Genomic DNA, 200917 nt, shown 5'->3' on the forward strand with positions numbered 1-200917 from the left:
TCAGGGCGACGACCTGAGGATCTTCCAGCTGCCGGCGTAGCCACGCGAAAATCGCGTTCATGCAATGGTCTCCCAGGCGGGCGTACAAGGATATCAGTTCGAGGCGGGACGCACCGCCATGGTTGTGGCCGCAGGACGGGTCTGTGAGAATCGCGCAGAAAGAACGCCAGGGAGCACGGATTTTGGACTGGTTACGCCGCGAGGCCTTGCTGTTGGCGATATTCGGCGGCTTCGGGCTGTTCGTCCTGCCTGCGCTCGTTTTCCTTGTCGGACAGCAGCTCCTCGGCCCTTACCGTCCCGATGGCGGCATGGGGACATTCTATGGCGACCTATACGGCCACCTGGCCTCCGGCTCTCCATGGCCCTGGCTGCTGGTGACGGGTCCATGGCTGACGATCCAGCTGCTGCGATTGCTCTGGCTGCCTGTTTCGCGGGGCACCCGGCGGGCCCCGGACACGGCGGAACAAAACACTCCGGAGCAACGCGCCGAACCCTTTATTTGACGCTCGCGCAGGCGCGTCGTACTCTCCGGCCGAGGCCGCCAAGGAGCCCTATCGCCATGTCTCTAAAGGTTACATTCGAGCTCGCCGACGCCGACCTCGATCATTTCCGTCGTGTCATGCGGCAGGCCCGGGCTGCAGCGAAGGGGCGTGGAGCAGACGAGATCCTGGACGCCGCCGAGCAGGTCCTCGCCGGCGTGGAGGAACGGAACGTTCCCGATTTCATCGGCGACCGGCTGCGCCGGCTGAGAACGCTGATCGATATGGTCCGGGATACGGAGTGGGCCCTCCCGGACGAGGAAAAGGGCCGGGTCCTCAATGCGCTGGGCTATTTTGCGGAAGCCGAGGACCTGATACCCGACGTCGTGCCCGGACTCGGTTTCCTGGACGACGCCATCATGGTGGAACTCGTGGTCCGGGAATTGCGGCACGAAATCGAGGCCTACCAGGATTTCTGCTCTTTCCGGGCGAGCCGGGACTCAGCCGACGCCGATCCGGACGCAAGGCTCGAGTGGCTCACCGCCAGGCGCCAGGCCCTGCAGTCGCGGATGCGCAATCGCCGCCGCAAGGACCGGGGACGCAGACGGGTCCGGAGCTCGGGGCGCTCGCCGTTTTCGCTTTTCTAGCCCGCGCTGCGTCGGAACCGACTGACCTCCCAGGCCGCCCAGGAGGACGCGGGATTCTCCGGATCCAGTTCCATGCGCGCCCTCGCCGGCCGTCGCGCGCGCAGGCCGGAGCTGGACAGGGGATCCGGCGCCAGCCACTTTCGGGGCAGCAGGGGCCGCAATCGCCGGCGCAATCTGCCGATGAAAGGCCCGACCTCGTGCATCGAATCGCTCTCCGGCGCCGAACTGCGCCTCATGGCAGGAAATAGACCACGATCAGCCCGAGTCCCGCCCACATGCCGATTTGTGAAATCCACCACCAGGAAAGGTTTTTCACCAGGCTGATGAAACTGGCGGCGCAAACGATGGTCATAGCAAGAAACATGACGGCACTGGTCACCAGCGAACCGATTTCCGCGCTGACCTGGGGGTGCTCCCCGGCCAGCAGGAGGAAGATGAGCACGACGACGCCCAGCCCGGCGGCTATGGAAGCGGCCGAACCGAGCATGATACCGGTCACTACGGTCAATGGATTCATTGCTGCTCACCCTGGCCCTGGAAACGCTTGCCTGGCGTCCTCCGGCCCTCTAGCCTTAGTCGCTGGCTCGCCGATTTCGCGGCAGTCACCGCGGTCACGGAGATAAGATGCGTATTGTACTGAACCCAGCTCTTGCGAAGGTAGCCAGCATCGCGCTGGCGCTGCTGCTCACCACCAGCGTCGCTGCCCAGCCGGCACCGGCAGAGGATGCGCTCGCGCCTTCCGATCGGCATGGCAAGATCAGCCGCCTGGTCACTACGCTGTTCGAACGCTCCCATTATCGCCGGGCGACGGTGGACGATTCGGCGTCTTCGCAGATGCTGGACGCTTACCTCGATGCACTCGACCGCAACCGACAGTACTTTCTCGCCGCCGACATCGCAGAATTCGAGCCGCTGCGGACGCGCCTGGACGACGCCGTGAAGCGCGGCGAACTCGATGCCGTGTTCGCCATTTACGACCGCTACCTCGCCAGGGCCCGCGAGCGGGTCGAGTTCGCCCTCACCGTGCTGGACGAGGAGCCGGATTTCTCCATCGACGAGGAATTCATGTTCGACCGGAGCGAGGAGCCATGGGCGGCCTCGCGCGACGAGCTTGACGACCTGTGGCGCAAGCGCGTGAAAAACGACGCGCTGGGCCTGTTGCTTACCGAGAAGAGCTGGGAGGAAACCCGCGAAATCCTCGACGGACGTTATTCGCAGGTGCTCAAGCGCCTTTTCCAGGTGAAGAGCGACGACATCTTCGAGACCTTCATGAACGCCTATGCGAACACGATGGATCCGCATACCAGCTACTACTCACCGCGGAATTCCGAGGAATACCGTATCCAGATGAGCCTGAATTACGACGGCATCGGGGCTACGCTGCAGATCCAGGACGAATACGTCGCCATCATCAACGTCATTGAAGGCGGGCCCGCCGCCCTCGACGGCACGCTCAAGCCGAAGGATCGCATCGTCGCTGTCGGCCAGGGCGAGGACGGGGAATTCGTCGACGTCGTGGGCTGGCGGCTCGACGAGGTCGTCGACCTGATCCGCGGGCCCGGCGGATCGACGGTGCGCTTGCAGGTGCTTCCCGGCGGAGCCGCCCCCGGAAGCTCGCCCGAAGTCATTGCACTGGTGCGTGACAAGGTCAAGCTGGAGGCGCAGGCGGCCCGCAAGGACATCGTGGAAATCGAGCGCGAGGATACGGCGCACCGCATCGGCGTCATCACGGTGCCCTCCTTCTACCAGGACTACAATGCGCGCGCTGCGGGCAACCGTGAGTACACGAGCACCACGGCGGATGTTCGTCGCCTCACGCTTGAACTCGTGGAAGAAGGTATCGACGGCCTCGTGCTCGACCTGCGCAACAACGGCGGCGGCCACCTGTCCGAAGCGACCGCCATGACGGGACTGTTCCTGCATGGCGGGCCGATCGTGCAGTTGCGCGACACCAGCGGCCGGGTCGAAGTGCTCGAGGAACAGGACACGGGCGTGGTCTACGACGGCCCCCTGGCCGTGCTCGTCAATCGTTTCAGCGCCTCCGCCTCGGAGATCTTCGCCGCAGCCATACAGGACTACGGTCGGGGCGTCGTGGTCGGCCAGCGGACGTACGGCAAAGGCACCGTGCAGAACCTCTACCCTCTCGACCGCTACGCGCCGGGCGACGACCCCCGTTTCGGCCAGCTGACCCTGACGATCGGCAAGTACTATCGCGTGACCGGTGACAGCACGCAGAATCGCGGTGTCATCCCCGATATCATCGTGCCATCGCCGATCGATTCACACATGGTCGGCGAGAGCACGCGCGATACGGCCCTCCCGTGGGACCAGATCCGCAGCACCCGTTTCACGCCCCGCGGGCAACTCGAGGAGGCGATCGAACTCCTCAGCACCGAGCATGGCCGGCGGCGCGGTTCGGACCCGGATTTCGTCTACCTGCTCGAGGATATCGAGGCCATCGAGACGCAGCGCAGCAGAAAATCGGTGTCATTGAATCTCGAGACACGGCGGGAGGAGACCCGCCGATTCGAAGCCGAGAGACTGGCGCGCGAGAACGAGCGCCGGGTGTCACGGGGCCTGGAGCCGGTTGCATCGCTCGAGGATGTCGATGAAGAGGACGCCCCGGATATCCTGCTCCGGGAGGCGGCCTCCGTCGTGGTGGATCTCACGAAGGTACCGGATGGGGTGGTGGCCAAGACCCGGCAACCGGGCGGGACGAATTAACGGAAATCGGCAGGCTACGGGGGACTTGCATCCCGCATGACCGGTGTTATACTCCACTACAACACTAACGTAGTGCATCATCGGAACCGGCGAGAGGCCCCAAATGAGCTGCACACCGCTACAGCCCCACCAGTCACCCGGCCAGTCCGTGAACCGTGGGAACAAGCCCGCCGCGCGCCTGCGGCGTTTCCTGCCAGCCATGTGGAATGCGGCGACCCATCGACTGGTGCAGTTCCAGGCCTTGCTCGTGCCGTTGATGATCAGCGTACTCCTGCTGGCGGGTTGCGAGGGGAACAGCGACGCCGACGACTCCGCGGAAGAAGAGGAAATCACCCGGATCCCGGTGGAAATCACCACCCTGCAGCGAGGCGACGTGTTCGCCGTCTACACGGGAACGGCTTCGCTGGAGACCGATGCCGATGCGCTGGTGATCGCCAAGGTGAGCGGGGAGGTCATGGACCTGCTCGTCGAAGAGGGCGACCGGGTCGAGGAAGGCGAGGTGCTGGCGCGGCTCGACGGAGACCGTCTGCGCCTGGAGATGCAGCGCTCGCTGGCAAACCTGAGCAAGCTCGAGCAGGAATACGAACGCAACCTGAAGCTGTTCGATCGGGGCCTCGTGAGCTCCGGCGCTTTCGAGGACCTGAAATACGAACTCGATGCGCTCCGCGCCGCCTATCGTATAGCTGAGCTGGAGTACAGCTATACGGAGATCCGCGCGCCCATCGCGGGGGTGGTGAGCGAGCGGCACATCCGGCTGGGCAACAATATCTCGGTCAATGAACCGGCATTCCGCGTCACCGCAATGGATCCGCTGATCGCGTATATCCATATTCCGGAGCGCGAATTCCGTCGGCTGGAAGCGGGCCAGACCGCCCGGCTGACCCTGGATGCCATTCCCGGGCAGAGTTTTCCTGCGAATGTGGAGCGCATCAGCCCGGTCGTCGATCCGGAGACCGGCACGTTCAAGGTCACGCTCGAGATCCCGGACCCCGCAGGAACACTCAAGCCGGGGATGTTCGGCCGCTTCAACATCGTCTGGGACCGGCGCTCCGACGTGCTGCTTGCGCCGCGGGCAGCCATCCTGGATGACGATGTTTCCCAGGCGGTATTCGTCGTGATCGACGGCAAGGCGGAGCGCCGCAGTATCCGCACCGGCTACTCGCAAGGCGAGCAGGTCGAGATCATCGACGGGCTCGACGGCGACGAGCAGGTCGTGGTGATCGGCCAGTCCGGACTGCGCGACGGTGCCAGCGTCGAGGTCGTGCATCGCGGTGCGGCCCGCGTGGCGCAAGAAGATATCTGACGGTCTCCGGCCGAGTACTCCCCGCATGCGCCTCATCGATATCGCCACCGAGCGTCGCGTCACCATCGCGATGTTCACCGTCGCCATCGTGCTGTTCGGTTTTGTTTCGCTCTCGAGACTCGACGTCAACCTGCTGCCGGACCTGTCTTATCCGACGATCACGGTACGCACGGAACTCCAGGGCAGCGCTCCGCTGGAAGTCGAAAACCTGCTGACCAAGCCCATCGAGGAAGCCGTCGGCGTCATCAAGAACGTGCGCCAGGTGCGCTCGGTGTCGCGGGCCGGGCAGTCCGACGTGGTGCTGGAATTCCTCTGGGGCACCGAGATGGACATCGCCGGCGTCGAGGTCCGGGAAAAACTCGATCTGCTCGAATTGCCGCTGGAAGCGGGCCGCCCGCTGCTGTTGCGCTTCGACCCGTCCAATGAGCCCATCAAGCGGCTGGCATTCATGGACCAGGCGGCGAGCGGGCTCGCCGACGATCCGCAGCGGCTCCGGGCACTGCGCCGCTTCGCCGAGGACCGCCTCAAGAACGACATCGAAGCCGTCGAGGGGGTCGCCGCGGTGAAGGTCAGCGGCGGCCTCGAGGAGGAGATCCAGATCCTGGTGGACCAGGAAAAAACTGCCCAACTGGGACTCTCGGTGCGCGCCGTGGCGGCCCGGCTGCGGGCCGAGAACGTCAACTTGTCCGGCGGCCGGCTCGAACAGGGCAGCCAGCGATTCCTGGTCCGGACGCTGAACGAGTTCGGCAGCGTCGAGGAGATCGCCGACGCGGTCATCGCCACACCCGAAAACCGCCCCATCTACCTGCGCGACATCGCCACCGTGACGCGCGGTTTCAAGGAACGCGAAGCGATCACGCGAGTGAACGGCGTCGAGAGTGTCGAGCTCGCCATCTACAAGGAAGGTGATGCCAACACCGTGCAGGTCGCCCAGCGGGTCAATCAGCGCGTCGAACTGCTGGAACCGAAGCTCGAACCCGGCACCGAGCTCAAGCCGATCTACGACCAGTCGGTGTTTATCTCACAGGCCATCGACCAGGTTCGCAACGCCGCCCTCCTCGGCGGCTTGTTCGCCATTCTCGTGCTGTATGCCTTCCTGCGCGACGCCCGGGCCACGTTCATCATCGGCATCGCGATCCCCGTTTCGGTGATCGGCACGTTCCTGCTGATGTATGCAGCGGGAGTCAGCCTGAACATCATGTCGTTGGGCGGTATCGCCCTGGCGATCGGCATGCTGGTGGACAACAGCATCGTGGTGCTGGAGAACATCGTCCGCAAGAAAGAGCAGGGACTTTCGGTGCTGGACGCCGCCCGGCGCGGCACGGCCGAGGTGGCCGGTGCCGTGACGGCTGCGACGCTGACGACCGTGGCGGTGTTCTTTCCGATGGTCTTCGTGAGCGGAATCGCGGGACAACTGTTCCGCGACCAGGCGCTCACGGTGACCTTCGCCCTGCTGTTTTCCCTGCTCGTCGCTCTCACCCTGATCCCGATGCTGGCGGCGCGTGGCGACGTGCCCCGCTATGCCGACGAACAGGCCCGCGTGCCCCCGGGCCGCGTGACCCGCATCGCCGGCGGCGCGCTGCGTCTCGCGGGACGCGTCGTCTTCGGCATCGCGTGGCTCCTGGCCTGGCTGATGCGGCCTCTCGTGTGGTTCTTCCAGGGCTTGTACCGAACGGCCGCGGCGGCCTATGCGCCTTTGCTGGCAGGCGCGCTGCGCAGGCGCTGGCTGGTGATGCTGCTGGCTGCCGGCGCATTCGCATCGAGCATCGCGATGCTGCCGCGCCTCGGTTACGAGCTTTTGCCGCAGCTGGCCCAGGGCGAGTTTGCCGTGGACCTGCGGCTGCCCGCCGGCGCACCGCTGGTCGAAACCGATGCCGCGATCCTGCGCCTGCAGCAGGCCACCCGGGATCTGCCGGACGTGGCACTGAGCTACTCGGTGGCTGGCACCGGAAACCGGCTCGACGCCAGCCCCGTGGATGCAGGTGAACACACCGGCCAGCTCAATGTGCAGCTGGCGCCGGGCGCCGGGGCCGCCGGCGAGGCCGCCACCGTCGCCGCGATGCGCAACACGCTGGATCGCATGCCCGGCGTCTCGCACGAGATCTCCCGTCCGGCCCTGTTCGCGTTCAGCACCCCGCTGGAGATCGAGATCGCCGGCTACGAGCTGGAGCGCATCGCCACTGTCGCCGAGCAACTCCGGGGCCGCCTCGTGCAATCGCCGCGCTTTGCGGATGTCCGCAGCACGGTCGAGGAAGGCAATCCCGAGATCCAGATCGTTTTCGACCAGGAGCGTGCCGCCCGGCTGGGCCTCATCGTCCGCGATATCGCCGACACGGTCGTGGCCAAGGTGCGCGGGGAAGTCGCCACGCGCTATACCTGGCGCGACAAGAAAATCGACGTGCTCGTACGCAGCGTCGATACGCGAGACTCTTCGTTGCGCGAAATCGAGAATCTCATCGTCAATCCCGAAAGCAGTCGCCCCATCCCGCTCGAGGCCGTGGCCGATATCCTCGTCGCGGCCGGACCCTCCGAAATCAGGCGCGCGGACCAGTCCCGCGTCGCCATCGTCTCGGCCAATATCGCATATGGCGACCTGGCCGGCGCCACGGAAGAGATTCGCGAGGTGCTCGCCACGCTGCCGATGGCGACCGACGTCTCTGCGACCATCGCCGGGCAAAGTGCGGAAATGCAGGAGTCTTTCCGCTCGATGATGTTCACGCTCGCGATGGCGGTTTTCCTGGTCTATCTCGTGATGGCTTCACAGTTCGAGTCGCTGTTGCATCCTTTCGTGATCCTGTTCACGATTCCGCTCGCCCTGGTGGGCGCCGTCTGGTCCCTGTGGCTCACCGGCACGACGCTGAGCGTGGTCGCATTCATCGGCCTGATCATGCTGGCGGGCATCGTGGTGAACAATGCGATCGTGCTCGTCGACCTGATCAACCAGCTGCGCCGGGCCGGCAAGGAGTGCAACGCGGCCATCATGGAAGCCGGACGCGCCCGCCTCCGCCCCATCCTGATGACCACGCTCACGACGACGCTCGGACTTCTGCCGATGGCACTCGGGTTCGGCGAGGGCGCTGAAGTGCGCACGCCCATGGCCATCACCGTGATCGGGGGGCTGCTCGTCTCGACCTTGTTGACGCTGCTGGTGATCCCGGTGGTGTATTCCCTGCTCGACCGTGGCATCCGCGTGCTCGATGACGGCACCGAACGCCGGGAAGCCACCGCATGAGAATCTCCCGGGCAGCCATCGGCCGGCCGGTCACGACGGTGATGATTTTCGTCGCGCTGGCCGTGATCGGCCTGGTGGCATCGCGGATGCTGCCGCTCGAAAAGTACCCCGACATCGAATTCCCCGGCATTTTCATCAACATCCCCTACCAGGGCTCGAGTCCCGAGGAAGTCGAACAACTGATCACGCGTCCGGTGGAGGAAGCGCTGGCGACGCTCAGCGGCGTCGAACGCATGCAGTCCGCCTCGCGCCAGGACAACGCACAGGTATTTCTCCAGTTCGGCTGGGACCAGGACGTCGCCGCCAAGGGTATCGAGGCTCGGGCCAAGGTCGATGCCGTCCGGCACCTGCTGCCTGACGACGTGCGGCGGGTGCTGGTGTTCACCGGGTCGCTCGGTGACCAGCCGATCCTGAATCTGCGCATCAGCAGCGACCGGGATCTATCCGACGCATACAGCATGCTGGATCGACAGTTGAAGCGTCGCATCGAGCGTCTCGAGGGCGTCTCCCGTGTGACCCTGTACGGCGTGGACCAGCGCGAGATCCGCATCCTGCTCGACGCCGACCGGATCGCGGCCCACGGGGTAGACCTCAATGCGCTCCGCGAATTGCTGGAGAAAGCCAACTTTTCCGTCAGCGCCGGGCAGCTGACCGACGGCGAACGGCGCTTCAGCGTGCGACCCATCGGAGAGATGAGCTCCGTGGACGAGGTGAACAACATCCTGGTGCGCGACAACCTGAGATTGAGCGACATCGCCGCCGTGGAATTGCTCAGCCCCGAACGGCTGAATGCCCGTCACCTGGACCGGCGCTACTCGATCGGACTGGACGTATTCAAGCAACCGGGTGCCAACCTCGTGGACGTGGCCCGGCGCGTCAAGAGCGAAGTGGATGCCGTGGCGGACACGGACCTGATGCGGGGCATCCACGTCTTTGCGCTGGGCGACCAGGCAGAGGGCGTCACCTCGTCGCTCAGCGACCTGATGACATCGGGGGCGATCGGCGCCCTGCTCGCCTTCGCCGTGCTGTACCTTTTCCTGCGCCAGGGGGCGACGACCCTGATCGTGGTCGCCTGCGTGCCGTTCTCGCTGCTCATCACGCTCGGCGTCATGTATTTCCTCGACATCACGCTGAATATTCTCTCGATGATGGGCCTGATGCTTGCGGTCGGCATGCTCGTGGACAACGCGGTCGTGGTCACCGAAAGTATCTTCCGCGAGCGGCAACGCGACCCGGGCAATCCGCTGCGGGCCACTCTCCGCGGGGTCAACGCCGTTTCGATGGCGGTGACGGCCGGGACACTCACGTCCATCATCGTGTTCGTGCCGATACTGTTCGGCGTGAAGACGAATATCACGCTGTTCCTGACGCACGTCGCAGTCAGTATCGTCGTGGCCATGCTCGCCTCGCTGCTGATGGCGCTGACCGTCGTGCCGATGATCGTGTCGCGTATTCCCTCCCCGCCGCCGCCTCGCAAGAGTTCCTGGATATCGCGCCTGAGCATGCGCTACGCGGGCGCCCTGGACTGGACCCTGCGCCATCGCTGGTGGACTGCGTTGGTCGTCGTGCTGATCGTCGCCAGCGTGGCCATCCCGCTGAAGGCCGTGAAATTCGATGCGTTCCCGCAGGAGGCCGGGCGCCAGCTTCTCTTGCTCTATAACGTGAAAGACAAGTATCCGCTGGCGGAGATGAAACGCGCGGTGGACGAAATCGAGGAATACCTTTACGCGAACCAGGAACGCTTCGACATACGGCAGGTATACAGTTTCTACGAGGAAGGCCGTGCCCAGTCGACCCTGTTGCTCCATGACGGGGACGACGCCAGGGTCCCGACCGGCGAAGTGATCTCGCGGGTCATGGCCGATCTCCCGGAAATCGTCATCGGCCAGCCGAATTTCGAGTTCGGCAACCAGGGCGGCGACGAAGGATTCACACTGCAACTGGCCGGAGAGTCCACCGAAGCGCTCGCGGAACTGGCCCCGCAGGTCGTGCGGCTTTTGTCCACGGTCGAAGGGTTGCGCGACGTACGCACGGACATCAGCGGCGGCGACCGCGAGATCCGAGTGAAGGTGGATCGCATGCGCGCCATGCGACAGGGCCTCGACCCGCAGACCATCGCATCCTCGCTGTCGGTGGCCATGCGCGGCGAACAGTTGCGGGAGTTCCGCGGCGCGGACGGGGAAGTGAAAGTCAGGATCGCCTTTCGCGAGGACGACAGACAGAGCCTTGCGCAACTCGCCGATCTTCCGCTTTACGCGCCCGACGGCCGACGTGTCACCCTGGGTTCGGTTGCAGAGTTCGAAGTCACGCGCGCGCACGACGAAATACGTCGGATCGACCGGGTCACAGCCGTAACGATCAGCGCCAATCTCGAGGACAAGTCACTGGAAGAAGTGCGGCCGGAGGTCAAGGCGTTGCTGGATGCGTACCAGTTGCCGCCCGGTTACAGCTGGTCTTTCGGCCGCGGATTCCAGCGCGCTGACGAAACGCAGCAGATCATGGCGCAGAACATCCTGTTGGCCATCGCTCTCATATTTCTCGTGATGGCAGCCCTGTTCGAGTCCACGGTCTACCCCGTGTCCATCATCACCTCGATAGGCTTTTCCGTGATCGGCGTGTTCTGGTTCTTCCTCGCGACCGGAACCACATTCTCCTTCATGGCTACGATCGGCATCATGATCCTGGTCGGGGTGGTCGTGAATAACGGCATCGTTCTCGTGGACCATGTCAACAACCTGCGGCGTGCCGGCATGCAACGCGACGCCGCCCTGCTGCAGGCCGGGCGAGACCGGCTGCGGCCGATCCTGATGACCGCGGCCACGACGATCCTCGGGCTGGTGCCGCTGGCTGTCAGCGCCACCAAGGTCGGCGGCGACGAAATCGGCGCCCCCGCCTACTTCCCCATGGCGCGTGCGATCATCGGGGGGCTGGGGTTCTCGACGCTGACTTCGCTGCTGCTCGTGCCGTGGACCTATGCGCTCCTGGATGACCTCGGCCGCTGGACCCGCCGCGTCAGGTCCGTCGCCCGTGGCGGACATCCCGGCCGCGCCGCGGATGGAACGCCCGACGCGGATCAGGGAATGAACACGTCGTAGATATCCCAGTATTCCTCGGCCAGCACGTTGACCTCGAGGGGAATACGTCGCACGGCTCCGCGTTCCTTGTCACGCACCGGCAGTTCGATGCGGCCCACCGAGGACGCCATGGGCACGGTTTCCCGCGCGCCCCGGAACTGCACCTCGCGCGCGAGCGCCTTTGCGCGGGCTTCGATGTCCGCTGTCTTTGGCTGGCCCGGCCCGAGCCGCGCCACCGATTCGCGAATCTTTCCGATCAGCACCTTGCAATCTTCCTCGGAGCCATAGCGCATGTCCTGCACCGTATTGACGTTGGCATCGCGGGCCTTGCGTGCCAGTTCATCCGTGGAAAAATGCAGATAGAGCTCCTGGGCAGCCGCGATGATCATCAGGTTGATCTCGCGCTTGGTGGCGTTGTCGAGGCCACTGAATTCCGGCCAGGGTTCCGCAGACACGGCGGCGCGCCGATCCTGCAGTTCAGCGAGCCGCCGCCTGGAGGCCTCCAGCTCGACCCGCCGTTGTTCGAGTGACTCCGTGATCCTGCGGCGGCGAAAGCGCGCCCAGAAGCCTTGCGCCGCGGCGAGTTCGGCGCGCAGTTCATTACGCTTCGCCAGGCGTTCCTCGACTTCCTCACGCGCAAGGGCCATCTGCTGGTCCAGTGCCGCGAGTTGCCGTTGTTTTTCCTGGTTGAAACGCATCAGCGCCTCGCGTCGCTGGCGCTCCTCGTGTCGTCCGCGCAGCTCGTCCGAAATGACCTGCAGGTGCTCGTGGCAAGAACGCCAAAGGGCCCGCAACTGGAAATAGACGAGCGCGGTGTAGCCTGTGCCGGGCTGCGCGAGCAATTGCTCGATGGCCTGGAACCGCTCCTCTGCACGGCGGGTCGCAGCTTCCTGGCTGGCGAGGCGCTCCTCGGCAAGACGCAGGGACTTCTGCAGATCGGAGAACGCCTTCTTGAGTTCCGCGCGATTGCGAAAGAGGTTGAGCAACCGCTCTTCTTCGGTTTCTTCGACGCCTTTACCGGCCGCCTCCTGGTCATCCGTCACGCTGCTCTCCCGACTGCATCGGCCCCGCCGCCATCAGCGTGCGGCAGCAGCACGCCCTGGGTGGGCGGGGAACCGGTGGCCATGGTCATAACAGTACTCGAGCCACTTGTTCAACATGCCGTTGCGTGCCCAGCGACGACCGAGTTCGCTCGCAGGCGGCGCGTGGAAACGCTGCAAGGCATGATGAAGGTGCCGGCTGCGACACTCCATGGCCTCCGCCAGGCCCGCGTCGTGGTAGACGCGAATGGCCAGGTCCGGATCCGCCACGGGCGCCTGCCCGTCGCGAAAGTAGTAAGTCATCCGCAATGTCGTCGTGTAGGGACGGCGTTCGATGACCTCGAGGTGCAGCGGGAGGTCACCTGCGACCCGCGAACACTGGTGGTCACGCAAGGCCATGACATCGTCGAACAACCAGTGCAAACGCAGGTAGTTGCTCTCATACAGGTGCATGAGCGCGGTGAAGCTGCCGGGCTGCGTCGGACGCGGCAGCGCGATGGAGCCGTCTGCTATCATGCGCGGCAATATAGCACAGCGAATCCGGGCCGCCGGGCCGACGGAGATTGACGAAAATGGCCATACGCAGCATCGCCACGCGTCCGTTCGACGACCAGCGACCGGGCACCGCCGGCCTGCGCAAGAAAGTACGCATCTTCCAGCAACCCCATTACCTCGAAAACTTCCTGCAATCCGTATTCAACGCCGCGGGCGACTTCAGCGGCGCCACCCTGGTGGCCGGCGGCGACGGCCGTTACTGGAACCGGGAAGCGTTGAGCGTGTTGTTTCGCGTCGCGGCCGGCAACGGCGTCGGGCGGATCATCGTCGGACGTCACGGTCTGCTGTCCACGCCCGCCGCTTCGCACCTCATCCGCCTGCATGAAGCGGCCGGCGGCTTCCTGTTGACCGCCAGTCACAACCCCGGGGGCCCCGACGGCGACTTCGGCGTCAAGTTCGACACCGCAAACGGCGGCCAGGCGCCGGAGTCGCTCACTGAAGCCGCCTGGCGTGCCTCCCTGGAGATCGAGGCTTACCACGTGGCCGACATGCCGGAACCGGAACTGGATCGGCTCGGGCTCCAGCAGGCCGGTGATCTCCAGATCGAAGTCGTGGATCCGGTGGCGGATTACGCCGATCTCATGGAAAGCCTGTTCGACTTTCCCCGCATACGAAAGTTGCTGGGGAACGGGCGTTTTCGCATGCGCTTCGACGGCCTGAATGCGATCACCGGGCCCTATGCGATGGAGATCCTGGAGCATCGCCTCGGCGCCGCCCCCGGAACGGTCGTCAACGCCGTACCCCTGCCGGATTTCGGCGGCCTCCATCCGGATCCCAATCCGGTCGATGCCGCGCACCTCGTGGACTGGATGACGGGACCGGACGCCGGCGACCTCGCGGCGGCCTCCGACGGTGACGGCGACCGCAACATGATCGTCGGGCGCGGCATGGTGGTGTCGCCCGGCGACAGCCTCGCCGTCCTGGCCGAGCACGCCCGCCGAGTGCCGGGTTACGCGGGCGGCCTCGCCGGCGTCGCACGCTCGATGCCGACGAGCCGCGCGGTAGACCGGGTGGCCGAGGCGCTGAACATCCCCTGCTACGAGACGCCGACGGGCTGGCGCTACTTCTGCAACCTGCTGGATGCCGGGCGGGTGGACCTGTGCGGCGAGGAGAGCTTCGGCACCAGTTCGAGCCACGCAAGAGAGAAGGACGGCCTGTGGGCGGTGCTTTTCTGGCTCAACCTCGTCGCGGCGACGGAGCGGTCGGTTGAAGAACTGGTGCACGACCACTGGCAACGCTTCGGGCGTCATGCATTCGCCCGCCACGACTGGTTCATCCCGGACAGCGAACGCGCCGCCGTCGTGATGCAGACGCTGCAGGAGAATCCCGGGCGGTTCGACGGGACGACGCTGGGAGACGTTCACATCGAGCGGGCCGACAGCTTTGCATATCACGACCCGGTCGACGAAAGCGTGGCCTCGGGCCAGGGTGTCCGCGTGTTCCTGGCGGACGGCTCGCGCGTGGTGTTTCGCCTGTCGGGCACCGGGACCCAGGGCGCGACGCTGCGCATCTACCTGGAAAAGTACCTGCCGCCCGATGCCGATCATGGCGGCACCGGACCGGAACTTACCGCCGCGCTCGGCGCATTCGCCGCCGGGCTGGCCAGGGTTTCCGAGCTGACCGGCGTCGCCCGACCGGCGGGCGTGATCTAGACCTCGCCCCCGTCCACGCCCTGCATGCGATTGAGGAGCCCGGTGCGGTCGAGAACGGTGCTGGCGATCTCCTCGACCGAGCACTCGCCCGTATCGAGATACTGGATGCCATAGCGCGCGAACAGGGCCTCGGCGGAGCGCAACTCGAAACTGACCTGGCGTGCCGAAGCGTAATTGCTCTCCGGACGACGTTCCTGCCGGATCTGCTGCAGGCGCGCGGGCTTGATCGTGAGACCGAAAAGGCGATCACGATAACGCTCCAGCGGAGCCGGCAACTTGCCGCGCTCGAACTCTTCCTCGGTGAGCGGGTAATTGGCGGCGTACACGCCGTAACGTAGCGCCATGTAGAGGCACGTCGGCGTCTTGCCGGACCGGGAGACCCCGACGAGAATCAGGTCGGCCTTGCTGTAGTCGCGCGTCGTGGACCCGTCATCGTGTTCCAGCGCGTAGTTCATCGCGTCGATGCGCCGGGTGTAGGAGCGCTGGTCGGCCACACCGTGGGCCTTGCCCGTAGCATGGCTGGAAACGATGCCGAGTTCGCGCTCCATGGGTCCGATGAAGGCGCCGAAAAAATCGAGCACCAGCCCCTGGCTCTGCGAGATTATGTCGCGCAGATCGTCCTGTACCATGGTGGCGAAGACGATCGGCCGGGACCCTTCCACCTCGCGGGTCAGGTCGATACGCCGTACGCATTCCCTCACCTTGTCAGGGGTGTTGATAAATGGCACAGTCACGCCGCGAAACCTGAGCCCGTCGAACTGCGTCAACAGGCTGTGTCCGAGCGTCTCCGCGGTGACACCGGTCTGGTCGGATACGAAAAATACCGTTCTGTGCTTCATGTCATTGCCTGTTCGACGCGACTGCGCGCATTGTCCGTTCCCTGACACCGGGAACTCAAGAGGGCCACACCGTGGAACAGTACATCATCAAGCTCGATGAGCTCGGCATGAACGACGTCGAGCGAGTCGGCGGCAAGAATGCCTCCCTGGGCGAAATGCTCGCCAACCTCGAAGCCCTCGGGGTGACGGTGCCGAGTGGCTTCGCCACCACCGCTGCGGCGTACCGGGACTTCATGCAGACGGACGGCCTCGGCGAACGCATCCGCGAGGCCCTTGCCGATCTCGACGTGGACGACGTCGAGAAACTGGTGGCCACCGGCGCCCGGATCCGGGACTGGATCCGGGAAACGCCCCTTCCCGCCCGCTTGCACGAGGACATCCGCCGCGGCTGGGACGAGATGTCGGGCGGACGGGACATCGCGGTGGCCGTGCGCTCCTCCGCGACGGCCGAGGACCTTCCCGAAGCCAGTTTCGCAGGTCAGCAGGAAACCTACCTGAACGTGCGCGGCATCGAGGCCGTCATCGAGCGCATCCACGACGTGTTTGCCTCATTGTTCAACGATCGCGCGATCGCCTATCGCGTGCACCATGATTTCGACCATTCGCAGGTCGCCCTCTCCGCCGGTATCCAGCACATGGTGCGCAGCGACACGGGTGCCAGCGGCGTGCTCTTCACGCTGGACACAGAGTCGGGTTTCCGTGACGTGGTGTTCATCACTGCGTCCTGGGGCCTCGGCGAAATGGTGGTCCAGGGCGCCGTGAATCCGGACGAATTCTATGTGTTCAAGCCGTCGCTCGAAGCCGGCAAGCGCGCCATCCTGCGCAAGACCATGGGCAGCAAGGCGATCAAGATGGTGCATGGCGACGACGGCCACGGCACCCGGACCATCGACGTCCCCGCCGCCGACCGCGCCCGTTACTGCCTGGACGACGCGGATATCGAGACCCTCGCCCGCCATGCCGTGGCCATCGAGAAGCACTACGGCTGCCCCATGGACATCGAGTGGGGCAAGGACGGCGGCGACGGCAAGCTCTACATACTCCAGGCGCGGCCCGAGACGGTGCAGAGCCGGCAGGGACGCTCCATCCTGCGGTTCAAGCTGAAAAACCGCTCCACGGTGATCGCCTCGGGGCGCAGCATCGGCCAGCGCATCGGCGCCGGCACCGCGCGCATCATTCGCGACGTGAAGGAAATGCATCGCGTGCGCGCCGGCGACGTGCTGATCGCCGACATGACGGACCCCGACTGGGAGCCGGTGATGAAACGCGCCGCGGCCATCGTCACGGATCGGGGCGGACGCACCTGCCACGCCGCGATCATCGCGCGCGAGCTGGGCATCCCCGCGGTGGTCGGTTGCGGCGACGCCACGCGCACCGTGTCCGACGGCCAGCCGGTCACCGTGTCCTGTGCCGAAGGCGACACCGGCTTCATATTCGACGGCGTGCTCGACTTCGACGAGCAGACCATCGAGCTCGACCGGATGCCGGACATCCCGGTCAAGATCATGATGAACGTCGGCAACCCGGACCGGGCCTTCGATTTCGCCGGCATCCCGCATCACGGCGTGGGCCTCGCGCGGCTCGAGTTCATCATCAACCGGATGATCGGCGTGCATCCCCGCGCCCTGCTGGAGTTCGACTCCCTGTCGGACGACCTGAAACACACCATCCGCCAGCAGATGGCGGGTTACGACGACCCGGTGGAATTCTTCATCGGCAAGCTCGCGGAGGGCATCGGCACGATCGCTGCCGCATTCGCCCCCCACCCCGTGATCGTGCGCTTGTCCGATTTCAAGTCCAACGAGTACGCCAACCTGATCGGCGGCCGCGAGTACGAACCCCACGAGGAAAACCCGATGCTGGGCTTCCGCGGCGCCTCGCGTTACGTGGCGGAGAACTTCCGTCCATGCTTCGAGCTCGAATGCCGGGCGCTGAAGCGGGTGCGCGAGGACATGGGCCTCGACAACGTCCAGGTCATGGTGCCCTTCGTGCGCACGGTCGCCGAGGCGCGCAAGGTCGTGGAGCTGCTGGCCGAGAATGGCCTGAAGCGCGGCGAGCACGGCCTCAAGTTGATCATGATGTGCGAAATCCCGTCGAACGCCTTGCTCGCGGAGCAGTTCCTGGAGCATTTCGACGGCATGTCGATCGGCTCGAACGACATGACCCAGCTGACGCTCGGCCTGGACCGGGACTCGAGCATCATTGCCGACCTGTTCGACGAGCGGGACGATGCCGTCAAGGCCCTGCTGCACATGGCGATCGCGGCGTGCCGCCGGCAGGGCAAGTACATCGGGATCTGCGGGCAGGGGCCCTCGGACCACGCCGACTTCGCGCGCTGGCTGCTCGACGAAGGCATCGAGAGCATCTCGCTCAACCCGGACACGGTGGTCGAGACGTGGATGTTCCTCGCCGGCCGGAGCGTCGCCTGACGGCCCCGGAGCCGGGCTTCTAGAGGTCGCCCCAGCGCGAACGCCGTCCGAGCCGCAGGCGCGGAATGATCAAGCCCGCCAGCAGGCCGGCGACCAGCACGCCGGCCCCGGCGAGGAACCAGTCGCGCTGGCTGCTGCGCTTGAGCTCTGCGACCTCCATCCGCAGGCCGTCACCGACCTGCTCGGCGGACGCGAGGCGCGTACGCAATTCGCGGTTCACCTTGTCGAGTTCGAGCGCCGACGCCGACACGCGCTGGATCCGTTCCAGTTCCGCGCGGACTTCGTCCAGTTCGGTCCCTAGCCCCGAGCGTTCCGCCTCGAGCGCGCCGCGCTCGCCGGTCACCTCCCGCAAGCGCCCCTCAAGTTCGGCCACCTGCGCGGTGAGTGCCTGTACACGGGTCGTCGCCGCCGCCAGCTGCGCACGCGCAGCCGGCTCATCCATCAGGTAGCGGCTGAGCACCCAGCCTTCCGTGCCAGCCTCGGTCCGCACCCGCGTGTAGCCGCTGGCGTCGTCCGACTCCAGGACTTCGAGAGGGGTACCGCTGGACAGCATCCGGATGATCGAGTGCTGGGTCGAGGTGCCGCTGCGCAACGTGATTTCGAGCCGATCCGAAACATAGCGTGTCTGTGCATCGGCGGCCGTCGCCGCCAGCGCCAGCAGGCACAGGACGAGGAATCTGGGTCTCATATCTGGAGAAAGGCCTCTGCCAATGCGGGTAACACATGATACCGGAGGCCAGACGATCGAATAGGCCTCGCCGGTCGGAGTACAATAAGCTGCTTAATGACTCTGCGGCTTTCCCAGTGAACCTCACACGACCCGCTCTTGGCAACCCCGTCGCCGTCATCGTGGCGGTGCTCCTCGTGCTGCTGTTCGGCACGATCTCGCTGCTGCGCATGCCCGTGCAGATGATCCCGAACGTGGAACGGCCCCTCATCGAGATCTCGACCAGCTGGCGGGCCGCGGCGCCCGAAGAAGTGGAGGCCGAGATCATCGAGCCCCAGGAGGACGCGCTGCGCGGCCTGCCGGGCCTGGAGATCATGGAATCCACGGCCAGTCGCGGTTCCGGCTCGATTTCCCTGACCTTCGACATCAACTCGTCCCTGGAACGTTCCCTCATCGAGGTCATGAACCGCCTCAACCGGGTGCCAAGCTATCCCGTGGACGTGGAGCAGCCCATCGTGTTCGCCGGACGCGGCCGCTTCGGCAGCGCGATCGCGTGGTTCGCGATTCGCCCCCTGCCGGGCAACGACCGCGACATCACCGGTTACCAGGATTTCGTCGAGGAAATGATCCAGTCGCGCGTGGAACGCGTCGCGGGCGTCGCCAATGCCGACATCTACGGCGGGCGCAACAACGAGGTGCGGATCACGTTCGATCCCTACCGTGCAGCGGCGCTGGGGATCGACGTGCCGTCGCTCGCGCGAATGACCGGCGGCAACACGGATGTCTCGGGCGGCTTCAAGGATGTCGGCCGGCGCCAGTACACGATTCGCTTTTCGGGCAAGTATGACCTGGACGAGATGAAGAACATGGTGCTGGCCTGGCGCGACGGCCGGCCGGTGCACCTGCAGGACGTGGCCGAGGTGTCCGTCGAATTGCGCGACGCCCGTGGGTCGCTGAACCAGAACGGCGGCCCGTCCATCGCAATGAACGCGCAACCGGAACAGAACGTCAACGTGCTCGAGGTGATGGCCGACATCAAGGAAGTGATCGCCGAGCTCAACGACGGCGTCGTCAAGCGCGCCGGTCTTTACATCACCCAGGACTACGACGAGACGCTCTACATCACCGACTCCATCAGCATGCTGCGCAACAACCTGCTGCTCGGCGTGCTGCTTGCGACGGCCGTCCTGTGGTGGTTCCTGCGACGCTGGCGGGCGACGCTGATGGTCGCGCTCGCGATTCCCATCTCCCTGTTCGTCACCTTCATCGCCCTCAATGCCACCGGGCGCACACTGAACATCATCAGCCTGGCCGGGCTGGCTTTCGCGGTCGGCATGGTGCTGGACTCGGCCATCGTCGTGCTCGAAAACATCGTGCGCCTGCGCGAAAGCGGCCGGCCCAGCGACGAGTCGGCCCTGGAAGGCGCATTACAGGTGTGGGGCGCCCTGATCGCATCGACGGCGACGACGGTGGCCATCTTCCTGCCGATCGTCTTTTTGCGCGACATCGCGGGGCAGCTGTTCGCCGACCTGGCGCTGGCCATCGCCATGGCCGTGATCGCGGCGCTGTTCGTCGCGGTGACCGTCATCCCCACGGCCGCGAACAGCTGGCTGCGCCACACCCAGCTCGTCGATCCGCACCGGGAATGGTGGGATCGCGGCGCCGCGTTCATCATGCGCCTGACCAGCACGAAGCTCCGTCGCACCGGGATTATCGCCGGGCTGACACTCACCGCGATCGGCCTGACGGTCACTCTGCTCCCGGAAACCGATTACCTTCCCGAGGGCCGCCAGAACTTCATCTTCGGTTTCATCCTGCCCCCGCCGGGCACCAGCCAGGAGGCCTCCCGCGAAGAGTTCATCGAGGTCGTGAACGAGCGGATGCGCGAACACCTGGAGGGCCGCAAGAGCCCGGCGGTCGAAAGCTATTTCCTGGGCGTGTTCGGCAACAGCGGCTTCATGGGGGTCCGCGCGAAAGACCGGAACGAAGTCGACGAACTGGTGCAGGCGCTCAATCGCGACATTCTCGGCGGCTTCCCGGACACGCTCGCGTTCGCGAACCGCGCCTCCTTGTTCGGCCGGCTCGGCGGGGGCCGCGCGATCGACGTGAATATCCAGAGCCGCGACATCGAGAGCCTCCTGGAGGCGGCCAAGGTCGGCATGGGCGCGGTCGCACAGGCCATCCCCGGCGCCACGACCCGCCCGGTGCCCGGCGTCGAGCTCGCGGAACCGGAATTGCGCCTCGTGCCCGACGAGCGTCGCCTCGCCGAGGCCGGCTGGGATCGACGCACGATGTCCCAGGTCGTCCGGGCACTGGGTGACGGGCTCTATGTCGGCGACTACTTCGATGGCGAGCAACGCCTCGACATGATCCTGCGGGCGGAGAGCTGGGACACCCCGGAACAACTGGCGTCGCTGCCGGTCGCCACGCCCGACGGCGGGGTCCGGCCGCTGAGCGAATTCCTGGCGATCGAGCGGACGGCAGGTCCGGACCAGATCCGGCGGGTCGATCGACGCAGGACCGTGACGCTGATCGTCACCCCCCCCTCGGACATGGCCCTGGGAACGGCCATCGACCTCATCCAGGAGCAGGTCGATCCGGCCATCCGTGCGCAGCTGCCGGACGACGGGGACATCAGCTACCGCGGCACCGCCGACGACAAGGACAAGGCGATCAGCAACATGGCGCAAAGTCTCGGGCTGGCGGTGATCATTCTCTACCTGTTGATGAGCGCCCTGTTCCGCTCTTTCCGGGACAGCCTGCTGGTGCTCATCACCCTTCCGATGGCGCTGGTCGGCGGGGTCGTCGCGTTGCGCATCACCGACCTGCTGACCTTCCAACCGATGGACCTTCTCACGATGATCGGCTTCATCACGCTGATGGGGCTGGTGGTGAACAATGCCATCCTGCTCGTCGCGCAGACGCGCTCTGCGGAGCGCGAGGGCATGGCGCGCACCGATGCCGTCGGGCAGGCGGTGCGTTTCCGCTTGCGCCCCATCCTCATGAGTACCCTGACCAGCCTGTTCGGCATGCTGCCGCTGCTGCTCATGCCCGGCGCCGGCACCGAGCTGTACCGCGGCCTTGCCGCTGTGATCGTGGGCGGTCTCTCGGTCAGTACCCTGTTCACGCTCGTGCTGCTGCCCAGCCTGCTGCGGATCGGTGAAGATGCGACGTCGCCCGCCAGAGCGGGGCCCGACCCGACGCAACCGGATCATGCCGGCGCCGCCCGCCCCGCCTGAGATTCGACCCGGAGTCGCTCGCCCATGAAATCGTCTATGTATCGCCTCGTGTTTCTCCTGCCGGCATTGCTGCCGGCGCTCGCGGCCGCCCAGGGCGGCCCGCCTCCTGCCGTCGTGCGGGTCGCCGAGGTCCGGCTTGCCGAGCTGGCCCCGAGCATCAGCGTCCCGGGCACGGTGATCAGCAGGAACGACGCGAGTCTCTCCGCCGAGGTCGACGGACAGTTGTTGTGGGTTGCGGAGGTCGGCGCGGAAATCCCGGCCGGCGAGCCGGTGGCGCGCATCGAAGATGCCCTTCGCCTCCTGCAACGGGAGGAATTCCGCGGCATCGTGGCGTCCCTGGAGGCACGCGAAGGCTTTCTCCGGCGTGAAGCGGATCGCCTCGCCCGCCTGGCGGCCGAGAACAATGCTGCGAAGAATCGCCTCGACGAGGTGGAATCGGACCTGGAGTCGGCCGCCAGCGATCTCGCCGTGGCCCGTTCCCGGCTTCGCCAGGCGGAGCTGCAGCTGGAGCGCACGCGGGTGCGCGCCCCCTTCACTGGGATCGTCACCCAGCGGATGAGCACGCCCGGCGAGCATGCCCGGGCCGGCGACGAAATCGTGCGCCTTGTCGACCCCGACATGCTGGAAATCGTGGCGCGGGCGCCCCTGACATCCCTCAGGCACGTGTCGGCCGGCAGCACCCTGGCGGTCCAGGGCGAGCGACGCAGCGGCTCCGGCGTGATCCGTACGCTGGTGCCCTTCGGCGACACGCAGTCCCATATGTTCGAGCTCCGCATCGACGTCGACGCGGCCGATTGGCGCGTGGGTGAGAGCGTGCGTGTCGCTGTGCCCAGCGCGGCCCCCGAGGAAGTGCTGGCAGTGCCGCGCGACGCACTGGTGTTGCGCCGCGATGGCGCAAGCGTATATCGCATCACCGCCGAGGGCACGGCGGAACGCATCAATGTCATTCCCGGGCTGGGCGCAGGCGACCTGGTCGGTATCACGGGGCCACTCGCGCCGGGCGACCGGGTCATCATCCGGGGTGCCGAGCGCCTGCGCGAAGGCCAGCCGCTCAAGATCGTGGAAGGCTAGCCGGGCGCTGCAAAGAGGTCGGGGAGCGCCTCCAGGTCCACGTTGCCGCCCGAGAAGATCATGCCCGCGCGGCACCCGGCGACCGGCACTCGACCGCTCAGCACAGCGGCCAGGGGCACCGCGGAGGACGGCTCGACGACGATCTTCAGCCGCTCCCAGGCAATCCGCATGGCGGCGACGATCTCGTCATCAGAAACTCGCACGACCTCATCGACGTACCGCGAAATCAGTGCCCAGTTCCGCTCGCCGATCGAGGCGCGCAGGCCGTCAGCGATGGTGGACACCTGCTCGAGCCGGACTCGTTCCCCCGTCTGCATGGACTGCCAGCAATCGTCGGCGCCCGCGGGTTCGGCGGCCACGATGCGGATCTGCGGACAGATCGCGCGCGCCGCGAGCGCACAGCCCGAGACCAGGCCGCCACCTCCCACCGGCACCAGCAGTACATCGAGCGCGCCGGCCTGCTCCAGCAATTCCAGCGCCGCGGTGCCCTGCCCCGCAATGACATGGCTGTCGTCGTAGGGATGCACGACCGTCGCACCGGTGTCCTCGACCAGCTCGGCAAGCTTCGCCTCCCGGTTCGCCAGCCCCGGCGCGCAGTCGACCACGTGCGCCCCGTAACGCGAGATCGCGGCGCGCTTGAAACCCGATGCATCGGTCGGCACCACCACCCAGGCGGAAATACCCCGACGCGCCGCCGCGAGCGCCAACGCGGCGCCGTGGTTGCCGGAGGAATGCGTCGCCACGCCGCGCGCCGCGCTCTCGGCATCGAGCGACAGGACTGCATTGAATGCCCCGCGCGCCTTGAATGCGCCGCTGGCCTGGAAGTTCTCGCACTTGAAGAAGAGCCGCGCGCCCAGTTCGTCGTCGAGGCTCCGCGATGTCAGGACCGGCGTACGATGCACGAACGGCGCGATACGGGCGGCGGCTGCGAAGACATCGGCCTCCGTAGGCAAGGCCGTCACGTCCGGCGCCACACCAGCACCCGGTTGTTCGCGGGCATCGGCTCGACGTGAGCGAGCTCGAAACCGGCCAGCGCCGCGACCTGCAACAACCATGCGAGGTCGCGCACGCCCATGCCGTTGCCGCGGGCCCGCAAGTCCGCATCGAAGGCGGCATTGCTCTCGCTGGTATGCCGACCCTGCTCCATGAACGGGCCGTAGAGAAAGAACGGTGCGCCCGACGGCAGACGTTCGCCGAGGCCCTCGAACATGGCGACGACCGCAGGCTCCGGCATGATATGCGCCGTGTTCGCGCTGTAGGCGGCATCGACCCGTCCGAGGTCCGGCCATTCGTCTGCCAGCGTGTCGAGCGCCAGGGGTCCCTCGATGTTTCCGGCAGCACTGGCCTCGATCCAGCTGCGAATCCCGGCGTGGTTGGCCGGCAGGTCGGTGGCCAGCCACACGAGGTGCGCCAGGCGGGGCGCGAACCATGCCGCGTGCTGTCCGGTGCCGCTGCCGATCTCGACGACGCGCGTGGCGCCCGCCAGGCCGGGCGCTATACATGCGAGGATCGGTTCCCGGTTGCGTTCACAGGCCGGCGAGTGCGGCAAGGCGTTCATGGCAGCCGCAGGAAGTTTTCGCGGTAGTACTGCAGCTCCGCGATGGAGTCACGGATGTCCTCCAGCGCCAGGTGTTGCGACTCCTTGTGGAAGCCGCTCGCCACGTCCGGCGCCCAGCGGCGCGCCAGTTCTTTCAGCGTGCTCACGTCGAGATTCCGGTAATGGAAGAAGCGCTCGAGCTCCGGCATGCAACGCGCCATGAAGCGCCGGTCCTGGCAGATGCTGTTGCCGCACATCGGCGATGCGCCGGGATCGACGTGGCGCGCCAGGAAGGCGAGCGTCGCCAGTTCGGCCTCCCGCTCGGTGACCCGGGTGGCGCGCACGCGCTCGGTGAGTCCGGACTTGCCGTGCTGACGCGTGTTCCACTCGTCCATGGCTTCGAGTGTCGCATCGTCCTGGTGGATCGCGATCACGGGCCCCTCGGCAATGATATTCAAGTGCTTGTCCGTCACCACGGTGGCGATTTCGATGATAGAGTCCCTGAACGGGTCCAGGCCCGTCATCTCCAGGTCGATCCAGATCAGGTTTTCGGCGTCTTTAATCATCCCGGCAGGCCGCTCCTTGCAATCAACGAATTCTAACAGAGCGCCACCGCCAGTCACGGAAGCCGCGTGGACCCTGGGACGCGTCGTCGCCTCCTACGGCCAGAGGATGATCGTGGAAGACCCTTCCGGCGTCCGCCACCGGGCCTTCGTCGCGCGACGGGGATTGCGGATCGTCTGCGGGGACCGGGTGCGCTGGCGTTTCTCCGGAGAGGACGGCGAGATCGCCGTGCTGGACCGCGAACCCCGCGATACGGAGCTCAGCCGCCCGGATTCCCGCGGACGGGCGGAGGTGCTCGCCGCGAACATCGACCAGGTGGTCGTGGTGTGCGCACCCGAACCTGTACCGGATCCCTTCATCATCGATCGTTATCTGGCCGCCGCGGAGGTGATGGGTGCGAAGGCGATCGTGGCCTGCAACAAGATCGATCTGCCGACAGCGGACGCCGTGACCTGCCTGGAAGAGTTCCATGCGGTGGGCTACCCGACGCTGCGGGTCAGCGCAGTTGCGGAGGAAGGCCTGGAGTCGTTGCGGGCCGCGCTTGCGGGGCGCACGAGCATCCTCGTGGGACAGTCCGGCGTCGGCAAGTCATCGCTCCTCAACGCCCTGCTGCCCGGCATCGATGCGGCCACGGCCCAGGTCTCGAGCGCCTCGGGCGAGGGCCGGCACCGCACCACGGCGACGACGCTGCACGCCCTCCCGGACGGCGGGGCCTTGCTGGATTCTCCGGGCGTGCGCGATTTCGCCCCCGCCCTCGCCGACCCGCGCCTGGCGGCCGTCGGCTTTCGCGAAATCGTCGCCGCCGCCGACCGCTGCCGTTTCGCCAACTGCCGGCATATGAAAGAGCCTGGCTGCGCCGTGAAGGAAGGGGTCGAAAGTGGCGCCATCAGCGCGCGACGCTACGAAAGCTACCGGCGCCTGTTGCGTCTCACGGAAGACCTGCAGCGCTGAAGGAACTCCGCCGGGCTGCGCCTAGATGCTCTGGCGTCCCGCGAAAGCGTGCGAGAGCGTGCCGCTGTCCACGTACTCGAGTTCGCCGCCCACCGGCACACCATGGGCGATCCGGGTCGCACGGATCTGGCGACGGGCGCACAGCTCGGCGATGTAGTGGGCCGTCGCCTCGCCCTCCACGGTCGGATTGGTCGCCAGGATGACTTCCGTGATGCCGCCCTCGTCGAGGATAGCCTCGAGCGTCTCGAGGCCGAGTTCGTCCGGTCCGATTCCGTCGAGCGGGGACAGGTGCCCCATCAGGACGAAATAACGCCCGGTGTAGCCGGACCCCGTCTCGACCGCGACCACGTCGGCCGGCGTCTCCACGACGCACAGCACCGCGGCGTCCCGCGAGGGCCCGCGGCAGATTTCGCACAGCTCGCTCTCGGTGAACATCCGGCAGCGGGAACAGTGCACGACGCCGTCCAGCGCCGCGCTGATCGCGGTGGCCAGCGTGGCCGCGCCTTCCCGATCCCTTTCCAGCAGGTGGAACGCCATGCGTTGCGCGGATCGCGGTCCGACGCCGGGCAGGCGCCTGAGGGCCTCGATCAGCCCCGCAAGTCGCGGCGAATATCGCATCCGCGCCTCAGAACGGCAGCTTCATGCCCGGCGGCAGGCCGAGCCCGGACGTCATGCCGGAGTACTTCTCCTGCACCGTCCGCTCGACCTTGCGCAGGGCGTCGTTGACGGCCGCGGCCACCAGGTCCTCGAGCATCTCCTTGTCGTCGCCGAGCAGCGCGGGATCGATCACGATCCCCCGGACTTCGTGGCGGCAACCCATCGTCACCTTGACCATGCCGCCGCCCGCTTCGCCGACGACCTCCAGGGCGGCCAGTTCCTGCTGGGCCTTCTCGAGGTTTTCCTGCATCTGTTGCGCCTGGCGCATCAGTTGTCCGATCTGACCTTTCATTCCCGTGTTCCTCCGTCGTGTTCGTCAATCCGCCGGCCGGATGCTGTCGCGATCCACCGTGGCGTCGAAAACCTTCTGCATCTCGCGCACCAGGGGGTCTTCCTGGATAGCCTCTTCCGCCGCCTGCTGGCGTTGTTCCGCCGCGCGCCGCTCGCGGTCGGCCGGGGTCTCCTCCTGCGGCCGGGCGAAATCCAGCTGCAAGCGAACGGCCGTGCCGAAATGTGCCGACAAGGCATCACGCAGGCTCTCCTGCTGGGCACTTGTCGCGAGAAACTCGTGCGCCGGGTCCAGCACGAGATGCACCACGGCGCCCTCACGACCAAGATACGCGCAGTGGCGCGCCAGCTGCCGGGTCACGCCGGCCAGGCCCATGGCATCGACCATCTGCTCCCAGTCGTCGAGCGGTCCGCTGGCGGACGCCGGCGATGGCGGGGGCGCCGCCGGTAGCGAGGGCGCTGCCGAAGCCGCCGGTGCAGAGGCCGCGGCGCGCGCCGCTGCGGGCTTCGCCGCCGGAACCGGCGCCGGACGTCCGACCCCCTCCGGATCCCCGGAGACGGCGGGCGGCGAAAAACGGAACGCCAGCATGCGCAACAACACCATTTCGCAGCCCGCGCGGGGCGACGGCGCGAGTGGCAGATCCCGCCGTCCGGCCACCGCCACCTGGTACCAGAGCTGCAGGTCCTCGGGGGCCGCAATATTGGCGAGCGGCCGGGCACGCGGCGTCAAACCGTCCTCCTCGTCATCGACGTCGGGCGCCGCCTGGAGCACGGCCGCCCGCTGCACCAGCGCCGCAACGGTGCCGAGGACATCGTCGTAATCGGGCACCCGCTCATCCAGCGCGGCCATCTCCGCCAGCAGCGTCGGGCCGTCGCCCGAGACGACCGCATCCATCAGGCGCACCGCATGCTCGCGATCCACCGTGCCGAGCATGGCTGCCACGTCGGCTTCGGTCAGCCGCCCGCCGCCGTGGGAAGCGGCCTGGTCGAGGAGGCTCAGGGCATCGCGCATGCTGCCGTCCGCGGCACGCGCCAGCAGGTCCAGTGCGGGCGGTTCGAATTCCAGCGACTCCTCTTTGGCGACGACACGCAGCCGATCGCGTATCAACGCCAGCGGCAGGCGCTTGAGATTGAACTGCAGGCAGCGCGACAACACGGTCACAGGCAGGTTCTGCGGATCGGTGGTGGCCAGCAGGAACTTCACGTGCGGGGGCGGCTCCTCCAGCGTCTTCAGCAGGGCATTGAAGGAGTGGCGCGACAACATGTGGACTTCGTCGATGAGGTAGACCTTGTAGCGCCCGCGGGCCGGCGAATACTGCACGTTGTCGAGCAGGTCCCGGGTGTCCTCGATCTTGGTGCGGGAGGCGGCATCGACCTCGATGAGATCGACGAAGCGCCCGTCATCGATATCCCTGCAGGCCCCGCAGACACCACACGGCGTCGACGATACGCCCGCCTCGCAGTTCAGGGCCTTGGCGAAAATGCGCGCGATCGTGGTCTTGCCGACGCCGCGTGTCCCCGTAAACAGGTAGGCGTGGTGCAGCCGGTCGTTGTCGAGCGCATGCACCAGGGCGCGCAGGACGTGTTCCTGCCCCGCCAGGTCGGCGAAAAGGCGTGGGCGCCACTTGCGGGCAAGCGCTTGATAGCTCATGAAATCACGATCCGGACAGGTGATGGTCGGTGATTCGGACAGGAGCCGCAGTGTAACACTCCGCCATCGGGCCCTTCGCCCGGGCGGAGGGTGGCGGCCCGCGCCAGCCACACCCCGGCGCCCGGCGTCGCCGCTACCGTTGCTCCCTTCCGGGCCTGGCGGGGTTCACGGCTGGCCGTCGCGGGGGGACCGACGCGGACCACCATTGATCGCTCCCGACGGGGGTCGGGACCGCCCATGATAACCGGAAACTCCCGGCACTCCGAACTGTCACAATGCACATGGCATCGACGCACGGTTCTGGCGTCGTTGCCGTACGTTCAGCTTCGGAGTGCTAGCCTGTGACCATGGCGAAAACCCGGGAGAAAGCGATGAACCATCCAGGCTTGCACATCACGTTGCTCGTCAGCCTCCTGGGGCTCGGCCTGGCGGTCCAGGGCGCCCGCGCGGCGGTGCCCGCCCCTGCCGAGCGCTATATCGTCGAACCGGTCACCGATCGCCCGGCGTCCACGGCGGAGGCCGGCTTCAGCGAGGCGGAGCTCGACCAGTTGCTGGCGCCGATCGCCCTCTATCCGGATGCCCTGCTGTCGCAGGTCCTGATCGCCGCGACCTATCCCCTCGAAATCGTGTCCGCGGCCCGCTGGTCGAGGGATCATCCCGAGCTCGAAGGTGAAGACGCCGTGGCGGCCGTCGCAGAGCGCGACTGGGATCCGAGCGTCAAGGCGCTCGTCGCGTTTCCGGACCTGCTGGCCCGGCTCGACCAGGACCTGGAATGGACGCGGAATCTCGGTGACGCCGTCCTGCTCCAGGAGCAGGACGTGATGGATTCCATCCAGTTCCTGCGGGCGCGCGCCGATGCCAACGGCAGTCTCGAGAACACCGAGTACGCGCGGGTCATCCGCGAAGAGAAAACCATCATCATCGAGCCGACGACGACGCGGGTCGTCCACGTGCCCTACTACGATCCGCTGGTGGTGTACGGCGGCTGGTGGCGCCCTGCCTATCCGCCGGTCGTCTGGGCGCCGCCGGCACACTACTACTACGGCCATCCGGGTTTCTACTGGGGCTCCGGCATCCGCATCTCATCGGGCTTCTTCTTCAGCAGCTTCTACTGGCCGCAGCGCAGCGTCGTAATCGTGCGCACGCCCCGCTACTACTATCCGTCGCGGTTCAAGCATGCCAGGCCCTACTACACGCCCGGCAAGCGGTGGGTCCACAACCCCTCGCATCGGCGGGGCGTGCACTACCGCCACGACAAGGTCCGCGAGCGCTACGTCCACCCGCGGACCAACGATCGCTACGAGGACCACAGGCGCGGCCGAGAACTGTACACGCATCAACCGGACCCGCGGCGCGGTACCGAACTGCGCACCCCTAGACCGGACCCGCCAAGCGGCACCGGACTGCGTACGCCTCGACCGGACCAGCAGCGCGAGTTGCTGAAGTCGCTCCGCAGTGAAGCGCGGCCCGTCGGCGCCACGCCGCGCGGAGGCGGCGGACGGCCGGAATCGGTACGCGGGGCGGACCTCAAGCGCGTCCAGTCGACAAATCGCTTGGAGTCCTCCACGGCACGGCCGGTGAACAGGGGCCGGGGCGAAGTCACGGGCCCTGTCCAGTCCAACCGGAGCCAGGTCGCGCCCTCGAGTCGTGCCCCGTCCAACCGAAGCCAGGTCACGCCCTCGAGTCGCGTCCAGTCCAACCGGGTGCTGTCGACCCGCGAGCCGTCCGGCCGGGCGCCATCGACCCGCGCACCCTCGGTCAACCGACCACCCGCCGTGAACCGCGCACCCGTGACGACTCGCACCCAGCCCGCGCCACGCGTGCAACGGGCGCCAACGGTGCAATCCGGTCGTGCTGCGCCGGCCCAACGCGCCAGCCGCCCGCCACAGGCGCGCCAGGCGCCGAGCGTGAATCGACCGTCGTCGCGCCCGGCTCCGGCGGCCGCGCGGAGCCAGCCCCGCGCGCCGAGAGCCGGGGCGCAATCATCCGGGCGCGGCAGGACCGGTCAGAAGGAGCGCTGAGCAGCCAGGTCAACGGGATGGTGATCCGCCGGGTTCACTGCACGGATCGATGCCAATCCACCGCGACCTGCGCCGCCTGCTCCATCGACCTGCAGAAAGTGAGGCGCCCACGCACGCGGCGCACGCCCGCGCGCAGCAACTTCAGGACCATGCGGGGCGCGAGGCCGGCAAACACCAGGGCGACACCCTGGCGATGCATCTCGTCGACGAGGCCCTGCACCGCCACGACCGCGGTGTGATCCATGCTGGGAACGTCGTTCATGTCGAGCACGACGACCCGGACACCGGGATCGACGATCCGCAAGGACGCCACCGCCTTCTCCGCTGCGGCGAAGAACAAGGGCCCGTTGACGTCGTAAACCACGACCTCTGCCGGAAATCCCGCCGCGGCCGGCCGGGCCTCCCCATCCAGCCGTTGGGCATGGGTCAACAGCGACATGCGGTGGATGAACAATGCTGCCGCCAGTCCGATCCCCACGGCCACGGCGATCACCATGTCGAAGAGCACGGTCAGACCAAAACAGGTCAGCAGCACGACCACGTCGCCGCGCTGCGCTGAGCGCAGCGTGCGAAGAAACAGGCGCGGCTCGCTCATATGCCATGCGATCGTGATCAACAATGCCGCGAGCGCCGCCATGGGCACCTGCCCAAGCAGTCCGGCCATTCCCAGAACGGCCCCCAGCACGACCAGCGAATGTACGATGGCCGCCACCGGTGATCGCGCGCCGCTGCGGATATTGGTGGCGGTACGCGCGATCGCCGCCGTGGCCGTGATGCCGCCGAAAAACGGCGCGACCATGTTGCCCAGGCCCTGCCCGATGAGCTCCGCATTCGGGTCATGCCGGGTCCGGGTCAACCCGTCGGCGATGACGCCGCACAGCAGCGACTCGATCGCCGCGAGTATGGCGATCGCGATGGCCGGCCCCAGCAACACCTGGAACAGGTCGAAACTCAGCTGCAACGGCAAACCGTCCGCGTCGGGCAAACGCCAGGGCAGCACGAAGCCCGGACCCATCGGTGGAATTCCCTGGCCGGCCTGCTGACCCGACTCCCAGCTGAAACGCGATGCGATCGTGTCGATGAGCACGCCGTCCGATGCGCCGTTGATCGCCCAGGCGACCGCAGACACCAGCACCAGTGCCGCGAGCGGCGCCGGGATCGGCGTCCGCAGCCGGGGCCACAGGATGATCAGCGCGAGGGTCAGGAGCCCGATGCCGAATTCATGCAGGTCGATGCGGGGCAACGCCAGCACGATCGCGCTCACCTTGTCGGCGTAGTGCGCACTGCCACCGGGGATGGCCAGCCCAAGTAGATCGGGCAGCTGCAAGGTGGCGATGACCACGCCGATGCCCGCGGTAAAGCCCAGCACGACCGGGTAAGGCACGAACTGGAGCAACCCGCCCATGCGCGCCATGCCCATGGCCACGAGGATGGCGCCCGCCATGAACGTCGCCACCAGCAACCCGCCGAGGCCGTGTTGCTGCACGATCGGGAGAAGGATGACCACGAAGGCGGCGGTCGGCCCCGAGACATTGAAGCGCGACCCCCCGGAAAGAGCGATGACGATGCCGGCGACGATCGCGCTGTAGAGGCCGTACTGTGGGGGCACGCCCGTGGCCACGGCCAGTGCCATGGCGAGCGGAATGGCGACCACGCCGATCGTCAGGCCGGCGAGCAGATCCTTGCGGAAGTCGGAGACTCCGTACCCGGCAGCGAACGCAGCGCGCAGCCCGGCGCCGACCGAGGCCAGGGAACGGAGAGGAGCAGCCGGCTTTGCCATGATCCCCCATCATGGCAAGCCGGCCACAAGCTTGTCGAGTCGCTAGTCTTCCGGCTGCAGGAACTCCGCCAGCCAGTCCTTCTTCTCCTGGTACCAGTGCAGCGAATTATTCGGCTTGAGGATCCAGTGGTTCTCGTCCGGGTAATACACGAAGCGGCTCCGCACCCCACGGTTCTGCAGGATGTTGAACAACTCGATGCCGTGGTTCACCGGCACGCGGCGATCCAGCTGGCCGTGAATCACGAGCGTAGGCGTCTCGAAATTAGCCGCCCCCGTATGCGGCGAGGACAGCTTGTAGTGCCCGGGGTTGGTCCAGAACTCGCCGTGGCGACGCTTGGAGGCGCCGTAATCCGCGGCGTACTGGGTCAGCCAGTTGAACACCGCCGCATGCGCGACCAGCGTCTTGAAGGGATGATCGCGCCCGAGGAGGATCGAGGCGAGGTAGCCGCCGTAGCTCCCGCCGCCCGCACCCATGCGTTCGGCATCGATCCAGGGCTTCTCGGCGAACCATTCGGCCGCCTTGATGGTGTCGATATACGGCAGTTCCGATTGCTCGGGGTTGATGGAATCGGTGAAATCCTGTCCGAAGCCGCTGGAACCGTGGAAATTGTGCCAGCCGGTCACGTAGCCCCACCCGGAGAATACCTGGGCGTTCCAGCGAAAGTGGAAGCCGTCAGGAATGCCGTTGTGCGGACCGCCGTGCAACAGCAGGTACAACGGGTATTTCTTCTCCGGATCGAAGCCGGGCGGATACACCACCCACATCTGGATGTCCTGCCCGTTGGCGCCCTCGTAGGTGACGCTTTCGTAGCGCCCGAAATCGACTCCGGCGAGGATTTCGTCGTTGAACGTCGAGAGCTTCGTCACGTTGCCGCGGCGCGGGTCCACCCGCACGAGGGTCGGCGGCTCGACGAAGCTCTGGCGCAGGGTCACAAGCACGCGGCCGTTGGCGGAGAGCTGCGGTTCGCCGAAGCTGTGTTCCGCGGTGATCGCCCGCGGTTCGCCGTCCCGCGTGTCGATCTGGTAGAGGCGGCGGATCCCGGCATCATCGATCGAGGTGTACACGCTGCGGCTGTCCGGAGCCCAGGTGACGCCGCTGACCGTACGATCGAAATCCTCCGTCAGCACCCGTTGCGTTTGCTTGTCGCGCTCGTGCAGCACGAGACGCGCCCGGTCGGCATAAAAACCCGGGATGCGCCGCTGGGAGAATGCCAGCCAGCGCCCGTTCGGGCTGTAGGCCGGCGCGAAATCAGGCGCCATGTTGCCCGCGGTGATGTTGCGCGCCTCGCCCCCGGCCGTGGGCAGCACATACACGTCCGGGTTGGAACGAACCCCCGTCGTATCCGTATCCGCGACGAAGGCGATCTCCTCGCCGTCCGGCGAAATATCGTAGCTGCCCGTCCCCGCCCCGGTCACCAGCAGGTGGACGCCGGAGCCGTGAGTGATCGGCTGCGGTTCGCTCTCCTCGAGGCCGATCCTGTAGAGATGAGGCTTGCGTTCGTCGAGCCATCGGTCCCACCAGCTGATCGGCGCCTGGTCCCAGGTCATGGCGGACACCTTGGATTCGTCCTCTGCCTCGAGACGCTCGGCCATCTCTGCCCAGTCGGCGGTATCCTCGTACACGCTGCTGATGAAGGCCACGGCGCTGGAATCCGGGAACCACTTCGGTGCACTCGCGCCCGTGGGCACGTCGGTCAGGCGCCGGGCTTCCCCGCCGCCCACCGGAATGATGTAGATCTGCGATTTCTCGTCGTCGCCGCGTTTCGAGACGAACGCGATGTAGCGTCCGTCGGGGCTCCAGGCCGGACTCGAATCACTCCCCGAATAGGTCGTGAGCTGACGTGCATCCCCGCCATCGGTCGGCACCAGCCAGAGGTCGGTGATGCCTTCGTCGTCCTTCACCTCGTAACGGGTGACGGCGACCACCGCCTGCTCTCCGTCGGGAGAAATGGCCGGGCCATCGAGGCGTTGCAGCTCCCAGATGGTCTCCGCGTCGAGCGGTTTGAGTTCCTCGGCGGCGACGGCCATGCCGAGCGAGAGAAAGAAAACGAGCGCGCCGATCATCGGGTGCCGCATGCGGGGTCCTCCAGGGGGTGATTCCAGCGAGCCCCGGATAATAACCCGAACCGGCGGAAAGCGAGGAGACCCCCGCTCCGCGCATCTTTTCTAGGGCGCGCGGAAGCGCTGCAGCATCCGGTCGAGCGCATCCGTCTCGATCAGGAAGCCGTCGTGGCCGGCCGGCGTATGGAGCATCTCGTAGTGTGCCGCCGGCAGCAGCCTGGCGAGCTCCTCCTGTTCGCGCGGCGGGTACAACACGTCCGAATCCACCGATACCACGAGCGCCGGGATCCGGATCCCGCGCAACACGCTCTCGTAGTCGCCCCGGTCCCGCGCGAGATCATGGCTGTCCATGGCCTGGGTCAGGCGCACATAGGTGTTGGCATCGAAGCGCCGGTAAAGCTTCTGCCCCTGGTAATTGAGATACGAGGTCACGGCGAACTGCTCGTCCCAGTCCTGCTTGCGGCGGCTGAAGCGCGCCTCGAAGTTCTCCCAGCTGCGATAGCTGCACATCGCCATCATGCGCGCCACCGCGAGCCCGTGGCGGGGCGGCCGGTCCAGGGGATAACGGCCGTCGAGCCACGCCGGATCCAGGTAGATCGCGCGGCGCTGGCTCTCGCTGATGGCGATGCACCACGCGGAGTGGCGCCCGGACACGCCGATCGGCGCGATCGCCGCGACGCGATCCGGAAAGCTCGCCGCCCACTCCAGGACCTGCATACCGCCGAGCGACGGGCCGAGCACCAGGGAAAGGCGATGCACGCCGAGGTGATCGAGCAGGCGGGCCTGCAGGCCGACCATGTCACGGATGGTCACGAGCGGGAACCGGCTGCCCCATGGCTCGCCGTCTTCCGGATGCGGATGGTTGGGCCCTGTGGTCCCGTAGCAACCCGCCAGCACGTTGCTGCAGACGATGAAATCGCGTGCCGGGTCCAGCGCCCGCCCCGGGCCGAAAAGCCCACCCCACCACACATCGGCGTCGGCGGAGCCCGTCAGGGCGTGACACACGAGCACCGCGTTGCCGCCGTCCGACGCCAGCCGTCCCCAGGTCCGGTAGGCGACCTCGACCCGGTCCAGGGTCTGGCCGTTCTCCAGCCGGACCGGCGCGTCCGGCCGCCACAGGCACGTCTCGCTGGAGACCGCCGTGGCGGTATGCAATGCGCCGTCGCTCATCCGCCCGGGCTCGCCACCTTCGCGAACGCCTGGGCGAAATCGTCCTTGATGTCCTCGATGTGCTCGATGCCGACCGAGACGCGCACCTGCTCCGGGGCGACGCCGGCAGCACGCTGCTCTGCCTCGGAAAGCTGCTGGTGGGTGGTGCTCGCGGGATGAATGACCAGGGTCTTCGCATCGCCGACGTTCGCCAGGTGGCTCGCAAGCTCGACCGAGTCGATGAAGCGCTTGCCGGCCTCCAGGCCGCCCCGGATGCTGAACATCAGCACGGCGCCGAAACCGTTGTGCAGGTAGTGCCTGGCCCGCTCGTGGTGCGGGTGGCCCGGCAGCCCGAGGTAATCGACCCGTTCGACCTGCGGCTGCGCCTGCAGCCACTGGGCGAGCGCCAGCGCGTTGTCGCAGTGACGCTGCACGCGCAAGGACAGCGTCTCGAGGCCCTGCAGGAAGAGAAAGGCATTGAACGGCGCCATGGCCGGTCCCCAGTCGCGCAACCCCTCGACACGCGCGCGGATGATGAACGCCAGGTTGCCGAACGGTCCGTCCGGGCTGAACACCTCCGCGAAATTCAGGCCGTGATAACCGGGCGACGGCGTGTGGAAAGTCTTGAAGCGCTCGCCGAACCAGTCGAACCTGCCTGCATCCACGATCACGCCGCCGATCGACGTGCCGTGGCCGCCGATCCACTTGGTGGCCGACTGCACGACGATATCGGCGCCGTGATCGATGGGGCGCACGAGGTATCCCGCGCAGCCGAAGGTGTTGTCCACCACCAGCGGGAGGCCGTGCGCTCGGGCGAGCTTCGCCAGCCGCGCGAAATCGGGCACATCGAAGCCCGGGTTGCCGATGCTCTCGACGTACAACGCACGCGTGCGCTCATCGATGGCCGCCTCCCAGGCGGAAAAATCGTCGCCGGCGACGAAGCGCACATCGATGCCGATACGCGGGAACTGGACCTTGAACTGGTTGTACGTGCCGCCGTAGAGGCTGCTGCCGGAGACGATGTTGTCGCCGGCCTCGGCGAGCGTGGTCAATGCCAGGAACTGCGCCGACTGCCCGCTGGCGGTCGCCAGCGCCGCCACCCCGCCTTCCAGCGCCGCCACGCGCTGCTCGAAGACGTCCGTGGTCGGGTTCATGATGCGGGTGTAGATGTTGCCGAATTCCTGCAGCGCGAACAGCCGCGCGCCGTGATCGGCGTCGTCGAACGTGAACGAAGTCGTCTGGTGAATAGGCACGGCCCGCGAGTTCGTGCCAGCGGCCGGCGCCTGCCCCGCGTGAACCTGCAGGGTCTCGAATCGATGCTTGCTCATAGATGCTCTCTGGGAATCAACCGGGGGACCGGGGAATACTGTCGTTTATTGCTCCCGGATGCCAGCGTCGGGCTCGACAGGACCCTCGGCCGGATCGGGTGCCGCGCTTTCGGTCGTCCCTTCGAGTTCGTCCTGGGCCGCGTCCACCTCCGGCAACATTTCCATGGCGGTCGGCGAGGTACGCAACATCGCATGGAAATGGGCATCGCCCGCCACGACGCGCGTCCGAATGAGCAGGCGGCTCGCCACATAAGCCGCCAGCAGCACGTGAACCACGAGCAGCAGGCCCGGGAAAGCACCCGGACCGAACCTGCCCATGGCGAAGCCCGCGAGCGCCGGGCCGAGCGCGGCGCCCAGCCCGTGCAACAGCAGATTGGTGCTGCATGCAGGCAGCAGGTCCTCGGGCGCCACGTGATCGAGGAGATGAGCCACCGCGACGGGATAGATGGCGAACGACAGCCCGCCGTAAAGAAAATACACGATATAGAGTCCAGCCCCGGTCGGCGACGCGACGAACAGGGCCGCCCCCGCAGCCACGGCCGCGCCGAGACTGGAGATCGCGAGGGTGCGCCGCCGGTCGCCGCTGTCCGACAGTCGGCCGATAGGCCATTGCAACAGCGCGCCACCGACGATCGTGACCGTCATGAACATCGCCACGCTCTCGTTGTCGAGCTCCAGGCGGCCTGCGTAGACCGGCGCGAGGCCCCAGAAAGTCCCGATCGAGATACCGGAGAACAGGGATCCGACGCCGGCTGCCGGCGCCAGCCTGAACAAGCGCCGCACCCCGAGACGTTCTGACGGAGACATGACGGGCTGCGCCATCCGGGTGGCCGTGACCGGCAACATGGCCGCGCAGATCAGTATTGCGACGAGGGAAAACAGGGCGAAGGATTCCGGGGCAGCCAGGCGCAGGAACTGTTGCCCGATTGCCAGCGCGGCGAGATTGATCACCATGTAGACTGCAAACACCCGTCCGCGCTGCGCCCCTTCGACCGTGGCGTTCAGCCAGCTCTCGATCACCGTGTACAGGCCCACCACGGCAAGCCCCGTCGCCACCCGCAACAGGCCCCAGGTCACCGGCGTCACCCAGATGGCGTGGGCCAGCACGGTCGAGGCGAACAGCGCGCCGAAAAAGGAAAAGGCGCGAATGTGTCCCATGCGCCGGATCGCGCGAGGGGCGAGGAACGTGCCGAGGAAAAAACCCAGGAAGTAGCCGGACATGATGAGTCCCAGCACCTGGTCGCCATAGCCTTCATAGCTCCCCCGCACGCCGAGCAAGGTGCCCAGCAGGCCGCTGCCCAGGAGCAGCAGCGCGGTGCCGGATAACAACGCGCCGAGCGGGAGAATGGTGGCAAACATGGAAATACTCGCGTGGCGCCCCGGGATGGTCCCGATTTATGCAAGTTATGGACCAAACCGCGCAGGATTTCGAGTCCGTCGGGGACGCAAGGTACGCGATCGCGGCCTGAGGCCGCAATGGAATTCAGCGCCGGAGCATTCCGCGGCGCAGGCGCGGCTGCCCGGGTGCGCGGCTAGCTCCGGGACGGCGTGGCGGGCTCGGCACAGCCGTCGAGGCTGAAATCCGTTTCGCGGAACAAGTGGAGGCAGGCCCGGGCCACGTCTTCGTCGTACAGGATACCGGCATTGCGCTCGATTTCTTCCAGGGCCGGCTCGACGCCGCGGGCCGGCCGGTAAGGCCGGTGCGAGGCCATGGATTCCACCACGTCGGCCACGGCGACGATCCGCGCTTCGAGCATGATTTCGTCGCCTTTCAGTCCGCGCGGGTAGCCACTGCCGTCCATGCGCTCATGGTGCTGCCGGATGACTTCCGCGACGGGCCAGTCGAACTCGATATCCTTCAGGATCTCGAAGCCCTGCTGCGCGTGCGTGCGCACGATGTTCATTTCCATGTCCGACAGGCGCCCCGGCTTGGAAAGGATTTCCGCCGGGATGGTGATCTTGCCGATGTCGTGGACGCGACCGATAATCTGCAGCCCCTGGCAGGCCATGTCGTCCAGTCCCAGCTGGCGCCCGATCGCGGCGGCCAGGTTGCCCACCCGCACCTCGTGGCCCGCCGTGTACGGGTCGCGCAGGTCCACCATGTGGGAGATTGCATCGACGGTACCCAGCATCGATCGTTCGAGGCGCGCCACGTATTCGCTGATCCGTCTTTCGGACTCGACGCGTTCGGTGATGTCGAGATTGATGCCGAAGGCGCTCACCGGGCGACCGTCATGGTCGCGGTACAGCACGCCTCGGTCCTCGATCCAGTGCAGGCTGCCGTCGGGCCAGATGAAACGGAACACCGTCGCGTAGTTCGTATCGTGATCCAGCATCTCCTCGACGGATTCGCGCAACGCGGCACGATCGTCGGGGTGGGCGAGCTGCACGTAGTCCTTGAGCGGCATCGAGCGCGGAGAGTCGTCGAAGCCGAACAGCAGGGGCGTGGATTGATGGAGATGCACCGTATCCGTGGCGATATCGAAGTCCCAGGTGCCGATCTTCGCGCTGGCGCGAGCCAGGTCCATGCGCTGGCGCTCCTGCTGCAATGCCTCTTCCGCCGCCTTGACCTCGGTCAGGTCCGTCTTGGTGCCGAAGAACTTGACTGGCTTTCCACCCGGCGTTCTTTCGAGCACCTGCCCCCGATCCAGCACCCACTTGTAGCTGCCGTCCTTGCAGCGCAGGCGATGCTCGGAGACGTAGCTGGCCGTGCGTCCCGCGAAATGCTCGTGAACCAGCGCGAGGGTGGCCTCGGCATCGTCCGGATGGATCCGTTCCTGCCATTCCAGGGGAGAATCCGATATTTCGTCGGCCGCATAGCCGAGCATCGCTTTCCAGCGCGGCGCATAGTTCACGCGCTGTGCAACCAGGTCCCATTCCCAGGCCCCGTGCCCAGCGCCCTCCAGGGCGAAACGGGAGCGTGCCTCGGCGGCTTCCAGTGCCGCGAGATTCGCCACGCGGGCCTCCTCGCGCGCCCTGTTCTCGAGCGCAAACGATACGTCGCGGGCCATTTCCTCCAGCAGCCTGACGACGTCCTCGTCGATGTCTCCCGCACTGCTGGAATAAATCGTCAGCACGGCGACGGGGCGTTCATCGACCAAGATCGGGAAGGCGGCACACGCCTCGACATTCGCCTCTGCGGCGAGCGAGCGCCATTGAACCGTCGCACCGTCCTCCATGTAGGGATCGCGCACCACGACCCTGCCGGTCCGTAACGCCACCATCGGCGCGCCCTGCTCGAACACGGCGGACGGGCCCGCCTTGAACTGATCGATGATCTTGCCGACGAAACCCTTGTCGTCGCCGGCTTGCGCCTCGAAAGCGTATTCGCCGCCCGAAACACTGAATATCCAGGCAAACTCGAAACGCCCGATCGCGACCACCACGTCGCAAACGTCCTGGAAGATCTGCTGCCGGTCGGGCAGCCGCGTGATAGCCGTGTTGATTCGCGACAACGCGGCATAGAGGTTCTTCTGCCGGTTCAACCGCTCCTCGGCCTCGACACGCCCGGTGATGTCCTGGACGGTCGCGACCAGGTAATCCACCTTGCCGTCCGCGAGCCGCCGACAACGCACGTCGAGTTCGACATGCACCTCGGTGCCATCCTTGCGAATGAACCGCTTTTCGAGGCTGTAGGCGTCGATTTCGCCTGCTATCACCGCTCTGAACTGCTGTTCGTCCTTGTGCAGGTCTTCCGGGTGAGTCATCTCCCGCCAGGTCAGCGTGGACAGTTCGGCGCGGGAATAGCCGAGAATTTCGCAAAGACGATCATTGAACCGGATCCATCGCGTGCTCTCCGGTGAACTGATGGCCATGCCGATGAACGGCATGTCGAAGAACACGTCGATCCAGGACCGATCCCGATGATTCTCTCCGGTGCGACGCTGCAGGCTGGCCTCGCGAACGATGTATTGCTGCAGATGCTGTGAACCGACCTGCAGGGTCAGGCAATCGACCTCGACCGGCAACATGCGGCCGTCTGCAGTGCGAAAGATGCTTTCGTACGATCCCGCCCGGGGCCCATCGGAACGGGCACCGCTCTCGACCTCGACTTCGACCTCGCCGATCCTGCGTTCGCACAGGCCGGCCCGACTCCAGCCCAGCAGGCTGGCGGCCGCCGTGTTGGCTTCCATGATGCGTCCGCCTGCCCCCACCAGCAGCACCGCATCACTCACCTTCGCCGACATGGCACGGAAATGCCCGAGCAGCGCAGCCGTCGTGGCGACCTGGCGCGCCGCGCTCTGGTAACGCAGTCGTCGTTCGTAACGCAGGGAAACCCACAACAGCCCGCCCGTGAAAATGACGAAGACGAGCCCCTTGAGCATCGCCACGCCGGCGGAATGGCGGAACCCCGCGGGGAGGAACTGGTCCAGCACGAGGTCCGCAAGCACGATCCACAGGCCAGCGAACAGGATGTAGCCCAGGACGATCCGGCTGGCCCGAACGCGAGACGGCCGCTCGAACGAACGTTTCGGCTTGGGGTCCGTCGAGGAACTGCGGCTACCTGCGGGATGGATGATCGCGTTCACTGGGCCGAGTGTAAGGTCGAGGCCGGGACCGGGAACGGACATGCATCACAGGAAGCGCGTTTCCCCGGCACGCGTCAAAATCTCGCCGGATGCGCCGTTTTGAGACTCAATTCCGACCCGCGCGCACCCATCTCGCATAGCATGCCCGGGCTCGTCGGACACTTGCCCCCCCGACAGGGGCAGCTCTGAAGCGGGAAGCAAGCACCGAAGATCCGACGAACCGGGCCCCCACTGACCTCACGGGAGTCTCTCTTGGCCTCGAGCTCGCCGCCATGGCAGGCCTTGCCCGCGTTTGCACGGGCTTTCCGGGCCGTCGTCTTTTGCCTGTTGATTGTCAGCGCACCTTGCGCCGGGGCGTCCGCTGCGGAGGAGTCCCTCCGGGCCAAGCGTGACACGGCGGTGTTGCTGGCGCGCGACGGCGACTTCAAGGAAGCGACCCGGCAACTCGCACAACTGCTCGAAGCGAACCCGACCGCAACCGGGGTACGGGCGGACTTGCTGGTCGTTTTGCAATGGGCCGGGCGCAGTGCAGATGCAATAGACACAGCCGCAGGACTCGACCCCGCGAAACTCGCCGACTTCGAACTGCTGGCCTGGGCGCGCGCGCTGCGTGCCGAGCGACGGGCGACGGAAGCACTTTCCCTGCTGCGACCGCGCCTGGCCGACCCCGGCCGGACCCCGGACGCCCATGCGCTTTATGCGCTGCTCCTGTCCGATCTCGGCCGCAGTGCAGACGCCGCGGCCTACATCGAACCCTGGATCGCCAGGTCGCCCGGCTCGGCGGAACTTGCAGCGGCAGCGGCATTCGTATTTCGTGGCGCGGGACGGCCCATGGATGCGCTCGCCGTGGCGCAGAACGCACTGCAGATCGACCCGGACCACCGGGAGCTCCGCCGCCAGCAGGTGTTTGCACTATCCGATCTCGCAGCGGCTCACCTGGCGAACGACATGGCCATGGCGGCCCCCGGGCTGTTCGACGATGCGGAACTCGCGCTGCTCGCCGGCAATATGGCGGGGCAACGGCTGCGCTGGGCCCGCGTGTATCCGGAAGCCTCTCCAGAGCGCCTCGAACTGATCGATACCGCCACCGCCACACTCGAAGTGCTGGCATCGGTGCCGGACGCCTCCGCCGCTCACCTGCGCGGCCGGTTCGACCTGGTCGTCGCCTACCGGATGCGCGACCGCATGGCCGAGACGATTCACGAATACGATGCGCTGCTGGATGCAGGCATCGAAGCGCCCGTCTATGTCCGCCATGCCGCCGCCGATGCACATCTCGCCATGCGAAACGCCGGGCAAGCCGCACAACTGTACCGTGACATCCTGCGCGACCGACCGCGCATGTCGAGCGCCCGTCTCGGCCTGATCTATGCACGCATCGAGTCGGAATGGTTTGGCGGCCCCCTGTGGGTGGCCGACGACCTGTCCGCCACGTCACCTGCGTTCATCGGCGTCGCCGGCACGAACCAGCACGTCGCAAATTGGCCGCGACTGGACGCAGACCTCAGCGGCGCCATGCTGCAGGCTTACGATCGCCGGCTGGAGGATGCACAGCGCAGGCTCGAAACACTATCGGCCGACGCGCCGGCAAGCGCACAGATCCGGCGCCAGCTCTCGACCGTCTACCGCTGGCGCGGCTGGCCGGAGCGCGCGCTGGCGGAAATCGAGATCGCGCAGGCCTACGAGCCGGAAATCATCGCCGGGCGCCAGGAGCTGGCGGCCGTGCTTTCCGACCTCGGTCGCCATGCCGAGGCCGACCGGGTCATCGAGAACCTGCACGCCGAGTTCCCGGACAATGCGGCCGTGAATCGCCAGCGCACCGCCTGGCGGGACCGCGACCGCTGGAGCATGAGTGTCGATGCGGAGTACGGCGACAGCGACGGCTTCACGGGCTTCGGCTCCTACGACCGCACTGTGAGCACCCGGGTCGCGGCACCGGTGATCGCGCACCGGTGGCAACCCTACGGATTGCATGCATGGCGCGATGCACGTTACCCGGAGGGTACGGCCCGTGAGCAGCGGATCGGCGCCGGCCTTTCCTGGCGCCACCAGCGCCGCCACGGCTACGTGGAATTGCACGGCAATGCGGCGGACTCCACCGGCGCCGGCGTCACGGCAGGCTACGACTGGCACCGGGATGACCACTGGAGTTTCGCCACCCGCGCAGAAAGCGACTCCCTGGATGCTCCGCTGCGCGCGCGCCCGGGAGACCTCACGGGCTGGAAAGTGGAAGGCGCCGCGCGCTGGCAGGCACATGAATCATTCAGCCTCCGGGGCGGGCTCACGCGTCTCGCCTTGTCGGACGGCAACGTGCGCTGGTCGACCCTGGTCGGCATGCAGCATCGACTGCATGCCAACGCCGGCCGCCTGACCACGGGGTCCGCGGAATTGTACGCCTCGCGGGCCAGTCGCGAGGGCGGCCTTTACTTCAATCCCGCCAGCGACCTCGCAGCGGGCTACGCGGTGACACACGAGCGGCTTGGCTGGCGGCGCTACGAGCAGTCGTTCTCGCAACGTTTCGTCCTCGGCCTCGGCGGTTACTGGCAGGAAGACTTCGGCGCGAGTCCGACTGGATTTTTGCGTTACGAACATGAATGGCGCCTGGGGCGACGCTGGCGGGTCACATACGGGACGGGTTTTGCCAGCCGGGTGTATGACGGCGACCGGGAAACCCGGATCGACGGCCGATTGTCGTTCGAGGGGATTTTCTAGATGCGTTGCCGGCTGTTGCTACTGCTCTCGTTGTTGGCCACTTGCGGCGCTGCCGGCGCCGCCGTGGCCGCAGAGCCTGCGTGGGTGAGCGTGGCGTGGCACGACGTCAAAGACGACGCGGCGGGGCACGTCGATCGCGATCGCTACACGGTCGGTACCACGCAGCTCGCAGAACAGTTCGATTGGCTGCGCACCAACGGCTGGACTCCGGTGTCGCTCGACGACATCATCGCGGCGCGCCAAGGGCGCCGGGCGCTGCCGGACAAGGCCGTGCTGCTCACCTTCGACGACGGGCTCGCCAGCCTCTACACCCACGTATTCCCGTTGCTGAAGGCTTATGGCTATCCCGCCGTGGCGTCCGTCGTCAGCAGCTGGCAGGAGCGCGTCGCCGCCGGCGAAACGATCGCCTATGAAGGCGCCGAGCGCGACGCGACGGGCTTCGCGACCTGGGCCCAGCTGCGCGAAATGGCCGCTTCCGGGCTGGTCGAAATAGCCAGTCACAGCCATGACCTGCACCGCGGCGTGCTGGCCAATCCGCAAGGCAACCAGCAACCGGCCGCCAGTTCGCTTGAATACCTGCCGGCACCCGGGCGCTACGAGACCGAGGCCGAGTGGCGCGCACGGGTGCGCGACGACCTGGCCCGAAGCGTGGCATTGATCGAGCAGCACACGGGGCGGGCGCCCCGTGCAATCGTCTGGCCCTACGGCGAGTACCACTCGGAAGCCGAGGCTGTCGCTGCCGGACTTGGCATGGAGGTCTCGCTCGGCCTGACGAACGGCCGCAACGGGGTGCACCGGCTGAATGGCTTACATCGCCTGCTGCTCACGGGCAATCCGGCGCTGGCCGAGTTCGTCGCAAACCTGCCTCAAATTCCGTCCCAGCGCATTCAGCGCGCCGTGCACGTGGACCTGGATTACGTCTACGATCCCGACCCGGCACAGCAGGAACGCAATCTCGATGCCTTGCTCGAACGCGTCCAGGCGCTCTCGATCACCACCGTCTACCTGCAGGCCTTCGCCGACCCGGACGGCGACGGCACTGCCGCAGCACTTTATTTCCCCAACCGCCACCTGCCCATGCGAGCCGATCTCTTCAATCGCGTCGCGTGGCAGCTGCGGACTCGCACCGGGGTGGAGGTTTACGCGTGGATGCCGCTGCTTGCGTTCGACCTGCCTGACACGGATCGCGCCCTGGCCTTGTCGGTGTTGCGTGCGGGACAGGACGGAACCGCGGAACCCGCCGATGCCGATTACCGGCGGCTGAGTCCGTTTCTCCCGTCCGCCCGGCAACTCGTCGCGGAGATCTACGCGGACCTGGGGCGCCATGCCCATTTCGCCGGCATACTCTTTCACGACGACGCCTATCTTGCCGCGGACGAGGATCTCGCCGCGTGTGCACCTGCGGCGAGCTGGCCGGGCAGCGAACGTCCGATCGAGGACTGTCGCCTCTCGCCGGCGCAAAAGACCGCGGCCCTCGTGGATTTCAGCCTGGAGGTCACTGCCCAGGCACGGCGTTATCGTCCTGCACTGCGCACGGCACGGAACATGTACGCTCGCGTCGCGATCGATCCGTCCAGCGAGGCGCGTTTCAGCCAGTCGATGCCGGCCTTTCTCGCGGCCTACGACTACACGGCGTTGATGGCGATGCCGTACCTGGAGGAAGTGGCGGGCGAACATCCGGCGTGGTTGCGGATGCTGGTGGCGCAAGTCGCCCGGCATCCGGCAGGCCTCGATCGCACGGTCTTCAAACTGCAAGCCAAGGACTGGCGGCGCGACAAGTGGCTGCCCGCCGAAGAGCTGCGCGATCATTTTCAGCTGCTGGTTCGCGCCGGAGCGCTGAATCTCGCCTACTACCCGGATGATTTCATCCTCGGGCGGCCCGCCCTCGAGCCTCTTTTCCAGGGCTTGTCGATTCGCAGCTTTCCCTATCGCAAGGAACAGCCCCGATGAGCTGGGGAGATGCCAGCGGATTGATCACGGTGATGTTCAACTTCGCCTTTTTCTTCCCGTTGTTCATGGCCTGGACATGGATCGCGGCCGGACTCTGGTACTTCTTCCACTGGGAGCGGCGCGGCGACAGCGATCCGGAGAAGCCACCGGAGCTGACCGGATATCCCATGTGTTCGATCCTCGCACCCTGCTTCAACGAGGGCGACAACGTCCGCGACACTGTCGAATGGCTGGCCCGCCAGGAATACCCCGACTTCGAGATCATCGCCATCAACGACGGCAGCAGCGACGATACCGGGGCGATCCTCGACGAACTCGCAAAGCGCTACCCGCAGTTGCGCGTCATCCACTTCAGCAAGAACCAGGGCAAGGCGATGGCGCTACGTATGGGCGCACTCGCCTCGCGCAGCGAGTACCTGGTGTGCATCGACGGTGATGCGATCCTGCATCCGAAAGCGACGCACTGGCTCATGTACCACCTCACTTCGGGACCCCGGGTGGGTGCGGTCACCGGCAACCCGCGTATCCGCAACCGGTCTACGCTGCTGGGCCGCCTGCAAGTCGGCGAGTTCTCGTCGATCATCGGGCTCATCAAGCGCGCGCAGCGGATCTACGGCCGCGTGTTCACGGTCTCGGGCGTGGTGTCCGCGTTCCGCAAGACCGCGTTGCATCGTAATCGCTACTGGAACACCGACATGGTCACGGAGGACATCGACCTCACCTGGCAGCTCCAGGCGGATCACTGGGACGTGCGCTATGAACCGAACGCGCTGTGCTGGATCCTGATGCCTGAGACGCTGCGCGGCCTGTGGAAACAGCGTCTTCGATGGGCCCAGGGCGGCGTGGAAGTATTGCGCCGTTACGCGGGGACGGTCCTGTCCTGGCGGCGCCGGCGCATGTGGGGCGTCCTGCTGGAGTATGCCCTGAGCGTGCTGTGGGCTTACACGATGGCGTCGATCTTCCTCCTGTACCTGCTCGGCTTCGTCGTCACCCTGCCCGCAGCCCTCATCGTGCCGACCCTGTTGCCGCAATGGACGGGCGTGATCCTGGGCTGCACCTGCCTGGCCCAGTTCGGCGTCAGCCTCGTGATCGACAGTCGCTATGAGAAAGGACTCTGGCGAGTGTATTTCTGGGTGATCTGGTACCCCATCGCCTTCTGGCTGATCAGCATGTTGACGACGGTGGTCGCGGTGCCCAAGGCCTTGCTGAAACGCCGGGGCACGCGAGCCGTGTGGGTCAGCCCGGATCGCGGAGTGCGGCCCTGATGCACGACGCGCCGCGCCGCCCCCCGATCATCTACCGTCCGGACCTGCAACCGCGTCCCCAGCGACTGCTGTTCTCCTCGCTGACGGCCCTCGCATGGATCGGCTGGCTGTACCTGTTCCTGCCGCTGGTCAGCCTGCTGGCCTGGTGGTTCGGCGTCGACCTGTTCGCAAGATTCATACTCGAGCCGGAAGATCCCGCGCACCTGCTGACACTGTTGCGCTATTTTGGTGTCGTTCTGATCGCGGCCGCCGTCATCATCGCCTGGTCTTCGTACAACCTGCGGCGCTTCGGCGGCCTCGACAGGCGAAAAACCATCCCGCCAGTCAGCGATGTCGAACTGTGCGCGCGCTTCGACATCGAGCCGGAGTTGCTCGACAGCCTGCGCGCAAGTCGTCGCGTGGTGCTCGGACTGGATGCGGAAGGTCAGATCGAGGCCGTGGGGACAGCCGATTCGTGCGCCAGCAACCAGCGCTTGCGCCAGATCCCCCCGCCGTATCCCGTGAGCGTGCCGTCCGAACCGATCACCCGGTGACACGGGACGACGATCGTGATCGGGTTCGCTCCATTCGCCTGGGCGACAGCCCGCACGGCACGCGGCCGGCCGATCCTGCGGGCCTGCTCTCCATAACTCACGGTCTGCCCGTAGGGAATCGATCGCAGGCGCCGCCATGCATCGTGCTGGAATGGCGTGCCTATCGGCGCCAGCGGGACGGTGAACTGGCGCAAGCCGTGAGCGAAATAGGCCTCCAGCTCGCGTCCGGCCTGCTCGCTCGCAGCCGTGGCGCCGGGCCGGAGCGCATATTTCAGGCGGCGAGCCAGTCGATGCAGCTGCGCATCGAGTCGCTCAGGATCGGTGAACTCCAGCACGACAAGCCCGACACCGTTCGCGCCGGCCAGGAGTGAACCGAGCGGTGTCTCGAACCGTGCCAGGTAAAGAACGGAGGCGTCCGGGCGTGCCGGGGGTAATTCGGCGATCCCCCGGGCGAGCGCACGGTCGAAGGCGCGCTGCGAGCTGAAATCATGCGGTTCGGCGGGATGTATCATGCGTCTGTCCTAGCGCTGCGGGGCGTCGGGGCGGACACAGTCCGCGCCACTTGAATACGCGGAAAGCCGGATGTCGGCGTACCACGCGCGCGCCGCGCCACCGGTATCGTCGGCATCCGTCATCACTGCCACGCCGTCCAGCGTATCGATATCCTCGCCGAATGCCGCGCGCCAGTCGGCCCGGACATCGCGCACGTGGCTGACCCACTCGCCCGCTTTCGTCGCGCCACTGTCGAGCGCCCACATCCGGGCGTTCTCGCCCGCGTAAGCGTTGTCCCAGCGGCTGCCCACGGGCTGATTACTCGACCAGACGTAGTTGAGAGCCCGCGTGCGCCAGAACGCCAGCCCCCCGCGCCGCACCACGTAGAGGCGTGCCGGATAATCGTCGCCCGCCTTGCTGCGCTCGTCGGTATCCGAGCCAAGCGGCGCCTCGATCCGCCAGGTCCAGTGCAGACAGGGAGTGTTCTTCAGGTCTATTTCGATTTCGCGGTACAGCGCACTGGCACTGTCGTCGGCAATGGCTTCCAGCGCGGCGCGATTGTCCAGCTCCACCACGCGATAGCGCGTCTCGCCGGAGAAACTGCGCTCCTCCCAGGCGGCGAGGCCGTCGGAAAAGTCTCCGATCAGGAGCTCCGATGCCGCGAGCGCCAGCGTTGCGCAGGACAGCGCCAGGCCAGCCAGAAGCGACTTTTGCATGCTTGCTTCTCCGGTTCGGCCCGCCCGATGCGGGGTTCGAATCCGACCAGCGCCAGCACAGTAATCTGGCGGAGAGGGCGGGATGGGCCGCCCCTGCGGGGCGGCCTGTCGGCCGGCAAGCCGGCCTCGGATCGAACCCTTCCTTTATTGCTAACGCGGGTTCGAATCCAGGTGAGGAAGTACCTGTAAGTGGCGGAGAGGGCGGGATTCGAACCCGCGTTAGGGGGTTACCCTAAACTTGCTTTCCAAGCAAGCGCCTTCGACCGCTCGGCCACCTCTCCATCCGGGCCCGGCACGAAGCGCCGGGGGCCGGGCAATGTAACCCACCCGCGGACGGGGTTCAATGAATTGCGCGCAGCCAGCGGCCTAGAGAACGTCGACGATGCGCTCGTCCACGATGCTCCAGGCAAGCGATCCTCCTGTCCGGGGCACCAGGATCATCTCCTTGACCACGCTGCGCTCCTCCGGGGCTGCCCCGAAACGCTGCACGAAGCGCACCTTCGCATTGCCGTCGGGAAGCGGTTCGACGCTCACGCTGCCCGCGTCGATCCGGGTCGTCGCCGGAATCTCGAAACGGCTGCGCTGATCTTCGCGCCACGCCGCAGCGTCGCTGTACCCAGCGGGCGCGTAATCGCTGTCGTAATAGCGCAGCCAGGCGTCGGCGTCCCGTTGCGTCCAGGCTCCGGACCAGTCGTTGAGAAAGGCCGTCACTTCGCGTGTCACGCGCGTGGTGCCCGGCGTCGGCGCCGACGAGCCTGCGACGACAACGGAACTCGGGCGCACCGGCAGGTCATCGGGGTTCGGTTGGCCTGGCTCGGCATAGAACTGCGGCGGTTCGATGAGGCAATCGTCGGGATCGGAGGCCAACCGCCCACCGGCGCCAGGCGCGTCGGGCAAGCGCAGCACGCTGCGCTGTGGCGGGGCTTCCAACCCCGGCGGAACCACCAGCGGCGGGCTGGTGTCGGCTTCCAGGTAAGGCCCGGGATCACAGGCCGAACGCGTCGCGCAGCCGCCTAGGGCCAGCGCCATGATCAACAGGCCGAAGCCTCGAATCGGGGAAATCAAGATCGGTATTCCACTCCGGCGCGCGCCATGGCGACACGCACCTCGTCATGATGGCGGTCTTCGAGCGGCGTCAGTGGCAGCCGAATACCGGATTGAATGAGGCCCATCTGCATCACCGCCCATTTTACAGGGATCGGGCTCGGTTCAATGAACAGGGCCCGGTGAAGCCCCTCGAGCCGGTCGTTCAGCGCCGCCGCCTTGCGTGGTTCGCCATGGCATCCCGCCTCCGCGAGGCCGTGCATGAGGCGCGGCGCCACGTTCGCCGTCACGCTGATGACGCCGTTTCCGCCCGCCAGCAGGAAATCCATCGCCGTGGCATCGTCCCCGCTCAACAGGTCCAGGCGATCGCCGAGCAATTCCCTGAGACGGCCGATTCGGCCTGCGCCGGGGACCGCCTCCTTCACGGCGACGATGCCGGGCACCTCCGCCAGGCGCGCCACGGTCTCGGGGAGCAGGTCGCAGGCGGTGCGACTCGGGACATTGTAGAGGATCACGGGCAGGCCGGCCCGTGCGACTGCCTGGTAATGCCGGAACAGGCCCTCCTGGGTGGGGCGGTTGTAATACGGCGTCACGACAAGTGCCGCGGCCGCCCCGGCCTCGCGCACCACGGCCGTGAGCTCGATCGCCCGGACGGTCGAATTGCTGCCGCTGCCGCCGATGATGGAGACTCGCCCCGCGGCCGCCTCGAGCGCCGCACGAATCAGCCGGTCCAGCTCGGCCGAAGACAGGCAGGGTGACTCTCCGGTCGTACCGGCAATGACGATGCCATCCGTGCCGGCTTCGACATGAAACTCGACCAGGCGCCCCAGCGCCTCGAGATCGAGGTCACCGTCGCCATGCATCGGCGTGACCAGGGCCACGATGCTGCCGCCGAACATCGGCTGTCTCCCGGCGCAACAGCGCCTTTGATCCAACAGGTGATGGTATCGGTCGCTCCCTCGAGCGGCAAGCACGGTGAATGCGCGCTGATCGCCGACCGCGCCCTTCGCAGCCGGGACGGTTCCGAGTACACTCGTTGTCATATCCTTCGCCCAGACTCCCCCTTCGTGTCCGGACAACAACCTTTGAAACAGCTGGTAGTGATATCCGCGGTCGGCGGCGACCGCTCCGGGGTCGTGCACGATCTCACGCGCGCCGTGCTCGACTGCGGCGGCAATATCCTCGACAGCCGCATGATCGCACTCGGAGCCGAGTTCGCGATGCTGCTGTTGGTCAGCGGCAGCTGGCATACGCTGGCGCGGCTCGAGTCGGAGCTCAAGAAGGTCGAGGAGCAATCGGGGCTCTCGCTCGCCATGCGGCGCACCGAAGAGCGCGCGCCGCGCTCCGACATGTTGCCCTACGCGATCGACGTCGTCTGCCTGGACCAGCCCGGTATCGTTTTCAACCTGGCCAGCTTTTTCGCCAGTCGCGAGATCGACATAGCGGAAATGGCTACCCGCAGTTACTCGGCTGCGCATACGGGCGCGCCGATGTTCTCGGTCCAGATCACGGTGAACATCCCCGGCAACCTGCAGATCTCGGCCTTGCGCGACGAATTCATGGATTTCTGCGACCACCTGAATCTCGATGCGATCATGGAACCCGTCAAGGGCTGACCGGAAAAGGAGACCAGACCATGCCGACTGCCGCTATTGGCAAGAAGATTCCCGCCTTCAAGCTGCCCGCAACCAGCGAAAAAACCCTGGGCCCCGGTGACTTCAAGGGCAGGAAACTCGTATTGTTCTTCTACCCCAAGGACGACACGCCGGGCTGCACCCTGGAAGGCCAGGGTTTCCGCGACCATTACGCCGCCTTCCAGGACGCCGGCGCCGAGATCGTCGGAGTCTCCCGTGACAGCGTCGCCTCGCACGAGAAATTCAAGAGCAAATTCGACTTTCCCTTCGAACTGATTTCCGACGCCGACGAAAAACTGTGCACGATCTTCAACGTGATGCGCGAGAAGAACATGTACGGACGCAAGGTGATGGGCGTGGAACGCAGCACCTTTCTCATCGACGAGCAGGGCGTGCTCCGCCAGGAATGGCGCAAGGTCAAAGTGCCTGGTCACGTGGAAGAGGTCCTCGAGGCCGCCAAGACGCTCTGAGTCCCGCCATCCTGTCGAGTCCGATGCAAACCCGCCGGTAATGGCAGGAGTCCCATTGAACACCACGGAAAATCAACGTCGCGTCTTCGTTCTCGATACCAACGTGCTGATGCACGATCCGGCCGCGCTTTTCCGCTTCGACGAACACGATATTCACCTGCCGATGGTGGTGCTCGAGGAACTCGACGCCGGTAAGAAAGGCATGTCGGAGGCGGCGCGCAACGTGCGCCAGGTCAGCCGTTTCATCGACCAGATGATCAACGGCGCCGACAAGCAGCATATCGACCACGGCATCGAGATTCCGGGAGAACACCGGCTGAACGGACCGGGGAATCGCCGTCCGGGACGGCTGTTTTTCCAGACGCGTCCGAACCAGCCTCTGCTTCCCGATACCCTGCCGGGCAACCGGGCGGACAACTCGATCCTCGAGAACTGCCTCATGCTGCAGGAAGCGCACCCGGATGCCCGGGTGACGCTGGTTTCCAAGGACATCAACCTGCGTATCAAGGCGACGATTCTCGGCGTCCATGCCGAGGATTACTACAGTGACCGGACCCTCGAAGATCTCGACCTGCTCTACTCGGGCGCCGAAGAACTTTCAGCCGATTTCTGGGAATCCCACAGCCGCGAGATGGATTCCTGGAAGGAAGAAGGTCGTACCTTTTACCGGGTCAAGGGCGAACGGGTGGCGGACTGGCACGTCAACCAGTTCCTTTACCTCGAGGATGACAGTCATTTCGAGGCGCTGGTGCATGAAGTCGACGGCGACGCCGCCGTCATCGAACTGGCCGCGGACTACCGCGGGCGCAACAACGTCTGGGGCATCACCGCACGCAACCGTGAGCAGAATTTCGCCCTCAACCTGCTGATGTCCGAGAGCGTCGACTTCGTGACCATCCTCGGCCCCGCCGGCACGGGGAAGACCCTGCTCACACTCGCCTCTGCACTCACCCAGACCCTGGATGCCGGCCGTTTCCGCGAGATCATTATGACCCGCGTCACGGTACCGCTGGGCGAGGACATCGGTTTTCTCCCCGGCACCGAAGAGGAGAAAATGGAACCGTGGATGGGCGCGCTCATGGACAACCTCGAGGTGCTGACGCAAACCGAGGAAGGGGGTAACTGGGGCCGCGCCGCAACCCAGGACCTGCTGCGCAGCCGGATCAAGATCCGCTCGCTCAACTTCATGCGCGGGCGCACTTTCCTCAATCGCTTCATCATCATCGATGAAGCCCAGAACCTGACCCCGAAACAGATGAAAGCCCTGATCACCCGGGCCGGACCGGGGACGAAGATGGTCTGCCTCGGCAACATCTCGCAGATCGATACGCCCTACCTCACGGAAACCACGTCCGGCCTGACCTATGTCGTGAATCGTTTTCGCGGCTGGCCGCATTCGGGCCACGTCACGCTGATGCGCGGCGAGCGCTCCCGGCTGGCCGACTACGCGTCGGATGCCCTTTGAGGGGAACCGCTTCCGCGGTCCGCCTGTCTTAGTGACAGGCGTTCCCCTCGCCAGGTCAACGGAACCCCCATGCTGAAACGTTTTTTCATCGTCCTGGCTGCCTCGCTGCTGACCGCGGTCAGCGGCGCGGACCCGCACAGGGACCTGCCCGACATCGGCAGCCCGGCGGACACCGTGTTCACGCGAAGCCAGGCCGAGGCGATCGGACGCAGCGTGTTGCGGCAGCTCCGGGAACAGGACAGCGTGCTCGAAGACCCCGAGATAGCGGAGTACATTTCCGATCTCGGCCAGCGCGTCGCCTCGCAGGCGCACGAAGGCGAGCACACGTTCAATTTCTTCGTCGTCAACGACGACGCGATCAATGCGTTCGCACTGCCCGGCGGTTACGTAGGAATCAACAGCGGACTGATCACGGCGACCCGCAGCGAGAGCGAGCTCGCGGGTGTTCTCGCTCACGAGGTCGCGCACGTCATCCAGAAACATATCGCCCGCCGGATCGCGGGTACCGGGCGATCCAGCATGCTCGCGACGGCGGCCGTCCTCGCGGCCATTTTGCTGGGTGCCGGCGGGGATGCCGTACCGGCCGTCATCGCCGGCGCACAGGGCCTGGCGATCCAGGAGCAGATCAATTACACGCGCGCCAACGAGTACGAGGCGGACCGGGTCGGACTGCAGTACCTGGCGCGCGCGGGCTTCGACCCCATGGGCATGCCGTCCTTTTTCGAAGTCCTGTCCCGGCAGGCTGCCATGCCTGGATCACGCCTCCCAGAGTTTCTCCAGACACATCCGCTCACCAGCACCCGAATCGCCGAAACCCGCGATCGCGCGGAGCGGACGCCTGTCGCGGAGGTCCGGGAAAGCTCGACCTACGAGCTGATGCGGGCGCGGATCCACGTACTCAACGCACGCTCGACCGACGAAGCACTGCGACGCTTTGCGAGTCCACCCGGAGCCGAGCCGGACTTCGGGGCGCTGGGCCATCGCTACGGCCATGGCCTGGCGCTGCTCCGTGCAGGACGTTACCCGGAGGCCGCCAGGCAGTTCCAGGCGCTCGTCGACGAGCACCCCACCACGGTGGCGTTCCATTCCGCGCTCGGGGAAGCACTGATCCTGGCAGGGCGGCATGCCGAGGGGCTCGAGGTCTTTGCGCATGCCACGCGGCTCTTCCCGCGTAACCGACCGCTGACGGTGCGCCACGCCGAAGCGCTGCTCCGCACGCGCAACTTCGACCGGGCCCATGCGATCCTGCTGGATATCTTCAACGTCGTACGGCCGACCCCGCCCCAGGTACGCCTCATCGCCAATGCCGCCGATGCGGCCGGACTCCACGCAGAAGCGCTGTTCTATATGTCCGAGTATCATCTGCTCACAGGCGAACTGGACATGGCCCTGGACAAGCTGCGCCTGGCGTTGCTCGAGCCGGAGCTGCAGGCCTGGCAACGGGCACGCTTCGAGGCGCGGATCGCGGAGCTCGAGCCCTTTCTGCAGCAGCGCCGTGCCAGCCGGCGTGGCAGCAACAACGACGAATAACCAAACTGGACGAGCGGAGCAGGAAAGATGTTTTTGGAGACGATACGCAGGCGGCTGCCAGCCCTCATGGTGGCCTCACTCTCGCTGGCCCTCCTGGCCGGCTGCGCCTCCACAGCCGGAGGGCGGGACGAGAGCAGCAACTACGACCCCCTGGAACCGCTCAACCGCCAGGTATTCGCGTTCAACCGCACGGCCGACAAGTACCTGCTCAAACCGCTGGCAGAGGGCTACGACTACGTGCTGCCGAGCCCGGTCAAGTCCAGCATCACGAACTTCTTCCGCAACGTGAACAGTCCGATCCTGGTCCTCAACCACCTGTTGCAGGGCAACCTCGCCGAAGCCGGCAAGCAGTCCGGGCGATTCGTGATGAATACGACCCTCGGCATGTTCGGCCTGCTCGATCCCGCGACCTCGATCGGGCTGGAACGCCAGAGCGCTACGTTCGACCAGACCTTCGGGAAGTGGGGCGTGCCGTCGGGTCCCTACCTGATGCTGCCGTTCCTCGGCCCCAGCTCGGCCCGGGGGGTGGCCGGTATCGGCGCGCGCTTTGAGACCGACCTCATCTGGAATTATCTCGATGACGAACGGAGCATCCGCGACAAGCTGCTGGCGCTCGAGATCATCAACACGCGGCAACGCCTGCTCTCGATCGACCGGATGATCGATCGTGCGCCGGACCCCTACATCTTCGTGCGGGAGTCCTATCGACAGAACGTTGAATTCGAGATTCGCGGACCTGGCGGCGCAGACGAGGACATCGGCCTCGATTTCGAAGACGAACTCTGGGACGACGAGGATTGGACCGATGACGCCCCGCCGGAGGGCGATCGCTAGCTAGTCGCCGCTCGTCCAGCGTGCGGCCCGGTCAAGCATGTATTCCACTTCGCTGATCTGCGCGATGGACACGATTTGCGCGGGGATGCGATGAAAGCTGATCTCGCGCGCGCTGTTCCTCGCCCAGTTCACCCATTCGAGCAGCAAAGCGAGGCCTGCGCTGTCGGCCCGTCTGACCTCGCCGAGGTCGACCTCCAGTGTCGAGTAGGGCGCGAACAGTTCCCTGCTCTCCTCAAGAGCGCCGACCACCGTCTGGAAACTCAGGTCGCCACGAACGGCAAAGCGTCCCTCGCCGCGATCCTCGAACTCGACCTGCCCGGGACCGATCTCGGCGATTGTGTCCGCGGCCGCACTCAAGAATCGCCGCTCTCGAGTTCGGCGCGGAGCTCCTCGATGACCCCTTCCACGCCCTTGGCGCGGAACTCGCTGGCGTACTGGTTCCGGTAGTTCGTCACGTAGGAAATGCCCTCCACCACGACGTCGTAGAGCAACCAGCGATTGTCCACCAGGCGCAGCCGATAACTGATCGGCACGGGCGTGCCGTCTTCCAGCCGCACCTCCGAATCGACCATCACGCGGCCTTCCGCCGGATCACCACGGGTCCCGGTGATACGCAGCTGGTCGGCTTCGTATTCGAGGATGCCGTCTCCGTAGCTGCCGAGGAGCTTGCGATAAAGCGCCGTGATGAATTCCTCGCGCTGTTCAGGCGTGGCCTCGCGCCAGTAGCGGCCCATGACGAGCTGTCCGGTGTATTGCCGGTCCCAGCGCGGCAGCAGCACTTCGTCTACGATAGCGAACAGCGCTTCCGCATCCTTCGCGAGCTCCTCGCGACGCCCCTCGATGGCTTCCATGGTCAGGTCGGACGCATCACGAATCACCTGTTCCGGCGTGCGCTCCGGCGCCTCCTGCGCGTGCGACGCAGCTGCCGCCGTGACCGCGCCTATCGCGAGCATCGCGACAGCAATCCTCATCCGCATCATTCTCACATTCATTTTCTATTCTCCGCCGCCCTGGCTGAACAGGTACTTGCTGATGAGTTGTTCGAGAACGACGGCCGACTGGGTAAACAGGATCTCGTCGCCATCCGCGAAATAGTCCTCGGCCCCGCCCGGCTGCAGGCCGACATACTGGCCGCCCAGGATGCCCTGGGTCAGGATACTGGCATCCGAATCGCTCGGGATCTGGTCGTAGCGGGACGCGATCCGCATCGTCACGACCGCCTCGAGCCGCTCGTTGTCGAATTCCACCGCGGTGACCCGGCCGATCTGCACGCCGGCAATCGATACGGGTGAGCGCGTCTTGAGGCTGCCGACCTGGTCGAAGCGGGCCGTGAGCTCGTAACCTTCCCCGCCCTCGTAAGCGTCGAAGCTCGTGACTCTCGTCGTGAGGAAAAACAGCGCCAGTATGCCCATAAAGACAAATAATCCGGTGCCGAGTTCCACAGCGCGTGTTTGCTGCATAGCTCTAGTTCCCTCCCAACAGCCAGGCCGTGAGCATGAAATTCAGTACCAGGACGGTCAATGAAGTATGGACCACGCCACGGGTCGTGGCGCGCCCTACCCCTTCGGCGGTAGGTACACAATTATAACCTTCGAAGACCGCGAGCAGGCTGGCTGCGATGCCGAAGAAAAAGCTCTTGATGACGCCGGACATCACGTCGTCCCGCAGATCGACCTGGGCCTGCATCTGCGACCAGAAAGCTCCCTCGTCCACGCCCAGGATGATCACGCCTTCCAGCCAGGCCCCGAAAATGCCCATCGCGCTGAAAATGACCGCGAGGATCGGCATCGCGATGACGCCGCCCAGGAAACGGGGCACGACCACGCGCTTGATGGGGTCGACGGCCATCATCTCCATGCCGGACAGCTGGTCGGTCGCGCGCATCAGGCCGATTTCCGAGGACAGGGCCGTCCCGGCGCGCCCCGCGAACAGCAGCGCGGTGACCACCGGTCCGAGTTCCCGGACCAGCCCGAGCGCCGCCACCATGCCGATCGTGTCCTCCGCGCCGAACCGCGACAGCGTCAGGTGCGCCTGCAGCGCGAGCACCATGCCGACGAAGAACCCGGCCAGCATGATCACCACCAGCGATTGCACGCCCGTCACATACACCTGCCTGATGATCAGGCGGGGCCGCGCCAGCGCATACGGCATGTTGACGATGATCCGCAGCAGGAACAGCTGGCCGGCGCCAAAGGTGCCGAAAAACCCGCGCAGCGAATAAAGCACCTCGAGACCCACCCGGCGCAGTCCCCTGATCGTCGCGTTGCTCAACGGTTTTTGCCCACCTTGAAACGCCCTGTTACTTGTCGCCGCGCGAAAGCAGCTGCTCGCTGTAGTCGGGAGCGGGATAATGGAAAGGAACCGGGCCGTCGGCCATCCCCGCCATGAACTGCACCACCGTCTCGGAATGGTGGTCCTGCAGGTCCTGCGGCGTGCCCGAGGCGACGACGCGCCCCTCGGAAAGCAGGAAAGTGCAATCCGCGATGGAAGAGACCTCGTCCACGTCGTGCGTGACGACCACGCTGGTGAGTCCGAGCGCGTCGTTCATGCGCCGGATGAGGCGCACGACGACGCCCATCGAGATGGGGTCCAGGCCGACGAAGGGCTCGTCGTAATAGATGATCTCGGGATCCATGACGATCGCGCGCGCCAAGGCGACACGCCGCGCCATCCCGCCGGACAACTGCGAGGGCATCAGCTGCCAGGCGCCGCGGAGTCCGACCGCATGCAGCTTCGTGAGCACGATATGACGGATGAGCCGCTCGGACAGCCGCGTGTGCTCGCGCAACGGGAACGCGACGTTGTCATACACGCTCAGGTCGGTCAGCAATGCGCCGTTCTGGAACAGCATGCCGACGCGCTTGCGCATGCGGAACAGTTCACGGCGGCTCATTTTCGTGACCTCGGCGCCGTCGAAGGTCACGCTGCCGTGGTCCGGAAGCTCCTGGCCCGTAATGAGGCGCAGCAACGTCGTCTTGCCTGTCCCGCTGGGGCCCATGATCGCCGTGACGCCGCCGCGGCGGATATCGATATCGAGACCGTCGAAGATCATCGTCTGGCCGCGGGCATAGGCGAGATCGCGGATCGACACGATGTTGTCGGTGCCCGGACAGCCGGAGTGAACCGCCGGGCGTGACGCCGCCGCCGGGCGTGGCCCCTCGACCCCGGGCTGGCCCACTCAGCTCGCTCCGGACTCGAGGGCGGGCTGGTAGTCGCCGCTGCGCGCCAGGTGATTCATGCGTGCCCGGTGGGCGAAGGCCTGCGCCCCGGCTTCCAGGCGCGCGCTGTCGCCGCCCCAGGCACGCAAGGCGGACGCCTGCAGGGCGCGCCCATAGGAGAAAGAAAGCTCCCACGGGTGCGGGCCGCGGCGGTTCATCGCGTCGAGATTGGCCGTCGCCTCCTCCTCGCTCTGTCCGCCCGAAAGGAAAGCGATCCCGGGGACTGCGGCCGGCACGTGCCGTCGCAGGCAACGCACGGTCGCCTCCGCGACTTCCTCGACGGTCGGCTGCTGCGGGCAATCCTGCCCGGCGACGACCATGTTCGGCTTGAGAACGATGCCTTCGAGGACGACGCGGTGACGCGCCAGGGCGGAGAACACCTCCAGCAGGACCGCGTCGGTGACCGCCTCGCAGCGGGCGAGGTCATGGTCGCCGTCCATCAGGACTTCCGGTTCCACGATCGGCACGATGTCCGCTTCCTGGCAAAGCGCGGCGTAGCGTGCCAGGGCGTGCGCATTGGCCTCGATACAGAAGGCCGTGGGAATCTCGTCGCCGATCGCGATCACGGCCCGCCACTTGGCGAAGCCGGCGCCCAGGGAGCGATATTCCTCGAGCCGCTTGCGCAGGCCGTCAAGCCCTTCGGTGACCGTCTCCCCGGGGAAGCCCGCGAGCGGCTTGGCGCCGGCATCGACCTTGATGCCGGGCACGATTCCCCGGCCGGCCAGCAACTCGGGGAACGGAATGCCCGACGCGGTGTGCTGGCGCAGGGTCTCGTCGAACATGATCACGCCGCCGATCCAGTCCTCGATGCCGGGCGCGGTGAACAGCATTTCGCGATAGACGCGCCGGTTCTGCTCAGTGTTGTCGACACCGATCGGATCGAAACGTTTCTTGATCGTCGGGTGGCTTTCATCCGCCGCCAGGATGCCCTTTCCGGGCGCCACCATGGCGCGCGCTATCTTGTTGAGTCCGTCGAGGTTCATCGCTTCCTCCGCCCGTGCTGAAGACCGCCCCGTCCGGGATCGCCCGGGGAGGGAATTATGGCCTTGTTTCAAACGACTAATGTTAGCATAGCGACCTTTTTCCACCCGTGAACCAGGCCGCAGACGTCCCATGGCTGCCGGCGTCCCGACAACAGGGAAATCACCCCCGGGGTTGGCCCGGGAGTCAATCAGGACTAAAATGGTTCCCATTGAGCGCCGGGCCGACTGAAACGGGGACACAGATGCTGAAAATGAGCCGCCTGACGGACTACGGAACCGGTGTGCTGGCCTACCTCGCCGGCACCGGGACGAAGCCGCAGAGCGCCAGCGGGGTTGCCGAGCAGACCGGGCTGCCGGCCGCGACGGTCAGCAAGATCCTGAAATCCCTGGCGCGCGCGGGCCTGGTGACGTCGCACCGCGGTGCCCAGGGCGGCTACGCACTGTCCCGGCCGGCGGAAGAGATCACCGCGGCGGAAGTGCTCGATGCGCTGGAAGGGCCGCTGGCCCTGACGGAGTGCGCCACCGAATTGGGCAGCTGCGAACTGGAGTCACTGTGCCTGGTGGGCACGGCGTGGCAGCGGATCAATATCGCGATTCGCGGCGCGCTCGAAGAAATCAGCCTTGCCGAACTGGCAAGCATGGAAACGGGCCGCCGACTGCGGGTCGATTTGAGAACCCTGGTGTCGTCGCCCGGCAGGACGGCACGACTGGAACGCGGCTGACGCCGCGGGGAGTAGAGATGGCAACCGGACAGCAAGACGTCGAAGAACTGGTCGCACGCAAGTACCGCCACGGCTTCGTGACGGACATCGAATCCGACACCGTTCCGCCCGGACTCGACGAGTCCGTGATCCGGCTCATCTCGCTCAAGAAAAAGGAGCCGGACTTCCTGCTGCAGTGGCGCCTCAAGGCCTACGAACACTGGCTGACGATGCCGAAGCCCAACTGGGCCCACGTGAACATCGCGCCGATCGACTACCAGGCGATCTCGTACTATTCGGCGCCGAAAAAGAAAACGGACGGGCCGAAGAGCCTCGACGAGGTCGATCCGAAGCTGCTGGAAACCTACGACAAGCTCGGCATCCCGCTGCACGAGCGTGCGCGCCTCGCAGGCGTGGCGGTCGACGCGGTGTTCGACAGCGTTTCCGTGGCGACGACATTCAAGAAGAAGCTCAACGAGGCCGGCGTCATCTTCTGCCCGTTCTCCGAGGCTGTGCAGGAGCATCCGGAACTGCTCGAGCAGTACCTCGGCAGCGTCGTCCCCACGGGAGACAATTTCTTCGCCGCACTGAACTCCGCGGTGTTCACCGACGGGTCTTTCGTCTATGTGCCCAAGGGCGTCCGCTGCCCCATGGAACTGTCCACCTATTTCCGCATCAACGCTGCGAACACCGGACAGTTCGAGCGGACCCTGATCATTGCCGACGAAGGCAGCCACGTCAGTTACCTCGAAGGCTGCACCGCGCCCATGCGGGACGAGAACCAGTTGCATGCCGCAGTGGTAGAGCTCGTCGCGCTCGACGACGCGGAGATCAAGTATTCCACCGTGCAGAACTGGTACCCGGGCGACGAGAACGGAGTGGGTGGCATCTACAACTTCGTCACCAAGCGCGGCGACTGCCGGGGACGCAACGCCAAGATCTCGTGGACCCAGGTCGAGACCGGCTCGGCGATCACCTGGAAATACCCGAGCTGCATCCTGCGCGGCGACAACTCGGTCGGCGAGTTCTACTCGGTGGCGCTGACGAATCACTACCAGCAGGCCGACACCGGCACCAAGATGATTCACATCGGCCGCAACACGCGGAGCACCATCGTCTCCAAGGGCATCTCCGCCGGGCGGGGACAGAACGCCTATCGCGGGCTCGTAAAAATACTCCCCAGCGCCGAGGGTGCGCGCAACCACACGCAATGCGATTCACTGCTCATGGGCAGCGACTGCGGCGCGCACACGTTCCCGTACATGGAGATCGCCAATCCCGGGGCCGTGGTCGAACACGAAGCGACCACCTCGAAGATCAGCGAGGACCAGCTGTTCTACTGCCGCCAGCGCGGCATTTCGGAAGAAGACGCCGTGAACATGATCGTGAACGGTTTCTGCAAGGAAGTATTCCGCGAATTGCCCATGGAATTCGCTGTCGAAGCCCAGAACCTGCTGAGCGTCAGCCTTGAAGGCGCGGTCGGCTGAGCAACCAGGAAACGCTCTTATGCTAAGCATCAACAATCTCTGCGCCCGCGCCGGCGAACGCGACATCCTCAAGGGACTCGACCTGGAGGTCGGCCCCGGCGAAGTGCATGCCATCATGGGCCCGAACGGCTCCGGCAAGAGCACGCTGGCCGGCGTCCTCGCCGGACGCCCCGACCTGGAAGTGACCGGCGGGAGCGTGACCTACCGCGGTCACGACCTGCTGGAGATGGACCCGGAAGAACGTGCGCGGGAGGGCGTGTTCCTCGCCTTCCAGTACCCGGTGGAAATCCCGGGCGTGAACAACGTCTACCTGCTCAAGGCGGCACTGAACGCCATCCGCAAGCATCGTGGCGAAGCCGAGCTCGACGCGTTCGAGTTCCTGGCCCGGATCAAGGACAAGACGAAGCTGATGCAGATGGATGACAGCTTCCTCAACCGCGGCGTGAACGAGGGATTCTCCGGGGGCGAGAAGAAGCGCAATGAAGTGCTGCAGATGGCGGTTCTCGAACCGGCGCTCGCTGTTCTCGACGAGACCGACTCGGGCCTCGATATCGACGCCCTGAAAGTCGTCGCGGACGGCGTGAACAGCCTGCGATCCCCGGAACGTTCCATGATCGTGGTGACGCACTACCAGCGCCTGCTCGACTATATCGTCCCGGATTTCGTCCATGTCCTGTCTGGGGGGCGGATCGTTCGTTCGGGCGGCAAGGAACTCGCCCACGAACTGGAAGCGCGCGGCTACGACTGGTTGCGCGACGGAGCCGACGCGGCATGAGCGTCGCCGCCGAGCGTGCCGTGAGCGCACCGTCATTGCCCGACTGGATCGAAACCGCCGCGGCGCGAGCCGAAGGGCCGGCGTGGCTGGCGGAGCGGCGCCAGGCCGGGCTGGCGCAATTCTCGGCCGCGGGATTTCCGTCCCGCCGGGACGAGGACTGGAAATACACCGACCTCAAGCTGGTGACGCGACGTGAATTCGGGGACGCGGGCGCAGCAGACGTGGCCGTGCCTGCAATCGACGGCCTGGAGTGCCCTGCCCTCGTCTTCGTCAACGGCCGGCTCACCGAAACCCGTCACCTGCCGGCGGATGCCGTGGCGATGCCCCTCGCCCAGGCCGTGGCCGCCGACCATCCGGCGTGCAGGGAATGGCTGGGACGGATCGCCCGACCCGAGCGGCATCGTTTCGCCGCCCTGTCCGCGGCCCTGTTTACCGATGGCGTGCTGCTGGATCTCCCGGCCGGCCTGGAACTCGCCGCGCCGTTGCGACTGGTGTTCCTGGCGGTCGAAGGCGCCTCGCCCGCGCTGGCCTGTCCGCGCGTTTTGCTGCGCGCGGGCGCCAACAGCCGCGCGACGATCATCGAGCACTATGGCGAGGGCCGCGGCGAGTCGCTGAGCCTGCCCGTGACCGAGATGATCCTCCACCCCGGCGCCAGGATCGAGCATTACCGCATCCAGGAACAAGCCGGCAAGGCCTTCCATATCGGCGCGCTGGCCGCGCGGATCGAGAGCGACGCGACCCTCGTCAGCCACAACTTTTCCGTGGGCGCCCGAATCGCGCGTGTCGACCTGGATGTCGAGCTCGCCGGACCAGGAGCCTCGGTGGAGATGAACGGCCTGTATGTCGTGCGCGACCGGCAACACGCCGACAGCCATACGCGCGTGGACCACGCGGTCCCGCGAACCCGCAGCGACGAGCTTTATCGCGGCGTTCTCGCGGGCAAGAGCCGCGCCGTGTTCAACGGCAAGGCCATCGTTCATCCGGGTGCGGCCGGCACCGACGCCCGCCAGTCCAACGCCAACCTGCTCCTGTCGCCCGACGCCGAGGTGGACACCAAGCCGGAGCTTGAAATCTACGCGGACGACGTGAAATGCGCTCACGGGGCCACCACCGGGCAACTCGACACGGCGGCGCTGTTTTACCTGCGCACGCGCGGTATCGACGAAGAGACCGCCCGCAGCCTGCTGACGTTCGCTTTCGCGGACGAGGTGATGGCACGCATGACACTCGCGCCCGTGCGGCGCCATGCCGAACAGCTCGTCGTCGGTCGCCTGCCGGATGCGGATCGCATCAGGGAGTTCACATGAGCGAAGCCACACTGCGAGCCACTCCGCCAGCCGCTGCTTTCGACGTGGAAGCCGTCCGGCAGGACTTTCCCGTGCTGCACCAGGAGGTGCATGGCAAGCCCCTCGCCTACCTCGACAGCGCGGCCTCCGCGCAGCGGCCCAGCCAGGTCATCGAGGCCATGGCCGAGTATTACCGGCGCGACCACGCCAACGTGCATCGCGGCGTGCATACCCTGAGCCAGCGGGCCACCGAGGCTTTCGAAGGCGCCCGCGAAAAGATCTCCGCCTTCCTCAATGCGCAATCGAGCCGCGAAGTCATCTTCACGCGCGGGACCACCGAGGCGATCAACCTGGTAGCGCAAAGCTGGGGGCGGGCAAACGTCGGCGCCGGTGACGAGATCGTGATATCGCATCTCGAGCACCACGCCAACATCGTTCCCTGGCAGATGCTCTGCGAGCAGACCGGGGCCACGCTGAAGGTCATTCCGATGACCCAGAGCGGTGAGATCGACCTGGGTGCGGCCGAGTCGATCATCGGTCCGCGCACCCGCCTGCTGGCCTTCGGCCATGTCTCCAACGCGCTCGGCACCATCCATCCCGTGGCCTCCCTGGTCAGGCTCGCACGCGCCGCCGGCGCGCTGGTGCTGCTGGACGGCGCGCAGGGCGTGCCGCACATGCGCGTCGACGTGCAGGCGCTGGATTGCGACTTCTACGCCTTTTCGGGGCACAAGCTGTTCGGTCCGACCGGCATCGGCGTGCTCTGGGGTCGCGAGGCCCTGCTGCGCGCCATGCCGCCCTGGCAGGGCGGCGGCGACATGATCCTCTCGGTGAGCTTCGAGAAGACCACGTACAACGACCTGCCATGGAAGTTCGAGGCCGGAACCCCGCATATCGCGGGCGCCATCGGGCTCGGCGCCGCGATCGACTATCTCGAGCAGATCGACTTCGACGCCGCCGCCGCCTGGGAGCAGGAATTGCTTCACTACGGCAGCGCCACGCTCGGTGCGCTCGATGGCCTCAGGATCATCGGCACCGCGCCGCACAAGGCCGCCGTGATCTCTTTCGCGCTCGAGGGCGTGCATCCGCACGACATCGGCACGATCGTCGATCATGCGGGCATCGCGATCCGCACAGGCCATCACTGCGCCATGCCGGTCATGGAGTACTACGGCGTGCCCGCCACCGCGCGCGCATCGTTCGCCTTCTACAACACGAAGGACGAGATCGACAGGCTTGCCGCGGCGCTGCTGCAGGCGCGCGAGGTGTTCGCCTGATGGACCTGGCGGATCTCTATCGGGACGTCATCGTCGATCACAACCGCAATCCGCGGAATTTCCGCAAGATTCCGCCGCCCTGCGAGCACGCCGAAGGCCTCAATCCCCTGTGCGGCGACAAGCTGCAGGTCTATGTACGCATGGGTGCCGACGACCGTATCGAGGATGTATCATTCGAGGGTTCCGGATGCGCCATTTCCGTGGCCTCGGCATCACTCATGACGGAGTCGCTGCGCGGCCTGACACGGCCGGAGGCGGATGCGCTCTACGAGCGCATCCACGGCATGCTGACCGGGACCGAGGAAGCCGATATCGACACGGTGGGCAAGCTGGCCGCGCTCGCCGGCGTGCGGGCTTATCCAAGCCGCGTGAAATGCGCCAGCCTATGCTGGCATACCATTCATTCCGCCCTCGCCGGGGGCGGTGTCGTCAGCACCGAGTAAGGGCAACCATGTACGGACAAGACAGCGAACCCGTGACCCTCGCACGCGACTGCAAGGCGATCATCGTGCCGGCGGGCGACCAGGTCATCCTCCGCAAGGGCGCGCGCGGCCTCATCACCCAGGCGCTCGGCGGCAGTTTCACCGTGTACCTCGACGGCAACCTGTTCCGCATTGCCGGCGAGGACGCCGATGCGCTGGGCAAGGATCCCGTCGCGCGGCCGGAGCTCCCGCCCAACGCGGCCGACGAGGACGTCGAGGAACTCGTCTGGGAGCAGCTGCGGACCTGTTTCGACCCGGAGATCCCGATCAACATCGTGGACCTCGGCCTGATCTACACCTGCCAGCTGAAACCGGCCGACGAAGGCCAGCGCGACGTCGAGGTCATGATGACACTCACCGCGCCGGGCTGCGGCATGGGCGAAGTGCTCGTCATGGACGTGAAGGACAAGCTCGAGATCATCCCGACGGTGCGGGAAGCGCGCGTCGAGCTGACTTTCGATCCGCCGTGGAACCGCGACATGATGTCGGAGGCCGCGAGACTGCAGACGGGCATGTTCTGATGGGGCAGTGGCATGATGTCGCAGCCGAGGGAAAGATCGAGCGGGGCAGCTATGCCCTGGTCGAAACCGACGACTTGACGGCCGCCGTATTCAACGTGGACGGCACGCTGTACGCCATCGAGGACGTCTGCACGCATGACGGCGCCGAACTGGCGGGCGGACCCGTGGTCGGCGACCAGGTCGTCTGCCCGCGACACGGGGCAAGGTTCTGCCTGCGTACCGGTCGCGCGCTGACCCCCCCTGCGTACGCCCCGGTGCAGACCTTTCCTGTCCGTGTTCGCAATGGCCGGATCGAGGTCGAGTTGCCGGAAGAGGACTGAAGCGATGCGCCGGCTGATTCTCCTGCGTCATGGCAAGTCGGGCTGGGACGACGCCCGGCTGGATGATTTCGACCGGCCCCTCGCGCCTCGAGGGCTGCGCGATGTCCCGGAGATGGGACGCAGGCTCGCGCGGCGCGGCCAGCAACCGGACCTGATCATCTCCAGCGCCGCCGTGCGAGCGATCAGCACAGCCCGGGCTGTCGCACGCGAACTCGGCTATCGCGAAGACCGCATCGTTGCGGACGCCGACCTGTACCACGCCTCACCGGACACGATGTTGTCCTTCGCCCGTCGCGCACCGGATGACGCGGCAACCCTCCTGCTGGTCGGACACAACCCGGGCATGACCGACCTCGCCAACCGGCTGGCAGAGATTCGCCTGGACAACATGCCGACGGCGGGGATGCTGTGCGTGGAATTCGATCGCGCATCCTCGTGGTCGGATATCGACCCCCGGCAGGCACGGTTCGCCTGGTTCGATTATCCCAAGAAACAACCCGGGTGAGCCGGGTTCATACGCGCTGGGCCACCATGTGCTCGTTTTTTTTCCAGGAAACCGTCGAGCACCTCCAGGTAACGCTCCGGCTCCTCGAGATGCGGCACGTGAGCGCTGTGCTCGAACACGACCCACTCTGAACCCGGGATCCCCCGGTATAGCGCAGCCGCGCTGGGTGGCGGCACCATGTCGTAGCGCCCGGAGACGACGAGTGTCGGACAGGCGATCTCACCCAGCCAGGCGGTCACGTCCCAGTTTTCCAGCTGCCCCGCCGGCTGGATCTCACTCTTCCCCAGCATCGCGTGGCGCGCCTGGGGAACCGCTCGCGCGCGGGCCTGACCGCGCGACAGGCTGTCGGGCCAGGGGTTCATCCTGCAGAAATGGTGGCGCATGAAGGCATCGACGACACATCGGCAGACCGGGCTGGCGACGCCACCTTCGCGGATGTGGCGCTGGAGAGGGCCGCGAATATCCTCCGGCAGTGCCTCGACCAGCGTGGCAATGTCGGCGCGCCACTGCGGCACGCTCGCGACGGTGCTCGACAGCACGAGGCTCTCGAGGCCGGCGGGTTGCCCCAGCGCGTATTGTACGGCGACGATGCCGCCCCAGCCGTGTCCCAGCAGGTGGCAGCGCTCGAGCCCCGCTGCGGCGCGGACCGCCGCCAGCTCCTCGAGAAAGATTTGCAAAGACCACTCGGGGCCCGCGACCGGCGCCTCGCCGCTGCCACAGCCGAACTGGTCGTAGAAAACCACCTGGCGTCCGGTGGCGGCCATCGCCTCGAGCGGCTGCAGGTAGTCGCTGCCGAGACCCGGCCCGTCGTGTACGCAAAGCAACGGCCAATGGGAACGGCTGTTGCCGACCACGCGAAAACGGGTCTGGAAGCCTCGGAAGGACGCCAGGCCCTCTCCGGCTGGATTGAGTTTCGACATCCGGAAAAGCACTCCGGCCCGATCCATGGGTATGCGCCCTGAAAGCTTAGAACCGGACGCGGACGGCCGGAATCCGGAGAGATACCGACAGGGATTGCCGCAGGCCGGAACGCCGGGCTCAGGCGGCGGCGTACCGCATCACGGCGACGAAATGGCAGGCCGTGCCCGTGATCACGAACAGGTGCCAGATGAAATGGCAGTAGGGATAGCGATCGAGGGCGTAAAAGACCACGCCGCCCGTGTAGGCCAACCCGCCGGCCACCAGCCAGGCGAGACCGGCGGGCGCCATGCGCTCGACGAGCGGCACGATGGCGACGAGGATGAGCCAGCCCATGCCTAGGTAGACCCCCAGCGACAGCTTGTGCAGCCGCACGCCGCCCAGCGCCTTCATCACCACGCCGGCCAACGCCAGCGTCCATACGAGGCCAAACAGCGTCCAGCCCCAGCCGCCACGCAGGACACCAAGCGTGAAGGGCGTGTAAGTGCCCGCGATCAGGAGAAAAATCGAGCCGTGATCCACGGCACGCAACACCCGCTTCGCGCGCGGCCAGGGCACGGCGTGGTAGATCGTGGAGGCGAGATAGGCCAACAGAACGGTGCTGATGAAGACGACCGCGGCAACGATATCCGTGACGCTGCCGTTGCGCCCCACCTCCGCGAGCAGGAAGGGCGTGCCGATCGCCGCCGCCACGAAGGCCGTACCGTGGCTGAAACTGTTCGCTACTTCCTCGCCACCGGATTGCGGCCGCTTGACGCGCAGAACCGGGTCCGGCCGCTTTGCCGATGCTGGATTGTGCATTGCGGCAATGTAACGTCGAGCCGGCGAGGCGTCAATCGAGCTCCGCCCGGCCCGACTCAGGGGGGTCCTGGCGGCCACCCTGCGTCTCGAGGTCTTCGGTCGCCCGGGCCAGCAGCCGTTCCACCGCCGTCTCCGCGCCATCGTAGACCGCGACACCGAAACGCACGTCGACCCGTACGAACTGCGTGCCGACGATATAAGTGCCGCAGAGCTGGGCGCGGATGGCCTCGCCGTCGCGCCGGCCCCGCACCTCGTCGGGCGCCCCGCTGAGAACCACCACGAACCGCCCCAGCGCGGAGCAAAAAACGTTCCCCTCGCCCTGCACGACACGCAAAAGGCGCGCCACCAGCTGGCCGTTCAGCTGTTGCGCCGCGGAAACATCGTATTGCGCTGCGACAGCATGGACCCGATCGACAACCAGCAGCAGCACCACGACGGCCGGAGATTCGCGCTGCGCACCGACCAGCTGCTCCAGCCGGCGCTGGAGAATCTCCATGTCTGGAAGGCCTGAGAAGGTATCGAGGACCAAGTCCGTTACTCCATCCGATCGACACTCGGCATCCGGTGTGCTGCCGTTCCCCGTACTTCCTGTACGGCGCGTCGGACGCGAGATATGTTAATACGTAAATGTTAGCTTGACAGTGCGACACCGCACAGACGCGCATCGACGTAACGCACACTATTCGCGGGGCGAAAAGGCGGCCTCGAATCGTCTTTGCCGCCGGTCACTTGACTCGCAGGGAACGCGTGTTGACGAGCAAGCCTGAAAGCTACGGCAATCACCTCCTGGACCTGCTCCCGCGCAGTGTCAGCGGGCGGCTGTCGGCAGAAACGGAGATCGTCCAATTGGTGACGGGCACGGTTCTGCGGGCTCCGGGACAGGTTGCCCGCCATGTCTATTTCCCGCTGAATTGCACCATCTCGCTGCTCAACCTCACGCAGGACGGCAGCACCACCGAAGTGGCCGCCATCGGCAACGAGGGCCTGCTGGGCGTGCCGGTCATCCTGGGCGGGGGGAGCGCCGTGAACCAGGCCGCCGTCACCATGGCCGGACAGGCGCGCCGGGTCGATTCGGCATTGTTCGCCGCGGAGCTGGAGAATTGCACGAAAACGCGCGCCATCATGTTGCGCTACGTCCAGATATTGTTGACCCAGGTCGCGCAGAACGCCGTGTGCCTGAGGCGCCACGGCATCGAGCAGCGCCTCGCCCGCTGCTTGCTGCATGCCAACGACCGCGCCCTGTCCGAAACCCTCCTCGTCACCCACGACTTGCTAAGCAATGCGCTCGGCGTGCGCCGGGAAGCCGTCACCCACGCCGTCCACAGGCTTCACGAAGCGGGGCTGATCGAGAACCATCGCGCCCGGATCCAGGTACTCGAACGCGAGCGACTCGCGGCTAATGCCTGCGAATGCTACGACGCAGTGCAGGCGGAGTACCAGCGGCTGTTGGGGCCCGACTGACCCGCGTCGGGTTCAGCATTCGGGAACGTTGACCGCCAGCCCGCCTCGCGAGGTTTCCTTGTAGCTGGTGGACATATCCATCCCCGTCTGGCGCATCGTGGCGATGACCTGGTCCAGGCTGACCTTGTGCGAGCCGTCGCCGCGAAAAGCCATCCGCGCGGCATTGACGGCCTTCACGGCGCCCATCGCATTGCGCTCGATACAGGGGATCTGCACCAGGCCCGCGATCGGGTCGCAGGTCAGGCCGAGATTGTGTTCCATGCCGATCTCGGCGGCATTTTCGACCTGGGAATTGCTGCCGCCCAACGCCGCCACGAGGCCGCCGGCGGCCATTGAGCACGCCACGCCGACTTCACCCTGGCATCCCATTTCCGCACCGGAGATCGACGCGTTTTTCTTATAGAGGATCGCGATGGCGCCGGCCGTCAGCAGGAAGCGCACGATGCCCTCCTCGTCCGCCCCCGTGACGAAACGCCGGTAATAATGCAGCACCGCGGGAAGAATCCCCGCCGCCCCGTTAGTGGGCGCGGTCACCACCCGTCCGCCCGCCGCATTCTCCTCGTTCACGGCGAGCGCATAGGCATTGATCCAGTCCATGAAATCACCCGCGGCCCCCTCGCCGCACAACTCGCGATAGAGACGCGGCGCGCGGCGCGGGACTTTCAGTATGCCGGGGAGGACGCCCTCGGCCTGGAAACCGAGGCGCACGCAGTCTTTCATGAACTGCCATAGCTCGAGCAACTGCCGGCGCGTCTCCTCCACCGGGCGCCAGGCCGTCTCGTTCGCCAGCACCAGCTCGTCGATGCGCATCCCGTGGCTGCGGCACTGTTCCAGCAGCTCCGCCGCCGTGTCGAACGGAAACGGCACCTGCAGGGCCGATGTCGCATCGCTCTCCTGCTCGTCTTCGCGCACGATGAAGCCGCCGCCGACCGAGTAGAATCGCTCCATCGCAATCTGCTCGCCCGCGCCGTCGAATGCCGTGAAGCGCATGCCGTTGACATGCCGCGGCAGGATCTGTTCGCGGTGGAACAGCAGGTCCATGGCTTCGTCGAAGGCGATCTCGCGCTCGCCGAGCAGCTTCAGCCGCCCTTCGCCGCGAATGCGGGCGAGGCGCGCCTCGACGGTCGTGGGCTCGATGGTTTTCGGCTCTTCGCCCTCGAGGCCGAGCAGGATCGCGCGATCGGTGCAGTGGCCTTTGCCCGTCAGCGCGAGCGAGCCATACAACTGCGCGCCGACCCGCTCGATGCGGTCGAACACCGCGGTCTGCTGCAAGTCCAGCAGAAAGCGGCGGGCCGCCAGCATCGGACCCATGGTGTGCGAACTGGAGGGGCCGACGCCCACCTTGATCAGGTCGAAGATGCTGATGGACATCGCCGTGTGCGCCTCAGCGCTCCGAAAGCGAAAGAAGACCGGCGTCGCCCCCGACCGCCGAGGTGTTCACCGACAAGGTCCGTTCCGTCATGAAACGGTGCAGGTAGCCGGGGCCGCCCGCCTTCGGGCCGGTCCCCGACAATCCGGAGCCACCGAAAGGCTGCACACCCACGACGGCACCGACCATGTTCCGGTTGACGTAGACATTGCCGGCTTTCACCTTCGCGAACACCTCGCGGGCCCGCGCGTCGATGCGGCTGTGGACGCCGAGCGTGAGCGCGTAGCCGGTCGCATTGATGTTCTCGATGACCCGGTCCAGGTCGCTGGCGGGGTAGCTCACGACATGGAGCACCGGACCGAACACCTCGCGTTCCAGCTGCTCGATCGAATCCAGCCGCACCACGACGGGCGCCAGGAACGTGCCGTGCTCGCACGAGGACGGCAGGTGACAGCGGGCGACGACCCGGTCCTCCTGCTCCATGCGTGCCACATGCGCCTCCAGCGTCCCGCAGGCATCCGCGTCGATCACGGGGCCCACGTCGGTGGACAGCAGCGCCGGGTCGCCGATCGAGAGCTCTTTCATGTAGCCCTTCAGCAGCCTCAAGGTACGATCGGCGATGTCTTCCTGCAGGAACAGCACCCGCAGCGCCGAGCATCTTTGCCCGGCACTGTTGAACGCGGACTTGACCGTATCGAGCACCACTTGCTCAGGCAATGCGGAGCTGTCCACCAGCATGGCGTTCTGCCCGCCGGTCTCGGCGATGAGGGTCGGGATCGCACTGTCGCGGGCCGCGAGCGTCCGGTTGATGAGCCGCGCCACCTCGGTCGAACCCGTGAAGGCCACGCCGGCCAGCCGCGCATCGGACAGCACTGCCGCACCGATCTCCGGACCGCTGCCGGGAAGGAACTGCAGGACTTCGCCCGGCACGCCGGCCTCGTGGAAAAGCCTCACGGCCACCGCGGCCACCAGCGGCGTTTGCTCGGCCGGCTTGGCGAGCACCGTGTTGCCGGTCACCAGTGCCGCCGCCACCTGGCCGGTGAAAATCGCCAGCGGGAAATTCCATGGACTGATGCAGAGAAACACCCCCCGGCCATGCCAGGAGAGTTCGTTGCGTTCGCCGGTCGGCCCGGGCAGCCGTACGGGGGCCGCGAATTCCGCGCGCGCCTGCGCCGCGTAATAGCGCAGGAAGTCCACCGCTTCGCGCAGCTCGGAGACGGCGTCGGGCAGGGTCCGCCCACCCTCGCGGATGCACAGGCCCAGCAACTCGGCGGTATGCGCTTCGAACAGTTCGGCGCTGCGCTCGAGCGTGCTGGCGCGCAGCGCAGCCCCGGCACTCGACCAGCGCGGCTGCGCCGCCGCCGCCCCTTCCAGTGCCCGCATAGCCAGTTCCGGCGACGCCCATTCCGCTTCGCCGATCACCACGCGCTGGTCCGCGGGAGAACGCACGGCATGAACTTCGCCCCGGTCCGCGCGGCCGTTCACGATCGGCACCGCGCGCCGCGGCTTTGCCAGCGCCTCGTCCATGCGCGCGGCCAGCGGCTTGAGCACGCCCGGATCCGCGAGATTGAGCCCGCGGGAATTCGCCCGCTCGGTGCCGAACATCCCCGCCGGCGGCGCGATACGCGGATGCGGAATCTTCTCGAGCCCGTCCACGATGGCGACCGGATCGGCGACGATCTCATCGACCGGCGCCTGCTCGTCGACGATGCGGTGGACAAAGGAGCTGTTCGAACCGTTCTCGAGCAACCGTCGCACCAGGTAGGGCAGCAGGTCCTCGTGGTGCCCGACGGGGGCATAGACCCTGCACGGCACATCGAAATGCTGCTTGCCGATGACCTCGGCATAGAGCTCCTCGCCCATGCCGTGCAGGCGCTGGAATTCGAAACCCCGGTGCTCGCCCGCGAAATGCAGGATGCTCGCGACGGTCTGCGCGTTATGAGTCGCAAATTGCGGGTAGATGCCTGCCTGGGCCGCGAGCAGTTCGCGGGCACAGGCGAGAAAGGACACGTCGCTGTTCACCTTGCGCGTGAATACCGGATAGCTGTCGAGCCCGTTCTCTTGCGCGCGCTTGATCTCGGCGTCCCAGTAAGCGCCCTTCACGAGTCGCACGGGTATGCGTCGCCCGGTTTCCTCGGCCAGGGCGATGACCCATCGACAGGTGTCCAGCCCGCGCCGGAGATAGGCCTGCACGGCGAGCCCGAAGCCGTCCCAGCCGGCGAGCGCCTCGTCACGAAACACCCGCTCGAAAAGCTCCAGCGAGATCTGCAGGCGATCGGCTTCCTCCGCGTCGATCGTGAGTCCGACGCCGGCCTTGCGCGCCTCGACGGCCAGCGCGACGATTCGCGGGGTGAGCTCCTCGAGCACCCGTTCCCGCTTGGCGAACTCGTAACGCGGGAACAGCGCGGAAAGCTTCACGGAAATGCTGTCTGCGGCGAAAATGGAAGCGGGCTCCCGCCCGGCCGTGGCAATCGCGCGAATGCCCGCGTGATAGGCCTCGAGATAGCGTTGGCTGTCCGTCGTCGTGAGTGCGGCCTCGCCGAGCATGTCGAAGGAAAAGCGGTAGGCGGCGCCCTCTCCGGTCGCCGCGCGCTTCAGCGCATCGCCGATCGTGCGTCCCATGACGAACTGGTGACCCATGATGCGCATCGCCTGGCGCATCGCTCCGCGTACCACCGGCTCGCCGAGCCGGCTGACCAGCCGTTGCATGAACTTCGCGGGTTGCTCGACGTCGTGTTCCGCCGGACGGATGATCCGCCCGGTCAACATGAGTCCCCAGGTCGAGGCGTTCACGAAAGCAGAATCGCTGCTGCCGAGATGGCTGCGCCAGTCCGCGGACGAAAGCTTGTCCGAGATCAGCCGGTCGGCGGTGGCCTTGTCTGGCACCCGCAGCAAGGCCTCGGCCAGGCACATCAGCACGACGCCTTCCTGGCTGGAAAGATCGTACTTCTGCAGGAAGGCATCCAGCCCGCTGACCTGTGTCCGGTTGCGCCGCACCGATTCGACGAGCTTGAGCGCCGTCTCGCGCACGCCCTGCGCCGCCGCGGCATCCAGTCGCGCGATATCGGCCAGTTCCCGCACGAGCGTCTCCTCATCCGCGAGGTAGCGCCGGTTGACCTGCTCGGCTACGCGCGAAACGGGCTCAGCATCGTCGGGAAAGATGAAGGCCATGTTGCTTACTCCAGTGCGTTCAATGCGCGTTCCGTCGCCGCCAGCAGCGCCTCTGCGCCCACCGGCGCGCCCGCCGCTTCCTGCATCCACAGGTCGGGGCTGATGCTGCCGATCCGCGACATGCGCTCCACTTCACCGGCCACGTCGCCGGTCTTCTGCACCTGCTCCTCGATCTGGTGCGCGATGAGCCCGCCGATCGGGTAGTCCGGCAGGTAGAGGAAGGAATGGATCATGTGAGAATAGACACCGAGCAGCACCACGTCGCGCACGCCGAACACCGGCGCGTAATAGGTGTTCCATATGTCCCGGCTGATCTGCACGGTCGCAGCCTTGAGCTCGGCCGGGGTTGCATCCGGATTCGCATACATCCACCGCCATACCGCCATGTCCACGAGTGCGACGCCGGCAATCTCGAAAGTGCCCCAGAAATCATCCAGTGTCCGCAGTGCCGCGGCATCGGGATCGGGCTCTTCTTTGGCGAGGCCGAGCAACTCGAGATCGCGGGCCTGGAACACGAAGGCCAGGGCCTCGGTAAAGGCAGTGTTCGGCACCCCTTCCAGCAGGGTGTAATCGACGTCGTTGAGCGAGAAGGTCTGCTCCACGTTGTGGCCGAGCTCATGGATGGCGATGTTGTAGCCCTTGTAGTTCATCCCGCCGGGCTCGACCCGCGTGCGCAGGTGCGCCTTCTCCGAACGCATCCCCGCGCCCCAGGCGTGACCGGAGCCGCGGGCGGGTTCCACGACGATGTTCGCGGCGAGGTAGGCTGCGCGCTCAGGACTGTAGCCGAGCTTTTCCAGCAGTTCCGGCAGCGCCGCGTCGAAAGCCTCGGCCGTCGGGTAGCGTTGGGCGACGATCGCATCCAGCTCGGCGCCGCTGTAGCGGCCCGGCGCACGGAAGCCGTTGTACCAGATGTCGAAGGGCTCCAGTGGGCGGCCCAGGCGATCCTCGATGAGGCGCGCGATCCGGGGGACCAGCGGTGAAGAGACCACCTGCTTGAGCATCGCCTCCACGCGCGCCTCGGGGAGTTCCCGATCCTCGTCGAAACGCCGCGCGATCAGGGTCGGCGCGGCCGGCGAGTAGGGATCCGCGAGGCGTGCGGCCCTGAAGGTCTCCAGCAGGATCCGGTAACGCTCGTCGGCCTCGGCCGCGCTGTCCGGCGGCGGGCTGGCGCCCGCGGCCTCATCCACCGGGCCACCGTCGGGCGCGACGGCGGCGGGAGCGACGGTGTTGGCATACGGATCCCAGTCCACGGCCGGGTTGTCGATCACCACGGCAGGAATCGTCTGCTCGACGATGTGCTCCATGACGCGCTGGATCATTCTTTGCCGCGCCAGCGCGAGCGCCGGGTCCTCGAGCCCGTAATTCGCCTTGATCTCGTCGCGCAGGTTCCAGTGCGCCAGCAGCCGCATGCCGGCTGGAAACAGGCGCGCGCCGGTCGTGTCCACGAGGTTGTGCATCCAGATGTTGTACTCGGCGATGTACTGGTCGGACTGGGCGCCGGCACGCGCGATCGCCTGGTTGACCTCCGCCGGAACGCGGCGCCCGAAGCGCTGCGCCAGGCGCGCCTCCGCCCATTGCCGGCGCGTCCATTGGTCACCGTTTTCCAGGCGTTCGTCGAGGGTGGTCAGCGGAAAATTGAGCAGGGCCACGAAGGCCAGTCCGTTGCGAAACATGTCCTCGCCGAGGTGGGCGGACGGATCGAAGGCGGCGAACAGCGAATCGAAGGGACGGATGGGACCGAGATCGAGATCCGACTGCCGGCGCAATTCCAGCACCAGCTTGTTCATGTGACCGTTCATCTGCTCCAGCAGGTACTGGAAGCGTTCGAACATGGCGTCGAGCGTCGCCTGGTCGCCGGCGAAATGAGTGCGGGCGAAGGCTGCGAACGCCTCTGCATCGCCGTCATCAGCTCGCCACAGCCCCGCCGCCTGCTGCAACCCGCGACGAATCCGGGGGCGTTGCGTCTCGCCGTGCATTTCGGTCAACGCTTCCTCGAGCGCCGGCAGCGTGGCCTGCAGGCCGGGGACAGCCGTTTCCATGACCGGCGCGGCATAGGTCGTGCCGCCCGCGAACAGGCAGACGAGGACGAGAACGAGTGCAGCAGGCAACGACTTCATGAGCGGCTCCGGAAGTGGTTCAGAAAAGACGATACATTATCCCTTGCGGCGGCCATCGTGGCGATCCGCGCGTGCAGCAAGGCTTCAGCCGCCGGGGGACTTCGTGAAGCTGATGATCCGGCGCCGGTCGCGCTTGTCCGGCCGGGCAGCGGGCGGGCGACTGCCGGCGAGATCCCGCCGGTGCTGCCGGGCGGCCTCCCGCGCCGCGATACTGGATTCGCTTTCCTCGTAAAGCGCCCGCGCGGTGGCGGCCGGACCACGCCGGGCGGCCAGCGCAGTCACATGCACCTCGAAACGTTCCTCGCCACGCGAGATCTCGAGGCGATCTCCGGGACGCACCGCCTTCGCCGGTTTGACGCGCTGGCCGTTCAGGTGGACGTGCCCTCCTGCGATCGCCTCCTGGGCGAGGCCGCGGGTCTTGAAAAACCGCGCCGCCCACAACCAGCGATCCAGCCGCATATCCTGTTGCTCCATGCACTCCAGTTTAGCGCAGCACACACCGGTTGAACCTCCCGCGTTGCTATAATCGCCGCCTGACCGGGCCAGGACATGACGATGAACCAGGATCTACTCGACCGCCTTTCCGCGGAACTTGCGGCACTCAAGAGCGAGGGCCTCTACAAGTCCGAACGCGTCATCGATTCGCCACAGGAAGCGGCCATCAGCATGCTGGGCGGGCGCGAGGTCATCAATCTCTGCGCGAACAACTACCTCGGGCTGGCCAACCACCCGGAGCTGATCGCCGCGGCGCACGAGGCGCTCGATCGCTACGGCTACGGCATGGCCTCGGTGCGTTTCATCTGCGGCACCCAGACACCGCACAAGGAACTCGAGCGCCGTATCAGCGCCTTCCTCGGCATGGAGGACACCATCCTCTACCCGTCCGGCTTCGATGCCAACGGGGGGCTGTTCGAGACCCTCCTCGGCGAGGAAGACGCCGTCATCAGCGACCAGCTGAACCATGCGTCGATCATCGACGGTATCCGCCTGTGTCGCGCACGACGCTATCGTTACCGGCACAACGACATGGCCGACCTGGAGGCGAAACTCCGCGAGGCGGCCGATGCGCGCGTGCGCCTGATCGCTACCGACGGCGTGTTCTCGATGGACGGCACCATCGCCGACCTCGCGAGGATCTGCGAGCTCGCCGATCGTCATGACGCTCTCGTGATGATCGACGATTGCCATGCCACCGGTTTCCTCGGCCCGACCGGACGCGGCACGCACGAGCGCCATGGCGTGCTGGGCCGCATCGACATCATCACCGGCACCCTGGGCAAGGCGCTCGGCGGCGCTTCCGGCGGGTTTACCGCGGCGCGCGGCCCCATCGTGGAATGGTTGCGGCAACGCTCGCGTCCCTACCTTTTCTCCAACACGGTCGCGCCGGTGATCGCGGCGACGTCGATCCGGGTGCTCGACATGCTCGAGGCCGGCACCGAATTGCGACGCAAGCTGTGGGACAACGCACATTTCTTTCGCGAACGGATGAGCGCGCTGGGCTTCGAATTGAAACCGGGCGCCCACCCGATCATCCCCGTGATGCTGGGAGAAGCGAAACTGGCACTGGCGATGGCGGACCGCCTGCTCGAGGAAGGCGTCTACGTGATCGGCTTCGCCTACCCGGTGGTACCCCACGGGCAGGCCCGCATCCGCACGCAGATGTCCGCGGGCCACACCCGGCTGGACCTCGAACGCGCCGTCACGGCCTTCGAAAAGGTCGGCCGCGAACTCGGCGTCATCCGCTAGGCGGGCGGCGACGAACCTCTCAACCCTGAACAGAAACTAACGGAGCCTCTCATGCGCGCGCTCGTCAAGGCCAGGGCGGAGCCCGGGATCTGGATGCAGGACATCGGCCGCCCGGTGCCGGGCCCCAACGACGTCCTGATCCGGATCCGCAAGACCGCCATCTGCGGCACGGACATGCACATCTTCAACTGGGACGACTGGGCTGCGAACACCATCCCGGTGCCCATGGCGGTCGGCCACGAGTTCGTGGGGCGCGTGGAAGCCGTCGGCAGCGAGGTCCAGGGCATCGTACCGGGCGACCGCGTCTCGGGAGAAGGCCACCTGACTTGCGGGCATTGCCGCAACTGCCGCGCCGGGCGCCGCCACCTGTGCCGCAACACCGTCGGCGTGGGCGTCAACCGGCAGGGCTGCTTCGCGGAGTACCTGTGCATCCCGGCGAGCAACGTCTTCAAGCTGCCCGATGCCATCAGCGACGACGTCGCCTCGATCCTCGACCCGCTGGGGAACGCGGTCCACACGGCGCTGTCCTTCGACCTCGTCGGCGAGGACGTGCTGATCACCGGCGCCGGCCCGATCGGCATCATGGCGACAGCGATCGCCCGCCACGTGGGCGCGCGCCACGTGGTGATCACCGACGTGAACGATTACCGCCTCGACCTGGCCCGCCGGATGGGCGCGACGCGCGCCATCAACGTGACGCGGGACAAGCTAGACGACGTCATGCAGGAACTGGACATGCAGGAAGGCTTCGATGTCGGCCTGGAGATGTCGGGGAATCCGCAGGCGTTTCGCGACATGCTGCGCACCATGCACCACGGCGGCGGCGTGGCGCTGCTCGGCATCCCGCCGGGCGAGATGGCGATCGACTGGAACCAGGTGATCTTCAAGGGCTTGACCATCAAGGGGATCTACGGCCGCGAGATGTTCGAGACCTGGTACAAGATGGCGAGCATGCTGCAGAGCGGTCTCGACGTGAGCCCGATCATCACGCATCGCTTCGACGCCACCGATTACCTCGAGGGTTTCCAAGTGATGGGCTCGGGACAATCCGGCAAGGTCATCCTGGACTGGAGCTGACCCGGGCTCCGCGGCCTGCGGACCTCAGAAGCTGTCGCAGAAACAGTGGTAATAGAGGTTCCGCGGATCGCTGAGTTCGCCCAGCCGTTCGATATCCGCAACCACGCTGCGGACCGACGACGGTAACCGCTCGAGCCAGGACGAGGGCCAGCTGACCCAGCCGGCCCGGATCGCGCTGGAGAGAAAGTCGGCCATCAGGCGCTCGGCGAAATCCGGCGTCGCTTCGATGGTCTCGACGCGGAAATCCTCGCCGAGGCCCGCCATGTCGGCGGCGGATGCCAGGGCATCATCGAGCGTGCCCAGGCGATCCACCAGCCCTGCTTCCTGCGCCACCTCGCCGAGCCAGACACGGCCCTCTGCATAGCGCTGGACCTGCTCGCCGCGCAGCCCCCGGTGTTCCGCCACCAGGCCCTTGAAGCGAACATAAACCCCTTCGACCATCACTTCGAAAGCTTCTTTCGTCTCGTCGGCCAGCGGCCGGTCGAGGCGGAGTTCGCCGGTGTACCGGTGGGTGCCGACCCCGTCGACACTGACCCCCACGTTGTCCATGAGGCGGCCGAAATTGGGCAGCATCGCCACGACGCCGATGGAGCCTGTCACCGTGGTCGGGTGGGCCCAGATCTCGTCGGCGGCGATGGAAATCATGTAGCCGCCCGAGGCCGCCACGCCACCCATCGACACCACCACCGGCTTGCCGGCCACCCGCAGCATCTCGATTTCGCGCAGGATCGCCTCCGAAGCGAGTGCACTGCCGCCGCCGCTGTCCACGCGCAGCACCACGGCCTGGATGTCCTCGTCGTCGGCGGCCGCGCGCAGCAGTTCTCTCAGGCTGTCGTCGCCGATGCTGCCCGGCGGCTGATAGCCCGGCAGGATGTCGCCCTGCGCCACGATCAGCCCGACTGCCGGCGTGTCGTCCTCAACCCCCTGCACGTTCGCCGTGAGTTGCAGCGCCGCCTGGTATTCGTCCGCGCCGACACCCACGTAGTCGCCATCCTCGTCCCGGCCGCCCGTTTCCGCCAGCCGCTGCTCGAGATCGGCGATGGTGCGCATGCCGTCCGCGAGCCCGGCCTCCAGGGCCGCCTGCGCAAGGTCGCCGCCGGCGGCCCGCAGCCGCGACAGGATATTGTTCGCGAAGTCATCGAGCAGCTCGGGCTCGAGGCCCCGCGCGTCCGCCACCGCAGCCCGCCACGCCGCCCACATCCCGTCGGCGATGGGTTGCATGTTTTCCCGGGCCGCCGCCGACATGCTGTTGCGCACATAGGGTTCGCCGTAGCTCTTGGCCTCGCCGGCCGAGAAGACGTGCCAGTCGATCGACAGCTTGTCGAGGGCCTCGCGGAAATAGTTGCGGTAGAAGCCGTAGCCCTGGAAAAACATGGCCCCGGCGGGATCGAGGTAGAGTTCGTCGGCGTGGGCGCCGAGATAAAGCTGGGGCTGGCCGATGTAAGCCCCCGACGCGACCACCGGCTTGCCGGTCTCGCGGAACCGGTCGAGCGTGGCAGCGACCCGTTCGAGCTTGTCGAGACTGCCACCCTGGAAACCGTCCAGCTCGAAGTGGATGGCCGTGACCCGCGCATCGCCGGCCGCATCCTCGATCACCTGGACCAGTTCGCTGACCAGGACCTGGCCCGCCTCGAGACCCTGCGCCGCTTCCAATGCCCGCTCCAGCGGCTCACCCGTGTACTGCTCCACCAGGACGCCTTGCGGGTTGAGTACCAGTACGAAGGCATCCGGGAGCGGCCCCGGCCGCTGGGCGAAGATCAGCACCAGCACCAGCAGCACCAGCAGCATCAGGACGAGGTGCACCACGCGGCGCACCCCGTCGAGCACGCGCCAGGCGTAGCCGAAAACCCGACCTACGCCGCGCAACAAGGAATCAGACCTTTTCCTTGATGCGGGCGGCCTTGCCGGTGCGATCGCGCAGGTAATACAGCTTGGCGCGGCGCACGTCGCCCCGACGCTTCACCTGGATGCCTGCGATGGCCGGGCTGTAGGTCTGGAACACACGCTCCACGCCCTCGCCATGCGACATCTTGCGCACGGTGAACGCGGAGTTGAGGCCCCGGTTGCGGCGCGCGATGACCACGCCCTCGAAAGCCTGCAGGCGCTCGCGGTTGCCTTCCTTGACTTTCACCTGCACGACGATGGTGTCGCCCGGCGAAAAGTCGGGGAATTCCCGCTGCATCTGCTCTTTGTCCAGTTCTTCGATAATGTTGCTCATATCGCTCACCCGCGCCCAAGCTTGTAGTCGATTCAATCCGCGCCGCCGGTTGCCCGCTCGGCGATGTATTCCTCCAACAGCTCCCGCTCCTCGGCGGAGAGCTCCCGGTCGGCCAGCAATCCCGGCCGCACCGTCCAGGTCCTGCCGAGCGCCGCCTTCAACCGCCAGCGCCGGATGGCCTCGTGGTCACCCGACAGCAGCACGGGCGGCACCTGCAGCCCGTCGATCACCTCCGGCCGGGTGTAGTGGGGACAATCCAGCAAGCCGTTGCTGAAAGAATCCTGCACCGCAGAATCCGCGTCCCCGAGCACCCCCGGCACCAGCCGCGCCACCGCGTCGATCACCAGCATCGCCGGGAGCTCGCCCCCGCTCAACACGTAGTCACCGACCGTCAGCGCCTCGTCCGCCTCCATGCGGAACACTCGTTCGTCCATCCCCTCGTAGCGTCCCGCCACGAGCAGCAGTCCCGGCAGGTCCCGGTACTCCGCCGCCACCGCCTGGTCGAACACCCTGCCGTGCGGTGACAGGAACACTGTCCTGCTGCCTGCGGGCAATGTCTCCCGGGCCGCCCGTATCGCGCTGCGCAGCGGCGCGACCTTCATCACCATCCCGGGCCCGCCGCCGTAGGGCCGATCGTCCACCGTGCGGTGCACGTCCGTCGCGAAAGCCCGCGGGTCGGTGGTATCGAGCCGCAGCAAGCCGCGCTCCACCGCCCGTCCAACCACCCCGAAACGACCGATCTGCTCGACCAGTTCCGGAAACAGCGTCACCACGCCGAAGTGCATGGCACCGCCCTCAGAAATCCGGGTCCCAGTCGACGACGATCCGTCCGCCGGCCAGGTCCACCTCGTTCACGTACCGCCCCGGCAGGAACGGCAGCAAGCGCTCCCGCTCCCCCTTGACCACCATCACGTCGTTCGCGCCGGTGGCCATCATGTTCTCCACCACCCCGAGCTCCACGCCTTCGGTGGTGATCACCCTGAGGCCGACCAGGTCGGCCCAGTAATACTCGCCCTCCGCCGGGGCCGGCAAACGGTCACGCTCGACCGCAAGTTCCGCGCCCACGAAGCGCGCTGCCTGGTCCCGGTCCGAGCAGCCCTCGAAGCGGGCGACCAGCGCTTCATTCTGGCGCCGGCCTTCCGCCATGCGGACCTTTTCCCAACGACCATCGCGGTTCAGTTCGAGTTCCGCGTAGTCCAGCAGGTTCTCCAGCGGGTCCGTGAAAGACCAGAGCTTGACCCAGCCGCGCACACCGTAAAGTCCGCCGACCCTGCCGAGGACCACCCGCCGCTCATCGGTCATGATCCCTGCACTCCCGGCACGCCCACGCGTGCCGCCGGCTGCCTCAGGCGGCCTTCTTCTGGAACTGCTTGATCAGGCTCGCCACGCGCTCGGAGGGCTGCGCACCATGCCCGATCCAGTAGTTCACCCGCTCCAGGTCGAGCTTCAGCGGCTCTTCCTGGCCGGTCGCGATCGGGTTGAAGAACCCGAGCCGCTCGATATAGCGCCCGTCGCGCCGGTTGCGGCTGTCGGTCACCACCACGTGGTAGAACGGCCGCTTCTTAGCGCCGCCCCGGGTCAGACGAATCGTCACCATGAGTCCAGATTTCCTCGTTCGTGCCGGACGCAATGCGGGGAAATCCCGCGCACCGCGGAGCCCCCGACTTGTCGGCGGCCGCAAGTAAACGCGTTATTCTACTTGAAATCAGCCCAATGGGAAGAGCTGCGGCGGGCGCCGTCAACCGAAGCCGGGCGGCAGGCGACCTTTCATGGCCCGCATCATCTTGGCCATCCCGCCCTTGCTGAACTTCTTCATCATTTTTTGCATCTGGGCATGCTGCTTCAGGACCCGGTTGACCTCCTGGACCTGGACCCCGGCTCCGCCGGCGATGCGGCGCTTGCGGGAGCCATCGACGATCGCCGGATGGCGCCGTTCCCTTGGCGTCATCGAGTCGATGACGGCGGCCTGCTTGCGCATCTCGCGCTCGCCCATCCCGGAATCCAGCTTGCCCGGCATAGCATTGCCTGGCAGCTTGTCCAGCAATCCGGCCAGCCCCCCCATCTCCTGCATCTGGCGGATCTGGTCGCGCAGGTCCTGGAGCGTGAAGCCCTGGCCCTTGGCCAGCTTTCGGGCGAGCCGATCGGCCTGGTCGCGATCCACCTTCTGTTCGACTTCCTCGACCAGCGACACCACGTCGCCCATGCCGAGAATGCGGGAAGCGAGCCGCTCGGGATGGAAGGGTTCGAGCGCGGTGGTCTTCTCGCCGGCGCCGACGAACTTGATCGGCTTGCCGGTGACCTGGCGGACGGACAAGGCCACACCGCCGCGGGCGTCGCCGTCGACCTTGGTCAGGATAACGCCGGTCAGCTCGAGCGCTTCACCGAAGGCGCGCGCCGCGTTGACCGCGTCCTGGCCGGCCATGCTGTCTACGACGAACAGCGTCTCGACGGGGTTCACGGCGTCGTGGATGCGCCGCGCCTCGCTCATCATCGCGTCGTCGACATGCAGGCGGCCGGCAGTATCGACGATCAGCACGTCGCACATCGAGCGGCGGGCGGCCGCCACCGCGCGCTCGGCGATCTCCACCGGATCCTCGCCGGCATCGCTGGGGAAGAACTCCGCGCCGACCTCGGTCGCTAGGCGCTCCAGCTGGAGAATCGCGGCCGGGCGATAGACGTCGGCGCTGACCAGCATCACCTTGCGTTTTTCCCGTTCCGCCAGCCGCCGCGCGAGCTTCGCCGCCGTGGTCGTCTTGCCGACGCCCTGCAATCCCGCCAGCATCACGATCGCGGGCGGTTGCGCCCTGAGATCGAGCGTCTCGTTCGCCGAGCCCATGGTGTGGACGAGCTCGTCGTGGATGATCTTGATGAAGGCCTGGCCCGGCGTGAGGCTCTTCGCCACCTCCGCGCCGAGCGCGCGGCTGCGGGTGCGCTCGATGAAGTCCTTGACCACCGGGAGGGCGACGTCGGCTTCCAGCAGGGCCATGCGGACCTGCCTTAACGTGTCGCGGATATTGTCCTCGGTGATCCGCCCACGCCCCTTGAGCGCATTGCCGGCGCGGGACAATCGGTCAGTCAGGTTCTCGAACATGGGGTTCAGGGTCTCGGGGCGGTCAGGAGCCGGAATTATAACCGCGCCGCGCGGGCTTGATGCGGTGCCGGATTCTACTGCGATGCGGCGCTGTGTCAGAATGCAGCCTGGACCTGGCTCCGAGTTCGTGCTGATGCTGCCGATCGTCGTCTTTCTTCTCTACATGGCGTCCGGGATGCTGCTGTTGCGCAAGCAACTGGTGGATGCGCCGGCCGGGACAATGACCCAGGGCGTCGGCCCGGCACTCCTCCTCGGGGCCGCGGGCCTCGGCCTGCATACGCTCTCGCTGGCGACCCTCGTGATGGCCAGGGGGGGACCCGGGCTCTCCCTGGGCGGGGTGCTGTCGCTGGTGGCCTGGCTGCTGGCGCTGTTCGCGCTGCTGGTCGCCATCAAGCCGCGCTTCGTCGGGCTCGCCGCCGTCCTGCTGCCGACCGCCGGGATCGCCGCGCTGGGCGCGCTCATCCCGCAGCCGGTGACGCCACGCGACGTGGCCCCCGACTGGGGCATTCATGCCCATGTGTCCATGTCGATCCTGGCCTACAGCCTGCTGAGCCTCGGGGCCGGGCTCGCCATCCTGTTCCTCTATCGCGAGCGGACGCTGCGCCGCCGCCAGCTGTCCGCGTGGACGCGCATCCTGCCACCGCTGGAGTCCCTCGAGACCGCCCTGTTCACCGCACTCGCTGCCGGGTTCTCGCTGCTTACCCTCGCGCTGTTCAGCGGGCTCATGTTTCTCGAGGACATCTTCGCCCAGCACCTGTTGCACAAGACGGTGCTCTCGCTGGTCGCCTGGGCCGTGTTCGCCGTCCTGCTGTTCGGCCGCCTGCGCCTCGGCTGGCGGGGGCGCCAGGCCGTGCACTGGGTCCTGGCCGGCTACGGCCTGCTCGCGCTCAGCTATTTCGGCAGCCGATTCGTCCTGGAGTTTCTGCTCGGCCGCCAGTGGGGCTGAGAGGGCCTGCCCGCATTGAGTGACGTCCCCTTGAGCACGCTCTTCATGCTGCTTGGGCTGCTGCTGGTGCTCTCCGCGTTCTTCTCCAGCACGGAGACGGCGCTGATGAGCATCAACCGTTACCGGCTGCGCAACCGGGCCCGCCAGGGACAACGCTCGGCCCGGCTGGCGGAAGCGCTGTTGCAGCGACCGGACCGCCTGATCGGGCTGATCCTGCTGGGCAACAACTTCGTCAACATCTTCGCCTCCTCCCTGGTGACCGTCATCGCGCTGCGGCTCGGCGGCGAAGGTGCCATCGCCATCGGGGCGGGGATCCTGACGCTCGTCATCCTGATCTTTTCCGAAGTCGCGCCGAAGACCCTCGCCGCCCTCTACCCGGAGCGCCTCGCCCTGCCGGCGGCTCTGGTCTATTACCCGCTGCTCAAAATAACCTACCCCATCGTCTGGCTGGTGAACCTGATGGCCAACGCGGTGTTGCGCGTGCTCGGGGTGCGGGCCGACCAGGTGCAGGGGCACGCCTTGTCACACGAGGAGCTGCGCACGGTGGTGAACGAGGCCGGCGCGATGATTCCCAAGAAGCACCAGCGGATGCTGATCGGGGTGCTGGAGCTGCAGGATGTCACCGTGGACGACATCATGGTGCCGCGAAACGAAATCGACGGCATCGACCTCGAGGACGACTGGGACGATGTCGTCGAGCAACTGACGGAAAGCCAGCACACCCGGCTGCCGGTCTACCGCGGCGACGTGGACGGCATCGTGGGTATCCTGCACCTGCGCACCGTGATGAACGAACTGGCTCACGCGGAGCTCACGCGGGAACACCTCGTGGCGAAAGCGCTGGAACCGTATTTCGTGCCGGAGGGTACGCCGCTGCATACCCAGCTGCTGAACTTCCAGCGCGCCAAGCGCCGCCTCGCGCTGGTGGTGGACGAGTACGGCGACATCCAGGGGCTGGTCACGCTGGACGACATCCTCGAGGAAATCGTCGGCGAGTTCACCACGGATCCCGCAGACATCTACCGGGACGTACAGACCGAGGCCGACGGCAGCTTCATGGTGAACGGCGCAGCGAATGTCCGGGAACTCAACCGCATGATGGGCTGGCGGCTGCCGACAGACGGGCCGAAAACGCTGAACGGGCTGATCGTCGAGCGTCTCGAGACGATCCCTGAAGCGGGAGCGGTGCTGCAGCTGGCGGGTTACCGGCTGCAGATCGTGCAGACTGCGGACAACGCGGTGCGCACCGTGCGCCTCCACCCGCCGGGCCGCCCGCTCCCCGGCGAAAGCTAGCTGAACGCAGCTTCGACGGCCTCGTCCAGCCGCTTCACGCCGATGACCTCGAGCCCCTTCTGGCGGGCACGCGGGGCATTGGCTGCGGGAACGATGGCACGTTCAAAGCCATGCTTGGCCGCCTCGCGCAGGCGTTCTTCCCCATAAGGCACCGGACGGATCTCGCCGGCGAGCCCCACCTCGCCGAAAGACACGAGACCCGGCGCCAGAGGGCGATCCCGCAGGCTGCCCAGCGCGGCCAGCAAGACCGGCAGATCGGCGGCCGTCTCGACGATGCGCACACCTCCCACGACATTGACGAACACGTCCTGGTCGAACATCGCAATGCCTGCGTGGCGATGCAGGACCGCGAGCAGCAAGGCCAGGCGGTTGCCGTCGAGGCCAACCGCGACACGCCGCGGGTGTCCCGAGCGCGTCTCGTCGACGAGCGCCTGGACCTCCACCAGCAGCGGCCGGCTGCCTTCTCGCGCCACCATGATGGCGCTGCCGGAGACGCCACCATCGTGACCCGAGAGAAAGATCGAGGACGGGTTGGGCACCTCGCGCAGCCCCTGCTCCGTCATGGCGAAGACGCCGATCTCGTTCGCGGCCCCGAAACGGTTCTTCACGGCGCGGATGATGCGGAAGCGGCTGCCCAGGTCGCTCTCGAAATACAGCACCGTATCGACCATGTGTTCCAGCACGCGCGGCCCCGCGATCGCGCCGTCCTTGGTCACGTGCCCGACCAGGAACACGGCCGGCCCTCCCTGTTTCGCATAGCGCACGAGACGTGCCGAACTCTCGCGCAACTGGGCCACCGCGCCCGGCGCGGAATCCAGCGCGTCCGTGTGCATGGTCTGGATCGAGTCCACTACCAGCACGCGCGGCTTGACGGTCTCGGACTGCGCCAGGATGCGCTCGATATTGGTCTCGGCCAGCAGCTGCAGGCCGCCGGCCTCCATGCCGATCCGGCGCGCACGCATGCCGACCTGGCGCAGTGATTCCTCGCCCGTGACGTACAGGGCAGGCAGTTCTCCGGCGAGGCGCACCGCCGCCTGCAACAGCAGTGTCGATTTGCCGATGCCCGGGTCGCCGCCGATGAGGGTGACCGAGCCGGGCACCAGGCCGCCGCCGAGCACCCGGTCCAGCTCGCCGATGCCCGTGGGCCAGCGCGCTTCGATCTCGCCCTCGACCTCCGACACGAGTCGCGGCGCGTCGCCGCTCCAGCCGACAGCGCGTGCACGCGGGACCTCGCGACTCTGCTCCATCGTGTTCCAGCGACCGCAATCGGGGCATTGCCCGGCCCACTTGGGGCTGGTGCCGCCGCAATCGTTGCAGACAAACAGGGTCTTCGTCCTGGCCATCCAATCCCCCGGGACACTGCGCAAGTCCCGCACGGTACACAGCGGCGCGCCAGGGCCGCAAGCCCGCGTACCCGGCACATTAGTGTGATGCCGGCCTCGGACTTGTGGGAAAAGGGCGTTAAGCTGTTCAATTGACTATTGGCGCCGGCGAAACCGGCACGGGCGCGACGGGTTGCGCGCGGTACCGAAAAGAAAAGTCCGGTCGCGGAAACAGAACTAAATGAGTCTCAAGGACAAGATCCGCTACTTCCAGTTCACGCACACCGGGCGGGTGCGGGAACACAACGAAGACGCCGTGTTCGCCGACATGGAGGTGGGCCTGGTCGTGCTGGCCGACGGCATGGGCGGCTACAACGCGGGCGAGGTCGCCGCTGAACTGGCCATCAAGACGGTCGCCGACATGGTGCGCACCGGCGTCGAGCGGGAGACCCGCACCTCGGTGGACGACAGCAGCGGGCTGATGCGCCAGAGCATCGTCCTGCGCAACGCCATCATCCGCGCGAACAAGATCATCTGGCAGACCGCCCAGACGCAGCCCCAATGCCGCGGCATGGGCACGACGATCGCCGCGATCCTGTTTCATGACGACCGGGTGTCCATCGCCCACGTCGGCGATTCGCGCGTTTACCGTCTGCGCAAGAATCGCTTCGAGCAACTGACCCTGGACCACTCGCTGATGCAGGAGTTGGTCGATCGCGGTTTTTTCTCCCACGACGAAGCGCTCCGCTCGACCAACCGGAATTATGTCACCCGGGCGCTCGGGGTCGAGCCGACCGTGGATGCTGACGTCCAGGAAGAGACGGTCAAGCCCGATGATATCTATCTGCTGTGCTCAGACGGCCTGTCCGACATGGTCGAGGAAGAAGACATTCATTTAACTATCAGTACCTTTAGTGCTAATCTGCAGACCGGTGGTGAACAGTTGGTCCAGCTCGCCAATGCGAACGGCGGGCGGGACAATATCTCAGTGTGCCTCGCCCAGGTCACGGAGTCGTTCGCCGAGGCACGCGGCCTCGTCGGTCGGCTCAAGGGTTGGCTCGGATAAGTTCTGACAGGAGTTGGGTGACCATGGCCCGGATGATCTTGAGTCTCAATGGCCAGACGCTTGCCGAGTACAACCTCAGCAAGGAACGCTACACGGTCGGCCGGCTGCCGGATAACGACATCCGCATCGACAATCCGGCCGTCAGCGGGCACCACTCGCTGGTTATCAACATCCTCAACGACTCCTTTCTCGAGGACCTGAACAGCACCAACGGCACCTACGTCAACGGCAAGCTGATCAAGAAGCACGCCCTCGCCAATGGCGACGTGATCACCATCGGACACCACCAGCTGAGATTCGTCGATGCCGGCGTCGACGACAGCCAGGAAGAGTTCGAGAAAACCATGGTCATCTCGACCAGCGCCGCCGATGTGGACCGGCTGCGCGCGCTGACGGGCGTCACGCCCGATGAACCGCTCGCGCCCGTGATGCTGCCGGGCTCACCCGCCCGGCTGCAGGTCCTGACCGGCGCGTTCGCCGGACGCGAACTCGTGCTGAAAAAACCGCTCACGACGCTGGGGCGTCCCGGCATCCAGGTGATCGCGATCACCCGCCGCGGAGAAAACTACTCCATGGTGACCGTGGATCGCGGCAAGGCGGGTAATCCGCCGATGGTAAACGGCGAGGCCGTCGGGGCAGGCGCACGCCGCCTCAACGACAACGACGTCATCGAGATCGCCGGCGTGAAGATGGGATTTTTCACGAACTGACCGCGGGATCAGACGTTGGTCACACCCACCCGCTGGGTGACGCCGCACAGCAGTTCGTAAGGAATCGTGCCCGCCAGGCTCGCCACTTCCTCTACAGGGAGCTGTTGACCCCACAGCACGACTGCATCGCCGACGCACACGCCGGGCAACGCCGTCACGTCCACGGCGATCATGTCCATCGAGACGCGCCCGGCGAGCGGCGCGCGGTGGTCGCGAACCATCACCGGCGTGCCGCTCGGGAGACTCCGCGGATAGCCGTCGCCGTAACCGATGGCCGCGATGGCCACCCGGCTGTCCGCTTGCGCCGTCCAGGTGCCGCCGTAGCCCACCCGCTCGCCGCGCCGCACGTCGCGCAGGGCGATGACCCTGCTGAGCAACTGCATGGCCGGGCGCAAGCCCAGCTGTATGCCCGTCTGCCCGGCGAAGGGCGAGACGCCATACAGCATGATCCCCGGGCGCACCCAGTCCGCATGACTGTCCGGCCGCCATAACAAGCCGGCGGAGTTGGCCACGCTGCGCTCGCCGGGCTGTCCGCTCACCGCCGCGGTGAAGCCCTGCAGTTGCCGGTCCGTCGTCCCGGCGTCGCGCTCGTCTGCACAAGCCAGGTGGGTCATCAGTCGGGGCGGGCCGGCCACCCCCGGGTTGCCCGCCAGGCGCCTCGTGACCTGGCTGACATCTTCCGGACGAAAACCGAGCCGGTTCATGCCCGTATCGATCTTCACCCACGTTTCCACGGCACGCGGCAGTGCTGCGGCCTCGAGCATCTCCAGCTGTTCGCGCGAGTGAACGACGACGTCGAGGCCCAGGGAAGCCGCCAGGGGCAGCTGGCCCGGCTCGAATACCCCCTCGAGCAACACGATCCTGTTGCCCAGGCCCGCCTCCCGCAGGGCCACGGCCTCTTCGATGCGGGCCACCGCGAACGCGTCCGCATCCGCCAGGGCGCGTCCCACGCCGACCAGGCCGTGGCCGTAGGCATTGGCCTTGATGACCGCCATGACGCGCGCGCCGGGCGCCTGCCGCCGCACCGCCGCGAGATTGAATTTCAGGGCGCCGCTGTCAACGAGTGCCCGGGGCGCCCGCGTCATGCGGCCGTCACCCGAAAGGGCCGCTGCCGTAGGCATCGGGCATGAAATTCTCGAACTTGGTGTACTCGCCGAGGAAGGTGAGCTGCACATCGCCGATCGGGCCGTTGCGCTGCTTCGAGATGATGATGTCCGCGATGCCCTTGCGCGGGGAGTCCTTGTTGTACACCTCCTCGCGGAAGATAAAGGCGATCAGGTCGGCGTCCTGCTCGATGGCGCCCGACTCGCGCAGGTCCGACATCACCGGACGCTTGTCCGTGCGCTGCTCCACGCTGCGGTTGAGCTGCGACAGGGTGATCACAGGCACTTCGAGCTCGCGCGCCAGCGCCTTCAGCGAACGCGAGATCTCGGAGATCTCGGTGGCTCGATTCTCGGCGCTGCCATGGACCTGCATGAGCTGCAGGTAGTCCACCACGATCAGGTCGAGGCCGTGCTCGCGTTTCAGGCGCCGCGAGCGGGCGCGCAGCTCCGTGGGATTCAGGGCGGGCGTGTCGTCGATGAACACCCGCGCCTTGGACATCACCGACACCGCGGAATTGATGCGGCTCCAGTCCTCGTCCGAGAACCGCCCACGCCGCAGGTTCGACTGGTTGACGCGACCCAGCGACGAAATCATGCGGAACGACAGCTGCTCGGCGGACATCTCCATGCTGAAGATGGCGACCGAGGCATTCATGCCGATGGCCGCGTGCTCGGCGATGTTCATCGCGAAGCTGGTCTTGCCCATCGAGGGACGCCCGGCGACGATCACGAGATCGCCGGGATGCAGCCCCGCGGTCATGGTGTCGAAATCCTTGAAGCCGGTTCCGAGTCCCGTGACGTCGCCCTCGTTCTTCTGCAACTCGTCGAGCCGGTCGATGGTCTTGCCGAGGATGCGTTTCAGGGGCTGGAAGCCCGAGCCGCGCCGCTTGCCCTGCTCCGCGATCTCGAAGACCTGGCGTTCCGCCTCGTCCACCAGCTGGGACGCATCCCGGCCCTCGGGCTGATAGGCGCTGGAGGCGATCTCGCCGCCGATGCGGATGAGTTCGCGCAGCATCGCGCGCTCGCGCACGATGGCTGCGTAGGCGCGAATATTGGCGGCACTCGGCACGTCCCGCGACAGCTGTCCGAGGTAGGCCAGGCCGCCCGCGTGCTCGAGATCCCCGCTGCGGTCCAGCAGTTCCGCGACGGTGACCGCATCCGACGGCTCGCTGCTCTCGGCGAGCTGGCCGATGGCCGTGAAGATCAGGCGGTGGTCGCGCCGGTAGAAATCGCCGGCCGACACGGCATCCGCGATGGTGTCCCAGGCGCTGTTGTCGAGCATCAGCCCGCCCAGCACGGACTGTTCCGCCTCTACCGAATGAGGCGGAACACGCAGCGAATCCGGGCTGCGTGCCGGAAAGACGGATTCTGGAATACCGGCCAATGCAGTCTTACCTGGCGGGACGCGGGATGTCCGTCACCTTAGCACAGCAGAACGGCCGCGCGACCCGGTGTCGCGCGGCCGCCGTGCTCATTCTTCGGCTTCTACGACCACCATGATCGAAGCCGAAACCTCGGCGTGCAGGTGGACCTCGACCTCGTGTTCGCCGATCGTCCGCAGCGGGCCCTCGGCCAGGCGCAGCTCGCTGCGCTCGATGACCACGCCCGCGGCCTCGGCCGCCTCGGCGATGTCCGCGGGACCGATCGAACCGAACAGCTTGCCCTCGGAGCCGGCCTTCGCCGGAAGAACCAGCCGGAGTCCGTTGATCTTTTCGCCGCGCGTCGTCGCCTCGGCGATGACCGCAGCCGCTTTCGCCTCGAGTTCCGCGCGGCGCGCTTCGAACTCGGCAATGTTCTCGGCGGTCGCGCGTGTCGCCTTGCCCTGCGGCAACAGGTAGTTGCGTGCGTAACCCGGCTTCACCTTGACCTTGTCGCCGATGCCACCGAGGTTCTCGACCTTGTCCAGCAGAATGACTTCCATCTTCCTCGTCCTCTTGGTCACCCGGGATCGCTCCCGGAGCATAAGTGTTCAAACCCTGGCCCCGGCCCTCCGCCGCAGGTCCATCAACGTATCAGCCAGGCCGTAAAACGCGAAGCCCATCATCGCCCATGGCGACAACACGATCAGCGCGGACCAGCCCGCGAACAACCACGCCCGGTGCATCTTGCGGATGCGTACCACCGCGTGCATGACCGCGATCCCCTGCAGGAACAGCGCGGTCCCGGCCGGCAGCGCCACCGCGGCCGCCACCGCATTGCCGGTGGCGAGTGCCGCGACGATCGTCAACGCACCCACCGCCCCGGTCACGGAACCCAGCTGCAGGTCCCTGAAGGCCTCGCCGAAGGCCCCCGGACTGGCCAGCCCCGCATGCAGCCACATGCCGAGAAACAATCCCGCGAGCGACACCAGCAGCAGCGACGCCGCAATGATCCCCGGCAGCAGGGCCAGCAGCCGATCGGCCAGCAAAGCTGCGTCGGTTCCGGTCTGCTCGGCCACCGGAGCGATCATTTCCGTGACCAGGCCGGACCAGGGTTCCCCGGTCACGGGGGCCAACAATACCCATGCGCCGGCCAGCACGATCGTCCCGGCGGTCGCGACGCGCGCCGCCGCGGACAATGAGCCGCTGGTGACCAGCAACTGCGTGACCGCGAGCGTCGGCGCCCAGATCGTCACGGCGGACAGCACCCCGGCGATCGGTTGAGCGCCTGAGAGCCCCGTCACCAGCGCCAGGATCGCCGCCGCAAAAGCGCCCGTGGCCCACGCCCGCCCCGGACCGCGCTGCAGCGCCACCAGGGCGAGGACCGCGCAACTGACGGGCGCCAGTAACGGCAACAGGGCCAGCCCGGCTGCCATCAATGCCGCGCGGTAGTCGCGTTCCGTGATCCAGCGGGCAAACTCGAACATGCAACGACCCTCAGCCGCCGTCCAGAAGCGGCGCGGGCCTACACCGGCCTCAGTGGCGGTCGGTGTAGGGCAACAACGCCAGGAACCGGGCGCGCTTGATGGCGACCGCAAGCTGGCGCTGGTAGTTCGAGCGCGTGCCCGTGATCCGGCTCGGGACGATCTTCCCGGTCTCCGTGACATAGGCCTTCAGCGTGGCGAGATCCTTGTAATCGATCTCGACGACCTTGTCCGCCGTGAACCGGCAGAACTTTCTCCTGCGAACGAATCGAGACATGTTCGTATTACTCCTGAGTCCGGTTGAGACGAGTCCAGTTGAGACGAATCCTAGGAATCATCGTCGTCATCTCCCGAATCATCATCGTCGTCGTCACGGCTGCGACGATGGCGGCCTTCACCGTCGTCATCACGATCGCGCGAGCGGCCTTCACGCTCTTCTTCCGGCTTGGCCATCGGCGACGGCTCGGTGACGGCCTCTTCCCTGGCGATCACCAGGTGACGCAGGACGGCGTCATTGAAGCGGAAGGCGCCCGTGACCTCGTCGAGCGCGGCCTTGCTGCACTCGACGTTCAGCAGGACGTAGTGGGCCTTGTGGACTTTCTGGATGGGGAACGCCAGCTGGCGCCGGCCCCAGTCCTCGTGGCGGTGGATGGTGCCGCCTTCGCCCTCGATCATCCCGCGGTAGCGTTCGACCATGGCAGGGACTTGTTCGCTCTGGTCCGGGTGGACCAGGAACACGATCTCGTAATGCCGCATGTTGTCTCCCTTCGGATTGGTTTAGCCGCCCGCCCGGCATGGCGGTGAGGCAGGGAATCGCGCGGACACTGCGCCCGCGCGAAGCCGTACAGGATAACGGCTAGAGGGGCTCCGATGCAATCCTGGAGGTGACTTTCCCGTGGCTACCGTTTTGACAATGCCAGGTAGAGCAACGCGCCCGCGGCCACCGAGACGTTGAGACTCTCGACGCTGCCTTTCATCGGCAGGCTGACCAGCAGGTCGCAGGTCTCCCGGGTGAGGCGGCGCAGTCCGGCACCCTCGCCGCCGAGCACCAGCGCCAGCGGACCCGAGAGGTCGGCCTCGAACACCGATTCACCACCCGCTTCCGCCCCCACGAGCCAGATGCCGCGGGCCTTCAGGCTGCGGAGACAGCGCGCCAGGTTTACGACCCGCACGAGCGGCACGGTATCGGCCGCGCCCGCGGCGGTCTTGCGTGCCGCAGGCGTCAGCCCGGCCGCCCGGTCGCGCGGCGTGATCACCGCATCCACGCCGGCGGCGTCGGCCGTGCGCAGGCAGGCGCCCACGTTCTGCGGGTCCTGGACCCCGTCGAGCACCAAAAGCAACGGCGGCCGTTCCAGGCGGTCGAGCAGTGCTTCGAGATCATCCTCGTCGAGCGGGGCCGCCGGCGCGAGCCGGGCGACCACGCCCTGGTGAGAACCGCCGCCCGCCATGCCGTCCAGGGTGTCGCGGCGCACCGCCTGGCAGGCGATGCCCTGCTCGCGCGCCAGCGCCAGCAACGCCTCCATGCGCGCATCGCCGCGCCCGGCCAGGAACCACAACTCGAGCACCCGTTCGGGCGCGCGCAGCAGGGATTCGCGCACCGTGTGCAGTCCCCAGGCCAGCGAAGCCTCGCTCATTTCCTGCGCGTCCGCCGGCCGCGGCGCCCCTTGACCACTTCCTCGGGAACCTCCGCGAGCTCGAAATCGATCTTGCGATCCTCGAGGCTGACCCGCTGCAGGCGCACGTGGAGGCGGTCGCTCAGGCGGAAGACCCGGCCCGTGTGCTCGCCCACCAGGCGATGGTGGACGGGGTCGCGCTGGTAGTAGTCGCCCCCCAGGGAGCTGATGTGCACCAGGCCGTCGATCTGGAATTCCGGGATCTGCACGAACAGGCCGAAGTCCACCACGCCCGTGACGACCACGTCGAAGGTCTCGCCGACCCGGTCGAGCATGAACTCGCATTTCAGCCAGTCCATTGCATCGCGGGTGGCCTCGTCCGCACGCCGCTCGGTCGCCGAGCAGTGCTTGCCAAGGCCCTCCATTTCCGGCTTGCCATAGCTGAAATCCGTCGGCTGCCCGCCGCGCAACGCATGGCGAATGGCGCGATGGACAAGCAGGTCGGGGTAACGCCGGATCGGTGACGTGAAATGCGCGTAGCGCTCCAGCGCGAGACCGAAGTGCCCGATGTTCTCCGGCTGGTAGACCGCCTGGCGCATCGAGCGCAGGATCACCGTCTCGATGAGATCGGCGTCGGGCCGGCCCGCCACCTCCGCGACGAGGGCGGAGAAATGCTTCGGTTCGAGCCGTTCGCGCGTGGGCAGCGACAGGCCGAAGGCGCTGAGAAATTCCTTGAGGGCGCCAAGGCGGTCCTCTTCCGGCGGCGCATGGACCCGATACAGAGTGGGGATTTTCTGTTTTTCCAGGAAGCGCGCTGCCTCGACATTGGCGGCGATCATGCACTCCTCGATGATGCGATGAGCGTCGTTGCGATGCCGCGGCTCGACACGCGCCACGTGCCCCTTCGGATCGAACACCATCGATACCTCGGGCAAGTCGAAGTCGACGGCCCCTCGTCGCGCCCGGGCGCGCGCGAGCACCCGCCAGACCGCGTGCAAATGCTCCAGGTGAGGCAGCACTTTCGCGTAGCGGCGGCGCAGCGCCGGATCGCCTTCCACGAGCATGCCGGCGACCTCGTCGTAAGTGAGCCGCGCCGCCGAACGCATCAGGCCCTCGTAGAACCGCGCGTCCTGCACCTTGCCGCCCGAGCCCACGCGCATGTCGCACACCATGCACAGGCGATCGACGCCGGGGTTGAGCGAACACAGCCCGTTGGACAGGTTCTCCGGCAACATGGGAATGACCTTGCGCGGGAAATAGACCGACGTGCCGCGCTCCCGGGCTTCTGCGTCCAGCGGCCCTCCCACCGGGACGTAGGCCGACACGTCGGCGATGGCCACGATCACGCGCCAGCCCTTGCCGTCCGGCTCGCACCACACCGCATCGTCGAAGTCCTTGGCGTCGGCGCCGTCGATGGTGACCAGCGGCGTGTCCCGCAGGTCCTCGCGGCCGCGTTTTGCCGCCGGGCGCACACGATCACCCCAGCCTTCGGCCTCGGCCAGCGCCTCCGCCGGCCAGCGGAACGGCAGGTCATGCGCCCGCATGGCGATTTCCGTTTCCACCCCGGGCGCGCCGCCCTCGCCCAGGTTCTCGATCACCCGGCCGATGGGCTGCGTGTCGCGGCTGGGCGGCTCGATCAGTTCCACCACCACGATATCGCCCGGCTTCACGCCCTTTGCACCGGCGGGCGGTACGGCGACGCTCTGCGCGAAACGGCGATTGTCCGGGATCACGAAACCGACCCCGCTCTCGCGCACGTAGCGGCCGACGATTTCGCTGGTGTTGCGCGCCAGCACCTCGACCAGCTTGCCCTCCGCGCGGCCCCGCTCGTCGGTGCGGGCGATCCGCACCGCGACCTTGTCGCCGTGCATGACCTCCCGCATCTCTCGCGGCGGCAGGTAGATATCGTCGCCGCCGGCGTCAGGCGTGACGAATCCGTAGCCGTCCCGATGTCCCGTCACGATGCCGGCGACCAGCCCGATATGACCGACGAGGCAGTAGTGACCGCGCCGGTTCGCGATGATCTGGCCGTCGCGGATCATGGCCCGCAGACGGTTGCCCAGCGCCGAGCGGACTTCCGGATCGTCGACGCCGAGCGCGGCAAACAACGCTTTCGGTTCCAGCGGCCGGCCGGCCGACTCGAGCGCCGCCAGCACCTCCTCGCGCGAGGGAATCGCGACGCGGTAGCGTGTCTCGTCGGATCCGCTGCGACGCGGCTTGACGGACGTGCCCCCGCGTCTTCCCTGGTGTTTCATGTCAGCCTCCCGGGCCAAAGTCATCTCTCGCCCGGGAAAGCTCCCGGCCGCGTTGACAAGGATACACGCCGGCCGTATTCTTCGCGTCCCGTTCAGGCAGGGTTCTCTTGCCTGTGCCTCGTGCCGAGGTGGCGGAATTGGTAGACGCGCTGGCTTCAGGTGCCAGTGGGGGAAACCCCGTGGAGGTTCAAGTCCTCTCCTCGGCACCAAATACTTCGCAACAGCTATTTCGGGCCCAATTCGGCAGCTATATGCTGCCCGGATGATCGTCAGGCCCACCCTCTCCGACTGCATACGCATGGCCGCCATATCGGTCGGCTGGGGCACGATCGCTCTCCTCTTTCCATTCGCCCTGGGCATCGTGCTCGAGGGTATTCCCCTGGCAGGCACTCTCAAGCTGCTTGGCATACTGGCGACGATCTTCGCTGCGGTCTCGCTCGTCGCCGGAGTCGTCATGTACCGGCGATACTCGCGCCGCGAGTGGTCGCTGGACTCGTGGGGCGTCTCCGGGATGGACCAGAGCGGTGGCAAGCGGCGCCTCGGCCGGGGCCAGATCGAAGCGGTCGTGCTTGGCGACCCGGAATCTGATCCGGCTGATGTCACGCGACTCATGCTCCGGTCGAGGACCAACAGGACGGAGATCGTGGCGCGTGTCGTCGGCATGGAGCTCCCGGAGATTTTCGACGAAGTCGCCAGGCATGCGGGGCCGGAGCACCCGCTGGCAGCCTGGTTTCGGCCGGGCGCGCTGGAGAAAGCCAGGCGCGAACATATCGCCTTGCCGACGCCGGCCTCACGCGCGCTCGTGATCGTCATCTGGGCCGTATTGATTGCTTGGGCGTTCGGTGCCCAGTTCTGGGTGGTACCGAAAGCGCAGTCCCTGGGAGACGCGCCCGATTGCGAGGCGGCGAACTGGATGCGCCTGATCATCGTCTATTGGCTCTTCCCGTTCGCGCTGGCTGGCCTCGGCCTGACCATCAGGGCGATCCTCACCTTTCGGAGCCGGCAAGCTCCTCACCCCAGAGCCCCGCTGTTCTTTCCGACCAGGATCACGCGTGGGCGGAAGGCGATTTTCGACGCGGCGGGCATGGCGGGCCTTGCCCTTTTCTTCATCGGCCTCATGATCGCCGCCTGGCGCTATTTCGGCTTCGGTGACATTTTCTTCTTGTGCCTCTGAGCCCAGAGGGCGTTGAGTGGTCCTACCGCGGCGCCCTTACTCTCAACCTTGCACCCCAGCATATTCGATCAAATTCCCGCGAAACCGACTCTTCTCGGCAATCCCGTGCCCGCGCCAGCATGGCGTCCCAGCCACGACTGAAGCCGCGAGCGCGCCGTCGCGCCCGGATCCCCGCGGCCTTGCCAATGACCGCTCTCTTATACATACTCAATGCATATTTCGATCGAATGGGACGCTGCCAAGGCGGCCGCGAACCGAAGGAAACATGGAGTCAGTTTTGACGAAGCCGTCACTGCCCTGCTCGACCCGCAGGCCCTGGCCCGAGAGGATGGGCTATCCGAGGGCGAACCCCGCTGGATCCTGCTGGGCATGAGCGACCGGCCGCGGCTCCTGACGGTCGTCTACACCTTGCGCGGGGACGAGAGAATCCGACTCATCTCGGCGCGCAAGGCCACACGAAAAGAGGCCGAGTTCTATGTCCAAGGACCATGATTTCTCTGAAGCGAAACGGGCCAAGGATGTGCCACACCTGGCCCGGCTGCAAAACCAGGCGAGGGGCAAGACGCGGATCACGATCATGCTGGATAACGACCTGCTCGCGACGTTCCGAGCGCGGGCCGAGGCCGAGGGCATCGGCTACCAGACCCTGATCAATCGCACCCTGCGCCAGGCCGCGACCTCGGGTCCGGTCGACGAGGCGACGCTCAGGCGGGTGTTGCGCGAGGAACTCAAGGCCAGTTAATCGACCCGCTGGCGCCGATTCGCGACAATTCGGACGGCCGTGCGAAATACGCAGGCTACTTCCTCGGCACCACTTGCTACGCTCGCACCCGATTCCTCGCGCCCCGGCTGAATCTTCAGCTCCGCGCGAGAAAATCCACGACGATCCGGGCGAGCTCCTCGCCGCGGTCTTCCTGGATGAAATGCCCCGCGCCGGAGATGCGGCAGTGGGGCTGGCCCTTCGCGCCGGGAATCTCGGCCTGCAATACGCGGTCCAGCCGACCGAAGATCGGATCGCCGGTCGCGAAGGCCGTGAGAAAGGGCTTGTGCCAGGTGCGCAACTCGTTCCACGCAGCGCGATTGGCGGCAGCGGACGGATCGTCCGGACGCGTCGGCACCAACCGCGGAAAGGCGCGTGCGCCCGCCATCGCCTTACGCTCCGGGAACGGCGCGTCATAGGCCCGGGCGACGTCCCGACCGAAGCGTTGCCGGCACCCGGCGCGCACGATGGCCGAGATCGGGAACACCGGCGACCAGCGCGCAAAGGCCTGCCAGAGCTTGAATGCCAGCGGCGGGGACCGGTCGCCGGTGGGCAGGAAACCGTTCGCCATCACCACGCGGCTGAAACGCCCGGGATGCTCCGCCACGAGGCGCAACCCGATCAGCGAGCCCCAGTCCTGCGCCACCAGCGTGATGTCCTGCAGGCCGTTCAGCCGGATCCACTCGCTCATCCAGCCCACGTGCCGGGCAAACGAATAATCCGTCACCCGGGTCGGCTTGTCGGAGCGCCCGAAACCGACCAGGTCGGGCGCGATGGCCCGGTGACCCGCGGCGGCGATCGGCGGGATCATCTTGCGATACAGGAAGCTCCAGGTCGGCTCGCCATGCAAAAGCAGCACCGGCGCCGCCGTCGCAGGCCCGGCCTCCACGTGATGCATGCGCAACCCGTCCACCTCGGTGTAACGCGGCGTAAAGGGGAACCCCGGCAGATCCGCGAAACGGCTGTCGGGAGTGCGGTAGATCTCCATGGTGATCTCCGGGGACCGGACGACGCTGGGCCCTGGCGCGCGCGGTCCGTCAGTCGAAGGGATTGCGCAGCACGATCGTCTCGGCGCGATCAGGCCCCGTCGAAATGATCTCGATGGGCACTCCGACCACATCCTGCAGGCGGTCGAGGTAGGCACGTGCGTTGTCGGGCAGCGCATCGTATTGCGTGATCCCGACGGTGGAGCAGTTCCAGCCCGGCATATCCTCGTAGACCGGCTCGCAGTCCGCATACTGCTCGGCCGCGAGCGGCGGCGTGTCCACCACCTGGCCATCGACGCGGTAGCCCACGCAGATGCGGATCGTGTCGATGGCGTCCAGGACGTCCAGCTTCGTGATGCACAGGCCCGAGACGCTGTTGAGCGAGATCGAGCGGCGCAAGGACACGGCGTCGAACCAGCCGCAGCGGCGCGCGCGACCGGTCACCGAGCCGAACTCGTGGCCGACGCGCGCGAGATGCTCCCCCATCTCGTCGAACAGTTCCGTCGGGAAAGGCCCGGCGCCGACACGCGTGGTGTAGGCCTTGACGATCCCGAGCACGTGATCGATGGAGCGCGGCCCGATGCCCGCCCCCGTGCAGGCCCCACCCGCCGTCGTGTTGGACGAGGTGACGAAGGGGTAGGTGCCGTGATCGATGTCCAGCAGGGCGCCCTGCGCGCCTTCGAACAGCACGTTGGCGCCGGCCTTCCGGTAGCCGTCCAGGAGCGCCACGACGTCGGCGACCATCGGCCGGATACGTTCGCCGAGCGCGAGGAGATGCTCGAGCGTCTGCTGGAAGTCAACCGTGTCGCGGCCAAAGTACCGTTGCAGGACGAAGTTGTGGAAATCCAGGACCTCACCGAGCTTCGCGGCGAACCGCTCGCGGTGCGCGAGGTCGGATACCCGCAGGGCGCGGCGCGCGACCTTGTCTTCGTAGGCCGGACCGATGCCACGCCCGGTGGTGCCGATCGCGGCGGCACCCTTGGCGTGTTCGCGCGCCAGGTCGAGGGCCACGTGCGAGGGCATGATCAGCGGGCAGGCCGGGCTGATCCGGAGGCGCTCCACGACAGGAACGCCGCGGGCGGTCAGTTCGTCGACCTCGGTGAACAACGCGTCAGGCGACACCACCACCCCGTTGCCGATCAGGCAGGCGACGCCGTCGCGCAGTATTCCGGAGGGCAGCAGTCGCACGATCGTCTTCTGGCCTTCGATGACCAGGGTATGGCCGGCATTGTGCCCACCCTGGAAACGGGCGACTGCGGCCACCTTGTCGGTGAGCAGATCGACGATCTTGCCTTTGCCCTCGTCACCCCACTGGGTGCCGATGACGACCACGTTCTTGCCCACGCCTGCGTCCTCCCCGCGATCCCTCAGGAACGCACCAACCACAACAAAAGCAGGCCCGAGGCAATGCTTGCGAGGCCCACCAAACGGAGTTTATTTTCCGGCATCCGGGATAACTCGGCCATGACCCGACGGGAACCTCTCGGGTTCGCAAACGGCAAGAGGCCTTCGATCACCATCACCAGCGCGATGGCCGACAAGAGGTCCGTCCAGTCCATCGCGCCGCAGGGCCTGTCAGCGGTCGCGGCCGCCCATGGGATCCTTCAGGTACTGGAAGAATTCGCCCTCCGGCGAGATGACGAAGACGTCGTCGCCCCGGCCGAGCGAAGTCCGGTAGGCCTGCATGCTGCGCCAGAAATCGTAGAATTCCTGGTCGCGACCGAACGCTTCCGCGTAGATATCGGCCGCACGCGCATCGCCGGCACCCCGGATCCGCTGCGCGTCGCGCTGCGACTCGGCGATGATGACGGTCCGCTGGCGGTCGGCGTCGGCGCGGATTCTTTCCGCGGTTTCGGCGCCCTCGGCGCGCAGCTGCGAGGCGACGCGGGCGCGTTCCTGCCGCATGCGGTTGAACACGCTCTCGCTGACGTCCGGCGGGAGGTCGAGGGTCTTGACGCGCACGTCGATGATGTCGATCCCGAGTTCCCGCGCGGTCACCCCGGCGCTGTCCATCAGTTCATCGATGACTTCCCGGCGATCGGCCGTCACCACTTCCTGCAGCGTCTGGCGCGCGAACTGCGCCCGCAAGCCGTCCTTGATGATTTCCAGCAAGCGGCTCGTGGCGAGACGCTCGTCGCCGCCGGTGGACCGGAAGTACTGGCTCGGATCGGTGATGCGCCACTTGACGTAGAAATCGACCCGCAGGTTCTTCTTCTCGGCCGTCAGGAACGCCTCGTTCGGGTTGTTACGCGTCAGGACCCGGTCGTCGAACTTCCTCACGGTGTTGACGAAAGGCGTCTTGAAATGGAGTCCCGGTTCGAAGTCCGCCCGGACGATTTCGCCGAAGCGCAGTTTCAGGGCGTATTCGCGCTCGTCGACGATGAACAGGGACATGGACAGCACCAGCGCGGCGCCGGCGATGATCAGCAGGATTAAAGCAGCACGAGGATTCATTAACGTGTCCCCCTGGCGCGCAGGTCGGCAGGGTCACTCTGCCGCTCGGTTTGCCGTAACGGCGTGACCTGCCCGAGATCCGCGGGATCACCCATCTGGTTCTGACGCTGGCCCGAGCGCTTCATCAACTCGTCGATCGGCAGGTACATCAGTGTGCCGCTTCCTTCCGCGTCGAGAATGACCTTGTTCGTCCCGCCCAGGACCTGCTCGACCGTCTCGTAATAGAGACGCTGACGCGTGACTTCCGGGGCCCGCGCGTACTCGGTAAGCAGCGCGAGGAAGCGATCGGATTCACCCTCCGCTTCCGCGATGACCTGCTCGCGATAGGCTTCCGCCGCCTCTACCAGACGGGCCGCGTTACCACGAGCGCGCGGCACGACGTCGTTCGCATAGGCCTCGGCTTCCAGCGCCAGGCGCTCGCGATCCTCGCGCGCCTTGATCGCGTCCTGGACCGCGGCTTCGACCTGGGAGGGGAAGTTCGAATCCTCGAGGTTGACCGAGGTGATCTCGATCCCGGCGCCGTAGGAGTCCAGCGTCGCCTGGATGATTTCGCGAGCCCGGGACGCCACTTCGGCACGACCCTCGGTCAGGACGAAATCGAGCGTGCTCTTGCCGACGACTTCGCGAATGGCCGTCTCGGTGACTTCGCCGAGCGTCTCCTCCGGGGAACGCACGTTGAACAGGTAGGCGCGCGCATCCGCGCGGCGGTACTGCACGCGCAGATCGACGCTGACGATGTTCTCGTCGGCCGTCAGCATCCGGGTCGAGTGCGTGAACGATGCGACCTGGGTGACATTGACCGTCTCGACCCGCTGGATCGGATAGGGAATGTGCCAGTGCAGGCCCGGCAGGGTGATCTTGTTGAAGGCGCCGAACTGCAGCACGACGCCGCGCTCCGCCTCGTCCACCTGGTAGAAGCCGGACAACGCCCAGAGCACCGCCCCGGCCGCCCCGATCAGCCCGATGCCCGCCAGGGCCCCGCCGCTGCCACCGCTGCCACCGCTGCCGCCGCCAGAACCACCGGCGCCGCGTTTGCCGCCGAAAATGCCGGAGACTTTCCGCTGCAAGTCGCGTACGACCTTGTCGAGATCCGGGGGTCCTTCCTTGCGCCCTCCCGAGTTCCAGGGATTGCCGCCCTTGCCAGGTTCATTCCAAGCCATGGTATTCCTTAAATTTACGCTACGCGCGGGGTCCGCCCGGGAGAATTCCTCGTCAGGCAACCGTGCGTGATTGTAGGGATGCGCCCATACCCTCACAAGGGCAGGGCCGTATGCGTCCCCTGTTCAGACCAGTATCGCGACAGAATCGTTCCAACGCCACCTTGGGCGCCTCGACATCGATTTCCCACCCGCCTGACTGGTCCTCCGTCTCCCGACGAACCATGTCGGCATCGTACAGTTTCGCTCGCATGCGCGCTTCCGATGCGTCGAGGTGCACACGCCCCGCCACGCGGCCTTGGCCAAAATGTTCTCGCAAGGCTTGGACCAGCAGGTCCAGGCCCTCGCCGGTGCGCGCCGAAAGCCGCACGCCGCGAATGGCCCCCGTGTCGTCGTACATGAGACTCGGCGGCTCGCCCTGCAGGTCGGTCTTATTGTAAACGATCAACTGCGGCACCTCTTCCGCGCCGATCTCCTCGAGCACGCCGTTCACGTCACCGATGCGCTGGTCGCGCAGAGGATCCGCCAGGTCGACGATGTGCAACAGCAGTTCGGCGTCCTGCGTCTCCCTGAGGGTCGAGCGGAATGCAGCTACGAGCTCGTGCGGCAGGTCGCGCACGAAACCGACGGTGTCCGCCAGCACCACGTCCAGGCCGGGCGCCAGCTGCAGGCCGCGCAACGTCGGGTCGAGCGTCGCGAACAGCTTGTCCGCCGCGTAGACGTCCGCCGAAGTGAGCTGGTTGAACAACGTGGACTTGCCGGCGTTGGTGTAGCCGACCAGCGCGACTGTCGGCACCTCGGCCTTGCGGCGCGTGCGTCGTCCCTGCTCGCGCTGCTTGTCGACGCGCTCCAGCCGGCGGGTCAGGTTGCGGATGCGCTGGGCGAGAAGGCGGCGGTCGGTCTCGAGCTGCGTCTCGCCAGGGCCGCGCAGGCCGATACCGCCTTTCTGTCTTTCCAGGTGGGTCCAGCCGCGCACCAGCCGCGTAGACAGGTGGCGCAGCTGCGCCAGCTCGACCTGTAACTTGCCTTCGAAGCTGCGGGCGCGCTGGGCAAAGATATCGAGGATCAGCCCCGTCCGATCGAGGACGCGGCAGCTCAACGCCTTCTCGAGGTTGCGCTCCTGGCTCGGCGAGAGGGCGTGATTGAACAGCACGAGGTCGGCACCGCTCGCGCGGATGAGCTCGCCGAGTTCCTCGACCTTGCCCTTGCCGATGAAATGGCGGGCGTCCGGCACGGTGCGCGAGGCCAGCAGGCGCCCCGCGATGGTCGCCCCGGCGGACACGGCCAACTGTTCGAGTTCGCCGAGTTCGTCCTCGGAGGGACGTGTGCCAAACCCTATCTGGACCAGTACGGCACGCTCACCGTGCCCCGGACGTTCGAACAAAAAACCTCCCGATCCCCGACTCAGGCGTCCGCGTCGTCGCCGAACGCGTCATCCCCGGTGGAGATCCTGACATTTCGCGAAGGCACGACGGTGGAAATCGCGTGCTTGTAGACCATCTGGCTGACGCTGTTTTTCAACAGCACGACGAACTGGTCGAAAGACTCGACCTGGCCCTGCAACTTGATGCCATTCACGAGGTAAATGGACACCGGTACCTTTTCCCGCCGCAAGGCGTTGAGGAACGGGTCCTGAAGCGACTGCCCTCTGGCCATTGGATGCACTCTCCTGTCGGACCGATCTGGTTGTTTTCGGCTTTGCCTTCACCGCCCGGGCGCAAGCGGGTCCGCGCCTGAAGCGCCCGAAATGAAAGGTTATCACATTCCCGTCCGGCAACCGGCCCCCTGGGAGCCGCACCAGGCAAGAATTTCGTCGAGGTCGTCGGCCCCGCCCCCGGCCAGCCAGCGCACCCCGGATTCGGCGCGCAACCAGGTCATCTGCCGCTTGGCGAGACGACGCGTGGCGGTGACCGCGTCCCGGCGTGCCTCGTCCAGGGTACACGCGCCCTCGAGATAGGCCCAGAGCTGGCGGTATCCCACGGCCCGCAGCGAGGGCAGTCCGGCGTGCAGGTCGCCGCGGGCATGCAGGCCCTCGACTTCCGCGAGGAATCCCGCCGCCATCATGGCCTCGAAGCGCTGCCCGATCGCCACATGCAGTTCGGGCCGCGAAGCCGGGGCCAGCCCCAGCTTGAGGAACGTCCAGCCCGCCGGCGCCCGCGCCGCGGCGGCTTGCAGCTCCGACAATGGCGCCCCGGTGAGCCGCCAGACCTCCAGCGCCCGCTGGATGCGTTGTGAATCGTTCGGATTGATGCGGGCCGCCACCACGGGATCCACGGACGCAAGTTCGGCATGGAGGGCGGGCCAGCCGCGCTGGGCGGCAGCGGTGTCGATCTCGGCTCTCACGGCCGCGTCGGCTTCGGGCAAGGTGGCGAGCCCGCGTTGCAGCGCCCGGAAATACAGCATCGTGCCGCCAGCCAGGATCGGAATGCGCCCGCGCGCGCGCACCTCGTCCATGGCGGTCAGCGCATCGCGAAGGAAGCGGCCGGCCGAGTAGGCCTCGGCGGGATCCACGATGTCGATGAGATGGTGGGGCACCATCGCGCGCACCGCGGCAGAGGGCTTGGCCGTGCCGATATCCATGCCCCGGTAGACGAGTGCAGAGTCCACGCTGATGATTTCGGCCGGCAGTGCGCGCGCCAGTTCGAGCGCCAGCGCCGTCTTGCCGGCGGCGGTCGGCCCCATCAACAGGATTGCCCGGGTCGTGTCCGAAGACGCGTTTTCAGCGGCCACGCAGGAACAGCTTGTCCAGCTCCGGGACGCTCAGCTGCGTCCAGGTCGGCCGGCCGTGATTACACTGGTCCGCACGCTCTGTTTGCTCCATGTCCCTGAGCAACGCGTTCATTTCCGCCACGGTGAGCTGCCGGTTCGCGCGCACCGCACCGTGACAGGCCATCGTGCCCAGCAACTGGTTGATGCGTTCCTCCAGCCTGCGGCTGCTGCCCTGCTCGGCGAGGTCGGAGAGAATGTCGCGCAACAGGGACTCCGTGTCCGCCGACTGCAGGAGGGCGGGAACCTGGCGCACCACCAGCACGTCCGGTCCGCGGCGGTCGAGTTCGAAGCCGAATTGCGCCAGGTCCGGCGCGAACGCCTCCGCCAGCTCCGCCTCTGTCGTCGAGACGCGCAGGCTGATCGGGACGAGCAGCGGCTGGCCCGGGGCGCCGCTGCCCGACAAGGAATGTTTCAGCCGTTCGTAAAGCACGCGCTCGTGTGCGGCATGCATATCGACGATCACCAGCCCGTCGCGATTCTGGGCGAGGATGTAGATCCCGCCCAACTGCCCGAGGGCGTATCCGAGTGTCGGCGTGTCGTCTTGCGCCGCCTGGCTGCGATCGTGGACGTCGTCGTCGCTTCCAGCACCGGTGAAGGCCGGCCAGGAGGATTCCGGAGGGACCGGCTCGCGGGCGGCGAAGCGCATTGCGTCCTGCCGTGCCGGGCCGGTCCAGGCGCTGCTGTCGGCTTCGGAGGCGAAGCGCGGGGTCGCCGGCGGCGGCGCGCTGCCCGCCGCCGGGCGGGTCCCGGCCAGGGCCTGCTCGACCGCCCGGTAGAGAAATCCGTGGATGCTGCGTGCGTCGCGAAAGCGGACCTCGTGCTTGGTCGGATGCGCATTGACATCCACCAGCGCGGGATCCATCTCGAGGTACACGACATAGGCGGGGTGGCGACCGTGAAACAATACGTCGGCGTAGGCCTGGCGCATCGCGTGGGTCACCAGGCGGTCGCGGATCATCCGCCCGTTGACGAAAAAATACTGCAGGTCCGGCTGCGAGCGCGAGAAGGTCGGCAAGCCCAGCCAGCCGGTCAACCGCAATCCGGCGGCGCCCTGGTCGATGTCCATCGACTGCGCCGCGAACAGCTCGCCGCACACCTCTCCGAGCCGGCGCAGCCGGGCCGCCGGATCGGCCGCCGGGCGCAGATCGAACAGCACCTTGCCATCGCGACTGAGACGAAAACCCGTCGTGAAACACGACAGTGCCAGGCGCCTCACGACCCGTTCGACGTGCGACAACTCGGTCCGCTCCGCGCGCATGAAGCGACGCCGTGCGGGCGTGTTGAAGAACAGGTCGCGCACCACGATGGTGGTGCCCTGCGGGTGGGCCGCGGGGACCGGCGAACCGAGCCGAGAGCCGTCGGACTCCACTTGCCACGCATCATCCGCGCCGACGGGTCGCGAGGTGACCGACAGTCGGGACACGGAGGCAATACTCGGCAGGGCTTCGCCGCGAAACCCCAAGGTTCCGACACGCTCGAGGTCCTCGAGGCTGGTGATCTTGCTGGTGGCATGGCGGGACAACGCAAGGGCGAGCTCGTCCCGGGGGATGCCGCAACCGTCGTCGCGCACGAGGCAGCGTCGCAGTCCGCCCCCATCGACCTCGATCTCGATGCGGGTGGCGCCTGCGTCGAGGCTGTTCTCGACCAGCTCCTTGATCACGGACGCCGGACGCTCGACCACCTCGCCGGCGGCGATCTGGTCGATGAGTTGCGCTGGAAGCTGGCGGATGGGCATGGGCACACGCAAGCATACCAAAGGGACCGCCGCACGCGGCCTCCGCCCTGAACCCCGGGGCGCGCCCCGGAAGCCCTCAGCCGCCGGGGATGGCGATCACCTGGCCGACACGAATCTTGTCGTTTTTCAGGTTGTTGTGGCGGCGCAGGACGGGGACGCTGACGTTGTACTGGCTCGCGATGCCCGAGAGCGTGTCGCCGCGCGCAATCACGATCTCACGTGGCATACCGCCGCGGGCGCGATGCTGGGCGACCCAGGTACCGGGCGGCGGATTGGCGTAGAAGTACTCGCGCAGGCCGGACATCAGCGCCGTGGCCACCTTTTCCTGGTAGGCCGGCTGCCGCAAGAGCGTCTCTTCCTCGTGATGCGAGATGAAAGCCGTCTCCACGAGGATCGAGGGAATGTCCGGCGCCTTGAGGACCACGAAGCCGGCCTGTTGCACCGTGCTCTTGTGCAGGCGATTCACCGCGCCGAGGCGATTCAACACGAAGTCGCCCGCGTCCAGGCTGGCGCCGATCGAAGCGTTCTGCGAAAGATCGAGCAACACCGAGGCGAGCAGATCGTCCTTGTCGTCCAGGCTCACACCGCCCACGAGGTCGGCGGCATTCTCCCGCGCCGCCAGCCACCGGGCGGCCTCGTCAGTCGCGCCCTTGGGCGACAATACGTATACCGAAGAGCCGCGGGCCTTGGGGTTATTGAAGGCATCCGCGTGGATGGAAATGAAGAGATCGGCGCCGTGCTCACGCGCGCGTTCGACACGCTGCTGCAAGCTGAGAAAATAGTCTCCGTTACGCGTCAGCGCGGCGCGCATGCCCGGTTCGCGGTCGATATGGCCTGCAAGCCGTCGCGCGATGGCGAGCACCACATCTTTCTCATAGGTGCCTTTGCGCCCCACCGCGCCCGGGTCCTCTCCGCCATGACCGGCATCCACCGCGATCACGAGATCGCGGCTGCCCTCGTCCGCGCGCACCGTCGGGCGCTGCACAGGGCGGCGCTGCGCATCGAGTTCCACGATCAGCCGATGCCCGTAGCGCCCCTTCGGGGGCACCAGGAAACTGCGCGCATTCGTCATCGCATCCAGATCGAGCACCAGGCGTGCCGCGCCGTCGGAACGGTTGGCGCCGCGCACCGAGCGGATTGCGCCGGCGCCCGCGGGCAGGTCGGCCAGCGGCATCACGAGCCGGGCCGCGGACAGATCGATGACCACGCGACTCGGGTTCTGCAAGGTGAACAGCCGATGCTCGACCGGCTGCGAAAGATCGAGCACGATACGCGTCGAGTCCGGGCCGGACCACAGGCGCACATCGCGCACTTCTACGGCCGCCTGCAGCGTCGAGGCGAGCAGGCAGGTCAGCAGGAACAGGCTGGCGAGCGTTTTCCTTGGCATTTCCAACAGTTCGGTTGGATATCGGGAGCCAACTTTAAACGCATTCCCCAGTCGATGGCAATATCTATTTATTAAACAGATGGCTGCAAGCGAAACCTGTTGGACTTTCTATTGCGGGAGCGTCCCGCTGGCAGCAAGAATCGCCCGCCCCGCGGGGCTCAGGGGTTCGCAGTCCGCGGCGCGTCCCGTGCCGGCATACTCCAGCGCAAGGCGCACGTCGGCGTCCGGCAGCCGGGCCCCGCCCCGCTCGGCCCACTCGACCAGCACCAGGGTCCCGGGCGCAAGCATGTCCACGAGGCCGAGATAATCGAGTTCCCCGGGGTCGGCCAGCCGGTAGAGGTCGAGATGCACCACGTCGCACGGGGACAGCTCATAAGGTTCCAGCAAAGTGAAGGTCGGACTGCGGACGCGTCCTTCATGACCGAGGCCCCGCAACAGTCCGCGTACCAGCGTCGTCTTCCCGGCACCGAGCGGTCCGGCCAGGTGCACCACCACTGGAGCCCGGCGGGACGCCTCGGCCATCGGCATCGCCAGGGCGCGCCCCAGCGCTTCGGTCGCCGCCGGATCAGCGAGCCTGATGCGCATCGGCCGGATTTACCCAGGCCCGTAGCCCGCCCAGGAGATCGCCGGCCAGCAGGCCCCGTTCGCCCGCCCGCGCCGCGTCGTCCGCCGCCAGGGCATGGAGCAGCACCCCGGCGCTGGCGGACCGTTCCAGGTCGCGCAACTGGGCCGCGAGGCCCGCGATGATCCCGGTGAGCACATCGCCCATGCCGCCGCTCGCCATTCCCGGATTGCCGCGGTCACACAGCCACAAGGTCTCGCCGGCGCCGCACACCAGCGTGCCGGCGCCCTTGAGCACGACCACCGCGCCGTAGCGCTCACGCAGCGCGCGCACCGCGGCCGCCCGGTCTGCTTCGACCGCCGCGGCATCACTGCCCAGCAGGCGACCCGCCTCGCCCGGGTGAGGCGTCACCACGCTATCGCCCAGCCGGCGTGGCGCCTCCGCGACGAGGTTCAGCGCATCGGCGTCCAGCACGCAGGGCAATCCGGAGGCAAGCACACCGTCGAGCAGGTCACGACCCCAGGCGGAGCGGCCCAGTCCCGGCCCGGCCGCGACCACGGTGGCGCGTTCCAGGAGCGGCTCGAGGCCGGCCCGATCTGCCACGCTGCGGCCCATCAGCTCCGGGCGCGCGGCAACCATCGCAGCCACGTGATCCTCGCGCGTCGCAACCGTGACCAGGCCGGCACCGACCCGCAATGCCGCCTCGCCGGCGAGCCGGGCCGCGCCGCCCATCCCGCGATCACCGCCGACCACGAGTACGTGGCCGAAATGCCCCTTGTGGGCATCCCGCGGCCGGCGCGGCAACCAGTCGGACAAAGCCGCGGCTTCGAGGCGCCGCGCGGCCGGCACCATGCCGCGCGCGAGCCCGGCCGGCACGTCGAGCGACGAAAACAGCACTTCGCCGGCCTGCTCGGGGCCGTGCGCGGTGAACAATCCGAGTTTCAGCCCTATGAAACAGGCGGTCACGTGCGCGCGGATCGCCGTACCCATGACACGTCCCGTGTCGGCATGGAGGCCGCTCGGCAGATCCAGCGCAAGCACCGGACGCCGCGTGGCGTTGATCGATTCGATGGCGGATGAGAACGCGCCCGTCACTTCGCGCGAGAGCCCGGTGCCCAGCAAGGCATCGACGAGCGGGCCGTCGCCGCCCGGGTCACCCGTCCCGTCCCAGCGCAGGATCTCCCCGCCTTCACGACGGAAGTCTGCGCTGGCTGCGGCGGCATCGCCCGTCAGCCCGGACGGGTCCGTCACCGACAGCAGCCGCACGGTCAGCCCGGCCCGCCGCGCGAGGCGCGCGACGACATAGCCGTCGCCCGCGTTGTTGCCTGCGCCGCACACGACGGTCAATGCGCGGCTCGCCGGCCACCGGTGCAACAGGGCATGGAATGCGAAGGCGCCCGCGCGTTCCATCAGTTCGCGTCCGGACACGCCATGCAGCTCGATGGCGCGACGATCGAGTTCGCGCACCTGGCCGGCGGTCCAAAGCTCGCGGGGCATCGAGGACATGTCCCTGATTATACTGTCGCCCATGGAGACGCAACCATGATCGAGGCGCGCGATATCTCGGCATGGGGCCGTGAGCTCGGTTTCGGCGCCCTGGGCATCGCCCGCATCGATCTTCCCGATGACGAGGCATGGCTGAAACGCTGGCTGGCCCTGGGGCGCCACGGGGAAATGAACTGGATGGCGCGCCATGGCACGCGCCGCAGCCGTCCGGCAGAGCTGATCCCCGGCACCGTCACCGTGATCTCCGTGCGCATGGATTATTTTCCGCCCGAGGCCGAGCCCGCCGAAGCCGTCCTCGCAGATCGCAGCCTGGGCTACATTTCCCGCTACGCGCTGGGCCGCGACTATCACAAGGTCCTCAGGCAAAGGCTGCAGCGGCTCGCGGAGCGTATCGCCGCCACGGCCGGCCCCTTCGGCTATCGCGTCTTCACCGACAGCGCCCCGGTGCTGGAGAAGGCCCTGGCGCGCGATGCCGGGCTTGGCTGGATCGGCAAGCACACGAACCTGCTGTCACGGGACGCGGGCAGCTGGTTCTTCCTCGGCGAGATCTACACCGACCTGCCGCTGCCGGCGGACGAACCCGGCGCCGCGCACTGCGGCAGCTGCACGGCCTGCATCGAGGCCTGCCCCACGGCGGCGATCGTCGCACCCTACGAACTCGATGCGCGCCTGTGCATCTCCTACCTGACCATCGAGCACCCCGGCGCCATACCCATGCATCTGCGCCCCGCGATGGGCAACCGCATCTACGGCTGTGACGACTGCCAGCTCGTCTGCCCGTGGAACCGCTACGCGCAGCTGGCTGCCGCACCCGATTTCCGTGCCCGGCATGGCCTCGACGCCTCCGGCCTGGTCGCCTTGTTCAGCTGGACCGAAGCGGAGTTCCTCGAACGGACGCTCGGCTCCGCGATCCGGCGGATCGGCCATGAGCGCTGGCTGCGCAATATCTCGATCGCACTGGGCAATGCGGCCCCTGATCCGGCGGCCCGCAGCGCCCTGCTCAGCCGCGCCAACCACGATTCGCCGCTCGTACGGGAACATGTCGCCTGGGCGCTCGAGCAGCACCAGGCCGCCGGCCGACATTGAGTTTGGCCTGTTCAGCGCACAGAATTGCCAACTGCGTCATGGCTGGTGAACCAGCGAATACGGAAGATGAGACACGATGATTAATGCCAACCCGGTTCCCGGGACCTCTGCTGCCGTGGATTTCGTCGACGCGCCCGACATCCGTCATTTTCTCTCGGGACTGTTGCTGTTCAATGGCGTGGATATCCGTTCGGTCGGACCGTTCCTGGCGCGCACGCACCGCCAGGACGTCAAGGCCGGAGAGGTCCTGATCTCGCCCAACATCCGCAATACGCGGGTGTTCGTCATCCTGTCCGGGGCGCTGGAAGTGCGCCTTGAGTCGGCGGACAGTCCGCCGTTGACGATCCTGCATCCGGGACAGTGCGCCGGCGAGATGTCGATCATCGAGGAGAAGGACCCGTCCGCCTGGGTGATCGCGGCGCGAGACTGCCACGTCATGGTGATCGAACAGGACATCCTGTGGCGCATGATCAACGTCTCGCACGCATTCGCACGCAACCTGCTGGTCATCCTGTCCTCGCGTGTGCGTTCGGACAACCAGGTCATCCTCGACAGCGTCGGCGTGCTCCGGGAATTCGAGCGCCATGCGGTGACCGACGCGCTCACCGACCTGCACAACCGCCACTGGCTGGACAACATGTTCCGCCGGCGTCTCGAGCGATGCCTGAAGGACGACACCCCGACCTCGATGGTCATGGTCGACGTCGATGAGTTCAAGCAGTTCAACGACCGATTCGGCCACATCGCCGGCGACCGCGCCTTGCGCCTCGTGGCGGAAACCCTGCGAAACAATTTCCGCCCGGGCGACATGGTGGCGCGCTTCGGCGGCGACGAGTTCTGCATCCTGTTGCCGGGGGCGGAGGTCGAGGATGCACTGGCGTGCAGCGAGCGGGCCCGCTGGGCCGTGCAGAACGCGACCGAAACGGATCCGGCCGCGCCCCGTATCACGCTCTCGGCAGGGGTCGCGGCGACCGAAGCGGGCGACACGCTCGAAGTCCTGATCGCGCGCGCAGACGATGCGCTGTACCGCGCCAAGCTGGGCGGCCGCAACCGGGTCGCGAGCTAGAATTCAGGGCTGGGAGGCGGCGCGCAGGACTCAGGCGGCCTGCACGGGAATCGCATTCCCGGTGCGCGTCACGCGGTTGAGCTCATCGAGATAGACGAGTTTCGGCTTGTGCAGGCGGGCTTCCTGCTCACTCATGGCGCCGTAGGCGCAAATGATCACCCGATCCCCCGGGCGGGCCTTGTGGGCTGCCGCGCCATTCACGGAAATCACGCGCGAACCGCTTTCGGCGCGGATCGCATAGGTCGTGAAGCGCTCCCCGCCGGTGACGTTATAGATCTGGATCTGCTCGTACTCGAGGATGCCCGCGAGTTCCAGCAGGTCGGAGTCGATCGCGCACGAGCCCTCGTAATCCAGCTCTGCGTGGGTCACGCAGGCCCGGTGTAGCTTGGCCTTGAGCAAAGTCAGCTGCATCGGTTCCTCCTTCATCACGCCGTTCTCGCGCGTATCCTATTCCGCCTCACCTGGTTCGACCGGGGGAAGCGCATCCAGTTCAACCGTGACGTTATCGATCAATCGGGCGCGACCCAGGCGGGCCGCCGCCAGGATCACGAACCGGCGATCGGCCGCCAGCGACTGTTCCAGTCCCTCGGGCCGGCGGACCTCGAAATACTCGGGCTCCATGCCTGCCGACCGGATATTTTCCATGCCTGCGTGTTGTATTGCAACAAGATCCTCTTCGCCCGCGGCGAGCGCAGTGCCCGCGGCCTGCAGCGCCGCGTACAGCCCGGAGGCGCGCGATCGCTCCTCCGGCGCCAGGTAACGGTTGCGGGAACTCATTGCCAGTCCGTCGGCTTCGCGCCGCGTCGGCACGCCGGCCACCTCGACGTCGAAGGCCAGGTCCGTCGCCATCCGCCGGATCACGGTCAATTGCTGGAAATCCTTCTCGCCGAACACCGCCACGTCGGGCGCGACGAGGTTGAACAGCCTGGCAACGACTGTCGCCACCCCGGCGAAATGACCCGGGCGCGCGGCGCCGCAGAGTATGCTCGCCAGTCCCGGCGGGGGTTCCACGCGCGTGGTGTCGGTCCGGCCGCGCGGATACATCATGTGCTCGTCCGGCGTGAACACGAGATCACACGACTCGCCCGCGAGTCGCTCGATATCCCCGTCGAGGTCGCGAGGATACGTCGCAAAGTCCTCGGTCGGACCGAATTGCAGCGGATTCACGAAAATGCTTACGACCACGCGATCGGCACGCCGCGCCGCCGCTCGCACGAGGTCCAGGTGCCCCTCGTGCAACCCGCCCATGGTCGGCGCGAATCCTATGCGCAGACCATCGCGCCGCCAGGCGTCGATCTGCTCACGAAGTGCCGCCAGGGTGGCGGCCACCGGCGGGCGCCTCACGAGAACTCGTGCTCCGGGGCCGGGTAGCTGCCGTCCCGAACCGCCGCGACATAGCGCGCCAGGGCATCACCGATTCCCGCTGCACCGGCGAGAAAATCGCGCGCGAAGCGCGGCTTGCGCCCGGTGGTCACCGCCAGGATGTCATAGAGGACCAGGATCTGCCCGTCCACGTCCGGTCCCGCGCCGATGCCGATGACAGGCACCGAGAGTGCGGCCGTAATGGCCTTGCCCAGCGCAGAGGGCACGCACTCGAGCAGCACGATGTCCGCGCCGGCCTCCTGCAGCGCATGTGCATCGTCGAGCATCTGGGTCGCCGCGGACTGTTCACGGCCCTGCACCTTGAACCCCCCCAGCTTGTGCACGGATTGCGGCGTCAGGCCGATGTGGGCGCACACCGGTATATCGCGCGAGGCGAGGAATTCGACGGTACGCACCTGCAGCGCCCCGCCCTCCAGCTTGACCATGGCGGCACCTCCCTCCTGCATCAGGCGCACCGCGTTGGCGAAGGCCGGCTCGGGCAACGCATAGCTGCCGAACGGCATGTCCGCGACCAGGAAGGCGCGGGACACGCCGCGGCGCACGCAGCGGGTGTGATAGACCATGTCGGCCATGGTCACCGGCACGGTCGTGTCGAAGCCCTGCACGACCATGCCCAGGGAGTCGCCGACCAGCACGAGATCCGTGCCGGCTTCGTCCACGGCTGCGGCGAAGCTTGCGTCGTAAGCCGTCAGGCAGGCGATGTTCACGCCATCGGCCTTCATCTTGCGCAGACTGTCGAGGGTGACGGGCGGCTCGGCGCGCGTCCGCTCCTGGAGATGGCTGTACATCGTCATGTTGCAAACCCCCGCTGCGCCACGCGGCTCAGCATGGACAAGTGACGGGCAAACATCAATCCGCCGCCGTGAACGGGATCGGATTGTAATACTGGCGCCCGCCTTCCATGCGGCGGATGCGTTGCAAAAGATCGAGGTAGTCCGCGTCCCGGTTCACCGGATCGATGCCCGCGGCGTTGACGATCAGCAACGGACCCGCGTCGTAGCGGTGAAAATAATCGAGGTAGGCCTCGGACAGTCGTCTAAGGTAGTCGGGACGCACCACCTGCTCGTAGGCGATGCCGCGTCGCCGGACACGATCCATCAGCGCCTCGACGGGGGCCTGGAGGTAGATCACGAGATCAGGCGTCGGGGCGTCGAGCGCCAGGCCCTGGTAGACCTGTTCGTAGAGTCGATATTCCTCGTCCGGCAAGGTGAGGCGGGCGAAAATCCGGTCCTTCTCCAGCAGGAAATCGGCCACGCGCCCGCCCTCGAAGAGATCCGCCTGGCGCATCTCCTGCGCCTGGCGGGCGCGCTGGAAAAGAAAATGCAGCTGGGTCGGCAGCGCATTCGCCGCCGGATCGCGATAGAAACGCTCGAGGAAAGGATTCTCCTCGGCGCGCTCCAGCACGAGTTCGAACTGCAGCGTCTCGGCCAGGCGACGCGCCAGAGACGTCTTGCCGACACCGATCGGCCCCTCGACAGCGATATAACGAAGTTCTCGCGGCATCAGTCGTCCAGTCTTCGAAGATCGGCATTCCCCAGCGCGGCGGCGAGACTCGCCACCCGTGCGCCACCCGGCAAACGCAACTCCGGCGCGATCTCTGCAAGCGGCCAAAGCACGAACGCCCGTTCGGCGAGGCCGGGGTGCGGCAAGGTCAGCGTCTCGGTCTGCAGCCGGCGATCGCCGTACAACAACAGGTCGAGGTCGAGCACACGCGGTCCCCAGCGAGATCCGTCGCGCCGCCGGCCATGCCGATCCTCGATCGCCTGGAGCGCGGCAAGCAACGCATCGGGCGCCAGTGCGGTCAGCAACCCGGCGACCGCGTTGACGTAATCAGGCTGTTCCGCGGGACCCATGGGGGGATTCTGATAGAGAGCGGACCTGGCGACCAGTCGGGTCCGCGGCAGCGCCCGCAGGGCATCGAACGCGCGGCGCAGCTGCATCGCCGGATCGTCCAGGTTGCTGCCGAGCCCGACATAGGCGGGCACCAGAACGCTGTCGTTCATGCTCAGCCGGCGCCGGAGCCGCCCGGCTTGCGCCGTCTCGGCCTGCGGCGGCGGCGCTTACCGGGGGCGGGTTCGCCCGGCGCCGCACCAGATGGCTGCGCCGACCCGCCGGTGCCCGCATCGCCCGGGGCGCCTCGTCGGCTGCCCGGCTCGACCGCGGCGGCCCGCTCGGCCTCGTCCATGGCCTGCAGCCCGGTCCAGAATTCCGCGAGCGCCGGATCGGCATCACCCACCCTGGCCCGCAGGCAGAGGAGATCGTAGGCCGCCCTGAAGCGCGGCCGCGCGAGCATGCCCAGCACGCGCCGCCCACGGGTCTTCTGCAGGCGCAACTGCATGACCATCATCTCTTTCATCGGGGTCGTGATCCGCCTTGGTACCGCGACATGCCGCTGCTGGCGATCTGCCACCTCGTCGGCCGCCAGCAACAACGCCTGGATCGGCGACTCGCCCTCCGCTTCCAGCTGCCTGGCACGGAGTTGCACCGGGCCCCAGAGCAACGCGCAGAACAGGAACACCGGCGTGACCGGCTCATCTTCCGCCACGCGCTGGTCGGTGTTCTCGAGCGTCTCGAGCAGCAGGGCCCGGTACGGTTCCCCGCTCTCGCTGTCGAGCAGGGCATCCACGGCGGGGAACAACTGGGCGAAATGGCCGTAGCGACGCAACAATTCATAGGACGGCACCGCGTGCCCGCCGAGGAACATCTTCAGCACTTCGTCGAAGAGCCGCGCAGGCGGGACGGATTCCAGCAGGGGCGCCAGCGGCCGCAACGGCGCCTCGCTCCCGGGCTCCACGCGGAAGCCGAGCTTGGCCGCGAAGCGCACGGCGCGCAGCAGGCGCACGGGATCCTCGCGATAGCGGGCTTCCGGATCGCCGATCAGGCGCAAGAGGCCGGCGCGGATGTCGTCCACCCCGCCCGCGTAATCCCAGATCGAGAAATCCGCGATGTTGTAGTAGAGCGCGTTGGCGGTGAAGTCCCGGCGCCAGATATCGTCCTCGATATTGCCGTAGCGATTGTCGCGCAGGATCCGGCCCTCGTCGTCCTTCAGCAGCAACGCTTCCTCATCTGCGTCGAGATCGTCCTCGGACGCCCTGAACGTCGCCACCTCGACGATGTCGCGGCCGAAGTAGACGTGGGCGAGGCGAAAGCGCCGGCCGATGAGGCGGCAGTTGCGGAACAGGCGGCGCACGTCTTCCGGGTGCGCGTCGGTCGCGATATCGAAATCCTTCGGCTCGCGCCCCAGCATCAGGTCGCGCACCCCCCCGCCGACGAGGAACGCCTGGTAGCCGGCATCTCTCAGCCGGTACAGCACCTTGAGGGCATTGTTGGAAATCCGGGCGCGCGAAACGTTGTGTTCCGGCCGGGGAATGATCCGTGGCTGTGAATCCGCGCCTGTTGCCGAACTGGCCAATCCGTGTCCGCCTGTGAGAGCCAAGCCCGCAAGTCTACCATGGCGTCGTTGATGCTCCTCGGGCCAGTAAGGTCCGCAGAAGCGCCGCCTGTACCTGCACGGGGCATTGAGTCGGGCCGCTCGGGCCAGTAGAATGCCGGGCCTCGCCGCGATTCCCGTCGCCGCACAACCGCGCTGCTCCGTTCGTCTAGTGGTTAGGACGCTGGCCTCTCACGCCGGTAACAGGGGTTCGAATCCCCTACGGAGCGCCAACTTCATCTGTCCCTGCGCTTGCAGCGCGCCGCCGTTGCTGGGAAAGTCTCGGCTCCGTTCCGTGGACATGCCGTGAAGGGACCCCATGATCAACGAACCGATCGCGCCGGCGAGCGCACCCCACCTGCCCGAGAAAAGCCACCCGCGAGGCCTCTACACGCTGTTCTTCATGGAGATGTGGGAGCGCTTCTCGTATTACGGGATGCGGGCCATCCTCATCCTGTTTCTCGCGGCGGCGGTGGAGCGCGGCGGACTGGGGATCGATATCCCCACCGCGGGCGCGATCTACGGCCTGTACACGGCGGCGGTGTACCTGCTGGCGCTGCCGGGCGGCTGGATCGCGGACCGCCTGCTCGGGCAGCAACGCGCCGTCTGGTACGGCGGCATCATCATCGCGGCCGGCCATTTCTCCATGGCGCTGCCGAGCACGGCCACCATTTTCATCGGCCTGACGCTGATCGCCGTCGGCACGGGCCTGCTGAAGCCGAACATCAGCGCCATCGTCGGCGAGCTGTACCCGAACGACATGGGCGCACGGCGCGACGCCGGCTTCTCGATCTTCTACATGGGCATCAACATCGGCGCCTTCCTCGGCCCCCTGATCTGCGGCTGGCTTGGCGAGGGCTACAGCTGGCACTGGGGATTCGGCGCGGCCGGCGTCGGGATGGTGTTCGGCCTGATCCAGTATCGCGCCACCCAGCATCACCTCGGCGAAGCCGGTGCGGCCCCTACCCCGTTCAGTGACGACCCGGCGATCGATGCACGAAAGAAACGCCAGGTCGCCAATATCGCCTGGGGGGGCGCGGGACTCATCGCGCTGGTGGTGATCACCGGACTGCTCGGCATCCTGCCGCTCAATCCGATCGCCATCGCGGCCAACGCCGGCGTGACGATCGTGGTGCTCGCCGCCGCTTACTTCGCCTGGCTGCTGCTGCGCGGCGGCCTGGACCACCTGGAAAAGCGACGCGTCGGCATGATCATCATCCTGTTCGTCGGCGCGGCGATGTTCTGGTCCGGCTTCGAGCAGGCGGGGTCATCGCTCAACCTGTTCGCCGAGCGGCACACGGACCGCATGCTGTTCGGCTGGGAAATGCCGGCCAGCTGGCTGCAGGCCGTGAACCCGCTGTTCATCATTACGCTCGCGCCGTTCTTCGCCTGGTTCTGGGTGTTCCTCGCGCGGCACAACCTCAACCCGTCGATTCCCGCCAAGTTCGCGCTCGGCCTGATCCAGCTCGGCCTCGGCTTCGGCGTGATGGCCGTGGCGGCGACTTTCGCGGTGCAGGGCGAAACCGTGTTGCCCACGTGGCTCGTGCTCACCTACCTGTTCCACACCATGGGTGAGCTGTGCCTGTCCCCGGTCGGCCTGTCGGCCGTGACGAAGCTGGCACCGCGGCGTTACGTGGGGCAGATGATGGGCACCTGGTTCATCGCGGCTGCGCTCGGCAACCTCATGGCAGGCCTGATCGCGGGACGCTTCGATCCCGAGGCGCTGGAGCAGATGCCGAGCCTGTTCACCATGGTGCTGATGAGCACGGCGGGACTCGGTGTCGTGATGCTGGTGTTCCTGCGGCCGTTCCGCGCCCTTGCTGCAGACCAGTCGCCGGGAATGGTGGCGGGCGACCGGCTGTTCCGCGTCATCGGCCTTACGGCCGTGGCGATCGTCGCGGCGGCAATTTTCCTGGTCGGCTGAGCGCCGGCAGGATGGCGGGAGGGCGCCGGACGGGCGCCCTCCCGCGCTCACTTATCCTCAGAGCTCGCCGGTCACCCAGTAGTCGATCCGGTCGCCGTTGTTTTCGATGTACTTCGTCACGGCATCCTCGTACGAGGTCTCCTGTGCTTCGTACATCGCGGCCTGCAGGTCGTCGATCGGCAGCTGCATGCGCGAGAAGAAACCGGCCACTTCGACGTCGTCCTGGTAGAAGCCCATGCGCGCCACGGCATGCACGCGTTCGAAGCTGCCGAGCACGCCCTTCGGGTCATCGAGATAGCGCAGCTCGAAGGCGCCGAACATCCAGTGGGGGCTCCAGCCGGTCACGACGATCCAGTCGTCACGACGCACGGCGCGGGTGAGCGCCGCCGTCATGCCGGCGCCCGAAGACACCTGCAGTTCGTAACCCTCGAGCCCGTAGGTCTCGATGGCTTCCCTGGACAGGCGCGTGAGGCCGGCACCCGGGTCGATGCCCGTGATCGTGCCGTCCAGGCGATCCCGCACGGCCGGATTTTTCAGGTCCTCGATGCTCGAGAGCTCGCTCGCGGGGATCGAAGCCGGAACCGCCCAGCCGAGGCGGGCATGCGTATACAAGAGGCCGAGGTTGACCGTCTTGGCGCCGACACGTTCGACGTAATCGGCATGCGTGTCCGGTTGCCAGGACATCAGCATGATGTCGATACTGCCGGTCGAAAGCCCCTGGTACTGGGGCGCGATGTCGGTTTGCAGCAGCTCGACCTCTCGGTCGAATCGCTCCTCGATGATGCGCTTTGCCAGCTTGGTCACGAATTCGGCATCGGACCAGGCGGTCCAGCCGATTTTCACCGTATCCTGCGCCACCGCGGTGGCCGAGAATCCCGTCGTCAAGAGGACGACCATCAGCAGTTTGCTGAGTTTTCTTCCAATCATAGTGTTCTCCCTTTCGTTGCAAAAAATCGTTCAGCTGGCTTTCGCCGAACTCAGTTGTTCCGTCCCCGGAGCGTATTCCAGAGCCGCGGAATCAATGCCGTGGGGCCGGACCGGGCGGAGCGCCGGCCGGTCGTGCCGACGCTCTGCGTGATGCGATCGAGCAGGATCGCCAGCAGGACCACGCCGAGGCCGCCCTCGAAACCCAGCCCCACGTCGAGCCGCTGGATACCCGTCAGCACGGTGTTGCCAAGCCCGCCGGCGCCGATCATGGAGGCGATCACCACCATGGACAGCGCCAGCATGATCGTCTGGTTGACGCCCGCCATGATGGAGGGCATCGCGAGCGGCAACTGCACTTTGAAGAGCAGTTGCCGCTCGGTACAGCCGAAAGCCAGGCCGGCTTCGACGTTCTCCCGGCTCACCTGGCGGATGCCGAGGTTGGTCAGGCGCACGGCGGGCGGCATGGCGAAGACGAGCGTGGCGATCGCGCCGGGCACCTTGCCGAGACCGAAAAAGATGGCGGCCGGTATCAGGTAGACGAACGGCGGCATGGTCTGCATCAGGTCGAGCACCGGCCGGACGATCGTCTCGACGGTATCATTGCGCGCCATCGCGATACCCACGGGAATGCCGATCACGAGCGCCAGCAGGCTGGAGCCGATGACCAGTGCAAGCGTGGAGACCGTCTCGGTCCAGATCTGCATGCCGAACAACAGGACCATGGAGAATGCGGCGAACAGGCCGAAGCGCCAGCCCACGCGCCAGGCGGCGAACGCCACGATCAGGCCCGCCAGGACGAGCGGCGGAATCGCGAGCAGCAGGTCCTCGAAGCCGTCGATGACAACCGTCAGGCCTTCGGCGATGCCGTCGAGCACGCCCGTCAGGTTGTCCTGCACCCACTCGACGCCCTGCTCGACCCACTCGTCGATCGGAATATTGAAATCGTCGCGCATCATAGTCATGATTTTCAGCCCGTTTTGTCGAGGGTTTGCAGCAGGATCTTGTGGTCGATGACGCCGAGGTAGACGCCATCGTCTCCCGTGACCGGGACGGGATGCTCACTGCCCGAGACGAGCGACAGGACCTCTGCCAGCCCCATGTCGTGCGGGGCGGCTGCGACGCCGGGAATGAATGCGTCGTCCCATTTCGCTCCGCCCCCGGCGGCCTCGGCGCGCGCGAGTGTCTTGGTGCTCACCAGGCCGCGGTACTTGTTGCCGCGCTCGAGCACCACCGCAAGACTGCGATTGTGGTCCCGCAACTGCGCCAGCGCGGCCCTGACGTTCACGCCCGGCCGCTCGAATACCGTCAGCGCCTTTTTCTCGGCGATGTCACCGGCGTTGAAGACCTTGCTGACATCCACGCCATAGAAAAACGACCGCACGTACTCGTTGGCCGGGTTCGTGACGATGTCCTCGGGCGTGCCGATCTGCACGACCGATCCGCCCTCCATGATGGCGATCCGGTCGCCGATGCGGATCGCCTCGTCGAGGTCGTGCGAAATGAACACGATCGTATGCGCCTCGTGCTGTTGCAGGCGCACCAGCTCGTCCTGCATCTCGGTCCGGATCAGGGGATCAAGCGCCGAGAAGGCCTCGTCCATCAGCAGGATCGGCGCGTCGGTGGCCAGCGCCCGCGCCAGGCCGACGCGCTGTTTCATGCCACCGGACAACTCGTCGGGATAACTGTCGGCAAACTGCGCGAGTCCGACGGTGTCGAGCGCCTTGAGCGCGCTGTCGCGCTGCTCCCTGTCGGGCCGTCCTGAGACATTGAGACCGAATGCGGCGTTTTCCGCGACGGTCTTGTGCGGCATCAGGGCAAAGGACTGGAACACCATGCTCATCTGCCGGCGGCGCATCTCGATGAGCTGCTTCCTGCTCATCTTCGTGATGTCTTCGCCGTCGAGGAATATGTGCCCGCGCGTAGGCTCTATGAGCCTGTTCAGCATTCGCACCAGCGTCGATTTGCCGGATCCTGACAGGCCCATCACGACGAACACTTCGCCCTCGCGAATGGAGAAATTGGCCCCCTGCACACCGACTGTCGCGCGGGTCCGGGCGAAGATTTCATCCTTGCTCAGGCCCTGTTCCAGCAATCTCATGGCGCCATCGGGATCGGGTCCGAAAATCTTGTACAGGTCATTGATGACGAGCTTGTCGTCGGCGTCTTGTGCATCCATTCGGCTTCGATCTCTCGGTAAACAGGCTGGCGGCGCAACCATCACGACGCCCGGATACGACGCATGCCCGCATGCGTCGCGCGAAAAAATTGATTCAGTGTGGGCTGCGTGCCGGACCGCGACGGCGGCGGGGTTCCGGGCTGCCCGGCAGGTCGGGGCAGCTTGGCCCCGCAACAGCGGGACAGGGAAACGCAGACAGGAATTTTCGGCGGGAGTAGGAGATCGTTCCGTAGCCGTAAGCAAAAAATTTAACCGCGTCAGTCTAACAGCTTGCGACCGCACGCGTTTTTCAGCTTGACAGCACGCGCTGCAGGACGACACGCTCGCGACCATGACAAGCACTCCTGTTGCCTTGCTCGCGGGTTCGACCGGCGCCGTGGGCCAGCGCCTGCTGGCACGACTGCTGGCGCGCCGTGACGGCACGCGTATTATCAGCCTCGGACGCCGGGCGCCTGCACCCCACCCATGGGTGGAACACATCACCGCAGACCTGGAAGAATTCCCTGCTGTTCTCGCCACCAGGCGCTGCAGCGAGGCGTTCTGCTGCCTGGGCACGACCATGAAGCGGGCGGGCAGCGAGGCCGCCTTTCGAGCTGTCGATCTCGACGGCGTCGTGCGCTTCGCGCAAGCCGCACAGGCTGCCGGCGCCGGATTTTTCGGTCTTGTCTCGGCCGCCGGTGCGTCGCCCGCGGCGCGGAATTTCTACCTTCGCACCAAGGGCGAAGCCGAGACGGCGATCGCGTCGCTCGATTTCGCGTGCATCGCCATCATGCAGCCGGGCCTGCTGCGCGGGCATCGCGAGGAGTTCCGCCTGGGCGAGCGACTGGGCCAGGGGGTGGCACCGCTGTTGGACCGACTCCTGCTCGGCCGCCTGGCACGCTATCGCAGCGTCGGGATCGAATCGGTGGCGGCCGCGCTCGACATGGCTGCACGCGAGCGGCATCCCGGCGTGCGACGCTATGGCCCCTCGGACATCGAAAGGCTTGCGCGTGAACTCCAGGTCGGCTGAGCGCGTCCCCGGACTGGGGCGCCGGCTGGCGGCCTGTCTCTACGACGGCCTGGCGCTGGCCGCCGTGTGGATGATCGCGGGCGCTTTATGGGTGGCGTTGAGCCGCGCGGCGGCGCCACCGGGAGACTGGTGGTTCCGCGCTTACCTGCTGGCGGTGGCTGCGCTGTTTTTCGTCGGCGCATGGATGCGCGGCGAAACGCTGGGGATGCGTGCATGGAAGCTGCGCGTCGTCGCCGCCGACGGTCGTCCGCCCGGCTTGCGGCCGGCGCTGCTGCGCTTCGCGACTGCGCTCCTGTCCTGGTCGGCAGCGGGGCTCGGCTTCCTCTGGGTCCTGGTGGATCGGGACGGACTCGCGTGGCATGACCGGCTGTCCGGGACCCGGCTGGAACACCGCGCTCAGCGGACGCGCGACATCCCGTAGAGCGCCGCACCGAGGACCACCGCCACCGGCAACCAGGCCGTCAGCCAGATCGGGGCGTTGTAGACCTGGGCGCCGTCCGCCAGTGCGCCCTTGCCGAGGATGTAGAGAATCCCGATCAGGAAGCCCACCACGAAACGCGCGCTGTTCCCGCCGGCACGCAAGGGACCGAAGACGAACGGCAGCGCGAGCAGCGCCATGGCCGGCACGGCCGCGACATTGGCGATACGCTGCCACATGGCCATCTCGTAACGGCGCGCCTGCAAGTCGTTGGACTCGAGATAGCGGATATAGTCGCGGAGCATCGGAATGCTCATGCTGTTCGTGTCGATCAGCGAGACGGCCATCACCGCCGGATCGATGCCGGTGGCAATCTCCACCGACGGCAGGGACTCGGTCTCGATCCGCTCGCCGAAGCGGGTCAACTCGACATCCTCGAGCGTCCAGGTCCGGTCCGGGTCGACTTCGGCCCGCCGGGCCAGGGCCACCGAGTCGAGGCGCCCGGCCTCGTCGAAGCGGTAGACATAGACCCCACCGAGGCTTTCGAGACTCTCGACCTGCAGGATATTGAAGACCCGGTCCCCGTCGCGCAGCCAACTCCCCGACAAGCCCGAAAGGCTGGTGCGATTGCGTTTCAGCTCGTCCGCGTATTCGTCGGCGAAGCGTTCCGCGGGCGGCATCACCAATTCGCCGACGGCGGCGGCGGCAACAGCGAACACGCCGCCCGCCAGCAGCATGGAATAGGCCAGGCGCCGGAGTCCCACGCCGGCGGCGCGTATCGCCACGAGCTCGCTGTGCCTGGCCAGCGCGCCGAGCCCCATCATGCCGCCCAACAGTGCCGCTATCGGGAACACATCGAAGGCGTTGCGAGGCCATTGCGCCAGCGTGACCAGGAAGGCATCCGCCACCTGGAAACTCCCGCGGCCGACATCCTGCAGCTGCTCGGTGAGTGCAACAAAACCGATGAGGGCGAGCAGCACGAGCATGACGAGCAGCGTGGCGCGCGCGGCCGCGATGGCGAGGTAGCGATCGAGGATGCTCATTTGCGCCTCCATCGCGCGCGCAGCCGCCACGCGCCGCCGCCCTGCAGGAACAGCATCACCAGGCCGGTCGCAAGCAACAGGCCGTGCACCCACCATAGCCCGAGCCACGGCGGCACGTAGCCCCTCTCGATCAGCATGCGCCCCACACCGAGCAGGTTGCTGTAGATGATGAACACGAGAATTGCGAACCCGAGTCGCCCGTAGCGCCCGGAGCGCGGCGGAGCGCGGCCCAGCGGCACGGCGAGCAAGGCCAGCACGAGCACGGACGCCGGCGCACTGAGGCGCCAGTGCAGCTCCGCGATATCTTCGCTCTGTCCGGTGCCCAGCAGCTCGGACGTGGCCAGGTAACGGCGCTCGCCCGCCGGATCGGCGCGCCCCGGCATCGGGAGCGGAATCCCGTGCTCCCGGAAGCGCGCCGTGCGGAACTCAGGGCTGCCCGGATTCCCCGAATAGCGTATGCCGTCGTAGAGCACGAGGTAATTCTCATCGTCCGCGAGCGAGACTCTCTGGTCGGCGCGGGCCGCCGTCGCGATCTCCACCTGGTCGCCCGTGCGCTGCTGTATGAACACCCCGGTCAACTGGCCCGCCTCGTTCCTGTCCCGCGCATAGAACACCAGCCGCCCCCCGGAGGCGCTGCGAAACCGCCCCGGCTCGAGCGCGGTGATCTGCAGCTGCCGCTGGCCTTGCTCGCGGATTTCCATCGACGCCCGCCCGGCCCACGGCGCGGTGTCGAATGAAAGCACCGCCAGCGCCCCGGCCACGCCGAGTGCGGCCCAGCCCAGCGGCTGCAGCAATCGGGCGGCGCCGACGCCGCAAGCGTTGAGCGCCGCCATCTCGCTGTCGCGATACAGGCGTCCCAGCGTCAACATGACGGCGAAAAAGAAAGCCGCGGGCACCAGGATGCTCAGGTACTGGATGCTGGTCAGTCCCATGAGCTGCAGCACGGCTTCGCGCGGGATGCGATCCGCGGCCGCCCGGGCGAGCCCGCGCGCGAACTGGTCGCCGAGCAGAATCAGCATGAGCACCACCGTCACACCGGCGAAAGTGCGGAAGGTTTCACGCAGCAGATAGCGGTTGATGATACCCGTCACGGCGCCCGCAGTTTCGGCCTGCCCCCTTATCCATTAAACTTCCGCATCTTAACGCGTCAGGATGAGGAGAGTGGCAAATGGATTTTTCCGCAAAGACGGGATCCGCGGCGACCTTGAGAACGGATTGTGCCGTCGTCGGTGTCTATGCCAACGGCCGCCTTTCCCAGGCCGCCCGGGAAATCGATGCTGTCGCGGGCAACCTGATCTCCGGACTGGTGAAGCGCGGCGACTTCACCGGCAAGGCCGGCGCCACCCTGCTCCTCCACGGCCCGTCGGGCATTCCGGCCAAGCGGCTGCTGCTCACCGGACTCGGTGAACAGGGGAAACTGGATCTGAAAGGCTGGCGCAAGGCCCACGGTGCCGCGGTGAGCGCGCTGCTGAAGACCGCCGCCAAGAACGCCTTCAGCTTCCTTTCCATGGAGGACGTGGCCGACGGGGAGCCCTACCTGCTGGCCCGCCACGCGGCGGAGGCTGCCGAGGAAACCGCCTATCGCTTCGATGAACTGAAGTCGAAGATCGACGCGACGCCGGCCAGGCTCGGGCGCATGACCCTCTGGTTCCCGGACCGCAAGTCCCAGTCGGCGGCAGCCCGGGGCTTCACCCACGGCAAGGCCGTCGCCGATGGCCAGTCGCTGGCACGGCGCCTGGGCAACCTCCCGGGCAATATCTGCACGCCGACCTTCCTTGCCAGCGAAGCGCGCAGACTGGCCGCCGGGAACGCCGGGCTGAAAGTTTCGGTCGTCGAAGAAGCCCAGATGAAGAAGCTCGGCATGAACGCGCTGCTGTCGGTTTCCCAAGGCAGCCGGCAACCGCCGAAACTGATCGTCATGGAATGGCGCGGCGGCCCGAAGCAAAAAGCCCCGGTCGCCCTGGTGGGCAAGGGCATCACCTTCGACACCGGCGGCATCTCGCTCAAGCCGCCCCCCGCCATGGACGAGATGAAATTCGACATGTGCGGTGCAGCGAGCGTCATCGGCACCATGGCGACCGTGGTGGCGCTGGAGTTGCCGATCAATGTCGTGGCGCTCGTTCCGGCGGCGGAGAACATGCCCGACGGACTGGCATCCCGACCCGGCGACATCGTCACGACCATGTCGGGCCAGACGGTGGAGATCCTGAACACGGATGCCGAAGGCCGGCTGATCCTCTGCGATGCCCTGACCTACGCGCGACGTTTCGAGCCGTCCACCGTCATCGACGTCGCTACCCTGACGGGTGCATGCGTCATTGCGCTCGGCCATCACCTGAGCGGCCTGATGAGCAGCGACGACCCGCTGGCACAGGAGATTCTCCGCGCGGGCGTCGATGCCGAGGATCGCGCCTGGCGCCTGCCGATCGGCGAGGAGTACGACGAGGGGCTGAAGAGCAACTTCGCGGATTTCGCCAACGTCGCCGGCCGCGAGGGTGGCGCGATCACGGCCGCATGCTTCCTGGCCCGCTTCACCCGCGACCTGAAGTGGGCGCACCTGGATATCGCAGGCACCGCCTGGAAGAGCGGCCGGGCGAAGGGTGCGACGGGACGACCCGTGCCGCTGCTGGCACAGTTCCTGATGAGCCGGGCCGGCGTCGCCTGAGGGCCGCTGCCGGATAGGAATGACACGCGTTGATTTCTATGTCCTCGACGACCAGGCCGAAGCGGCGCGGGAGCGCTTCGCCTGCCGCCTGGTGGAGAAAGCTTTCCGGCTGAAGCACAAGGTCTACCTGCACACGGCCTCGGCGGCGGCGGCACGACGCCTGGATAGCCTGCTGTGGACGTTCAGCGAGGGCAGCTTCATCCCGCACGTTCTCGCTGCACCCGACCTGGACCCGAGCCTCGCCGACGCCACGCCGGTGCAGGTCGGCACGGGCGAGGAACCGGGGTTCGACGCCGCAGTGCTGGTGAATCTCGATGGCGTCGTGCCGGGATTCTTCAGCCGCTTCGAACGGGTCGCGGAAATCGTCGGCGGCGATGCGACCGAGCGCACGCAGGCCCGGGAACGCTTCAAGTTCTACCGCGACAGGGGCTACGTGCTCGAAACGCACCGGATCGGGAGTGGCGCGACATGAGCGACAAGACCAGGGCGGCGCCGGTGATTCCCGTGCTTTTCAAACAGGCGGATGACGAGACGCCCGATGCGCCCCCGGTGCTCCATTCCGTGGCGATCCCGGCGCCAAGGCAGTTCTCGGACCACGAACTGGCCGCGCTGAAGGCGGAGCTCGTGGCGGTCGCATGGGAGGTCGTCCTCGACTCGCTGCACTCCGCGGTACGGGAGGTGGAGGCGGCGCTGTTCGAACAGGTATCCTCGCGCCTGCGCGACGAGCTTCCAGAGATCGTCGAACGCGCGCTGCGAAACCATTTGCGTACCTGAAAACAACGAGCCCCCGTCGATGCAGAAAACCTACAGTCCCGAGGACCTCGAGACCGCGATCTACGCCGAATGGGAGCGTCTCGACTGTTTCACGCCCTCGGGTTCCGGAACACCCTATTGCATCATGCTGCCGCCGCCGAACGTCACCGGCACGCTGCACATGGGCCATGCCTTCCAGGACACGATCATGGACGCGCTGACGCGCCTGCACCGGATGCGCGGCGACAACACGCTCTGGCAGCCGGGCAGCGACCACGCGGGCATCGCGACGCAGATGGTCGTGGAACGCCAGCTCAATGCGGAGGGCCGGACGCGCCAGGACCTCGGCCGGGAGCGCTTCGTCGAGCGCGTCTGGGAATGGAAGGCCACCTCGGGCGATACGATCGAACGCCAGTTGAAAAGGCTGGGCGCCTCTGTCGACTGGTCGCGGCACAAGTTCACCATGGACCCGGAGCTTTCACGGGCCGTGACGCATGCCTTCGTGCAGCTGCACGACGAAGGCCTCATCTATCGCGGCAAGCGCCTCGTGAACTGGGACCCGGTCCTGCACACCGCCCTGTCTGATCTCGAGGTCGTCTCCCGGGAAGAGCCGGGCAAGCTGTGGCATTTCCGTTACCCCATGGCCGACGGCGACGGTGCGCTGGTGGTCGCCACCACGCGGCCGGAAACACTCCTCGGCGATACCGCCGTGGCGGTGCATCCGGACGATGCACGCTATGCCGGCCTGGTCGGCCGGGAGGTGCTGCTGCCGCTGACGGGCCGGCGCATCCCCGTCATCGCGGATGACTATGTCGATCCCGAGTTCGGCAGCGGTTGCGTGAAGATCACCCCCGCCCACGATTTCAACGACTACGAGGTCGGGCGGCGGCACGATCTCGAGATGATCAATGTCCTGGACGCGGACGGTTCCCTGAACGAAGACACCCCCGCCGCATACCGCGGGCTCGACCGCTTCGTGGCCCGTGAACGCATCGTCGCCGACATGGACGCGCTCGGGCTGCTGGTACAGACCGACGAGCACAGGATGTTCGTGCCCCGCGGCGACCGCAGCGGTGCGGTGCTGGAGCCTTTCCTCACGGACCAGTGGTACGTGAAAGTCGCGGACCTCGCTGCGCCGGCCATCGCCGCCGTCGAGGATGGCCGGGTGCGCTTCGTGCCGGAAAACTGGTCGAAGACCTACTTCGAATGGATGCGCAACATCCAGGACTGGTGCATCAGTCGCCAGCTCTGGTGGGGACATCGCATCCCCGCCTGGTACGACCCCGAGGGCGGCGTGCATGTCGGCGAGGACGAAGCGGACGCGCGGCGTCGCTCGGGACTCGGCGACGACGTCGTGCTGGTGCAGGACGAGGACGTGCTGGACACGTGGTTTTCCTCGTCGCTGTGGCCGTTCAGCACGCTCGGCTGGCCGGAGCGCACCCCGGCGCTGGCCACGTGGTATCCGGGCAACGTGCTGGTGACCGGCTTCGACATCATTTTCTTCTGGGTCGCCCGCATGATCATGATGGGCCTCAAGTTCCTGGGCGACGTGCCGTTTCGCGAGGTCTACATACACGGCCTGCTGCGCGACGCCGAAGGCCAGAAAATGTCCAAGTCGAAGGGCAACGTGCTCGACCCGCTCGATCTCATCGACGGCGTCGACATCGACACGCTGGTGACCAAGCGCACCACCGGCCTGATGCAGCCGCAACTCAAGGCGCGCATCGAGCAGGCGACGCGCAAGGAATTTCCCGGGGGCATCCCCGCCTTCGGCACCGACGCGTTGCGCTTCACCTTCGCATCATTGGCCACCACGGGACGCGACGTGCGTCTCGACCTCGGCCGGATCGAGGGCTACCGGAATTTCTGCAACAAGCTCTGGAATGCCTCGCGCTTCGTGATGATGAACACCGAGGGCGAAGACTGCGGGCCCGGCGGCGAACTCGCCCTGGCGGACCGCTGGATCCGCTCGCGGCTCGGTGAGGCGACGCGCGTCGCCCTGGAGTCCTTCGATGCCTACCGCCTGGACCTGGCCGCCCAGGCGATCTACGAGTTCACCTGGCACGAGTTCTGCGACTGGTACCTCGAGCTCGTGAAGCCGGCCCTGCATTCCGAGCAGGCCAGCGAGGCCGAAAAACGCGGCACCCGCCGGACATTGGCCGGGACACTCGAGGCCCTGCTGCGCCTGCTGCATCCCGTGATGCCGTTCATCACCGAGGCGCTGTGGCAGAAAGCAGCGCCACTGGTCGGCATCGATGGCGAAACGATCATGCGTCAACCCTACCCGGACGTCGCCGACTATCCGCGCGACACCCGGGCCGAAACCGAGATGGCCTGGGTGCAGGCTTTCGTCCTGGGCGTCCGCCAGGTCCGCGGCGAGATGAACATCGCCCCGGGCAAGCCGCTCAAGGTTCTGCTGCAGGATGCGGACGAGGACGAGCTGGCCTGCCTGGCGGCCAACGAGACGCTGCTGCTGCGCCTCGCGCGACTCGAATCGATCGAGGTGCTGGCGCCCGCAGCGGCGGCGCCTCCGGCCGCCACGGTGCTGCTGGGCAACACGAAGCTGCTCGTGCCGATGGCGGGCCTGATCGATGCGGAGGCGGAACTGGCGCGCCTGGACAAGCAGCGCGACAAGCTGCGCGTCGATCTCGCCAAGACGCAGGCCAAGCTCGACAAGCCCTCCTTCGTAGACAACGCCCCCGCCGCCGTGGTCGAGAAAGAACGTCGGCGAGCGGCGGAACTCCTCGAGGGCATCGCCAATCTCGAACAGCAACTGGAGCGCGTCCGTGCCCTCGCCTGAGGCGCCCGCGGTGCCGCTGCCCACGCTGGGCGAGGACCTAGCCGGGATCAATGAGTCCCTGCGGCTGCTGCAGACGGTGATCCTCGGCAAGGATCGCCAGCTGCGGCTTTGCGTGTCCTGCCTGCTGGCCGGCGGGCACCTGTTGATCGAGGATGTCCCCGGCGTCGGCAAGACGATCCTCGCCCACGGCATCGCCCATGCGCTCGGACTCAGCTACCAGCGGATCCAGTTCACCAGCGACCTGCTGCCGGCCGACGTCGTGGGCGTATCGATCTACCAGCGCGAAGGCGGCGATTTCCGTTTTCACCCGGGGCCGGTGTTCGCCCAGCTGGTGCTCGCCGACGAAATCAATCGTGCCACGCCCAAGGCACAGAGTGCGCTGCTCGAGGCCATGGAGGAACACCAGGTCACCGTGGATGGCGTGAGCCACCGTTTGCCGGAGCCGTTTTTCGTGGTTGCGACGCAGAATCCGGAGGACCAGGTGGGCACCTTCCCGCTGCCGGAATCCCAGCTGGATCGCTTCCTGATGCGCATCCGGCTCGGTTACCCCCAACCCGCGCTCGAGCGCAAGCTGCTGCGCGGCGAGGATCGGCGCGTATTGCTCGCCAGCCTGCCGCCGGCCGGTGAACCGGGGATGCTGCTGCGCCTGCGGGGGGAAGTCGGCAAGGTGCATGTCTCCGAGGCGCTGCTCGACTATGTCCAGGCGCTGGTGGCCTGGAGCCGGGAACGTCCGGGCTTCGGTGTCGGGTTGTCGCCCCGGGCCGCAATCGCCCTGCTGCGGAGTGCGCGCGCCTGGGCCCTGCTCGACGGGCGCAAGTCGGTCATCCCGGAAGACGTGCAGGCCGTGACGCCGGCGGTGGTCGGGCACCGGCTGCGGACCGAGGGCGACACCGGCGGTGGCGACCCCGGAGAACGCCTTGTCGCTGCGGTCGCCGTCCCCTGAAGCCGGCGCGCCGGCCGCCAGCCGGCTGCGCTCCCGGGTGGCGCACTGGATACGACGCCGGCAGGGCCCGGATGGCGATCCCGTCGCGCTGCATCGGCGCCGGATCTATATCCTGCCGACCGCGCTGGGCGCAGGTTACGGCCTGAGCCTGTTCGGCATGCTGCTGGCCTCGATGAATTACAGCAACAGCATGGGCTTCGCGCTGACCTTCCTGCTCGCCGGGCTGGGACTCGTGGCCATGCACTGGTGTCACCAGAATCTGAGCGGCACGATCGCCCGCGGCTTCCACCTGCGCCCCGCCTTCGCCGGCCAGCCCGCCCGGCTGGAATTCACCCTCGAGAATCCCGGCCGTAGCGCCCGCCTGGACCTGCAGGCCAGCTGTGCCTCGGCCTCCAGCGCGGCACTCGACCTGGCGCCGGGCACGTCGGGCGAAGTGCATGTCGATCTGCCGACGCAGCGCCGTGGCCGCCTGGTGATCGACCGGATCCGCGTGCACACCAGCTTTCCGTTCGGACTGTTCCGCGCCTGGGCCTGGCTTCACCCGGAATGCGAAACGGTCGTCTATCCGGCCCCCGCGGAGCACGCCCCGCCGCCGCCCCGCGGCGGCACGGAGGAGTCCGGGGGACGCTGGAACGAGCACGAAGGCGAGGATGACTTCGCGGGCCTGCGCAGCTTCCGCCACGGCGACTCCCCGCGACGTGTCGCCTGGAAGGCCGCCGCCCGCGGCGACGAGTTGCCGGTCAAGCTGTTTGCCGGCAGCGCACGCGGCAGCGTCTGGCTGGACTGGCTCAGCCTCGGCGCGATGCCGGTAGAGCCCCGGCTCACCGTTCTGTGCCGCTGGGTGCTCGACGCGCATGCCGGCGGCGGCGCCTACGGGCTGCGCCTGCCCGGAACGGAAATCCCGCCGGGCATGGGCCCCGCCCACCGGCGCCGGTGCCTTGGCGCACTGGCCCTCTATCCCGGCGGCATGGGAACAGAAGATGTCTGATCCGGCCGCGCTACGTCTCGGCTGGATGCTGGCGGCCCTCGGCCTTGCGCTCGCGCCGACGGCGCCTCGCCTGGCGCCGTGGATCACCGCGACTTTTGTTATTGCGGTCCTGTGGCGGGTGGCTGTGCAGCATTTCGGCTGGCGCCTGCCGCCGGGCTGGCTGCGCCTGGCCCTGGCGTTCGGCTGCGTGCTCGGGGTGCTGTTCACCTACCGGACCTTCAACGGCCTGGAAGCCGGCGGGGCATTGCTGGTGGTGATGGCGGCGATGAAGTTGCTCGAGACACGTCACCGGCGTGATATCCAGGTGTTGTCCTTCATCGGCTTTTTCCTGGTGCTCATGCAAATGCTGCATGACCAACCGGTGTGGAGCCTCCCGTGGATCGCGGCCAGCGTGGCGGCCATCACCGTCGCCCTTTTACAGGGCGTGCGCGCCGGCGAACCGCTGCCATGGCGGACCGCCACGGGGCTCGTGCTGCGCATGTTCGCTTTTGCGGCCCCCGTGGCGCTGGTGATGTTCCTGTTGTTCCCGCGCGTGCCCGGGCCCATCTGGGCCCTGCCCGCCCGCAGCGCGGCGGGGATGACCGGGCTGTCCGACGAGATGTCGCCCGGCAACATCTCGCAACTCATCCAGTCCGACGAAGTGGCCTTCCGTGTCAGTTTCGAGGGCCCTATTCCGCCGCCCGCGGATCGCTACTGGCGCGGCCCCGTGCTGGAGCGTTTCGACGGCTGGACGTGGCGGGACTTCGACCGGCTGCCCTTGCTCGTACCGGACCTGGAACTGCGCGGTCAGAGTTATCGTTACCGCATCATCCTGGAGCCCCACGGCCGCCCGTGGCTGCTGGCGCTCGATTTCCCGGGCCGCTGGAACGATCGCGACGCCGTGCTGACCCGCGAATACCAGCTGGTGGCGCGACAGCCCGTGGACAGCGTGCGCGCACTGGACGTCGAGTCATGGCCTGCGGCGCGCCCGGCCGCGACGCTGAGCCCGATCACGCGTCACCGCTCCCTGCGGCTGCCCCCGGATCGCAACCCGCGGGCCGCCGCACTGGGACAGCAATTGCGGGCGTCGTCCGCCTCGGACCGGGAATTCGTCGATGCGATCCTGGCACGGTTCCGCAACGAACCGTTCGTCTATACCCTGCGCCCGCCCTTGTTGCGCGGCAGCGATCCGGTGGACGAGTTCCTGTTCCGCACACGGCGGGGGTTCTGTGAGCACTACGCCTCGGCATTCGCCATGCTGGCGCGCGCGGGCGGGGTCCCCGCTCGCGTGGTGACGGGCTACCAGGGCGGCGAACTGAATCCGCTCAGCAACCGCCTGGTGGTCCGGCAGTCCGAGGCGCATGCCTGGGTGGAGGTCTGGCTCGATGCCACAGGCTGGACGCGGATCGATCCGACCGGCGCGGTCGCACCCGAAAGAATCGAACTGGACCTGGCCAACGCCCTGCCGGAGGGCGAACGCGTGCCGGGCGGCTTCCTGCGTGATTTCCGTGGCCTGGAGGGGCTGCGCCAGGGCTGGGACGCTCTCAACAGCCTGTGGACGGACTGGGTGCTCGGTTATGGTCCCGAGCGGCAGCTGGCCCTGCTGGCCCGCCTCGGCCTGCCGGGCGCGGACTGGCGCACGCTGGTGCTCGGCCTGACGGCCTTTGTCGCAGCGGTGATGATGGCGCTGACGGTGTGGCTCGCCTGGCGCAGCCGCACGTCGCGGCCGCCGGAGGCGCTGCGCCTCTATCGCGAGTTCTGCCGACGCCTGGAGAAGGCGGGACTGTCGCGAGCGCCCGAGGAAGGTCCGCAGGACTTCGCCGCGCGGGTCGCCCGGGAACGGCCGTCACTGGAGGCCGAGGCCGGACGGATCGTGAACCTGTACGTGACGCTGCGCTACGCGGCCCCGCCGGCGGACGAGGCGGTCCTGCCCGCGCTTCGCCGGGCCGTGCGGGAGTTCCGTCCCTGAAAGCCTCGCCACGGCAAGCGACGGTCAGGCGGCGAGGTGGTCCCGCGTCGGCATGAAGCGGATCTCGGGCCAGCGTTCCCGGGTCAGCTCGAGATTCACGCGTGAGGGGGCGATGTAGACCAGCGCACCGGCGTGGTCCAGGGCGAGATGGTCGGCGGCTTTTTGCCGAAATTCCTCGAGCCGCCGTGCATCGTCGCAATAGACCCAGCGCGCCGTCGCGACGTTGACCTGCTCGAAGCGGCACTCCACGCCATACTCTTCCTTGAGGCGCCATGCCACGACGTCGAACTGCAGCGTGCCGATGGCGCCCAGCAGCACGTCGTTGTTGCGAAACGGCCGGAACAGCTGTGTCGCGCCCTCCTCGCAAAGCTGGTCGAGCCCCTTGTGCAGGGCCTTGGCGCGCAGCGGATCGCCGAGCACGGCGCGACGGAACAGTTCCGGGGCGAAATTCGGGATGCCCGTGAAGGTCAGCTCCTCGCCCTCGGTGAAGGTGTCGCCGATGTTGATGGTGCCGTGGTTGTGCAGGCCGAGGATATCGCCCGCCCACGCTTCCTCGGCACGCTCGCGATCCGCCGCCATGAAGGTCAGCGCGTCCGCGATACGCACGTCGCGCCCGAGCCGCGCGTGGCGCAATTTCATGCCGCGCGTGTAATGGCCGGAACAGATTCGGAAAAAGGCGATGCGGTCCCGGTGCGCGGGATCCATGTTCGCCTGGATCTTGAACACGAATCCCGTCAGCGCGGCTTCACCGGCATGCACTTCGCGACTCGTCGTGGCGCGCGGTGCCGGCGGGGGGGCCCAGTCGACGAAACCGTCGAGCAGCTCCTGGACGCCGAAATTGCTGATGGCCGAGCCGAAGAACACGGGGGTCTGGGCGCCGGCGAGGTAGGCCGCGTGATCGAAGGGATCGCAGGCGCCGCGCACCAGCTCCACTTCCTCGCGGAATTCCGCCGCGCCCGGTCCGAGCAGTGCATCGGCGGCAGGCGAATCGAGTCCGTCGATGGTGCTGGTCTCACCGGCCGCGCCACGCGCGCCCGGCTGGTAGAGATAGATGCGGTCGCGCAGGAAATGATAGACACCGCGAAACTCGCTGCCCATGCCGATCGGCCAGGTCACGGGTGTGCAACGGATCGACAGCACCCGCTCCACTTCATCGAGCAATTCGAGCGGCTCGCGTCCGTAGCGATCGAGCTTGTTGACGAAGGTGATGATCGGCGTGGTGCGCAAGCGGCACACGTCCATCAGCTTGATGGTCCGCTCCTCCACGCCCTTGGCCGCGTCGATCACCATCAGCGCGGAATCGACTGCGGTGAGCGTCCGGTACGTATCCTCGGAGAAGTCCGCGTGACCCGGCGTGTCGAGCAGGTTCACGATCTTGCCCTGGTAGGGAAACTGCATCACCGAGGAGGTGACCGAAATACCCCGCTGCTGCTCCAGCGCCATCCAGTCGGACGTGGCGTGGCGATCGGACTTGCGCCCCTTGACCGACCCGGCCATCTGGATCGCGCCGCCGAACAGCAGCAGTTTTTCCGTCAGGGTGGTCTTGCCTGCGTCAGGATGCGAAATGATGGCGAAGGTGCGACGTCTCGCGACCTCGATTGGCAGTGCGCTCATGGATTGGGGGAACGACGAGGCGTCCGGTGATGACAAGACCCGCCATTCTAGCAGGAAGGCCCGCCCGTCAGAGCGAGCAGGCGAGCACCAGTGCGTCTTCCCGGCCCTGGTCGGCACGATAATAGTTCTTGCGCACCCCGATGCGCCTGAAGCCCGCGCGCCGGTACAGGGCGATCGCGGTCTTGTTCGTGGGACGTACCTCGAGATACAGGACGCCGACGCCTTCCCGGGTGGCTCGCGCCATCATGTGCTCGAGCAATCTCGTGCCGAGTCCCCGCCCCCGTGCGGGCGCTGCGAGACAGAGGTTCAGCAGGTGCGCCTCGTCGCCGCCCATCGACATGATCGCGTAGCCCAGCGTCACGCCGCGCTCCTCGATGACCTCGCAGACGTAGGGGATGCGCAGGCAGTCCACGAAAATGCCGCGCGACCACGGATAATCGTAGGCGTTCTTCTCGATCTCCCACACGGCCGGCAGGTCGAGCTGCGTCATCGGCCGGATCCGCGGCGGCCACGTGTCGAGCGCGGCACTCATGCCGTCACCGCCTCTGTCGCGCCCTGACGGGCAGCGCTTGCGGCGAGCACGAGATCACGCCAGGTCTCGGCCTTGGCCTCCGGGCGCCGCAACAGGTAGGCCGGGTGCCAGGTCACGACGAGCGGAATCCCGCCCGCACCGTAGCGATGCACCTTGCCGCGCAGGCGACCCACCGGGCTGTCCGTGCCGAGGAGGCGCTGCGCGGCGACCCGACCGACCGCAAGAATGATCCGTGGTTCGAGCAGGGCGATCTGCCGATCGAGGTAGGGCGCGCAGGCCTGGGCCTCGTCCGGACGCGGGTCGCGGTTCTCCGGGGGGCGACATTTGACGACGTTGGCGATGTAGACCCCGTCCCGCGCATACCCCAGCGCGGCCAGCATCCCGTCGAGCAATCGCCCTGCGCGGCCGACGAACGGCTCGCCGCGACGATCCTCCTCGGCCCCGGGCGCCTCGCCCACGATCAGCCAGTCGGCCTGATGGCTGCCGATCCCGAACACCGTGCGGGTGCGCCCGGCGTGCAGCGGACAGCGCAGACACCCGCTCACCGTGTCCGCAAGCGCATCCCAGTCCAGCGCAGCGACAGGGATCTCTGCCTGCGTGCTCGCTACACGGGCTGCCTGCACGGCGTGCAAAGGCTCGGGTGCGCCGGGCAGCTGCCTGTCCGCGCGGCGCGTCCAGGTCGGAATCCCCATGGCATCGAGACAGGCGATTCGCCGGGCATCCATGTCAGCTGCCCTCGTCGGCGCCTTCTTCGTCCGGGCGCAGCTGCTGGCGCTGCCTCCGCCTCAGCCAGCGCCAGGCCGCCACCAGCGGCGCCGAAAGCGAATAGCTGAAAAACAGCACGAACAGCACCGTGGGCGGATTGAGGCTGATGAGGATGAATACCGCGGGGATCAAAAGCACGTAGCCGAAGGGTATGCGCTCGCCGAGATTGAAATCCTTGCCGCTGTAATAGGGGAGCCGGCTGACCATCAGCCCACCGACCGTGGCCGTTACCGCGAGCCCGGCAATCATCGCCACGACGCCCGAGGCTTCGAGCACGGTGCTGATCCAGACCAGCCCGGCCACCACGGCCGCGGCGGACGGGCTCGGGAGGCCTTCGAAATAGCGCTTGTCGGCCGCCGCGGCGCGGGAGTTGTAACGCGCGAGGCGCAATGCGGCGGCGACGGCGAAGAAGAAGGCCACCAGCCAGCCCAGCTTGCCCCACAGCCAGCCCAGTTCCTCCAGGTGCTCCACGCCCCACAGGTAGAACACCAGCGAAGGCGCGAGCCCGAAGGAGACCATATCGGCGAGGCTGTCGTACTGTTTCCCGAAATCGCTTTCGGTGCTGGTCATCCGCGCGACACGCCCGTCGAGGCCGTCCAGCACCATGGCGATGTAGATGGCCACCGCCGCGGGAACGAAATTGCCGTCCATCGCGGCCACGACGGCCGAGAATCCGGCGAACAGCGCCCCGGTCGTGATCAGGTTGGGCAGCAGGTAGACGCCCTTGCGTTTGGCGTGGTTCTCTTCCATCTGTTCCAGCTTAGTGCTTCGGCCCATCATTTACGCACGTCATCCACCGGATTTCCACCGGCTAACCCTCGTCCAGCCATGGCATCAGCGCGCGGACGCGCGCCCCCACGGCCTCCAGCGGATGGGCCTCGGCGGCCGCCTTCCAGGCCCGCAAGGTGGGCTGGCCGGACTGCATCTCGGCCTCGAGTTCCTGGGCGAAGCGGCCATCCCGGATCTCCGCGAGTATCACGCGCATCGCGTCGCGACTCGGCTGGCCGATCACCCGCGATCCCCGCGTCGCATCGCCGTAGGCCGCCGTGCTCGAAATGGAGCGGCGCATGCCGGCGAGGCCGCGACTCTGCACCAGGTCGGCAATCAGCTTCACCTCGTGCAGGCAGCAGAAATAGGCGATCTCCTCCGGGTAGCCGGCCTCGGTGAGCGTCTCGAACGCGGCGGTGATCAGTTGCCCGACCCCGCCGCAGAGCACGGCCTGCTCGGCGAACAGGTCGGTCTCCGTCTCGGCCGCGAAACTGGTCGCGAAGACCGCGGCGCGCGCATGGCCGTTGGCCGCCGCATAGGCTCCTGCCAGCGCCTGGGCACCACCGCTGGCGTCCTGGTGCACGGCCAGCAGCGCCGGCACGCCGCGCCCCAGCTCGTACTGGCGCCGCACCTGCTCGCCGATGCCCAGCGGCGCCACCATCAGGACGTCCAGGTCCGTGCGCGGCACGAGCTTCCGGTAATGGATGTTGTAGCCGTGCGCGAACAACAACGCCGCTTCCGGCCGGAGGCACGGCGCCAGGATCTCTGCGTAGAGGCCCGGCTGGACCTCGTCGGGCACCAGCATCACCGCGACGTCCGCGCTTTCCGCCGCCGCCTCCGGCGCCAGGACGTCGAGGCCTTCACGCTCGCATTCGGCGCGACTCGCCGACCCGGGGCGCAGCCCGACGACGACGTCGACGGACGAATCGCGCAGGTTCAGCGCATGGGCGCGCCCCTGGGCACCGAAGCCGAACACCACGACGCGGCGGCTGGCGAGCGGCGCCGGATCCAGTTGCTGCGGGGTCAATGGCTCCATCACGATCGCGCTCCTCGGGTGCAAACTGTACCGGTGGCCGGGCCGGCCGCTAGAATGCCACGCTGTCGCCCGGTGCATGGGCCCGCCCATGCCACATCGTGAAACCTCAACAGAAAAGGCCCGCCAGATGCGCCTGTCCGCTTATCCGCTCAACACTGTAAAGGAAGTCCCGGCCGGGGCGGAAATCATCAGCCACCAGCTGATGCTCAGGGCGGGCCTGATCCGCCAGCTGGCGTCCGGGCTCTATACCTGGCTGCCGCTCGGCGTGCGCGTCGTGCGCAAGGTCGAGGCCATCGTGCGCGAGGAAATGGACCGGGCGGGCGCGCAGGAGCTGCTCATGCCGATGGTCCAGCCCGCCGAGCTGTGGCGGGAGTCGGGCCGCTGGGAACAGTTCGGGCCCGAATTGCTGAGACTGAAGGATCGCCACCAGCGTGATTTCTGCCTCGGACCGACCCACGAGGAAGTGATCACCGATCTGGCGAGACGCGAGCTCAAGAGCTATCGCCAGTTGCCGATCAACTGGTACCAGATCCAGTCGAAGTTCCGCGACGAGATCCGCCCCCGCTTCGGCGTGATGCGGGCGCGCGAATTCATCATGAAAGACGCCTACTCCTTCCATCTCGACGAGGCCTGCCTCGGCCGCACCTACGCCCGCATGCACGAGGCCTATGCCCGGGTGTGCAAACGCCTCGGCCTGGAGTTCCGTGCCGTGGAAGCCGATACCGGCAGCATCGGCGGCAGCCTGTCCCACGAGTTCCATGTCCTCGCCGACTCCGGCGAAGACGCGATCGCCTTTTCCGACGCCTCCGGCTATGCGGCCAACGTCGAGGTGGCCCCGGCCCTCCCCCCGACGACCCCCCGCGGGCCCGCGACTCGTCCGCTCGAACGCGTGGCCACCCCGGGGGTGCGCACCATCGCCGAGCTGACGAGCTTCATGGGTGTCCCGGCGGCGCAATGCCTGAAGACGCTGATCGTCCTCGGGGAGGACGAGGGCGCCGTGGCGCTCGTGATCCGTGGCGACCACGAACTCAATGCGGTGAAGGCCGCGAAATTACCGGGCATCGCCTCCCCGCTGCGCATGGCGGGCCCTGAACTCGTGCGCGCCGCGAGCGGTTGCGAGCCGGGCTTCGTCGGCCCCGTCGGCCTGGACCTGAAGATCTACGCGGATCATGCCGCGCTGGCTGCGGCGGATTTCGTCTGCGGCGCCAACGCCGCAGATACCCACCTGGCGGGAGCCAACTGGGGCCGGGACCTGCCCGAGCCGGAGGCCGCGGACCTGCGCAACGTCCAGCCCGGCGATCCGAGCCCCGACGGTACGGGCCGCCTCGCCATCGCCCGCGGCATCGAGGTCGGCCACATTTTCCAACTGGGCCGCAAGTACAGCGAGTCGATGGGCGCGGTGGTGCTCGACGATGCGGGACGCGAGCAGAGCATGGCCATGGGCTGCTACGGCATCGGCATCACGCGGCTCGTGGCAGCCGCCATCGAGCAGCATTTCGACGATCGGGGCATCGTGTGGCCCGAACCGATCGCGCCGTTCCAGGTGGCGCTGGTGCCGATGAACCCGCAGAAGAGCGCCGCGGTGCGGGCAGCGGTCGAGCCGCTTTACGACGCACTGCTCGAGGCGGGCGTCGAGGTGCTGCTCGACGATCGCGACGTGCGCCCGGGCGTGAAGTTCGCGGACATCGAACTCCTCGGGATCCCGCACCGGGTCGTGATCGGGGATCGCGGGCTCGCCGACGGCATGCTCGAGTACCGGGCGCGACGCGCCACCGAAAACGAATCCTTGCCGATCGCGAACGCCGCCGAGGCCCTGCTGGATCGCGTGCGCGCCGGAATCGACCGCCACTCGCCATGATGCGCGCGCTGCTGCTGTTCCTGGCCCTGGTCTCCGCGACGCAGCTCGCCCTCGCGGAGATGGACCGGGAGGGCATCGATCCGGAGCTGCGCCGCGTGCTGCAAGAGGCCGCGGAAAGCGCGGAAAGCTTTCCGGATCGATTCGAGGCGGAAGTCTGGCTGACGGACATGTCGCGGCGACTCGCCCGGCAGGTCCCGGACGCCGAGGAGCGCATGCTGATCCTGCGCCTCGTGCATCGCTATGCGCGCATGTTCGACCTGCCGCCCGAGCTGGTCCTCGCCGTCATCGACGTGGAGAGCAATTTCGACCGCTATGCGATTTCATACGCGGGCGCCCTCGGCTTGATGCAGGTGATGCCCTTCTGGCGCAACGAGATCGGCCGGCCGGAAGACGACCTGCACGACATCCAGACCAACCTGCTCTACGGCTGCCGGATCCTGGCCTACTACCTGGAAAAGGAAAACGGTGATCGCCGCGCGGCCCTCGCGCGCTACAACGGCAGCCGGGGACAGCGCTGGTACCCCGACCGCGTGTTCGATCGGCTCGGTTCGAAGTGGTACCAGTACTGAGTCGCGCGTCAGGGCTCGAAGCGGCGGCTCGAGCGGAGCGCTTCCGCGGCGTGCTGCCGCGCTTCACGCGCGTCGGCGCGCGCACTGGAGTAGGCCTGCCGTTGCAACTTGCGCTCCGCGCTGGTCAGGAGACGCTTGGCGTTGCGCAGCGCGGCAGGGGCGTGCTCGGCGGCGCCGGCCTCCTCGGCCGCCTGGATCGCCTGTCGCGCGTCGCTCATTTCCTGTACCGGAATACCTGCGCAGGCTGCCAGCAACAGCAGTCCCAGCGGCGCGAACAAACGCGTTACCAGGCGGGACCTCGCTCGAATAGGGGGCACTCGGAGACCACTCCTGAGACCATGGGAACCTCGTCAAACTAGCAGCCGCCACTTCACACAGTCAAGCACCACAGTGCATCGGAACAACCCGGAAAAACGGAGTCAAATCATGGTCGTGACGATCTATCATAATCCTCGTTGTTCAAAGTCGCGGCAGACGCTCGCGTTGCTCGAGGCGCGCGGCATCGAACCGCGCGTCGTGGAATACCTGAAAACTCCGCCGGACCGGGCCACCATCGCCGCCCTCCTCCGCAAGCTGGGGTTGCCCGCCAGCGAACTGGTGCGTCGCAAGGAACCCGAATTCGCCGCCCTCGGACTCGGCGCGCCCGGGACGACGGAAGACATGCTCATCGACGCCATGGCGGCGCACCCGCGCCTGATGGAGCGCCCGGTGGTGGTCGTCGGTCGCAAGGCTCGCCTCGGCCGCCCTCCAGAGGCCGTGCTGGATCTGCTGCAGTGAGCCGCGTCCTGGTCCTGTACTACTCCCGCCACGGCAGCGTGGCCGGCCTGGCGCGCCAGGTGGCGCGCGGCGTCGGCGCCGTCACCGGTGCGGAGGCCGTCCTGCGCACCGTGCCGCCGGTCGCGCCGGCGACACGCAGTGTCATGCCACCGGTGCCCGAGGAAGGCGCGCCCTATGCCACGCTGGACGATCTGCGCGAATGCGATGCCCTGGCACTGGGGAGCCCGACGCGCTTCGGCAACATGGCTGCGCCGCTGAAATATTTTCTCGACGGCACCAGCGAACTCTGGCTCGACGGGTCGTTGTCCGGCAAGCCCGCGGGGGTCTTCACTTCGACCTCCAGCCAGCATGGCGGACAGGAGAGCACGCTGTTGAGCATGATGCTGCCACTGCTCCACCACGGCGCGCTGCTCGTCGGCCTGCCTTACACGCTCCAGGCGCTCAGTCACACGCGTGACGGCGGCACTCCGTATGGTCCCTCGCATGTCGCCTCGCCGGCGGCCGGCGCCGAGCTCAGCGAGGACGAGCGCACGCTCGCGCAGGCACTCGGCCGGCGCCTGGCGGTCGCGGGCGGGGCGCTGGCCGCGCAGCGCGAGGCCCTGCGTTGAGCGCCGCCGAGCTGTCGCGGCTGACCACCGCCGCCGCACTTGCCGCCGGCGCCGTGTTCATCGCCCTCTGGCTCGGTTCCGCGGCCATCGACGCCGGGGCGCCGGGACTCCTCGGCCTCGGCGTCCTGCTGCTGCCGCTGGGCCTCGGCCTGCGCGGCGTGCTGCTGGCCCGTCTGCAGACCGGCCGCCGGCTCAGCCTGCTCCTGCCTTTCTACGGCGCTGGCGTGCTGGTGGCGGCGGTGGGCAGCCCCGAAGCGCGTGCGTGGGCCACCGCGGCTGCTTTCGCGATCGCGCTGGCCTTCGCCGCCACGCTCAGCTGGGTGAAACGGGCGAGTGCGAAGACGCCGTCCCGATGACGGATTTCACGAAGGGAATCGTCAGGCGCTTGCCGGCCGCCAGCGCGGCGATGTCCAGGGTATCGAGCCAGCCGCACAAGGCGCGCATGTCGCGGGGCAGGCGGCGCATCAGGTAACTCGCCACGTCGGCGGGCAATTCCAGACCGCGATGGGCCGCACGGCGCCGCAGCGCCAGGGCCCGATCCTCGTCCCCGAGACTCTCGAGGCGGAACACCCCGCCCCACGCGAGCCGGGATCGCAAGTCCTCGAGCTCGAACGGCGTCGCGGCCGGGCTGCCACGCGCCGCGACCACCACCCGTCCGCCGCGTTCCCACAGCCGATTGAACAACGCGAAAGCGGCCAGCTCCCAGTCGCGGCGCCCGGCCAGGCGGTCGATATCGTCGATACAGACCGTCGTCCGCTCTTCCCAACCTTCCAGTACCGCCGGACTCGCGGAAAGCAGCTCGGTCACGGGCAGGTAGGCCGCGGAGGAACTTGCGGCGCACGCGGCTTGCAGAAGATGGCTCTTCCCACTGCCCTCCGGGCCCCAGATCCAGGTGGCCGGACCGGCAGTGGCAGGTGCGCGCAGCAGCGCGACGACCGCCCCGTTCGGCCCCGGCTCGAAACTCTCGAAGACCGCAAAATCCCGCAGCCGGACCGCCAGCGGCAGCTGTTGCATCATGCGTCCGCGGCACGCGCGCGAGCGGCCCAGCGGACGACGTAGTCGATGCCGCTGTAGGTCGTCGTGAGCAGCACGACCCAGCCCAGCGCAGCGATGAGGCCGCCCGGCGGCAGGCCGAACACGAGGAGCGACAACGTGCTGAGAATATAGAGCAGCTGCAGGAACGAGTTCAGCTTGCTGGCGATGCTCGGCTCCGCATTCAGCCGCTGCACGCGCCAGTGATAAAGCGCGGCGCCGGTCACGATGACGAGGTCCCGAATCACCACCGCGGCGAGCAGCCAGCCGGGCACGTAACCGGCCATCCACAAGGTGACGAACGCTGTCGCCAGCAACAGCTTGTCCGCCGCGGGATCCAGCAATCCGCCCAGCCGGCTCTGCCACGAAAAGCGCTTGGCCAGGAACCCGTCGAGGCCGTCAGTCACCCCGGCGATGAAAAACAGGCTCATGGCGAGCGGATAACGGCCCTCGATGATCGCCCAGCCCACCGGCACCGTCATCACGATGCGGAACACGCACAGCAGGTTGGGGATATCGCGCGCTCTCACCGGGCCACGCGGTAATTGAGTTCGTATTCCGGCCCCGCCGTATCGTCCGCCCGCAACAGGCCGTCGAGACGCACGGCCTCGCCTAGCGCATCCGCGCCACCGCGCAATTCGATGCGGTAGACGATCCGGTCCTGCTCGACGCGCTCGACACCGACCCGTTCGACGGCGGTCAGGCTGCCGAGAAAGCGGCTCACCCGACCGTAGTCGGCGATCGTCTCCACCCCGGACACCGCGAGCCGGACCTCGCGTGCCGCCCCGGTTGTCACGACCGCGAACCGCGCCGCGAAGCGATCCGCGAGACGGTCGATGCTCGCGCCGACATCGCCGCTCCAGCGTGCCACGCCGTCGGCGCCATAGAACGTCCAGCGACCATAACCGAGGTCGTCCGCGGACAGGCGACCCACCAGCACGGCATCGACGCCATATCTCGCCGACGCGTCCCGGATCGAATCCTCGAAGCCGCCCCATACCTCCGCGAAGGACGCCCTGGAGCGGTCTTCCGCATCCATCAGCGGGAACACCACGGGGATCCCACGTCGCGCCGCCGCGTCCAGCACCTGCTGACGAATCGCCGACTCCGCCGGCACCTCGTCACCCGATGCGACCACGAAGCGCTCCCCGCCCCCCGCGTCCACCGCGATCCAAAGCAGGGTACCCGGCCGTTCCACGCCCCAGACCGGCAGCCCGAGGCGGGCCAGTTCCCGCTCGACCGCGACGCCGTCGAAAGCGGCCCAGAGACGCCCGGGGCCCGGCTGCCGGAACTGCTGCACATAGGCTGCCGCATCGTCCAGCAGCGGCTCGACAGCGGGGCGATCGACGACATCCCGCCGTCCGGTGACGCGCACCAGCACCTGCGCGAGGGCGGCGCGGAAGCCGGCTTCACGCTCGCCCTCGAAAGCGGCTTCGGCCTCGTAGAGCCCTGCCACGCTGGCGGCTCCGGCCGGATGACCGAAGCCGAGGACGAACGCCGTGGCCAGCGCCAGCCAGAGTGCTGGACGAATGCGTTGAATGAGCACGTTCCGGGTTATCCTGCCTCGGATCGACGGGTCAGATAAAATACCACGCTACCGGCCTGCGGGCCTCCCAAGGATGCTTTCCCGATGAAAGACGTCTCATCGCTGACGTACAAGGACGCCGGCGTGGATATCGACGCCGGCAACGCGCTCGTGGAGCGCATCAAGCCGGCCGTGATCGCCACGCACAGACCCGGGGTGCTGTCCGGCATCGGCGGCTTCGGCGGCCTGTTCGAGATTCCGTCCGGCTACCGGCGGCCCGTACTCGTGGCGGGCACGGACGGTGTCGGTACCAAGCTCAAGCTGGCGATCGAGACGGGGCGTCATGGCGGCGTCGGGATCGACCTCGTCGCGATGTGCGCCAACGACGTCATCGTGCAGGGCGCAGAACCGCTTTTCTTCCTCGACTATTACGCCACGGGCCGGCTCGATGTGGATGCGGCGGCGGCTGTCATCGAGGGCATCGCGACCGGATGCAAGCTGGCGGGCGCCGCCCTGCTGGGCGGCGAGACCGCGGAGCTGCCGGGGTTCTATGCCGGCGAGGACTATGACCTGGCGGGTTTTTGCGTCGGCATCGTGGAACATGAGCGGATCATCGACGGCAGCCGCGTCGCCGCGGGCGACGCGGTGATCGGCATCGCCTCCTCCGGGCTGCACTCGAACGGCTACTCGCTGGCCCGCAAGGTCCTGGAAGTCAGCGGCGCCGCCCAAGACATGCTGCTGGACGGCGAAGCGCTGATCGAGCGGCTGCTGGCGCCCACGCGAATTTATGTCAAACCGCTGCTGGCCCTGATGGCAGAGTTCGAAGTTTGCGCGATGGCACACATAACGGGTGGCGGCCTGCCGGAAAACCTGCCACGCGCCCTGCCCGAGGGACTCATGGCGACCATCGATACACGCAGCTGGCGGCGTCCGGAATTGTTCGACTGGCTGCAGTCGGCCGGCGGCATCGCGGATGCGGAGTTGTACAGGACGTTCAACTGCGGCATGGGCATGGCGCTGGTGGTGCGTCCCGAGGTGGCGAACGAGGCCGTGGCCCTGCTCGAGGCGCAGGGTGAGCGCGCCTGGATCGCCGGGCGCATCGACGCGGGAGAACGCCGGGTGGTGCTCGCCGGATGAACCGTGCGCCGCTCGGCATCGCAGTGCTCGTTTCCGGTCATGGCAGCAATCTCCAGGCGCTGCTCGACGCCGCGGCGGCGGGCCGGCTCAACGCCGAATTCCGCCTCGTGGCCAGCGACAGGCCGGACGCGCGGGGCCTGGCGCGCGCCCGCGATGCAGGCATTCGGGCGGTCGCCATCCCGCCCTCCGACTATCCCGACCGCGCCGCCTGGAACGCCGCGCTGGAGGCATTGTTGCGCGAATCCGGCGCGGACCTGGTCGTGCTGGCGGGCTTCATGCGCGTGCTCGGAGCGTCCCTCGTCGCGGCCTGGGCCGGCCGGATGCTGAACGTCCACCCCTCCCTGTTGCCCCTCTATCGTGGCCTGCATACCCATCGGCGCGCCCTGAAGGACCGCCAACCCGTGCACGGCACGAGCATTCATTTCGTCACGGAGGAACTGGATGGCGGCCCGGTGATTCTCCAGGCGCAGGTCGCGGTCCGGCCCGACGACACCGAGGAAAGCCTGGCGCAACGCGTCCAGGCGCGCGAGCACGAGATCTACCCGCAGGTCGTCGAATGGATGGCCAGCGGCCGCCTGGAATGGCGTGACGGCGGACCGTGGCTGGACGGCCGGCCGCTGGATGCGCCGCGACGCGTCTAGGCTTTCGGCAGCGTCACGCCGCGCTGGCCCTGGTACTTCCCGCCACGGTCGGCGTACGACACCTCGCACTCCTCGTCCGACTCCAGGAACAGCATCTGCGCCACGCCCTCGTTGGCGTAGATCTTCGCGGGCAACGGCGTCGTGTTGGAGAACTCGAGGGTCACGTGGCCTTCCCACTCGGGCTCGAGCGGCGTGACGTTCACGATGATGCCGCAGCGAGCGTAGGTGCTCTTGCCGAGGCAGATCGTGAGGACCTTGCGCGGGATGCGGAAGTACTCGACGGTGTGGGCGAGCGCAAAAGAATTCGGCGGGATGATGCACACGTCACCGCGGACATCGACGAAACTCGAGGCATCGAACGCTTTCGGGTCCACCACCGCGGAGTTGATATTGGTGAAAATCTTGAAATCCGGGGCGCAACGTACGTCGTAACCGTAGCTCGAGGTGCCGTAGCTGACGATCTTGCGCCCGTCCACGGCCCGCACCTGGCCGGGCTCGAAAGGCTCGATCATGCCGGCGGATGCCGCCATCTCGCGGATCCACCTGTCCGACTTGATGCTCAATCAATCGTCCTCGAAGCTGATGGTCGGGAACTTCGCGCCGGGCATGTTGCCGCCGGCGGCGAGCCGGGCGCACATGCGACGCGCGATGTCGAGATAGGCGCGTGCGGCGGGACCGTCGGGGTCCGCCACGACCGAGGGCTGCCCGGCATCGGCCTCCTCGCGAATGTTGATGTCCAGGGGCAGGTTGCCGAGCAGCGGCACGCCGTACTGCTCCGCCATGCGCTCCCCGCCCCCGGAGCCGAAAATCGGCTCCTGGTGGCCGCAGTTGGAGCAGATATGCAGGCTCATGTTCTCCACGATGCCCAGCACGGGGACCTTTACCTTCTCGAACATCCGCAGGCCCTTGCGCGCATCGAGCAGGGCGATGTCCTGGGGGGTCGTGACGATCACGGCACCGCTGACCGGAACGCGCTGGGAGAGCGTCAGCTGGATATCGCCCGTACCCGGCGGCATGTCGACGATCAGGTAATCGATATCGCCCCAGTTCGTCTCGCCGAGCAGCTGCTGGAGCGCCTGGGTCACCATCGGGCCGCGCCAGATCATCGGCTGGTCTTCGTCGATCAAAAAGCCGATCGACATGCAGTAGATTCCGAAGGCCTCCAGCGGATGGATCCGCTTGCCGTCGGTGCTGGTCGGCTTGCGACCGGACAGGCCGAGCATGCGCGGCTGGCTCGGGCCGTAGATGTCGGCGTCGAGAATACCGACCTTCGCGCCTTCGGCCGCGAGGGCGAGCGCAAGGTTCACTGCGGTCGTGGACTTGCCGACGCCGCCCTTGCCGGAGGACACCGCGATGATGTTGCGGATCCCCGCCAGCGGCTGCAATCCGGGCTGCACGGAGCGGGTTTCCACGTCCCACTGGACCTCGACCCGCACGCTGTCGACGCCTGCGAGGTCGGCGAACAGCTTGCCGAACTCGGCCTGCAGTTCCTTTTCATAGCGGTCGGCAGGAAAGCCGAACCGCAACACGACGCCGAGCACGCCGTTCTCGAGGGTGATGTCCGCCACCGCCCCGGCCGAAACCAGGTCTTGCTCGATGATAGGGTCGATTCGTTGCGCCAACAGCGCGCGCGCGCCGTCGATAGTTGCCTGGGTCATACCACTCCCCGGGGGTTGGTTTCGTCGCGTCGGAAGCCGCGTATTGTAGCCCATGCGCGCCCCCGGGGCATGCGCCCTTGGACGGAAAACCGCTCTGCGTGTAACGTAGGCGGGATGCGAAAATGCCGTCATGCCATCGTCGTCTCGCCCGGCCGGCCGGGGTGCGCGCCATGAGCCTGTTTGGCGGCTTCGTCGCCGATCGCCTGGTGGGCTCGATCCGGAGCCCGGCGGACCTGGAGTCCCCGGCGGGCAAGAAGGCGGTGGCGAAATTGCGCAAGGTGGGCGGCCCGGCGGTCGTCCGCGTCGTCGCGGAACTCGAGAGCGCGGACAAGGAGCGCGCTGCGGCATTGTCACGCGTACTCGGCATCCTGATCTCCGTGCGCACGCTGCCCGATGCCGCAGAAGCGCTGCGCCACTCCAATGCACGCGGCGTGCAGGGACTTGTCTGGGCGCTGTCCCACAGCCGCGATTACAACCCCAACAAGCTGCTCGACTATCTCGCGGACGACAACATGCCGCGCGCCGCCATCCTGGAGATCCTGGAGGCGCAGAAGGAGCGTCTCGAGTTCCGCCCCGTGCTGACGCGCGCCTACCAGGCGGAAAGCATCGAGAAGGCCGCCCTGTTCCGCCTGATCGGGGAAATGGCCGACGAGTCCATGCTGCCCGAACTGATCGGGCGATTGTCCGGCAAGGACGTCGCGGCCAAGGTGCACATCATCGAGATCCTGTCGCGTTTCGATCGCCCGGAGGTCCGCCAGGCCCTCGGCGAGGAACTGTCCAGCGAACACAAGCTGGTGAGGCAGACGGCGCTCGGTGCCATCGGCCGGATGGGCGGGGACGTGGACATCGGCCGGCTCTGCGCGCTGCTGATGGATCCGGACCTGAACGTGCAGAATCGCGCGGTCGACGTGATCATCAAGCAGCGCCACCCGGACACGTTGAAACACCTGGTCGAGGTCCTCAAGAGCGAGTCCGACTTCGCCCGGCGGGCCGCGGTCGAGGTGCTCAACGAGATCGGCGACCAGGAATCGATCAAGGACCTGCTCGGCGCACTGGGCGACGACGACTGGTGGGTCCGGGCCCGCGCCACGGATGCGCTGGCCCGCATCGGGGGGCCGCGCGTGATCGACGCCGTGCTCGGCCTGATCAGCGATCCCGACGAGTCCGTCCGACGCGCGGCCGTCGAGATCCTCAACACCACCAAGGACGAGCGTGCGGTCCAGCACCTCATCAAGGCGACGCGGGATTCCGACTGGTGGGTCCGGGACCGCTCGGCCGACGCGCTCGGCGAGATCGGCGACCCCCGGGCGGTGCCGGCGCTGGTAAAGATGCTCTCGACCGAACCCCGCTCGGTGCCGGCCGCCGTCCGCGCCATCGCCAAGCTCGCCGGCAAGGACGCCCTGCCGCACCTGCTGCCCCTGATGGATCACAAGGAGGCGCAGGTCCGGGTCGAGGTCATGGCGGCGCTGGCGGAGATCGCCGATCCCGCCGACGCGGACTCCATCATCCAGCGACTCGCGAAGGAAGGCGCCTCCTCCGAGCACACCGTCAGCGAAGCCGCGGCTTCGGCCATCCAGCGGCTCAGCGAGCGCATGGGCTCCGGAACCCTCAGCGGTACGCTGGGCACGACGACGGGCGGGGCCTCCGCGGCGGACGCGTCCCTCGCCGATGCCCGTGAGCTTCGTGAGCTCATCAAGACCAGCGCGCAACAGACGGCCTCGCTCGACATCACCAAGCTGGAGCCCGGCGACGTCATCGAGGGGCGATACAAGTACATCCGGAAAATCGGCAAGGGCGCCTTCGGCACCGTGCTGCTCGTCGAGGACATGGTCGTCGACGAGCGGCTGGTCCTGAAGTTCCTCAATCCCGGCGTCGCGGCCGACGAGGAGATGATGAAGCGCTTCGTCCACGAGCTGCGCTACTCCCGGAAGATCACCCATCCCAACGTCATCCGCATCTACGATTTCATCGCGCTCGGCGGCCTGTACGCGATCTCCATGGAGTACTTCGCCTCGCACCCGCTGACGGACGAGTTGAAAGACGAGAAGCCCCTGCCCCTCAGGCGTTCCCTGCAGTACAGCATGGACATCGCGACGGGCATGCAGGTGGCCCACCAGGCGGGCGTCATCCACCGCGATCTCAAGCCCGCCAACGTGCTGATCGACGACAACAGCCTGGTGAAGGTCGTGGATTTCGGCGTGGCCGCGGCGCGCGCCAGCGGCGATACGCAGCTCACCCGCACCGGCTATGTGATAGGCTCGCCGAAGTACATGGCGCCCGAGCAGATTCTCGGCAAGAAAGTGGATGAAAAGGCGGATGTCTACAGTCTCGGCGTCATGCTCTACGAAATGCTGACCGGCTTTGCGCCCTACACGCGCGGTGACCATATGTCGGTGATGTACCAACACGTCCAGGGCAAGGCCAAGCGGGCACGGGATCTCAACCCCAACGTGCCGCAGGAGCTGTCCGACCTCGTGGCGCGCTGCATGGCCGTCGACAAGAGCAAGCGCTATCCGTCGATGGACGAACTCCGCGCCGCGCTCTTGCCTTTCGTCGGCAGGGAGAACTGACCCCTGGCGAGGATAGACGCTTTCCTGCAGCTCGCCATGGCCCAGGGCTGCTCCGACATCCACCTCGCGGTCGGGGTGCCCCCGATGCTGCGCCTGCGTGGCGACCTGCTGCCGATCAAGTTCCGCGACCTGTCGCCGGCGGAACTCGAGGGTTACGTCAACGAGATCCTGACGCCCGGCCAGAAACAGGTGTTCCGCGAAGGCCACGATCTCGATTTTTCCTATGTCAGCGGCGACGGCGGCCGGTTCCGCGTCAACATCTTCCGCAAGGACACCGGACCCGGTGCGGTGTTTCGCTTCATCCCGGCCGAGGTGCCCACCCTCGAGTCGCTGGGGCTGCCGCCGATCGTCCGGCAGCTCTGCGACTATCACCAGGGCATGGTCCTCGTCACGGGCGCCACGGGGACGGGCAAGTCCACGACCCTCGCGGCGATGATCGATTTCCTCAACTCGACGCGCAAGATGAACATCATCAGCCTGGAGGACCCGATCGAATTCGTCCACCAGTGCAAGAACTCGCAGATCGTGCAGCGCGAACTCGGCACGCACCTGAAGAGCTTTTCAGCCGGCGTCCGCGCCGCCTTGCGCGAGGATCCGGACGTCATCCTGGTCGGCGAGATGCGCGACGCCGACACCATCAGCATGGCGATGACGGCTGCGGAAACCGGGCACCTGGTGCTCGGCACGCTGCACACCACGGGCGCCGTGAAAACCATCGACCGGATCATCGATGCGCTGCCTGCCCAGCAGCGCGAACAGACCAAGAGCTTCCTCTCGCAGAGCCTCGTCGCGGTGGTGACGCAGGTGCTGGTGAAGACGGCCGACGGCCAGGGGCGCAAGGCCGTGCACGAGATCCTCGTGCAGAACAAGGCCATCGCGCGCCTCATCATGAGCGACCAGACCCACCTCATTCCGTCCCAGCTGCAGACCGGCAAGGAGGCCGGCATGCAGCTGATGGACCAGGCGCTGCTCGAGGCTATCCAGCGCCGCGAGATCGATCCCGACGACGCGTACCGCTTCACGACCGACAAGAAGCAGTTCGCGCGCTTCGTCACCGATACCGGCATGCTGCCGAAACTGGACCTGGCGGAATGAGCGATATCAGCACCTCGCAGCTGACCCGGAAGACGCAGCTGGTCGATCGGCTGCTGCGGGCAATGGTCGAGCGCAACGGCTCCGACCTCCACCTCATCGCGGGCAACCCCCCGCGCTTCCGCCTGCATGGCGACCTGCAGGTGCTCGAGCCGGCCCTGCTCGACACCGAGGAGCTCGCGCAGAACCTGCAGGCCATCGCGACGCCGCTGGCGGCGGCCACCTTCGACCGCGAGGAGCAGGCCGACTTCGCCTACATGATCGAGGGCCTGTCGCGTTTCAGGGTCAACGTGTTCCGGCATCTCGGGGGGATGGGCGCCGTGATGCGTGCCATCCCGTCCGACGCCGTGACGCTGGATTCCCTGAAACTCCCGGACGTGGTGCGCGGCCTGTGCCAGCACCGCCAGGGCATGATCCTCGTCACGGGCAAGACGGGTTCGGGCAAGTCCACCACGCTGGCGGCGATGATCAACGAGATCAACGTGCGCCGCAAAGGGCACATCATCACGATCGAGGACCCGATCGAGTTCCTGCACCAGCGTCGCGGCTGCCTCATCAGCCAGCGCGAGGTCGGTAACCACACCAACAGCTTCGCCGAAGCCCTGCATTCCGCCTTGCGCGAGGATCCGGACGTCGTCCTGGTCGGCGAGTTGCGCGACCTGGAGACGATGAGCACGGCGATCACCGCCGCGGAAATGGGGATTCTCGTGATGGGCACGCTGCACACCAACGGTGCGGCGGCCACGGTGGACCGCATGGTGCATGCCTTTCCGCCGGAGAAGCAGGCGCATGTGCGCACCATGCTGTCCACGTCCCTCCGCGGCGTGATTTCGCAGCAACTCTGCCGGCGGAAGACGGGGGACGGCCGGATTCCGGCGCTGGAAATCCTGGTGAACACGCCGGCGATCTCCAACCTGCTTCGCCAGGGCAAGCTCGACCAGCTCGAGACGGCGATGCAGTCCGGGGCGGCCGTGGGCATGCGCACCATGGACTCCGCCTTGCAGGAACTGCTGGACCGGCGCTTCATCACGGCCCGCGAAGCCTACGAAAAAGCTTCTGCCAAGGACCGTTTCCGCAAGCTCATGGAGCAGTCAGAGCCGCCCGGCAGCCATCCCGGGGCGCGTCCGTCGAATATGGCATAATTTCCGGCTTGTCGCCCAGTCCCGATGACGCCGCGAACCGGCGGATGGAGTCCATGAGCACACGCCGCGAAATGCTCGTCACCAGCGCGCTGCCGTACGCCAACGGCCCGCTGCATCTCGGCCATCTCGTCGAGTACATCCAGACCGATATCTGGGTGCGTTTCCAGCGCATGCGCGGGCATCGCTGCATTTACGTCTGCGCGAGCGACGCGCACGGCACGCCGATCATGCTGAAAGCGCGCCAGGAGGGCATCGCCCCCGAGGCGCTGATCGCCCAGGTCCACGCCACCCAGGTCGCCGACTTCGCCGGATTCCACGTGGAGTTCGACAACTACCACACCACGCATTCCGCCGAGAACCGTGCGCTGGTCGAAGAGATTTTCGCGGCGTTGCAGGCCGGCGGGCACATCGAGTCGCGCAACGTGCGCCAGGCCTACGACGAAAAAGAAGGCATGTTCCTGCCCGATCGTTTCGTGCGCGGCACCTGTCCGCGCTGCGGCGCTGCGGACCAGTACGGCGACAGCTGCGAGGTGTGCGGCGCCACCTACCGGCCGGCCGAACTGATCGACGCCGTTTCGGTGCTTTCCAACACCCCGCCGGTCGAGCGCGATTCGGAACACCTGTTCTTCAAGCTCGGCGACTTCGAGGCGATGCTCAAGGAATGGATGGCGGCCGGCCCGTTGCACGAGAGCATGCGCAACAAGCTCGAGGAGTGGTTCGAGGCCGGCCTGCAGGACTGGGACATCAGTCGCGACTCGCCCTACTTCGGCTTCGAGATTCCCGGCCACCCGGGCAAGTATTTCTATGTCTGGCTGGATGCGCCCATCGGCTACATCGCCAGCTTCCGGCAGCTCTGCGACCGGCGTTCCGACCTCGATTTCGACGCCTGGTGGCGGCCCGGCAGCGACAAGGAGCTGTATCACTTCATCGGCAAGGACATCGGATATTTCCACTCGCTGTTCTGGCCGGCCGTGCTGCACGGCGCGGGTTTCCGCACGCCGACCGCGGTCTTCGCGCATGGCTTCCTGACGGTGAACGGCGAAAAGATGTCGAAGTCGCGCGGCACCTTCATCCGGGCCCGCACCTGGCTCGAGCACCTGGATCCGGAAGCCTTGCGCTACTACTACGCCACCAAGCTGACGGCCGGCGCCGAGGACATCGACCTGAACCTCGAAGACTTCGTCCAGCGGGTGAATTCCGACCTCGTCGGGAAGCTGGTCAATATCGCCAGCCGTTGCGCCGGCTTCGTGCACCGCGTGGCCGACGGCCGGCTCGCCGGCGCCCTGCCCGACCCCGATCTCCATCAGGAAATGGTCGCCGCGGCGCCCGCCATCGAGGCGGCCTTCGACCAGCGGCGCTACGGCCAGGCGATACGCCAGGTCATGGCCCTGGCCGACCGCGCCAACCAGTACATCGACCGGCAGAAACCCTGGATCATGGCCCGCGAGACCGGCCGGGAGCAGGAGGTGCAAGCCGTCTGCACCCAGGGCCTGAACGCATTCCGCACCCTGGTCACCTGGCTCAAGCCGGTGCTGCCCAGGCTGGCAGGCGAAGCCGAGCGGTTCCTGAAGTGTGCACCGCTGAACTGGGACGACGCCGTCGTGCCATTGCTGGATCACCAGATCGGGCCGTTCGAGGCCCTCATGCAGCGGGTCGATCCCGCGGCCGTCCAGGGCCTGCTCGAGGCCTCCCGCGACAGCCTCGAGAAGAAGCCGGCAACCGCCAGTTCCCCGCCCGCCGAAGCCGGTGCCCGGCCAGCCGCTACCGGCGACGAATCACCCGCGGAGATCGGTATCGAGGATTTCCTCAAGATCGATCTGCGCGTGGCCCGCATACTCGAAGCCGACGAGGTGGACGGGGCCGACAAGCTCCTGAAACTGACGCTCGATCTCGGCGACGGCCGGCGCCAGGTGTTCTCCGGCATCCGCTCCGCGTACCGGGCCGAAGACTTGCCTGGAAAGCTCACGATCGTGGTCGCCAACCTGAAAGCGCGCAAGATGCGTTTCGGCGTGTCCGAGGGCATGGTGCTGGCCGCCTCGGGCGACGGGGGCATCTTCCTGGTGGCCCCCGATGCCGGTGCCGAGCCCGGCATGCGGGTGACCTGAGCTGTCGAGGGTTCGGATCAGCGGCTTATGAAAGAACTGGGACTCATTCTGGTGGCTACGGTTCTGGTGAACAACTTCGTCCTGGTGAAGTTCCTCGGGCTGTGCCCGTTCATGGGCGTTTCGCGCAAACTGGAGACCGCCGCCGGCATGGCACTGGCCACCACCTTCGTGCTGACGCTGTCTTCCGTCTGCAGCTATCTCGTCCAGGAATGGCTGCTGGCGCCGCTCGGCCTCGAATACCTGCGCACCATCGCCTTCATCCTCGTCATCGCGGGCGTGGTGCAGTTCACCGAGATGGTGGTCCAAAAGACCAGTCCGTTGCTCTACCAGGTGCTGGGCATCTACCTGCCGCTGATCACCACCAATTGCGCCGTGCTCGGGGTCGCCCTGCTGAACGTCCAGGAGAGCCACGGTTTTCTCGAGTCTTTCGTCTACGGTTTCGGCGCGGCGCTCGGGTTCTCACTGGTTCTCGTGCTGTTTGCGGGAGTCCGCGAGCGGGTCGCCGCCGCCGATGTGCCGGTGGCTTTCCAGGGTGCCTCCATCGCGCTCGTCACTGCGGGACTGATGTCGCTGGCGTTCATGGGCTTCGCCGGACTGGTCCGGGGGTAGGCGCGCCATGATCTCCGCCATCCTGGTCATCGCCGGCCTCGCCGCCCTGTTCGGCCTTGCCCTGGGCTTCGCCGCCGTGCGCTTCCGCACCGAGGGTGATCCGGTCGCCGACCGGATCGATGCGCTGCTGCCCCAGACCCAGTGCGGCCAGTGCAGCTTTGCCGGCTGCCGCCCCTACGCGGAGGCGATCGCGGCCGGCGAGGCGGACATCAATCGCTGCCCACCGGGCGGCGAGGCCACCATCCGCGCGCTCGCCGACCTGCTGGAGCGCGACCCGAAACCGCTGGACCCGGAAAGCGGCGAACTCAAGGCCCGTACGATCGCCGTCATCGACGAGCCCTTGTGCATCGGCTGCACCCTGTGCATCCAGGCCTGCCCCGTGGACGCCATCCTGGGTGCCGGCAAGCAGATGCACACGGTCATCACCTCGGAGTGCACCGGCTGCGAACTGTGCGTGGCACCCTGCCCGGTGGACTGCATCGCCATGGTCGAGGAGGAAGTCACGCCGAGCACCTGGAAATGGCCGCGGCCGGGCGACTCGATGCCGACGGAACAACGGTGAGCAGGGCACGCCTCTGGCATTTCCATGGCGGGCTCAAACTGGATTCGCGCACCGCGCGACCGGCCAGTGAACCCCTGCTCGAGATCCCCGTCCCGCCGCGCCTCGTCCTGCCGCTCTCGCAGCATGTCGGCCAGCAGGCCGAAGCCGTGGTCAGCCCGGGAGAGCGCGTCCTCCGGGGGCAGCCGATCGCCCGGCCGAGCGGCTATGTCGCGGCCAAGGTCCACGCATCGAGCAGCGGCACGGTCGTGGCCATCGAGGATCACCCGGTCCCGCATCCCAGCGGCCTGGCGGCGCCCTGCATCATCATCGAGACGGACGGTCTCGACGAACCCTGGGGAGGCTACGAACCGCTGCAAGACTATTGCACCCTGGACGGGGTGGAACTGCGCGCCAGGGTCCGTGCCGCGGGCGTCGTCGGACTGGGCGGGGCCGCGTTCCCGACGGCGGTGAAGCTCGGCGCAGGCGCCGGGCTGAAGATGCTGATCCTCAACGGCGCGGAGTGTGAGCCTTACATCTGCTGCGACGAAGTGCTGCTGAAAGAACGCCCCGAAGAGGTGCTGGCCGGCGCCCAGGTGCTGCTCCGCGCGCTCGAGATCGACCGCTGCTGCATCGCCATCGAGGAAGACAAGCCGCTGGCCAGGCAGGCGCTCGAGGCGGCGATCGCGGCCGCCGGTGAAACCCGGATCGAGGTCGTCTCGGTCCCCGCCATCTACCCCGAGGGCGGCGAGCGGCAGTTGATCAAGGTGCTGACCGGCGAGGAAGTGCCCGCGCGCGGGTTGCCGCCGGACATCGGCTATCTCTGCCACAACGTCGGCACGGCAGCCGCCGTGGCCCGGGCCGTGCTCGGCGGCGAACCCCTGATCTCGCGCATAGTCACCGTCACGGGGGGCGGCGTGGCCCGGCCGCGCAATCTCCAGGTGCGGCTCGGCACGCCGATCGCGGCACTGGTCGCCGCCTGCGGCGGGTACACGGACGAGGCGCGGCACCTGTTGATGGGCGGGGCCATGATGGGTTTTCCGCTACCCGACGACTCGGTGCCGGTGGTCAAGGCGACCAACTGCGTCGTCGTGGCCAGCGGGGAAGACATCCAGCCGCGGGCGCCCGCCATGCCGTGCATCCGCTGCGGCGAATGCGCGGAGGTGTGCCCTGCACAACTCCTGCCGCAGCAGCTGTACTGGCATGCGCATGCCGGGGAGCTCGACCGGCTCGACGAGTATCACCTGTTCGATTGCATCGAATGCGGCTGTTGCGATGTCGTCTGCCCGAGCCAGCTGCCACTGACCCAGTACTTCCGCTATGCCAAGACGGAACTGTGGGCGCGGGATCGCGACCGCGCGCGCTCGGACCTGGCGCGCGACCGCTTCGAGTCGCGGCGCGCGCGCATCGAAGCCGAACAGGAGACGCGCCGCCGGCGCCTGGAAGAGAAAACGCGCGCCGCGAATGCCGCCCGCGGGGACGAGGACGCGCGCAAGGCGATGATCGACGAGGCGCTGGAGCGCGTGCAGGCGCGGCGGGACGACGACCGGGCGGACGACGACAAATGAAGTTCGCCGCCACGGTGCCGCCCCATGTCCGTCCGCGCACCAGCGTGACGCGGGTAATGGGCGAAGTGTTGCTGGCGCTGGTGCCCGCCACGGCGGCCTGGGTGTGGTTCTTCGGCCCGGGCCTGCTGTACAACATGGCCATTGCCGCCGGGGTGGCGCTGGCCTGCGAGGCGGGCGCCCTCGCGCTACGCGGGCGTGCCGTGCTGCCGCAACTGCAGGATCTCAGCGCGCTCGTGACCGCCATCCTGCTGGCGTTCTGCCTGCCGCCGCTCACGCCATGGTGGATCACGGCCACGGGGGCGGCGTTCGCCATCCTGTTCGCCAAGCAGCTGTACGGGGGACTCGGCTACAACCCTTTCAACCCGGCCATGGCGGGCTACGTCGTCGTGCTCATCTCGTTCCCGGAAGCCATGACGCGCTGGCTCCCCCCCACAGGCGCGACGCTCGGCGCATGGGAGACCCTGCGCTTCACGCTGACCGGCATGCTGCCCGGCAACCTCGGCTGGGACGCGGTCACTGGCGCGACGCCGCTGGACGACCTGCGCACCCAGCTGTCGCTCGCGCGCACCGTGGGGGAGATCCGCGGCGGTGAGCTCTACGGCCTGCTCGGCGGGCGCGGCTGGGAGTCGATCTCTGCATTCGTCGCGCTCGGTGGTGCCTACCTCCTGTGGCGCCGCATCATCCGCTGGCACATCCCCGTCGCCGTGCTGCTCGGGGTCTTCGTGCCGGCCGCTTTTTTCTGGCTGATCAACCCGGGCGCCTATCCCCCGCCGACGTTTCACCTCGTCAGCGGCGCCACCATGCTGTGCGCCTTCTTCATCGCGACGGACCCCGTATCGGCTGCGACGAGCCGCACCGGTCGCCTGGTCTACGGTTTCGCCATCGGCGTGCTCATCTTCATCATTCGCAGCTGGGGCGGCTATCCCGACGGCGTGGCCTTCGCGGTGCTGCTGATGAACATGGCGGTGCCCGCGATCGATCATTTCACCCGCCCTCGCACATACGGTCATGCGGGCTGAAACCACGCGCAGCATGTTCCGCGCCGCGGCGATCCTGGCCGGCTTCGCGGTGGTCGGCGCCCTCCTGGTCGCGATCACCTGGCAGTCCACGGCGGAGCGCATCGCAGAGAACGAGCGGGCGTTTCTGTTGCGTAGCCTGACGGACGTGTTGCCCGACGGCGCGTATGACAACGCGGTGCACGAAGATGCGATCACCGTCACCGATCGCGAATTGCTGGGCACCGACGATCCCGTGACGGTCTATCGCGCGCGGCGCGACCGACAACCGGTGGCGGCGGTACTGACGCCCGTCGCGCCGGGTGGTTACAGCGGACCGATCCGGCTGCTGGTGGGGGTACTCGAAGACGGCACGCTGAGCGGCGTGCGCGTCGTGGCACACCGGGAGACGCCCGGGCTCGGCGACAAGATCGAGGTCGAGCGCGACGACTGGATCCTCGATTTCACGGGACGGCGCCTCGGCCAGCCGCCGCGCGAGCAATGGGCCGTGCAGCGCGACGGAGGCGTGTTCGACCAGTTCACCGGGGCCACCATCACGGCCCGCGCCGTCGTCTCTGCGGTCCGCGACGCGCTGATATACTTCGAGGCCAACCGCGATCGATTGTTCAGCACGCCCGCCGGCACGCACGGCCTGGCGGCGACGCCCGACGAGGAAGGACAGGAATGACGGCAAGGCCCGCGGAAGTCATCAGGACGGGGCTCTGGACCAATAATGCGGGCCTCGTGCAGCTGCTCGGGCTCTGCCCCCTGCTGGCGGTCAGCACGAGCCTCGTCAACGGGCTCGGCCTGGGGATCGCCACGACCCTGGTGCTGATGGCTTCGAACATCACGGTCTCACTGATCCGCGACATCGTGCGCCCGGAAATCCGCATTCCCGTGTTCGTGCTGGTCATCGCCTCCTTCGTGACCGCGGTCGAACTCGTCATGAACGCCTGGTTCCACGAGCTGTTCCGCGTCCTCGGCATTTTCATTCCGCTGATCGTCACCAACTGCGCGATCATCGGCCGGGCGGAGGCTTTCGCCTCCCGCCAGCCGCCGATGCTCGCCATGCTCGACGGCCTCGCCATGGGACTGGGCTTCACCAGCGTGCTGGTGGTGCTCGGCGCAGCGCGCGAACTGCTCGGCCAGGGCTCGCTGTTCAGCGGCGCGCACATGATGTTCGGCGAGGGCTCGCGCTGGCTGGAACTTCAACTGGTCGATGGCGGTTTCCTGCTGGCCCTGCTGCCGCCGGGCGCTTTCTTCGGCCTCGGACTGATGGTCGCGGCCAAGAACCTCATCGATGCGGGACGCGCCCGGCGCCTCCGGCAGGTCCGGGTGGAACCGGTCGGGGCCGCCGGCGAGCCGGCGTGAGCATGGCGCCGGCATGAACGATGCGAAGCGTCGCGAACTTTACGCCCGGCTGCGCGCAGCGAATCCGGAGCCGACCACCGAACTCGTCTATACCACCCCTTTCGAACTGCTCGTGGCGGTCGTGCTTTCGGCGCAGGCGACCGACAAGGGCGTCAATCGTGCCACCGCAAAGCTGTTCGCGGCGGCCGACACGCCGGCGGCCATCCAGGCGCTGGGCGAAGAAGGGCTGAAACGCCACATCAACTCGATCGGGCTCTATAACGCGAAGGCGAAAAACATCATCGCCCTGTGCGGAATTCTGCTCGAACAGCATGGCGGAGAAGTGCCGCGCGACCGCGCCGCACTGGAGGCGCTGCCCGGCGTCGGCCGCAAGACCGCCAACGTGGTACTCAATACGGCATTCGGCGAGCCCTTGATCGCCGTTGACACCCATATTTTCCGGGTCGCGAATCGCACCGGGCTCGCGCCGGGCAAGACGGTGCGGGCGGTCGAGGACCGGCTCGCACGGGTCACGCCGCGCGAGTTCCTGAAGGACGCGCACCACTGGCTCATCCTTCACGGCCGCTACGTCTGCAAGGCGCGCAAGCCGGCCTGCCCGACCTGCATCATCGCGGACCTGTGCGACTATCGCGCCAAGACGCCGGGCGACCCCCCTGCTCCTCCCCTCGCGCCGCCGGCGAAGCCCGGGCGGAACCGTCGTGCTGTTGCCGAGTGATCGCGAAGGGCTGCGGGCCTTCTACGTCGAAGCCTGGCGGAAGCGTCGCGAGGGCCTGCCCGCGGAACCGCTGGAACACCAGGTCGCAGACGTCATCGCCCAGCATCCCGAGTACCACGACCTGCTGGAGAGCGGCCCGGCGGCGCTCGAGCGGGACTGGACACCGGAGTCGGGCCAGGAAAACCCCTTCCTGCACATGGGCTTGCATCTCGGCCTGCGGGAACAGGTGGCGACCGACCGGCCCGCAGGCATCGCTGCACTGCATCGCGAACTGGCGGCGCGCCACGGGCTGCACGAGGCCGAGCACCGCATGGCCGAGTGCCTCGCAGAAGCGCTCTGGCTCGCGCAACGAAACAATTCCCTGCCTGACGAGGTCTCCTACCTGAACGCCCTGCGCCGAATACGGGATGCGGGCTAAAATGGACATGGAACGAACCGCGGGACGCGCATGAACAAGCTGCAGGAATATCCGGTCGAAGGCGTCGGACTGGGCCTCAGGCGCAGCATGATGGACGAGCTCATGGCCGATCCGCCGTGGAACCTCGATTTCATGGAGGTGGCGCCGGAGAACTGGATCGGCGTGGGCGGCGCCCTGGGCCGTAAATTCTGCTGGTTCACGGACCGTTTTCCTTTCGTGGTGCACGGCCTCTCCCTGTCGCTCGGCGGTCCTGCGCCGCTGGACGAGTATTTCCTCGAGCGTGCCAGGGGATTCCTCGACGCGCACGGCGTGCGTTTCTACACGGAGCACCTGTCGTACACGGGAGACGAAGGCCACCTGTACGACCTCATGCCCATTCCCTTCACGGAGGAAGCGGTACGCCACGTGGCCGGCCGGATCCGTCGCGCTGCGGAAATCCTCGAGCGTCCGATCGCCGTGGAGAACGTGTCCTATTACGCCGCGCCAGGACAGGAAATGGCAGAGGCCGACTTCCTTCGCGCGGTGCTCGAAGAAGCCGATTGCGGATTGCTGCTCGACGTCAACAACGTGTATGTCAACGCCATCAACCACGGCTACGATCCCGAAGAGTTCCTGGCGGCGCTGCCCGGGGAGCGGGTCGTTTACCTGCACGTCGCCGGACATTACGTCGAGGCCGAGGATCTGCGCGTGGACACCCACGGCGCCGATGTCGCCGACCCGGTATGGGGACTGCTGGATCGGACCTATGCCAGGTTCGGCGTCATCCCGACCCTCCTCGAACGCGACTTCAATATTCCGCCGATGGCACAGCTCCAGCGCGAGCTCGACATCATCCGCGGCTTGCAGAAGCGGCATGCCGGTGGCTGACGGCGAAGCGCTGCGGCGACTGCAACACGCGTTCGCCGCGCACATTCGCGATCCCGAAGGGGCGCCCGCACCCGAGGGCATCGAGGACCGCCGCCTCGCCATTTACCGGGACCTGTTCTTCAACAACCTGCGCGACCTGCTCGGCCGCAGCTTCCCGGTGACCCGCAAGATTCTCGGCGAGGCGGCCTGGCAGCGCATGGTCCGCGACTGGCTGATCCGTCATCGCGCCCAGACCCCGCTGTTTCTCGAATTGCCGCAGGAATTTCTCGGCTACCTGGCTGAAGAGCGTACGCCGGCCCCGGACGATCCGCCTTTTCTCACCGAACTGGCACATTACGAATGGGTGGAACTGGCGCTCGCCATCGACGAGCGCGACATCGTCTCGCTCGACGTCGACGGGGACGGCGACCTGCTGGCGGGGATCCCCGTGCTGTCGCCCCTGGCCTGGTCCCTGGCCTACGAGTGGCCGGTCCACCGCCTGTCGCCCGATTACCAGCCGGCCGAACCGCCGGCCGAACCCACCCGGCTGCTCGTCTGGCGGGACCGGGTCGACAAGGTCGGCTTCATGGAGATCAATCTCGTGACTGCGCGCCTCGTCGAACTGCTTGCCGCGTCGGAGGAGGCCGCCCCGCGGACCGGGCGGGACTGCATGCTGCAAATCGCCGCCGAGCTCGGCCAGGCGGAGGCCGAGCCGATCGTGGCTGCAGGCGCCGAGGTGCTGCAGGACCTGCGTGCGCGCGACATCATCGTCGGCACGGCCATCGAACGATGACCGCCGTGCGCCACGAAGCGCGATCCGGTGATCTGCAGCGGCGCCTGTTCACCGTCATCTTCCGTTCCGACACGCCGGCCGGACAATTTTTCGACCTCGCGCTCATCGTCGCGATCCTGATCAGCGTCGCCACGGTCATGTTGACGACCGTCGATGCGATCAACGCCGAGTACGGCCGGATCCTCTATATCCTGGAATGGTTCTTCACGGTGCTGTTCAGCATCGAATACGGCTTGCGGCTGTACTGCGTGCGCGACCGCAAAGGCTATGCCACGAGTTTTCTCGGCGTCATCGACCTGCTGTCCGTGTTGCCGACCTACCTCGGCGTAATCTTTGCCGGCACCGCGCCGATGCTCGTCATCCGCATCCTGCGCGTGCTCCGCCTGTTCCGCATCATGCACATGCGCGAGTACGTCACCGAAGCGAATATCCTTGTTGAGGTTCTCAAGGCCAGCTGGCGCAAGACCCTGATTTTCGTCTATGCCGTAATCACGCTCGTGGCGATTTTCGGGACGCTGATGTACACCATCGAGGGCGAAGCCGGCGGCTTCCACAGCATCCCGGACAGCATGTACTGGGCGATCGTCACGCTCACCACCGTCGGCTACGGCGACATCGTCCCGGTCACACCACTGGGCAAGACCATCGCCTCCCTCATCATGATCACGGGTTACGGCATCATCGCCGTGCCGATGGGCATTTTCTTCGCCGAATTCTCGGAGCAGAGCCGCCGTCGTGCGCGCGGACGGCGCTGCCCGGCCTGCGGCGCCAGGGGGCACGATTCGGACGCGAACTATTGCAAGGCTTGTGCCGAGCCGCTCGATGAGTAAACGCAACGCTAACCGGGGCGCGAAGGCGGTCCCGGCCGCCGCCGCGGACACCGATACCCGGCGCATCGCCGTCGGCCTGAATGCCGTCATCATCGCCGTGCGGGATGACGAAGCGCGCGTGCTGACCGTGGCATCCCCGGAAGATGCCGACCCCCCTGCCCTGCCGTCCGGTCCCTTCGATCCGGCCCACGACCGCACGCTCGAACTCGGATTGCGCGCCTGGGTGCAACAACAGACCGGGCGCGAACTCGGCTATGTCGAACAGCTGTACACCTTCGGCGACGAAGGCCGCGACCCGCGGGAACGCGCCGGTGGCCCGCGCGTGTTGTCGATCGCCTATCTCGCCCTGGCGCAGGACCTGCCGGTGGTCGCCGCCGGCGGCGAATGGCTCAGCTGCTATCGCTTCCTGCCATGGGAAGACTGGCGCAGCGAGCGGCCGGCGGTGCTCGAAGACATCGCGGTGGCACTCGGCGACTGGAGCGAGAAACCCGGCACCGCAGCAGAACGGGAACGCCGCCGCCGGCGCATGGAAATCTGTTTCGGCCTCAGCGACGCCGGATGGGACGGCTACCGGGTGCTGGAACGCTACGAGCTGCTCTATGGTGCAGGCCTGACCCACGAATACTGGCTCGACCGGGGCCGCCGCCCGCCCCGGTCCGCCATGTTGTTCGGCCAGCCGATGGCCTACGACCATCGCCGCATTCTGGCCACGGGGCTCGCCCGTCTGCGCGGCAAGCTGCGCTATCGCCCGCTGGTGTTCGAACTGATCGAGGAGCAGTTCACTCTTGCCCAGCTGCAACGCGTAGTCGAGGCCCTCTCGGGCCTGCGCCTCCATAAGCAGAACTTCCGCCGGCTTGTCGAGAACGGCGGCCTGGTGGAAAAGACGGGCCAGGTCGACACGCACACCGGGGGTCGGCCCGCGGAGCTGTTCCGCTTCCGCCGCGAGGTGTTGCGCGAGCGTCGTGCCCCCGGGGTGGGGGCGTTGACTCCGTTGAAGTTCTAGCCGCCTGGCGAGCGCTGGACAAGCGTTATGCTCAGGCGTAGCATAACCCCCAGGCCGACAACAGGCCTTTTTTTGACGCCTTGTATTGCTCACATTGAGTATAAGCCTATGACAGCACAACTCCACTACACGCCCGAGATCGCCCGCCAGACCCGGCCGATCTACGAGAGCCTCCGGCATGTCATTCCGGAGGTCGAATGGGGCGTGCACGCGCCGTACATCGCCGCCATCAACAAGCTCAAGCGCGAGATGAATGCCGTGCTGCTGGTGCATAACTACCAGACGCCCGAGATCTTCCATGGCGTCGCCGATTACACGGGCGATTCGCTGGGCCTCGCCCGCCAGGCCGCAGAGACCGACGCGGACATCATCGTCCAGTGCGGCGTGCATTTCATGGCCGAGACGTCGAAGATTCTCTGTCCGGACAAGACCGTCCTGATCCCGGATCTCGAGGCCGGCTGCTCGCTGGCGGCGTCCATCACCGGCGCCGACGTGCGCCTGCTCAAGGAGCGCTTCCCGGGCGTCCCGGTGGTCACTTACGTCAACACGAGCGCCGATGTGAAGGCCGAGTCCGACATCTGCTGCACCTCCGGCAACGCGGTCCGGATCGTCGAATCGCTCGGCGTGGATCGCGTGATCTTCCTGCCGGACAACTACCTGGGGCGCTACGTCGCGGCCCAGACCGGCGTCGAACTCATCCTCTGGCACGGCACCTGCGAAGTCCACGAGCGCTTCACTGGCGCCGAACTGCGGGATTACCGCAAGCGCTGGGAGGGCATCCAGGTGATCGCCCATCCGGAATGCCCGCCCGACGTGCTGGAAGAGGCCGACTTCGTCGGTTCCACCAAGGGCATGATCGACTGGGTCGGCGACCATCGTCCGAACCGGGTCGTGATGATCACCGAGTGCTCGATGAGCGACAACGTCGCCGTCGAGTTTCCCGAGGTGGAATTCATCCGGCCCTGCAATCTCTGCCCGCACATGAAGCGCATCACCCTGCCGAACATCCTGCGCGCCCTGGAGACGCGGACACACGAAGTCCATGTCGCTCCCGAAACCGGGGCGCGGGCGCGCCGCGCCGTGGAAGCGATGCTGGCTGTCGCATGAACCGGGCCATGCATGCCGACGTCCTCGTCGTCGGCGCGGGCATCGCCGGCGCCAGCGTGGCGCTGCGCCTCGCCGAGGCCGGCCGGCGGGTGGCCGTGCTGTGCGCGACCCCGCTCGACACGTCGGCCAGCGCCCAGGCCCTCGGCGGCATCGCCGCCGCACTGGCCCCGGACGATTCGCCGGCGCTGCACCTCGAGGATACGCTGGGCGCAGGCGCCGGCCTGGTTCGCGAGGCTGCGGCTCGCATGACTGTCGAGGCCGCCCCCTCGGCCATCGCCTGGCTCGTCTCCCGGGGCGTCACCTTCGACCGGGCGCAGGACATGCTCGACCTGGCGCAGGAAGGCGGCCACCGCCGACGCCGCATCGTGCACGCGGCCGATGCCACGGGACGCGTCGTGATGGCCGCCCTGGCCGAGCGCCTTGCGACGCATCCGCGCGTCAGGCTGCTGCGCGACCACGTGGCGGCAGAACTCATCGTGGCGGTCTCCGCAAGCGGCCGCACGATCTGCAACGGGGCGCGCGTGTATGACGCGCAGGCCGGGCGGATCATCACGCTATCAGCCACCCATGTCGTGCTCGCGACGGGCGGGGCCTCGGGTGCCTTCGAGATCTCCACCAACAGCACGCGCCCCGTGGGCGACGGAATCGCGCTCGCCTGGCGGGCGGGCTGCCGCATCGCCAACATGGAGATGGTCCAGTTCCATCCCACCGCGTTGCGCCATCCGCAGTCGGACGGCTGGCTCGTGACCGAGGCCATCCGCGGCGACGGTGGCCAGCTGCGCCTGCCGAATGGCGAACGTTTCATGTTCCGCCATGATCCGCGCGGCGAACTCGCGCCACGCGACGTCGTGGCTCGCGCCATCCACGCCGAGATGCGTTCACATCGCCTGGACTCCGTCTGGCTCGACATCAGCCATCTCGACGCAACGCGGATCCGCACGCGCTTCCCCAATACCCTGGCGCATTGCGCCGCGCTCGGAATCGACATCACGCGCGCCCCGATGCCGGTGGCGCCGGCCGCACATTACACCTGCGGCGGCGTGGTGACCGGAGCCTCCGGAGACACTGATATCGCGGGCCTCTATGCCGTCGGCGAGGTCGCCTGGACCGGGCTGCACGGCGCCAATCGCCTGGCCAGTAATTCGTTGCTGGAAGGCCTGGTATTCGGCGCAGCCGCCGCGGCCGATATCCTCGCCACTCCGGCTTCCCCCGCGGGCCTGCCGGATACGTCGTTGACGGACACGCCGCAGCGCTTGCCGGCCAGGACACCGGCAGCGGCTCGCAGGGAAGCGCAACGACTCGCCGCAGGGATCCGCCGGATCCTCTCGCGGGAGGCCGGGATCGTGCGCAGCGACACGGGACTGGCCGGCGCGGTGGCCGGACTCGGCGAACTGCAGCACCGCGTCGAGACGCTCTGCGCACGCCATGCGCCGGATCGCCGCCTGCTGGCCCTGCGCAACCTCGCCTGCGTGGCCGGCCTGATCGCGCAGAGCGCTGCGTTACGCAAGGAAAGTCGGGGTGCGCATTTCAACACCGACCACCCGCACCGCCATCCCGAGGCGCTGGACATCGTCCTCCGTTCTCCCCGGGAGGCGATCGAAGGCCGCCGCCACGCCGTGGGCTGACACACTGCCGAAAGCCGCTTCTGTCCGCCGATTTGCGCTAGTCTCAGTGCTTTGAGCGGCGGGAGAACTTAGCGATGGGCGTGTTGGAAAGAGGCGAGCAGGCCGAACTGCAGGCGAAGAACATTGCGGAGCGCGTCGGCGACCGGCTCGTGGAGGCATTTCATGTGCTTGCGCTGTTCATCATCGGCGCGGCGATCTTCTGGTCCGCGCTGTCGTTTCTGCTGGAGATGATTGCCGCCGGGGAGGCGACGCTGCATGACATCCTGCTGCTGTTCATCTACCTGGAACTCGGCGCGATGGTCGGCATTTATTTCCGCACCGACGAGTTGCCGGTCGAGTTCCTGCTCTACATCACGATCACGGTGATGACCCGGAAGCTGATCAGCGCAGAGGACCTGAGCGAGATGCGCATCCTGGTGACGACTGGCGCCGTGCTGATCCTGGCCGTGGCCGTTTTGCTGCTGCGCTATGGCGCGCACCGCTTCCCGAGCGTCAACCCCGCACGCCGCCCGGTTGACGTGGATGCCGAGATCACCCCGTCGGGAAGAGCCACCCCAGCAACCAGTGGCTCGGAATGAACACGAAGGCCACGAGCCCGACGTATTGCAACCCGAGGTAGAGAGGCCGGGGCAGCCGTTCCTGCACCCGTCCGAGGCCGTAGACCCAGTTGATGTTTTTCCCGGGCGAACTGAACACGAAGCTCAGCACCAGCACCAGCCCGCCCGCCGCCACCGTGACGGCCAGCGACATCGCCGGATACCCATAGGCTGCGACCAGCCACAGGAGCACCAGCGGCAGCGGAACATGGAACAGGGAGACGCTCCGCAGCCAGAGCGGGATCGTCGGGTCGAACATGTACTCCGTCAGGCCCGTGATCCGACGGCGCAGGATCAGGCGCAAAACGTAATCGACGTTCCACAGGACTTCGGGCAGCAGCACCATGCAGGCCAGTACGCCCGCTGCCAGGGGACTCTCCAGCCACATGGCCGGCGCCGCGCCGATGAACGCGATATCGGAGAACCAGAGGAAATTGGCCGGGCCGTACCGACGCCAGTAGATTACGACGAAGGCCAGCACGGCGAGCGTGTAGACGATCTTGAACCATTCCGGGATGACGGACATGCCTGGATCCTTCGCTGGCGAGTTGGCGAGCTGTCTAGCGTGCCAAGCTAACATCCGCGAAGGCCGTTGGCACCCGGCGCAGGGGTTTCCGGGTACTGGCTATACTGGAAGGGAACACCACGAGGGAGTGCGGATTGCGCGGCTGGCGCTATCGGGCGGTCCCGGCGATCCGGTCATGGATCGTGGCGGGGCTGATGTGTGCGACGAGCGCCCCGGCGGCGGGCGATGCCGGCCTGCGGGTCGGCGTGGCCGCCATCGAGGGCGACGGATGGCGCGCCGGCGAGCTGCACATCGGCCTGCGGCGCGGCGCAGCCGGGCAGCTGTCCGCCGAGTTCACGGCCGGCTGGATCGACTTGCCGGCCCCGATCGGCCGGCTCATCGACATTCGCGGCGAGTGCCACGACCTCGTGCTCACCGAACAGCGGATCCACTGCGGCCGCCTGTCGCTCGACCCGGGGGACTGGCCCTTCGCGCTCACGGGCCGGCTCGGTTACGCGCGCCACTCCGCCGCCCTCGACTGGCGCCTCGAGACGGCCGATGGCGAGGCCGGCCGCATGGCGGTCTCCGGACAGTTCTCGGCGGCCGGCTGGCGCGTGCGCCTCGAGGGCCACGACTGGCCGCTGACTCGTTTCGCGCCGGTGGCGGAGCAGCTGGGCCAGGCATGGCCGCCGCTGGACGGCGGGGTGTCGTTCTCCGTCGTCGCCGAGGGTGATGCCGCCGCGCGGCCCGCCGGCGCCGTCGCACCCTTGCCCTCCCTGGTCTTTCGCCTGTCGGGGGCGGGCCTCGGCGGCGCGAATGCCGCCGGCACCCTGGCTGCTGCGGGACTCGACGTCGAATTGCGCGGCTCCGCATGGCCCGAGAACGACGGGCTCGCCTTCGATGCCCGTGGCGCCGTCACCGCCGGGGAGTTCTACGCCGAACCGCTGTACGCCGAGCTCGCCACCCATTCCCTGCAAGCCTCCCTGCGCGGCACCGCCACCGATGAGCGGGTGACCATCGACACGCTGGTCGTCGAACAGGACGAGGTACTGCATGCGTCCGCCGAGGCCGAGCTGCGGCGCAAGCCGGGAGCGGCCTGGCAGGTCCAGGCCGGTCGCCTGCACCTCGTGGAAGCGCGCCTGCCGGCCGCCTACGATATCGGCTTGCAGCCTTACCTGGCGACGACGCCGCTCGGCGACCTGGAGACCGCCGGGTTGTTGCGCGGCGAACTGACGATCACGGATCACGCGCTGGCGACCCTGGACCTCGAGCTGGTGGCGGTAGACCTCGATGACCGTGCCGCGCGGCTCGCCATCTACGACCTGTCCGGGACGCTGGCCTGGGCCCGCTCGGCGCCGGACGGCTCGCGCGGCGAAGGCGCGCTCGACCTGGAGTGGGAGGGTGGATTTCTCGCCGGGATACCCTTCGGCGCCGCCGAGGTCGGCCTCCGCGGCGGCGAGAACCGCTGGGCGCTGGCGTCCCCCGTCGCGATTCCGGTGCTGGGCGGTGCGCTGGAAATCGACACGTTCGAGATCGCGGACTGGCTGCACGGAGAACCTGGAATCCTGTTCGACGCGCGCCTGAGGCCAGTCGACATGCGCGCCCTTTCGCGCGTGCTCGACTGGCCGCCGTTGCCGGGCCAGCTGTCGGGCCACCTGCCCGGGTTGAGCTACCGCGACGGCAGCATGGCACTGGAGGGGGCGTTCAGGGCCGAGCTGTTCGGCGGCACGGCGGAGATTCGCGACTTGCGCGCGGAACGCATCTTCGCTTCACCGTCGCGACTGACGGCCGAAATCGAATTGCGCAACCTGGCGCTGGCCGAACTCACCGAAGTATTGTCCTTCGGCTCGATGACAGGACGTGTCGAGGGCCACGTGCACGGCCTGGAATTGATCGACTGGCGGCCGGTGGCTTTCGAGGCCCGGGTGCAGACGCCGCCGGGAGACCGGTCGCCCCGGCGCATCAGCCAGCGCGCCGTGGACAACATCGCCAGGCTCGGCGGTGGCGGCAGCGGCTTGTCGACCGGCTTTCTCGGCCTGTTCGAGGCGTTCTCCTACGACGCCTTTGCCCTCGGCTGTCGCCTCGAGGGCGACGTCTGCGAGATGTCGGGACTCGCGCCGCTCGAGAACGGCTACGTCATCCTGCGCGGCAGCGGCCTGCCCCGCATCGACGTCGTCGGCTTCGCGCGCCGGGTCAGCTGGCCCACCCTGGTGGAGCAGGTGGCCGCGATCATGGCTTCGGAAGGGCCGGAGGTGCGATGATCTCCCAATCACGGGCAAGGCGCGCGCATCGCGCGTATGCTTTGGCCGAAGCACGATTCAGCCAGGGAGACCGCCGATGCGCCGCCTGAGATTCAACGTATTGCTGGCTGCCGCGATTTTCACGGCCGCCTGCGTCACCATCAACGTCTATTTTCCAGCCGCCCAGGCCGAGAAAGCCGCCGACCGGATCATCTCCGATGTCTGGGGCCAGGATAGCGCGCCGCGCGATTCCGTGCCGCCCGATGAAGAGCCCCAGGGCCGCCTGCAGTCGCCCGACGGACCGTTCGCGCCCGTCACGATGATCCGCCTTGCGGCGACGGGCTTGCTCGACATCGTCGTACCCCGCGCCGAAGCCCAGGACATCGAGATCGAGACGCCGGAGATCCGCGCCCTGACCGGCTCGATGAGCGCGCGTCACCAGAAGCTCAAGCCGTATTACGAGGCGGGCGCCATCGGCCTCACCGCCGACGGCCTGCTGGCGATTCGCGATCGCAACCAGGTGCCGCTCGCCGAGCGCAACACCCTGCGCCAGCTGGTCGAGGCGGAAAACCGCGACCGCAATGACCTGTATCGCGCCATCGCCGAGGCCAATGACAAGCCGGAATGGGAAGACGACATCCGCGACACGTTCGCGCAGCGCTGGATCGACCGCGCCAGCGAAGGATGGTGGTACCGTACGGCGCCGGGCAACTGGCAACAGAAGTAACCCCCGAACAAGGACGTCGCCATGAACGATGTAATGCGCATGCTCGCGGCCTGGGCTTTGATTCACGAGACGGCCGACGAGGGATGGAAAGCGTCGGTCGGCCGGGGGCGCGAGCTTGCGCCGGGCGAACTGGACCAGGGCCCCGAGGCCTTCGTCGACGGGCTTGCGGCACTGGTCGCCGAGGAGAAGGAAAAGCTCAAGGCATCGCTCGCCAACCCGGATCACGATAGCGCCGGGTCGCGGGAGGACCTTGCCAGGCAGCTCGAGGCGATGCGTTTCGAGCTCGCCGAGTTGCGCGGGAGCATCGAATCGCTGCAGGCGTCGGTGGACGCCATCGCCGCCCGCTCCGGAAACTAGCGCCATGAGCGCACGGGGCCGTGCCATCGCCGCGGTCGTCCTGCGCCGTCTCATCGCCGCGGCCTGGCACACGCGCTGCGGCCTGCGGCGCGGACAGCGGCGGCGCCAGGCGGTCGCATTGCAACTGCGCCTCGCATGCGAAGAGCTGGGACCGACCTTCATCAAGCTGGGGCAACTCGCTTCGGTGCGTCCCGACGTCTTCGCGCCGGAAACCGTGTTTGAACTCGAGCGCCTGCGGGACCGGGTTCCGCCCGTGCCAATCGATGCGGTGCGCGCCATTCTGACGGCGGAATTCGGGGCGTCGCCCGATACGGTCTTCGCATCCTTCGACACCCAACCGATCGCGACCGCGTCCATCGCCCAGGTACATGCCGCCCGCCTGGCCAGGCCTTATCGCACGGTCGCGGGCGCCACGCTGGCGGCGGGCAGCCGCGTGGCGGTGAAGGTCGTGCGGCCCGGCATCGAGGCGACGATCGAAGCGGACCTCGCCGTGGCGCAGCGCTGGGCCCGCCGGCTCGAGAGAGTGTCCCGCATCGCGCGCCTGCGACCGGGCGCGTTGCTGGAGGAGTTTCGCCGCGCCCTGGCCAGCGAAGTCGATTTGCGCAACGAGGGACGCGTCGCCGACCGCTTCGCGCGCGACTTTGCCGACGACCCCTTGATCGCCGTGCCCAGGGTCGTGTGGCGGCACACGACCCGCCGCGTGCTGACGACGGAGTTCGCCGACGGCTGGACGCTGGACAAGCTGGATGACGCGCACCGCAGCGGCATCGACGCCAGGCGGCTGGCCGCGCACGGCGCGGAGGTCTTCATGCGCCAGGTCCTGGTGCACGGCCGCTACCACGCCGACCTGCACCCGGCCAACCTGATGGTCACGACCGACGGCCGCATCTGTTATCTCGATTTCGGCATCACGGGACGCACCACGCCGGCCCAGCGCATCGCCATCGCCCAGGTGCTGGCGGCGACGGTGTACGGCGACGCGGCCCGCGCCCTGCATTACTCCCGCCTCCTCGGCCTCGAGGTGACCGAGGAGCAGGCGCCTGCCGTCCACGACGCCGTCGCCGCGCTGATGCGCGAACACCTCGGCCGCGGGGAGCGCCCCGACATCCGCGGCTTCGCGCTCGGCTTCCTGGGCATGCTGGCCGATTTCCGGATCGCGATTCCGGCCGGCTACGGGCTGCTCATCAAGGCGCTGGTCACGGTCGAGGGCGTGGCGCAGGCGATCTATCCCGACATCGACATCGTCGACTCGGCGCGCCCGTTTGCGACCCGCCTCATCGCCGCGCAACTGGCGCGGCCCGAGCGCCTGCAGGAACGCGTGCCGGCCGCCGTGCGGGCCGCCCTTGCCGAACTGCTGGCCTGAAGCCGGCCTCCTAGTCGCCCGCCATGAAGCTGACGAATACGCCCTCGCGCCAGAGCACGATCGCCAGCACGACCAGCAGGACCAGGAACAGCACCGTCTTCCACGGCCGTTTCCTGTCCGCGTAAGGATCACGCAGGGATCGCGTGGCGCCGCTCGGCAGGCGTGCCACCCCCGTCAACGCGCCGCCGAAGGGCACGTTGATCCGCGCCCGGGCATTCATCGCCCAGCCGTTGGCATCCAGCAACGGGCCGAGATTGCGGCGCCGCAGCGTCATGTAGGCCAGCAGCATCGACGGCCCCGAAATCACCAGGATCACCACGACCGCGACGAGCGGCAGCTGCCACCAGGCCAGGGTGAACAGCCCGGCGATCGCCGCGGCCAGCGCCGTGCCGATCGCGCCCACCGCGAGCCCGATGGCGGCAAAGATACCGGCGAACTTGGCGATGTCGAAAGGCGGCGCCGCCGGCGCCTTGCCCCCGGCCGTGGCCGTCGCCGCGCTGCCCAGGCCGCTCGTGCCCTTGCTTTCGATATCCTTGTCGCGCGCCGCCGCGAACTTGCGCAACTGGGTCTCGACGAACGTGCCGATGCGCCGGTACGGCGACCAGAATGCCTGGCGGATGCTGACCGGCTGTTCCACGACCTTGGTCACCGTCGCTTTCCAGTCCCGGCCTGCCCGGTCGTAAAACACGCCGTTGCGGCCCGGCACCATCAACTCGTCGACCTCGCCCCCCGTGAGAGCCGCGACGATGATCATCGGAGCCGCATCTGTGCGCACGCAATTGCAGTAGACGAGATAACAGCCACTGAAAGGCGCCAGCGAGACATGCTTCGCCATGTCGTTGACCTGCATGACCAGTTCGCAGCTGCGCTGGTCGAGGTAGAGCGTCCCCGCCTGGAACATGGCCTTGCGCTCGCCGCCGTAGAAGTCGCTCAGGGTGACGAAATTTCGCAGCAACGTGACGAGATCGCGCTGGTACCGCACCAGGCGCTCGACCGTGTCGATGTTCGCCGCCGAAGCCTCGGCCTCCGTATCGCGCGTGAGCAATGCCCCGAGCCGCTCCGCGGCATCGCCCTCCACCACCTGCTCGAGAACCGCGGCGTCCACATCGTGGACGGGACCCTCGGGTCGCTCGGCCATCCAGGCGCGAAACGCCGCGAACCTGGCGACCAGCTCGATCCAATCCGGCTCCGACAACGTCTCGCGAGTGCCCATCAAGGGCTCCACGACCTCGTCGTGCAGCTGCGCGATACGTTCCGCCCAGGCCGGATTGAGGTTGTCCGCGAGCGGCAGCGGCCGACCGGCGCCGATTTCCGCGAGCGGCAGGGCCGCCACTTCCTCGTCCCCGCGGTCGATCGCGCGGTTGCCGAGCGCGGCATAGACCGTCACCGGGGGATTCAGCATCTCCGCCGCGCGCTCGTCGTAGGCCGCGAGGCGGCAGCGCGCGAAGTAGTCATCGACCTTCGCCGCCACGGCATCCAGCACGGCAGCCGCGCTCGCGGTGTTTTCGCCGAGCGGCAGCACCAGGTCCGCGGACTCGGCGCTCTTGCGGCGCCACTGCAGCACGTCCGCGGCCTGGGCCGCGAAGGCGTCCAGCGTCTCGGCCGTGATCCCGGGTTCGCCGCTGCGGTCAGGCACGCCACCCTGGGTCGCGATGACGCTCTCGATCACCGCCTTGAGCGACTCGTCCGGCGCGAGGGCGGCCGGCACGACGCCGTCGCCGTTGAGCTGGTCGGCGGCGAACAGGCGTGTCATGTCGGCGAAATCATCGACCGCGAGGCGCCCCGTCTCCGCCTTGTCGAGGTACGCCGCGATCTTGTTGGCAGCCGCCCGGGCCACGGCCCCCTCGGCATGGCTGTCGTCGATGGCCGCCAGCGGCAGTTCGCCGTCCTCGAAAAGGATCTGCGGATCCTTGAGCATGGCGCAGGCCCAGTTCACAGCGGCGAGGATCTCGGGAACCCGGATCTGCCCGTCGCCGTCGCTGTCGAGAATCGCGAGGGTGCGCGTATCGAATTCCAGTCCGCCGACCGGGCAGCTGAGGGCGGTCCACAGCTTAGGATCGAGTTCCCCGAGGTGCCGCAGATCGTCGGCCGTCTCGATCGCGACCTGGTCGAAGCCCCCATAGCGGAAGAAGCGCCAGCGATGCGTGCCACCGGCGTTGTTATTGTCAGTCATTCGATTCACTCCCTGATGAATTCGAGCAGGTGCAGCGAGGCCGCAACGATGTGCAGTACGTAGCATACGATCATCAGCTGAGCGGCGGCGATATGGTAGCGGCGCCAGTGCACGGCCTCGGCGCTACCCTCGAACAGCAGCCAACCCGCGCCCGTCAGGGCAGCGGCCAACAGCGAAACCAGCAGCAGTCCCTTGATCGTCCCGAACAGGCCGCTGCCCTCGGAACTGGGAATCCGCCCGCGGAACAGCCCCCGCACATCGCGGCCGATCGGGCTGAAGTTGCCTGTCAGCCAAGGGAAATAATGGCGCCACCGGCCGAGTTGCAGGCAGGACACCATGAAGGTCACGGCCAGCACCAGGACGATAAGCCCGACCACGATGTGCGCGTAATCGAGGAATCCGGCGTTACGCGGAATCCGGCGCAGCATGTGCACCCAGGGGCTGGTGAGAATCAGCCAGGCCGACAACACGGCGACCAGCAGGTGCTGGCTCGCCGCAAGTCTGCCGAACAGGCCGGACACCCGACCTCAGCCCGAGGGACCGCCGGCCCCGCCGGCCAGTTCGCCGAAGCGCGTGGCAAAGCGGGCGACCTCGTCCCAGTCCGTGTACTCGTCCTTGGTGGCGGGATCGGTCGGGCCTTTCGTGATCCACATGATGAAGCGGATGACGTTGCGATCGAAAGCGCTATAGCGCTGGTAGTCCAGGTCGCCGCCGAACACGCCGAGCAGGCGCGGCTGCCACGGGCTCTTGGCAACGAAGGCCTTGGTGTAGGGATTCGTTTCCGGGGTGTTCTTTTCCGGTTTGCGCGCCACGAGGTTCACGGAGAAAAAACCGCTCGGCTTCTCGTCGAGAACTTCCCGGTGCTGCTCGATGAACCGGAGGATCTTCGGGTTGTGCTTGCCGTTGCGGATGCTGGCCCCGATCAACACGGCGTCGTAGCCGCGCGGATCCACAGGGGGCCCGGACACGGGCTTGAGATCGACGCCGTGGCCCTGGTTCTCCAGCACGGCCTGGATACGCTTGCTGATCCGCTCGGCATGCCCGTAGACGCTGGAATACAGCAACAGGATGTCAGCCATGGAACACACTCCCCGAGAGCACTGTTGCCGCGCGCCAGTTTACCGGAACAGCCGGCATTTCTCCCCCGTATGTTCCGCAGAAAGCTCAGGCTGCCGCGTCATCCAGCAGAGCGGACACCGCCGCGTTCCCGGCATCCGGCGCCACGCCGTCCACGCCCGCCAATGCCACGCCGAGCGCGTGAACACACAGGCGCACGTTCTCGGGCCGCGCGGCATGCCCCATCAGCCCGATGCGCCACGCCTTGCCCGCCAGGGCGCCGAGTCCGCCGCCGATCTCCAGGTCGAACTCGGCCAACAGGCGCTGGCGCACCGCGGCCTCGTCCACCCCGGCGGGCACGCGCACGGCATTGAGCTGCGGCAGGCGCCAGGGTGCGGCCACGATGAACTCGAGTCCCATGGCCTCGAGCCCCGCGCGCAGCGCATCGTGCATCCGCCGATGCCGCGCCCAGCTCGCTTCCAGGCCCTCCTCGGCCAGCATTACGAGCGACTCGTGCAGCCCGTAGAGCGCGTTGATCGGCGCGGTGTGGTGATACGCGCGTTTCGGCGTCGTATCGCCGCCGCCCCAGTAGCCCATCACCAGGTTGAGATCGAGAAACCAGCTCTGCACCGGGTGAAGCCGGCTGCTGATGTGCTTGACGGCCCGGGGGGAAAAGCTGACCGGCGACAGCCCCGGCGTGCAGGACAGGCACTTCTGTGAGCCCGAGTACACGGCATCCACGCCCCAGGCGTCGATCTCCACCGGGATGCCGCCCAGCGACGTGACCGCGTCCATGATCACCAGGCACCCGTGCTCACGGGCGAGGCGGCACAGGGTCTCGGCATCGGAGCGCGCCCCCGTCGAGGTCTCGGCATGCACGAAAGCCAGCACGCTCGCTTCGGGATGTTCCGTCAGGGCCAGCAACACCTTGTCCGGATCCACGGGGTCGCCCCATGCGTCCTCTACGACCACCGCCGTCGCACCGCAGCGCTCCACGTTTTCCTTCATGCGCCCGCCGAACACGCCGTTGATGCAAACGATCACCGTGTCGCCCGGCTCGACCAGGTTGACGAAGGCCGCCTCCATACCGGCGGAGCCTGGCCCGGAAATCGGGATCGTCAACGGATTGGTGGTGCGGAAGGCGTACTGCAGCAGCTGCTTGAGTTCGTCCATCATCGCGACGAACTGCGGGTCGAGGTGGCCGATGGTCGGCCGGCCCAACGCTTCGAGCACCCGCGGATGCACGTCGGACGGCCCGGGGCCCATGAGGGTTCGCTGCGGCGGCGTGAAGGAATTGAACTTCATCCTGCTTGGGCTCCATCGTTCGGCTAATCAGCCATTATAATGCCCGCCATGAAACAGCGTACTCCCGTCGCCGCCATGCTCGCGGCTTGTGTCCTCCTCGCGCTCCCCGCCGCGGCCGACGACGCCGCGATGCCCGGTACGCTGGAGCCCGTCAGCACGCGCGGCACCGCGGTCTTCAACTGGGACCTCGAACAGAAACGTGACGGCTTCCGCCGCATGGAGGCGCTGTTCCCCGCCAGCACCGTCGCCGCTGCGTCGACGCCCCGGGCGCTGCCCGCCGGCCCGCCGCTCGCGGCCTTCGAACCGGGCGGATCGCTGGCCGCAGAACTGGAGGCCTTCCTGGCGCAGCAACACGTCGCCGGGCTGCTGGTCCTGCACGGCGGCAAGCTCCGCCTCGAGCGCTACGCGCTCGGTCATTCGCCGGCCGACCGCTGGACGTCGTTCTCAGTGGCGAAGAGCATCACCTCCACGCTGGTCGGCGCGGCGATCCGCGACGGCTACATCGGCTCGCTGGACGACGACGTCACCGACTATATCGAGACGCTGCAGGGCTCCGCCTACGACGGCGTGACCGTCCGCCAGCTCATGACCATGACCTCCGGGGTCGCCTTCGACGAGGACTACAGCGATCCCGAATCCGACATCATGAAGCTCTATGGTGCCCCGCCGCCAAGCGACATGGATGCGACCGTCGCCTTCATGCGCGACATGGAGCGCGAGGCCGAGCCCGGCACCCTGTGGCGCTACAAGACGCCCGAGACCAACCTCGCGGGCGTGCTGGTGATGAACGCCACCGGCCGCTCGCTGTCGGCCTACCTGGCCGAAGAGATCTGGCGACCCTACGGCATGGAACTCGACGCGACCTGGCTGATCGACGACATCGGCAACGAACAGGGCGGCTGTTGCCTCCAGGTCGGGCTGCGGGACTACGCGCGCTTCGGCCAGTTCATCCTCGAAGGCGGCGTGATCGACGGCGAACCGGTGCTGCCGGAGGGCTGGCTGGAACTCGCGACGAGCTCCCAGGCCGACACCGGCTTCCCCGGCGGCTACGGCTTCCAGTGGTGGCCGCTCGGCGACGGCACCTTCCAGGCGCGCGGCATCTTCGGCCAGCTCATCCATATCGACCCCGCGCGCGAGCTCGTGGTGGTGATCTCCGCCGCGTGGCCGGAGGCGAACGAACAGGAACGCCGCATGGCGCAGATCCGGTTCGTCGGGCAGATCGCCGCGGCCATCGATGCGGACGCCGAGCGGCAGACGCACTGAGCCGTTGAAAACCTCTACCCTTGCCTGCCTGTGTCTCGCCATGCTCGCCGGCTGCGGCGGTGGCGGTGGGGGCGACGGCCATCACGATGGCGGCCACACGCCACCCCCGGGCGGCTCGCTGCCCGACTGGTCCACCGGACCGGCAGACTGCCTCGACGGCATGGCGGGCGAATTCCCATGTTCCGCCGTAGACCTGCTCGGTCGCGTGCCGCTGGACACGATGGGCGGCAACGCCGGCAACGATCTCTGGGCCTGGACCGACGCGGTCACCGGACGGGAATACGCCCTCATGGGCATGGACAACGGCACTGCCTTCGTCGACGTCACCGAGCCGCTGGCGCCGGTGTTCCTCGGCCGCCTGCCGACCCGCACGGTGGCCTCGACCTGGCGGGACATCAAGGTCTACCAGGACCACGCCTACATCGTGGCCGACGGCGCCGGCGCACATGGCATGCAAATCTTCGATCTCACCAGGCTGCGCGGCGTGACCGCCCCCGAGATCTTCAACGCGGACGGCGTGTACCTCCAGTTCTCCAACGCCCATAACCTCGCCATCAACGAGGACACCGGCTTCGCCTATGCCGTCGGCAGCAACAGCTGCGGCGGCGGATTGCACATCATCGACATCCGCACGCCGAACAACCCTATGTTTGCCGGCTGCCACGGCCCGCGTTACACCCACGACACGCAGTGCGTCACCTACCAGGGCCCGGATGCGCAGTTCACAGGGCGCGAGATCTGCGTCAGCGCCGACGAGAACCGCTTCGCCATCAACGACGTCACCCTCAAGTCGTCACCCGTGACGCTGGCGAGTATCACCTACCCCGGCATGGTCTACGCCCACCAGGGCTGGCTGTCGGAGGATCACCGCTATTTCTTCCTCGGCGACGAACTCGACGAACTCAACCTCGGCGTGCCGACCCGCACCCACGTGTTCGACCTCGCCGAGCTCACGGCGCCACAACACCTCTACGCCCACGAGGCCGACACGCCGGCCACCGACCATAACCTGTACGTCCTCGGCGACAGGCTGTTCCAGGCCAACTACAGCGTCGGCCTGCGGGTGCTCGAGTTCGGGGATCTCGCCGCGGGCGACATCGACGAGATCGCCTTCTTCGACACCCATCCGCCGAATGACGCGCGGGGCTTCAACGGGGCGTGGAGCGTCTACCCGTATCTGGATTCCGGCACCCTGCTGGTCAGCGACACGCGCGGCGGACTGTTCATCCTGGCGCTCAGGTAGACGGACCCTTGCGCTGTTTCCCGGCCGCTGGCCGGGCGTTCAGAGGAACAGGTCGGGCACGAGCTTCTTGCTGCCCGGCACCACCGAGTACGAATCCAGGTCGGTGACGCCGGCTGCGGCCAGCACCTCGTCGTCGATGAAGAAGTTGCCGGTGGTGTTCTTCGCGTCCGAGGTGAGCACGAGGTAAGCCGCGTCCGCCATGATCTCCGGCTTGCGGCAATGCTCCGGGCGGATCCCCGGGATCATCTGCAACGCCGCGGTGTCGATGGCCGTGCGCGGCCACAACGCGTTCACCGCGATCCCGGCCGGGCGGAACTCCTCCGCGTGACCGAGCACACACATGCTCATGCCGTACTTCGCCATGGTGTAAGCCACGTGCGGCGCGAACCACTTCGGGTCCATGTTCAGCGGCGGCGAAAGAGTCAGCACGTGCGGATTGCGCCCGGCGGCGGCGCTGTCCTTCAGGCGCGGCAGGCAGGCCTGCGTGACGAGGTACGTGCCGCGCGTGTTCACGCCCATCATGAGGTCGTAGCGCTTGATCGGCGTGGACTCGGTGTTCGTCAGGCTGATGGCGCTGGCGTTGTTGACGAGGATGTCGATGCCGCCGAAGTGCTCGACGGCCGCCCCCACCGCCCCCGCGACCTGCTGTTCGTCGCGGATATCCACCTGCAGCGGCAGGCACTTGCCGCCGGCGGCCTCGATCTCGCGCGCGGCCGAGTGGATGGTGCCGGGCAGCTTGGGATTCTCCACCGCGGTCTTTGCCGCGATCACGATATTCGCGCCATCGGCGGCGCAGCGTTTCGCGATCGCGAGCCCGATGCCGCGCGAGCCGCCGGTGATGAACAGGGTGCGGTTTTTCAGGGTCATGATCGTTTCCTCAACGGTGCGCCCGCGGGCCGCGGGAATGGCTGAGAAGGCTAGCGTACTTCGACCCGCAGCGCTTCCCGGATCCGGTCGCGCTGGCCCGGCTGGACGCCGGCGACATCGGCGTAGGTCGGCCAGCGCGCCACGACCTGCTCGACCCCGGCGAGAATGCTTTCCGCCCGGCCGCGCTTCATGCCGGCGGTCCGCGCACAAGCCCTGAAGTCCGCCAGCTCGAAGTGATCGCGCTTTCCGTTGATGGTCATCTGGTGGGTCGCGGTCCACAACCCGTCCGGGTTGAAGCTGTAGGTCACGTCGAAGGCCGGCGACAGCGACCAGCGTCCCTGCTGGTCCATGAGGAACGCAATGTTCTTCACGTGGTCGTCCTGGTTGCGCGCGAATGCCAGGTCGTACTGGAAGGCGGCGACGTCAGCACCGTCCGCGAGCGTGACCGCGCCGATGGTGCGACCCCACAGCCGGACCTCGGCGATGCTGGTCACGCGTCCTTGTCCCAGGCCCATGGCCGCTCGGGCGCTTTCGTGCCGCGCCGGCCCGGCGCCCGCTGGCGCATCTTCCCGCGGTTGCGCAGCAGCTCCATCGGGCCCGGCGTGACGGCCGGGATCGCCTGGTCCAGCTGCGGCAACAGCTCCAGCACACGCAGCAGGCGCAACAGGCTCGAGATCTGTGTCGACTCCCCGGCTTCGATGCGCTCCAGCGTGCGCTTGCCGAGGCCGGCCTGGTCGGCCGCCTCGGCCTGGGTCAATTCCAGCTCGATACGGCGCCGCGCGAGGCGCTCGCCGAGCTCGGCGAGGATCGCTTCATCCGTCAGTAAAGGGGAAATTTTCATGTGTCGTGGGGATGGCAGATGGCGAATGGCGCAGGCGATAAATCGTAGTTACTGACGATATATAGCATGCTTCGCCGGGGCCATCAATCGCCTATAATGACGAATTAAAGGAGATTATTACCTTAATTCGTCGTTTTTAACGAATTATCTTCTTTAGCAGCGTGTCGAAGCATTTCCGGCCATCGGCATGGACGCAAGCAGGAGCAGCGTCGTGCCCGTCGCGCTCGCGACGCATCTTGTAGTGGACGGCCGGCTGGCCATCGGCCAGGCCCCAGGTTCCACGGAATGCCCGGGCCGGACAAACTGCAGGCGACCCTGCCGCCAGGGACCGCGGGACGAAGCGAGCCTCGTCCCGCGGCCTGGTGCCTTATTCAGAACTCGAAGCGGAAGCCGGCGTGGAACGTCTGCTCCGCAGCCGGCTCGATGCCGTCGTTGCGAACCCGGCTGTAGTAGTCCTCGTCGAGCAGGTTGTTGATGCCGCCGAACAGTGTCCAGGCATCGGTCACGCGATACTCGCCATTCAGGTCCACGACCTGGTAGGAAGGAATGACGGCGTCGATCTGCGCGTCACCCGTGCCCCGCGGCAGGTTGGAGTCCTGCCAGAACTGCTCGTCGACCAGGGTCGCGATCAGGGCGACCTTCCAGCGGTCGTTTTCGTACACCAGGCCCGTGCGGACCAGGTACTCCGGAGCGAACGCCGGTGTGTTGCCCACCAGGCTGGTATTCACGCTCCGGGTGATCTCGGCATCCAGCAGCGAGCCGTTCACGAAGCCGAGCAACCGGCTCTGCGACTCCCGGAGCGCGAAGAAATCGTACTCGACGCTGAACTCCAGGCCCTGGTGGCGGGAATCGCCGCTGTTGACCCGCAGCACGTCGCTGACGTTGACCTGGATCTGCTCGACCTTGTCCTCGACTTCGATCCGGAACACGCTCACGTCCAGCACCAGGCCGTTCACCGGACTGCTGCGCAGGCCGAGCTCGTAGTTCATGGCACGGGAGACCTCGGGCGCGTTTTCCGCGGCCAGCTCGGCACTCGGGTTGGCCAGGTCGTCGAAGCGTTGCGGCCGGTAGGCCTCGGAGATATTCGCGTAGATCTCGCTGACCTCACCTACCTGGTACATCGCCCCGAGACCGAACAACGCCTCGTTCTCGGTCTCGTCCACGTCGATCGGGTCGCGCGACAGGCTGGGCTGTTGCACGTTCTCGAACAGGTCATAGTTGACCCGCTCGAAGCGCGCGGCCGGGGCCAGGCTCAGTTTGCCGAAGCGGAACAGGTTCTCCACGAACACGGCGTTGTAGGTGATCACCCGGTCCTGGTCGTACAACAGGTCTTCGGGACGCTGGGTGTTCGAGCGGATGTCCGGGCTGACATGGCGGGTGCGCGGACTGTCGGTGCGATAGGCGGTCGTGCCGACGGTCAGGACGTGGTCCGCGCCCCAGGCGCGCGCGTAGCGCAGGTCGAGGCCGAAGGTCTTGAATTCCTGCTGGTCGATGTTGGTCGTGGCCGGCTCGTCGGCGGGATCGATGAACGCCCCGGAGCGACGGCTGAAGCGATCCTGGTAGGAATACCAGGCCCGACCATTCAGCGTCGCATCCGCACTGAGCTGCTGGTCGTAACTGAGCGTCGCGATGACCCGGTCGATTTCCACCCGGTTGAACGGCGTCTTGGTCAGGTCGCGATTGGCGGCGAATTCCGCCGAAGTCAGCCGCCCCGCCTCGCCGGAATCCGACTGGTAGAGGTCCAGATCGAAGCCGATTCGGACGTCGTCGATGCCTGCATAGGCCACGCCGAGGTAGCCCGCATCCACCTGGTAGTCTTCGTTCAGCCGCGGCCCGTCGGCCTCGCGGCGGTCGTAGCTCGCCATCAAGCCGAAGGTGCCGTCACCCCACTGGGCCTGGTTATAGGTGCTGTAGAACCCGTCCGTGCCGAAGCTGTGCTCGGTGGAGCCCCCGGCATCGGCCTCGGCATCGGCGCGACGGGTGATGAAGTTGATGGTCGGGCCGACCTGGGGGCCGAACAAAAGCCCGGAACCGCCGCGCACGAACTCGACCCGCTCCACGCGCTGGGCCGGCGGCAGGTAATAGATCGTCGGGTAACCGAACAGGTCGGAGGCCAGCGGCACCGAGTCCTGGAAAAAGGCGACGAACTCCGATTCATGCGGATTGCCCAGGCCACGATAGTTCACGTTGTAGATGCTGGGAATCTTCTGCTCCGACACGAACAGGCCGGGCAAGCGCGCGAACATCTGGCGCAGGTTGGGCTCGACGAAGGTCGGCTGGATTTCCAGGTCGATGGCCGTGGTTTTCTTCCCGGAAAAGACCATGCCGTCATCGACCGAGGGCATGGTATCGGGCAGCAACGGGTCCATCCGGCCGCCGCCCAACACTTCCACCGTGTCGAGTTCTGCTGCGGGCTCACGGTCGTTTTCGGCCGCCAGCAGCGCAGGCGAGCACAGCGCCAGCGCGACGCCGGCGGAAAGAATCTTCGAGTAAGGCATTGGATGGATCCTATTGAAAAAAAAGGCACGCGAATGCTAATGATTAGCGTTTATTTTTGCAATAGGGAGAACCGCTGCTCCGGGGCGCTCAGTTACCGCTTGCGCCCAAGCTTTTCCTCGGCCATCCGCTTTTCCCAGCCCTGGAAGGGCAAGCAAATGATTTCAAAGGTAAAGAGCGCCTGGATCGCATGCTGGCGCCGAATCATGAGCGAGGAACATCAGCGGCTCGAAGACCTCGAGGTCGCGGTGGCGCTGCGCGCCGGCTCAACTGGAGCGGACGGCTTCATAGGTCAAGCGCGATCCGCAACCCCCGAAGCGCAACTAGCGCTTGGCCTCCCCTTCCTCGATGGCCTCCTCGGCTTTCTGTGCATCGCCAGCGTCCCGCTGCGGCTCTTCGTTAGCGACGGATGCGTCGGGGTCGTAATCGAGGGCCACGAACAAGGGAAAGTGATCTGAACCGATGTCGGGAAGACGACGCAGCTCGACGAGGAGGAAATGCCGCGAGGCGAAGACTTGATCAAGCGGATAGCGCATGAGCCGGTTCCCGGTGTCGAAAGTATTGAGCAACCCCCGACCCACGCGCGGGTCGAGCAGCCCCCCGATACGCTGGAAAAGGTGCGTGGTGCGCGACCAGGCCACGTCGTTGAAGTCACCGGCGACGATGACCGGCGCTTCCTCTGATTCACCTATCTCTGCCGCGACAGAGAGCAATTCAGCGTCTCGCATATCGGAATCCCAACGCTCGCCACCGTCCTGGGACCCGCCCTTTCCTTCCGCGCGCCGGAGACCCGGCGGGCGGGGATGCACGCCATAGAAAGTCACCAAATTGCCCGACCGCAGCCGCACCTTGGTGCGGATCGACGGAATATCCGCAGAGATCAAAAATCGAATCTCTGGATCTACAAGCTCCAGCCTGGAATAAAGGAGCATTCCATACTGGTTCTCCTGTGACTTGAACAACGTGAAAGGATATTCGTCCTGCAGGCCGTCGAGTTGTTCAAGCCACCATTGCGTCGGCTCGCTGAGTAGAACCATGTCGGGATCGTTGTCGCGAACGAGATCGCGCAGCGCCGCCGCCTGCCGATTCTCGGCGAGTACGTTGTAGATCAGGAACGATATGCGATTGGACCGGCCTTCGGCACGGCTGTCCGACATCGTCTTGGGATAAAGCGCCGTGTAGGGTGCGATGGCCGCGAGCTGCCAGACGAGCGCAAGGCCTGCCACCGCAGCAAACGCATATTCCCACCAGTGCAACCGTCCCCGAATGCCAAGCGCCGCATAGCCTGCCAGGGTCAGCCCTAACAGTACGGCGATCTGGATGCGCGGGAAATCAAATACCCGTATCCACCATGCGTTGCTATGGATGAGCGGAGCCGCCGTAGCGTATATCAGCGCCAATGCACCAAGGCTCGCTGCGACGCGAGCGATGAGGCGGAGGGTCTTGCCAGGTGAGGCTGTTGTCATGATGCGATCCGTTTCTGGGGCCGCATCCACTCAACTGGCGGAAGTGGCCTTCTCAACCCCGCTTCTAACCATGGTCCTTTGTAGACGCTCGAGTCAAAAGATTCTCGCCAGGGGTCCAGGACTTGCGCGCCTGGTCCTTGATCTCCCCGGCTTCGCTTTGCAGTCCGGCTTCGGCCCGGGTCGCGACCGTTTCGGGCTCGGCCTCAGGCTGAGCCCCGACCGGGCGGCCGGGCTCCGCCGCGCCCGCGCTTTCGACCATGCGCACCGGCACCCCATGCGGGAAGGTGACTTCGCGCGCCTCGTCCGGAAGCGAGATGCCTGCATCCTGGAAGGCCCGCTTGACGAGCCGGATGACGGACGATTTCACTTTCACCCAGCTATGCCGGGCACCATCCAGCCAGAAATAAACCCGCAGGTTGACCGTGGCCGATCCAAGATTCTCTACCAGCACCAGGGGTTCCGGTTCGGCGAGGACAGCCGGATGTTCAGCGAGCACTTTCAGGACGACATCCTGGGCACGAGAAATGGAATCTTCGTAGCCGATCCCGACGACGAAATCCTCGCGGCGGTTCGGGTTGCTCGTGAAGTTGCGAATCGTGCTCTTGAAGACGGTCGCATTGGGCACCTGCACCTGGTTCCCATCGAGCGTCAGCAGCACGGTCGTGCGAGAAGTCAGCCGCTGCACGTAGCCCGTGACGCTGGCGACTTCGACCAGGTCGCCCTCGCGAAACGGCTGCTGCAGGCTGAGAAAGAGACTGGCAAGAAAGTTCTCGGTGATATCGCGAAACGCGATGCCCAGCGCCAGGCCGATCAGGCCGGTGCCCCCCACCACCGTGAAGGCGAGCTGCGTGAGACCGGCGATGCGCAGCACGAGATACACGCCGACCAGCATCACGAGTATGCCGCCGGCCCGGGCGATGACTTCGCGTAGCAGCGGGCTGAGTGACCGGGCTTGCAGGCGCCCCCGCAGTCCGCCCACGGTGAACCTGGCGATGATCCATGAAATCGCAGTCACAACCAGCGCCACGACGATCAGCGGCAACATGCGCACCACGTTGCGGGCCAGGTCGTTCAGCACCTCGAAGGCTGGATCGAAGTTCCAGACCGTGCCGGGCCTCACCTCGATCTGGTTGACGACCGCGACCACGCCCTCGGTGTTGTTCGCCAGGTCCCCGGCCCATTGCCGGGATTCATCGCTCTCCGTCGTCCCTTGCAGGAAAACGATGCCTTCCCGGACACTCACCTCGGGCTCGCCAAACCAGCTGGTGGTCTCGAGAATATCTGCGATTCGCTGCCTGATCTCATCATCCCTGGCCACGGGCTGTATATCGACTTTGCCCGGGGCTTCGGGTGTGCCCTCCAGCGTCTTCTCCGGCACCGGCCTGTCCCCGGCAGCGTCCACCTGTTGGGCCGCGACGGGTGTGCCCATCGAGACGGCACAGCACAGGATCGCCGCGCAGACGAGTCGCGCCGGCCAGGACATGGCAACAGATATGTAGTCCATCAACGTCTGCCCGTCCGCCCGAGGGCTTGATGCAGGAATTGGGGTGTTACTACATACTAGGCCAAGCCTGATGATGCACACAGCCGGCCTTGCACGGCGCGAGCAAAGCGCCCGGGCGCCGCCGCATCATGGCCGAGGAACATCAGCGGCTCGAAAACCTCGAGCTCCATGAGGAGAAACCGCCCGTCTTTCACCACGCCGTCGACCCGCGCGTAGACCGGCCGCGAGGGCGCCGCCAGGACACAGGCACGCGCCTGCGCCACCAGCGCCGGCTCGACCTCGACGCGCTCGGTGGTGCCGCCGAACTGGAACTGCACGCGGTAATCACCGGGCTTCGGCCGCTTGCAGACGGCGTGGCTGAATACTCCGTCAAAGAACAGCAGCGACAACTCGCCACCGCTCAGGATCTCAGGCAGGAACGGTTGCACCAGCACGCCCCGACCGGCGAGCGTCTCGTCGATCTCTTGCTGGTAGGACGCCGCGTCGTCAACCCGAAATCGATGAGTGCGATAGGCGCCGCCCGAGATGGTCGGCTTGACGACGATCTCGTCCCAGCCGCGCGCCCGCGCCAGCGCCGCGATGTCGGCCTTTTCGCCGCGCTGAATGAAGATCGTCGGGACCAGCGGCACGCCCGCCGCCTCAAGGTCCTGCAGGTAGCGCTTGTCGTAATTCCAGTCGAGGATGTCGCCGGCATTGCACATGAGCACGCCGCTCGCGATGCGCGCGTCGAGCCAGGCGCGAAACTCGGCGGCGCGCTCGAAGTAGTCCCACGGGGTGCGGATCACCAGCGCATCGAAGGACGTCCAGTCGATGGCCGTGTCGTCCCAGATCGCGGGGAACGGTTCGATGCCAAGATCTTCCAGCGCCGCCACGAGCGGGAGATCGTCTTCGAAGAGGTTCGGGTATGCGGCGCAGGTGACGAGCGCGACCCGTGCGTGATGGGTCGACACTATATGGCCTGGCGGTGGTTCATAAAAGCGCGTTTGTAAGCGGCGTGACCCACCTATAGACCTTTCTTCCGTCGCTGCGTGACCGGCTCGCCAGCGATCCCCCCAGTTATCCGTATCGACTTCATCAATCACGACGACGGTGGTGGCTGGATTCTTGTTTAACACACGTTGCAGAAGTTCAGTTGCACCTGCAATCAACTCCGCCTTTTGCTCGGCTGATGCACCTTCTCTGGTGATCTTGATATTGACGTATGGCATGTCGTTTCCGTTTCGATAGTGGCTAACGCCTTAGCGCCGACAGGTTTGACGTGACACCTCCATTTGCGGCCGGAAACCCAGGCGGCGGCCCAGACTTTATCAGCAGCGACTTGTCAGGCGACCTTTCGCCCACTGATGCTGTAAACCATCGGCACATCGTTCCCCTTGTGACCCAGGTAGAACCGCCCCGGCTCCCGCTCCACCATCCCTTGAAAACAGTTGTAGGGACTGTAGGGAACTTCCCTGACCTCCTCAATCTGTATGCCCGGCCCGACCAGCGCGTTGATAACGCTGGAAAGCGGATGCGCCCAGGTGGCGAGCTCGGCCACGGCATCAGCCCCGTTCTCGGTGTACGTTCCTTCCTCGCCTATGTCGGGTTCTCGCCGGGTGAAGTACGAATAGCCCGCCAGCAGAGTGCCCCGTAGGAGGTGAACACAATGTCGAATGGCGCGTCCGGGGGTGCCGCGAATCCGTAGACGTCCGAACAAACAAAGGTCGCGGACAGACCGGCCTGCTTTGCCAATTCCCGGGCCTTTTGAACAGCCACCGGTGATATATCGACGCCGGTGCAAACCGCGCCTTGCCGCGCCCACGACAGCGTATCCAGGCCGAAGTGGCACTGCAGATGAAGCAGTTTCCTGCCGGCCACATCTTGTAACTCCGCCAGTTCGATCTCCCGATGCGACGACGCGCCGGCCAGGAAACCGTCCACATCGGAAAACTTCGACTCGACGTGAACCGCCGCCCGGCGATCCCAGCCGACACGGTTCATCTCGAAGTGTCGGGCTTCAGACGGCTCCATACCAAAGACTCCAAATACCCAGGTTCCACGGACGTACCAGCCCCAGCTGGCGTGTTCCACGAAAACACGCAGTCAGGCCCCATCTTGCCCCCAAACAGCAAGCTCATTACCCCCTGGTTCCGTGAAGTGGAACCTGCGGCCACCCGGAAAAGAAAAGATTGGCTTGACGATCCGACCGCCCGCCTCCCGGACTTTCTCGAGCGTGCCCTCGAGGTCTTCACTGTAGAGGACGACAAGCGGACTGCCTTGCTCGGTGCGCGCGATCACCTCCGACTTGAAGAAGCCACCGTCCAGGCCTTCGTCGGAGAACGAGGCGTACTCGGGGCCATAGTCCACGAACACCCATCCGAACGCCCGGTGGAAGAAACTCTTCGTCGCCGCCAGGTCCTGGGAAGGGAACTCCACGTAACTGATCTTTTCATGCTGCGGCATTGCAATCTCCAGCAGGCCGAGGTTTGAGATAAGCGGCGCGACGTTATACGGCTTGCTTCACGAAGAAAGCCACGCTCTTGTTCTTGATATCCGCACGGGTTCTGATTTTCAAATGCCTGCGGAACTCTCCAGTTCCCTCGAGGCATTGGTCAGGATCTTCCATCGCGTATCCGTTGGAAAACTCGAATGAAATATGGTTTTTCCTCACGAACAATCCACCAAAGTCAGCAGAGTCGAGCGAAAACATGATTCCGCCATACATCATCCTTTCCTCTGCACGCGGATAGATGTTGAAAACGATCCCACGCATTTCCATAAGAGAAGCGTGTTTTTCAGCATCGATCATCATGACTTCTTCAAGGAACTTCTGAACCTTCTCATTCCTGGGTTTCATCATCGGTCCTCGTTCCGGCGGAAGAATCGAGAGAGTACCCACGCCGCGACGGGGAGTCCGACGCCGTAGCCGAGCATGCCGATCCGCTGAAGCGCCATGTCGCCGACGATGGGGCCAACGGTGCCAAGCAACGAAAGAGCACCTGCTACACCGAGTGACCATCGGGCAACAGCACGGATTCCGGGACCGACGAAAACCAGGGCCGCGCAGAGAAGCGACAGCCCAAGGAAGGCGTTCCACGCGAGAAGCTCGACCGCATACAGCGTCGATGGCCATTCCAGGACGGTGAAACCAGTCTGGCGCCCGGCCGTGAGCGTCACGAAGTGGACGGCGCTGGTAAGGCCCGCCATGATCCCGGCGAAAACCAGGGCCATGACACCGAACACTTTGCGATCCCGGCTCGCTGTTTCGTAGATCGATGCCATGACAGCAACAATGAACGGCGCGGAGAGCAATGTAAGCGACTCCATCACGGCGAGGGTGGGATCCACGATCGGATCGTCGAAACCGGCGCGGGAAATGCCGTAGGCCACGACCGCGATGTAGGCTGAGCCGACGACGAACAGGCCGGTCGATGCGAGATACCCGATTCTGTGGGCCGGAGTCATGCGCGGTCTCTAAGAACACCCGGTTCCGAGCACAGAACGTACCACCCTCCCAGTCCGGGTTCACCGGGTGGCATAACCGTCTTGCCAGGCATTTGCCCGCCTTTATTTCTGCGAGTGCAGACCGAACATGTTGCCTTCCGAATCCACCGCAAGCGAAATGAAGCCGTGTTCACCAATGGCCATTTTGGATTGCTGTATTTTCCCGCCGGCCTTCTCAACCCTGGACTCTTCAACTGCACAATCGTCACAGGAGAAATACACCAGCGTGCTGTTACCGCCGGAGCTAAATCCTTCCATCTTCACGAGGGCGCCGGTGGCGCCATAGCCCTCCATGCTAGAAGGGAAAGCCGACATCTCCACTCCCGGATCATTGGGGTCGTTGAGCTTCTCCAAACTGACATCGAGCACAGTCTCGTAGAACTTCCTCGCCCTTGCCATTTCCTCGACGTATATCTCAAACCAGGCGACCGGATTCTTTGCCATGGGTATTTTCTCCGAGTGATCTACATTGCCTTGCCTAGCACCCAGTATCAGGCGCGCGCGTCAGCGCATCGGCTTCATGCTTTCATCAGCTTCCCTCTCCGGTCGGTAGGCTTCTTCCCTCGGAAGATGCGCAACGAGCAATTTCAGGTAGAACAAGGGCAAGAACCATTCCATCCCCGGCGGGGAGGCAAGCACGTACAGGGCCAGAAGAATGCTGCCCGCGTACATGATCAGCGCAACCGGTCGCTGAAGGTAGAGCGGCACCAAGATGATCGTAAGACTTGCGATCAACAGATATAACCCAGCCGTGACGAGCCACAGCAGATCAAGTGTGAGAAACAGCCACGACACAATGGCTAAGTGCCCAAGATGCAGCATGACAAAGCCGAAGTGCCGCGAAAAGCTTTGTCCTGCGCGGTGATACCATCGCTTCCCAGAAGAGGTGGCGTTGGTGATGATGCCGCCTACGATATCGAACGCCAGTAGCGCGCAAAGAAGGTACTGCACGGCTGACCAGCCCCCGACGGCAAAAGCCGCATGAGCAACTGCTGCGCCCGCTGCCACCAGCGGCAACAGGAACTGAAGCACCAGTTCGGCCGGCGTCGCACCTGGGCCTGCAAACCGATCTAGAATGCCCGGCACCCCTTCACGGGGATTTGGCAGCTGCTGCTCAGTGCCCATTGATATCTTCTATTGAGGCTAACGCAGAGATCGGCAATGCGCGTGGTCGGATACTTTTCATCTGTCCGCTCCAACGCATAGCCAGGCCCCCAATGTCACCTTTGCGACGGGTAGTACCACACCCGGAGAATCTTTCCATCCTCCACTTCGTAGACCGCCAATGCGCTTTGGGATACTGGGCATTCTTTTCCTTCCCAATGAGCCCGTTCATGCAAACTGACATAGCGCCCAGCTTCAAGTAGCGCGTGGGCTATCGATCGTGTCGACGGCACTGAAGCGAAGTACTCGCGCATTGCCTCCCCTAGCGCGGAAGCGCCAGCAGTTTCAAGCGTCACGGAGTCTCCATCTACACTCAACCACTTCACGTCTGGATGGACATGCATCAGCATCGTATCGACATCGTGAGCATTGTAAGCCGCGAGAAACTGCTCCACTAGGCGCGCCGGCAGTTCATGCTCCTGAACCTTCCGAGCGCTGTAGTAGTCGTTCTGTCCTTCATCATCGTGTTCGGACACCACGGGCGTACCCAGTCTCGACAAGAGGGCCTTGTACGCCTCGGACCCGATCGACTGGCGGGTTATTCGCCACCCGCACGCTACCTGTCCCGCAAGTCTTTCTTCGCCGACTTGATGTATCGACCAAAGTCCCGATCCTTCTTTCTTTTCTCGGCATACGACATGTCGTTGAATGCCGATTCTTCTTTGAGCTTGAGAAAACTATCGAGGGATTCCTGGCTCATCTCGCCGGCATGCACGGCCGCGAGTACCACACAGCCGGGCTCGTTAGTATGGCTGCAGTCTTGATAGCGGCAGCTGGCTGCGAGAGCGATGATGTCAGCGTAGCTGTTTACTAAACCGCTGTCCGCGCCGAGGACGCCGAATTCGCGCATTCCCGGGTTGTCGATGACCAGAGCGCCATCGTCGAGCCGAATCAGTTCACGACGAACGGTCGTGTGCCGTCCTTCTCCTGTCCCGCTCACAGACCTTGTTTGCATTTTCTCGCGACCGACCAACTGGTTGATCAGTGTGCTCTTCCCGACCCCTGACGAACCAACGAAACAATAGGTCTTTCCAGGCAGCAGAAGCCGCTTGACATCCTCCAGGCCATCTCGTGTCACGTTGCTCAACGGCACGATCGGCGCGGTGATACCGATAGACCGGATTTCCGCTAACTGTGTGGCGAGTACCGCAGGCTCCAACAAATCCGTCTTGGTCAGCAAAATGTAAGGCTCGGCGCCACCCTCCATGACCATGACGAGATAGCGTTCCAAACGCTTCGGATTGAAATCGAAGTGGCAGGACTGCACGATGAGCACGTAATCCAAGTTCGCTGCAATCATCTGGGACTCTATGACTTTCCCAGCCGATTTCCTGCGTAGCGACGTCCTGCGTTCCAGCAGCGCGTGGATCACCGCAAAGTCGTCGCCAGACTGCTTCTCCGCGCAAACCCAGTCGCCAACGCATGGCAGTGCCTCCTTCAGATGGTGAAGGTGCAAATAGCGGCCAGCCAACTTCGCCCGAAAACTCCCATCCTGATCTACGAGCAACAACTGGTCGCGATCGACCGCGGCTACGCGGGCCACGGTGCCCGGCGACTGGCAGTCTGCCCGCTGCGCAAACCAGTCGCTCCAGCCCAGTTCACTCAATTCACAATACTTATTCATCAACTACCGCCCATCATCGACTACGGCGAATGACGATTGAATTGAGCCGCGCTGTAGCAGCGAAGCTGCCAAGGGAACCCATAAGTGAAGCTTGTGGGCGGCGGCTGGAATGCATTGTTGGCCCGCTGGTACATGAGAAGTTTACTGACGAGCCTCCTGAAGGTTAGCAAGTGGAACCCAGCCAGCCTCCGGGCCGTCGGATCTCTTGCACCACACCCAGCCGTTCAGAATTTTCGAACCAACAAGCAGGTCCCCTACTCGAACATCCAGCTCTTTCGCCGTGTAGTCTTCGCGGGCACGAGCAGTCTTGTCATTGACGATCTCGATGATTTGCGCCGGAACCCAGCCGCCTTTCTGCCCGGGTGTTTCGCAGAACAGCCAGTTATCCCAACTCTCCGGGCCTTTATACTCCTCACCCACAGAGAGCGGAGCGCCTTTTGCAAAAGTGATGGGCTCTGGGTACTCGCTAGTGTGGTCCTGGATGACAACGTATTTCGTGGCTCCCATGTTCACATCCTGCGGGCTAACGCCTGAATCAAGCCGACCCAGCAAGCGGGTTTGGCTTGAATGAATTGTTAGCCCCCATTGAGCACCCATGCGCGCGGATTGTGCTCAAAGCCGAGCTTTACGTAGTACTCACTGGCATTAGGCGCTGCCAGCAACACAATCATGCACTCCGGCTTAAGCCGCCGCTTCGTCTCCTCAATAAGGCTCTTGCCGATACCCTGCTTCTGATACGAGGCGTCAACAGCCAGATCAGCCAGGTAAGTGACGTAGGTGAAATCGGTGAGGGAGCGGGAAATACCGACGAGACGTTGACCATCCCAGGCGGTTACCGTGAGATTGGCGTTACTAAGCATGCCATCGAATATGTCAGGCCGATCGACTGGCCGACGTTCACCAAGTGTGGAGCGCCGGTAGAGGTCGATGGCCTCATCAACGCTGATTACTACGTCATCTCGGTATTCAATGCGCATACAAACTCTGTTGTGGGGGCTAACACATGTTAGACCGCGGGCCGAGCACCTACGCCGCGCCGAGACTCCGTTGTCACTTCCCGCCAGCGTTCTGGATTCACGCCCTTGATGAGCAGCCAAAAACACAGCGAAAGCTCCGAGACAATGGCTACCACGTAAATCGGTGACACAGCTCCGACGAAGTCCGGGAACAGGAAGCGCGTGTAGCTTCCAATCAGATAGGTGACGCCGGCGGCCATCACCAGGTACCCGAGGAGCTTCGGCATGTACAGGGACTTCGCGATCAAGTAACCAAGAACGAGGCAGTGCACCCCGAACAAGATCAGACCAAGGTCATACCCATGGCTGTGAAGATCAAGGAACAGCGATGAGAGCCCGTTGAGCTGAGTCGCCCCGAGAGTCGCCGCGTAGTCTCCCTTCAGCAGAAGCAAGACCGCGTGGTAGTTGAGGAGATTGAGGGCGATCACGGCGGTCTGCGTCAGTCGGAAGAACATCGCGATGAGAGCGAGCGTCTTGTGCACCGGCTTCAGGAGCACATACAGAAGCACCGCCAGTACCACGTCGCTGAGGAACATGATCGAATCCGCTAAGAAGCCGGTCCGGAATAGACCCTCGGCCGCCAGGATGTTGGCAGCGGTGGCTGCGGCATCTCCCGGCACGACAACCGAGGAGCGCACGAACAACTCGCTGAAGAGCCCGAGCACGATGATGATCAGGTACAGCAGCCCCGCCACTCTTGCGTAGACAAGCGGCGAGGCTTCTGCCGGTCGGCCTGTCATGTCGTCCCTTCTCCTATCCCCGTCTCTCGATCCCGCCGCCTAACGTCTAAGTTGAATGGCGCGGCGGAGCCGCGTGCACTCGAACGCTTTGTTGGCTGACTTCGTCCTTCTTGAGTATCGATCTCGCTCGGACAAATGCTTCTTCACGCAGGCCTCGACAGATCCTCAACTCCTCATCTCCCATTTGCGAGTGCAACACATCACTCTCAGTGAACGTTCTCGGTATTTCGTCACGCTGATGACGCTCAATTGCCTCTCTTGACCTTTCTAGCAAGGCTTCTTGTGTGGGGAGTGCCTCTCGTTGGTCATACATATCTTTTTTCTTGATCGGCAACGGATAGCGACCCGCCCAGAGCGCGCATTTCTGAAGGACTCCAAGGTAAAACTCCTGAGGCTCCTCAAGGTCAAACCCCACCTTCTTAGCCAGCCCCGCTAGATTGTGACTCTTGATCTCAGAAAAAGGCACCTCAACGGCATCAGGGTGCGCCTCTCTGTATTGAGCCACGATCATGAATTTAAAGAGGTTCTCAAAACCGTATGCCCAGAGCATCCGCTGAACACGCCAGTTGAAGAAGGCGTGGTTTGTGAGATCGAAGGGGAATAACTCGGCAAAGTGGTCATTCTGCCGAAACAGATGGGATTGCTTCAGACCCTCGAAGTCTCCCAGTACATCAGCGCTGTAGAATAGGTTTTGGGCCTCATGAAGCCAGACTTCTGAACGTAGTAGACAGAATGACTTCTCGAAAGCAAAAGTCCTCTCTTTATCTTCAAGGCACACGCAATGGTCCTCAGTGGTTATGCAGCCAACGCCTGAGTTAAGCCGACCCGCGAAGCGGGTTCGGCTTTAATGAACTGTTAGGCGGCGGCGTACGACTAACGACGACGGCGCGTGCCGCGGGATCATTCGCTTGTTTCAACAAGACAAACCCCACCTTCGTGCAGGAACGCGACAGCATCATCTCTCTTCAAGCAGTCCTGCTCAGAAAGGCCTGAAATGCGCTGAGCAGCACATTGGTCGTAATAAGCCCAACAAGCGAGCAGGTCATCGTTAAGTATGACAAAAGCTTTAGGCAGTATCCCAAGCAAAGCGAAAGTGCCTGCTGCGATTAAAATGCGTCGCGTACGTCTCAGCTTATAGGCAGCCAGATAAGCTAGCCCACTAAGGACAGCCGCAAGAAGCAGAAAGCCAAACATTTCGCCGCCTAACGC

General features: G+C 66.6%; 195 protein-coding genes, 3 tRNA genes and 1 other RNA gene (1 of these 199 only partly in view). 86 read left to right on the top strand and 113 right to left on the bottom strand.

Features of this window, described 5'->3' with window-relative positions; all coding sequences use genetic code 11:
* On the bottom strand, window positions 1–61 hold the 5' end (the start) of the coding sequence (locus G6032_RS03360) for an AI-2E family transporter (RefSeq protein WP_165280726.1). 1022 nt of this gene lie to the left of the window's left edge; the window shows 61 of its 1083 coding nt (coding positions 1–61); the start codon lies at window positions 59–61; the stop codon falls past the left edge of the window.
* 121 nt (window positions 62–182) lie between these two features.
* Here G6032_RS03360 and G6032_RS03365 point away from each other — a divergent pair, with 121 nt between their 5' ends.
* Both G6032_RS03365 and G6032_RS03370 read left to right on the top strand, forming a co-directional pair.
* Entirely contained in the window at window positions 183–503 is a 321-nt protein-coding gene (locus G6032_RS03365; protein WP_165280727.1) for a hypothetical protein, read from the top strand.
* 56 nt (window positions 504–559) lie between these two features.
* Window positions 560–1126, top strand: a complete 567-nt coding sequence (locus G6032_RS03370; RefSeq protein WP_165280728.1) for a DUF1232 domain-containing protein — start codon at window positions 560–562, stop codon at window positions 1124–1126.
* Here G6032_RS03370 and G6032_RS03375 read toward each other — a convergent pair.
* Both G6032_RS03375 and G6032_RS03380 read right to left on the bottom strand, forming a co-directional pair.
* Window positions 1123–1329: a hypothetical protein gene (locus tag G6032_RS03375; protein ID WP_165280729.1), complete on the bottom strand. Its 207-nt coding sequence runs from the start codon at window positions 1327–1329 to the stop codon at window positions 1123–1125. The genes G6032_RS03370 and G6032_RS03375 overlap by 4 nt on opposite strands.
* Window positions 1330–1358: 29 nt before the next feature.
* Window positions 1359–1643, bottom strand: a complete 285-nt coding sequence (locus G6032_RS03380) for a hypothetical protein (RefSeq protein ID WP_165280730.1) — start codon at window positions 1641–1643, stop codon at window positions 1359–1361.
* 107 nt (window positions 1644–1750) lie between these two features.
* Between G6032_RS03380 and G6032_RS03385 the strand changes: the two genes are divergently transcribed.
* From G6032_RS03385 to G6032_RS03400, 4 genes are all read left to right on the top strand, one after another.
* The gene (locus G6032_RS03385; RefSeq protein ID WP_165280731.1) at window positions 1751–3850 is read left to right on the top strand and encodes a carboxy terminal-processing peptidase; all 2100 of its coding nucleotides are present in this window, start codon (window positions 1751–1753) and stop codon (window positions 3848–3850) included.
* A 103-nt stretch (window positions 3851–3953) separates the two neighbouring features.
* Window positions 3954–5153 carry an efflux RND transporter periplasmic adaptor subunit gene (locus tag G6032_RS03390; protein ID WP_165280732.1) on the top strand — a complete coding sequence of 400 codons (1200 nt, stop codon included), beginning with the start codon at window positions 3954–3956 and terminating at the stop codon, window positions 5151–5153.
* Between the two features lie 25 nt (window positions 5154–5178).
* The gene (locus G6032_RS03395) at window positions 5179–8385 is read left to right on the top strand and encodes an efflux RND transporter permease subunit (RefSeq protein ID WP_165280733.1); all 3207 of its coding nucleotides are present in this window, start codon (window positions 5179–5181) and stop codon (window positions 8383–8385) included.
* Window positions 8382–11480 (top strand): efflux RND transporter permease subunit, encoded by a 3099-nt coding sequence (locus tag G6032_RS03400; protein ID WP_165280734.1) that lies wholly within the window; start codon window positions 8382–8384, stop codon window positions 11478–11480. Before G6032_RS03395 ends, G6032_RS03400 begins: the two co-directional genes overlap by 4 nt.
* Here the strand turns inward: G6032_RS03400 and G6032_RS03405 are convergent.
* Together G6032_RS03405 and G6032_RS03410 are read right to left on the bottom strand one after the other, a co-directional pair.
* Window positions 11459–12502 carry a hypothetical protein gene (locus G6032_RS03405; RefSeq protein ID WP_165280735.1) on the bottom strand — a complete coding sequence of 348 codons (1044 nt, stop codon included), beginning with the start codon at window positions 12500–12502 and terminating at the stop codon, window positions 11459–11461. The genes G6032_RS03400 and G6032_RS03405 overlap by 22 nt on opposite strands.
* 33 nt (window positions 12503–12535) lie before the next feature.
* Window positions 12536–13015 (bottom strand): DUF1249 domain-containing protein, encoded by a 480-nt coding sequence (locus G6032_RS03410; protein WP_165280736.1) that lies wholly within the window; start codon window positions 13013–13015, stop codon window positions 12536–12538.
* Window positions 13016–13071: 56 nt separating this feature from the next.
* On the opposite strand from G6032_RS03410, the gene G6032_RS03415 reads away from it, so the two are divergent.
* Window positions 13072–14706, top strand: coding sequence for an alpha-D-glucose phosphate-specific phosphoglucomutase (locus G6032_RS03415; protein ID WP_165280737.1), 1635 nt, complete (start codon window positions 13072–13074; stop codon window positions 14704–14706).
* On the opposite strand, the gene G6032_RS03420 is transcribed toward G6032_RS03415, so the two are convergent.
* Window positions 14703–15545, bottom strand: a complete 843-nt coding sequence (locus G6032_RS03420) for a pyruvate, water dikinase regulatory protein (RefSeq protein ID WP_165280738.1) — start codon at window positions 15543–15545, stop codon at window positions 14703–14705. The two genes, G6032_RS03415 and G6032_RS03420, sit on opposite strands and share 4 nt — an antisense overlap.
* A gap of 71 nt (window positions 15546–15616) precedes the next feature.
* On the opposite strand from G6032_RS03420, the gene ppsA reads away from it, so the two are divergent.
* Complete coding sequence (gene ppsA / locus G6032_RS03425) at window positions 15617–17974, top strand: phosphoenolpyruvate synthase (RefSeq protein WP_165280739.1); 2358 nt, start codon at window positions 15617–15619, stop codon at window positions 17972–17974.
* Window positions 17975–17993: 19 nt separating this feature from the next.
* On the opposite strand, the gene G6032_RS03430 is transcribed toward ppsA, so the two are convergent.
* A complete protein-coding gene (locus tag G6032_RS03430; protein WP_165280740.1) occupies window positions 17994–18662 on the bottom strand; it encodes a TIGR04211 family SH3 domain-containing protein in 669 nt (222 codons plus the stop codon).
* A gap of 116 nt (window positions 18663–18778) precedes the next feature.
* On the opposite strand from G6032_RS03430, the gene G6032_RS03435 reads away from it, so the two are divergent.
* The gene (locus tag G6032_RS03435) at window positions 18779–21880 is read left to right on the top strand and encodes an efflux RND transporter permease subunit (RefSeq protein ID WP_165280741.1); all 3102 of its coding nucleotides are present in this window, start codon (window positions 18779–18781) and stop codon (window positions 21878–21880) included.
* A gap of 24 nt (window positions 21881–21904) precedes the next feature.
* Window positions 21905–22951 (top strand): efflux RND transporter periplasmic adaptor subunit, encoded by a 1047-nt coding sequence (locus G6032_RS03440; protein WP_165280742.1) that lies wholly within the window; start codon window positions 21905–21907, stop codon window positions 22949–22951.
* Here G6032_RS03440 and G6032_RS03445 read toward each other — a convergent pair.
* Genes G6032_RS03445 through orn form a run of 3 tightly spaced genes read right to left on the bottom strand, consistent with a single transcriptional unit; the run spans window position 22948 to window position 25054 of the window.
* Entirely contained in the window at window positions 22948–23913 is a 966-nt protein-coding gene (locus G6032_RS03445; protein ID WP_346763746.1) for a pyridoxal-phosphate dependent enzyme, read from the bottom strand. The genes G6032_RS03440 and G6032_RS03445 overlap by 4 nt on opposite strands.
* Window positions 23910–24509, bottom strand: coding sequence for a DUF938 domain-containing protein (locus tag G6032_RS03450; protein WP_165280744.1), 600 nt, complete (start codon window positions 24507–24509; stop codon window positions 23910–23912). Before G6032_RS03450 ends, G6032_RS03445 begins: the two co-directional genes overlap by 4 nt.
* A complete protein-coding gene (gene orn / locus G6032_RS03455) occupies window positions 24506–25054 on the bottom strand; it encodes an oligoribonuclease (RefSeq protein WP_165280745.1) in 549 nt (182 codons plus the stop codon). The genes G6032_RS03450 and orn overlap by 4 nt, the downstream gene beginning before the upstream one ends.
* Before the next feature lie 106 nt (window positions 25055–25160).
* Between orn and rsgA (G6032_RS03460) the strand changes: the two genes are divergently transcribed.
* Entirely contained in the window at window positions 25161–26003 is an 843-nt protein-coding gene (rsgA, locus tag G6032_RS03460) for a ribosome small subunit-dependent GTPase A (protein WP_165280746.1), read from the top strand.
* A 21-nt stretch (window positions 26004–26024) separates the two neighbouring features.
* Here rsgA (G6032_RS03460) and recR read toward each other — a convergent pair whose 3' ends face one another.
* From recR to ffs, 4 genes are all read right to left on the bottom strand, one after another.
* Complete coding sequence (gene recR, locus G6032_RS03465; RefSeq protein ID WP_165280747.1) at window positions 26025–26621, bottom strand: recombination mediator RecR; 597 nt, start codon at window positions 26619–26621, stop codon at window positions 26025–26027.
* 7 nt (window positions 26622–26628) lie between these two features.
* The gene (locus G6032_RS03470) at window positions 26629–26952 is read right to left on the bottom strand and encodes a YbaB/EbfC family nucleoid-associated protein (RefSeq protein WP_165280748.1); all 324 of its coding nucleotides are present in this window, start codon (window positions 26950–26952) and stop codon (window positions 26629–26631) included.
* Between the two features lie 24 nt (window positions 26953–26976).
* The gene (gene dnaX / locus G6032_RS03475; RefSeq protein WP_165280749.1) at window positions 26977–28599 is read right to left on the bottom strand and encodes a DNA polymerase III subunit gamma/tau; all 1623 of its coding nucleotides are present in this window, start codon (window positions 28597–28599) and stop codon (window positions 26977–26979) included.
* A 104-nt stretch (window positions 28600–28703) separates the two neighbouring features.
* Window positions 28704–28794: signal recognition particle sRNA small type (gene ffs / locus G6032_RS03480), an RNA gene on the bottom strand.
* Window positions 28795–28970: 176 nt separating this feature from the next.
* On the opposite strand from ffs, the gene G6032_RS03485 reads away from it, so the two are divergent.
* Window positions 28971–30620 carry a DUF3300 domain-containing protein gene (locus G6032_RS03485; RefSeq protein ID WP_165280750.1) on the top strand — a complete coding sequence of 550 codons (1650 nt, stop codon included), beginning with the start codon at window positions 28971–28973 and terminating at the stop codon, window positions 30618–30620.
* A 34-nt stretch (window positions 30621–30654) separates the two neighbouring features.
* Here the strand turns inward: G6032_RS03485 and dauA are convergent, their stop codons facing one another.
* The 6 genes from dauA to G6032_RS03515 all read right to left on the bottom strand — a co-directional run bounded on the left by dauA (window position 30655) and on the right by G6032_RS03515 (window position 41467).
* Entirely contained in the window at window positions 30655–32400 is a 1746-nt protein-coding gene (gene dauA / locus G6032_RS03490) for a C4-dicarboxylic acid transporter DauA (RefSeq protein ID WP_165280751.1), read from the bottom strand.
* Window positions 32401–32442: 42 nt separating this feature from the next.
* Window positions 32443–34476 carry a S9 family peptidase gene (locus G6032_RS03495; protein ID WP_165280752.1) on the bottom strand — a complete coding sequence of 678 codons (2034 nt, stop codon included), beginning with the start codon at window positions 34474–34476 and terminating at the stop codon, window positions 32443–32445.
* A 90-nt stretch (window positions 34477–34566) separates the two neighbouring features.
* A complete protein-coding gene (metX, locus tag G6032_RS03500) occupies window positions 34567–35631 on the bottom strand; it encodes a homoserine O-acetyltransferase (RefSeq protein WP_165280753.1) in 1065 nt (354 codons plus the stop codon).
* Window positions 35628–36938, bottom strand: coding sequence for an O-acetylhomoserine aminocarboxypropyltransferase/cysteine synthase (locus G6032_RS03505; RefSeq protein WP_165280754.1), 1311 nt, complete (start codon window positions 36936–36938; stop codon window positions 35628–35630). The genes metX and G6032_RS03505 overlap by 4 nt, the downstream gene beginning before the upstream one ends.
* 45 nt (window positions 36939–36983) lie before the next feature.
* Window positions 36984–38297 carry an MFS transporter gene (locus G6032_RS03510; RefSeq protein WP_206211780.1) on the bottom strand — a complete coding sequence of 438 codons (1314 nt, stop codon included), beginning with the start codon at window positions 38295–38297 and terminating at the stop codon, window positions 36984–36986.
* Between the two features lie 173 nt (window positions 38298–38470).
* Window positions 38471–41467, bottom strand: a complete 2997-nt coding sequence (locus tag G6032_RS03515; RefSeq protein ID WP_165280755.1) for a PAS domain-containing protein — start codon at window positions 41465–41467, stop codon at window positions 38471–38473.
* Between the two features lie 252 nt (window positions 41468–41719).
* Between G6032_RS03515 and pgaA the strand changes: the two genes are divergently transcribed.
* From pgaA to pgaD, 4 genes are all read left to right on the top strand, one after another.
* The gene (pgaA, locus tag G6032_RS03520; RefSeq protein ID WP_165280756.1) at window positions 41720–44179 is read left to right on the top strand and encodes a poly-beta-1,6 N-acetyl-D-glucosamine export porin PgaA; all 2460 of its coding nucleotides are present in this window, start codon (window positions 41720–41722) and stop codon (window positions 44177–44179) included.
* A 63-nt stretch (window positions 44180–44242) separates the two neighbouring features.
* Entirely contained in the window at window positions 44243–46129 is a 1887-nt protein-coding gene (gene pgaB, locus G6032_RS03525) for a poly-beta-1,6-N-acetyl-D-glucosamine N-deacetylase PgaB (protein WP_346763747.1), read from the top strand.
* Window positions 46126–47394 (top strand): poly-beta-1,6-N-acetyl-D-glucosamine synthase, encoded by a 1269-nt coding sequence (gene pgaC / locus G6032_RS03530; protein WP_240901944.1) that lies wholly within the window; start codon window positions 46126–46128, stop codon window positions 47392–47394. Before pgaB ends, pgaC begins: the two co-directional genes overlap by 4 nt.
* Entirely contained in the window at window positions 47394–47927 is a 534-nt protein-coding gene (gene pgaD / locus G6032_RS03535; protein WP_165280758.1) for a poly-beta-1,6-N-acetyl-D-glucosamine biosynthesis protein PgaD, read from the top strand. The genes pgaC and pgaD overlap by 1 nt, the downstream gene beginning before the upstream one ends.
* On the opposite strand, the gene G6032_RS15790 is transcribed toward pgaD, so the two are convergent.
* The 5 genes from G6032_RS15790 to dapA form a co-directional block, all read right to left on the bottom strand.
* Entirely contained in the window at window positions 47819–48439 is a 621-nt protein-coding gene (locus tag G6032_RS15790; protein WP_165280759.1) for a methylated-DNA--[protein]-cysteine S-methyltransferase, read from the bottom strand. The genes pgaD and G6032_RS15790 overlap by 109 nt on opposite strands.
* Before the next feature lie 9 nt (window positions 48440–48448).
* Entirely contained in the window at window positions 48449–49135 is a 687-nt protein-coding gene (locus G6032_RS03545; protein ID WP_206211781.1) for a DUF3047 domain-containing protein, read from the bottom strand.
* Window positions 49136–49325: 190 nt separating this feature from the next.
* Window positions 49326–49416, bottom strand: a tRNA-Ser gene (locus tag G6032_RS03550).
* An 85-nt stretch (window positions 49417–49501) separates the two neighbouring features.
* Window positions 49502–50200 carry a nuclear transport factor 2 family protein gene (locus G6032_RS03555; protein ID WP_165280760.1) on the bottom strand — a complete coding sequence of 233 codons (699 nt, stop codon included), beginning with the start codon at window positions 50198–50200 and terminating at the stop codon, window positions 49502–49504.
* Window positions 50197–51078, bottom strand: a complete 882-nt coding sequence (dapA, locus tag G6032_RS03560; RefSeq protein WP_165280761.1) for a 4-hydroxy-tetrahydrodipicolinate synthase — start codon at window positions 51076–51078, stop codon at window positions 50197–50199. Before dapA ends, G6032_RS03555 begins: the two co-directional genes overlap by 4 nt.
* A 186-nt stretch (window positions 51079–51264) precedes the next feature.
* Here dapA and G6032_RS03565 point away from each other — a divergent pair, with 186 nt between their 5' ends.
* The 5 genes from G6032_RS03565 (at window position 51265) to G6032_RS03585 (ending at window position 56112) form a co-directional block, all read left to right on the top strand.
* A complete protein-coding gene (locus tag G6032_RS03565) occupies window positions 51265–51795 on the top strand; it encodes a glycine cleavage system protein R (RefSeq protein ID WP_240901946.1) in 531 nt (176 codons plus the stop codon).
* Window positions 51796–51815: 20 nt separating this feature from the next.
* The gene (locus G6032_RS03570) at window positions 51816–52283 is read left to right on the top strand and encodes a peroxiredoxin (protein ID WP_165280763.1); all 468 of its coding nucleotides are present in this window, start codon (window positions 51816–51818) and stop codon (window positions 52281–52283) included.
* A 55-nt stretch (window positions 52284–52338) separates the two neighbouring features.
* Window positions 52339–53748 carry a PhoH family protein gene (locus G6032_RS03575; protein ID WP_206211782.1) on the top strand — a complete coding sequence of 470 codons (1410 nt, stop codon included), beginning with the start codon at window positions 52339–52341 and terminating at the stop codon, window positions 53746–53748.
* 69 nt (window positions 53749–53817) lie between these two features.
* Window positions 53818–55278 carry a M48 family metalloprotease gene (locus tag G6032_RS03580; protein ID WP_165280765.1) on the top strand — a complete coding sequence of 487 codons (1461 nt, stop codon included), beginning with the start codon at window positions 53818–53820 and terminating at the stop codon, window positions 55276–55278.
* 66 nt (window positions 55279–55344) lie between these two features.
* A complete protein-coding gene (locus tag G6032_RS03585) occupies window positions 55345–56112 on the top strand; it encodes a VacJ family lipoprotein (protein WP_165280766.1) in 768 nt (255 codons plus the stop codon).
* Here the strand turns inward: G6032_RS03585 and G6032_RS03590 are convergent, their stop codons facing one another.
* The 6 genes from G6032_RS03590 to G6032_RS03615 all read right to left on the bottom strand — a co-directional run bounded on the left by G6032_RS03590 (window position 56113) and on the right by G6032_RS03615 (window position 60313).
* Entirely contained in the window at window positions 56113–56469 is a 357-nt protein-coding gene (locus G6032_RS03590) for an STAS domain-containing protein (protein ID WP_165280767.1), read from the bottom strand.
* Complete coding sequence (locus tag G6032_RS03595) at window positions 56466–57104, bottom strand: ABC transporter substrate-binding protein (RefSeq protein WP_165280768.1); 639 nt, start codon at window positions 57102–57104, stop codon at window positions 56466–56468. Before G6032_RS03595 ends, G6032_RS03590 begins: the two co-directional genes overlap by 4 nt.
* Window positions 57105–57107: 3 nt before the next feature.
* Entirely contained in the window at window positions 57108–57572 is a 465-nt protein-coding gene (gene mlaD / locus G6032_RS03600) for an outer membrane lipid asymmetry maintenance protein MlaD (protein WP_165280769.1), read from the bottom strand.
* A 4-nt stretch (window positions 57573–57576) separates the two neighbouring features.
* Window positions 57577–58350, bottom strand: a complete 774-nt coding sequence (mlaE, locus tag G6032_RS03605) for a lipid asymmetry maintenance ABC transporter permease subunit MlaE (protein ID WP_346763754.1) — start codon at window positions 58348–58350, stop codon at window positions 57577–57579.
* 61 nt (window positions 58351–58411) lie between these two features.
* Window positions 58412–59206 carry an ATP-binding cassette domain-containing protein gene (locus G6032_RS03610; RefSeq protein WP_346763755.1) on the bottom strand — a complete coding sequence of 265 codons (795 nt, stop codon included), beginning with the start codon at window positions 59204–59206 and terminating at the stop codon, window positions 58412–58414.
* 84 nt (window positions 59207–59290) lie between these two features.
* A complete protein-coding gene (locus G6032_RS03615) occupies window positions 59291–60313 on the bottom strand; it encodes a class I fructose-bisphosphate aldolase (protein ID WP_165280770.1) in 1023 nt (340 codons plus the stop codon).
* 251 nt (window positions 60314–60564) lie between these two features.
* On the opposite strand from G6032_RS03615, the gene G6032_RS03620 reads away from it, so the two are divergent.
* The 9 genes from G6032_RS03620 to G6032_RS03660 are packed head-to-tail and all read left to right on the top strand — an operon-like array spanning window position 60565 to window position 67664.
* Window positions 60565–61035 carry an SUF system Fe-S cluster assembly regulator gene (locus tag G6032_RS03620; RefSeq protein ID WP_165280771.1) on the top strand — a complete coding sequence of 157 codons (471 nt, stop codon included), beginning with the start codon at window positions 60565–60567 and terminating at the stop codon, window positions 61033–61035.
* A 17-nt stretch (window positions 61036–61052) separates the two neighbouring features.
* Window positions 61053–62501 (top strand): Fe-S cluster assembly protein SufB, encoded by a 1449-nt coding sequence (gene sufB / locus G6032_RS03625; protein WP_165280772.1) that lies wholly within the window; start codon window positions 61053–61055, stop codon window positions 62499–62501.
* 19 nt (window positions 62502–62520) lie between these two features.
* A complete protein-coding gene (sufC, locus tag G6032_RS03630) occupies window positions 62521–63276 on the top strand; it encodes a Fe-S cluster assembly ATPase SufC (RefSeq protein ID WP_165280773.1) in 756 nt (251 codons plus the stop codon).
* The gene (gene sufD / locus G6032_RS03635; protein ID WP_165280774.1) at window positions 63273–64583 is read left to right on the top strand and encodes a Fe-S cluster assembly protein SufD; all 1311 of its coding nucleotides are present in this window, start codon (window positions 63273–63275) and stop codon (window positions 64581–64583) included. The genes sufC and sufD overlap by 4 nt, the downstream gene beginning before the upstream one ends.
* Complete coding sequence (locus tag G6032_RS03640; protein WP_165280775.1) at window positions 64580–65836, top strand: cysteine desulfurase; 1257 nt, start codon at window positions 64580–64582, stop codon at window positions 65834–65836. Before sufD ends, G6032_RS03640 begins: the two co-directional genes overlap by 4 nt.
* The gene (gene sufU / locus G6032_RS03645; RefSeq protein WP_165280776.1) at window positions 65836–66279 is read left to right on the top strand and encodes a Fe-S cluster assembly sulfur transfer protein SufU; all 444 of its coding nucleotides are present in this window, start codon (window positions 65836–65838) and stop codon (window positions 66277–66279) included. The genes G6032_RS03640 and sufU overlap by 1 nt, the downstream gene beginning before the upstream one ends.
* 8 nt (window positions 66280–66287) lie before the next feature.
* A complete protein-coding gene (sufT, locus tag G6032_RS03650) occupies window positions 66288–66839 on the top strand; it encodes a putative Fe-S cluster assembly protein SufT (protein WP_165280777.1) in 552 nt (183 codons plus the stop codon).
* Window positions 66839–67159 carry a non-heme iron oxygenase ferredoxin subunit gene (locus G6032_RS03655; protein ID WP_165280778.1) on the top strand — a complete coding sequence of 107 codons (321 nt, stop codon included), beginning with the start codon at window positions 66839–66841 and terminating at the stop codon, window positions 67157–67159. Before sufT ends, G6032_RS03655 begins: the two co-directional genes overlap by 1 nt.
* Window positions 67160–67163: 4 nt before the next feature.
* A complete protein-coding gene (locus G6032_RS03660; protein WP_165280779.1) occupies window positions 67164–67664 on the top strand; it encodes a histidine phosphatase family protein in 501 nt (166 codons plus the stop codon).
* Here the strand turns inward: G6032_RS03660 and G6032_RS03665 are convergent.
* The 3 genes from G6032_RS03665 to G6032_RS03675 form a co-directional block, all read right to left on the bottom strand.
* The gene (locus G6032_RS03665) at window positions 67640–68584 is read right to left on the bottom strand and encodes a proline iminopeptidase-family hydrolase (protein ID WP_165280780.1); all 945 of its coding nucleotides are present in this window, start codon (window positions 68582–68584) and stop codon (window positions 67640–67642) included. The two genes, G6032_RS03660 and G6032_RS03665, sit on opposite strands and share 25 nt — an antisense overlap.
* Before the next feature lie 118 nt (window positions 68585–68702).
* Window positions 68703–69383, bottom strand: coding sequence for a hemolysin III family protein (locus G6032_RS03670; RefSeq protein ID WP_165280781.1), 681 nt, complete (start codon window positions 69381–69383; stop codon window positions 68703–68705).
* A 31-nt stretch (window positions 69384–69414) separates the two neighbouring features.
* Window positions 69415–69912, bottom strand: a complete 498-nt coding sequence (locus tag G6032_RS03675; RefSeq protein WP_276610830.1) for a diguanylate cyclase — start codon at window positions 69910–69912, stop codon at window positions 69415–69417.
* Between the two features lie 221 nt (window positions 69913–70133).
* On the opposite strand from G6032_RS03675, the gene G6032_RS03680 reads away from it, so the two are divergent.
* Window positions 70134–70844, top strand: a complete 711-nt coding sequence (locus tag G6032_RS03680; RefSeq protein ID WP_165280783.1) for a Crp/Fnr family transcriptional regulator — start codon at window positions 70134–70136, stop codon at window positions 70842–70844.
* Window positions 70845–70856: 12 nt separating this feature from the next.
* Here G6032_RS03680 and G6032_RS03685 read toward each other — a convergent pair whose 3' ends face one another.
* From G6032_RS03685 to G6032_RS03700, 4 genes are all read right to left on the bottom strand, one after another.
* Window positions 70857–72215, bottom strand: coding sequence for an L-serine ammonia-lyase (locus G6032_RS03685; RefSeq protein WP_165280784.1), 1359 nt, complete (start codon window positions 72213–72215; stop codon window positions 70857–70859).
* Between the two features lie 13 nt (window positions 72216–72228).
* Window positions 72229–75384, bottom strand: coding sequence for a bifunctional proline dehydrogenase/L-glutamate gamma-semialdehyde dehydrogenase PutA (putA, locus tag G6032_RS03690; RefSeq protein WP_165280785.1), 3156 nt, complete (start codon window positions 75382–75384; stop codon window positions 72229–72231).
* Window positions 75385–75389: 5 nt separating this feature from the next.
* On the bottom strand, window positions 75390–77501 hold the full coding sequence (locus tag G6032_RS03695) for a hypothetical protein (protein ID WP_206211783.1): 2112 nt from the start codon (window positions 77499–77501) through the stop codon (window positions 75390–75392).
* 84 nt (window positions 77502–77585) lie between these two features.
* The gene (locus G6032_RS03700) at window positions 77586–77975 is read right to left on the bottom strand and encodes an RNA-binding S4 domain-containing protein (protein WP_165280786.1); all 390 of its coding nucleotides are present in this window, start codon (window positions 77973–77975) and stop codon (window positions 77586–77588) included.
* An 81-nt stretch (window positions 77976–78056) separates the two neighbouring features.
* On the opposite strand from G6032_RS03700, the gene kbl reads away from it, so the two are divergent.
* Both kbl and tdh read left to right on the top strand, forming a co-directional pair.
* Entirely contained in the window at window positions 78057–79247 is a 1191-nt protein-coding gene (gene kbl, locus G6032_RS03705) for a glycine C-acetyltransferase (protein ID WP_165280787.1), read from the top strand.
* 51 nt (window positions 79248–79298) lie between these two features.
* Window positions 79299–80324 (top strand): L-threonine 3-dehydrogenase, encoded by a 1026-nt coding sequence (tdh, locus tag G6032_RS03710; RefSeq protein WP_165280788.1) that lies wholly within the window; start codon window positions 79299–79301, stop codon window positions 80322–80324.
* Window positions 80325–80348: 24 nt separating this feature from the next.
* Here the strand turns inward: tdh and sppA are convergent, their stop codons facing one another.
* The 6 genes from sppA to ffh form a co-directional block, all read right to left on the bottom strand.
* Window positions 80349–82193 carry a signal peptide peptidase SppA gene (gene sppA / locus G6032_RS03715; protein WP_165280789.1) on the bottom strand — a complete coding sequence of 615 codons (1845 nt, stop codon included), beginning with the start codon at window positions 82191–82193 and terminating at the stop codon, window positions 80349–80351.
* A 4-nt stretch (window positions 82194–82197) separates the two neighbouring features.
* Entirely contained in the window at window positions 82198–82542 is a 345-nt protein-coding gene (gene rplS, locus G6032_RS03720) for a 50S ribosomal protein L19 (RefSeq protein ID WP_165280790.1), read from the bottom strand.
* 32 nt (window positions 82543–82574) lie between these two features.
* Window positions 82575–83327 (bottom strand): tRNA (guanosine(37)-N1)-methyltransferase TrmD, encoded by a 753-nt coding sequence (gene trmD / locus G6032_RS03725; protein WP_165280791.1) that lies wholly within the window; start codon window positions 83325–83327, stop codon window positions 82575–82577.
* Window positions 83328–83337: 10 nt separating this feature from the next.
* Window positions 83338–83844: a ribosome maturation factor RimM gene (gene rimM / locus G6032_RS03730; protein WP_165280792.1), complete on the bottom strand. Its 507-nt coding sequence runs from the start codon at window positions 83842–83844 to the stop codon at window positions 83338–83340.
* A gap of 43 nt (window positions 83845–83887) precedes the next feature.
* The gene (gene rpsP, locus G6032_RS03735) at window positions 83888–84139 is read right to left on the bottom strand and encodes a 30S ribosomal protein S16 (protein WP_165280793.1); all 252 of its coding nucleotides are present in this window, start codon (window positions 84137–84139) and stop codon (window positions 83888–83890) included.
* A gap of 141 nt (window positions 84140–84280) precedes the next feature.
* Window positions 84281–85633 (bottom strand): signal recognition particle protein, encoded by a 1353-nt coding sequence (ffh, locus tag G6032_RS03740; protein ID WP_165280794.1) that lies wholly within the window; start codon window positions 85631–85633, stop codon window positions 84281–84283.
* 100 nt (window positions 85634–85733) lie between these two features.
* Between ffh and ccsA the strand changes: the two genes are divergently transcribed.
* The gene (ccsA, locus tag G6032_RS03745; protein WP_165280795.1) at window positions 85734–86579 is read left to right on the top strand and encodes a cytochrome c biogenesis protein CcsA; all 846 of its coding nucleotides are present in this window, start codon (window positions 85734–85736) and stop codon (window positions 86577–86579) included.
* Between the two features lie 15 nt (window positions 86580–86594).
* Window positions 86595–87872 (top strand): HlyC/CorC family transporter, encoded by a 1278-nt coding sequence (locus G6032_RS03750; protein WP_165280796.1) that lies wholly within the window; start codon window positions 86595–86597, stop codon window positions 87870–87872.
* Here the strand turns inward: G6032_RS03750 and radA are convergent.
* The gene (radA, locus tag G6032_RS03755; RefSeq protein WP_165280797.1) at window positions 87869–89215 is read right to left on the bottom strand and encodes a DNA repair protein RadA; all 1347 of its coding nucleotides are present in this window, start codon (window positions 89213–89215) and stop codon (window positions 87869–87871) included. The genes G6032_RS03750 and radA overlap by 4 nt on opposite strands.
* Before the next feature lie 220 nt (window positions 89216–89435).
* On the opposite strand from radA, the gene G6032_RS03760 reads away from it, so the two are divergent.
* On the top strand, window positions 89436–90260 hold the full coding sequence (locus tag G6032_RS03760; RefSeq protein WP_165280798.1) for a Stp1/IreP family PP2C-type Ser/Thr phosphatase: 825 nt from the start codon (window positions 89436–89438) through the stop codon (window positions 90258–90260).
* A gap of 23 nt (window positions 90261–90283) precedes the next feature.
* Window positions 90284–90970, top strand: coding sequence for an FHA domain-containing protein (locus G6032_RS03765; RefSeq protein WP_165280799.1), 687 nt, complete (start codon window positions 90284–90286; stop codon window positions 90968–90970).
* Window positions 90971–90978: 8 nt separating this feature from the next.
* Here the strand turns inward: G6032_RS03765 and alr are convergent, their stop codons facing one another.
* The 8 genes from alr to rnr all read right to left on the bottom strand — a co-directional run bounded on the left by alr (window position 90979) and on the right by rnr (window position 98783).
* On the bottom strand, window positions 90979–92055 hold the full coding sequence (gene alr, locus G6032_RS03770) for an alanine racemase (protein WP_165280800.1): 1077 nt from the start codon (window positions 92053–92055) through the stop codon (window positions 90979–90981).
* A 7-nt stretch (window positions 92056–92062) separates the two neighbouring features.
* A complete protein-coding gene (gene dnaB / locus G6032_RS03775; RefSeq protein ID WP_346763756.1) occupies window positions 92063–93448 on the bottom strand; it encodes a replicative DNA helicase in 1386 nt (461 codons plus the stop codon).
* Window positions 93449–93544: 96 nt separating this feature from the next.
* Complete coding sequence (gene rplI / locus G6032_RS03780) at window positions 93545–93994, bottom strand: 50S ribosomal protein L9 (protein ID WP_165280802.1); 450 nt, start codon at window positions 93992–93994, stop codon at window positions 93545–93547.
* 48 nt (window positions 93995–94042) lie between these two features.
* Window positions 94043–94918: a hypothetical protein gene (locus G6032_RS03785; protein ID WP_165280803.1), complete on the bottom strand. Its 876-nt coding sequence runs from the start codon at window positions 94916–94918 to the stop codon at window positions 94043–94045.
* 49 nt (window positions 94919–94967) lie between these two features.
* Window positions 94968–95192, bottom strand: a complete 225-nt coding sequence (rpsR, locus tag G6032_RS03790) for a 30S ribosomal protein S18 (protein ID WP_165280804.1) — start codon at window positions 95190–95192, stop codon at window positions 94968–94970.
* A 50-nt stretch (window positions 95193–95242) separates the two neighbouring features.
* The gene (rpsF, locus tag G6032_RS03795) at window positions 95243–95671 is read right to left on the bottom strand and encodes a 30S ribosomal protein S6 (protein WP_165280805.1); all 429 of its coding nucleotides are present in this window, start codon (window positions 95669–95671) and stop codon (window positions 95243–95245) included.
* Window positions 95672–95814: 143 nt separating this feature from the next.
* Window positions 95815–96549, bottom strand: a complete 735-nt coding sequence (gene rlmB, locus G6032_RS03800) for a 23S rRNA (guanosine(2251)-2'-O)-methyltransferase RlmB (protein ID WP_165280806.1) — start codon at window positions 96547–96549, stop codon at window positions 95815–95817.
* On the bottom strand, window positions 96546–98783 hold the full coding sequence (rnr, locus tag G6032_RS03805; RefSeq protein WP_165280807.1) for a ribonuclease R: 2238 nt from the start codon (window positions 98781–98783) through the stop codon (window positions 96546–96548). Before rnr ends, rlmB begins: the two co-directional genes overlap by 4 nt.
* A gap of 122 nt (window positions 98784–98905) precedes the next feature.
* Between rnr and G6032_RS03810 the strand changes: the two genes are divergently transcribed.
* From G6032_RS03810 to G6032_RS03825, 4 genes are all read left to right on the top strand, one after another.
* A tRNA-Leu gene (locus G6032_RS03810) sits at window positions 98906–98992 on the top strand.
* Window positions 98993–99081: 89 nt separating this feature from the next.
* Complete coding sequence (locus tag G6032_RS03815; RefSeq protein ID WP_165280808.1) at window positions 99082–99957, top strand: hypothetical protein; 876 nt, start codon at window positions 99082–99084, stop codon at window positions 99955–99957.
* A gap of 210 nt (window positions 99958–100167) precedes the next feature.
* Complete coding sequence (locus G6032_RS03820; protein WP_165280809.1) at window positions 100168–100449, top strand: BrnT family toxin; 282 nt, start codon at window positions 100168–100170, stop codon at window positions 100447–100449.
* Entirely contained in the window at window positions 100433–100699 is a 267-nt protein-coding gene (locus G6032_RS03825) for a BrnA antitoxin family protein (RefSeq protein ID WP_165280810.1), read from the top strand. The genes G6032_RS03820 and G6032_RS03825 overlap by 17 nt, the downstream gene beginning before the upstream one ends.
* Window positions 100700–100814: 115 nt before the next feature.
* On the opposite strand, the gene G6032_RS03830 is transcribed toward G6032_RS03825, so the two are convergent.
* The 12 genes from G6032_RS03830 to G6032_RS03885 all read right to left on the bottom strand — a co-directional run bounded on the left by G6032_RS03830 (window position 100815) and on the right by G6032_RS03885 (window position 113264).
* Window positions 100815–101705, bottom strand: a complete 891-nt coding sequence (locus G6032_RS03830) for a haloalkane dehalogenase (protein ID WP_165280811.1) — start codon at window positions 101703–101705, stop codon at window positions 100815–100817.
* Between the two features lie 49 nt (window positions 101706–101754).
* Window positions 101755–103047 carry an adenylosuccinate synthase gene (locus tag G6032_RS03835; RefSeq protein ID WP_165280812.1) on the bottom strand — a complete coding sequence of 431 codons (1293 nt, stop codon included), beginning with the start codon at window positions 103045–103047 and terminating at the stop codon, window positions 101755–101757.
* Between the two features lie 23 nt (window positions 103048–103070).
* Entirely contained in the window at window positions 103071–103262 is a 192-nt protein-coding gene (locus G6032_RS03840; protein ID WP_165280813.1) for a DUF2065 domain-containing protein, read from the bottom strand.
* 16 nt (window positions 103263–103278) lie between these two features.
* The gene (hflC, locus tag G6032_RS03845; protein ID WP_165280814.1) at window positions 103279–104157 is read right to left on the bottom strand and encodes a protease modulator HflC; all 879 of its coding nucleotides are present in this window, start codon (window positions 104155–104157) and stop codon (window positions 103279–103281) included.
* A complete protein-coding gene (hflK, locus tag G6032_RS03850; protein ID WP_165280815.1) occupies window positions 104157–105317 on the bottom strand; it encodes an FtsH protease activity modulator HflK in 1161 nt (386 codons plus the stop codon). The genes hflC and hflK overlap by 1 nt, the downstream gene beginning before the upstream one ends.
* A 52-nt stretch (window positions 105318–105369) precedes the next feature.
* Window positions 105370–106698 carry a ribosome rescue GTPase HflX gene (hflX, locus tag G6032_RS03855; protein WP_165280816.1) on the bottom strand — a complete coding sequence of 443 codons (1329 nt, stop codon included), beginning with the start codon at window positions 106696–106698 and terminating at the stop codon, window positions 105370–105372.
* A gap of 20 nt (window positions 106699–106718) precedes the next feature.
* Window positions 106719–106970 (bottom strand): RNA chaperone Hfq, encoded by a 252-nt coding sequence (hfq, locus tag G6032_RS03860; protein ID WP_165280817.1) that lies wholly within the window; start codon window positions 106968–106970, stop codon window positions 106719–106721.
* 102 nt (window positions 106971–107072) lie between these two features.
* A complete protein-coding gene (gene miaA, locus G6032_RS03865; protein WP_346763748.1) occupies window positions 107073–108044 on the bottom strand; it encodes a tRNA (adenosine(37)-N6)-dimethylallyltransferase MiaA in 972 nt (323 codons plus the stop codon).
* Window positions 108034–109818 (bottom strand): DNA mismatch repair endonuclease MutL, encoded by a 1785-nt coding sequence (mutL, locus tag G6032_RS03870; RefSeq protein ID WP_165280818.1) that lies wholly within the window; start codon window positions 109816–109818, stop codon window positions 108034–108036. Before mutL ends, miaA begins: the two co-directional genes overlap by 11 nt.
* A gap of 76 nt (window positions 109819–109894) precedes the next feature.
* Window positions 109895–111205: an N-acetylmuramoyl-L-alanine amidase gene (locus G6032_RS03875; RefSeq protein ID WP_165280819.1), complete on the bottom strand. Its 1311-nt coding sequence runs from the start codon at window positions 111203–111205 to the stop codon at window positions 109895–109897.
* 108 nt (window positions 111206–111313) lie between these two features.
* Window positions 111314–111790, bottom strand: a complete 477-nt coding sequence (tsaE, locus tag G6032_RS03880) for a tRNA (adenosine(37)-N6)-threonylcarbamoyltransferase complex ATPase subunit type 1 TsaE (RefSeq protein ID WP_165280820.1) — start codon at window positions 111788–111790, stop codon at window positions 111314–111316.
* The gene (locus G6032_RS03885) at window positions 111771–113264 is read right to left on the bottom strand and encodes an NAD(P)H-hydrate dehydratase (protein WP_346763749.1); all 1494 of its coding nucleotides are present in this window, start codon (window positions 113262–113264) and stop codon (window positions 111771–111773) included. The genes tsaE and G6032_RS03885 overlap by 20 nt, the downstream gene beginning before the upstream one ends.
* A gap of 45 nt (window positions 113265–113309) precedes the next feature.
* Here G6032_RS03885 and queG point away from each other — a divergent pair, with 45 nt between their 5' ends.
* Window positions 113310–114359 (top strand): tRNA epoxyqueuosine(34) reductase QueG, encoded by a 1050-nt coding sequence (gene queG, locus G6032_RS03890; RefSeq protein WP_165280822.1) that lies wholly within the window; start codon window positions 113310–113312, stop codon window positions 114357–114359.
* Between the two features lie 76 nt (window positions 114360–114435).
* Window positions 114436–115425: a GGDEF domain-containing protein gene (locus G6032_RS03895; protein ID WP_165280823.1), complete on the top strand. Its 990-nt coding sequence runs from the start codon at window positions 114436–114438 to the stop codon at window positions 115423–115425.
* A gap of 30 nt (window positions 115426–115455) precedes the next feature.
* Here G6032_RS03895 and panD read toward each other — a convergent pair whose 3' ends face one another.
* The 6 genes from panD to pcnB are packed head-to-tail and all read right to left on the bottom strand — an operon-like array spanning window position 115456 to window position 120220.
* Window positions 115456–115836: an aspartate 1-decarboxylase gene (gene panD, locus G6032_RS03900; protein ID WP_165280824.1), complete on the bottom strand. Its 381-nt coding sequence runs from the start codon at window positions 115834–115836 to the stop codon at window positions 115456–115458.
* 36 nt (window positions 115837–115872) lie between these two features.
* Window positions 115873–116769, bottom strand: coding sequence for a pantoate--beta-alanine ligase (gene panC, locus G6032_RS03905; protein ID WP_346763750.1), 897 nt, complete (start codon window positions 116767–116769; stop codon window positions 115873–115875).
* On the bottom strand, window positions 116766–117602 hold the full coding sequence (gene panB / locus G6032_RS03910) for a 3-methyl-2-oxobutanoate hydroxymethyltransferase (protein WP_165280825.1): 837 nt from the start codon (window positions 117600–117602) through the stop codon (window positions 116766–116768). The genes panC and panB overlap by 4 nt, the downstream gene beginning before the upstream one ends.
* Before the next feature lie 55 nt (window positions 117603–117657).
* Window positions 117658–118311 carry a deoxynucleoside kinase gene (locus tag G6032_RS03915; protein WP_165280826.1) on the bottom strand — a complete coding sequence of 218 codons (654 nt, stop codon included), beginning with the start codon at window positions 118309–118311 and terminating at the stop codon, window positions 117658–117660.
* Complete coding sequence (gene folK, locus G6032_RS03920) at window positions 118311–118811, bottom strand: 2-amino-4-hydroxy-6-hydroxymethyldihydropteridine diphosphokinase (protein ID WP_206211784.1); 501 nt, start codon at window positions 118809–118811, stop codon at window positions 118311–118313. Before folK ends, G6032_RS03915 begins: the two co-directional genes overlap by 1 nt.
* Before the next feature lie 2 nt (window positions 118812–118813).
* Window positions 118814–120220 (bottom strand): polynucleotide adenylyltransferase PcnB, encoded by a 1407-nt coding sequence (gene pcnB, locus G6032_RS03925; RefSeq protein WP_165280827.1) that lies wholly within the window; start codon window positions 120218–120220, stop codon window positions 118814–118816.
* Between the two features lie 176 nt (window positions 120221–120396).
* On the opposite strand from pcnB, the gene G6032_RS03930 reads away from it, so the two are divergent.
* Window positions 120397–120471: transfer RNA gene (locus tag G6032_RS03930), tRNA-Glu, on the top strand.
* Window positions 120472–120557: 86 nt separating this feature from the next.
* A complete protein-coding gene (locus G6032_RS03935) occupies window positions 120558–122162 on the top strand; it encodes a peptide MFS transporter (RefSeq protein WP_165280828.1) in 1605 nt (534 codons plus the stop codon).
* 57 nt (window positions 122163–122219) lie between these two features.
* Here G6032_RS03935 and G6032_RS03940 read toward each other — a convergent pair whose 3' ends face one another.
* The 3 genes from G6032_RS03940 to proV all read right to left on the bottom strand — a co-directional run bounded on the left by G6032_RS03940 (window position 122220) and on the right by proV (window position 125265).
* Complete coding sequence (locus G6032_RS03940; protein WP_240901971.1) at window positions 122220–123059, bottom strand: glycine betaine ABC transporter substrate-binding protein; 840 nt, start codon at window positions 123057–123059, stop codon at window positions 122220–122222.
* A gap of 80 nt (window positions 123060–123139) precedes the next feature.
* Entirely contained in the window at window positions 123140–124042 is a 903-nt protein-coding gene (locus tag G6032_RS03945; RefSeq protein WP_165280915.1) for a proline/glycine betaine ABC transporter permease, read from the bottom strand.
* Between the two features lie 14 nt (window positions 124043–124056).
* Complete coding sequence (proV, locus tag G6032_RS03950) at window positions 124057–125265, bottom strand: glycine betaine/L-proline ABC transporter ATP-binding protein ProV (protein ID WP_165280830.1); 1209 nt, start codon at window positions 125263–125265, stop codon at window positions 124057–124059.
* Between the two features lie 331 nt (window positions 125266–125596).
* On the opposite strand from proV, the gene G6032_RS03955 reads away from it, so the two are divergent.
* Window positions 125597–126274, top strand: coding sequence for an oxidoreductase (locus G6032_RS03955; protein WP_165280831.1), 678 nt, complete (start codon window positions 125597–125599; stop codon window positions 126272–126274).
* Window positions 126255–126695 carry an RDD family protein gene (locus G6032_RS03960; RefSeq protein WP_346763751.1) on the top strand — a complete coding sequence of 147 codons (441 nt, stop codon included), beginning with the start codon at window positions 126255–126257 and terminating at the stop codon, window positions 126693–126695. Before G6032_RS03955 ends, G6032_RS03960 begins: the two co-directional genes overlap by 20 nt.
* On the opposite strand, the gene lptG is transcribed toward G6032_RS03960, so the two are convergent.
* Together lptG and lptF are read right to left on the bottom strand one after the other, a co-directional pair.
* On the bottom strand, window positions 126671–127735 hold the full coding sequence (gene lptG / locus G6032_RS03965; protein ID WP_165280833.1) for an LPS export ABC transporter permease LptG: 1065 nt from the start codon (window positions 127733–127735) through the stop codon (window positions 126671–126673). The genes G6032_RS03960 and lptG overlap by 25 nt on opposite strands.
* Complete coding sequence (gene lptF, locus G6032_RS03970) at window positions 127732–128826, bottom strand: LPS export ABC transporter permease LptF (RefSeq protein WP_165280834.1); 1095 nt, start codon at window positions 128824–128826, stop codon at window positions 127732–127734. The genes lptG and lptF overlap by 4 nt, the downstream gene beginning before the upstream one ends.
* Before the next feature lie 77 nt (window positions 128827–128903).
* Here lptF and G6032_RS03975 point away from each other — a divergent pair, with 77 nt between their 5' ends.
* The 7 genes from G6032_RS03975 to G6032_RS04005 are packed head-to-tail and all read left to right on the top strand — an operon-like array spanning window position 128904 to window position 137832.
* Entirely contained in the window at window positions 128904–130400 is a 1497-nt protein-coding gene (locus G6032_RS03975; protein ID WP_165280835.1) for a leucyl aminopeptidase, read from the top strand.
* 19 nt (window positions 130401–130419) lie between these two features.
* Window positions 130420–130872, top strand: coding sequence for a DNA polymerase III subunit chi (locus G6032_RS03980; RefSeq protein WP_165280836.1), 453 nt, complete (start codon window positions 130420–130422; stop codon window positions 130870–130872).
* Window positions 130869–131174 (top strand): hypothetical protein, encoded by a 306-nt coding sequence (locus tag G6032_RS03985; RefSeq protein WP_165280837.1) that lies wholly within the window; start codon window positions 130869–130871, stop codon window positions 131172–131174. The genes G6032_RS03980 and G6032_RS03985 overlap by 4 nt, the downstream gene beginning before the upstream one ends.
* 19 nt (window positions 131175–131193) lie before the next feature.
* Window positions 131194–133953 carry a valine--tRNA ligase gene (locus G6032_RS03990; RefSeq protein WP_165280838.1) on the top strand — a complete coding sequence of 920 codons (2760 nt, stop codon included), beginning with the start codon at window positions 131194–131196 and terminating at the stop codon, window positions 133951–133953.
* 25 nt (window positions 133954–133978) lie between these two features.
* Window positions 133979–134896: a MoxR family ATPase gene (locus G6032_RS03995; RefSeq protein WP_240901974.1), complete on the top strand. Its 918-nt coding sequence runs from the start codon at window positions 133979–133981 to the stop codon at window positions 134894–134896.
* Complete coding sequence (locus G6032_RS04000) at window positions 134871–135884, top strand: DUF58 domain-containing protein (protein WP_165280839.1); 1014 nt, start codon at window positions 134871–134873, stop codon at window positions 135882–135884. The genes G6032_RS03995 and G6032_RS04000 overlap by 26 nt, the downstream gene beginning before the upstream one ends.
* Window positions 135877–137832, top strand: coding sequence for a DUF3488 and DUF4129 domain-containing transglutaminase family protein (locus tag G6032_RS04005; protein WP_165280840.1), 1956 nt, complete (start codon window positions 135877–135879; stop codon window positions 137830–137832). Before G6032_RS04000 ends, G6032_RS04005 begins: the two co-directional genes overlap by 8 nt.
* Before the next feature lie 24 nt (window positions 137833–137856).
* Here G6032_RS04005 and G6032_RS04010 read toward each other — a convergent pair whose 3' ends face one another.
* From G6032_RS04010 to ilvC, 5 genes are all read right to left on the bottom strand, one after another.
* Window positions 137857–139446, bottom strand: a complete 1590-nt coding sequence (locus tag G6032_RS04010; protein ID WP_165280841.1) for a peptide chain release factor 3 — start codon at window positions 139444–139446, stop codon at window positions 137857–137859.
* A gap of 67 nt (window positions 139447–139513) precedes the next feature.
* Complete coding sequence (gene rimI, locus G6032_RS04015) at window positions 139514–139978, bottom strand: ribosomal protein S18-alanine N-acetyltransferase (RefSeq protein ID WP_165280842.1); 465 nt, start codon at window positions 139976–139978, stop codon at window positions 139514–139516.
* A complete protein-coding gene (locus G6032_RS04020; RefSeq protein ID WP_165280843.1) occupies window positions 139975–140703 on the bottom strand; it encodes a uracil-DNA glycosylase in 729 nt (242 codons plus the stop codon). Before G6032_RS04020 ends, rimI begins: the two co-directional genes overlap by 4 nt.
* 1 nt (window position 140704) lies before the next feature.
* Window positions 140705–141520, bottom strand: coding sequence for a phosphatidylcholine/phosphatidylserine synthase (locus tag G6032_RS04025; RefSeq protein ID WP_240901948.1), 816 nt, complete (start codon window positions 141518–141520; stop codon window positions 140705–140707).
* A 34-nt stretch (window positions 141521–141554) separates the two neighbouring features.
* Window positions 141555–142547 carry a ketol-acid reductoisomerase gene (gene ilvC, locus G6032_RS04030; protein ID WP_165280844.1) on the bottom strand — a complete coding sequence of 331 codons (993 nt, stop codon included), beginning with the start codon at window positions 142545–142547 and terminating at the stop codon, window positions 141555–141557.
* 127 nt (window positions 142548–142674) lie between these two features.
* Between ilvC and G6032_RS04035 the strand changes: the two genes are divergently transcribed.
* Together G6032_RS04035 and G6032_RS04040 are read left to right on the top strand one after the other, a co-directional pair.
* The gene (locus G6032_RS04035; protein ID WP_165280845.1) at window positions 142675–144405 is read left to right on the top strand and encodes a proline--tRNA ligase; all 1731 of its coding nucleotides are present in this window, start codon (window positions 142675–142677) and stop codon (window positions 144403–144405) included.
* Window positions 144402–144974 carry a lytic transglycosylase domain-containing protein gene (locus G6032_RS04040; RefSeq protein WP_240901949.1) on the top strand — a complete coding sequence of 191 codons (573 nt, stop codon included), beginning with the start codon at window positions 144402–144404 and terminating at the stop codon, window positions 144972–144974. Before G6032_RS04035 ends, G6032_RS04040 begins: the two co-directional genes overlap by 4 nt.
* A gap of 8 nt (window positions 144975–144982) precedes the next feature.
* Here G6032_RS04040 and G6032_RS04045 read toward each other — a convergent pair whose 3' ends face one another.
* Window positions 144983–145192: a DUF4398 domain-containing protein gene (locus tag G6032_RS04045; protein ID WP_165280846.1), complete on the bottom strand. Its 210-nt coding sequence runs from the start codon at window positions 145190–145192 to the stop codon at window positions 144983–144985.
* 208 nt (window positions 145193–145400) lie between these two features.
* On the opposite strand from G6032_RS04045, the gene arsC reads away from it, so the two are divergent.
* The 3 genes from arsC to G6032_RS04060 are packed head-to-tail and all read left to right on the top strand — an operon-like array spanning window position 145401 to window position 146715.
* On the top strand, window positions 145401–145751 hold the full coding sequence (gene arsC, locus G6032_RS04050; protein WP_165280847.1) for an arsenate reductase (glutaredoxin): 351 nt from the start codon (window positions 145401–145403) through the stop codon (window positions 145749–145751).
* Window positions 145748–146359 carry an NAD(P)H:quinone oxidoreductase gene (gene wrbA / locus G6032_RS04055; protein WP_165280848.1) on the top strand — a complete coding sequence of 204 codons (612 nt, stop codon included), beginning with the start codon at window positions 145748–145750 and terminating at the stop codon, window positions 146357–146359. The genes arsC and wrbA overlap by 4 nt, the downstream gene beginning before the upstream one ends.
* The gene (locus G6032_RS04060; protein WP_165280849.1) at window positions 146356–146715 is read left to right on the top strand and encodes a DUF2069 domain-containing protein; all 360 of its coding nucleotides are present in this window, start codon (window positions 146356–146358) and stop codon (window positions 146713–146715) included. Before wrbA ends, G6032_RS04060 begins: the two co-directional genes overlap by 4 nt.
* Here the strand turns inward: G6032_RS04060 and hda are convergent.
* From hda to G6032_RS04075, 3 genes are read right to left on the bottom strand one after another with little or no spacing between them, the layout of a single operon-like run.
* Window positions 146672–147376, bottom strand: a complete 705-nt coding sequence (gene hda / locus G6032_RS04065; RefSeq protein WP_165280850.1) for a DnaA regulatory inactivator Hda — start codon at window positions 147374–147376, stop codon at window positions 146672–146674. The genes G6032_RS04060 and hda overlap by 44 nt on opposite strands.
* Entirely contained in the window at window positions 147373–147921 is a 549-nt protein-coding gene (locus G6032_RS04070) for a CDP-alcohol phosphatidyltransferase family protein (RefSeq protein WP_165280851.1), read from the bottom strand. Before G6032_RS04070 ends, hda begins: the two co-directional genes overlap by 4 nt.
* Complete coding sequence (locus tag G6032_RS04075; RefSeq protein ID WP_165280852.1) at window positions 147918–148937, bottom strand: DUF2066 domain-containing protein; 1020 nt, start codon at window positions 148935–148937, stop codon at window positions 147918–147920. The genes G6032_RS04070 and G6032_RS04075 overlap by 4 nt, the downstream gene beginning before the upstream one ends.
* Window positions 148938–149021: 84 nt before the next feature.
* Between G6032_RS04075 and purM the strand changes: the two genes are divergently transcribed.
* Entirely contained in the window at window positions 149022–150053 is a 1032-nt protein-coding gene (purM, locus tag G6032_RS04080; RefSeq protein WP_165280853.1) for a phosphoribosylformylglycinamidine cyclo-ligase, read from the top strand.
* Window positions 150050–150694, top strand: a complete 645-nt coding sequence (gene purN / locus G6032_RS04085) for a phosphoribosylglycinamide formyltransferase (protein ID WP_165280854.1) — start codon at window positions 150050–150052, stop codon at window positions 150692–150694. The genes purM and purN overlap by 4 nt, the downstream gene beginning before the upstream one ends.
* Here purN and dcd read toward each other — a convergent pair.
* The gene (gene dcd / locus G6032_RS04090; protein WP_165280855.1) at window positions 150691–151257 is read right to left on the bottom strand and encodes a dCTP deaminase; all 567 of its coding nucleotides are present in this window, start codon (window positions 151255–151257) and stop codon (window positions 150691–150693) included. The genes purN and dcd overlap by 4 nt on opposite strands.
* A complete protein-coding gene (apbC, locus tag G6032_RS04095; RefSeq protein WP_165280856.1) occupies window positions 151258–152352 on the bottom strand; it encodes an iron-sulfur cluster carrier protein ApbC in 1095 nt (364 codons plus the stop codon).
* 170 nt (window positions 152353–152522) lie between these two features.
* Here apbC and G6032_RS04100 point away from each other — a divergent pair, with 170 nt between their 5' ends.
* The 19 genes from G6032_RS04100 (at window position 152523) to G6032_RS04190 (ending at window position 172257) form a co-directional block, all read left to right on the top strand.
* Window positions 152523–154922 carry a HEAT repeat domain-containing protein gene (locus G6032_RS04100; protein ID WP_165280857.1) on the top strand — a complete coding sequence of 800 codons (2400 nt, stop codon included), beginning with the start codon at window positions 152523–152525 and terminating at the stop codon, window positions 154920–154922.
* A 24-nt stretch (window positions 154923–154946) separates the two neighbouring features.
* Window positions 154947–156017, top strand: coding sequence for a type IV pilus twitching motility protein PilT (locus G6032_RS04105; RefSeq protein ID WP_276610845.1), 1071 nt, complete (start codon window positions 154947–154949; stop codon window positions 156015–156017).
* Window positions 156014–157156 carry a type IV pilus twitching motility protein PilT gene (locus G6032_RS04110; RefSeq protein ID WP_165280858.1) on the top strand — a complete coding sequence of 381 codons (1143 nt, stop codon included), beginning with the start codon at window positions 156014–156016 and terminating at the stop codon, window positions 157154–157156. Before G6032_RS04105 ends, G6032_RS04110 begins: the two co-directional genes overlap by 4 nt.
* A gap of 53 nt (window positions 157157–157209) precedes the next feature.
* The gene (metG, locus tag G6032_RS04115; RefSeq protein ID WP_165280859.1) at window positions 157210–159261 is read left to right on the top strand and encodes a methionine--tRNA ligase; all 2052 of its coding nucleotides are present in this window, start codon (window positions 157210–157212) and stop codon (window positions 159259–159261) included.
* Window positions 159262–159288: 27 nt separating this feature from the next.
* The gene (gene rsxA, locus G6032_RS04120) at window positions 159289–159870 is read left to right on the top strand and encodes an electron transport complex subunit RsxA (protein ID WP_165280860.1); all 582 of its coding nucleotides are present in this window, start codon (window positions 159289–159291) and stop codon (window positions 159868–159870) included.
* A gap of 7 nt (window positions 159871–159877) precedes the next feature.
* The gene (gene rsxB, locus G6032_RS04125) at window positions 159878–160432 is read left to right on the top strand and encodes an electron transport complex subunit RsxB (RefSeq protein WP_165280861.1); all 555 of its coding nucleotides are present in this window, start codon (window positions 159878–159880) and stop codon (window positions 160430–160432) included.
* Window positions 160429–161976, top strand: a complete 1548-nt coding sequence (gene rsxC / locus G6032_RS04130; protein ID WP_165280862.1) for an electron transport complex subunit RsxC — start codon at window positions 160429–160431, stop codon at window positions 161974–161976. Before rsxB ends, rsxC begins: the two co-directional genes overlap by 4 nt.
* Complete coding sequence (locus G6032_RS04135) at window positions 161973–162995, top strand: RnfABCDGE type electron transport complex subunit D (RefSeq protein ID WP_165280863.1); 1023 nt, start codon at window positions 161973–161975, stop codon at window positions 162993–162995. The genes rsxC and G6032_RS04135 overlap by 4 nt, the downstream gene beginning before the upstream one ends.
* Entirely contained in the window at window positions 162985–163659 is a 675-nt protein-coding gene (gene rsxG, locus G6032_RS04140; RefSeq protein WP_240901951.1) for an electron transport complex subunit RsxG, read from the top strand. Before G6032_RS04135 ends, rsxG begins: the two co-directional genes overlap by 11 nt.
* Complete coding sequence (locus G6032_RS04145; protein WP_165280864.1) at window positions 163656–164342, top strand: electron transport complex subunit E; 687 nt, start codon at window positions 163656–163658, stop codon at window positions 164340–164342. Before rsxG ends, G6032_RS04145 begins: the two co-directional genes overlap by 4 nt.
* A gap of 13 nt (window positions 164343–164355) precedes the next feature.
* Window positions 164356–165057, top strand: a complete 702-nt coding sequence (nth, locus tag G6032_RS04150; protein ID WP_165280865.1) for an endonuclease III — start codon at window positions 164356–164358, stop codon at window positions 165055–165057.
* Window positions 165047–165475 carry a DUF1841 family protein gene (locus G6032_RS04155; RefSeq protein ID WP_206211807.1) on the top strand — a complete coding sequence of 143 codons (429 nt, stop codon included), beginning with the start codon at window positions 165047–165049 and terminating at the stop codon, window positions 165473–165475. Before nth ends, G6032_RS04155 begins: the two co-directional genes overlap by 11 nt.
* Before the next feature lie 30 nt (window positions 165476–165505).
* Window positions 165506–166342: a DUF692 domain-containing protein gene (locus G6032_RS04160; RefSeq protein WP_165280866.1), complete on the top strand. Its 837-nt coding sequence runs from the start codon at window positions 165506–165508 to the stop codon at window positions 166340–166342.
* The gene (locus G6032_RS04165) at window positions 166335–167114 is read left to right on the top strand and encodes a putative DNA-binding domain-containing protein (RefSeq protein ID WP_346763752.1); all 780 of its coding nucleotides are present in this window, start codon (window positions 166335–166337) and stop codon (window positions 167112–167114) included. The genes G6032_RS04160 and G6032_RS04165 overlap by 8 nt, the downstream gene beginning before the upstream one ends.
* On the top strand, window positions 167111–167944 hold the full coding sequence (locus G6032_RS04170) for an ion transporter (RefSeq protein WP_165280868.1): 834 nt from the start codon (window positions 167111–167113) through the stop codon (window positions 167942–167944). The genes G6032_RS04165 and G6032_RS04170 overlap by 4 nt, the downstream gene beginning before the upstream one ends.
* Window positions 167937–168947, top strand: a complete 1011-nt coding sequence (locus tag G6032_RS04175) for a hypothetical protein (protein WP_206211786.1) — start codon at window positions 167937–167939, stop codon at window positions 168945–168947. The genes G6032_RS04170 and G6032_RS04175 overlap by 8 nt, the downstream gene beginning before the upstream one ends.
* A gap of 108 nt (window positions 168948–169055) precedes the next feature.
* Window positions 169056–170054, top strand: coding sequence for a quinolinate synthase NadA (gene nadA, locus G6032_RS04180; RefSeq protein WP_206211787.1), 999 nt, complete (start codon window positions 169056–169058; stop codon window positions 170052–170054).
* An 8-nt stretch (window positions 170055–170062) separates the two neighbouring features.
* Window positions 170063–171679, top strand: coding sequence for an L-aspartate oxidase (nadB, locus tag G6032_RS04185; protein ID WP_165280870.1), 1617 nt, complete (start codon window positions 170063–170065; stop codon window positions 171677–171679).
* 74 nt (window positions 171680–171753) lie between these two features.
* Window positions 171754–172257: a phosphate-starvation-inducible PsiE family protein gene (locus G6032_RS04190; RefSeq protein ID WP_165280871.1), complete on the top strand. Its 504-nt coding sequence runs from the start codon at window positions 171754–171756 to the stop codon at window positions 172255–172257.
* On the opposite strand, the gene G6032_RS04195 is transcribed toward G6032_RS04190, so the two are convergent.
* Window positions 172211–172801 (bottom strand): membrane-associated protein, encoded by a 591-nt coding sequence (locus G6032_RS04195; protein ID WP_165280872.1) that lies wholly within the window; start codon window positions 172799–172801, stop codon window positions 172211–172213. The genes G6032_RS04190 and G6032_RS04195 overlap by 47 nt on opposite strands.
* A gap of 134 nt (window positions 172802–172935) precedes the next feature.
* On the opposite strand from G6032_RS04195, the gene G6032_RS04200 reads away from it, so the two are divergent.
* From G6032_RS04200 to G6032_RS04215, 4 genes are all read left to right on the top strand, one after another.
* The gene (locus G6032_RS04200) at window positions 172936–175041 is read left to right on the top strand and encodes a hypothetical protein (RefSeq protein WP_165280873.1); all 2106 of its coding nucleotides are present in this window, start codon (window positions 172936–172938) and stop codon (window positions 175039–175041) included.
* Between the two features lie 76 nt (window positions 175042–175117).
* Window positions 175118–175747, top strand: coding sequence for a YdbL family protein (locus G6032_RS04205; RefSeq protein ID WP_165280874.1), 630 nt, complete (start codon window positions 175118–175120; stop codon window positions 175745–175747).
* Between the two features lie 21 nt (window positions 175748–175768).
* Window positions 175769–176104, top strand: coding sequence for a hypothetical protein (locus G6032_RS04210; protein ID WP_165280875.1), 336 nt, complete (start codon window positions 175769–175771; stop codon window positions 176102–176104).
* A 4-nt stretch (window positions 176105–176108) separates the two neighbouring features.
* Window positions 176109–177467: an AarF/UbiB family protein gene (locus G6032_RS04215; RefSeq protein WP_165280876.1), complete on the top strand. Its 1359-nt coding sequence runs from the start codon at window positions 176109–176111 to the stop codon at window positions 177465–177467.
* Window positions 177468–177477: 10 nt separating this feature from the next.
* Here the strand turns inward: G6032_RS04215 and G6032_RS04220 are convergent, their stop codons facing one another.
* The 4 genes from G6032_RS04220 to G6032_RS04235 form a co-directional block, all read right to left on the bottom strand.
* Window positions 177478–179640, bottom strand: coding sequence for a hypothetical protein (locus G6032_RS04220; protein ID WP_165280877.1), 2163 nt, complete (start codon window positions 179638–179640; stop codon window positions 177478–177480).
* 5 nt (window positions 179641–179645) lie between these two features.
* Entirely contained in the window at window positions 179646–180161 is a 516-nt protein-coding gene (locus tag G6032_RS04225) for a cytochrome b/b6 domain-containing protein (protein WP_165280878.1), read from the bottom strand.
* A 6-nt stretch (window positions 180162–180167) separates the two neighbouring features.
* On the bottom strand, window positions 180168–180719 hold the full coding sequence (hemG, locus tag G6032_RS04230) for a menaquinone-dependent protoporphyrinogen IX dehydrogenase (protein ID WP_165280879.1): 552 nt from the start codon (window positions 180717–180719) through the stop codon (window positions 180168–180170).
* 85 nt (window positions 180720–180804) lie between these two features.
* Complete coding sequence (locus G6032_RS04235; protein ID WP_165280880.1) at window positions 180805–182001, bottom strand: alanine--glyoxylate aminotransferase family protein; 1197 nt, start codon at window positions 181999–182001, stop codon at window positions 180805–180807.
* A gap of 48 nt (window positions 182002–182049) precedes the next feature.
* On the opposite strand from G6032_RS04235, the gene G6032_RS04240 reads away from it, so the two are divergent.
* Together G6032_RS04240 and G6032_RS04245 are read left to right on the top strand one after the other, a co-directional pair.
* Window positions 182050–183264, top strand: coding sequence for a serine hydrolase (locus tag G6032_RS04240; RefSeq protein WP_165280881.1), 1215 nt, complete (start codon window positions 182050–182052; stop codon window positions 183262–183264).
* Between the two features lie 4 nt (window positions 183265–183268).
* Complete coding sequence (locus tag G6032_RS04245) at window positions 183269–184507, top strand: choice-of-anchor B family protein (protein ID WP_165280882.1); 1239 nt, start codon at window positions 183269–183271, stop codon at window positions 184505–184507.
* A 39-nt stretch (window positions 184508–184546) separates the two neighbouring features.
* On the opposite strand, the gene G6032_RS04250 is transcribed toward G6032_RS04245, so the two are convergent.
* The 21 genes from G6032_RS04250 to G6032_RS15455 form a co-directional block, all read right to left on the bottom strand.
* Window positions 184547–185374 (bottom strand): NAD(P)-dependent oxidoreductase, encoded by an 828-nt coding sequence (locus G6032_RS04250; RefSeq protein WP_165280883.1) that lies wholly within the window; start codon window positions 185372–185374, stop codon window positions 184547–184549.
* A gap of 50 nt (window positions 185375–185424) precedes the next feature.
* On the bottom strand, window positions 185425–185868 hold the full coding sequence (locus G6032_RS15795) for a HipA domain-containing protein (protein ID WP_346763753.1): 444 nt from the start codon (window positions 185866–185868) through the stop codon (window positions 185425–185427).
* The gene (locus G6032_RS04260; RefSeq protein ID WP_165280885.1) at window positions 185865–186215 is read right to left on the bottom strand and encodes a helix-turn-helix transcriptional regulator; all 351 of its coding nucleotides are present in this window, start codon (window positions 186213–186215) and stop codon (window positions 185865–185867) included. Before G6032_RS04260 ends, G6032_RS15795 begins: the two co-directional genes overlap by 4 nt.
* Before the next feature lie 371 nt (window positions 186216–186586).
* Complete coding sequence (locus G6032_RS04265; protein WP_165280886.1) at window positions 186587–188713, bottom strand: TonB-dependent receptor; 2127 nt, start codon at window positions 188711–188713, stop codon at window positions 186587–186589.
* Window positions 188714–189034: 321 nt separating this feature from the next.
* Window positions 189035–190177: an endonuclease/exonuclease/phosphatase family protein gene (locus tag G6032_RS04270; RefSeq protein WP_165280887.1), complete on the bottom strand. Its 1143-nt coding sequence runs from the start codon at window positions 190175–190177 to the stop codon at window positions 189035–189037.
* A gap of 64 nt (window positions 190178–190241) precedes the next feature.
* Entirely contained in the window at window positions 190242–191681 is a 1440-nt protein-coding gene (locus G6032_RS04275) for a mechanosensitive ion channel family protein (protein WP_206211789.1), read from the bottom strand.
* Window positions 191682–191737: 56 nt separating this feature from the next.
* Complete coding sequence (locus G6032_RS15890; protein ID WP_165280888.1) at window positions 191738–192889, bottom strand: 2-hydroxymuconate tautomerase family protein; 1152 nt, start codon at window positions 192887–192889, stop codon at window positions 191738–191740.
* Window positions 192890–193002: 113 nt separating this feature from the next.
* The gene (locus G6032_RS15445) at window positions 193003–193218 is read right to left on the bottom strand and encodes a hypothetical protein (RefSeq protein WP_206211790.1); all 216 of its coding nucleotides are present in this window, start codon (window positions 193216–193218) and stop codon (window positions 193003–193005) included.
* Between the two features lie 38 nt (window positions 193219–193256).
* Complete coding sequence (locus G6032_RS15450; protein WP_206211791.1) at window positions 193257–193691, bottom strand: class I SAM-dependent methyltransferase; 435 nt, start codon at window positions 193689–193691, stop codon at window positions 193257–193259.
* Window positions 193692–193763: 72 nt separating this feature from the next.
* Window positions 193764–194123, bottom strand: a complete 360-nt coding sequence (locus G6032_RS04290) for a VOC family protein (protein WP_165280889.1) — start codon at window positions 194121–194123, stop codon at window positions 193764–193766.
* Between the two features lie 43 nt (window positions 194124–194166).
* Window positions 194167–194520 carry a DUF1801 domain-containing protein gene (locus G6032_RS04295; RefSeq protein WP_165280890.1) on the bottom strand — a complete coding sequence of 118 codons (354 nt, stop codon included), beginning with the start codon at window positions 194518–194520 and terminating at the stop codon, window positions 194167–194169.
* A complete protein-coding gene (locus G6032_RS04300) occupies window positions 194517–195125 on the bottom strand; it encodes a hypothetical protein (protein ID WP_165280891.1) in 609 nt (202 codons plus the stop codon). Before G6032_RS04300 ends, G6032_RS04295 begins: the two co-directional genes overlap by 4 nt.
* 102 nt (window positions 195126–195227) lie before the next feature.
* Entirely contained in the window at window positions 195228–195608 is a 381-nt protein-coding gene (locus G6032_RS04305; protein WP_165280892.1) for a VOC family protein, read from the bottom strand.
* 60 nt (window positions 195609–195668) lie between these two features.
* Complete coding sequence (locus tag G6032_RS04310; protein ID WP_165280893.1) at window positions 195669–196289, bottom strand: hypothetical protein; 621 nt, start codon at window positions 196287–196289, stop codon at window positions 195669–195671.
* A gap of 95 nt (window positions 196290–196384) precedes the next feature.
* The gene (locus tag G6032_RS15800) at window positions 196385–196804 is read right to left on the bottom strand and encodes a nuclear transport factor 2 family protein (protein ID WP_165280894.1); all 420 of its coding nucleotides are present in this window, start codon (window positions 196802–196804) and stop codon (window positions 196385–196387) included.
* A gap of 80 nt (window positions 196805–196884) precedes the next feature.
* On the bottom strand, window positions 196885–197952 hold the full coding sequence (gene rsgA / locus G6032_RS04320; RefSeq protein ID WP_165280895.1) for a ribosome small subunit-dependent GTPase A: 1068 nt from the start codon (window positions 197950–197952) through the stop codon (window positions 196885–196887).
* 141 nt (window positions 197953–198093) lie between these two features.
* On the bottom strand, window positions 198094–198459 hold the full coding sequence (locus G6032_RS04325) for an SH3 domain-containing protein (protein ID WP_165280896.1): 366 nt from the start codon (window positions 198457–198459) through the stop codon (window positions 198094–198096).
* A 68-nt stretch (window positions 198460–198527) separates the two neighbouring features.
* A complete protein-coding gene (locus G6032_RS04330) occupies window positions 198528–198929 on the bottom strand; it encodes a GNAT family N-acetyltransferase (RefSeq protein WP_165280897.1) in 402 nt (133 codons plus the stop codon).
* Between the two features lie 29 nt (window positions 198930–198958).
* Window positions 198959–199708 (bottom strand): DUF4386 domain-containing protein, encoded by a 750-nt coding sequence (locus G6032_RS04335; protein WP_165280898.1) that lies wholly within the window; start codon window positions 199706–199708, stop codon window positions 198959–198961.
* A 46-nt stretch (window positions 199709–199754) separates the two neighbouring features.
* Window positions 199755–200486 (bottom strand): hypothetical protein, encoded by a 732-nt coding sequence (locus G6032_RS04340; RefSeq protein ID WP_165280899.1) that lies wholly within the window; start codon window positions 200484–200486, stop codon window positions 199755–199757.
* 122 nt (window positions 200487–200608) lie between these two features.
* Window positions 200609–200917: hypothetical protein (locus G6032_RS15455; protein WP_206211793.1), on the bottom strand; the 309-nt coding region annotated here is incomplete at its 5' end.

The organism is Wenzhouxiangella sp. XN24, from assembly GCF_011064545.1.
Classification (GTDB): domain Bacteria; phylum Pseudomonadota; class Gammaproteobacteria; order Steroidobacterales; family XN24; genus XN24.

What these genes read in the sequence shown, in the direction of transcription:
- G6032_RS03370 (WP_165280728.1), top strand. Translation starts at nt 560, where the DNA reads ATGTCTCTAAAGGTTACATTCGAGCTCGCCGACGCCGACCTCGATCAT.
- G6032_RS03375 (WP_165280729.1), bottom strand. Translation starts at nt 1,329, where the DNA reads ATGCACGAGGTCGGGCCTTTCATCGGCAGATTGCGCCGGCGATTGCGG.
- G6032_RS03380 (WP_165280730.1), bottom strand. Translation starts at nt 1,643, where the DNA reads ATGAATCCATTGACCGTAGTGACCGGTATCATGCTCGGTTCGGCCGCT.
- G6032_RS03385 (WP_165280731.1), top strand. Translation starts at nt 1,751, where the DNA reads ATGCGTATTGTACTGAACCCAGCTCTTGCGAAGGTAGCCAGCATCGCG.
- G6032_RS03390 (WP_165280732.1), top strand. Translation starts at nt 3,954, where the DNA reads ATGAGCTGCACACCGCTACAGCCCCACCAGTCACCCGGCCAGTCCGTG.
- G6032_RS03395 (WP_165280733.1), top strand. Translation starts at nt 5,179, where the DNA reads ATGCGCCTCATCGATATCGCCACCGAGCGTCGCGTCACCATCGCGATG.
- G6032_RS03400 (WP_165280734.1), top strand. Translation starts at nt 8,382, where the DNA reads ATGAGAATCTCCCGGGCAGCCATCGGCCGGCCGGTCACGACGGTGATG.
- G6032_RS03410 (WP_165280736.1), bottom strand. Translation starts at nt 13,015, where the DNA reads ATGATAGCAGACGGCTCCATCGCGCTGCCGCGTCCGACGCAGCCCGGC.
- G6032_RS03415 (WP_165280737.1), top strand. Translation starts at nt 13,072, where the DNA reads ATGGCCATACGCAGCATCGCCACGCGTCCGTTCGACGACCAGCGACCG.
- G6032_RS03420 (WP_165280738.1), bottom strand. Translation starts at nt 15,545, where the DNA reads ATGAAGCACAGAACGGTATTTTTCGTATCCGACCAGACCGGTGTCACC.
- G6032_RS03430 (WP_165280740.1), bottom strand. Translation starts at nt 18,662, where the DNA reads ATGAGACCCAGATTCCTCGTCCTGTGCCTGCTGGCGCTGGCGGCGACG.
- G6032_RS03440 (WP_165280742.1), top strand. Translation starts at nt 21,905, where the DNA reads ATGAAATCGTCTATGTATCGCCTCGTGTTTCTCCTGCCGGCATTGCTG.
- G6032_RS03450 (WP_165280744.1), bottom strand. Translation starts at nt 24,509, where the DNA reads ATGAACGCCTTGCCGCACTCGCCGGCCTGTGAACGCAACCGGGAACCG.
- orn (WP_165280745.1), bottom strand. Translation starts at nt 25,054, where the DNA reads ATGATTAAAGACGCCGAAAACCTGATCTGGATCGACCTGGAGATGACG.
- rsgA (WP_165280746.1), top strand. Translation starts at nt 25,161, where the DNA reads ATGATCGTGGAAGACCCTTCCGGCGTCCGCCACCGGGCCTTCGTCGCG.
- recR (WP_165280747.1), bottom strand. Translation starts at nt 26,621, where the DNA reads ATGCGATATTCGCCGCGACTTGCGGGGCTGATCGAGGCCCTCAGGCGC.
- G6032_RS03470 (WP_165280748.1), bottom strand. Translation starts at nt 26,952, where the DNA reads ATGAAAGGTCAGATCGGACAACTGATGCGCCAGGCGCAACAGATGCAG.
- dnaX (WP_165280749.1), bottom strand. Translation starts at nt 28,599, where the DNA reads ATGAGCTATCAAGCGCTTGCCCGCAAGTGGCGCCCACGCCTTTTCGCC.
- G6032_RS03485 (WP_165280750.1), top strand. Translation starts at nt 28,971, where the DNA reads ATGAACCATCCAGGCTTGCACATCACGTTGCTCGTCAGCCTCCTGGGG.
- dauA (WP_165280751.1), bottom strand. Translation starts at nt 32,400, where the DNA reads ATGGCAAAGCCGGCTGCTCCTCTCCGTTCCCTGGCCTCGGTCGGCGCC.
- G6032_RS03495 (WP_165280752.1), bottom strand. Translation starts at nt 34,476, where the DNA reads ATGCGGCACCCGATGATCGGCGCGCTCGTTTTCTTTCTCTCGCTCGGC.
- metX (WP_165280753.1), bottom strand. Translation starts at nt 35,631, where the DNA reads ATGAGCGACGGCGCATTGCATACCGCCACGGCGGTCTCCAGCGAGACG.
- G6032_RS03505 (WP_165280754.1), bottom strand. Translation starts at nt 36,938, where the DNA reads ATGAGCAAGCATCGATTCGAGACCCTGCAGGTTCACGCGGGGCAGGCG.
- G6032_RS03510 (WP_206211780.1), bottom strand. Translation starts at nt 38,297, where the DNA reads ATGTTTGCCACCATTCTCCCGCTCGGCGCGTTGTTATCCGGCACCGCG.
- pgaC (WP_240901944.1), top strand. Translation starts at nt 46,126, where the DNA reads ATGAGCTGGGGAGATGCCAGCGGATTGATCACGGTGATGTTCAACTTC.
- pgaD (WP_165280758.1), top strand. Translation starts at nt 47,394, where the DNA reads ATGCACGACGCGCCGCGCCGCCCCCCGATCATCTACCGTCCGGACCTG.
- G6032_RS15790 (WP_165280759.1), bottom strand. Translation starts at nt 48,439, where the DNA reads ATGATACATCCCGCCGAACCGCATGATTTCAGCTCGCAGCGCGCCTTC.
- G6032_RS03545 (WP_206211781.1), bottom strand. Translation starts at nt 49,135, where the DNA reads ATGCAAAAGTCGCTTCTGGCTGGCCTGGCGCTGTCCTGCGCAACGCTG.
- dapA (WP_165280761.1), bottom strand. Translation starts at nt 51,078, where the DNA reads ATGTTCGGCGGCAGCATCGTGGCCCTGGTCACGCCGATGCATGGCGAC.
- G6032_RS03570 (WP_165280763.1), top strand. Translation starts at nt 51,816, where the DNA reads ATGCCGACTGCCGCTATTGGCAAGAAGATTCCCGCCTTCAAGCTGCCC.
- G6032_RS03580 (WP_165280765.1), top strand. Translation starts at nt 53,818, where the DNA reads ATGCTGAAACGTTTTTTCATCGTCCTGGCTGCCTCGCTGCTGACCGCG.
- G6032_RS03585 (WP_165280766.1), top strand. Translation starts at nt 55,345, where the DNA reads ATGGTGGCCTCACTCTCGCTGGCCCTCCTGGCCGGCTGCGCCTCCACA.
- G6032_RS03595 (WP_165280768.1), bottom strand. Translation starts at nt 57,104, where the DNA reads ATGAATGTGAGAATGATGCGGATGAGGATTGCTGTCGCGATGCTCGCG.
- mlaD (WP_165280769.1), bottom strand. Translation starts at nt 57,572, where the DNA reads ATGCAGCAAACACGCGCTGTGGAACTCGGCACCGGATTATTTGTCTTT.
- G6032_RS03615 (WP_165280770.1), bottom strand. Translation starts at nt 60,313, where the DNA reads ATGAACCTCGACGGACTCAACAAGATAGCGCGCGCCATGGTGGCGCCC.
- G6032_RS03620 (WP_165280771.1), top strand. Translation starts at nt 60,565, where the DNA reads ATGAGCCGCCTGACGGACTACGGAACCGGTGTGCTGGCCTACCTCGCC.
- sufB (WP_165280772.1), top strand. Translation starts at nt 61,053, where the DNA reads ATGGCAACCGGACAGCAAGACGTCGAAGAACTGGTCGCACGCAAGTAC.
- sufC (WP_165280773.1), top strand. Translation starts at nt 62,521, where the DNA reads ATGCTAAGCATCAACAATCTCTGCGCCCGCGCCGGCGAACGCGACATC.
- sufD (WP_165280774.1), top strand. Translation starts at nt 63,273, where the DNA reads ATGAGCGTCGCCGCCGAGCGTGCCGTGAGCGCACCGTCATTGCCCGAC.
- G6032_RS03640 (WP_165280775.1), top strand. Translation starts at nt 64,580, where the DNA reads ATGAGCGAAGCCACACTGCGAGCCACTCCGCCAGCCGCTGCTTTCGAC.
- sufU (WP_165280776.1), top strand. Translation starts at nt 65,836, where the DNA reads ATGGACCTGGCGGATCTCTATCGGGACGTCATCGTCGATCACAACCGC.
- sufT (WP_165280777.1), top strand. Translation starts at nt 66,288, where the DNA reads ATGTACGGACAAGACAGCGAACCCGTGACCCTCGCACGCGACTGCAAG.
- G6032_RS03655 (WP_165280778.1), top strand. Translation starts at nt 66,839, where the DNA reads ATGGGGCAGTGGCATGATGTCGCAGCCGAGGGAAAGATCGAGCGGGGC.
- G6032_RS03660 (WP_165280779.1), top strand. Translation starts at nt 67,164, where the DNA reads ATGCGCCGGCTGATTCTCCTGCGTCATGGCAAGTCGGGCTGGGACGAC.
- G6032_RS03665 (WP_165280780.1), bottom strand. Translation starts at nt 68,584, where the DNA reads ATGTCGAAACTCAATCCAGCCGGAGAGGGCCTGGCGTCCTTCCGAGGC.
- G6032_RS03670 (WP_165280781.1), bottom strand. Translation starts at nt 69,383, where the DNA reads ATGCACAATCCAGCATCGGCAAAGCGGCCGGACCCGGTTCTGCGCGTC.
- G6032_RS03685 (WP_165280784.1), bottom strand. Translation starts at nt 72,215, where the DNA reads ATGTCCATCAGCATCTTCGACCTGATCAAGGTGGGCGTCGGCCCCTCC.
- putA (WP_165280785.1), bottom strand. Translation starts at nt 75,384, where the DNA reads ATGGCCTTCATCTTTCCCGACGATGCTGAGCCCGTTTCGCGCGTAGCC.
- G6032_RS03695 (WP_206211783.1), bottom strand. Translation starts at nt 77,501, where the DNA reads ATGAAGTCGTTGCCTGCTGCACTCGTTCTCGTCCTCGTCTGCCTGTTC.
- G6032_RS03700 (WP_165280786.1), bottom strand. Translation starts at nt 77,975, where the DNA reads ATGGAGCAACAGGATATGCGGCTGGATCGCTGGTTGTGGGCGGCGCGG.
- kbl (WP_165280787.1), top strand. Translation starts at nt 78,057, where the DNA reads ATGAACCAGGATCTACTCGACCGCCTTTCCGCGGAACTTGCGGCACTC.
- tdh (WP_165280788.1), top strand. Translation starts at nt 79,299, where the DNA reads ATGCGCGCGCTCGTCAAGGCCAGGGCGGAGCCCGGGATCTGGATGCAG.
- rplS (WP_165280790.1), bottom strand. Translation starts at nt 82,542, where the DNA reads ATGAGCAACATTATCGAAGAACTGGACAAAGAGCAGATGCAGCGGGAA.
- trmD (WP_165280791.1), bottom strand. Translation starts at nt 83,327, where the DNA reads ATGCACTTCGGCGTGGTGACGCTGTTTCCGGAACTGGTCGAGCAGATC.
- rimM (WP_165280792.1), bottom strand. Translation starts at nt 83,844, where the DNA reads ATGACCGATGAGCGGCGGGTGGTCCTCGGCAGGGTCGGCGGACTTTAC.
- rpsP (WP_165280793.1), bottom strand. Translation starts at nt 84,139, where the DNA reads ATGGTGACGATTCGTCTGACCCGGGGCGGCGCTAAGAAGCGGCCGTTC.
- ffh (WP_165280794.1), bottom strand. Translation starts at nt 85,633, where the DNA reads ATGTTCGAGAACCTGACTGACCGATTGTCCCGCGCCGGCAATGCGCTC.
- ccsA (WP_165280795.1), top strand. Translation starts at nt 85,734, where the DNA reads ATGCAGCCTGGACCTGGCTCCGAGTTCGTGCTGATGCTGCCGATCGTC.
- radA (WP_165280797.1), bottom strand. Translation starts at nt 89,215, where the DNA reads ATGGCCAGGACGAAGACCCTGTTTGTCTGCAACGATTGCGGCGGCACC.
- G6032_RS03760 (WP_165280798.1), top strand. Translation starts at nt 89,436, where the DNA reads ATGAGTCTCAAGGACAAGATCCGCTACTTCCAGTTCACGCACACCGGG.
- G6032_RS03765 (WP_165280799.1), top strand. Translation starts at nt 90,284, where the DNA reads ATGGCCCGGATGATCTTGAGTCTCAATGGCCAGACGCTTGCCGAGTAC.
- alr (WP_165280800.1), bottom strand. Translation starts at nt 92,055, where the DNA reads ATGACGCGGGCGCCCCGGGCACTCGTTGACAGCGGCGCCCTGAAATTC.
- rplI (WP_165280802.1), bottom strand. Translation starts at nt 93,994, where the DNA reads ATGGAAGTCATTCTGCTGGACAAGGTCGAGAACCTCGGTGGCATCGGC.
- G6032_RS03785 (WP_165280803.1), bottom strand. Translation starts at nt 94,918, where the DNA reads ATGTTCGAGTTTGCCCGCTGGATCACGGAACGCGACTACCGCGCGGCA.
- rpsR (WP_165280804.1), bottom strand. Translation starts at nt 95,192, where the DNA reads ATGTCTCGATTCGTTCGCAGGAGAAAGTTCTGCCGGTTCACGGCGGAC.
- rpsF (WP_165280805.1), bottom strand. Translation starts at nt 95,671, where the DNA reads ATGCGGCATTACGAGATCGTGTTCCTGGTCCACCCGGACCAGAGCGAA.
- rlmB (WP_165280806.1), bottom strand. Translation starts at nt 96,549, where the DNA reads ATGAGCGAGGCTTCGCTGGCCTGGGGACTGCACACGGTGCGCGAATCC.
- rnr (WP_165280807.1), bottom strand. Translation starts at nt 98,783, where the DNA reads ATGAAACACCAGGGAAGACGCGGGGGCACGTCCGTCAAGCCGCGTCGC.
- G6032_RS03815 (WP_165280808.1), top strand. Translation starts at nt 99,082, where the DNA reads ATGGCCGCCATATCGGTCGGCTGGGGCACGATCGCTCTCCTCTTTCCA.
- G6032_RS03820 (WP_165280809.1), top strand. Translation starts at nt 100,168, where the DNA reads ATGCATATTTCGATCGAATGGGACGCTGCCAAGGCGGCCGCGAACCGA.
- G6032_RS03825 (WP_165280810.1), top strand. Translation starts at nt 100,433, where the DNA reads ATGTCCAAGGACCATGATTTCTCTGAAGCGAAACGGGCCAAGGATGTG.
- G6032_RS03830 (WP_165280811.1), bottom strand. Translation starts at nt 101,705, where the DNA reads ATGGAGATCTACCGCACTCCCGACAGCCGTTTCGCGGATCTGCCGGGG.
- G6032_RS03840 (WP_165280813.1), bottom strand. Translation starts at nt 103,262, where the DNA reads ATGGACTGGACGGACCTCTTGTCGGCCATCGCGCTGGTGATGGTGATC.
- hflC (WP_165280814.1), bottom strand. Translation starts at nt 104,157, where the DNA reads ATGAATCCTCGTGCTGCTTTAATCCTGCTGATCATCGCCGGCGCCGCG.
- hflK (WP_165280815.1), bottom strand. Translation starts at nt 105,317, where the DNA reads ATGGCTTGGAATGAACCTGGCAAGGGCGGCAATCCCTGGAACTCGGGA.
- hfq (WP_165280817.1), bottom strand. Translation starts at nt 106,970, where the DNA reads ATGGCCAGAGGGCAGTCGCTTCAGGACCCGTTCCTCAACGCCTTGCGG.
- mutL (WP_165280818.1), bottom strand. Translation starts at nt 109,818, where the DNA reads ATGCCCATCCGCCAGCTTCCAGCGCAACTCATCGACCAGATCGCCGCC.
- G6032_RS03875 (WP_165280819.1), bottom strand. Translation starts at nt 111,205, where the DNA reads ATGCCAAGGAAAACGCTCGCCAGCCTGTTCCTGCTGACCTGCCTGCTC.
- tsaE (WP_165280820.1), bottom strand. Translation starts at nt 111,790, where the DNA reads ATGCGCATCAGGCTCGCTGATCCGGCGGCGACCGAAGCGCTGGGGCGC.
- G6032_RS03885 (WP_346763749.1), bottom strand. Translation starts at nt 113,264, where the DNA reads ATGCCCCGCGAGCTTTGGACCGCCGGCCAGGTGCGCGAACTCGATCGT.
- queG (WP_165280822.1), top strand. Translation starts at nt 113,310, where the DNA reads ATGATCGAGGCGCGCGATATCTCGGCATGGGGCCGTGAGCTCGGTTTC.
- G6032_RS03895 (WP_165280823.1), top strand. Translation starts at nt 114,436, where the DNA reads ATGATTAATGCCAACCCGGTTCCCGGGACCTCTGCTGCCGTGGATTTC.
- panD (WP_165280824.1), bottom strand. Translation starts at nt 115,836, where the DNA reads ATGCAGCTGACTTTGCTCAAGGCCAAGCTACACCGGGCCTGCGTGACC.
- panB (WP_165280825.1), bottom strand. Translation starts at nt 117,602, where the DNA reads ATGACGATGTACAGCCATCTCCAGGAGCGGACGCGCGCCGAGCCGCCC.
- G6032_RS03915 (WP_165280826.1), bottom strand. Translation starts at nt 118,311, where the DNA reads ATGCCGCGAGAACTTCGTTATATCGCTGTCGAGGGGCCGATCGGTGTC.
- folK (WP_206211784.1), bottom strand. Translation starts at nt 118,811, where the DNA reads ATGAACGACAGCGTTCTGGTGCCCGCCTATGTCGGGCTCGGCAGCAAC.
- G6032_RS03935 (WP_165280828.1), top strand. Translation starts at nt 120,558, where the DNA reads ATGATCAACGAACCGATCGCGCCGGCGAGCGCACCCCACCTGCCCGAG.
- G6032_RS03940 (WP_240901971.1), bottom strand. Translation starts at nt 123,059, where the DNA reads ATGGTCGTCCTCTTGACGACGGGATTCTCGGCCACCGCGGTGGCGCAG.
- G6032_RS03945 (WP_165280915.1), bottom strand. Translation starts at nt 124,042, where the DNA reads ATGCGCGACGATTTCAATATTCCGATCGACGAGTGGGTCGAGCAGGGC.
- proV (WP_165280830.1), bottom strand. Translation starts at nt 125,265, where the DNA reads ATGGATGCACAAGACGCCGACGACAAGCTCGTCATCAATGACCTGTAC.
- G6032_RS03955 (WP_165280831.1), top strand. Translation starts at nt 125,597, where the DNA reads ATGACAAGCACTCCTGTTGCCTTGCTCGCGGGTTCGACCGGCGCCGTG.
- lptG (WP_165280833.1), bottom strand. Translation starts at nt 127,735, where the DNA reads ATGAGCATCCTCGATCGCTACCTCGCCATCGCGGCCGCGCGCGCCACG.
- G6032_RS03975 (WP_165280835.1), top strand. Translation starts at nt 128,904, where the DNA reads ATGGATTTTTCCGCAAAGACGGGATCCGCGGCGACCTTGAGAACGGAT.
- G6032_RS03980 (WP_165280836.1), top strand. Translation starts at nt 130,420, where the DNA reads ATGACACGCGTTGATTTCTATGTCCTCGACGACCAGGCCGAAGCGGCG.
- G6032_RS03985 (WP_165280837.1), top strand. Translation starts at nt 130,869, where the DNA reads ATGAGCGACAAGACCAGGGCGGCGCCGGTGATTCCCGTGCTTTTCAAA.
- G6032_RS03990 (WP_165280838.1), top strand. Translation starts at nt 131,194, where the DNA reads ATGCAGAAAACCTACAGTCCCGAGGACCTCGAGACCGCGATCTACGCC.
- G6032_RS04005 (WP_165280840.1), top strand. Translation starts at nt 135,877, where the DNA reads ATGTCTGATCCGGCCGCGCTACGTCTCGGCTGGATGCTGGCGGCCCTC.
- G6032_RS04010 (WP_165280841.1), bottom strand. Translation starts at nt 139,446, where the DNA reads ATGAGCGCACTGCCAATCGAGGTCGCGAGACGTCGCACCTTCGCCATC.
- rimI (WP_165280842.1), bottom strand. Translation starts at nt 139,978, where the DNA reads ATGAGTGCCGCGCTCGACACGTGGCCGCCGCGGATCCGGCCGATGACG.
- G6032_RS04020 (WP_165280843.1), bottom strand. Translation starts at nt 140,703, where the DNA reads ATGGATGCCCGGCGAATCGCCTGTCTCGATGCCATGGGGATTCCGACC.
- G6032_RS04025 (WP_240901948.1), bottom strand. Translation starts at nt 141,520, where the DNA reads ATGGGCCGAAGCACTAAGCTGGAACAGATGGAAGAGAACCACGCCAAA.
- ilvC (WP_165280844.1), bottom strand. Translation starts at nt 142,547, where the DNA reads ATGGAGCCATTGACCCCGCAGCAACTGGATCCGGCGCCGCTCGCCAGC.
- G6032_RS04035 (WP_165280845.1), top strand. Translation starts at nt 142,675, where the DNA reads ATGCGCCTGTCCGCTTATCCGCTCAACACTGTAAAGGAAGTCCCGGCC.
- G6032_RS04040 (WP_240901949.1), top strand. Translation starts at nt 144,402, where the DNA reads ATGATGCGCGCGCTGCTGCTGTTCCTGGCCCTGGTCTCCGCGACGCAG.
- G6032_RS04045 (WP_165280846.1), bottom strand. Translation starts at nt 145,192, where the DNA reads ATGAGCGACGCGCGACAGGCGATCCAGGCGGCCGAGGAGGCCGGCGCC.
- arsC (WP_165280847.1), top strand. Translation starts at nt 145,401, where the DNA reads ATGGTCGTGACGATCTATCATAATCCTCGTTGTTCAAAGTCGCGGCAG.
- hda (WP_165280850.1), bottom strand. Translation starts at nt 147,376, where the DNA reads ATGATGCAACAGCTGCCGCTGGCGGTCCGGCTGCGGGATTTTGCGGTC.
- purM (WP_165280853.1), top strand. Translation starts at nt 149,022, where the DNA reads ATGAAAGACGTCTCATCGCTGACGTACAAGGACGCCGGCGTGGATATC.
- purN (WP_165280854.1), top strand. Translation starts at nt 150,050, where the DNA reads ATGAACCGTGCGCCGCTCGGCATCGCAGTGCTCGTTTCCGGTCATGGC.
- apbC (WP_165280856.1), bottom strand. Translation starts at nt 152,352, where the DNA reads ATGACCCAGGCAACTATCGACGGCGCGCGCGCGCTGTTGGCGCAACGA.
- G6032_RS04100 (WP_165280857.1), top strand. Translation starts at nt 152,523, where the DNA reads ATGAGCCTGTTTGGCGGCTTCGTCGCCGATCGCCTGGTGGGCTCGATC.
- G6032_RS04110 (WP_165280858.1), top strand. Translation starts at nt 156,014, where the DNA reads ATGAGCGATATCAGCACCTCGCAGCTGACCCGGAAGACGCAGCTGGTC.
- metG (WP_165280859.1), top strand. Translation starts at nt 157,210, where the DNA reads ATGAGCACACGCCGCGAAATGCTCGTCACCAGCGCGCTGCCGTACGCC.
- rsxA (WP_165280860.1), top strand. Translation starts at nt 159,289, where the DNA reads ATGAAAGAACTGGGACTCATTCTGGTGGCTACGGTTCTGGTGAACAAC.
- rsxB (WP_165280861.1), top strand. Translation starts at nt 159,878, where the DNA reads ATGATCTCCGCCATCCTGGTCATCGCCGGCCTCGCCGCCCTGTTCGGC.
- G6032_RS04135 (WP_165280863.1), top strand. Translation starts at nt 161,973, where the DNA reads ATGAAGTTCGCCGCCACGGTGCCGCCCCATGTCCGTCCGCGCACCAGC.
- rsxG (WP_240901951.1), top strand. Translation starts at nt 162,985, where the DNA reads ATGCGGGCTGAAACCACGCGCAGCATGTTCCGCGCCGCGGCGATCCTG.
- G6032_RS04145 (WP_165280864.1), top strand. Translation starts at nt 163,656, where the DNA reads ATGACGGCAAGGCCCGCGGAAGTCATCAGGACGGGGCTCTGGACCAAT.
- nth (WP_165280865.1), top strand. Translation starts at nt 164,356, where the DNA reads ATGAACGATGCGAAGCGTCGCGAACTTTACGCCCGGCTGCGCGCAGCG.
- G6032_RS04160 (WP_165280866.1), top strand. Translation starts at nt 165,506, where the DNA reads ATGAACAAGCTGCAGGAATATCCGGTCGAAGGCGTCGGACTGGGCCTC.
- G6032_RS04170 (WP_165280868.1), top strand. Translation starts at nt 167,111, where the DNA reads ATGACCGCCGTGCGCCACGAAGCGCGATCCGGTGATCTGCAGCGGCGC.
- G6032_RS04175 (WP_206211786.1), top strand. Translation starts at nt 167,937, where the DNA reads ATGAGTAAACGCAACGCTAACCGGGGCGCGAAGGCGGTCCCGGCCGCC.
- nadA (WP_206211787.1), top strand. Translation starts at nt 169,056, where the DNA reads ATGACAGCACAACTCCACTACACGCCCGAGATCGCCCGCCAGACCCGG.
- nadB (WP_165280870.1), top strand. Translation starts at nt 170,063, where the DNA reads ATGCATGCCGACGTCCTCGTCGTCGGCGCGGGCATCGCCGGCGCCAGC.
- G6032_RS04190 (WP_165280871.1), top strand. Translation starts at nt 171,754, where the DNA reads ATGGGCGTGTTGGAAAGAGGCGAGCAGGCCGAACTGCAGGCGAAGAAC.
- G6032_RS04195 (WP_165280872.1), bottom strand. Translation starts at nt 172,801, where the DNA reads ATGTCCGTCATCCCGGAATGGTTCAAGATCGTCTACACGCTCGCCGTG.
- G6032_RS04205 (WP_165280874.1), top strand. Translation starts at nt 175,118, where the DNA reads ATGCGCCGCCTGAGATTCAACGTATTGCTGGCTGCCGCGATTTTCACG.
- G6032_RS04210 (WP_165280875.1), top strand. Translation starts at nt 175,769, where the DNA reads ATGAACGATGTAATGCGCATGCTCGCGGCCTGGGCTTTGATTCACGAG.
- G6032_RS04215 (WP_165280876.1), top strand. Translation starts at nt 176,109, where the DNA reads ATGAGCGCACGGGGCCGTGCCATCGCCGCGGTCGTCCTGCGCCGTCTC.
- G6032_RS04220 (WP_165280877.1), bottom strand. Translation starts at nt 179,640, where the DNA reads ATGACTGACAATAACAACGCCGGTGGCACGCATCGCTGGCGCTTCTTC.
- hemG (WP_165280879.1), bottom strand. Translation starts at nt 180,719, where the DNA reads ATGGCTGACATCCTGTTGCTGTATTCCAGCGTCTACGGGCATGCCGAG.
- G6032_RS04235 (WP_165280880.1), bottom strand. Translation starts at nt 182,001, where the DNA reads ATGAAGTTCAATTCCTTCACGCCGCCGCAGCGAACCCTCATGGGCCCC.
- G6032_RS04240 (WP_165280881.1), top strand. Translation starts at nt 182,050, where the DNA reads ATGAAACAGCGTACTCCCGTCGCCGCCATGCTCGCGGCTTGTGTCCTC.
- G6032_RS04250 (WP_165280883.1), bottom strand. Translation starts at nt 185,374, where the DNA reads ATGACCCTGAAAAACCGCACCCTGTTCATCACCGGCGGCTCGCGCGGC.
- G6032_RS04260 (WP_165280885.1), bottom strand. Translation starts at nt 186,215, where the DNA reads ATGAAAATTTCCCCTTTACTGACGGATGAAGCGATCCTCGCCGAGCTC.
- G6032_RS04265 (WP_165280886.1), bottom strand. Translation starts at nt 188,713, where the DNA reads ATGCCTTACTCGAAGATTCTTTCCGCCGGCGTCGCGCTGGCGCTGTGC.
- G6032_RS04270 (WP_165280887.1), bottom strand. Translation starts at nt 190,177, where the DNA reads ATGACAACAGCCTCACCTGGCAAGACCCTCCGCCTCATCGCTCGCGTC.
- G6032_RS04275 (WP_206211789.1), bottom strand. Translation starts at nt 191,681, where the DNA reads ATGGACTACATATCTGTTGCCATGTCCTGGCCGGCGCGACTCGTCTGC.
- G6032_RS15890 (WP_165280888.1), bottom strand. Translation starts at nt 192,889, where the DNA reads ATGCCATACGTCAATATCAAGATCACCAGAGAAGGTGCATCAGCCGAG.
- G6032_RS15450 (WP_206211791.1), bottom strand. Translation starts at nt 193,691, where the DNA reads ATGGAGCCGTCTGAAGCCCGACACTTCGAGATGAACCGTGTCGGCTGG.
- G6032_RS04290 (WP_165280889.1), bottom strand. Translation starts at nt 194,123, where the DNA reads ATGCCGCAGCATGAAAAGATCAGTTACGTGGAGTTCCCTTCCCAGGAC.
- G6032_RS04295 (WP_165280890.1), bottom strand. Translation starts at nt 194,520, where the DNA reads ATGATGAAACCCAGGAATGAGAAGGTTCAGAAGTTCCTTGAAGAAGTC.
- G6032_RS04300 (WP_165280891.1), bottom strand. Translation starts at nt 195,125, where the DNA reads ATGACTCCGGCCCACAGAATCGGGTATCTCGCATCGACCGGCCTGTTC.
- G6032_RS04305 (WP_165280892.1), bottom strand. Translation starts at nt 195,608, where the DNA reads ATGGCAAAGAATCCGGTCGCCTGGTTTGAGATATACGTCGAGGAAATG.
- G6032_RS04310 (WP_165280893.1), bottom strand. Translation starts at nt 196,289, where the DNA reads ATGGGCACTGAGCAGCAGCTGCCAAATCCCCGTGAAGGGGTGCCGGGC.
- rsgA (WP_165280895.1), bottom strand. Translation starts at nt 197,952, where the DNA reads ATGAATAAGTATTGTGAATTGAGTGAACTGGGCTGGAGCGACTGGTTT.
- G6032_RS04325 (WP_165280896.1), bottom strand. Translation starts at nt 198,459, where the DNA reads ATGGGAGCCACGAAATACGTTGTCATCCAGGACCACACTAGCGAGTAC.
- G6032_RS04330 (WP_165280897.1), bottom strand. Translation starts at nt 198,929, where the DNA reads ATGCGCATTGAATACCGAGATGACGTAGTAATCAGCGTTGATGAGGCC.
- G6032_RS04335 (WP_165280898.1), bottom strand. Translation starts at nt 199,708, where the DNA reads ATGACAGGCCGACCGGCAGAAGCCTCGCCGCTTGTCTACGCAAGAGTG.